This is a genomic window from Streptomyces sp. NPDC005302 (assembly GCF_040607345.1).
In the GTDB taxonomy this organism is placed as follows: domain Bacteria; phylum Actinomycetota; class Actinomycetes; order Streptomycetales; family Streptomycetaceae; genus Streptomyces.
Genome location: NZ_JBEXGN010000001.1, coordinates 341,839 through 520,281 on the forward strand (window position 1 = coordinate 341,839; position 178,443 = coordinate 520,281).

Genomic DNA, 178,443 nt, shown 5'->3' on the forward strand with positions numbered 1-178,443 from the left:
GCCCCATCGGGCGGCGAGCCCTGCTCGGGACGTCCTGGTGGACACCCGTGCGGGTCGTCGCCCTGATCGCGATCGGCATGTTCGCCCTCGGCATGGTCCAGAAGCTGCCCTGTTACGACGGGGGCTGGTTCTTCGGGGCCAGTTCGCAGTACACGCACGCGTGCTACTCGGACATCCCGCACCTCTACCAGGGGCGTGGATTCGCGGATGGGCTCGTGCCCTACTTCGACAAGCTGCCCGGCGACATGGACTACCTCGAGTACCCGGTACTGACCGGCGTGTTCATGGAGGTCGCGGCCTGGCTCACCCCGGGAAGCGGGAGCATCCAGGATCAGGAGCAGATCTACTGGATGGTCAACGCGGGGATGCTCATGGCGTGCGCGGCGGTCATCGCCGTCTGTGCCGCCCGCACCCACCGCCGGCGCCCCTGGGACGGCCTCTTGGTGGCCCTGGCGCCGGCCTTCGCGCTCACGGCCACCATCAACTGGGATCTCCTCGCTGTGGCCCTCCTGGCCGCCGCGATGCTGATGTGGTCGCGGGGGCGCGCCCTGGCCTTCGGCATCCTGGTCGGACTCGCCACGGCAGCCAAGTTCTATCCGTTCCTGGTGCTCGGTCCGCTGTTCCTGCTGTGCTGGCGTGCCGGCAAATGGCGTGAGTTCGGAACGGCGCTTCTCGGGGCCGTCGGTGCCTGGCTCGTGGTGAACCTTCCGGTCATGTACTTCGCGCCCGAAGGGTGGTCGAAGTTCTACACCTTCAGCCAGGAGCGCGGGGTCGACTTCGGCTCCGTCTTCCTGTTCATCTCACAGTGGCTGAAGATCACGATCACCCCCGACACGGCCAACACGTGGGCGCTGGTCATGATGCTGCTCCTCTGTGCGGGGCTGAGCGCCGTCACGCTCACAGCCCCCCGCAGGCCCCGATTCGCCCAGCTCGCGTTCCTGATCGTCGCGGCCTTCATCCTGACGAACAAGGTCTACTCACCGCAGTACGTGCTGTGGCTGGTCCCTCTCGCCGCACTGGCCCGGCCGCGCTGGCGGGACTTCCTGATCTGGCAGGCATGCGAGGTCGCGTACTTCCTGGGCATCTGGATGTACCTCGCGTACACGACCAGCGGGGACGCTCACAAGGGTCTGCCGACCGACGGATACCAAGTCGCTATCGCCGTCCACCTGTTGGGGACGCTCTACCTCTGTGCGGTGGTGCTCCGGGACATCTTCATGCCCGAACGCGACGTGGTGCGGCGAGCAGGCGACGACGATCCGTCGGGCGGGATCCTGGACGGCGCCGATGACGTGTTCGTCCTGGGAGCGGCGGCCCATCCACCGAGGCACGCGGCGCACTTCGACGGACAGCCCCCGGTCGAGTGGGGTGGCAGGAGTGTGCCTCCTGGAGGCAGTTCGCTCTGAGCGAACAGACTCGGGAGAGGTCATGCGAAAGGCCGTCCACGGAGCCCGTGGACGGCCTTTCGCATGCGTTGGAGCGGTACGGAACGGATTCGGTGTCAGCGCTCGACGACCCGGTCGTACTGCGTCGTGGTGTGCCGCAGGTGCGCCACGAGTTCGTCGCCGACCTTCGGCTCCGAGGCGTCGGAAGGCACGAAGAGGATCGACACCTGCATGTGCGGAGGCTCCGCGAACCAGCGCTGCTTGCCCGCCCAGACGAACGGCGCGAGGTTGCGGTTCACCGTGGCCAGGCCGGCGCGAGCGACGCCCTTGGCGCGCGGCATGACGCCGTGCAGCGCCTTGGGAGCCTCCAGACCGACCCCGTGCGACGTACCGCCCGCCACGACCACGAGCCAGCCGTCCGATGCGGCCTTCTGCTGCCGGTAGCCGAAGCGGTCGCCCTTGGAGACCCGTGTGACGTCCAAGACGGCTCCGCGGTACTCGGTGGCCTCGTGGTCCCCCAGCCACAGCCGCGTGCCGATGCGGGCGCGGAAGCGGGTCTGCGGGAACTGCTGCTGAAGTCGAGCGAGTTCGTCCGCCTTGAGGTGGCTGACGAACATCGTGTGCAGTGGCAGGCGGGCCGCACGGAGGCGGTCCATCCAGCCGATGACCTCCTCGACGGCGTCCGAGCCGTCGGTGCGGTCCAGCGGCAGGTGGATGGCGAAACCCTCGAGCCGCACGTTCTCGATGGCGGCGTGCAGATGCGGCAGGTCCTGCTCGCTCACACCGTGCCGCTTCATCGAGGACATGACCTCGATGACCACGCGGGCTCCCACGAGGCCGTAGACGCCGTCGATGGACGACACCGACCGGATGACACGGTCGGGCAGCGGTACGGGCTCCTCGCCGCGCCTGAACGGCGTCAGCACCAGGAGATCGCCGCCGAACCAGTCCTTGATCCGGGCGGCCTCGTACGTGGTGCCCACGGCGAGGATGTCCGACCCCAGACGGGTGGCCTCGTCCGCGAGCCGTTCGTGGCCGAAGCCGTAGCCGTTGCCCTTGCAGACGGGGACCAGCCCCGGAAACTGCTCGGACACCTGCTTGTGGTGTGCCCGCCAGCGCGCGGTGTCGACGTAGAGCGTGAGCGCCATGGCCGGTCCCGGAACCTTTCTCGTGGCTGCCGTGTGTTCAGAGGTACGAAAGGCGATTGTCGCTGATTTGCCGGACCGATGGGGAGGTGCCCGGCCGGATAAGGGGCCGGGCACGTCTTCCGGGTCGGCTCAGCGGCGCGACATGTAGATGTCGAGTGCCTTGTGGAGCAGCTTGTTGAGCGGGAAGTCCCACTCGCCGAGGTACTCGGCCGCCTCGCCGCCGGTGCCCACCTTGAACTGGATGAGGCCGAAGAGGTGGTCCGTCTCGTCCAGCGAGTCGGAGATGCCGCGCAGGTCGTAGACCGTGGCGCCCAGTGCGTACGAGTCGCGCAGCATGCGCCACTGCATCGCGTTCGAGGGCCGGACCTCGCGACCGATGTTGTCCGAGGCGCCGTAGGAGTACCAGACGTGGCCGCCCACGACGAGCATCGTCGCCGCTGAGAGGTTCACGCCGTTGTGGCGCGCGAAGTACAGCCGCATGCGGTTCGGGTCCTCGGTGTTGAGGGCCGTCCACATGCGCTGGAAGTACGACAGCGGGCGCGGCCGGAAGTGGTCGCGGACCGCGGTGATCTCGTAGAGCCGCTGCCACTCCTCCAGGTCGTGGTAGCCACCCTGGACGACCTCGACCCCCGCCTTCTCGGCCTTCTTGATGTTGCGGCGCCAGAGCTGGTTGAAGTTTTTGTGGACCTCTTCCAGCGAGCGGTTGGCGAGCGGCACCTGGAAGACGTAGCGGGGCTGGACGTCACCGAAGCCGGCGCCGCCGTCCTCGCCCTGCTGCCAGCCCATGCGGCGCAGCTTGTCGGCCACCTCGAAGGCCCGCGGTTCGATGAAATCGGCCTCGATGTCGCGCAGGCGCTTCACGTCCGGGTTCTGGATGCCGCCCTTGATGGACGTGGCCTCCCAGCGCCGGATGATCACCGGCGGGCCCATCTTCACGGAGAAGGCGCCCTGCTGCTTGAGATGCGCGAGCATCGGCTGCAGCCAGTCGTCCAGGTTCGGCGCGAACCAGTTGATGACCGGGCCCTCGGGAAGGTAGGCCAGGTAGCGCTTGATCTTGGGCAGCTGGCGGTAGAGGACCAGGCCCGCGCCGACCATCTCGCCGGTCCTGTCGTCGAACCACCCGAGGTTCTCGGAGCGCCATTCGGCCTTTACGTCTGCCCATGCGGGGACCTGCATGTGACTGGCCGCGGGCAGGCTCTGGATGTAGGCCAGATGCTGCTCACGACTGATGGTCCTCAGGGTCAGGCTCATTTAGGGGCGCTCCTCGGGCTGGTGTGTCCCCATGGGTACAAGGGCTCCGGCTCTCGCGCCGAAGCCTACTGCGCCCTGCGAGCGCCCCGTCTGGCCGTATGGAACCTGAGCCCCGGGAAGAGAGCGTGGAGCGTCCCGGGGCTCAGTGGAAAACGGACGTTCGACTCAGAACGTCCCGCCGAAGAGGCCGCCGTGGGCCAGACCGAGGTAGAAACCGACCCCCGACAGGCCGAGCCCCAGGATCAGACCGAAGCGCTCCCGGGTCGTCACGGAGATGAACTGCCCGTAGGCGCCGGTGAGGATCCCGATGAGGCCGGCCCACGAGCTGATCAGGTGGAGGCTGTGGAACATCGATGTGACGAAGGCCAGGACCCCGAGCACCAGGGTCACCGTGAGCAAGGTGTCCTGGAGGGGATGAGGCTTGCCGTCCGTGGCGAAGAGTGAGCCGGTGGTGTTCGGTCGCAATACCTGTGCCATAAGGCACCTCCTGCGGAAGGCGGCGCATCGTAGCGCCATACACACCCGATGTGTACAGACTGGGGGTCAACCCGGTCGGATTTCAACCGGAAGGCAGGGTGCAGGTAGTCTGTACCCTCTGCACCGGTGTCTGCCCAGGCTCATGGCCAGGTCACGACAGGGATTGCCGCTCGGTTTCACCGGCGACGACCCCGATTGTCAGTGGCGGCCGATACCGTTGCGTACGCATCACAACCCTCCTGCCACGGAACGACCGTGGCCGCTGAGTCCAAAGGAGGTGGGTTCCACATGCGTCACTACGAAGTGATGGTCATCCTCGACCCCGATCTGGAGGAGCGCGCTGTCGCCCCCCTGATCGAGAACTTCCTCTCCGTCGTCCGCGAGGGCGCCGGAAAGGTCGAAAAGGTCGACACCTGGGGCCGTCGTCGTCTCTCGTACGAGATCAAGAAGAAGCCCGAGGGCATCTACTCGGTCATCGACCTGCAGGCCGAGCCTGCAGTCGTCAAGGAGCTCGACCGCCAGATGAACCTGAACGAGTCGGTCCTCCGGACCAAGGTCCTCCGTCCCGAGACCCACTGAGCTCTCCAGCTCAGCTGAACTCGGGCATCGAGTAGCAGCACCAGCAGCCAGCAGCAAACCCGCCGAGAGGTACCCCCATGGCAGGCGAGACCGTCATCACGGTTGTCGGCAATCTTGTCGACGACCCCGAGCTGCGCTTCACCCCTTCCGGTGCGGCGGTCGCGAAGTTCCGTGTCGCGTCCACTCCCCGCACCTTCGACCGTCAGACCAATGAGTGGAAGGACGGCGAGAGCCTGTTCCTGACCTGCTCGGTCTGGCGTCAGGCGGCGGAGAACGTCGCAGAGTCGCTCCAGCGAGGCATGCGCGTCATCGTGCAGGGCCGGCTGAAGCAGCGGTCCTACGAGGACCGTGAAGGCGTCAAGCGCACGGTCTACGAGCTGGACGTCGAGGAAGTCGGCGCCAGCCTGAAGAACGCCACGGCCAAGGTCACCAAGACCACGGGTCGAAGTGGCCAGGGCGGCCAGGGTGGTTACGGCGGCGGCGGTGGCGGCGGCCAGCAGGGCGGTGGCTGGGGCGGTGGCTCCGGCGGCGCTCCGCAGGGCGGCGGCGCTCCCGCCGACGACCCCTGGGCTACCGGCACTCCCGCCGGTGGCAACCAGGGCGGCGGCGGTGGCGGTGGCGGCTGGGGCGGAAACTCCGGCGGTGCCGGCGGTTCCGGCGGCGGCTACTCGGACGAGCCCCCCTTCTAGGCCCTCGGGCCGAGGGTGGGTCGTACGCCCACTTCTTGATCACACAGGAGATACACCATGGCGAAGCCGCCTGTGCGCAAGCCGAAGAAGAAGGTCTGCGCTTTCTGCAAGGACAAGGTCACGTACGTGGACTACAAGGACACGAACATGCTGCGGAAGTTCATTTCCGACCGCGGCAAGATCCGTGCCCGCCGCGTGACCGGCAACTGCACGCAGCACCAGCGTGACGTCGCCACGGCTGTGAAGAACAGCCGTGAGATGGCGCTGCTGCCCTACACGTCCACCGCGCGATAAGGGAAGGGTGACCGACAAATGAAGATCATCCTCACCCACGAGGTCTCTGGCCTCGGTGCCGCTGGCGACGTCGTCGACGTCAAGGACGGCTACGCTCGCAACTACCTGATCCCGCGGAACTTCGCGATCCGCTGGACCAAGGGCGGCGAGAAGGACGTCGAGCAGATTCGTCGTGCTCGCAAGATCCACGAGATCGCCACCATCGAGCAGGCCAACGAGATCAAGGCCCGCCTCGAAGGTGTCAAGGTCCGCCTGGCCGTTCGCTCCGGCGACGCCGGTCGTCTCTTCGGTTCCGTCACCCCGGCCGACGTCGCTTCGGCGATCAAGGCTTCTGGTGGCCCCGAGGTCGACAAGCGCCGCATCGAGCTGGGCTCGCCCATCAAGACCCTGGGCGCCCACGAGACGTCCGTGCGTCTGCACCCCGAGGTTGCCGCCAAGGTCAACATCGAGGTCGTCGCTGCCTGAGTGCAGCGCTCGGCATAGCTGAGAGAAGGGCCGCATCCCTCGGGGTGCGGCCCTTCTGCGTTGCTGCGATCGGATCGTGGAGGAGGCTCCACCGTCGGCGCGGGTGTGCCGTTTCACGTGAAACCCGTCGTCGTTTCACGTGAAACGACGACGGCGATCAATGCGCTGTCAGCGCGTCGCGCCCGTGACGATCCAGCGGCCCGAGCGCGAGCGCAGCCACAGCGTCAGCATGCGCATCGCCATCATCAGCGCCATGGCTCCCCAGAGCGCGGTCAGTCCGCCGCCGAGGACCGGAACGAGCAGGGCGACCGGTGTGAAGACCGCCAGCGTCAGCAGCATCGCGCGGGCCAGGTACGGGCCGTCCCCCGCACCCATCAGGACTCCGTCCAGCACGAAGGCGACGCCGCAGATCGGCTGCACGAGCGCTACGACGACCAGGGCCGGCAGGGCCGCACCCTGCACGCCCGCGTCGCCGCTGAACAGCGGAAGGAACACGGAGCGGGTCGCGACGACCAGCAGACCGAGGACGGTACCGGTGGCGATGCCCCACTGGATCATGCGCCGGCAGGCATCGCGGGCACCGAGTGCGTCACCGGCGCCCAAGTAGCGTCCGATGATGGCCTGGCCCGCGATGGCGATGGCGTCGAGAGCGAAAGCGAGCAGACTCCACAGCGACAGGATGATCTGGTGCGCGGCCATCTCGGCGTCCCCCAGCCGTGCGGCGACGGCCGTGGCGATCAGCAGGATCGCCCTGAGCGACAACGTACGGACGAGCAGGGGGACCCCGGCCTGTGCGCAGGCGCGTATCCCTCCGGCATCGGGTCGAAGTGACGCGCCGTGCTTCCGTGCTCCTCGCACGACGACGTAGAGGTAGACGGCGGCCATGGCCCACTGAGCGATGACGGTGCCCCAGGCGGAGCCGGCGATACCGAGGCCGACTCCGTAGACGAGGAGTCCGTTGAGGGCCGCGTTGGCGACGAAGCCGCCGACGGCGACATACAGGGGAGTCCGTGTGTCCTGAAGCCCACGCAGTACCCCTGTGGCGGCGAGCACGACGAGCATGGCCGGAATTCCGAACGCCGAGATCCGCAGATACGTCGTCGCGTACGGAGCTGCGGTGTCGGAGGCACCGAAGAGCGCCATCAGGGACGGCGCCGTGGGGAGGGTCACGGCGATGACGGCCACACCGATGAGGAGGGCGAGCCAGATGCCGTCCATCCCCTGTTTGATCGCGGCTGCGAGATCACCGGCGCCGACTCGTCGGGCGACAGCGGCTGTGGTGGCGTAGGCGAGGAAGACGAAGACGCCGACAGCTGTCATGAGGAGGGCGGAGGCGACGCCGAGGCCGGCCAGTTGGGCGGTGCCCAGATGGCCGACGATGGCGCTGTCGGCCATGACGAAAAGCGGCTCGGCGACGAGCGCGCCGAAGGCCGGGACGGCCAGCGCGACGATCTCTCGATCGTGCCGACGTCGGACGGTCCTGGGCGCCGCGGGAGCCTGTGTCATGGGCACCAATCTAATCTTCCACAGGTAAGAGATGCAATTGCCGAAGGACCCTTACCGTCAGCCTGGCACGGCGTGTCACGCCGGACCGTTTCGAGCGATCTTGATCCGACAGGAAAAGTTTTTCTCCTGCACAGCCGGTGGACGGGAAAGGTGCAGGTCAGGGCGTGTCTCGCCGGAAGGGTGAGGGCTTGTTCACAGGGCTGTCCACCGAGTCGTGCACAGGTTTTGTGGGGTTCTCCACAGCATCAGGGCCGTCGTCCACATGGCCTGTGGATAACCAGATTGGCTGACGGTGCCCGCGGGCCTAACGTGGTGCGTCGCCCGTACTCTCCTCCGTCCTCGGAATCCACGCAAAAACGACGCGTGAGAACCGGAGTTGGGCAGCTCAGTTGTCAGTGCCGTGCCGTAGAAATAAGGGGCACGGCTAGGTCCGCTCCGGCGGACGGGAGGAGGTGGCTCGGTGAGTATTTCCGAGCCCTTGGACGACCCCTGGGCGGACACTGGTCCCAGTGATCGTCTGCCTTCGTCCCGTCGGCGTGGCGGTGGCGGCCGAGGCCGCGACGAGCAGCACGACCGCGACCAGGACAACGGTTCGTGGGAGAGCGGCGGTTCGTCGTTCGAGCGGGTCCCCCCGCAGGATCTGGACGCCGAACAGTCGGTCCTGGGCGGCATGCTCCTGTCCAAGGACGCGATCGCCGACGTGGTCGAGGTCCTCAAGGGCCACGACTTCTACCGGCCGGCGCACGAGACGATCTACGGTTCGATCCTCGACCTGTACGCGAAGGGCGAGCCCGCCGACCCCATCACCGTCGCGGCCGAACTCACCAAGCGCGGCGAGATCACCAAGGTCGGCGGCGCACCGTATCTGCACACGCTGGTGCAGACCGTCCCGACCGCGGCGAACGCCGAGTACTACGCGGAGATCGTGCACGAGCGCGCGGTCCTGCGACGTCTGGTCGAGGCAGGCACCCGCATCACCCAGATGGGATACGCGGCCGACGGCGACGTCGACGAGATCGTCAACAGCGCTCAGGCGGAGATCTACGCCGTCACCGAGCAGCGCACCACCGAGGACTATCTGCCGCTCGGCGACATCATGGAGGGCGCGCTCGACGAGATCGAGGCGATCGGATCCCGCTCGGGGGAGATGACCGGTGTGCCGACCGGCTTCACCGACCTCGACTCCCTCACGAACGGTCTGCACCCGGGCCAGATGATCATCATCGCGGCCCGCCCCGCCATGGGTAAGTCGACGCTGGCGCTGGACTTCGCCCGGGCCTGTTCGATCAAGCACAACATGCCGAGCGTGATCTTCTCGCTCGAAATGGGCCGCAACGAGATCGCGATGCGCCTGCTCTCCGCCGAGGCACGCGTGGCCCTGCACCACATGCGGTCCGGCACGATGACCGACGAGGACTGGACCCGGCTGGCCCGCCGCATGCCGGACGTCTCGGCCGCGCCGCTCTACATCGACGACTCCCCGAACCTGTCGATGATGGAGATCCGCGCCAAATGCCGCCGCCTCAAGCAGCGCAGCGACCTGAAGCTCGTCATCATCGACTACCTCCAGCTGATGCAATCGGGCGGCAAGCGTTCCGAGAGCCGCCAGCAGGAGGTCTCCGACATGTCACGAAACCTGAAGCTCCTGGCCAAGGAGCTGGAGCTTCCGGTGATCGCGCTGTCGCAGCTGAACCGTGGCCCCGAGCAGCGCACCGACAAGAAGCCCATGGTCTCCGACCTGCGTGAATCCGGCTCCATCGAGCAGGACGCGGACATGGTCATCCTGCTCCACCGCGAGGACGCGTACGAGAAGGAGTCACCGCGCGCCGGCGAGGCCGACATCATCGTCGGCAAGCACCGTAACGGCCCCACCGCCACGATCACGGTGGCCTTCCAGGGTCACTACTCCCGTTTCGTGGACATGGCACAGACCTGATCCGGGGTTCTGTTGAGCCACGCCGGGCAAATCCGCTCGACGTCCGGTGACAGGGCAGGTGGACTGGTGCCATGACGACACCTCAGGACGATCTGCTCCCCAGCACGCGCCGAGCCCTGCTGCACCGCATCGCCGTCGCGCAGAGTGAGGGGCGGGCGCCGTCCCTCGTCGCGGCCGTGGTCCGCGGAGGAAAGGCGGTGTGGCACGGGGCGCGGACCTCGGTGGACGGTCACGGGCCGGATGAGAACGTGCAGTACCGGATCGGTTCCATCACCAAGACGTTCACGGCCGTCCTCGTACTGCGGCTGAGGGACGAGGGTCTCCTGGACCTCGGCGACCCGCTGGAGAAGCATCTTCCGGGGACCGGCGTGGGGGACATCACTATCGCTCAACTCCTCGCGCACACCGGGGGGTTGGCTGCCGAGACGCCCGCACCCTGGTGGGAGCGCACCCCCGGCTCGCTCCGTCCCGATCTGGCCGACGTGCTGGGCGAGCAGCCTTTCCGGCACCCGGTCGGCCGACGCCACCACTACTCGAATCCCGGCTACACACTGCTCGGCGCTCTCGTGGAGAGGGTACGAGGTGCCTCCTGGGAGGACGTGCTGCGCCGCGAGGTGCTCGAACCGCTCGGCCTGCACCGCACGAGCGGGTGCCCACAAGCACCTCACGCAGGAGGCTGGGCGGTCCATCCCTGGGCCGACGCGATGATGCCCGAGCCCGCGGAGGACCTCGGGCGGATGGCCCCGGCCGGACAGCTGTGGTCCACCACGGGGGACCTGGCCCGCTTCGCAGCCTTCCTGGTCAAGGGCGACGAGCGGGTGCTGAGCGCGGAGTCGGTGCGGGAAATGCGGACGCCCGCGGCTCCGTCCGAGACGGAGGACCTGGCGGTGGGAACCTCCTACGGTCTCGCGATGCAGATCCTGCATCGCGACGGACGGACCCTCGTCGGGCATTCAGGATCCCTGCCGGGCTTCCTGGCTGGACTGGTGATCAGCGTGGACGACGACGTGGCGGCCGTCGTGCTGTCCAACTGCACCTCGGGTCCTCCCACCTTCACCGTCGCCGCCGATCTGGTGCGGATCGTCGCGGACGCGGAGCCGAGGATCCCCGAACCCTGGCGACCGATGGCCGAGGTCGACCGCGCTGTTCTGGAGCTCGCGGGTCAGTGGTACTGGGGGACACAGCCCTTCGGTCTGCGCGTGCCGGCGGACGGCGGGCTCGTGCTCGGGCCGCTGTCGGGCATCGGCCGAGGTGCCCGCTTCAAGGCGAACGGTGACGGGACGTGGACCGGGCTCGACGGCTACTACGCGGGAGAGCTTCTGCGGCCCGTCCGGCGGGACGACGGCTCGGTGAGCCATCTGGACCTCGGGTCGTTCGTGTTCACGCGTCAGCCGTACGAGGAGGGGGCCTCGGTGCCCGGTGGAGTGGACGCGGACGGCTGGCGGGGGATCCAGTAGGCACTGCGGTTGTCGGGATGGCCTGTTTCACGTGAAACAGGCCACCCCTTCGCGCGGAGGAGGTGGGGAGTCGACACCTTGAGTGGCCCGTCGCGTGTGCTGTGCGGCGCGCACGAGTGACCGTTCGCGTGTCCTGGCTCCCTTGGTTCAGAGCGCGAGCTTGAAGCCGACGTGGGAGGCCTCGAAGCCGAGCCGTTCATAAAAGCGGTGGGCGTCGGTGCGGGAGGCGTCCGAGGTGAGCTGGACCAACTGGCATTCCTGGCGGCGGGATTCGTCGATCGCCCACTCGATGAGCTGCGTACCGAGACCGCTGCCGCGTTCGTCGGCGTGAATGCGCACACCCTCGATGACCGAGCGCGTCGCTCCCTTCCGGGAGAGCCCAGGAATCACCGTGAGCTGCAGAGTGCCTACGACGCGCCCCTCGCGGACGGCGACGACGAGGTGCTGGTTCGGGTCGGCACTCAGCCGCTCCAGCGCGCGCAGGTACGGGGTCAGGTCGTCGGGGGATTCCCGCCGCGCGCCCAACGGGTCGTCGGCCAGCATCGCGACGACAGCGGGCACGTCGCCGGCGACAGCGGCTCGTATTTCAAGATCTGCCATGAGCGCACCCTACGAGGGCGCGCCCACGGACGGCATCGGCAGTAGGGGCGAGCTCGCCGATTCCACGACGCGGACCAGCGGCGCCAGCTCCGGATTCTCGGCCGCGTCGTCAAGTGCCTCACGAAGGGCGGCGTCGTTGGTCGGCCGTGCCGCGGCGAGCAGCTCGAGGCCGGCTTCGCTGACGTTCGTGTAGATGCCGCGGCGGTCGGTCGGGCAGAGATAGCGGGCGAGCAGCCCTCGGTCTTCGAGCCGGGTGACCAGGCGCGTGGTGGCGCTCTGGCTCAGCACGACCGCGTCCGCGACCTGCTTCATCTGCAGATGGCCGCCCTCGCCGTCGTGCTGCCGACTGAGCACGTCGAGCAGGGAGTACTCGCGCACGCTGAGCCCGTGATGGGCCTGCAGAGCCCGCTCGATGTGCGCCTCGATCCTTCCGTGAAGCAAGGAGAGTGCGCACCATCCCTGAGCGAGGGCGGTGAGTGCGGGGTCCGTGGCTGTCATGGCGTTTCCTCCGTCCCGGAGCGGCTGAAACCAGGATAGAGCACGAACGCAATAGCCCGCTGTTGCGCATAGCCCGCGTCTGCAACTATTGTGAACGCACGCAAAGCGCTCCTGCAATCTTCTGGAAGGTGTACCCCACCATGCCTCTCGCGCTTCTGGCCCTCGCGATCGGGGCCTTCGGAATCGGAACGACCGAGTTCGTCATCATGGGCGTCCTGCCCGAGGTGGCCGGAGACTTCGGCGTCTCCATCCCCACCGCCGGACTGCTGGTCACCGGCTACGCGCTCGGAGTGGTGATCGGAGCGCCGATCATGACCGCGCTGGGCACGAAGGTGTCCCGCAAGCGCATGCTGATGGCGCTGATGGGGCTCTTCGTCCTCGGGAACCTGCTCTCCGCCGTGGCTCCGGTCTTCGGCCTGATGCTCGTCGGCAGGGTGGTCGCCTCCCTCGCCCACGGTGCCTTCTTCGGGATCGGATCCGTGGTCGCCGCCGAACTCGTCGCGCCCGAGAAAAAGGCCGGCGCGATCGCGATGATGTTCAGCGGTCTCACGATCGCCAACGTCGTCGGTGTCCCGCTGGGCACGCTGATCGGACAGACCGCGGGCTGGCGGGTCACGTTCGCGGGCGTCGCCGTACTCGGACTCATCGGGCTGCTGGGCATCGCCAAGCTTGTCCCGGAACTGCCGAAGCCCGAGGGTGTGCACCTGCGCCATGAGCTGGCCGCTTTCAAGAACGTCCAGGTGCTGCTCGCCATGGCGATGACCGTGCTCGGCTTCGGCGGAGTCTTCGCCGCCATCACCTACATCGCACCGATGATGACGAACGTGGCGGGCTTCGCCGACGGATCAGTCACCTGGCTGCTCGTCCTCTTCGGTCTCGGCATGGTCGGCGGCAACCTCGTCGGCGGCAAGTTCGCCGACCGCGCCCTGATGCCGATGCTGTACGTGTCCCTCGGCGGCCTCGCCGTTGTGCTGGCGCTGTTCACCGTCACCGCACACAACAAGATCCTCGCGGCCGTCACCATCGCCCTGATCGGAGCTCTCGGCTTCGCGACCGTTCCCCCGCTGCAGAAGCGCGTTCTCGACCAGGCGCACGGCGCCCCCACGCTCGCCTCGGCCGTGAACATCGGCGCCTTCAACCTCGGCAACGCTCTCTCGGCCTGGCTCGGCGGGATCGTGATCGCCGCCGGTCTCGGCTACACCGCCCCCAACTGGGTCGGCGCTGTTCTCGCCGCCGGCGCACTCGTCCTCGCCGTCCTCTCGGCCGCTCTGGAGCGGCGGGCGGACGCCTCCAGCGCCGTCGTCGCGGGCGGGACTCCCGTGGATCAGCGGACCGCCGTCCACTCCTGACCGCATCGGTCCGGCCCGGGCAAGGGCCGTCTCGAATCAGTACCTCCTCAACACCCGGAACAGACCACCCCCACAAGGAGAAACCCCCATGAGCACCACCGTCACCGCCGTCGCCCCCCTGACCATCGAGGATGCCGAGGCCCTCGTCACCGAGGCTCGGCGTGCCGCCGAGACCGCCGGCGTGCGAGTCAGCGTCACCGTCCTCGACGCCGGCGGTCACCTGCTCGCCTTCCGGCGCGACGACCGGGCCGTCCTGATCTCGGGCGAGACCAGCACCCGCAAGGCCTACACCGCACTTCAGCTGGACTCGGCCACCGCCGATCTGGTCGACGCCGTGCAGCCGGGCGGTCTCTTCCACACCCTGCCGACCGCGCTCGACCGTCCTCTGCTGTTCATCGCGGGTGGCGTGCCCGTGCACCGCGAAGGCCGGCTGATCGGCGCGATCGGAGTCGGCGGCGGCATGCCCGACCAGGACCACGGCTTCGCCGTCACCGCGGTCGAGTCTCTCGTCTGACCTCCGGCCGTCGCGGCGTCCTACGGGCGCTCGCCAGCTACGGGTGCTCGAGAGACCAGAAGTGCCGGATCCCACCATGCTTCGGGGGTCCGGCACTTCTGTCGTGACATGGGGCGCGTTCTAACCGGCGGCCACCGTGAGCGGGGCGAAGCGACGGGTCCAGTCGCCCGGCAGATCAGGGATCCCGTACGTCATCACCGAGTTGAACGACACGGTGGCGAGTCCGCGCTCCTTCAGCCAGGTCAGCAGTTCCTCGTGCCGCACGTCGATGTCGGTGCGCAGCGGGCCGTCGATGTGGGCAGCGAGGGAGGCGATGAGCGCCTTCGCCGTCTCGGTGTCCATGGCGACCAGAGGCCCCACGACATGGTTGTCGAGGTTGGGCCAGGCGGACGCGTAGCCGATGATGCGGCCGTGCTCCTCGGCCACCCGCAGCTGGTCGGCGAACGCCGGCAGCCGCGTGATCATGTGGGTCCGGTCGGTTCCGAAGACCTCCTCGTCCAGACGAAGGATGGTCGTGAGGTCCTCGGCCGTGGCCGGGCGCGTGGAGACCGTTGAACCCGGGCCGCCGGCGGTGAACACTCCACGGACCATCTCGGCCCGGCCGCTGACCTTGAACCCCAACTCCTCGTACAGCGGACGGCCGTGCACCGTCGCGTGCAGCGTCAGCGGTGTGGTCGCCATTTCGGCGACGACGTGCCGCATCAAGTGCCGGCCGATGCCCTGTCGTGAGTGCCGCTCGGCGACCAGGACCATACCGATCGCCGCCAGTTCGGGACGTTCGGTCGGCCCGTAGGTGGTCACCACGCAAGCGGCGATGAGGCCACCCGCGGGGTCGTCGATGCCGAACCCCGTTCCTGCCGTGAGCAACAGGCCCCATTTGTGTTCCTCGCGGGGCCAGCCCCGGTCCTCGGACAAGTCGGCGCAGGCGGAGAGGTCGCGGGGCGTCAGGCGGCGAACGGACAGAGCGGTGAGTGAGGTCGACACGCACGCCAGGCTCTCTGACGTGACCCTCTGTCGTCCACCGGATTCCCGGTATCCCAACAACATGTCGTCGGCTGTGGAGCCAAGGAGCGCGCGGGTGACGTTTCACGTGAAACGTCACCCGTAAGGCGTGCTGCCGCTCGACGAGTGTGCTCAACGCGACGGCGAAGGTGCAGATCACGAACCGGCTCTGTGAAGGGTTCGGGGTGAGCCGAACCGAATGCATCGCCTACGCCGCCCCTCTTAAGGAGGAGCCTTTTCGGCGTCGCCCCGGCGTCCGTCAGGGTCAATGCGGATCGGCATCCGCGCCGTCTCGCCCCTCACTCCTCCGTCAGCCGGAATCTGTGGGACGCCTATCAATTGGGCGACCGCGCAGGGTAATTGGGGCAATTGACGGTTCCGGCACTCGTTCATTCGCGGAGAGCGAAGAGGAGACTTGTGCGGGGACCTACTGCCGGTATGGTCGACTCCGGTTCGTGTCCGCCGCGATGTGCACACGGTGTGGTGGAACGAACGCAGGCCAAAGCAGCGTAACGGGATGGAGAGATCGAAGACCCGTATTTTCCGTTATGCGGTCCGGCGTGGACCCGGAGTGGGATGCTGCCGTGAGAGCACTGCGGCCAATGTCACATTCTCGCCTTACTTGTCCGTACAGGGTGGGAATCCAGGTTCAATGTGGCCGCATTGGGTCAACGGGACTGAACCGGGAAAGAGAACGCCGTCTGCGGGGGAAAGCAGGCATCTTCCGATCGTGGAGGTGCGCAGACCGACCGAAAGATGTTCGAGGCGAGGCAGAACATGGACGCTCCGACCACCACGTCGGCCGACAACGGCACTTCAGGCGGCAACGGCGGGGGCGGCTGGTTCACACCACGCAAGGAGCCCGAGGCTCCCAGCGGGAACCAGGCGCCGTCGGACGGCCGCCGGCTGGCCGCGATGCGCCCGATGGGCCGTTCGGCCGCAGGGCCCGAGGAACAGGCGCACGCAGCCCCTCAGCAGACAACTCCCGAGCGGGAAACGTCCGCGCAGGAACGAATATCCACAGGCGAAACAGTGGCGGCTCGGCACGGGGCAGCTCCTGCGATCCACTCGGCAGCTCCGGCAGCGACACGGGCCGACGGGACACCCCACCGCACTCTGGGTCCGCACGAGTCAGCGCTGTCCGGGACGCGTCCTTCGCCGTCGGCACAGCCCGACACCGGCACCCCGTCACCCTCGCGTTCGGAGGCCCGGCAGTTCGAGCCGGAGCCCGCTCACGAAGCCGTAGGCAGCCGCTCCGGCTCCGGACACGCGGAGCGCCACGCTCCGGGACTCTCAGAGGGCTCCGGGCCCGGAAACGGGGCCACACAGCCGTTCCGTGGTGCTTCCGCGGCCGTCGCCCGGCCCGAGCCGCGAGCGGAGTCACCGCAGCCCGCTGCCGCGCGTCGGCCGTCCCCCGATGCGGTGCTGGTCCGCCGGACCATGGCGGAGGCCGGCCCGGTCGCCGACAAGGTCACGTCGTACTTCTACGCGCTGCTCTTCGTGCGCCACCCGGAACTCCGCCCGCTCTTCCCCGCCGCGATGGACACCCAGCGGGACCGGCTGCTCAAAGCGCTGCTGACCGCGGCCGAGCACATCGACAACACCGATGTCCTCGTCGCGTATCTGCAGAACCTCGGCCGCGGACACCGCAAGTACGGAACGCGGCCCGAGCACTACCCGGCCGTCGGTGAGTGCCTCATCGGTTCCCTCAGTCACTACGCCGCGGCCGTCTGGGATCCGGAGACGGAGGCCGCCTGGGTGCGCACCTACACGACGATCTCCCAGGTCATGATCGACGCGGCCGCCGCCGACGAGTTGCGGGCTCCCGCGTGGTGGTACGCCGAAGTGGTGTCCCACGACCTGAGGACACCGGACGTCGCCGTCATCACCGTCCGGCCCGACCAGCCGTACCCGTTCCTCGCGGGCCAGTACACGAGCGTCGAGACGCCGTGGTGGCCGCGGGTGTGGCGGCACTACTCCTTCGCCTCGGCCCCCCGCTCCGACGGACTGCTGACGTTCCACGTGAAGGCCGTTCCGGCCGGCTGGGTCTCCAACGCGCTCGTGCACCGTGCCCGGCCCGGCGACGTCGTACGGCTCGGCCCTCCGTCCGGCTCGATGACCGTCGACCACACCACCGACAGCGGCCTGCTCTGCCTGGGTGGCGGCACCGGCATCGCGCCCATCAAGGCACTGGTCGAGGATGTCGCCGAGCACGGACACCGACGCCCGGTCGAGGTCTTCTACGGGGCACGCACGGATCACGACCTGTACGACATCGACACGATGCTGCGGCTCCAGCAGAGCCACCCCTGGCTCGCGGTGCGCCCGGTCATCGACCAGCAGGCGCACCTGCAGCTGCCCGACGTCGTGCGCGAGTACGGGCCGTGGAACGAGTACGACGCGTATCTGTCGGGTCCGCCTGGCATGATCCGCAGCGGTGTCGACGCGCTCAGGGACATCGGCATCCCGTCGGACCGCATCCGGCACGACTCGGTGGAGGAACTCGTCGCGGTAGTGGGCGACTGACCGACGGCGTCCTACTTCGCCGCCGACTGTGTGGATCAGCCCAGGTCCGGTGCGTGCATGGCGCGCACGCCCTCGATGTTCCCGTCGAGGTAATGCCTCAGCGAGAGCGGCACGAGGTGGACCGAGGCGATGCCGACGCGGGTGAACGGCACCCGGACGATCTCGTACTCGCCACAGGGTTCATCCATTTCCGGACCGTGCCGCAGGGACGGATCCATGGACTCCAGGTGGCAGACGAAGAAGTGCTGGACCTTCACGCCGGTCGCACCATCGTCCTCGCCGATGTGCTCGACGGTGTCCACGAAGCAGGGAACCACGTCGATGATCTTGGCGCCGAGTTCCTCGTACACCTCGCGGTGGAGGGCCTCGACGACAGTCGTGTCCTCCGGTTCGACCCCGCCACCCGGGGTGAGCCAGTAGGGATCGACACCGGGCTTGGTGCGCTTGATCAGGATCAGGTCGTCACCATCGAGCAGGACGGCACGGGCGGTGCGCTTGACCACGGGTCGGACGGTCATGGGAGGAATGTGGCCCGGCTGGTTCCACGTGAAACATCACCGCGGGCGCGACTTCACGTGAATCCTCGGGAAGACCTGGCCGCGGTCCCGAGGGGGCCGAGCCCTCAGCTCCAGTCGGCGGCCGCTCGCAGCAGCCATTCGTGGGCCCGGGCGATGTGCGGCATGGCCAGCGTGCCCGTCCGGACGACGAGGAAGTACGTACGCAGGGGCGGCACCGCGGGATCGAGAAGCGCCACGACGTCCCCGCGTTCGATGGCGTCGGAGCAGAGGTAGGTGGGCAGGACGGCGAGGCCCGCACCCGCGGCGGCGCAGGCGAGGACGGCTCGCAGATCGGGGACGACGACGGTGCCCGAGGAAGCCGGACGGCAGTCGAAGACCGAGGCCCAGTAGCGGGCGACGAGCGGTAGCGACTCGTGGACCTCGACGACCGGGAGGTCCTCCAGTGCGCGGGCGCCCTTGCGGCGGAGTTTGCCCGGGCCGACTTCCGCTGCCCAGCGCGGGGCGGCGACCAGGACGTGTTCTTCGTCGCAGAGCGGAGTCGCGGTGAGGAGCGCACCCCGTGGACGGGCCGTTGTGATGGCCAGATCATGATGTCCGGCGGAGAGGCCTTCCAGTGTCTCCTCGGCGTTGCCGAAGGAGGCGCGCAGCGCGAAGCCCTGGCCGTCCTCCCCGGTCAGCTCCGTGAGCGCGGGCAGCGCGCGTTCAGCGGTGAACTCCGGTGGCCCCGCCAGATGCAGGGTGCGGACGTGGGAGTCCTCGTCGAGGCCGGTCTCGGTGATCTCGACGAGCGCGTCGAGGTGTGGCGCCGCCTTGTGGGCCAGTTCGTCGCCGATGGTCGTGGGGGTGACGCCCCGGGCCTGACGCAGGAACAGGGGCCGCCCCAACTGCCGCTCCAGCGTGCGGATCTGGGAGGTCACGGCCGGCTGCGAGAGCCCGAGCAGCGCGGCGGCGCGGGTGAAGGAACCGGCCCGGTGCACCGTCACAAAAGTGCGCAGCAAGGCCAAGTCCATGGTGCCCCTCCCCTCCCAGCACCCCCGCGTGAGCCTCAACTATAAATAAGTCGATAGGTCTCTGTCGCTACTGTGATTGGACACTGACACAGAGTCAACTAGCCTTGTGCGCGCGGTTCTTCGCGCGCAGAACCGGGGCGGTCCGAGCCACGAGGGGGGAGGCTCGGACCGCCCGTTGCGCGGAGCGGGCGCACTGATCCCGCCGTCGTGCTCCCCTAATCCGCGGATGCGTCCAGAGCCCGCAGCACGTCCGCCACCAGGTCCTCGGGGTCCTCGGCGCCCGCCGAGAAGCGGATGAAGCCTTCCGGGACGGCGTCCCCGCCCCAGCGCCCACGCCGTTCGGCCGTCGACCGCACCCCGCCGAAACTGGTGGCGTCGTCCACCAGGGTCAGCGCGTCGAGGAAACGGTCCGCGTGCTCGCGCGTGGGCAGCGTGAACGACACCACGCAGCCGAACCGGCGCATCTGCTGCGAGGCGATCTTGTACGAGGGGTCGTCGGGCAGCCCGGGGTAGCGCAGCCCGGTCACCTCGGGCCGCTCCCGCAGCGCCTCCGCGATCGTCCGGGCGTTGGCGGTCTGCCGGTCGGCGCGCAGCTGCAGCGTGGCGAGCGAGCGGTGGGCCAGCCAGGCCTCCATGGGGCCCGGGATGGCGCCGACCACCTTGCGCCAGCGTCGGACGGGAGCCATCAGAGCGGCGTCGCGTCCGGTGACGTACCCCAGGAGGATGTCGCCGTGTCCGGTGAGCATCTTGGTGCCGCTGGCCACGGAGAAGTCGGCGCCGAGTTCCAGCGGGCGCTGTCCGAGCGGGGTGGCCAGCGTGTTGTCGACGGCCACGAGGGTGCCCTGCGCGTGGGCTGCCTCCACGAGGCGCCGCAGGTCGCACACGTCGAGCCCCGGGTTGGACGGCGTCTCGATCCAGAGCAGCTTCGCCCCGTCGAGCAGCTCCAGTTGGGCGTCCCCGGCGGTGGGTGCGGTGCGCACCTCGACACCGAATGCCGCCAGCTGCTCGCGCACGAGCGGCAGCACCTGATAGCCGTCGTCGGGCAGGACGGCGACGTCGCCGGCGCGCAGGTGGGAGAAGAGCACGGCGGAGATGGCGGCCATGCCCGAAGGGAAAGCGAGCGTTTCGACCGCGTCCTGCCCAGGCGCCTCGAGCTCGCCGATGGCGCGCTCCAGGAGCGTCCACGTCGGGTTCTCGTCGCGGCCGTACGTGTACGGGCCGGTCGGCTCACCGGGCAGGTGGAAGTGCGCGGCGAAGACCGGGCCGGGCAACGTGGGCTCGTACTTGACGGGCTCGGGCAGTCCGGCACGCACTGCGCGGGTGCCGTCACCCCGCAATGCCGTGCCCTCGCCCTGTCCTGCCGCGTCAGCGCCGCTTCCCGTGACGAAATCTCCAGACGTCATGCCGCTCGTCCCTCCACTTGCTCTCGTACCGCGGCCAGCAGTCCTGGGCTCGCCGCCTCCACCATCTCAAGACATTCGTCGAAGCCGTCCATATGTCCGTAATACGGATCGGGGACGTCCAGGTCGTCGCCCGCCGCGGGATCGTAGGACCGCAGCAGCCGGACCTTCTCGGCGTCCTCGGCGGTCGGTGCGAGCCGGCGCAGCGCCTTGAGGTGGCCGGCGTCGAGCGCTACGACGAGGTCGAGACGGGAGAACCATGAGACCTGGAACTGCCGGGCCGCGTGGTCGCTCTCGTAGCCGTTGGCCTCCAGCACGGCGACCGTGCGCTCGTCGGCGCCATCGCCCTCGTGCCAGCCGCCCGTGCCCGCGCTGTCGACCTCGACCAGTTCGGCGAGCCCGGCATCCGTCACATGGGAGCGGAAGACGGACTCGGCCAGCGGCGACCGGCAGATGTTGCCGGTACAGACGAAACAGACGCGATAGGACATGAGCCTCTCTCAGTCCTCGTCGCCGTCGGGCAGGACGACGTTCAGTGCCCAGGACACGACGGAGATGATCAGGCCGCCCAGGACGGCGGTCCAGAAGCCCTCCACGTGGAAGCTCAGGTCGAGCTTGTCGGCGAGCCACGAGGTGAGCAGCAGCATCAAGGCGTTCACCACAAGGGTGATCAGGCCGAGCGTGAGGATGAAGAGCGGGAAGGTCAGCACCTTCACCACCGGTTTGACCAGGAAGTTCACCAGTCCGAAGACCAGCGCGACGAGCAGCAGGGTGCCTATCTTCTTGCCCGTGCTGTCGCCCGTGAGGGTGATCTTGTCGAGCAGCCATACGGCGACGGCCAGGGCCCCCGCGTTGGCGATCGTCTTGACTACGAAATTCTTCATGTGTCTGATCGTGGCAGACGAGATCGACAAGCACGTAGCGGGCTGTGGACAAGGCCCGCGGTGCACGACAGCGGACGAGGACGATGAAGGCATTCCGGCTGGACGAACTGGAGGCGGAACGCGCCGCCAACGACGGGGCCTACCTGCAGTTCCTGCGTGAGCGGAACATGTCGGTCGGGCTGTACGCCCTCGACGCGGGGGAGCACGACCCCCAGAACCCGCACGCCCAGGACGAGGTGTACTTCGTGGTGAGCGGTCGTGCGTCGATCACGGTCGGGCTGGAGACCACCCCGGTGGCACGCGGCAGCGTCGTCTACGTACCCGCCGGGGTCGCCCACAAGTTCCACCACATCACCGAGGATCTCCGGGTCCTGGTGATGTTCTCTCCCCCCGAGAGCTGACTCGGCGTCTCAGGGTTCCCTAGGGGGACGGTCAGGGGAGGACAAGGGGCGCGAGGGCCCCGTGCGGCCCCCTCCGCGACCTAGCATCGACGCAGGACATCAGAGAACCCGGAATCGGCGTCCCGATGTTGGGACCACGGGCGAGAAGAGGCAAGGAAAAAGGCGATGCGAGAGATCTTCGACGGTATGCCGTGGTGGGTGAAGTGGGTCGCGGTGCCGGTCATCGCCCTGGTGGTGTTCGGTGGCCTGATAGCGAGCGTCGTCGGCTTCGTCATCGGCCTGCTCTTCAAGCTGCTCGTCTTCGTCGCGCTGGTCGGCGGACTGATCTACGTCGTGCGGAAGTTCATGTCGGGTTCGTCCTCGCGCAGCGACTGGTGAGGCGCGAGAGGGTGAGCGATCGGTAACGGTGTGGGGGGAAAGGGAACCCAAGGTTCCCTCGGGCGAGGGAAGTTTCCGGCGAGGACGGCTGTGAGCGGCGGCCGACGGTTAAAGTCCGGAATTCGACGCGGGGGTCGATCCCCGCGGGCAGCGCACACCCCCTCCCGTGTTCCCCCGCACGGGCGGTCCTCCTCGCGCTTCGGGAGTGCCCCTTGTCCACGGTTGACACCGCACCCGCACCATCCGTCGCTCCGCCCCTCCAGCGATCGGGCGAACCCGCGGCGGCCCGTGTCCCACCGGTGCAGCCGCGTACGTCCCCGGGGGAGACCCCACTGCCCCGCACGGCGCCGGCCCCTCCGGCCTCCCCGGGCGAGCGGGCCACTCCGCCCGGTCCGGCGGCCGAGTCTCCCGCACCCCGTACACGGCAGGGGGACATGCCCACGGGAAGCGCGCGCCCGTCGGCCTCCGCTCCCCGCCCCCCTGCGTCCGGAGCGGTACGCACCGCGCGTGTCCCTTCCCCGGAGCCCGAAGCCGCACCCCTGGACCCGCACCCCACCACGCTGATCGGCTCGGTGCAGCGGGCCATGCGCCTGCTCGAGGCGGTCTCCGCGCGCGACCAGGGAGCCCCCGCCAAACAGCTCGCCAGGGAGGCCGGACTCGCGCTGCCGACCGCGTACCACCTGCTGCGCACCCTCGTCCACGAGGGGTATCTGCGCCGCGACAAGGGGCTGTTCTTCCTCGGCGACGCCGCCGAACGCCTGAGCAGCAGCGGAGCCCAGCAGAAACGTCGCAGCACGGTGAGCGAGACGCTCGCCCGCTGGCGGGACGCGATCGGAGCTCCCGTCTACTACGCGATCTACCGCGAGGGTGAGATCGAGGTCATGTGCGTCGCCGACACTCCCGCGAACCCCGCGGTCGAGGAGTGGGCCGACTTCCGCGAGACCGGGCACGCGCACGCGATCGGCCAGTGCCTGCTGTCCCAGTTGGACAAGAAATCACGGCGCGACCACCTCGCTCGCTACCCGGTGCAGTCCCTCACTCCGTACACGGTGCGTGACGAAGACCGGTTGCTGCGGCGCCTGGAACGGACCGCTCGCATGGAACCGGTGATCGAGCGGCAGGAGTACGCGCTGGGCGCCGTCTGCGCCGCCATCCCCATCACTGTGGGCAGTACTGCCGGGTCAATCGCCCTTTCCCTGCCCTCACATCAAGCCGACCGACTGCTCCTCGCGACGCGGAAGTTGCAGAGCGAGATCGGCCTGGTCCTGGGGTCACTCGGCATCTCTATCAGTATCTGAAAACTCACTCCTTGTGATCTGTCGTGCACGTTGAGCAATATTTCAGCTGTGCCAGGGGATGATTCCCGGCCAGGTGACAGCGAACGACGGGGTAGGCGATGCGCGAGTCGGTGCAGGCAGAAGTCATGATGAGCTTCCTCGTTTCCGAGGAGCTGTCCTTCCGCATTCCGGTGGAACTGCGCTACGAGACCCGCGATCCGTACGCCGTACGGTTGACCTTCCACCTGCCCGGCGACGCGCCGGTGACCTGGGCGTTCGGGCGGGAGCTGCTCATCGACGGGGTGGGCAGGGCATGCGGTGACGGTGATGTGCACATCGCGCCGGCCGACCCGGAGGCGTTCGGCGAAGTACTGATCAGGCTTCAGGTCGGTTCCGACCACGCCCTGTTCCGCTCGGGGACGGCGCCGCTCGTCGCATTCCTCGACCGCACGGACAAGCTTGTGCCGCTCGGCCAGGAGCGGTCGCTCGACGGGTTCGACACCTACCTGGACGACGCGCTCGACCGCATTCTGGCGGAGGAGCAGAGCGCAGGCTGAAACCTCGTCACCCCCGGGCGGAGTAACGCTTCCTCAGCAGGGAGCGCCCGCCAGGGGACGGCCAGGCGCACGCGGTCGTCAGGTACGGCTCAGTGCTTGCGGCGGCGGCCCTTCCCGCTCCTGGCCGGCATCCTGGCGCCCGCGGGCTCCACCGAGAGGGCCGGGGCCCCCTCACGGTCCGCCGCGACCACGAGAGCGGCCAGCGCGGTCGTCACCGGCACCGCGGCGACCAGGCCGATCGATCCGACCAGCGTGCGCACGATCTCCTCGGCGACCAGTTCGCTGTTGGCGACGGTGCCCACACTGCTCTGCGCGATCGAGAAGAGCAGCAGCAGCGGCAACGCGGCGCCCGCGTAGGCCAGGACGAGCGTGTTGACCACCGACGCGATGTGGTCGCGGCCGATCCGGATGCCCGCCCGGTACAGGCCGCGCCAGCCCATCGTGGGGTTCGCCTCGTGCAGCTCCCAGACCGCGGATGTCTGCGTCACCGTCACGTCGTCGAGTACACCGAGCGAGCCGATGATGACTCCGGCCAGCAGTAGACCGCTCATGTCGATCGACGGGTAGAGGCCGTGGATCAGGCCGGTGTTGTCGTCCGTGTTGCCGGTCAGGACGGCCCAGTCGATGAACACCGAGCCCAGGATGCCGATCAGCAGCAGGGAGAGCAGGGTGCCGACCACTGCCACGGATGTTCGGGCCGACAGGCCGTGGCACATGTAGAGCGCGATCAGCATGATCGCGCTGGACCCGACGACCGCCACGATCAGAGGGTTCGACCCCTGCAGGATGGCGGGCAGGATGAAGAAGTTCAGGATCATGAAGCTGATGGCCAGAGCGATCAGCGCCATGACGCCGCGCATCCGGCCCACCACCACGACGACCACGGCGAACAGGCCCGCCAGCAGGGTCAGCGGGAGCTTCCGGTTCGCGTCCGCCACCGAGTACTGGAGGTCCTTGGGGGCCGAGGGCTCGTACGCGACGATGACCTTCTCGTCCTGGTGCAACTGCCGTGACTGGTCCGGCTGGACGATCTCCGTGAACGTACGGCCCTTGTCCTTGCCGGTGTCGATCCGGATGGTCGCCCGCTTGCACTCGCCCGTCGCCTGCTGCTGCGCGGAGGAGCCCTCGGCCGTGGAGGTGTCGCCGGTCGGCGTCTCCCCCGAGGCGTTGACGGACTTGCAGTCCACCTGGACGATCTTGGTGACCGTCGCGTTCTGGGTCTGCCGGTCGAAGCCGACACCGGTGTGTTCGTGAGCCGGTGCGCCACCGGGCCACAGCACGACGAGGCCCACGGCGACCGCGGCCGCGAAGGGGATCAACACCGCGGCGATGACCTTGCGCAGATGCTTCGAGACGGGCGCCGCAGGGCCGTGGTTGTGGGAGTGCCCGTGCCCACCGCCGGAGCCGGGTCCGTGCCCGCCGCCCGGTCCGTGCCCGTGACCCTGACCCTGTCCACCACCAGACCCGCGCCCATGGCCGTCACCGGGGCCCTGCCCTTGTCGGTCACCGTCACCGGGGTCGCCGCTTCCGCTGCCCGGTCTCGGACCGGGGCGGTTTCCGGGGCCGGAACCGGGCCCGTATCCCTGGTCATCGGCCGACCCAGGTCCGTGCCCGCGACTGGTGCCGGGACCGCGTCCACGGCCGTCGTCGGAGCCCGGACGGCGCGGTGGCTCGGACGGGGGGAACGATGGCTGCTGGGTCGTTGTCACCGACCGATCATCGCAAGAACGGCAAGGGCCCCCTGTTCACCGCGCCAGATATGACGCTAGCGTGGAGTCACCTTTGCACACGCGGGAGCTCGGAGCACCGGGCTGAGAGGGCGCTGACCTCCGTCTTCGCGATGTTTCACATGAAACATCGGCGAACGGAAGCCGCTGCGTCGACCGCCGAACCTGTTACCGGGTAATGCCGGCGTAGGGAGTAGGTCTCATGACCAACAAGGACGTACGCACGCCTGCCTCCAGCCAGACGGACGGCACTTCGTCGCCGTCTGAGAACGATGAGGGCGGGAAGTCCATCGGCTGGCACAAGGCGTACGTCGGGGGTACGCGCCCCGATCTGCGCGTGCCGGTCCGTCAGGTGCACCTGACCAATGGGCAGTCCGTGACGCTGTACGACACCTCGGGCCCGTACACGGATCCGAGCATCGACACGGATGTGCGCCGGGGACTGGCGCCGCTGCGGGAGAACTGGATCATCGCTCGCGGCGACACCGAGGAGTACGCGGGTCGTCCCGTCCTTCCGGAGGACGACGGGATCAAGCACACATCGCCGCGCGGCGGTCTGCGCAATCTCGACGCGGTCTTCCCGGGGCGGCCGCGTCAGCCTCGACGAGGGCGATCCGGTCAGGCGGTCACGCAACTCGCGTACGCCCGCCGCGGCGAGATCACCCCCGAGATGGAGTTCGTCGCCATTCGGGAAAGCGTCGAACCCGAGGTCGTGCGTGAGGAGATCGCCGCCGGTCGGGCGGTGCTGCCCGTGAACGTCAACCATCCCGAGATCGAGCCGATGATCATCGGGAAGCGGTTCCTGGTGAAGGTGAACGCCAACATCGGCAACTCCGCCGTCACTTCCTCCATCGAGGAAGAGGTCGACAAGATGACCTGGGCGACTCACTGGGGCGCCGATACTGTCATGGACCTGTCTACCGGGCGGAACATCCACACCACCCGTGAGTGGGTGCTGCGCAACTCCCCCGTCCCCATCGGAACGGTGCCGCTCTACCAGGCGTTGGAGAAGGTCGACGGCCGTGCCGAGGAACTCACCTGGGAGATCTACAAGGACACGGTCATCGAACAGGCCGAGCAGGGCGTGGACTACATGACGGTCCACGCGGGCGTCCGCCTCGCGTACGTGCCGCTCACCGCGAACCGCAAGACCGGCATCGTCTCGCGCGGCGGTTCGATCATGGCGGCCTGGTGCCTGGCGCACCACCAGGAGTCCTTCCTGTACGAGAACTTCGAGGAGCTCTGCGAGATCCTCGCCGCGTACGACGTCACCTACTCGCTCGGCGACGGTCTGCGGCCCGGCTCCATCGCGGACGCCAACGACGCAGCGCAGTTCGCGGAGTTGAGGACGCTCGGGGAACTCAACACGATCGCGAAGCGTTTCCATGTACAGACGATGATCGAAGGCCCGGGGCATGTCCCGATGCACAAGATCAAGGAGAACATCGACCTTCAGCAGGAGATCTGTGATGAAGCTCCGTTCTATACGCTCGGCCCGCTGACCACCGACGTCGCGCCCGCGTACGACCACATCACCTCCGGCATCGGTGCCGCCATGATCGCCTGGTGGGGCACGGCCATGCTCTGCTACGTGACGCCCAAGGAGCACCTGGGGCTGCCCAACCGTGACGACGTCAAGACCGGCGTCATCACCTACAAGATCGCCGCTCATGCGGCCGATCTCGCCAAGGGCCACCCCCGTGCGCAGGACTGGGACGACGCGCTGTCCGATGCCCGCTTCGAGTTCCGGTGGGAGGACCAGTTCAATCTGGCTCTCGACCCGGACACTGCACGGGAGTTCCATGACGAGACGCTGCCGGCCGAGCCCGCCAAGACGGCCCACTTCTGCTCGATGTGCGGACCGAAGTTCTGCTCGATGAAGATCAGCCAGAGCATCAACGAACGGTTCGGTGGCGACAAGGCTGCGGGTGCTTCGGAGGCCGAGATCTCCGAAGGCATGCTCCAGAAGTCCCGGGAGTTCGCGGAGGCGGGCAACCGCGTCTATCTGCCGCTGGCCGACTGAGTTGTCCCGCGGGTCGCGGTCCGGGTCACCGAATCCCCGGGCCGCGACCGGCGTGCCGTCGATCGGCCGTTGGTCGGGCGCCGGCCCGTCATGCGCTGGTGTCCTGCGGATACCAGCGCAGCTCCACGGTGTTCCCGTCAGGGTCGCGCACGTAGAGCGAAGTGGCCGTGCCGCGAGCGCCGAAGCGCGGGACGGGTCCGTCGAGGACGGTGAAGGTGCCGGATGCGACCACCTCGTCCCAGTCCAGCGGTTCCACCGTGAGACAGATGTGGTCGACGTTCGACTCCCCTCGGGCGCCGGCGACCAGGTCGATGATGGTCTCCTCGGTGACCCGTACCGACGGGAACGGGGCCTGACCGACGCGCCACTCGGCGACGCGGACGGGTTCCAGGCCGAGCAGGCCGATGTAGAAGTCCAGGGACCGTTCGACGTCCCCGACGGTCAGCACAAGGTGGTCGAAGGCCCTCACACGCACGGAGCTCATGACGTCTCCAGCGCCACGGCGAGGCGGAGCCACTCGGTGAACAGGGCCGGGTCGACCTCGTCGACACTGCTGAGCTTCACGGAGGCCATCCGGCGGGACCCGGCCACCAGCCGGCCCGAGGGGTCGGCCACGTCCTGGCCGCGCCAGAGACCGAAGGTGACGTAGGTCGTATAGGCCTTGAGCAGGCAGACCGGGGTGCGGCCGGGTCTGTCGCCGAGGCTCCAGGTGGGGTGTCCGTGCCACAGGGCGCCGGATGCTTCGGGGAGGGCGCTGTCGATGACGGGGCGGATCTTCGCGGCGATCTCGTGCAGCGGACCGTCGAGGTTGTCCAGGTAGGAGGTGATCTCCGAGGAAGTCATGTGGTTCCCGTTCGGAAGAGGGGCCCCAGGAGGAGGCTCGGATGAAAGATGAGGAGACGAGACGAGGACCTGGCCGGGGTGTCCCGGAAGGCCGTGGTGACGCCTTCTACGATCCGCCGTACGGCCACCTCCATCAAGGCAGGATCGGCGTACGACCGTTGAGCCAGATTTAACGCCGGAGGAATCGTGCTGGAGCGGCTGGAGATCGAGACCTTCCTTGCGCTGGCCGAGGAGCTGCACTTCGGCCGCACCGCCGAACGCTTGCTGATCACGACCGGACGTGTCAGTCAGGTGATCAAGAAGATCGAGCGTCAGGTGGGCGGCGCGCTGTTCGAACGTAACAGCCGCTCGGTCCGGCTCACCCCGATCGGACGCCGCCTGGCCGACGACCTGGTGCCCTTGGTCGCCGCGATGGACGAGGCGCTGCGACGGGCAGGGGACGCCAGCCGTGGGATCACCGGGGAGTTGCGGGTGGCCTTCCTCGGAGAGTGGACGGCGCCCGCACTGCTCAGAGCGGTCGCGGTGTTCGGGGAGCGGCACCCGGACTGCCGTGTCGACGTGCGGGAGGTCCAGTTGGCCAACTCACGCGCAAGCCTCGTGGACGGTTCGATCGACCTCCTGCTCGCGTCGTACCCCTTCGACGGGATGGCTTGCGGGCCCACGCTGCTGCGGGAGGGGCGGGTGCTCGCGGTGGCGGCCGGTCATCCGCTCGCAGGCGAGGAGGGCGTGTCCGTCGAAGTGCTCGCCGACCACCCCGTGGTGCAGTACCCGCACGTGACCTCCGCGGGGTTCAAGCGGGACCGCACGCCGGACCGCACTCCGTCGGGCAGACCCGTTCCGAAGGGGCCGGTCGGCGAGTCGTTCTCGGAGATGCTGACCCTCGTCGCGATGGGCCGGGGCGTTCTGCCGGTCGGGGAGCACTCCCGCCGCTACTACCCCCGCCCCGATGTCGCCTACGTGCCCCTGCATGACGCGCCACCGATCGAGAGGGGACTGATCTGGAAGGAGGCCAACGCCACCGAGCGGCTGCGCGCGTTCGTCCGGGCGGCGACGGACGCCATCGGGTCGCTCTGAGAGCGAGCCGATACCGGGGGTCCGAGACCAGCGCGGGGGCCGCCGCCCCCGGGGCGGGAGACGGGCCGGCGGAGGGAGACGCGTGCGCCTGGTCGTGTATCGGGCGGGCCCGATGCCCGGATCTCTGGGCAGACTGGGCGCATGACAGCGACATCCATGAGCAAGGGCGGCAACCTTCCCGTCGCCGTCGAGGCGGTGCAGGTCGAGCTCGGCTGGTCCGGGGGCTCCGGCGCGCCGGACGCCGATGCCTCGGCCCTGCTGCTCCGTGCCGATGGGCGGGTGAGGGACGACGGTGACTTCGTCTTCTACAACCAGCCTCAGCACGCCTCGGGTGCCGTGCGCCACCTGGGGAAGCGACGGGACGGCGGCGCTACGACGGACACGGTCGGAGTGGACCTGGCGGCCCTGGAACCGGAGATCGAGCGGGTCGTGCTCGGCGCCTCGGCCGACGGCGGCACCTTCGGCGAGTTGTCCGGGCTGCGGCTGCGGCTGCTCGACGCCGGGACGGGCCGGGAGCTGGCGCTGTTCGAGATGGAGGCCACGACGGAGACGGCGTTCATCGGGGGCGAGCTGTACCGGCGGGCCGGTCAGTGGAAGTTCCGCGCGGTGGGACAGGGGTACGCGTCCGGACTCGCGGGCCTGGCCACCGACTTCGGGATCAGTGTGGACGAGGAACCGGATGTCACGGGGGCCCCGGCGCCCTCGGCACCGGCGCCCACCTCCGTGTTCCCACCGGCGCCCGCTGCCCCGGCAGCCCGGCCCGCCGCCGTGACGTGGCCCGCACCGGCAGCATCGGCCGCCCCCTCGCCGCCCGCCGCCGCACCGTATGCGAGCGCTCCGGCGCCGTCCGCGCCTCCCGTTTCGCCAGGGGCGCCGGTGGGTGCTGCCCCGGCCGCCGCCTCCGCTCCGCGGCCGGGCAAGGGCGAGGAGCAGTTGCCGGTGGACATGCGCAAGCGGCTCTCCCTGAGGAAGGAGCAGGTGGCGGTCAGCCTGCGCAAGCACGGGGCGGAGGGAGTGACGGCGCGCGTCATCCTGGTTCTGGACGCCTCCGGATCCATGTCGTTCCTGTATTCGAAGGGTGTCGTGGCCGACGTCGTGGAGCGGATGGCCGCGGTGGCCGCGCAGCTCGACGACGACGGTGAGATGCAGGCATGGACGTTCGCATCGAACCCGGCCCGGCTGCCGGACCTCGCGCTCGGGGAGCTTCCGGTGTGGCTGGAGCGTCATGTCCGGGTCGGTGAACTGACGCTGTTCCGGCGGAAGAAGCCGCGCAAGGGCCTGCTGCCGGGCCAGGTCGACATGCGCGCGGTGGGGATCCAGAACGAGGAGCAGAAGGTGATCGCGGAGGTGCGGACGTACGTCCGTGAGCACCCGGCCGCCGCCCCCACCCTGGTGCTCTTCTTCTCCGACGGCGGCGTCTACCGCAACAAGGAGATCGAGACCGAGCTGCGGGAGGCCGTGGACGAGCCGGTCTTCTGGCAGTTCGTGGGTCTGGGGCGGTCCAACTACGGCGTGCTGGAGCGGTTCGACACGCTGCCGGGCCGGCGCGTCGACAACGTGGGCTTCTTCGCCGTCGACGACATCAGCCACGTACCGGATGCGGAACTCTACGACCGGTTGCTGTCCGAGTTCCCGTCGTGGATGCGCGAGGCACGGCGGCTGGGCATCGTCTGAGACGACGACGACGACGACGGGGCGGGCCGGCCGGAGGACCGGCCGTCACCCGACCCGAGGCAGCCGTGCGGGCCCGCGCGCCTGCGCGGGCCCCCTACTCCCCTGGTCCCCGGCCGTCTGCCGTCCGGGTCACTCGGGCTGGTGTTCCGGCCCCCCGAAGTCCGGGCTCGAGAAGTCCGGGCTGGAGAAACTCGGGCGCGGACCGGCCGCCGGCCCGCCGTCGGGGCTGCTGAACCCCGGCCGGTCGTAGCCCAGATGCGGAATGCGGCTGGGCGCCGGCGTGGCGCGGTCCAGGGCCACCGAGCCCGGATCCGCGAGGGCTTCCCGGAAGAACGGCAGGATGCCGCGCTCCAGCAGGGCATCGTGCCAGGCGTCCCTGGCACGGTTGACCTGTTCGCTCGACTCGCCGCCCGCTCCCGCCAGGAGCGAGGACGAACCGTTGCGCAGGGCGGTCAGCAGCAGTCCGGCCGCGGCGACGAGGATCGCCGCGGCGGTGACCGCGCCGAAGACCCACCCGGTGGTCAGGAGGGTCTGGGCGATGGCCGGCTCGGGGTCGAGCATCTTGAGGATGTAACCCACGAGCAGGAATATCACCGCGGCCGTCCCGGCGAGGACGGGGGCGAGCACCGCGACGACGGCGATGGCACCGGCGCCGGCGGTCTCGGTGACCTCGCCCACGGTGGCGGCGAGTCCCATCGCGTCGACGCCCGGCTCCGGGGAGCCGTTCTCCTCGCTCACGACGGGGGTGGACGGCACCGGGCGGCGCAGTTCCTCGCGGACCTTCACGTAGTGCGCGTACTCGTCCGCCGCGGCCGTCGTGATGAGGGCGGTGGCGTTGAGCGCCATGGTGCGCAGTTGTTCGAGGTTGAGCCGCTGGCCGACAGCGGCGAGTTCCGGGCGGTGTGGTGCGGAGCGCAGCGCCTCGTCGAGGATCCGCTCGTAGTCCTGGCGGTCCTCGCTCAGCAGGTGCTGCGGAACGCTGTTCATCTGCATCCCCCGATGCTCCGTAGGGCTGATGGCTCGCACGCTGACGAGCCGTTGGGCAGAAACGGAGGGGAGCCTGCTACGGATAAGCCGATGGTAGAGCGGTGACGGCACGCCGTGACAGGGGGTTTCCAGAAATTGGCCCCTGGCCGGCGCGCTCCACCGGAGGGAGGCCTGCCCGGTGAACGGTCAGATATCCAACGGAAGTTGCTGGACCAGTAGCTTTCCGGCCATGGTCACTCCGCCGTCCATGGCGATGGCGAGGCCGTCGGCGTAGAGGTGCGGCCCCTCGACCACGGGTCCGGTGTTGTCCTCGCCCTCCTCGGTGCCGACGTCGCCCAGCAGGTACGGAATGGGGCTGTGACCGTGGACGATGCGCGTCCCGCCGTAGGTGCCGAGCAGTTCGCGGACGGCCTCGGCGCCGCCGTCGTCGCGGAAGGCGAAGCGCTTGGTGAGCTTGCGGAACACGTCCCAGCACTCGTCGGCGTCGTTGCGGGTGAGGGTTTCCCGGACGGTGTCGTTCACCGCTTCGATCGAGTCGCCGTAGTCGAGGTAGGCGGTCGTGTCGGAGTGCACCAGCAGGTGCCCGTCGACGAGTTCCATGGCGTCGAGGCGGGCCATCCACTGGAGGTGATGGTCCTGGAGGCGGTCCATGTCCGTCTTCTGGCCGCCGTTGAGCAGCCAGGCGGCCTGGAAGGTGGCGGTGCCCGCGCCGGAGTTGACGGGGGTGTCGGCGAACCGCTTGGCGCCGAGGAGCAGCAGCTCGTGGTTGCCCATCAGCGCCTTGCAGTAACCGCCTGCCGCGGCCGCCTCGGCGGAGAGCCTCATGACGAGGTCGATCACGCCGATGCCGTCCGGCCCGCGGTCGGTGAAGTCGCCGAGGAACCACAGGCGCGCGGTTCCCGCGGACCAGTTGCCCGCGGCGTCGAGCAGCCCCTGCTCCTGCAGCGCGGCGACCAACTGGTCGAGATAGCCGTGCACGTCACCGACGACGTACAGCGGTCCGGGGCCCTCGTCGGGCACCGGGACGGCCGCGGGGTCGACGGAGACCTGAACCGTGTCACCTCGGTTGATGACCGGCAGATCGCGCTGTGTGGGCGTGTATCCCTCGGGGAATTCTCCCGGGAGCTCGCCCGGGAAGTCCTCCGTGGAGTCCATGACCGCGTACGGCGAGGGCTCTCCCGACGGGTACAGCCCCGACTGCCCGACGGGTCCGGCGCCCTCGCCCTGAGGCGTGTTCTGCGCGTACGGACCGGTCTCGTGGACGTAAGCGGGAACCCGGAAGTCGCGCAACGTCGCCGTCCGCATCACCTCGGGTCCCTGACCGGCCCCCTGAGTCATCGACCCCTCCACCACCATCGCGCCGCATCTGCACCTGTTCGGACTGCCTGGTCGCAGCGGCCCGCGGTGTCGTCCGCCCATCATAGGAATGCGGATCGCGCCATGTGATGACCCAGGGGTGGTGAATCGGAACAGGAGCCCGCTCCACCGTGGATTTCGCCCGAATTGGGCGGGGCTTTCCCCGCCCTTGTCGTTTCGGGGTCAGCCCTCTTCGGGTGATCGGGGCGGACTGACCGTCGTCCGCGGCGGCCTGCGCTGCGAGGAGGTCCGCACGATGAGCTCCGTCGGTATCACCTGCTCGACCGGTTGGTCCGATTCGACCCCTTCGATGGCGTCGATGAGGAGCTGGACGACGGCTGTGCCGATTCTGCGCGGTTTGAGGGAGAGTGTCGTGATGGGCGGCTCGGTGCTGGCGTAGACCGTGGACTCGCTGCAGCACACCAGGAGCAGGTCTTCGGGTACGCGCAGACCGTAACGGCGGGCCGCGGCCAGCAGGTCGGTGCCGTTCGGGTCGAAGAGACCGTAGACGGCGTCGGGGCGGTCGGGCCGCGCGAGGAGGCGGTCGGCTGCGATGGCTCCGGCGCACGGATCGTGCGCCGGATAGGCCTCGTACACCGGATCCTGGCCCACACGCTCGCACCAGCGCAGATAGGCGGTCGTCGAGAGGTGGGTGTACGTGTCCGTAGTGGTGCCGGTGAGCAGTCCGATGCGGCGCGCGCCGGCCGCGGCCAGGTGGTCGAGGATGCCGAGGACGGCGGCCTCGTGGTCGTTGTCCACCCAGGCGGTGACCGGGAGCGCTCCGGCCGGGCGGCCGTCGGAGACGACGGGTAAGCCCTGGCGGACCAGCTCGCTGACGACGGGGTCCTGGTCGGACGGGTCGATGACCACGGTTCCGTCCAGGGCCACGTTCGACCACACGTCGTGGCGGGAGGTGGCGGGGAGGATGACCAGGGCGTATCCCCGTGCGAGAGCTGCCGAGGTGGCGGCTCTCGCCATCTCGGCGAAGTACGCGAACTCGGTGAAGGTGAAAGGTTCATCCCCGTACGTGGTCACGGTCAGGCCGATCAGGCCGGACTTGCCCGTACGGAGGGTTCGGGCCGCCGCGGACGGGCGATAACCCAGTCGGTCGGCGACCTCGCGGACATGGCGTCGGGTGGCGTCCGGGAGCCGGCCCTTGCCGTTGAGGGCATCGGACACGGTCGTGATGGAGACCCCCGCGGCCGCGGCCACGTCTCTGATGCCCGCTCGGCCCGGTCGACCGCCTCGGCGGGTGGTCTCCGCCCGGCTCACCTGGTGCTTCCCTGCTGCTGTCATGGCGAGCCGATAGTAGGGCTCATGAGGTGGGGTAGTGCGGACGCATATGCACGCGTTGACAGGCACGTTTCTGCATGGTCAAAAAGTGCTAACTTCCTTGGAAACCAAGGTAGTTGAACGATCCAATGCCAGTACGTGACTTGTCGGCGCGCATGGGCCTGCCAAGTGGGCCATGTTTCGAAGAGGTCTCAACTCACCTGTACGAGGGATGCGCGCCACGGCGCGGGCCACCGGCGCATGTGATGAACGCCGACGCGCCCCCTATTCGTGCAACTTCGTACAAGGATGCCCGGCTGTTCGGACGGCATGCGGGTGCCGTTCCCCTCCCGTGCTGGATCACGGTGTGGGAGGCCGGACAGTGTCCGGTTGTCCACAGGCCATTCGCAGCGGAGCCGAATCCTCATAAGGTGAGAAGCATTGGTAGCCGGTGGCGGTCTGAGCCGCTGGTGGTCACGAGGAGGACTGCGGTGAGCGAGACGAGCCCCAAGCTGCGTGCCGAGCTGGCGGGGATCCCCACCTACAAGCCCGGCAAGCCCGCCGCGGCCGGTGCCGTGGCGTACAAGCTGTCCTCCAACGAGAACCCCTATCCGCCGCTGCCCGGTGTCATCGAGAGCGTCACCGCCGCGGCCGACTCGTTCAACCGCTACCCGGACATGGCGTGCACCGGGCTGGTGAACGAGCTGGCGGACCGTTTCGCCGTTCCCGTGTCGCACGTCGCGACCGGCACCGGCTCGGTCGGCGTCGCTCAGCAGCTGCTGCAGGCCACGAGCGGCCCGGGTGACGAGGTCATCTACGCGTGGCGCTCCTTCGAGGCGTACCCGATCATCACGCAGATCAGCGGCGCGACCTCGGTGAAGGTGCCGCTGAAGCCGGACGAGACGCACGACCTGGACGCGATGGCCGACGCGATCACCGACCGCACCCGGCTGATCTTCCTCTGCAACCCGAACAACCCGACCGGCACCGTGATGCGCCGGGCTGAACTGGAGCGGTTCCTCGACCGGGTGCCGAGCGACGTGCTGGTGGTGCTGGACGAGGCGTACCGCGAGTTCATCCGGGACGTCGAGGTGCCGGACGGCGTGGCGATCTACCGTGACCGGCCGAACGTCTGCGTGCTGCGCACCTTCTCCAAGGCGTACGGTCTGGCCGGCCTCCGGGTCGGTTTCGCGATCGCCCATGAGCCGGTGGCGGCGGCACTGCGCAAGACGGCCGTGCCGTTCGGTGTGAGCCAGCTGGCGCAGGACGCCGCCGTCGCGAGCCTGCGTGCCGAGGACGAACTGATCGGCCGGGTCGGCTCCCTCGTGTCCGAGCGCACCCGGGTGGTCGACACCCTGCGCGGTCAGGGCTGGACGGTTCCCGAGACGCACGCCAACTTCGTGTGGCTGCGTCTGGGGGAGCGGACGGTCGACTTCGCGGCCCACTGCGAGCAGGCGGGTGTCGTCGTGCGTCCGTTCGCGGGCGAGGGCGTCCGCGTGACCATCGGTGAGACCGAGGCGAACGACATCTTCGTCAAGGCGTGCGAGTCGTTCCGCCAGGAGCTGTAGTCATCCGCGACGGGGACGGTGCCGGCGCCCGCCGGTACCGTCCCCGTCGCGTTTCCCCGGCCGTCGGCCCGGCCCCCCCCCGAGCCCGGACCGGCCTCGCCGAGCCCCCGTAGCGGGACTCTCGGGCCGTGCCGGGTTCCGTCGGCTGTCGGCCGTATTCGACGTATGCGCGATCTTCGGTCGTAAGGTCCCGATCCGTCGGGTCGATCACCGCCGCCGTCCCCGCTCCCGCTGAGGGACCCCCCACGTGTCAAGGCTCGAACGGGCATGCGTCATAATTGCTTGTGAATGTGAACGCGTTCACAAACGTGTCCTGGTTGCTCCCGTGATGTCCGTGACAAAGCGGGCAAACTGCCGCTGTGACCACGGTGACGTAAGGAGACTGCGACGTGGAATTGGCTCTGGCGCCGGAAACTTTGGCGCGATGGCAGTTCGGTATCACCACCGTCTACCACTTCCTCTTCGTCCCCCTGACGATCTCGCTCGCCGCGCTCACCGCCGGCCTGCAGACGGCCTGGGTGCGGACGGAGAACGAGAAGTACCTCAGGGCGACCAAGTTCTGGGGCAAGCTCTTTCTGATCAACATCGCGATGGGCGTCGTCACCGGCATCGTGCAGGAGTTCCAGTTCGGTATGAACTGGTCCGACTACTCACGCTTCGTGGGAGACATCTTCGGCGCTCCGCTGGCCTTCGAGGCCCTGATCGCCTTCTTCTTCGAATCGACCTTCATCGGGCTGTGGATCTTCGGCTGGGACAAGCTCCCGAAGAAGATCCACCTGGCCTGCATCTGGATGGTCTCGATCGGCACGATCCTGTCGGCGTACTTCATCCTCGCGGCCAACTCGTGGATGCAGCACCCCGTCGGCTACCGGATCAACAAGACGAAGGGGCGCGCGGAACTCACCGACTTCTGGCACGTACTGACCCAGAACACCGCGCTCACCCAGGCCTTCCACACCCTCTCGGCGTCCTTCCTGACCGGCGGCGCCTTCATGGTCGGCATCGCCGCCATCCATCTGGCCCGCAAGAAGCACATCGGCATCATGAAGACGTCGCTGCGGCTCGGTCTTGTCACCGTCGTCATCGGAGGCCTGCTCACGGCGGTCAGCGGCGACACGCTCGGCAAGGTCATGTTCAAGCAGCAGCCCATGAAGATGGCCGCCGCCGAGGCGCTGTGGGACGGCCAGAACTCGGCGCCGTTCTCGATCTTCGCCTACGGAGACGTGAGCAAGGGCCACAACTCCGTCGAGCTCTCCGTCCCGGGGATACTGTCGTTCCTCGCCGACGACAACTTCAACTCGTACGTCCCGGGCATCAACGACACCAACAAGGCCGAGCAGCAGAAGTACGGGCCCGGCGACTACCGGCCCATCATCCCGGTCACCTTCTGGGCGTTCCGCTGGATGATCGGCTTCGGCATGGCGTCCTTCGCGATCGGCATCGTCGGACTCTGGCTGACCCGCAAGAAGTTCATGCTGCCGCAGCATCTGAGGGTCGGCGACGACGAGGTCCCGCATCTCGTCCTCTTCAAGAACAAGGCCCTCGGTCCGACGTTCACCAAGTGGGGATGGCGCGTCGCCATCTGGACCCTCGGCTTCCCGCTGATCGCCAACTCCTGGGGCTGGATCTTCACGGAGATGGGCCGTCAGCCCTGGGTGGTGTACGGCGTTCTGCAGACCCGGAACGCGGTCTCCCCCACCGTCTCGCAGGGCGAGGTCCTCACGTCGATGATCGTCTTCACCACGCTCTACGCGATCCTCGCCGTCATCGAGGTCAAGCTGCTCGTGAAGTACGTCAAGGCGGGACCCCCCGAGCTCACGGACGCCGACCTCAACCCGCCCACCAGGATCGGCGGCGACTCCCATGACGCCGACAAGCCGATGGCCTTCTCCTACTAGGCCCAGGGAGCTGCTGAGTCATGGAACTTCACGACGTCTGGTTCGTCCTCATCGCGGTCCTGTGGACCGGCTACTTCTTCCTGGAGGGCTTCGACTTCGGAGTCGGTGTCCTCACGAAGCTGCTGGCCCGGGACCGCACCGAGAAGCGGGTGCTGATCAACACGATCGGTCCCGTGTGGGACGGCAACGAGGTGTGGCTGCTCACAGCGGGCGGCGCGACCTTCGCGGCCTTCCCGGAGTGGTACGCCACGCTCTTCTCCGGCTTCTACCTGCCGCTGCTGATCATCCTGGTCTGCCTGATCGTGCGCGGCGTCGCCTTCGAGTACCGGGCGAAGCGCCCCGAGGAGCACTGGCAGCGGAACTGGGAGACCGCGATCTTCTGGACCTCGCTCATCCCGGCGTTCCTGTGGGGTGTGGCCTTCGGCAACATCGTGCGGGGCGTCAAGATCGACCGGAACTTCGAGTACGTGGGCAACTTCTGGGACCTGCTCAACCCGTACGCGATCCTCGGCGGCCTGGTCACCCTGACCCTCTTCACCTTCCACGGGACGGTGTTCGTGGGCCTGAAGACGGTCGGCGACATCCGGGAGCGGGCCCGCAAGCTCGCCCTGCAACTCGGCCTGATCACAGCGGTGTTGGCACTGGCCTTCCTGCTCTGGACCCAGGTCGACAACGGTGACGGCGGATCGCTGGCCGCGCTGGTCGTTGCCGCGGTGGCGCTCGTCGCGGCGCTGGTGGCGGTCAACGCCGGCCGGGAGGGCTGGGCGTTCATGTTCTCGGGAGTCACCATCGTGGCCGCGGTCGCGATGCTCTTCCTGACGCTCTTCCCGAACGTCATGCCGTCCTCGCTCAATGACGACTGGAGCCTCACGGTCACCAACGCGTCGTCGAGCCCGTACACCCTCAAGATCATGACCTGGTGTGCCGGCATCGCCACGCCGATCGTCCTGCTCTACCAGAGCTGGACCTACTGGGTGTTCCGCAAGCGCATCGGTACGCACCACATCGCCGCGGATGTGTCGCACTGAGTCCGACGTAGTGGGCATGTTTCACGTGAAACGTGCCTGATGAGCCAAGGGTGTGTTTCACGTGAAACCAATCGATCCGCGTCTGCTTCGGTACGCCCGAGCCACCCGCCTGTTCCTCCTGGCGGTCGTGGTGCTGGGTGTCGTCGGCGCGACGCTGGTCATCGCCCAGGCGATGCTCATCGCCGAAGTGGTGGTGGGTGCCTTCCAGCACGGCTTCTCCGCGGCCGAACTGCGTTCACCGCTGGCGCTGGTGGTGGCGGTCGCCGTCGGGCGGGGCGTGGTGGCCTGGCTCACCGAGCTGGCCGCCCACCGGGCGAGCGCCGCGGTCAAGTCGGAGCTGAGGGGGCGGTTGCTGGAACGAGCCGCACTCCTCGGCCCCGGGTGGCTCAGCGGCCAGCGCACGGGTTCGCTGGTGGCCCTCGCCACGCGGGGCGTCGACGCTCTCGACGACTACTTCTCGCGCTACCTGCCGCAACTCGGACTCGCGGTGGTCGTCCCCGTGGCGGTGCTGGCGCGCATCGTCACCGAGGACTGGGTGTCGGCGGCGATCATCGTCGGCACGCTTCCCCTGATTCCTCTTTTCATGATCCTGATCGGCTGGGCCACCCGCGCCCAGATGGACCGCCAGTGGCGCATGCTGTCGCGCCTCTCCGGACACTTCCTGGACGTCGTCGCGGGGCTGCCGACGCTGAAGGTGTTCGGCCGGGCCAAGGCGCAGGCCGAGTCGATCCGGAAGATCACCGGCGAGTACCGGCAGGCGACCATGCGGACGCTGCGGATCGCCTTCCTGTCCTCCTTCGCTCTGGAGCTGCTCGCCACCATCTCGGTCGCCCTCGTCGCCGTGACCATCGGGATGCGGCTCGTCCACGGCGAGATGGACCTGTACGTGGGGATCGTCATCCTCGTCCTGGCGCCCGAGGCGTATCTGCCGCTGCGCCAGGTGGGGGCCCAGTACCACGCCGCCGCCGAGGGGCTCGCCGCGGCGGAGGAGATCTTCGCGGTGCTGGAGACCCCCGTGACGGCCACCGGATCGCTGCGCCCGCCGGCGGGGGAGCTCGGCTTCGAGGGCGTGACCGTGCGCTATCCGGGACGCTCCACGAACGCGGTCTCGGATGTCTCCTTCACCGTCGCGCCCGGTGAGACGGTCGCCCTCGTCGGGCCCAGCGGCGTGGGCAAGTCGACGCTGCTGAACGTCCTGCTCGGATTCGTGGAGCCCACAGCGGGCCGGGTGAGGGCCGGGGGAGTCGATCTCTCCGAAGCCGACCTCGCGGAATGGCGCTCCCGGATCGCCTGGGTACCGCAGCGACCGCATCTGTACGCCGGGTCCATCGCCGAGAACGTACGGCTGGCCCGACCCGACGCGGACGACGCGGCGGTACGCGGAGCCCTCGTCGACGCGGGCGCGGCCGGATTCGTCGACGCGCTGCCGGACGGGGCGGACACCCTTCTCGGTGAGGACGGCGCCGGTCTGTCGGCCGGACAGCGTCAGCGCCTCGCGCTGGCCCGCGCGTTCCTCGCGGACCGGCCCCTGCTGCTCCTCGACGAACCGACCGCCTCGCTCGACGGAGCGACGGAGGCGGAGGTCGTCGAGGCCGTCCGGCGTCTCGCCGTCGGGCGGACCGTGCTCCTCGTGGTGCATCGTCCGGCCCTGCTCGCGGTGGCGGACCGGGTGGTCCCTCTGGAGGCCGCCTCGCCCGCGGATGCCCGGCTCACCGAGGTGCTCACCGACTCGGCTGGGGAACCCGCGCTCATCGGGTCCGGGGGTGCGGAGCGGGCCCGGGGCATCGAAGCGGCCGGCTCGGGCGTGATGGAGGGACAGGGACCCACGCCGGTGCCGCGCGGGCGCGGTGGCGTGCTCGGCCGTGTCCGGGCGATGGCCGCTCCCCGGCGGGGGCCGCTCGCGCTCGCTCTGCTCCTGGGCAGCCTCGCGCTGGGAAGCGCCGTCGGGCTGATGGCGACCTCCGGGTGGCTCATCTCGCGGGCCTCCGAGCACCCGCCGGTGCTCTATCTGATGGTGGCCGTCACGGCCACCCGGGCGTTCGGCATCGGGCGGGCGGTGTTCCGCTACGCGGAGCGGCTCGTGTCGCACGACGCCGTGCTGCGGATGCTGGCCGACACCCGGGTCGCCGTCTACCGGCGCCTGGAACGACTCGCGCCCGCGGGACTCCGCACCACCCGGCGCGGCGACCTGCTGTCGCGGCTCGTCGCCGATGTCGACGCGTTGCAGGACTACTGGCTGCGCTGGCTGCTGCCGACCGGAGCGGCGGTCCTGGTGTCCGCCGTCTCCGTCGGCTTCACCGCATGGCTGCTGCCCGAGGCCGGAGCGGCTCTCGCCGTCGGGCTGCTGGCGGCCGGCGTCGGTGTGCCCCTGGTGACCGGCGCCGTGGCGCGCCGCGCCGAGCGACGGCTGGCTCCCGCACGCGGAGCGCTCGCGACCCAGGTGGCCGACCTGCTCACCGGCACCGCCGAGCTGACCGTCGCGGGCGCCCTGCCCGCCCGTACGGCCGCCACCCGGCGGGCCGACAGTGTCCTGACCCGCATCGCATCACGGGCCGCCACCGCAACCGCCCTCGGTGACGGACTCACCGCGCTCGTCTGCGGCCTGACCGTCGCGGCCACCGCTCTCGTCGGCGCCCAGGCCGTCGCCGCCGGACGACTGGACGGGGTCCTGATGGCCGTCGTCGTCCTCACCCCGCTGGCCGCTTTCGAGGCCGTCATGGGGCTGCCGCTCGCCGTGCAGTACCGGCAGCGGGTGCACAAGAGCGCGGAGCGCGTGTACGAGGTGCTGGATGCCCCCGATCCCGTACGGGAACCGGAGCGGCCGCGGCAGGCGCCCGCGTCACCGTTCCCGCTGCGGCTGGAAGGGGTGCGGGCCCGCCACGCCGGACAGAGCCGGGACGCGCTGGCCGGCCTCGACCTGACACTCGACGAAGGCCGCAGGATCGCCGTGGTCGGTATCTCCGGGGCGGGCAAGACGACGCTCGCCCAGGTGCTGCTGCGGTTCCTGGACACCGAAGCGGGGACATACACGCTGGGCGGCGTGGACGCGTACGGGATGGACGGGGACGCCGTACGCCGGCTGGTCGGACTGTGCGCGCAGGACGCGCACCTCTTCGACAGCACCGTGCGCGAGAACCTGCTCCTCGCCCGTAAGGACGCGACCGAGGCAGGACTGCGCGACGCGCTCGGGCGAGCCAGGCTCATCGGCTGGGTGGACGGACTGCCCGACGGGCTGGACACGCTGATCGGCGAGCACGGGGCACGGCTGTCCGGCGGGCAGCGCCAGCGGCTCGCCCTCGCGCGTGCGCTCCTCGCCGACTTCCCCGTCCTCGTCCTCGACGAACCGGCGGAACACCTCGACCTGGCGACGGCCGACGCGCTCACCGCCGATCTGCTCGGCGCGACCGAGGGCCGTACGACGCTGCTGATCACGCACCGGCTCGCCGGGCTCGACGCGGTGGACGAGGTGATCGTGCTCGCGGACGGTCAGGTGGTCCAGCGCGGAGGGTTCACGGAGCTGTCGGCCGTGGAGGGACCGCTGCGGGACATGGTGGAGCGGGAGACCGCCGGAGATCTGCTGGTGGGTGTGGCGGCGGGATGACCGTGGCCCCGGCAGTCCAGGAGCGCCGGGGACACCGCCCCGGCTGCACCCGGGCCGGGCCGAGTCGGGTTCGCCCGGGCAGTCCCGGATCGCCGGCGGGTGAATGCTCCCCAGCGGTCCCGGACGGGCAGGTCTCTCGCGGCCGACTTTCCCTCGCAAATAGGACTAACTAGGCTCGGGGACATGTCAGCAGCTTCCGCTTCTTCCGCTCCGGACGGCGGCACCGGCGTGCCGGACCGGGTGGACAGCCCGGGCCCCGGTGGGCCGGACGCCGAACCGGACGCCCGGGTGCCGCGGTTGCTGGAGGCGATGCGGTCGGTCGGCTCGGGGCTGGAGCTGCACTCCACGCTGGACCGGATCTGCGAGACCGCCGCCGATCTCACGGACGCGCGCTACGCGGCCATCGGCGTCGTGTCGGAGAGCGCGCACGGACTCGCGGACTTCGTCTTCCACGGCGTCGACCAGGGGACCGCGCAGCGCATCGGACGGCTCCCCGACGGACACAAGGGACTGCTCGGCGCGCTCGTCCATGATCCCGGTCCGGTGCGCCTCACGAATCTGGCCGAGGACCCGCGCTCGTGCGGGTTCCCCGCCGACCATCCCCCGATGAACAGCTTCCTCGGGGTGCCGATCACGGTGCAGGGGGAGATCTTCGGCAATCTCTACCTGGCCGAGAAGCGCGGCGGCGGTGCCTTCGGGGACGACGACCTCAACATGGTGCGGGTGCTGGCGACGGAGGCGGGCATCGCCATCGGCAACGCCCGGCTCTACGAGGCGGCCAAGCAGCGCGAGCGCTGGATCGACGGCTCGGTGGCCGTCACCACCGCACTGCTGGCCGGCGGCGATGCGGAGGACGCCCTGCAGGTCGTCGCCGAACAGGCACGCAGGCTCTCCGGATCCGCGGCCGGGATCGTGCTGCTGCCCGCGGAGGACGGCGGGCTGGAGATCGTCGCCGTCGCCTCGGAACACCCCTCTAAGGCCCTCGGCCTGGTCGTCCCGGCGGAGAGCCAGGTGGTCGCCGAACTCCGCGAGGGCGAGCCGGTGTTCGTCGAGGACGCGGCCACCGACCCGCGCATGCTTACGGATCTCGCCGGCGCCTACGGTCCGGTGATGCTGCTTCCCCTGCAGAGCGACGGCCGGGTCGTCGGGGCCCTCGTCACCCCGCGGAGCCGCGGAGAGCGCCCGTTCTCCGTGTCGGAACGGACGCTCGCCGCTCAGTTCGCCTCGCAGGCAGCCCTCGCCCTGATGATGGCCGAGGCGCAGCGGGACCGGGAACGGCTCGCGGTCTACGAGGACCGCGACCGGATCGCCCGTGACCTGCACGACCTCGTCATCCAGAGACTGTTCGCCACCGGGCTGATGCTGGAGAGCGCGCAGCGCCGGTCGAACGTGCCCGAGGTGCAGCGGGGCGTCGGCAAGGCGGTCGACGAACTCGACATCACCATCCAGGAGATCCGCACCGCCATCTTCGCCCTCCAGCAGGGCCCCGCCGAGGTGCCGTCGGGTCTGCGCACCCGCGTCCTGCGCGAGATCAACATGGCCGCCGTCCCCCTGGGCTTCAAGCCCGGTCACCGCTTCGTCGGCGCCGTCGACACGGTGGTCGGCGAACTCACCGGCAAGAACCTCATCGCCGCCCTGCGCGAAGCCCTGTCCAACGCCTTCCGGCATGCCGGGGCGTCCCGCATCGAGGTCGTGGTCGACGCGAACGTCGAACTGCCCGACGGGCGGCCGGCGGTGCGCCTCTCGGTCGCGGACGACGGTGTCGGTATCCCCGAGGGCGGCCGGCGCAGCGGCCTGAGGAATCTCAAGCGGCGTGCCGAGTCGCTGGGCGGCGCCAGTTGGTACGGGCCCGGGCTCGGCCGGAACGGGGGCGGCACGACGGTGGTGTGGCAGGTGCCGCACTGAATCGCCGTACGCACAGGGAACGTTGCGACGGGACTCGTTACGCCCGTTCGCTGCGCCATTTGTGACGGTCCGTCCCCCGGGTGCACCCCTAGAACAGGCCGGGTCCGGCAGGGCGGGACACGATCGCTTGCATGCGCTCTTCTCGTCGCCATCCCCTGCTCGTGCCCGCGCTGTTGTGCACGGTCGCGGTGCTCGTCGCCCGTCCGACGGTGGCCGAGGGCGACGCGACGGAACCCGGCGTCAGCGCTCAGGTGGCGCGGCTCTACGAGGATGCCGCCGTGGCGACGCGGCAGTACGAGGCGGGGCGGCGGGACGCGGATGCGCAGCGTGGCCGTGCGGAGCGGGCCGAGCAGCTGCTGACGCGGGAGCGGCAGGAGATCGCGGTGCTGCACGCGGACCTGGGCCGGATCGCGCGCGCCCAGTACCGGCAGGGCGGTGACCTCCCCTACACCGCGCAGATCCTCCTGGCGAAGGACCCCGACGACCTGATGCGCGGTCAGCGTGCCATCTGGCGGGCCGATCTGGCCGTCGGCAACTCCGTCGCGAAGAGCAGGCGGGCCGAGGACCGGCTCAGCGCCGACGAGGGGAAGGCGCGCTCGGCCTGGCAGGCGCTGGAGAAACGGACCGGCGAGCTCGCCGGGATGAAGGGGACCATCCAGGCGAAGCTGGAGGAGGCGCGGTCGGCGCTGCAGAGCCAGGCGGACGCCTCGGTGGCCGCCGGAGCGTGCCGGGGCGCGGTCCGTCTCGACCAGCCGGCTCCGGACTCGACGCGGGCATGGGTCACGCCGGTCGAGACGTACGAGCTGTCCGCGGGATTCGGGAGCGGGGGTGACCGTTGGGCGAACCGGCACACCGGGCAGGACTTCGCCGTTCCCATCGGCACGCCGGTGCGCGCGGCCGGAGCGGGCCGCGTGGTGAAGGTGACCTGCGGCGGTGCCTTCGGCATCGAGATCGTGATCGAGCACCTGGGCGGCTATTACACGCAGTACGCGCACCTCGCCGCGGTGACCGTCGACCAGGGACAGCAGGTGGCGGCCGGCCAGTGGATCGCGCAGTCGGGCACGACCGGCAACTCGACCGGCCCGCATCTGCACTTCGAGGTGCGGGTGACCCCGGAGATGGGGTCGGCGGTCGACCCGGTGCCGTGGCTGGCCGAGCACGGGGTGGTCGTGTAGGTCCGCCGGGCTCCGGCAGCGGGCGGTCGTGGTGCTCCATGTGACCGACGGGTGCCCCGCCGCACCCGCGAGGCCCGGGGGTCGTGGACCGCGATGCTGCCGAGAGTCCGTCGGTCCAGGCGGCGATCAGCCGACGCCGGGACCGCTGCCACGGGTAGGGGGCTACAGCCGCTCCGCCAGGATCCGCTCGATCACGATGGCCACGCCGTCCTCGTTGTTCGGGGCGGTGCGCCCCGAGGCGGCGGCGATGGCGGCGGGGTGGGCGTTGCCCATCGCGTACGAGCGGCCGGCCCAGGTGAGCATCTCGACGTCGTTCGGCATGTCTCCGAAGGCCACGACCTCCTCGGGGGCGATCCCGCGCTCGGCGCAGCACAGTTCGAGGGTGCTGGCCTTGGAGACGCCGGGGCCGCTGATCTCCAGGAGCGCGCTGGGGCTCGACCGGGTCACGTTGGCCCCGTCGCCGATGGCGGTGCGGGCGACGCTGAGGAAGTCGTCCGGGTCCATGTCCGGGTGGAAGGCGAGCACCTTCAGAACGGGCTGGTCGGCGTCCAGCGCGTCCTTCGCGAGGAGCTTCTCGGCGGGCAGGACGATCTCCGGGGGCTCCATGTGCATGAGGGGATAGCCCGGTTCGAGATGAAGGCCGAACGTCCGCTCGACGGCGCACACCGTGCCGGGCGCGGCGGCGCGCAGCAACTGGATGACGTCCAGGGCGATGTCCGGTTCCAGTTCGCGGACCTTGACGAAGCGGTGGGCGCCGGGCCCGCCGTGCAGGTCCACCACGGCGGCGCCGTTGCCGCAGATCGCCAGGCCGTGCCCGTGGACATGGTCGCTGACGACGTCCATCCAGCGGGCCGGGCGGCCGGTGACGAAGAAAACCTCGATGCCGGCCTGTTCGGCGGCGGCGAGGGCGGCGATCGTGCGGTCCGACACTGTCTTGTCGTCGCGCAACAAGGTGCCGTCGAGGTCCGTGGCGATCAGCCGGGTCGGGACGGTGGAGGCCGGAGTCTCGGGCCGGCGAGTCGCTGAGGTCACGCGCTCATTCTCCCGCATATGCGCGCACGGTCGTGCGGCGGTCCGCACACTTGAGTGGTTACCGTCCTCACCAGCACGGTTACCGTCCGTCGGGGGCCAGGTCCCGGCGCGACGGGGCGGAAGGGACGCGAGGGGTCTCAGGGGAGCTGCGCGACCGCCTCCATGGCGATCCGCTCGAAGATCTTCTGGTCGGCGGCGAAGTCCGAGTCGGGGATCGGCCAGTGGATCACGAGGTCGGTGAAGCCCAGTTCGGCATGCCGGCCCGCGAAGTCGACGAACGCGTCGACGGACTCCAGCGGGCGGGTCCGGTCGGGGGTGAAGCCGGTCAGCAGGATTTTGTCGAGTTCGGCCGCGTCCCGGCCGATCCCGGCGCACGCGTCGGCCAGCTTGTCGATCTGTCCGCGAATGGCTTGAACCGACTGGTCGGGGGTGCCCGTCTCGTACAACTTGGGGTCGCCCGTGGTCACCCACGCCTGTCCGTACCGGGCGGCGAGCTTCAGTCCGCGTGGCCCGGTGGCCGCCACCGCGAAGGGCAGCCGGGGGCGCTGGACGCAGCCGGGGATGTTGTACGCCTCGTGCGCCGAGTAGAAGTTGCCGCTGTAGGAGACGGAGTCCTCGGTGAGGAGTCGGTCGAGCAGCGGGACGAACTCACCGAAGCGGTCGGCGCGCTCCCGCGGGGTCCAGGGGTCCTGGCCGAGCACGGTCGCGTCGAAGCCGGAGCCGCCCGCGCCGATGCCGAGGGTGATCCGGCCGTTCGAGATGTCGTCGAGGGAGATCAGTTCCTTGGCGAGAGGGACCGGGTGCCGGAAGTTCGGTGAGGTCACCAGGGTTCCCAGACGCAGTCGCTCGGTGACACCCGCGGCGGCTGTCAGCGTCGGCAGGGCTCCGAACCACGGGCCTTCGCGGAAGGTCCGCCACGAGAGGTGGTCGTAGGTGAACGCCGTGTGGAAGCCGAGCTGCTCCGCGCGCTGCCAGGTGGAACGGCCGCCTTCGTGCCAGCGGACGTGGGGCAGGATCACAGTGCTCAGACGCAGACTCATGGTTCGAGCCTAAGCGGAACGGGACGTGATCGCGGACACCGGGAGATCGCCCCGGCTCGGCGTTCCATCGCCGATTCCCCTGAATCCCGGCGTCGCCCCATGGCCGGCGTCTCCGCATCCCTGGGCCGCATCCCTGGGCCGATGTCTCCGTATCGCTCCGGCCCGGTCTTCCCGAGGGGCCGGCTTCAGTGCGGGCCGGGAAACCGCAGGTAGCGCGGGGGTACGGCCTCGGTCAGCCAGACGCCGTTGGCGCTGACGCGGAAGACGTGGCCGTCGCGGTGCATGGCGGCGGCGTCCACGGACAGGGCGACGGGCCGGCCGCGGCGGGCGCCGACGCGGGTGGCGGTCTCCCGGTCCGCGGAGAGGTGCACGGCATGCCGGTTCATGGGCCTCAGGCCCTCGGCACGGATGGCGTCCAGAGTGCGGGCGACGGTCCCGTGGTAGAGGTACGCGGGCGGCGTCGCCTCGGGCAGGCCGAGGTCGACCTCCACCGAGTGGCCCTGGCTGGCCCTGATCCGGGCGCCGTCGACGGCGAAGCGGCGCTTGTCGTTGTGGGCCACCACGTGATCGAGTTCCTCGCGCGTGAACCGGAACCCGTGTGCGGCAGCGGCGGTGATCAGGGCGTCGATCTCGACCCAGCCGCCCTCGCCGAGGGTGAGCCCGATCCGCTCGGGCTGGTGCCGCAGATGCTTCGACAGGTACTTCGACACCTTCACGGTGCGTCTGTCGTCCATCGGTTCGTCCACTGGTCCGACTGTCGGATGAGCTGTCCGCTCATCGTTCTGTTCCTTCATGCGTCCAGCGTGCCTGTCGAGAGACGGATCACGCATTTGATTTTGCTTCGTAGGTTTGATCCACAACCAAGTGCTGTTATCCACAGGGGAATTGAGCATTCTGTGGACAACGAGCTTACGCTTTAGGGTGTTTCGTCAACAATGTTGGCTTTGCTGTGACTTGCTGCCAGTCGGTCCAAGGTGCGGGCTCGCACCTCACGTTCGGCGGCCAGCGCGATGAACTCCGCTGCCCGGTCCACCCCAACAAGGCGTTCCACAGCACGCATTGTCGCGGCCGGCACCTCCACCGTACGCACCTCTTTCCGAGGCTCCGGAGGCTCGTCCTTGGCCAGGTGCTGGCGCAGATGACGCGTGGCGAACGTCCGCATGGCCCGCGCCAGTTCGGCGTCGACGGTCTGCTGGGCGAGCGGGCGCAGCCGTCGGACCAGCGAGGCCGCTTCGGCGGCCTCCGTATCGCTCGGCGGACGCTCTCCCAGATAGCGCGCGAAGACGTGCTCGGTGGTGAACTCCAGGAAACGGGAAGCGATGTGCTCGACCTGCCCCCTCAACTCCCGCAGATGGGCGGAGATCGCGGACAGCGGAACGCCCGCCCTGTACAACTCCGCGGCAGCCGCGAGCTCTTGGGGGCTCGGCACGAGGAAGCTGTCCTCGTCCCCGGGAACCGGCTCCAGTACGCCCAGTTCCACCGCGTCCGCCACCGCCGCGTCGTCCTGGCGTCCACCGAACCGCTCGTCCAGTTCCGCCCGGGACATCCGCGCGGCCTGCTCGTCGGTCCACGGCCCGTCGACCTCCGCGACCAGCCCGAGGACACCGCCGAGTCCGCGCCCCGCGTCCCATGCCTCCAGGAGCTCCTTGATCGATGCCAGCGTGTACCCGCGGTCGAGGAGGTCCGCTATCTGCCGCAGCCTGGACAGATGCGCGTTCGCGTACACGTTGGCGCGGCCGCGCCGCTCGGGGCGGGGGAGCAGCCCCCGGTCCTGGTAGGCGCGGATCGTACGGACCGTGGCACCGCTGCGGTGCGCCAGGTCCTCTATGCGGTACGCGGCCCCGCCCGGGTCCTCACTCATCTCTCCCGCCCTCCTGCCGTGCGCGTCTCCCCCGCCGCCTCTCGCCTGTCCACCCCGCCGGGTCCTACGCGGTCGCCGCCCGGACGATCGTGCCCACCGCGGAGCGCGCGGCGGGAGACTGCGCGAGGTACTCCACCGCCCTGCGCAGCGAGCCCTCCCGCGACGGATGGTAGGACCGCCGCAGATAGCGCGGGACGGCCGCGCCGAGCTCCTTCCACGTGGGCAACAAGCCCTTGCGGACGGCTCTGTTGTGCTCGGCGAGCGAGTAGCGCAGGCGTCCTGCCAGCCGTGGGTCACGGCGGATGAGGTAGGCGGCGCCCCAGCCCCACAGGTACAGCATCATCGGCGCGGTGACGGCCATGCCCGCGACCCGGCGGGCGTATCGGGCGGCACCCTCGCCACCGCAGTGCTGGTACATGTCGAAGGCGACCGCGCGGTGTTCGACCTCCTCCGCGCCGTGCCAGCGCAGCAGGTCCAGCATGACCTCGTCGGCGTCGGCGAGGTCGAGTCCCTCCGCCGCCAGCACCCAGTCGCCCAGCACCGCCGTGAACTGCTCGATCGCCGCGATCACCGAAAGCCGGAACCGCAGCCACTCCCCGGCCGGGACCGGAACTCCCCGGGGCGGTTCGTCGCCGAGCAGCTTCTCGAAGAGGAAGTCGACGTACTTGGTGAAGTCGGCGGTGTCGAGCCGCTGGGCGGCGAGGTGGTCGAGGACGTAGGCGTGCTGCACGCTGTGCGTGGCCTCCTGGCCCATGAACCCCTTGACGTCCTTGAGGAGTTCGGGATCACGGACCAGCGGCAGCGCCTCCTTGAAGACCTTCACGAACCACCGCTCCCCCGCGGGCAGCAGCAGATGCAGCACGTTGATGACGTGGGTGGCGGTGGGCTCGTCCGGGATCCAGTGCAGCGGGGTGTCCTCCCAGTCGAAGGACACCCGCCTCGGGGCGATCGCGTGCCGCCCGTCGTTCCCCTGGCCGCCGGCCGACCTGTCCATGAACGCTCCCCCCGAAGGTGCCGTCGACCCGTCCGGCCCGTCTCCCCCAACCCGGCCGGTCACAGCGGCGGCTCCAGCCGGGCGATCGCGCGCAGGGTCCGGGGCGCGAAGCGGTGCAGCAGGTGGGCGCCGCGCGCCTCCGGAGTGACCGGAACCACCGCTTCGTTGCGCACGACCGCGCGCAGGATCGCGTCGGCCACCTTCTCCGGCGGGTAGTTGCGCAGCCCGTACAGCCGCGTCGACCGCTTCTGGCGCCGCTTCTCCTCGGCCGCGTCGACTCCGGCGAAGCGCGCGGTCGCGGTGATGTTGGTGTTGACCAGGCCGGGACAGATCGCCGAGACGCCGATGCCCTGGCCGGCCAGCTCGGCGCGCAGACACTCGCTGAGCATCAGGACGGCCGCCTTGGAGGTGCTGTACGCGGGAAGCGCCTTCGAGGGCTGGAAGGCCGCCGCCGACGCGGTGTTGACGATGTGGCCGCCCTGTCCGCGGTCGGCCATCTGCTTCCCGAAGAGGCGGCAGCCGTGGATCACGCCCCACAGGTTGACGTCGAGGACCCTCTTCCAGTCCTCCGGGGTGGTGTCGAAGAAGGAGCCGGACAGTCCGATGCCGGCGTTGTTCACCAGCACGTCCACCACGCCGTACTCGGTGGCGACCTTCTCGGCGAGCTTCTCCATGGCCTGCTCGTCCGAGACGTCGACGGTCTCGGCCCAGGCCGCGGGGGAGCCGATGAGGCGGGACATCTCCGCCGTACGGGCCGCGCTCTCCGCGTCCCGGTCGACGGCCACCACCCGAGCGCCGGCCTCGGCGAAGGCGAACGCCGTGGCCCGCCCGATCCCGCTGCCCGCCCCGGTGACCAGCACCAGCTGCCCGCCGAACCGCTCGGCATAGCGGCCGGTCGCCACCGTGGATGCGGCGGGCACCCCCGACTCTCGCCCCTCGTTGGCGGTCACGAACTCGGTGATCCAGGCGGCCAGTTGGTCGGGCCGGGTGCGCGGAACCCAGTGCTTGGCCGGGATCGTGCGGCGCACCAGCTGCGGAGCCCACTCCTCCAGCCCGTCGTAGAGGCGCTCGGAGAGGAAGGCGTCCCCAAGGGGCGTGATGAGCTGCACGGGCGCGTGCGCGTACGCGTCGTCGCGGGGGCGCCTCAGCCTCGGCCGTACGTTGTCGCGGTACAGCCAGGCGCCGTGCGCCGCGTCGGTGGGCAGCGACGCGGTCGGGTAGTCGCCCGCCGGCACCTTCTCGACCCGCTCCAGGATCCTCGGCCAGCGCTTGCCCAGGGGGCCGCGCCAGGCCAGCTCGGGAAGGACCGGCGTGTGCAGCATGTACACGTACCAGGACTTGGCGCCCTGGCCGAGGAGCTGGCCCGCCCCGCGGGGCGTGGGCCGCCGCATCCGCTGCTTGATCCAGTGGCCGAAATGGTCGAGGGAGGGCCCGGACATCGAGGTGAAGGACGCGATCCGGCCCTGGGTGCGCGCGACGGTCACGAACTCCCAGGACTGCACCGACCCCCAGTCGTGCCCCACCAGGTGCACCGGCTCGTCGGGGCTGACCGCGTCGACGACCGCCAGGAAGTCGTCCGTCAGCTTCTCCAGCGTGAACCCGCCCCGCAGGGGCTGCGGTGCCGTCGAACGGCCGTGGCCCCGGACGTCGTACAGCACGACGTGGAAGCGGTCGGCGAGCCGGACGGCGACCTCGGACCACACCTCCTTGGAGTCCGGATAGCCGTGCACGAGCACGACCGTCGGCTGCCTGTCGTCGCCCAGTTCGGCGACGCACAGCTCGACCCCGCCCGTCCGCACCCAGCGCTCGCGCGCGCCCACGAGACTCACTTGTCCTCCGCCCAGCGCCGCACGTGCGGCAGATCGTCGTCGAGCCAGAACGCGCTCTGCTCAGGGTCCCGGGAGTCGGTGACGACCAGGATCTCCTCGAACTTCGCGCCCGTACCCCGGAATCCGAGGTGCGGTTCGACCGCCCACAACCCCGGCTGGGGCGGGTGGTCGGAGAAGGTGTACGGCGACCACAGGGGCGACCACCCGTCCCGGTGCCCGCGCAGCGCGTCGCTCGCCAGCCCCTTCAGGGACTGCGTGCCGAACCCGAACAGACGCGGTGACCACGGCCGCTCCCGCACCCGGTCCACCTTGTGCGCGATCACGCCGAACGGATACGCGCGGTGCCGGTTGGCGTACCCCTGGCGGACCATGAGCCGGTCCACGTCCTCGTAGATCTCGCGCAGCGGCCGCCGCTCGCGCACCTCGCGCAGGATCAGCGCCCGGTGTGCCTCCAGATCGGCGAGCAGCCTGTCCTGCACGGGGTTCAGGCCGAGCGAGCCCGAGTAGCCGATGTCCGCCGTGAAGCCCTTGTACACCGGGGCCATGTCGAGGATGAAGGGCATCCCCGGCTCCAGCCGGCGATCGGTGGGGAAGAACTGGAGCGGGATCCGGAAGCCGACGAACGCGGTGCGGTCGCCGAACCAGGCGAAGGGCAGATGGAACCAGTCCCTCACCCCGCGCTCGCGCAGCCACACCCGCTGCATCCGCGCCGCCTCACGCTCGGTGACGCCGGGCTTCAGCTGCGCCGCGACCGCCTCCGCGCACTCGTAGGCGAGACGCTGCACCTCTCTGAACCCCCGCAGTTCCACGGAGAGTTCGCCTGCCACTGCCGTCGTCATGCCACCGCCCCACCCTGTCCACACCGACTGCGGTACGTGCCCGTAACTTGACACTGGTGAATGTGACAGTTGTTAGAGGCCGCGTCAATAGACCGGTGCCCGGCCTGTGGACAACCGGACGGATGTGGATAACCGGCGCGCGGTTGGTGTACCTCAGGGGGACCCCTAAGGACCCGTACGACTGGAGGCTGACATGGATCCACCTCCACGGGTTGACGACCCCTGTGGTCTGCGCCACTACCTTCGAATCGTGACTGTGATCGCGACCGAAAGCCTGAGCAAGCGGTTCCCCCGGGTGACCGCGCTTGACCGGCTCTCCGTTGACGTCGGGCCCGGTGTGACCGGACTCGTCGGAGCCAATGGAGCCGGCAAGTCCACACTGATCAAGATCCTGCTGGGTCTGTCCCCCGCCACGGAGGGCCACGCACGCGTGCTCGGCCTCGACGTCGCCACCGAAGGCGCCGCCATCCGGGAGCGGGTCGGGTACATGCCCGAGCACGACTGCCTGCCGCCCGACGTCTCGGCCACGGAGTTCGTCGTCCACATGGCGCGCATGTCCGGGCTCCCGCCGGCCGCGGCCCGCGAGCGCACCGCGGACACCCTGCGCCACGTCGGGCTCTACGAGGAGAGGTACCGCCCCATCGGCGGCTACTCCACGGGCATGAAGCAGCGCGTGAAACTCGCGCAGGCCCTCGTCCACGACCCCCAGCTGGTCTTCCTGGACGAGCCGACCAACGGCCTCGACCCCGTCGGCCGCGACGACATGCTCGGACTGATCCGCCGCATCCACACGGACTTCGGCATCTCGGTCCTGGTCACCTCGCACCTGCTGGGCGAACTGGAGCGCACCTGCGACCACGTGGTGGTCGTCGACGGCGGCAAGCTGCTGCGCTCCAGCTCCACCACGGACTTCACGCAGACGACCACGACCCTCGCCATCGAGGTCACCGACACCGACGTGCACCCGGACGGCACCCGCGCGGTCCGCGAGGCGCTCCACGCGCGCGGGGTCGAGACGCACGACGGCAGCGGCCTGCCGGGCGCCGGACACATCCTGCTGCTGACCACCGAGAGCGAGGACACCTACGACCTCGTCCGCGACCTGGTCGCCGACCTCGGCCTCGGCCTGGTCCGCATGGAACAGCGCAGGCACCACATCGCCGAGGTCTTCAACGACAGCGACGAACAGCGCACCAAGGAAGAGCGCGCGGCGAGCACGGACCCGCGCACCGGCGACGACCAGCGGAAGGAGGCGGTCGGCCATGGCAGTTGAGCAGCCCCTCACCCAGCCCGGTGAGCAGTCCCGCATCCACAACATCGGCTATCGCAACTACGACGGCCCCCGCCTCGGCCGGGCCTACGCCCGCCGGTCCCTGTACTCGCAGTCCCTGCGCGGCGCCTACGGACTCGGCCGCTCGGTCAAGTCCAAGGTCCTGCCGATGCTGCTCTTCGTGGTGATCTGCGTCCCCGCGCTGATCATGGTCGCCGTCGCGGTCGCCACCAAGGCGAAGGACCTCCCCGTCGACTACACGCGCTACGCGGTGATCATGCAGGCGGTCATCGGCCTGTACGTCGCCTCGCAGGGCCCCCAGGCGGTCTCCCGCGACCTGCGCTTCAAGACCGTGCCGCTGTACTTCTCGCGCCCCATCGAGACCGCCGACTACGTCCGCGCGAAGTACGCGGCGCTCGCCTCGGCGCTGTTCATCCTCACGGCCGCCCCGCTGATCGTGCTCTACGTGGGCGCGCTGCTGGCCAAGCTCGACTTCGCCGACCAGACGAAGGGCTTCGGACAGGGGCTGGTCTCCGTGGCGCTGCTGTCGCTGCTCTTCGCCGGCATCGGCCTGGTCATCTCGGCCGTCACCCCGCGCCGCGGGTTCGGCATCGCGGCCGTCATCGCCGCGCTGACCATCTCCTACGGAGCGGTCTCCACCGTCCAGGCCATCGCCTTCGAGCAGTCCAGCAGCGGGGCCGTCCCGTGGCTCGGGCTCTTCTCGCCCATCACCCTCATCGACGGCGTGCAGACAGCCTTCCTGGGCGCCTCCTCCGCCTTCCCCGGAGAGGTGGGTCCCTCATCCGGCCAGGGCGTCGTCTACCTCGTCGTCGTCCTGGGTCTCATCGCCGGCTGCTACGGCCTCCTGATGCGCCGCTACCGAAAGGTCGGGCTGTGACCACCCTCAACATCGACCACGTCTCACGCTGGTTCGGCAACGTGGTGGCGGTCAACGACATCACGATGACGATCGGCCCCGGCGTCACCGGCCTGCTCGGTCCCAACGGAGCGGGCAAGTCCACCCTCATCAACATGATGGGCGGCTTCCTCGCCCCCTCGACGGGCACCGTCACCCTCGACGGCCGCCCGACCTGGCGCAACGAGGACATCTACCGGCACATCGGCATCGTCCCCGAACGCGAGGCGATGTACGACTTCCTCACCGGCCGCGAGTTCGTCGTCGCCAACGCCGAACTGCACGGTCTCGGCGCCAAGTCCGCCCAGCGGGCGCTGGCCACCGTCGAGATGGAGTACGCGCAGGACCGCAAGATCTCCACGTACTCCAAGGGCATGCGGCAGCGCGTGAAGATGGCGTCCGCGCTGGTGCACGACCCGTCGCTGCTCCTGCTCGACGAACCGTTCAACGGCATGGACCCACGTCAGCGCATGCAACTCATGGAGCTGTTGCGCCGCATGGGCGACGAGGGCCGCACGGTGCTGTTCTCGTCCCACATCCTCGAAGAGGTCGAGCAACTCGCCTCCCACATCGAGGTGATCGTCGCCGGGCGGCACGCGGCGAGCGGCGACTTCCGGCGGATCCGCCGCCTGATGACCGACCGCCCGCACCGCTACCTGGTCCGCTCCAGCGACGACCGGGCGCTGGCCGCCGCGCTGATCGCGGACCCGTCGACGTCCGGCATCGAGGTCGACCTCGCCGAGGGCGCGCTGCGCATCCAGGCCGTCGACTTCGGCCGCTTCACCGCCCTGCTGCCCAAGGTCGCGCGCGAGCACGGCATCCGGCTGCTGACGGTGTCGCCGTCCGACGAGTCCCTGGAATCCGTCTTCTCGTATCTTGTCGCGGCGTAGGAGGCCGAAGATGTACGACCCCACAGTCGCCCGGCTCACCTACCGCGGCCTGCTCGGCCGCCGCAGGGCCCTCATCCTCGGCGTCCTGCCCGTCCTGCTCATCGTCATCTCGGTGGCTGTCCGCAGCTTCTCCGGGGCCGACGACCAGGTGGCCTCGGACCTGCTCGGCGGGTTCGCCCTCGCCACCATGGTGCCGATCATCGGCGTCATCGCCGGCACGGGCGCCATCGGACCCGAGATCGACGACGGCTCGGTGGTGTACCTGCTCGCCAAGCCGCTGAAGCGGCCCACGATCATCTTCACCAAGCTGATCGTCGCGATCGCCGTCACCATGGCGTTCTCCGCTGTGCCGACCTTCATCGCGGGCATGATCCTGAACGGCAACGGCCAGCAGATCGCCGTCGCCTACACGGTCGCCGCGCTCGTCGCCTCGATCGCCTACGCCGCGATGTTCCTGCTCCTCGGGACCATCACCCGGCACGCCGTGGTCTTCGGACTCGTCTACGCGCTCGTCTGGGAGGCGCTGTTCGGCTCCCTGGTGTCCGGCGCGCGCACCCTCAGCGTCCAGCAGTGGGCGCTCGCCGTGGGCCACAAGGTGACCGGCGGCGACCTCGTCACCTCGGACGTCGGCCTGCCGACCGCGACGGTGCTGCTCGTCGTGGTGACCGTCCTCGCCACCTGGTACGCCGGGCAGCGGCTGCGGTCGCTGACGCTGGCCGGCGAGGAGTGAGCCCGCCTGATGTGAGCGCGGGAGAATCGGGCCCCCGGGACCGGGTGAGCGCCGGGGCCTGAGCTCCGATGCCGCGAAAAGAGGCTCCCCGCGCGCGTACCGCCGATCACCGGCCACGCGCGCGGGGAGCCTCCTTTTTCTTGACGGGGGCTTCACCTCGGTCCGGGCAGACTGGATGAACGGGGACGTACGGCCAGGAGGAACGGGGATGGCAGCAGAGGAACCGAGAGGTGACGGCCGTGAGCGGGCCGGGGACAGGTCCGTGGACGCGGCCGGTGAGCCGTGGGACGACCTGGTGCTCGATGAGGACTTCGTCCGGTCCGCGGGGACGGCGGAGCCGTCGGCCCGGGCACGCATGCTCGCCGCCCGCTGGCGCGAGGAAGGACCCGAACCGGAGCCGTGGCGCTCGGACGAGCCGCCCGCGGGATGGTTCTTCAGCAAGGGCCGCCGGCGCAGATGGCGCCGCAGGTGAGACCCGCGGCCGGCACCAGGCAGGACGGCCTTTAATCAGTGGCGCCCACGTCGGCCGCCGGGCACAGTAGTTGTGTCCACACCGCCGGACCCGACCGGCGCCACGATCCGGGAGAGGAGCGCGACGATGTTCATCAGGAGCAGTTCGTCGAGCTCCCGACAGGGCAGCCCGCGGCGGGTTCCGGAGTAGTTACCCCTCCGTCGAATCCGCTCCGCACGGGGGGCTGCCCGGGGCGGCCGCTTCGAGCGCGCGTGTCGCGCGGGCCGCCCACCCGGAGGATTGGCCGAGCGGTAAGGCACCGGCTTGCTAAGCCGTGGTCGGGGGTGAAACCCCGCGCGCGTTCGATCCGCGCATCCTCCGCAACACGTTCCGCCCGCGGCAGCGCCCGCATGGCTGCCGCGAGAGTCACCGCGCGGCAACCTCTGCGGTCGTCACCGCGGGTACTGCCGGTGCCGCCCGGGAACCGTTAAGGCTGCGCCAGCAGGCGCTCGAGGACGACCGCGATGCCGTCCTCCTCGTTCGTGGACGTCACCTCGTCCGCGACCGCCTTGAGGTCGGCGTGGGCGTTGGCCATGGCCACACTGTGCGCGGCCCACGCGAACATCGGGATGTCGTTCGGCATGTCGCCGAAGGCGATGGTGTCCACGGCCTTCGCGCCGAGGCGGCGGGCCGCCAGCGACAGCCCCGTCGCCTTGGAGAGGCCGAGGGGGAGGAGTTCCACTATCCCCGCGCCCGCCATCGTGACGCCGACCAGTCCGCCCGCGACCTCCGTGGCCACGGCCGCGAGCTCGTCGTCCGAGAGCGTCGGGTGCTGGACGTACACCTTGTTCAGCGGCGCCGACCAGAGGTCCGCCGCGTCCCTGATGGGTACGACCGGCAGCGGCCCGTCGTGCACCCGGTAGCCGGGGCCGACCAGGACCTCGCCGTCGAGTCCGTCACGGCTCGCCGCGAGCAGCAGCGGGCCGACCTCCGCCTCGATCTTGGCGAGCGCGAGACCGGCGAGCTGCCGGTCCAGCGTCACCGAGGTGAGCAGGCGGTGCTCCCCCGCGTCGTACACCTGGGCGCCCTGACCGCACACCGCGAGGCCCTGGTAGCCGAGGTCGTCGAGGATGTGACGCGTCCAGGGCACCGCGCGCCCGGTGACGACGATGTGCGCCGCGCCCGCCGCGGTGACCGCGGCGAGCGCCTCACGCGTACGCGCCGAGACCGTGTCGTCGGAACGCAGCAGCGTCCCGTCGAGGTCGGTCGCGACGAGCTTGTACGGGAACGTCCGCGTGCCCTGGGCCTCGGACGGGCCCGCGGACCCAGTGGTACCGGTCACTTGGAGATCGGCTCCAGAAGCTCACGGCCACCCAGGTAGGGGCGCAGTACCTCGGGCACCCGTACCGAACCGTCGGCGAGCTGGTGGTTCTCCAGGATCGCCACGATGGTGCGCGGCACGGCACACAGCGTGCCGTTCAGCGTCGACAGCGGCTGGACCTTCTTGCCGTCACGCATGCGGACGGACAGACGCCGGGCCTGGAAGCCGTCGCAGTTCGAGGCCGAGGTCAGCTCGCGGTACTTGCCCTGGGTCGGGATCCACGCCTCGCAGTCGAACTTGCGGGAGGCGGAGGAGCCGAGGTCGCCCGAGGCCACATCGATCACCTGGAAGGGCAGTTCGAGGCCGGTCAGCCACTGCTTCTCCCACTCCAGGAGCCGCTGGTGCTCGTTCTCCGCGTCCTCGGGGTCGACGTACGAGAACATCTCGACCTTGTCGAACTGGTGCACGCGGAAGATGCCGCGGGTGTCCTTGCCGTAGGTGCCGGCCTCGCGGCGGAAGCACGGCGAGAAACCGGCGTAGCGCATCGGCAGCTTGTCGGCGTCGAGGATCTCGTCCATGTGGTACGCCGCGAGGGGGACCTCGGAGGTGCCGACCAGGTAGTAGTCGTCCTTCTCCAGGTGGTACACGTTCTCCGCGGCCTGGCCGAGGAACCCGGTGCCCTCCATGGCGCGCGGGCGGACCAGCGCGGGGGTCAGCATCGGCGTGAAGCCGGCCTCGGTGGCCTGCGCGATCGCCGCGTTGACGAGGGCGAGCTCCAGGAGCGCGCCGACACCCGTCAGGTAGTAGAAACGCGAGCCGGACACCTTGGCGCCGCGCTCGACGTCGATGGCGCCCAGCGACTCGCCGAGCTCCAGGTGGTCCTTGGGCTCGAAGCCCTCGGCGGCGAAGTCGCGGATGGTGCCGTGCGTCTCGAGGACGACGAAGTCCTCCTCGCCGCCGACCGGGACGTCGGGGTGCACGACGTTGCCGAGTTGGAGGAGGAGACGCTTGGCCTCGTCGTCGGCCTCGTGCTGCTCGACGTCGGCCGCCTTGACGTCGGCCTTGAGCTGCTCGGCCTTCTTCAGCAGCTCGGCGCGCTCTTCGGGGGAGGCCTTGGGGATCAGCTTGCCGAGCGCCTTCTGCTCGGAACGCAGCTCATCGAAGCGGACGCCGGACGACCTGCGCCGCTCGTCGGCGGAGAGAAGGGAGTCGACGAGCGCGACATCCTCTCCACGGGCGCGCTGGGAGGCGCGAACACGGTCGGGGTCCTCACGGAGCAGGCGAAGGTCAATCACCCCTCAAGGCTACCGGTGCGTGCTTCCCGCGAACGACTCGATATTCCGGTGCGTGAGGTCTGTCACGTTATGAGTGAAATGCCGGATCGAATCTCTTGATCACCGATCATCGTCAATGAAAGGGACCTTACTCCCTGAAACGGGGCAGGCGGCCGGTCGCCGGTTGACCGGATTTCCTTGCGGGAGGCGGGACTTGACTTCGGGTTGTCCACAGGAATCTGCGACTCGGGATAGTTATCCACAGGCTGTGTGGAAGATCTGTGGATGTCGGAATTGATCATTCCGTTGGCACTTCTGCGGATGAGGAATTCCCGGTTCAAACCCTCCGTACACCCACTTTCGGGTGTAAATGATTCGCTCCATAGAGTTGATCAATGGAAAAGGGTGGACGAAGGGTGACGTGCGGGTCTGTGGAGGAACTTGGGCCTTGTAGGCCGATTTGTCGACGATGTAATGCTTCGTTGTCGACTTGTCCCCAGGTCGAGAAGCGTGCCTGTGGATAACTTCTGTGGATGGCGAAAATAGGCAGGTAGGACCGGGGAAGGAAACCCGGACGGGTGTGGATCCGCCGGTCAGGACGGGTGAGGGCTCCGGACATGCGGATCCGCCGGTCGAACCGGTGGGTACCGGTCGGTCGGACGTGGGGGCCCTGTCGGTCAGGAACGGCCGTCCTGGCAGCGCGCCAGCCAGTCGGACGCGGCGGAGAACTCGCTGTCCGAGGTTCCGGGCCGCAGCGGCCGGACGTCCTCCAGTGCGACACCGGCACGCGGGTACGAACCGAGGAAACGCACCTGGGGGCAGATCCGCTTGAGGCCCATCAAGGCCTCACCCACCCGGCGGTCGGTGATGTGGCCCTCGGCGTCCACCGAGAAGCAGTAGTTGCCGATGCCCTGGCCGGTGGGGCGGGACTCGATCCGCATCAGGTTGACGCCGCGCACGGCGAATTCCTGCAGCAGTTCGAGCAGGGCGCCGGGGTGGTCGTCGCCGAGCCAGATGACCACGGACGTCTTGTCGGCGCCGGTGGGCGCGGCAGGCCTGGCCGAACGGCCGACCAGCACGAAACGGGTCTCGGCGTTCGCCGCGTCGTGGATCTCGGTGACCAGCGGTTCGAGGCCGTACGTCGCCGCCGCGAACTCGCCGGCGAAGGCCGCGTCGTACCGGCCTTCCTGGACCAGCCGCGCGCCGTCCGCGTTCGACGCGGCCGACTCCCACAGGGCGTCCGGAAGGTGTGCGCCCAGCCAGTTGCGCACCTGCGGCTGGGCGACCGGGTGCCCGGTGACCGTCTTGACGTCCTTCAGCGTGGTGCCGGGCCTGACCAGCAGGGCGAAGGCGATCGGCAGCACGACCTCGCGGTAGATCATCAGCGGGTCGCCCTTGGCCAGCTCGTCGAGCGTGGCGGTGACACCGCCCTCGACCGAGTTCTCGATCGGGACGAGCGCGCCGGCCGCCTGGCCACCGCGCACCGCGTCGAGCGCGGCCGGCACCGACACCATGGGCACCAGCTCCCGCGTCGCGGCCTCGGGAAGCGTGCGGAGGGCGGCCTCGGTGAACGTTCCCTCGGGGCCGAGATAGGTGTAGCGCGTCGCCGACATACCGTCACCCTAATGGGCCTTGCCCGACGAGGCTCACGCCCGTGGAAACAGGGCCCCCAGGGGTGAATCCACCCGACCGGGCGGACCGGAGGACGGGAACTGTGCCGGGCGGGCCGGAGGACGGAAACCGTGCCGGGCGAACGAGGACGGGAACTGCCGGGGCGCCGGCCGCCGTCGGATCGCTCAGCCCTCCAGGAGCCGCTGCCCCACGTACTCCCCCCGCTCGGCCCCGCCCGGCACCGCGAACAGTCCGCTCGACTCGTGCCGGATGAAGTCGGAGAGAGCGTCGCCTCGGTCGAGTTTGCGCTGGACGGGGACGAAGCCGCGCAGCGGGTCGGCCTGCCAGCACACGAAGAGCAGGCCCGCGTCGGGCACCCCGTCCGCGTCGATGCCGTCGTGGAAGGAGAACGGACGGCGCAGCATCGCGGCACCGCCGTTCTGGTCGGGCCGGGTGATCCGGGCGTGCGCGTCGATGGGCACGGCCAGGTTGCCGGCGGCGTCGGTCCTGTCGAGGTCCATCGCGGTCTTCTCGGTGCCGCCGCTGAGCGGCGCCCCGGTGGACTTCCGCCGTCCGATGACGTCCTCCTGGGCCTTGCCCGAGAGCTTCTCCCAGTCGTCGAGCAGCATGCGGATCCGGCGTACGACCGCGTACGAGCCATTCGTCATCCAGGCCGGACCGGCGGAGGCCGGCACGAAGATCCGCCCGTCGAAGTCGGGCTCGGACGGCTTCGGATTGCGCGTGCCGTCGATCTGCCCCATCAGGTTGCGTGCGGTCATGGGGGACGCGGTGGCACCGGGCGAGCGGTTGAAGCCGTTCATCTGCCAGCGCACCCGTGCGGCGCTGCCCGCGTCCTTCTGGAGCGCGCGCAGGGCGTGGAACGCGACCAGGGCGTCGTTCGCCCCGATCTGGACCCACAGGTCGCCGTTGCTGCGCCCCTTGTCGAGGTGGTCGGAGGAGAAGTCGGGCAGCGGGTCCAGTGCGACCGGACGCTGCTTCTCCAGACCCGTACGCGCGAAGAAACTGTGGCCGAAGCCGAAGGTGACGGTCAGGGACGAGGGGCCGGCGTCGAGGGCGACGTCGGTGTCGTCGTGGGCCGCGGCCTCACCCGCCATCAGCCGCTCGGCCGTCGCCGACCAGCGGCGCAGCAGGGCGGCGGCCTCCCGGCGGCCCGCGCCCGCGGTCAGGTCGAAGGCGACGAGATGGCCGCGCGCCTGGAGCGCGGTGGTGATGCCGGGCTGATGTTTCCCGTGAAACATCACCGCGTCCGCGCCGACCGAGGCCAGCGGAACGGCCGTGTCGGCGGAGGGGGCCGCGGCGTAGCCCACGGCGGCCCCGCCCGCGCCGAGGGCGAGCCCCGTCGCACCCGCGGTTCCGAGCAGCCGGCGCCGTGACATGACCCCCGTCGGAGCGCCCTCCGGCGAGGCCTCCTGGGAGGGGTTCTTCGCGGAAGGGATCTTCGGGGAGGCGGCCTCGCGGGCGGAGGAGGACGCCCCGGGAGTGGACTGGTCAGCCATGGTCAGGTTCAGCCGATCTGCGCGTTCTTGTTCACGGTGACCTGGTCGATGTCCGACGTGCGCACGGTCACCGCGATCTTCCAGTCGCCCGCCATGGGGATCTGTACATCGCTCGCCGCCCAGTGTCCCGTGGCGATCCTGTCGGGCGTCACGGGCAGCGGGCCGACGTCCTTCGCCCGCAGGGTGAGGGCGAGCTTCACCTCGGGCACGTCGAAGGCCTTGCCGTTCGGCCGGACCACGAAGACGTGCATCTCGTTGCCGCCGACCCGGGCCGGGTCGAAGGTGACCTCGGCCGTGCCCTTGCCGTCCTGGCCGCCCGTGTCGAAGGGGATCTTCAGCGACAGAGCTCCGGACCGCTGTGCGGTGGCTCCCTTGGCCTGCTGGACCGCCTCTTCGGTGCGTCCCGGCTCGGTGGTGGTCAGCGCGGTCGTGACCGCCAGCAGGACGACCGCGACGGCCGCCTCGGCGAGCACCGAGCGGCGCAGGCCCGTGCGGTTCGGGTCGGCGTCGCGGACGCGCTGGGCGCGCGCGGTGTCCACGGCGGCCTGCTGCCGGGCCAGTTGGGCGGCCCGCCGGGAGTCGGCGGGGACGGTGGCGGGTGTCCTGCGGGCCGACCGCTGCTCCACCAGCGCGGCCTTGGCGGCCCGGGGGGCTCCGTCCGCGAGCCCCCCCGTCCAGCGCCGGGAGATCGAGGCGACGCCCACGAGCACGGCCACCAGACCGATCTTGACGAGCAGCAGCTGCCCGTACGTCGTGTCGGTGAACGCCGACCAGGAGCCGACCTGCCGCCACGACTGGTAGATGCCGGTCGCCACCAGGACGAGGACGCTCCCGAACGCGAGGCGGGAGAAGCGGTGTACGGCCGCGGCCTCGATCTGCTCCTCCGCCGGTGCCCGGAACAGTGCCACCAGCAGCGTGGTCAGGCCGCCGAGCCAGACGGCGACGGCCAGCAGGTGCAGCACGTCCACGGGCATGGCGACGCCCGCCTGGATACCGGTGGACGCGTGCTCGGCCATGGCCCAGCTCGCGGCGAGTCCCGCCGCCACGACCACGCCGCCGATGGCGAGTCCGAAGGTGAGGTCCTTCTTCTCGGCGGCCAGGTCGGCCGCCTCCGTGGCGGGGTCGGGGGTGTGGTCCGCCTCGTCCGCCCCCTCGGCGGCTTCCAGGGCGGCCGCCTTCGTGACCGCCGCCTTCCCGCCGCTCGCCTTGGCGCCGACGGCCTTCGCCCCGGTCGCCTTCGCGGCGGCCCCCTTGGCACGGCTGCTCTTGGCGGCGTTCGCCTTCCTGGTGGCGACGGCCAGCGCCTCGGAGGCCGCGCGCGCGTCCTCGTCCCGCTTGGCGTACGCACCGAACAGCACGGCGATGAACAGCGCCGCCGCGGCGAGCAGCAGCAGCCGTGACACCAGTGCCGCGCCCGACTTCGTCTGCAGCACCTGGGCGAGCAGGTTCAGGTCGAAGATGTCGCCGACCTTGCCCGACCCGATGTACGAACCGCGCAGGAGCAGCAGGGCGAGCGTGGAGACCGTCAGGGTGAGCCAGCCGGCGACCACGAGGCGCTGTACCGGCCGGACTCCGGAGCCACGCTGCCAGCAGCCCAGCACGAACGCGGCGCCGCCGACGAGCAGGATGAACCCGGCGTACGAGAAGTAGCGGCCGGCGCCGTAGAGGAAGCCCACCACTCCGCCGCCGACCTCCTGGCCGGACGCGGCGACGGAGGTCTGCGAGGGCGCGCCGATGGAGAAGGTGAAGGCGCCCGAGACGGGGTGGCTGTCCGCCGACACCACCTGGTACGTCACGGTGAACGTCCCGTCGGGCAGGCCCGCGTGCAGCTTCATGCCGTACGTGCTGCCGCCCAGGTCGCTCGGAGCGCCGGTGTCGACCCTCTTGCCCTTCGGGTCGAGGACCCGCAGCGAGCTGTCGTTCATCGAGACCTGCTCGGAGAAGGTGAGCGAGATCTGCGTGGGTGCCTCGGCGACCACCGTCCCCTGCTGTGGGTCGCTCCCGGTCAGCGCGGCGTGCGCGGAGGCGGGCGCGGCGCCCGCCAGGAGTGCGGCGGCGACGGCGAGGAACAGCAGCAGGAGGGTCCGGAAGCGGGGGGCGATGGTCGGTGTCACGGTGGTGCCTCCCTCAGTGCCCGGAGTCGGGGTTGTAGGTCGCGGACTTCACCGGCATGGAGATCTTCACCGTGCCGGACGTGGCGAAGTGCAGTTCCAGAGCCACCTTCTCGCCCTGCCGGGGCTTGTGGGTGAGCTTTGCGAACATGAGGTGGTTGCCGCCGCTCGCGAAGTCCAGGGTGCCGTGGGCGGGCACGGCGAAGGACTTCTCCTCCTCCATCGCGCCGTCCTTGGTGGAGTGGAGCGTCACGTCGTCCGAGAGGTCGCTGGTGACGGAGGTCAGCCGGTCGGCGCCGCCGGAGTTGGTGACGGTGAAGAAGCCCGCGGCCATGGTGGCCATGCTCGGTGCGGGCATGTAGGCACCGCTGATCCTGAGGTCGGGCCGGCCCGAGGAGGACAGCGATCCCGAGGAGTCACCGTCGCCCGAGCCGCAGCCCGCGAGCGTCAGCGCCGCGGTTATGACCAGTGCGCCGAGGGCTAGGGGCCGCGCCGGACGGCCGGGACGGCGCCTCACGGGGTCTTCCCTTCGACGATCTTGGGAAGGTCCTTGGTGTAGTCGTCGACCGTGGCGTCCTCGCCGTACAGCACATAGCCCCCGTCGGTCTTCGGTGAGAAGGCGATGACCTGGGTGCCGTGCACGGAGACGAGCTTGCCGTTCTTGTCCTTCGAGGTCGGCTCGATGGAGATGCCCAGGGTGCGGGCGCCGGCCTGGATGGTGGAGAAGTCGCCGGTCAGACCGATGAAGTCGGAGTCGATTCCCTTGAGCCACGTGCGGAGCGCGGCGGGGGTGTCGCGGTCGGGGTCGGTGGTGACGAACACGACGCGCAGCTTGTCCTGCTCGGCCTTGGGCAGCTGCTTCTTGGCGACGGCCAGGTTGTTCATCGTCAGCGGGCAGACGTCGGGGCAGTGCGTGTAGCCGAAGTAGACCAGCGTGGGCCGGCCCTTGGTCTGCGCGCGCAGGTCGAACTTCTTGCCGTTCGTGTCGGTGAGCACGAGGTCCGGCTTCGCGAACGGCTGGTCGAGGACCGTCGCGGCCTTGCCGGAGTCTGCGGCGACGGACACGTCGGCGACGGGCTTGTTGCTGTCGTCGCCGCTGCCACAGGCGGAGAGGGTCAGAGCGGCGGCGGCGAACAGGGCGGCCACCGCGTACGTCTTCTTGCGCATAGAAAAATGTCCCAGATGTGAGTGCCCGGGTGCGCACCGGGGGTGGTCCGCGGCCGAAGGGCCTGGTCCGGCAGGGCGGGAGGGCCATGCCGGACCCGGCCGGAAGCCGGACCGGTCCGGAGAGCCGCGTTCCCGCGGCCCCCCGGTGCGCACCAGGCGGGTGTGTCTCAGAGCCTCAGACGCCGTGCGGCATCTCAGGCGTTCGTACGCCGACGGCCGGCGAACACGCCGTACGCCGCGCCCAGCGCGCCGACGACGATGCCCACGACGCCGAGAACGCGCGCGGTCGTGTCGCTGCTGTCCGAGGATGCGGCCGCCTGGTCGGTGTCCTTCGCGGTGCCCTCGGACTTCTCCGTGTCGGACGCGTCCTCGGCGCCGGCGGAACCGTGGTGGTCCTCGGTCGCGGCCGACAGGGCGAGCACCGGCGCCGGGTTCTCGGGCTCCTCGGCGCCCTCCTTCTGCGGCTCGATCCAGCGCACGACTTCCTTGTTGTCGTACGTCTGGATCGCCTTGAAGACGAGTTGGTCGGTGTCCTCGGGCAGCGCGCCGACGGAGAGCGGGAACTTCTGGAAGAAGCCCGGCTGGATGCCCTTGCCGTCGGCGGTCCAGGTGACCTTGGTGACGGCTTCGTCGATCTTCTCGCCGTGCAGGGTCACCGGCTTGGCCAGCTTGGACTTGGTGACCTCGACGTTCCAGCCCTGCACCGGCTGCGGCATGACCGAGGCGAGCGGGTGGTCCGCCGGGAGGTTCACCTCGAGCTTGGTGGTCGAGGCGTCGTCGCGCTCGTTCGGAACCTTGAAGTTCACGACGGCGTAGCCGCCCTTGGCCGCCGCTCCGTCGGGCGAGACGCTGACGTGCGCGAACGCGGGCGCGGCGGACAGGACGAGAACGGCCGAAGCGGCGACGGTGCCGACGGCGGCGATACGGGAAGCCTTCATGGAAGGGAACACTCCACTCTCAGTTCGATGACGAGGGGGCGCGCGGACGCCTCGGTGTTCCGGCGCGGGGTGAGCCCGCGCCCGGGAGGACCCGGCGGTACGCGCGCGTGCGGCACGACCGCGTCCCCTCCGGCAGAGCCGGGAGGCCCGTGATGTCCCTGGGATGCTGGGACTTCGGGGCCATCGGCTCGGTGAGGTGGCGCGTCGCGTCAGGCGGCGAGGGAGAGAGCGGAGAGAGGCGGTCCGCGTCGGACCACCGTGTGCTGGAGCGCGGTCGTCCGCGGAGCGGGAAGCGTACGGGGCGCGGTACGGCGCGGACGCGCGATCTCGGGCGCCCCCTGAAGTCCCGTGCGCAGAGCGCGTACGAGAGTCAGGGCGGCGCGCAATGACCGTACGAGCGCCCCTTCGGCGACGCCCTGTGCCGACAGCCGCATGAGGCGGAGCAGCGCCAGATCACCGCGGCGCAGCACCCATCCGGCGGCGACGGCCGCGAGGACGTGGCCGAGCAGCATCGGCAGGGAGGGCAGCATCGGCATCGCCGCGCCCCCGGCGACCGGTACCGCGTCCGTGGCATGCCCCATGGACGACGTCATGCCGCCCGTGCCCGTGTCGAGCCGCGCGTCGGCGAGCAGCTTCTGTGCGTGTGCGGGACTGATCGCCGCGGCGGTCGTACCGCACACCAGTCGCGCGGCGCGGGCCACGAGAGCGGCGTCGGACAGCGGCTTGCCCGAGGACATCGAACCCATGGAGCCGGCTGCCGTGGCGCCCGCCTGTTGGCTGAGCCCGAAGAGGGTGTGCAACGCGGTCTGGCCGACCGCGAGGACGGCCACGATGCCGGGCAGCGCCCGCTCCCGTCCCGCCAGCGTGGCGGCGACCGTGAACACCGCGAGGAAGCCGACGCCCAGGGTCCAGAACGGCACCACGGCACAGGAGGCGATTCCATGACCGGCCGCGGCCAGCGCGACACAGACCGCGGCGAACACCGCGGCCCTGAGCATCCGGAGGTCGGCTCCGGAGGGCGCCGAACGCTGGTGGGGGGCAGTCATGGCGGGCTCATCATCGCACTGGGCCCACCCGTCACCCACGGCAGGTCCACAAGGTGAGGTTCGATCGGTCTGTCCGCAACGCCTCCTACGTACCGGAACGTCGACTTCCGTACGTCAACTCGCAACCGCATACACCGACCTCCGGCGCCCGCGCATCCGCCGTATGGGCGCCGTCCTCGGACGTATGCGATTGCGCACGGGTCCTTGCGGCAATACGTATCGGTATGTCGAGCCGCGGCCGGGAGGCTGGAGCATGAGCATCTGGTGGTCACTCCATCTGCGGCGCGAGGCTGCGAGCGTCCCGCTCGCCCGACGTCTGCTGCTCGGCACGATGGAGAGCGCGGGTGTGGACCCCGATGTCTCCTACGACCTCTCCGTCGCCCTCACCGAGGCCTGCGCCAACGCCGTCGAACACGGCGGGGACACCGCGTGGGGCGACGCCGACGAGGAGTACCGGGTGACGGCCTACCTCGACGGCGACCAGTGCCGCATCGAAGTCACCGACTCCGGCCCCGGCTTCCCCGGCGGGCACGCCCGCTCCGCACTCCGCCCCGCCGACCAGGACGCCGAACACGGGCGCGGCCTCTGCCTGATCCAGGAACTGGCCGACCACGTCCACATTGGCAACAACCCGGGCCCGGGCGGCGCGGTGGTCAGCTTCGACAAGATCCTCAAGTGGAGGACGGCCCCCTCCCTGCTGCCCGCCTAGCACCGCGAGCCGCCGGCTCAGCACTCCGCGCCCTGCGCCGCGGCGACACCGGCCGGCGCGAGCCGTACCCGGGTTGCGCCCGTCGCGAGGCCCGCCCCACCCTGTCGGCGGGCCTCCCCACCCTCCCGGCCGTCCTGCGCACCCTCTCGGCGAGTGCCCTCGAACCTCTCCCGGCCCACTCCCTCCTGATGACCGGCCCCGCCCGGCTGTTCCGGCTGTTCCGGCCGCTCCGAGCCGCGTGTGGCCGCCCATCGCGTCGCCGGGCCCATCGCGTACGAGGCGCCGAGCATCAGGCCGCCGAGCAGCAGCCAGCCCGGCGTCCCCCAACCGACCAGCAGGGCCGTCAGGACGAGCGGGCCCATGGTCCGCGCCACCGTGACGCCCGTACCGAAGAAGCCCTGGTACTCGCCCATACGGTCGGCGGGGGCGAGATCGAACGCGAGCTGCCAGGAGCCCGCCGAGTGCAGCATCTCGGCGACGACCTGAAGCACCGCACCCGCTACGAGGACGGCCGCCGCGATCCAGGGGGAGACTCCGGACGACAGGGCGAACACCATGCAGGACGCCAGCATCACGAGCCCGGAGCGGCGTATCGAGCGGGTCGCCGTGACGAGGCCCGTGACACCGCGGGCCATACGCACCTGGAACACCATCACCGCACCGGTGTTGAGCACGAACAGCGCGGAGACCAGCCAGGCGGGCGCCTCGGTGCGCTCGGTGATCCACAGCGGAATGCCGAGGCTGAGGAGCGGCATCCGCAGCAACAGCACGGTGTTGAGGAACGTGATCAGCACGTACGGACGGTCGCGCAGCACACCGGCCGCCGCACTCCGCTCACTCCCCCGACCGCTGCGACTGCCCCGACCGTCCCGAGGAGCCTTGCCGACGCGACCGACGCGACCGACCCCGCCGGCCGTCCGGTCCACCCGGGCGGGCTCGACCGACGGCAGCCGCCACAGCAGGCCGGCGCACACCAGGAAGCTCACCGCGTCCAGCGCGAACACCCCGAGGTACGCGGACCGGGTGCCGGCGTGCAGGGCGAGACCGCCGAGACCCGCGCCCACCGCCAAGCCGGCGTTGAGCGTCGACTGGAGGTGTGCGAGAAGTCCGGTGCGCGCCCCGGCCGGTATCAGCGAGGCGAGCAGCGCCTGCCGCGCCGCTCCGAGCCCCGACTGCGCCGAGGCGTAGGCGCAGGCCGCGAGGACGAAGGGGAGGAACCCGCGGACGAGCAGGAAGGACACGACCGCCGTGGCGGTGGCCAGCGCCAGCAGGACCGCTATGCCGCGCGGCCCGCGCCGGTCGGCGAGCCGGCCCAGCGGCACCCCCACCAGCGAGCCGATCGCCCATGCCACGGTCAGCCCGAGTCCCACCCGCTCGGCGGACAGCCCGACGACGTGCGTGAAGTACAGCGCGGACGTCACGTAATAGGCGCCGTCACCCACGGAGTTGCTCAGCTGGGCGAAGGCGAGCAGCCGCTGCGGTCCGGCGGGCGGCAACACCCGGCCCGCCCCGGTCCCCTTCACGGTCGAGCGCTCTGCGGATCGTGCGTCGCGAGTCGTCATGTCTTCGACGCTATGGGCCGGATGGACCGCTCGGCAGGCCCATTCCTCATGCCTTTTCATGACCCAATTCACGGACCGGCCGTGACATTTGTCAGACCCTGCGGACAGCTCATGCCGTCAGCCGTCAGCCGTCAGCCTCTGCGGTCAGCCGTCGAGCGCCCGGATCAGGCGCTCCGGGCCGGCCAGGTCAGCAAAGCCGCACATGCCCGGCCCAGGTGTCGTGTCCCGGGGCGAGGATCCTCGACCGGGCTGACCATGCTGACCGAGCTGACCGGGCTGACCCCGCTGACCTGGCCGGCCAAGGCGTCTCGGCCCAAGTGCCCCGCTTGAACACGACCTTGATCAGAACGCTCCGGCTCTCGCCACTCCGTTCGACCCGCTCGGGCGGCCCGCGGGCCCCGCTTCCTCCAGCACCCGTCCGAGTGCCTCCAGCGCCTCGGGATACGTCCGCTCCCTCGGTGTCCCGTACCCGACGACCAGGCCCTGCGGGCGCCCGTCCCCCGGTACGTGCCAGTGGTCGCCGAGCCGTCCCACCGCCAGCCCCTCCGCCTCCGCACGCGCCACCACCTCCGCCTCGTCCGTCACTTCGACCAACGCGTGGAGTCCCGCGGCGATCCCCCGTACGCTCCTGCGCGCCCCCACCCGGTCGAGGAGTTGGTCCCGGCGGCGCCGGTAGCGGAGCCGGCACGCGCGCACGTGACGGTCGTACGCGTGGCCCACGATCATCTCGGCGAGCGCCAACTGGCCGATGGACTCGGTGTGATGGTCGCTGTGCAGCTTGATGTCGGCGACCGGGTCGACCAGGTGGGGCGGCAGCACCATCCAGCCGAGGCGCAGTGCGGGGCCGAGCGTCTTGGAGGCGGTTCCGAGGTAGACGACGTGGCCCGGTGCCATGCCCTGGAGCGCGCCGACCGGCTGCCGGTCGTAGCGGAACTCGCCGTCGTAGTCGTCCTCGATGATCAGCGCGTCCCGCGCGCGTGCCCAGTCGGTGAGCGCGCGCCGCCGCTCCGGGCGGAGCGTGACGCCGGTCGGGTACTGGTGGGCGGGGGTGAGGACGACCGCGTCCGCGCCGAGGGTCTCCAACAGGTCGGCGCGGGCGCCGTGTTCGTCGACGGGCAGCGGCACCACGGTGCCGCCCGCCTTGCGCACCACATCCCGGTGGAACGGCAGCCCCGGGTCCTCCATCGCCACCGTCCCGCCGTCCAGTACGCGCGTGAGGAGGGCGAGGCCCTGGACGTAGCCGGAGGTGATGACGATCCGCTCGGGCGGCGCGATCACCCCGCGGGCCCGCCCCAGGTAGCCCGACAGGGCGGTCCGCAGTTCGATGCGGCCCCGGGGATCCCCGTAGTCGTATGCCAGGGAGGGTGCCGTGGCGATCGCGCGGCGCAGCGCCCGCAGCCAGGCCGCCGCCGGGAACGTGCCGACGTCCGGACTGCCGGGTCGCAGATCGAAACGGGGCGCACGCGCGTGTGGCGCCCGTACGTCCGCCGGGGTGCCATCGGCCGGAAGGGAAGCCACCTCGGTGCCCGAACCCTGCCGGGCCGTCAGATAGCCCTCGGCGATGAGCTGGTCGTACGCCGCCTTCGCCGTGCCCCGGGAGAGGCCGAGTTCGACGGCGAGGCGGCGCGTCGCGGGCAGCCGGGTGCCTGGGGCGAGTCGTCCGGCACGGACGGCGTCCCGCAGCGCCCGTTCCAGCCCGGCCCTGCGCCCGGCCGCCGCGTCCGGCTCCAGATGCAGATCCACCCCGACGCCGGACCAGAAGTCGTCGTCCACGAAAAGCCGCCCCCCTAGGCACACCGAAAACCCGCGGGCGCACCGGTCCGCCCACGGGCCACCGCAGTCCGCAGGCCGCTGTCGCCCGGACACACCGATGGCCGGGCACCCTGGAGGGCACCCGGCCAGCAGTCTCGTATCAGCCCTCGTGGGGCACTATGTCAGCCCTTGAGGGACGCCATCCAGGCCTCGACCTCGTCCGACCGGCGCGGCAGGCCGTCGGACAGGTTCCGGTTGCCGTCCTCGGTGACGAGGATGTCGTCCTCGATGCGGACGCCGATGCCGCGGTACTCCTCGGGCACGGTCAGGTCGTCCGCCTGGAAGTACAGACCCGGCTCGACGGTCAGGCACATGCCCGGCTCCAGCGTGCCCTCGACGTACGTCTCGGTACGGGCGGCGGCACAGTCGTGGACGTCCATGCCGAGCATGTGGCCGGTGCCGTGCAGGGTCCAGCGGCGCTGGAGACCGAGCTCCAGGACGCGCTCGACCGGGCCCTCCACGAGGCCCCACTCGACGAGCTTCTCGGTCAGCACACGCTGCGCGGCGTCGTGGAAGTCGCGGTACTTGGCACCCGGCTGGACGGCCGCGATACCGGCCTCCTGAGCCTCGTACACGGCGTCGTAGATCTTCTTCTGGATCTCCGTGTACGTGCCGTTGACCGGCAGCGTGCGCGTGACGTCGGCGGTGTAGAGCGTGTGGGTCTCCACGCCCGCGTCGAGCAGCAGCAGGTCGCCGGAGCGGACCGGGCCGTCGTTGCGCACCCAGTGCAGGGTGCAGGCGTGCGGACCGGAGGCGCAGATCGAGCCGTAGCCGATGTCGTTGCCCTCGACCCGGGCGCGCAGGAAGAAGGTGCCCTCGATGTAGCGCTCGCTGGTGGCCTCGGCCTTGTCGAGGACCTTCACCACGTCCTCGAAGCCGCGGACGGTGGAGTCGACGGCCTTCTGCAGCTCGCCGGCCTCGAAGACGTCCTTGACGAGGCGGGCCTCGGAGAGGAACACCCGCAGTTCCTGGTCGCGCTCGCCGGTGACCTTGTCGGCCAGGGCGGCCTCGATGGCGGCGTCGTAGCCGCGCACGACGCGGACGGGGCCGGTGGCCTCCGACAGCGCGGCGGGCAGCTCCCGGACGTCCGAGGCGGGGATGCCGTACAGCTGCTCGGCCTCGGCGAGGGAGTGGCGGCGGCCGACCCACAGCTCGCCCTGGCCGGAGAGCCAGAACTCGCCGTTCTCCCGGTCGGAGCGCGGCAGCAGGTAGATCGTCGCCCTGTGGCCCTCGGTGGCCGGCTCCAGCACGAGGACGCCGTCCTCGGTGAGGTTGCCGGTGAGGTACGCGTACTCGACGGAGGCACGGAAGGGGTACTCCGTGTCGTTCGAGCGCGTCTTCAGGTTGCCCGCCGGGATCACCAGGCGCTCGCCCGGGAAGCGCGCGGAGAGCGCGGCGCGGCGGGCGGCGGTGTACTCGGCCTGCGCGATCGGCGTGAGGCCGCGCAGCTCGGTGTCGGCCCAGCCGGACTTCATGCTGTCGGCGAGCTCGTCGGACACGCCCGGGTACAGGCCGTTCTTCCGCTGCTTGATGGGCTCTTCCTCGCCCGCTTCGTCAGCGGTTTCGTCAAGCACGGCTTCCGGGGTCTCCGGTGTGAGCGCCTCCGACACGGTCTGCCTCCTAGATACGACTCTGGACCTCCTCCATCGTACGGTCGTGCTGAAGGGGGCCCAGGGCCGGAAGGCCTGTTACACGAGGTGTCCGGGCGCTCACTCGAAACGGGCCGCCAGGATGACGACGTCCTCGTCGCTGTCCGCCTCGTCGAGACCGTCCGGCAGGACCGTGCGCAGGACGTGGTCGGCGATCGCCCCGGGGTCGTCCCGCACGGCCTTCGGGACGCCGGCCGCCGCCGCGTGCAGCCGCGCGAAGGCGCGGTCCATCGGGTCGCCCGTGCGGTGCAGCAGCCCGTCGGTGTAGATGAGCACGGTCTCGCCGCGCTCGGCGGTCATCTCGACGCTCGGGGCCTCCCAGCAGGCGAGCATCCCGAGCGGCGCCGACAGGGAGGTCTCGACGAACTCGGTGCGGCGGGGGCCGATGACCAGGGGCGGGCTGTGGCCGGCCCCGGCGAGCGTGAGTTTGCGCAGGGCGGGCTCGCAGTAGGCGAACAGGGCGGTCGCCGAGCGGGCCGGTTCGGTGAGCCGGAGCAGCAGTTCGAGGTCGGAGAGCACCGCGACGGGATCCTCGCCCTCCATCACCGCGTACGCCCGCAGGGAGGCGCGCAGCCGGCCCATGGCGGCGACCGCGCTGGGTCCCGAGCCGGTGACCGAGCCGACGGCGAGACCGAGCGCGGCGTCGGGCAGCGGCAGCGCGTCGTACCAGTCGCCGCCGCCCCGCGGTCCGGTGCGGTGCCGGGCGGCGAGCTGGACGCCGGAGACCCGCGGCAGCCGTGGGGGAAGCAGCTCCGCGGAGATCGTCGTGATGCACGCGCGCGTGCGCTCCAGCTCCAGGAGCCGCGCCAGGTGCTCGGTGGCGTACCGGGTGTACAGACCGATGAGGTGGCGCTGCCGCTCGACCGGTTCGGCGGGCTCGTCGTAGAGCCAGACGGCGGCGCCCAGGCGGCCCGCGGCCTCGGTGGACAGGGGCAGCGTGTAGCTCGCGGCGTAGCCGAGGCGGGCGGCCACCTCGCGGTGGCGGGGGTCGAGCCCGTCCTCCGACAGGAGGTCCGGCTGGGCGATCTCGCCCTCGCCGCCCGGCAGGCCGTCCAGGATCTTCCCGTACGACATGGAGCTGCGCGGGACGGTCTCGATGTGGCCGAGGTCCGCGCGGGCGAGGCCGAGGCCGATCGTGGTGTCGGGGCCGAGTCCGTCGCCCGGCTCCATGACGACGAGACCCCGCCGGGCGCCCACGAGGGCGGCTCCGGCGCGCAGCAGTTCCTGGAGCGCCTCGTCCAGGGTCGATGTGCGCGCCAGCCGCTCGGTGAGTTCGTGGAGGGTGGTGAGATCCGAGACCCAGCCCGCGAGTCGATCTTGGAGAACCGCTCCGGGGCCGGTGGGCGGCGCGACCGAGGCGGCGCCCGGGGGAGCGGGCGCGGGCGCGACAGTGTGTGCGGGCGAGGGAACCGTTGAATCGATTCCAGCCACTTTCGGAAGGTGAGGGGCGTTCATGACGTCCGGCTTTCCGACCGGTGCGTATTGCTCGTTAGCATCGCAAACCCCCATGTAGTTCTGCGCCGCTAGCAGTGCCTCCACATGTACACGCACTCGTGAGGGGATGTCCAGCATTGTCCTGCTGGGATTCCTGGTGTCCATGAGACCGGCGGTAACCCTTGCGGGAAAACTAAGTTGGCCTAAAACTGACTCGGGTAACGGCTTATTGAGGTCGACTGGCCTCGTTCGACGGAGCGTCACAGCGGTCGTGATGGGTACGTACTCGGTGAAGGCCAGGGGCGGTTGAGATCCGCCCGGAACCTGGCGACGGACCCGGGCGTCTTAACCACTGACGACCGTGCCCCATCCTCCCGTGGCGGAGGCGGCAAGAAATACCGCGGGACGTAAAACGCCAGGCGCCGCCACCCCACGCCATGCCCATGCTTTGGATGTACGCAGTGTGGGCGCGGACGCAGCCACATGCTCGGCCCAGAGGGGTTCCCCTTGTCTCCAGCAGGGGTGTGATGCGCCAGCAGGTACGCACAGTGAAGAGATCGACACATGGTGTGATGTGATCCTCGGTGTTGCCAGGCGTGCAACGGAAAGGAACGAGCGCTCATGCGCGAGATCCTCGGAAGGCGACGCAGGCTCCTGTCCAGGCGAAACCGCGGGAGGCCTGAGATGCTCAGCGCGGCCCTGACCTTCGCGACCACTTGGCAGTGGCCCGTCCTCCCGGGTGTGGCGGCCGACCCCCAGGGTCGTGCCCGCTGCGGATGCCCCGACCCGGAGTGCACGGTGCCCGGTGCCCATCCCTTCGACCCCGGCCTCTTGGCGGCCACCACGGACGAGCGCATGGTGCGCTGGTGGTGGGGCAACCGGCCCTCGGCCCCCATCGTGATGGCCACGGGGGGAAGCGCCCCGTGCGCGGTGAGCCTGCCGGCTCCCGCCGCGGCCCGCGCTCTCGACGGCCTCGACCGCGCGGGCATGCGCCTCGGCCCGGTCGTCGCGGCCCCCACCCGCTGGGCGATCCTCGTCGCCCCGTACTCGATGGAACAGCTCGGCGAGCTGCTCTACGCCAAGGACTTCGTCCCCGGTTCCCTGCGCTTCCACGGCGAAGGCGGCTACATCGCGCTGCCGCCGTCCGAGACGGGCCAGGGGCAGATCCGCTGGGAGCGCGCTCCGCTGCCCGGCTCGGCCGCACCCTGGGTACCAGGTGTGGAGGCCGTGGTGGACGCCGTCGTCGACGCACTCACTCGTACGGGTGTGAGCGCACCCGAGTTGTAAGGGCGTCCGGCGCGCGGTGAGCCGCGCGCCCGCCCGCGCTCGTTATCGTCCGACCTATGCAGCGCAATTCAGGGGGGCACGGGGCCTCGACGCCGCCGCGCGGCGGGGCCGACCCCCGAAGGGTTCGTCTCATGGCGCTGGTCGGCGTCGTGGCGTTCGTCCTCGCTCTTCCACTGGCCGTGGCGTCCGCCGGCTCCGTCGGCGACAACGATCCGGCCGCCGTGCGCGGGACGGCTCGCACCGACGACCGGCCGCGCTCTCCCGAACCCTCCCGGTCCCCCCTGCTGCTCGGCCTCGGGCTGGCCACCGCCGCCCGGTGCGGTCCCGAACTCTCCTCGCCCGACGGCGTCGAGGCGCAGACCTGTGTGCTGACACAGGGCGAGGAGACCTGGGCGCGCACCTACTACCGCAACGCGACCGGCGAAGAACTGAGTTCACTGCTGAGTCTGATGGGCCCCGGAGGGCGCACGGTCCAGATCAACTGCACCGTGGACGCCGAGGACGATCCGGGGGCGTGCGAGACGCCCAGGGAGCGCACCGCGGGGGGCGCGACGGCTTACACGGCGATCGCCGAGTTCGCGAAGGGATCCGGGCCCGAAGGACCGCTGTTGCTGCGCTCGGGGAGCAACTCGGCCTCGTAGCAAGGCTGTTGAGTGTGCCTCTGAACGCGGGCATGAAAAGACCCGGTTGCTGGCGACGGGGGATGCACCAGCAACCGGGCTACTCGAACGGTAACAAGAGATCGGCGGTTCGCAAATTCGATCTCGGCTATTCGGACACGGATTTACCTGTCACAACGGGGAGTTGTGACAGGAGTCACCCGCTTCCGAGGTCGCGACCAGCTGACCGGTCGGTCAGTCTCCGAGTCTGTGTGTCAGCTGAGCGTCACCTGTCGGTTGGTGAGGCCGCCCCGGGCGCGACGCTCGTCCGCCGTCAGCGGTTCGTCCGTGGCCAGGGCGGTGGCGAGGCGCTCGGCGAACTCCGCCGCCGGCTTCTCGACGTCGTCCGCCGTGACCCCCGTCGGCAGGTCCCAGACCGGCACGGTGAGCCCGTGCGCGCGGAAGGAACCGACCAGCCGGGTGCCCTCGCCGAGGCCCGAACGTCCTGCCGCGTGGAGCCGCGCGAGGGCGTCCAGAAGCTGCTCCTCCTCGTGGGGCATGACCCAGCGCAGGTGGTTCTTGTCGGGCGTCTCGCACCAGTAGGCGGCGTCGACCCCGGAGAGCTTCACGGTCGGAATGGCCGCGGCGTTGGCCCGCTCCAGAGACGCGGTCACCTCCGCCGTCGAGTTCTCCGCGTCCGGGACCCAGAACTCGAAGCCGCTGTGCACAACTGGCTCGAAGGCGCCTTCCGGGTCGAGCAGGTCCTGCAGGCGCGGACCGTCGGCCGGGGCGCGGCGGCCCTCGACCGGGGTGCCGGGCTCTGCGGCGAGCGCCCGCCGGAGGGTGTCGGCCAGGTCGCGGCTGATGTCGCCGGAGGCCGTGTCGTTCTGCAGGCCGAGCAGCACCGAGCCGTCGTCGCGGCGCAGCGCGGGCCAGGCCATCGGCAGGACGGTGGCGAGCGTGACGGAGGGGACTCCCTCCGGCAGGCTCTCCTTGAGATTCAGTTCGACCGTCGCGGCGGGCACCAGCTCGCGCAGCGCGACCCAGTCCCCCTCGCCCGGCAGGCCCTCGAAGGGGCGGTGCACCAGCTCGGTCACGGCGTGCGCTGCGGCTCGGCCGTGGCAGGCCTTGTAGCGGCGGCCGCTGCCGCAGGGGCAGGGCTCGCGAGCGCCGACAACCGGGATCTCTCCGTCCTGGAGCTGCGGCTGCTTGGCCCTCGTCTGAGGTCGCTTCTTGGCCATCGTGGGTGTCTCCCGATCACGGCTCGTCTCGTACGGGCGCGAGCCTAGCCGTTCGCACGGAGGCCGACGGGACCCTGTGGACAACGCACCGCGTCGCACCGGAACCCGCGGTTCGGGTGGCGGGTGTCTCAGCCGTGGTCGTCGAAGGCGTCCGCGAAGTCCAGACCGGATATCCCGGACACGGTCGGTGACGCGACGCGCGTAGCGAAATCGTCGTGTCTGCGGGCCGTTTCCACGTCGTCCTGGATGACCACCCACACCGTGATCTCGCCGTGGATGTCGTCCCGGACACCCCAGTCCTTGGCCAGCGCGGTGATGATGTTCAGCCCGCGGCCGCCACGAGCGGTGACCGAGGGCGTCGATGGGACAGGGCGGGTCGGACCACCGCCGTCCGTCACTTCGACCGTCAGCCGTCCCGCCGGTTCGACGCGCCACGTCGCCCGCACGTCGCCGTCGCCGGAGAGCGCGTCGCCCAGGGGCCTGCCATGTCGGCAGGAATTGCTGAGCAGTTCGGAAAGGATCAGTACCGCGTCGTCGATGACCGTCTCCGCCACGCCACCGGAGCGCAGGTGATCCCGCATCCGATGCCTTGCTTCCCCCACGCCCGCAGGGCCATGGGGTACGGCCATGCTCGACGACGTGGGCACCTCCTGTGCCACCACAAACGTCACCCCCGAGACCTCCTTTGCCCCACGCCACGGAGTGGATGCCCCTTTGGACTGGACCGGAAACCGGCCAATCGACGTCTGCTGACGCACTTGTAACGATCGAATACGGAACGAACGCGCCGGTGCACTCCCTGTGACGAGCGTCCGGATTTCGATGGTTTTTGAGGGGCGATCGTGGTGCTTTACGTGGGGTGCGCGAGGTCGGGGAGGGCCCGCGTCAGCGGCCCAGTTGACGCAGTACAGCGCGCGGGCGGTTGGTGATGATGGCGTCGATGCCCAGCTCGACGCAGAGGTCGACGTCCTCGGGCTCGTTCACGGTCCAGACGTGCACCTGGTGTCCGGCCCGCTTGAGGCGTTCGATGTACCCGGGGTGGCTGCGTACGATCCGCATCGAGGGGCCCGCGATCCGGACACCCGCGGGCAGTCGTCCGTCCCGCAGCCTGGGGGAGACGAACTGGAGCAAATACACCGCGGGCAGGGTCGGGGACGCGGCCCGGACGCGGTGCAGGGAGCGCGCCGAGAAGCTCATCACACGGACCGGGGAGTCGGTGGCGGACCGCGGAGCGTCCAGGCCGAAGCGCTTCAGAAGGACCAGCAGCCGTTCCTCGACCTGGCCCGCCCAGCGGGTCGGGTGCTTCGTCTCGATGGCCAGCTCGACGCGGCGGCCGGCATCGGCGACGAGTTCGAGGAGTCTCTCCAGGGTGAGGACGGAGGTGTCCTCGGGGTCTCCGGGGGCGTGCTCCCAGTCGGGGGACTCGTCGCGGTTCTTCCAGGAGCCGAAGTCCAGAGTGGCGAGATCGGCGAGCTCCAGGGCGGAGACGGCGCCGCGGCCGTTGGACGTACGGTTGACGCGGCGGTCGTGCACACAGACGAGGTGGCCGTCGGCGGTCAGGCGCACATCGCACTCGAGGGCGTCCGCACCGTCCTCGATCGCCTTCCTGTACGCGGCCAGTGTGTGTTCCGGTGCCTCTTCGGAGGCTCCGCGGTGGGCGACCACCTGGATCGGGTGCTGTCGTGCGAGGGTCACCGCGTCATGGTGCCACCGTCGCGGGGTAGGCGTGAGGTGGGAGACATAGCACTTCTTCCTTTTAGTGACAAAGGTCCGTTATAAAGAGTCGCCTCGGACGCACAGGCACCGCTTATGGTGCTCTGACGCCCGGTGGGAAAAGCTGACGGCGTACAAAAGCACATGCACAGCTGAATCGCGCCGGGCCATCAGCAAGCGTGAGTGGGTGTGACCGAGTGCGACCGAGAATAACAGCCGTGGATCGAGGAGAAGAGCTGTGAGCACCGAGAACGAGGGCACCGAGGTACCCCCGGCCCCGTCCGCACCTCCTGTGCCGGTGGACACTCCCGCTGTTTCCGCGCAGGCCCCGCACGACGGGAGCGCACCGACCGCTCCGATCCCCGCCGTCCCGCAGGGCGCCCCCGGCGCATCGGAGCATGCGTCGGCGCCCGCGGGCGCTCCGGCGTACGCCTCGGCCGGCGCCGGGCACGGAGCCGGCCCGTACGGACAGGGCGCCGACCCCTACGCACAGAGCACCGGAGCCCAGGGCTCCGCCCCCGAAGGAGGCTGGCCGCCTCCGCCGCCCGCCACCCCGTCGTACGCCGACGGCGGCGGTTCGGGAACCGGCGGATGGGGCTCCTCGTACCAACAGCCCGCTCCGAAGCCGAAGAACGGCCGTGGCGGACTGGTCGCCGCGATCCTCGTGGCCGCGCTGGTCGCCGGCGGAGTCGGCGGTGGCATCGGCTACGGCCTCGCCAAGAACAACGACGACTCCACCGGCTCGACGACGGTCTCCGCCCCGAGCACCAGCGGCCAGGTCAAGCGCGCTTCCGGCACGGTCGCGAACGTGGCCGCCACGGCGCTGCCGAGCACCGTCACCATCGAGGCGCAGAGCACCAGCGGCGAGGGTGGCACCGGCACGGGCTTCGTCTTCGACACCCAGGGCCACATCCTCACCAACAACCACGTGGTGGCGGAGGCGGTCGACGGCGGCAAGCTGAGCGCGACCTTCCCGAACGGCAAGAAGTACGACGCCGAGGTGGTCGGTCACGCGCAGGGCTACGACGTCGCGGTCATCAAGCTGAAGAACGCGCCCTCGGGAGACCTGAAGCCGCTCACCCTCGGCAACTCCGACCAGGTGGCCGTCGGCGACTCCACGATCGCGATCGGCGCGCCGTTCGGCCTGTCCAACACGGTGACCACCGGCATCATCAGCGCCAAGAACCGTCCCGTCGCCTCCAGCGACGGCAGCGCCAGCAGCAAGGCCTCCTACATGAGCGCCCTGCAGACCGACGCCTCGATCAACCCCGGCAACTCCGGTGGTCCGCTGCTCGACGCCTCGGGCGCGGTCATCGGCATCAACTCGGCGATCCAGTCGTCGAGCAGCGGCGGTCTCGGCGGTTCCGGTCAGTCCGGTTCCATCGGTCTGGGCTTCGCGATCCCGATCAACCAGGCGAAGAACGTCGCCCAGCAGCTGATCAAGAACGGCAAGCCGGTGTACGCGAAGATCGGCGCCTCGGTCTCCCTGGAGGAGGGCACGAGCGGCGCGAAGATCACCGAGCAGGGCGCGAGCGGCGCGGCGGCCGTCGAGTCCGGCGGTCCCGCGGCCAAGGCGGGTCTCAAGCCCGGCGACGTCATCACCAAGCTGGACGACATGGTGATCGACAGCGGTCCGACCCTCATCGGCGAGATCTGGACGCACAAGCCGGGCGACACGGTGAAGCTCACCTACACGCGCGACGGCAAGACCCGCACCACGGACGTCACCCTCGCCTCGCGAGAGGGCGACAGCTGACCCGCGGGTCGGCCACCGGACCCGTTACTCTTGTCCCCGCGCCGCCGATCAACGGCGGTGCGGGGTGGGTTGCCCGAGCGGCCTAAGGGAACGGTCTTGAAAACCGTCGTGGCAGCGATGTCACCGTGGGTTCAAATCCCACACCCACCGCAGCAGGTCAGAAGGTTGCAGGCCAGAAGGGGTGCCACTCTCCGGAGCGGCACCCCTTCCGCGTTCCTCTGTCTCACCCTGGGTCGGGATGTACGGCCTCTGACCGGTGCGTGTGGGCCATACGTGGGTCGGATCTCGGCAGGCCATACGTGGGCAGGGGGGTCGGCATGCTCCAGCACTCAGCGTTGGCTGTTGCCATGGGTCGCTGCCCCCGGCGAGTGTCGTTCGGCGAGGCGACGTCGAGCGGAGCAGGGACGAACAGGCCATCGGCCCACAAGGCCGATTTCGCATCCCAACCTTCAGCGCGGGCGCGCTAATTGAATCAGCCGGCATCATGCCATGACGCTGTCTGCGAGCTACCCCGGACGCGATTGTGCGCTCTGCGGTCGTCGTATCGACGAGCGGACCGTGCTCGAAGTGAAATGTCGGCTTAGTAGAGCCTGACATGTCGGCCAGATCAACTCATTGTGATAGCCGCAGCGAGGGCCTTTCGGGCTGGTGTGGATGTTGCAATCCACACCTAATCCAAAGGCCCTCACTCGTTCAAGATCCCCAGACGGTGATCACTCTCATCGCACCCAACCCCTTTGGACAGAACAGGTATCGGGATCCGCAGGGTTCGAGTTCGCCGAAAGGTCAGGGGCGGGCGACGTGCCTGCCTCGATTCAGGATCCACCGGTGTACGGGCGGTGTGATGCCCGCACCCACGATGAATCCGACCGCGACGCTCCGGCTCGCGTACGCGACTACTCCGAGAACTGCGCACAGAGCCAAGCCGGTCACCACCAGGCCCACGACCTTGGTGCGCGGGTCGAGCCGGTTCAGCCATCTCACAGCAGAGAAAGTCGTGAGATACACGGTGGAGCCGAAAGCGGCCGACGCCAGAACGGTCAGAGCATCCATTCCGCAACCTTTCAAAATTGGAGGCCGAGATATGTCTATCCGGCCACCACGGTCAGCCGTGCGCCCTTTTCGGGGTCAATCGGCTGGCGGTCTGTTTATGTGCTGTATCCGTTTACTTGCAGTATCCGTCGCCGCTCTTGCCGCTGTAATAGCCGCTTCCGGCGACGGCTGCCGCCGGCGAAAGGACTGACAGCCCGGGGTTGACCTTGATCTTGACGCACTTATCGGCCGCAACAGCTGCCCCCGCGATTACCGCGAGGCTCCGGCCCCCGACGACCGCGGCCGGGTGCGGTATCCAGGACACGACAGTTCCGCCGAGGGCGAGAAGCTTGGTCTCCTTCTTGTTGAAGTACACGGTGCCGGTGATGATGCCCCAGGTGTAGTGGGGGTCGGCGACCACGGGGTAGGCGGTGTCGGGGCCGGTCTCGATGGTCTGGACGAGGGTGTTGCCGTCAAGGCTGTAGCTCGTGGGGACGGAGTTGCCGTTCGCGTCCTTTGCCCAGGGGACGTCTATGCGACCGCGGATGGCAGTGCCTGCGCCGTTCGCCGAAGTGACGATGTCGTAGCCGCCGGCTCCATCGGCGACCAGGGTGGCGCCGTCGGGCAGGCCGAGGTCGAAGCGCTGAGTGGTGGGAGCGCCGGGGTTCTTGAGGGTGACCAGGGCGCGGGCGCCGCCGTCGACGGTGGCCTGCGTGGCGAGGTCGGTGTGCGCGGCCGCGTTGGGATAGACGGTCGTGCCAGCCTCCGAGGTAGCTCCTGCGGCGTCGACCTCTGCGGGCAGGGACATCGTCACCCTGGAGCCGTCAGAAGCTGCCACGGTCATCCGCCCCTCGGCGCTGGCGGGGGTGGTCACGGTAACGAGCCCGCGATCCGTTGACATGACCTTGCCCGTGGTGCTGCCGGAGGCAACATCCGTGGTGCCGGTGGCGTTCTGCACTGTGGCCACGGCCTGGGCCACAGTATTGGCGGCGGGCCCGCCGTCGGCGGCGAAGGCCGGTGCTGCGGTTCCGGCTATCAGCGCTGTGGTCAGCAGCGCGGCATGAGCCGCATTCTTGAGTTGCATGTGATTTCCCCCATGTGCATTGCCTGCAATGCACGGCGTCATTTTCGGTGAAGCGAAATGAACACTATCGATCTTGGCGGAAGGATCAACATATTTGAGCAATCGCAGAGGTTCCCTTGCTCAATCCACGTGTCCGCGCCAGGGGTTCAGCGTTGTCCGGGCAAGGGGCTGCTTCGCCGTGGATCGTGGCGGATGGCCTGCGGGAGCGGATCGAGCCGCTGCTGCCCCGCAAGGAACGTCGGGGAATTCCGCACCGAGCCCGAGACCGGGGCGGACGGAGTCAGCCGGATCCTCGTTGGCGCACCGCTGGGGATGGACACGACGCGGCCAGACACGCTGAGGATGCACGGCGGCGCGTACGGGTGGCGCTGGCGCTGCACGGCCCTCCGTCGCAGCGATGTCACCGTGGGTTCAAATCCCACACCCACCGCAGGTGAACGGCCCCTGACCGGGTTTCGGTCAGGGGCCGTTCGTGTGCTCCCTGGTTCCGGCGCCGCCGGGTGCGTGGTCGTCACGCGTGGCCCCCGGCGATGGCGCGCCCTCAGCGCTGCCGGGGTGAAGGAGCCGTCATGCGGGCCGCGGAGGCGATCGTCGAGCGGGCCTCGTGTTCGGTGAGGCCGGTGCGGACGGCCGCCCGGACGAGGGGGGTGATCAGCTCCGGGCCGATGCCGTTCTCGTAGGCACGGCAGGCGGCCCAGAAGAGGCGCGTGTTGCGCTGGCCCTCGTGCGCGGCGAGGACGAACTGGACGAGCCCCTGCCCCTGTTGCCCTGCGGAGGACGGGGTCGGATGGTGCCTGCGTGGCGCCGGCAGCAGCAGGTCCAGGAGCTCGCGCGGGCAGTGTGCGGGCGCGAGCCGTCCGGTGCCGGGAGCCGTGCCGTACACGCCGTGTTCGGTACGTGAGCCGGGGCCGACGAGATAGCCGCCGGCGCCGCGGATGTCGATGCCGGGGGCCAGCCTGCTCGCGGAGTTGGGGACGACCACGTCGGGCGGTCCGCTCAGCCACAGGTGCCGGCCGCCGCTCGGGGTCAGGACCACGACCGTCTCCGGGATCGTGAACAGGTGGCGCAGGGCCAGTTCGCGCAGGGCGGTGGACGAGTCCGTACCGGATTTGGTGTCGAGGTCGATGCCGATGAGGTGGTGCGGGTCGAGGCCGCAGGCGATGCCGTAGCCGGTGGCCCAGGGAGCGGCGGCGAAGAGTTCGCGGATGCGCCGGGGCTCGGTCGAGGCGTCGTACACGCCGTGTCCGAAGCGCCCGCACTCGCCGTGGCAGGGGGTGGGTTCGGGGTCGTCGCGGTGGGGGGAACGCAGGGCCGGGAGCTTTGTTCGGGACAGCGGGATCACCGCGAGTCCGCGCTCGGCGGCGGACAGGGCGTGGGCCAGGGCCAGGGTGGTGGCCTGCCGGTCGATGGTGGCCATGACTCTATGTTCGTACGAGTGTTCGAAAAAGGGAAGGGCTCGCCAAGCGTTGAGGTGCCCGAAGTTAGCGATGGGTGAGATTGGCCGAAAATGTGGCGGAACGCTTCAGCAGTTGCGGCGCCTGGGGAGGGCCGAGGATTGAACGGCTGAATAGCCGCTGAACAGGGGTTTTATGGGATGGAAGGGGGTTTATCGACTTGTCATCACGCTTGAGGGGGAATCATTGCTTCCGGGGTGGTTCGCCGGAGCCCCGTGGGCAACTCTGGAATCGCGACGTCGTGCACTTCACCGAGGCGGTCGGCCAACTGCCTTGGGAACAGCCGTACTTCCCGTACAGCCCGGTTCATCGCCGGTGCGTACACCCCGGTTCTGGAGGAATTCACATGGCAGGCATCCGTACCGCTCGCGTCCTCGCCGCCGTCGCGGCCCTTCCCCTGGCCGCCGCTCTCTGCACGGGCGTCGCGTCGGCGGACAACGGTGGCTTCGCGAGCAACGGATCGAACGCGGGAGTGGCGACCGTCAGCGGCGGCGTCGGACGCGACAACAACGGCAACTCCTCCACCACTCAACAGCAGGCGGTCGGGGCCGGAGCCTCGAACCAGAACAACACCGCCCAGGTGAACGGATCCGCCTTCACGGCCATCAACCAGGGCAATTCGAACGTGCTGGTGAACTTCGTCAACCTCTGGTGAGCCGCCGGCCGATGTGCTCTCATCGGCCCTGAGGTCTCCGCGTGGGGTAGTGCTCTGTGGGGTTTCACAGCGGCTGCGCGACGGTGCTTCGGCGCCGTCGCGCAGCCGTGTTTCCCGGGGCCTTCACCCCCGTGTGCGCGTCCGTCCAGGGCCGCCCGGCCGACCGTCCTCCTCGGCTCGGGCCCGGCGTCCATGACCTTGACAGTGCTCGGTATCTGACGGACAGTCAGAAATCCCTGTCCGTACGAGGTCCGGGAGGCCGCCGCCGTGCACCTCGCCCCCACCGAACGCCAGCAGCGGCTGCGTGCCGAACTCCGCGCCTACTTCCGGGACCTGATGCCGGACGGACCACCGCCCACCGACGACCCGGTACGGCAGCGGGAACTCCTCCGCCGCATCGGCGCCGACGGGCTGCTCGGCCTCGGCTGGCCGGTCGCCTACGGCGGACAGGGGCGCGGCGCGGACGAACAGTTCGTCTTCTTCGACGAGGCATACCGGGCGGGCGCGCCCGTCTCGATGGTCACGCTGAACACCGTCGGCCCGACCCTCATGAAATACGGCAGCGAGGAGCAGAAGGAGACCTTCCTTCCCCGCATCCTGAGCGGCGACCTCGTCTTCGCCATCGGCTATTCGGAGCCTTCGGCCGGCACCGACCTCGCCTCCCTGCGGACGCGCGCCGTCCGGGAACCGAGGGCGCCCTCGGACCGGGAGGGCGCCGAGGACGGCTACTGGCGGATCGACGGACAGAAGATCTTCACCTCCAACGCCCAGAACGCCGACTGGATCTGGCTCGCCTGCCGGACCGACCCGGACGCGCCCAAGCATCAGGGCATCTCGATCGTCCTCGTCCCCACGGACGCGCCCGGCTTCTCATGGACGCCGATCGAGACGGTCGGCGGCCAGACGACCACCGCGACCTACTACGACGGAATCCGCGTCCCGGCCGCGAACCTGGTCGGCGAGGAGAACGGTGGCTGGGGACTCATCACCAACCAGCTGAACCATGAGCGGGTCGCCCTCGCCGCGATCGGCATGCAGGCCGAGGACTTCTACGCGGCCGCGCTTGAGGCGGCCGGGACGCCCGATCCGGTGACGGGGCGGCGGCGGGTTGACGAGCCGTGGGTCCGTTTCCAGCTGGCCGAAGTACATGCCCGACTGGCGGCATCACGCCTGCTCAACTGGCGTTTGGTGGGGGACGTGGGAGCAGGCCGGCTGGCGCCGGGAGACGCCAGCGGCGTGAAGGTCATGGGAACCGAATCCGCGGTCGCGGTGTACCGAATGTGTCAGCACATTGTGGGAGAGGACGCACTGGTCCGCTCCGGTTCACCGGGGGTTTTCGGGGCCGGCGAGCTGGAGCGGATGAACAGGGCGGCGCAGATCAACACGTTCGGGGGCGGGGTGAGCGAGGTGCAGCGGGAGATCGTCGCGACGATGCGGCTCGGGATGAAGAGGGGGCGGCGATGAGCGGGAGCAGGACGGGAGGCGGTGACGCGAGGGCGGAAGGCCGCGACGGGGGCGGACTCGGGGCGGCCCGCCGTGGGGTGGATGACCGTCGTGCCGGTGCCGGTGCCGGTGCCGGCGCGGATGCCGAGGTTGTGGATGCCGGGGGTGCGGCGGGTGGTGAAGGCTTCGCTCTGGACGGCGGGGCAGCAGGCCATGGGGGCGGCGGCGACGAACTGCTGACGAAACTCCGTGAGTTCGAAGGGCGCGCGGCCACCGTCGGAGGTGTCGGCAGGGACCCGGTCAACGCGCCGATGATCCGGCACTGGTGCGAGGCGATGGGGGACACGCATCCGGCATACCGGGGGCCGGACGCGGTGGCTCCGCCCACCATGCTCCAGGCGTGGACGATGGGCGGCCTCGCGGGTCACACCGGTCGCCCCGGCCGCTCCGACACGAACGACGAGCTGTTCGCGCTCCTCGACGGAGCGGGCTGCACCTCGGTGGTCGCCACCGACTGCGAGCAGGAGTACGTGCGTCCGCTGCGGCTCGGAGACGAGATCACCTTCGACTCGATGATCGAGTCCGTCTCCGAACGCAAGACGACCAAGCTGGGCACGGGCTACTTCATCACGACGCGTATGGACGTCCGGGCAGGAGGGGAACTCGCCGGGACGCACCGGTTCCGCATCCTCAAGTACGCCCCTGCGCGCCGGAATCCGAGGGGGGAAGAGGTCCCTGCCGGGGCGCGGGGCTCGGCGGGATCGGGGCAGTGCGCCGGCATGGGCGGCGCCGCGGCAACGGACAGCACCGTTGACCCCGCTGTACCGGTTGACCTTGCTGTACGGGGTAACTCCGCTGTGCCGGTCGGGCCCCCTGTGCCGGTCGGGCCCCCTGCGCCGGCCGGGCCCCCTGTGCCGGCCGGTACCACCGGCTCGGCCATTCCGGTCGGCACCGCCGGCGCGGCCCCGTCCAGGAGCAGTCGTCCGCGCCCCGTGGTCAACCGGGACAACGCCGGTTTCTGGGAGGGGGTCGGCCGGCACCGGTTGCTGATCCAGCGCTGCACGGGATGCGGGACGCTGAGGTTCCCCTGGCTGCCGGGGTGCAACGCGTGCGGCGGCCCGGAGTGGGACACCGTCGAGGCGAGCGGTGAGGGGACCGTCTACTCGTACGTCGTGATGCACCACCCGCCGTTCCCCGCCTTCGACCCTCCCTACGCGGTCGGTCTGATCGAACTCGCCGAGGGCGTGCGGATGGTGAGCAACGTCGTGGGTGTGCCGCACGACCGCGTGCGGGTCGGGATGCCGGTGCTCCTCGAATTCCGGCAGTACGACGAGGAGTTGCTTCTGCCGGTGTTCCGGGCCGGGGCAGGGCGTGCGGGCGACGCCCCTGCCGGCGAGCCGGTCACGCCGGCTGGGGCACCCGGCGGTGTCGGCGGCCCGTCGGGCGGGGGGAGCTGACATGGACTTCACGCCCACAGAGGAACAGGCGGCCGCCCGGGACCTGGCGGCGCGGATCTTCGGCGACCTTTCCACTCCCGAGCGGCTCACCACGGCCGGGACGGACAGCGACACGGCACTGTGGAAGGAGCTGTGCGCCGCCGGGCTCGTGGCGGCCGTCGAGGACATCGGGCTCCTCGGCCTGGTGCTGCTGCTGGAGGAACAGGGCCGCACCACGGCGCAGGTGCCGTTCGCGGCGGGCTGTGTGTACGGGCAGCTCGCGATCGCGGCGCACGGCTCCCCCGAGCAGCGCGAGCGGCTGCTGCCGGGAATCGCGGACGGAACGGTGGTGGTGGCCGGAGCGCTGCACGGACCGGGGTCGGTCGTCGCCACCGGAGCCGGCCGTTCATCGAGTGCCGCGGCAGCGGAACGGCCGCTGCTGACCGGGATCGTCCCGGTGGTGCCCTGGCTGCGGGACGCCACGCACGTCCTCGTGGCCGACGACCGGCACGGGCTCTGGCTGGTGCGCACCGCCGAGGCGCCGGCGGGCGAACCCGTCGAGCTGACCGCGCCCTGGTCGGCGGGGCGCCTGATCCTCCAGGGGACTCCGGGCGAGCCGCTCGGCACGCAGGGGGCGTACGAGGACGTGCTGGCCACGGCGCGCACCGCCTTCGCGGGACTGCAGGCCGGGGTGTGCGCGGGATCGCTGGCGCGCGCCGTCGCCTACACCAACGTGCGGGAGCAGTTCGGGCGCCCGCTCGCCGCCAAGCAGGGAGTCCAACTGCGGGCTGCCGACGCCTACATGGACATCGAGGCGATACGGGTGACGGCGTACGAAGCGGCATGGCGCCGGGACGAGGGACTGCCGTACGGGACGCACGCCCTGACCGCTGCCTGGTGGGCGTCCGAGGCCGGGCAGCGGGTGGTGCACGCGGGCCAGCATCTGCACGGCGGAGCGGGGGCCGACCTCGACCACCCGGTGCACCGGCACTTCCTGTGGGGGCGGCAGCTGGACGCGTATCTGGGATGCGGGGGCGAAGTGCTGCAGGAACTGGGTGAGTTGATCGTGGAGGGCGTGCCGATGACGGAGGGGGAGGTGGCGACATGAGGGCGGAGCGGACCGTCCCGGGTTCGGCGACCCGGGCCGGCGATTCCGGGCCGGGGTTCGGACACGGAGATCCCGGCGCGGCACCCGTCTCCGGCGACACGGGCCCGACGTACGGGGCCGGTGACGTACTGCCGCCGCTGGAGATCGACATCACCCGTACGTTGATCGTGGCCGGGGCGATCGCGTCGCGGGACTACCAGGACGTGCACCACGACGCGGAGCTGGCGCGGGAGAAGGGCTCCCCGGACATCTTCATGAACATCCTGACGACCAATGGACTGGTCGGACGGTATGTGACCGATCACTTCGGGCCGGCCGCCGTGCTGCGTGCGGTCGCCATCCGGCTCGGCGCCCCCAACCACCCGGGAGACACCATGGTGATGACGGGCTCGATCGAGAAGGTCGACGGCGACACCGTCACGGTGCGGATCCTCGGCACCAACAAGATCGGCCGGCACGTGATGGGCACGGTGACGGTGACCGTGCCGGGTCCGAGGACGACCGCTCCGGCCTCCGCCCCGGTCAGTGCCTCCTCCGCCCCGACCTCCACCACCGTCCCTACCTCCGTATCCACTCCCGAGTCCGCATCCATCCCCGCGCCCGTCTCCGCCCCCGCGCCCGTCTCCGCCCCCGCCTCCGGTTCTGTTCCCGTGTCTTCTCTCGCCTCCGGTAAGGGGTCGGCCGAGGGCGGTGTCTCGTGAGTGTGCGGCGGAGGGACGACCTCGGTGGGAGGGCGGCGATCGTCGGGATAGGGGCCACCGAGTTCTCGAAGGACTCGGGGCGCAGCGAGCTGCGGCTGGCGGTGGAGGCGGTGCGGTCCGCGCTGGACGACGCGGGGCTGACACCGGACGACGTGGACGGGATGGTGACGTTCACGATGGACACCAGCCCGGAGATCACCGTCGCCCAGGCGGCCGGGATCGGGGAGCTGTCCTTCTTCTCCCGTATCCACTACGGCGGCGGTGCTGCCTGCGCGACCGTCCAGCAGGCGGCGCTCGCGGTCGCGACCGGTGTGGCCGACGTCGTCGTCTGCTACCGGGCGTTCAACGAGCGGTCGGGCCGCAGGTTCGGCTCGGGCGTCCAGCGGCGGGAGCCCTCGGCGGAGGGCGCGGCCCTGGGCTGGGCGCTGCCGTTCGGGCTGCTCACCCCGGCCTCGTGGGTGGCGATGGCGGCCCAGCGGTATCTGCACACCTACGGCCTGACGCCCGAGGCGTTCGGTCATGTCGCGGTGACGGACCGGAAGTACGCGGCGACCAACCCGGCGGCGTACTTCCACGGCAGACCGATCACGCTCGCCGAACACGCCGCGTCCCGGTGGATCGTGGAGCCGCTGGGGCTGCTGGACTGCTGCCAGGAGACCGACGGCGGCCAGGCGCTGGTCGTCACCTCCGTGGAGCGGGCCCGGGATCTGGCCCGCCCCCCGGTGATCGTCGCGGCCGCCGCGCAGGGAGCGGGCCGGGCACAGGAGCAGATGACGAGTTTCTACCGGGACGATCTGACCGGGCTGCCCGAGATGGGCGTGGTGGCCCGGCAGTTGTGGCGGACCGCGGGTCTCGGGCCGGCGGAGATCGACGTGGGGATCCTGTACGACCACTTCACCCCGTTCGTGCTGACGCAGTTGGAGGAGTTCGGGTTCTGCAAGCCGGGTGAGGCCGCCGACTTCGTCGCGGAGGAGCGGCTGCCGCTGAACACGCACGGAGGACAGCTCGGGGAGGCGTATCTGCACGGGATGAACGGCATAGCGGAGGGCGTCCGGCAGCTGCGGGGCACGTCCGTGAACCAGATAACCGGAGCCGAACGGGTCCTGGTCACGGCGGGTACAGGAGTCCCCACCTCGGGGCTGATCCTCGGCTCCGACGGCTGAGGGAGCGAGGGTCAACCCCGGCCGTGGGGGACGCCGAAGGGGAGAGGGGGATGGGCAGGTCTTCGAGAGGGCTTGAGGGCGCACCGGCCGGGACGGTCGACCCCGGGTGGCCCGAGCCGGGGACACCTGCCCCAACTGTTCTCCACCGTTCCCGGCCGTATTGGCGCGGACCCGTCCGTCCCCGTCTGTCGCCGCCCGTCCCCTCCGGCCCCCGCGGAGAGCCCCGCCGGTACCCGGCTCTCCGCGGCCCGATACAGCCGCCGCCCACCGTCTCTCCTCTCGGCGTTCTCAGGGGTGAACCTCAGGGTCCGGTGGGCGCTCGTCCACCTTCAGGAGGTGGGGCCACCCCCCTTCCTACAACCTGAGGCGGACATGGCTTCGGGACCTGCGGCCGATCCGCGGGAGGAGGGGGCGAACCTAGCGTGGAGCCATGACCACACTCGTCTGCACCAGCGCCTCGGACGCCGCCACTCCGGCGACGCAGACCCGTTCGTACCCGTCGTTCGCCTCGTACATGAGCGCACGCCAGCCGGTGTTGCTGCGGACCGCCCGGTCGTTGACCGCGAACCCGAGCGACGCCGAGGACCTGCTGCAGACGGCCCTGACGAAGACGTACGTCGCCTGGGACCGGATCGAGGACCATCGGGCGCTCGACGGCTATGTGCGACGGGCGTTGCTGAACACGCGTACGTCGCAGTGGCGCAAGCGCAAGGTCGACGAGTTCGCCTGCGACGAACTGCCCGAGACGGAGGGGCTGCCCGCGGCCGACCCCGCCGAGCAGCAGGCGTTGCGCGACGCGATGTGGCGGGCGGTGATGAAGCTGCCGGCGCGGCAGCGGGCGATGGTGGTGCTGCGCTACTACGAGGACCTCAGTGAGGTCCAGACGGCGGAGGTGCTCGGCGTCTCCGTCGGCACGGTCAAGTCGGCGGTGTCGCGAGCGCTCGGCAAGTTGCGCGACGACCCGGAGCTGGCGCCCGCCGCCTAGGGCGTGCCCGCGGGTCTCCTCCGGCGGAGCCCGGCGCGGACGTGGGGCCCGTTCCCCTGCTTCGTACCGCGGCCGAGCAGGGGTGGCGCTGATCGATCATTCCTGCGCCTAGTGACATACCACGCGGTATGTGAGCAGAATCAGCGGAACCCATTACTACCGCGTAGGCAATGTCGCCCCCGGGAGGACGCCGTGCTGAGCACGATGCAGGACGTACCGCTGACTGTGACCCGCATTCTCGTGCACGGGGCGCGGATCCACGGAGAGTCGCAGATCACGACCTGGACCGGAGAGGGCGAGCCGCACCGGCGCAGCTTCCGTGAGGCCGGCGAGCGCGCCAACCAGCTCGCCCACGCCCTGCGCGACGACCTCGGGGTGACGGGCGACGAGCGGGTCGCGACCCTGATGTGGAACAACGCGGAGCACGTCGAGGCGTACTACGCGATCCCCTCCATGGGCGCCGTGCTGCACACGCTGAACCTCCGTCTCCCGGCCGAACAGCTCGTGTTCATCGTGAAGCACGCCGCCGACCGCGTGGTCATCGTCAACGGCTCGCTGCTTCCGCTGCTCGCTCCGCTCCTCCCCCATCTGTCGACGGTGGAGCACGTGGTGGTGTCGGGCCCCGGTGACCGTTCGCTGCTCGAAGGGGCGAGCGTGCGGGTGCACGAGTACGAGGAGCTGCTCGCCGGGAAGCCGACGGCGTACGACTGGCCGGAGCTGGACGAGCGGCAGGCCGCGGCCATGTGTTACACCTCCGGCACCACCGGGGACCCCAAGGGCGTCGTGTACTCGCACCGTTCGATCTACCTGCACTCCATGCAGGTCAACATGGCGCAGTCGATGGGGCTCACCGACCAGGACACCACCCTCGTCGTGGTCCCGCAGTTCCACGTCAACGCCTGGGGTCTGCCGCACGCGACCTTCATGTCCGGCGTCAACATGCTGATGCCCGACCGTTTCCTCCAGCCGGCGCCGCTCGCCGAGATGATCGAGAGCGAGCGGCCGACGCACGCCGCGGCCGTCCCGACGATCTGGCAGGGACTGCTCGCCGAGCTGACCGCCAAGCCGCGGGACGTCTCCTCCCTCACGCAGGTGACGATCGGCGGCTCCGCCTGCCCGCCCTCCCTGATGACCGCCTTCGACGAGCTGTGCATGAGCGTCTGCCACGCCTGGGGCATGACCGAGACCTCCCCGCTCGGCACCGTCGCCCGCCCGCCGGCCCACGCCGTCGGCACGGACGAGGAGTTCGCGTACCGGCTCACGCAGGGCCGTTTCCCGGCCGGCGTCGAGGCCCGCCTCACCGGCCCCGGCGGCGAGCGCCTCCCGTGGGACGGCGAGTCGGCCGGCGAGCTGGAGGTGCGCGGCCCCTGGATCGCGGGCGCCTACTACGGCGGCGCCGGAGCGGAACCGCTGCGCCCCGCCGACAAGTTCAGCCCGGACGGCTGGCTGAAGACCGGTGACGTCGGCACGATCAGCCCCGACGGCTTCCTGACCCTCACCGACCGCGCCAAGGACGTCATCAAGTCGGGCGGCGAGTGGATCTCCTCGGTCGACCTGGAGAACGCCCTCATGTCCCACCCGGACGTGGCCGAGGCCGCGGTCGTCGCCGTCCCCGACGAGAAGTGGGGCGAGCGCCCGCTGGCCACGGTCGTCCTCCGGGAGGGTTCCACCGCCGACTTCGCGTCGCTGCGCGCCTTCCTCGCCGCCGAGGGCAAGATCGCCAAGTGGCAGCTGCCGGAGCGCTGGACGATCGTCGAGGCGGTGCCGAAGACGAGCGTCGGCAAGTTCGACAAGAAGGTGCTCCGCCGGCAGTACGCCGAGGGCGGCCTGGACGTCACCCAGCTCTGACGCACCGGCTTCGGCACAACCCCGCCGGTCCCCTGGACCGGCCCCGGCATACGACACCTGCGCCGGGCGGGCGTTTCACGACCCCCGCCCGGCGTACGGCTGTCCCGGACCCGGAGCCCCCCACGTCCGCGCCGCGGAGTGGGATGTGCACGGGCCGCCAGGACAGGTCCTAGTTGGTGCCGATGCGGGCCAGCAGGTCGACGATCCGGTCCTGGACCTCGTCGCTCGTGGAGCGTTCGGCGAGGAAGAGCACGGACTCCCCCGCGGCCAGCCGCGGAAGTTCCGCGGGGTCGACGGCGGCGGTGTAGACGACCAGCGGCGTGCGGTTCAACTGCCCGTTCGCCCGCAGCCAGTCGACGATTCCGGCGCGCCGACGGCGGACCTGCATCAGGTCCATCACCACGAGGTTCGGCCGCATCTGCGCGGCCAGCGTGACGGCGTCCTCGTCCGTCGACGCCCGCGCCACCTGCATCCCGCGCCGCTCCAGCGTCGCGGTGAGGGCGAGCGCGATCTCCGCGTGCTCCTCGATGAGCAGGACGCGCGGCGGATGCTGTTCGGAGTCACGCGGCGCGAGGGCCTTCAGGAGGACGGCGGGGTCGGCACCGTACGCCGCCTCGCGTGTCGCCTGTCCAAGTCCCGCCGTGACGAGAACGGGCACCTCGGCCGCCACGGCGGCCTGCCGCAGCGACTGGAGGGCCGTGCGCGTGATCGGGCCGGTCAGCGGGTCGACGAACAACGCGGCGGGGAACGCGGCGATCTGCGCGTCGACCTCCTCGCGCGAGTGCACGATGACGGGACGGTAGCCGCGGTCGCTCAGCGCCTGCTGGGTGGTGACGTCCGGCGCCGGCCACACGAGCAGCCGCCGCGGGTTGTCCAGGGGCTCCGGGGGCAACTCGTCGTCCACCGGCCGGGGCTGCGGCTGATCGGCGACCTCGACGGCACCGCCGGGACCGTCGAGCGGCTCGGGGCCCTCGGCGGCGTTCTCGTCCGGTGCTCCTATGGCGTACGACCGCCCGGCGCCCTCGGTGGCTCCGGGCCGCCGGGGTCCGTTTCCGGGCTGGCCGCCCTGCTGGGGCGACCGCGTGCCGTTCTCGGGGCGTTCGACGACGGGCTCGGGCGGCGTGCCGAGCTTGCGGCGGCGGCCGGAACCGTTGGTCTGGTGCGGGGGAGGCGTCGGTGCCTGGACACCGCCGCCCGGCTGGGCCGCGGCGATCTGGCGGGCGAACGGAACGCCCTGGCCGAGCGTGCGCACGCTTATGGCACGGCCCTGCGTCGAGTTGGAGTCCGCCGCGGCGGACGCCGCCGACGCCTCGGCGGGCAGCGGCTGCGCGACCCGCGGGGCGGGCCGCTCCGGCGGCAGCGGCGCGGTGGCCGGCTGCGCCGCCGGTACGGGCCGGGCGGGCTGAGCGGCGCGCGCGGCGGCCGGCGCGGCACCGGGAACACCGGGTTGTACGGGACGACGGGCGCCGGGCGCCGGGGTGTTCGCGCCCGAGGTGTCGTCGGCACCGGGAGCGGCGTTCGCGTCGGGCCACTGCTGCTGGGCCGCAGGAGCGGGCGCACCCGGCATCGCGGCGGCACCGGCCGGGGTGCCCTGTGCACCGACGGCGGCACCTCGGGCTCCCTGTGCGGGACGGCCCTGAGCCGGAACGCTGTGAGCGGGAACTCCCGCGGCGGGAACGCCTTGCCCGGGACCGGCCTGGCCGGGAACACCCTGCGCGGGAACCCCCTGCCCGGGGATGCCCTGCGCAGGAGCCCCAGGAGCCCCAGGCGTTCCGGTCGTCCCGGTTGTCGTTCCCGTCGGAGCGACCGGCTGACCGGGCTGGCCCGGTGTCGCGATCTGGCGGGCGCGACGGCGGCCCGGGCCGGAGACGGGGTGCGGCTGGGGCGGGGTGTGGTCGTCGTCGGTGGCGTGCGACACCGCGTCGTGGCGGCCGTCGTCGGCCTGACCGTGACCGGCCGTGACCGCGGCCTGCTGGGCGCGGGCGACCTGGGCCTGCGCCTCCTGGGCGGCCTGCGCCTGGAGGGCCTGGGCCTGTGCTGCCTGTGCCTGAGCCGCCTGGACCTGGGCGGCCTGCGCCTGCGCCTCGGCCTGGACGTACTCCGGCGAACGGTCCGCCTCCGCGGGCGGGAGCGCGAACACCGTACGGGCGCCCGTCTCCTGCGCGGCGGCACGTTCGGCCGCCGCGGCGAGCGCGCGGCGGCGCCGTCCGGTCGGGTGCTCCGCGTCCGAGGCGTCGTCCTCCGGACCGTCCGGACCCGTGTTCCCGGCTGCTGCCTGCGCACCGGCCACGGCCGGCAAGGCGGCGGGGAGTGCCTGCTGTTCACCGTCACGGCGGGCGCGTCGTCCGGAGGGCACCGGCACCCCCTGCGGAGGCACCGTCCCGCCCAGTCCCGTTCCGATGGCCGCCGTACCCGCGCCGTACTCGCCCGCCATGACGACCGCGCCCTCGGAGACCGCGTCGTCCGCGCCCGGGACCGCGGCGTCGCCCGCGCCCTCGGCCGGACTCGGCCTGCCACGACGTCGCCCGGTACCGCCGGAACCCTCACCGGCCGACTCGGCCGCGGTCCCCTGTGCGGGAACCGGCCCCTCGCCGACCGCGGGCTCCCCCGCCGCGCGCCGACGGCGCCGACCGGTGGGAACCGCCCCGCCCGCCCCGGTGCTGTCCCCGGACTGCGGGTCGGACTGCGCGTCGGACTGCGCGTCGGACCCGGCCGTGACGTCGGCGTCCAGGAAGGCGTCGACGGACGAGCGCCGGGCTCGTCGTCGGCCGCCGCTCTGCTGCGCGGCCTGGTCGGGCAGCGCGACCTCGGTGGAGACCGGCGGTCCGATCACGGGCGCGACCGCTCCGGCCCCGCCTCCGATCGGCACTTCGAGGACGAAGGCGCTGCCGCTCATGCCCGGCACCTCGTGGGTCTGGAGCACACCGCCGTGGGCGCGCACGATCCCGCGCACGATCGGCTCGTGCACCGGGTCACCCCCGGCATACGGGCCGCGCACCTCGATCCGGACGACCTCGCCGCGCTGCGCCGCGGCCACGACCACGGTGTTGTCCATGTAACCGCCCGCCGAGACGGGCGCGTTGCCGGTGGCGTCGACTCCGGCGACGTCCGCGATGAGGTGGGCCAGGGCGCGCGCGAGCCGGTGCGGGTCGACCTCGGCCTCGATGGGCGGCGCGTGCACGGCGAACTGGACGCGTCCGGGCCCGATCAGGTCGACGGCCCCGTCGACACCGGCCGCGACGACGGCGTCGAGCATGACGTTCGTACGGGCGATGGTCTCGTCGCCCGCGTCGAGGCGCTGGTAGCCGAGCACGTTGTCGACGAGCGTGGTGATCCGCGAGTAGCCGGCCGCGAGGTGGTGGAGCACCTGGTTGGCCTCCGGCCACAGCTGCCCCGCGTCGTCGGCCGCGAGCTTGGAGAGTTCGCCGCGCAACTGGTCGAGGGGGCCGCGCAGGGACTGGTCCAGGACGGCGAGCAGCTGCTCGTGCCGGGCGGTCAGCGCCTCGTAGCGGTCCTTCTCCCGCTCACCGAGGGACGCGTACCGCTCGTCGCCCGCCGCGAGTTCCTCCTCGTGCCGCTCGGTCAGCTCGGCGATCTCGGCGGTGTGCCGCTCGCGCAGGGCCTCCAGTTCGGCGGTGTGTTCCTCGCCGATCCGCTCCAGCTCCTCGGTGTGCCGGGTGTCGGCGGCGTCCTTCTCCTGGGCGAGGGTGTCGTACGGCCGCCGGTCCGTGAAGGTCATGACGGCACCGACGAGCTGGTCCCCGTCGCGCACCGGAGAGGTCGTCAGGTCGACCGGCACCTGGTCCCCCGACTTCGACCACAGCACCTGCCCGCGCACCCGGTGCTTGCGCCCGGAGCGCAGGGTGTCGGCGAGCGGTGACTCGGGATAGGGGAAGGGCTCGCCGTCGGCCCGCGAGTGCAGGATCAGGGCGTGCAGGTCCTTGCCGCCGAGGTCGCTGGCGCGGTAGCCGAGGATCTGGGCGGCGGCGGGGTTGACGAGGACGACCCGGCCCTCGGTGTCGGTCCCGACGACACCCTCGGCCGCGGCGCGCAGGATCATCTCCGTCTGACGCTGCGAACGGGCGAGTTCGGCCTCGGTGTCGACGGTGCCCGAGAGGTCGCGGACGACGAGCATGAGTAGTTCGTCGGGGGTCGGGCCGTAGCTGTCGTAGGCCTGCTGGCCGTCTTCCAGGTTCGCGCTGGTGACCTCGACCGGGAACTCGGAGGCGTCGGTGCGCCGCGCGATCATCCGGGTCGGCTTGGTCCGCCCGCGCTGGTCGATGGTGTCGGGCCGCCGCATGGAGCCGGGGATCAACCGGGAGTCGAACTCGGGGAGCAGGTCGAGGAGCCCGCGGCCCACCAGTGCCGTGCCCGGGGTCTCGAAGGCCTCCAGGGCGATGGTGTTGGCGTTGACGACGGTTCCGTTGGCGTTGACCAGCAGCAACGCGTCGGGAAGGGCATCCAGTATGGCTGCGAGGCGAGCAGCGCCTCGGGATGGCCTGCTGCTCACGAGACGCTTCCTCCCTGTTACCGCACCTTGCCGACCGCGGATGCCATCTTGCCAACCTGCCCGCGGCGTGTCACGCGAGGGAGTCTACGGGCAGAGGTCCCGCCGACGGTGCCGGATGAGAGGGAGGTCGCACGCAGAACGGACGCAGAAGCTGTGACCATGTGTTTTCGCCCGGCCGCCGGGACGCCCCTCGCGCGGCCGCCCCGGTCCGGCCCGCTCGCGCGTCAGGACATCAGGTCGGGCAGGAACGGGACCATGGTGTTCCAGCGGGAGATCTCGCACCCGTTCGTCCGGTCGTAGCGGGCGTCGACGGGCCGTCCCGCCCAGGTGCCCGTGACGTGCGCGGTGGCCGGGCCGCCGTACTGCATGGTGCAGAGGGCGTCCGGCGGTACGGGGGCGAAGAGGTCCTTGCCCCAGGTGGTGTTCCCGTCGAGCAGGTCGCAGGCCTCGGCGGGCCGCGGATGGCTCCCGCCCGCGGGGTGACAGTCCAGTTCGTACGTGCCGTCCGCGCCGTTCCCCGCGTCGTGGACCGTCACCGTCAGCCGGTCCCCGGAGTCCTCGGGGCGGGCCGGCGGGGGCATGGCCGCGGGCTCCGTGCCACTGCGCGCGGCGGTGTAGAGAGAGGACAGGCCGGCGGGAGCGGCCAGGGGTGCGGGGGATGCCGTGAGGACAGGGGATGCGGCGGGTGGGGGTGCGGGGGTACCGGCCGACGCGCTGGGCACGGCGGTGAGCGCGGCGATGGCGGACGCGGCGGCGGTGAGGAGCAGTCGGCGCAACATGAACTGCCTAACGCGACGCGTCCTCCCTGGTTGCGCGCGGTCGCGCGCCGGTGGCGGGCTTTGCCCTCCGGCCTGCCTGCCTAGTACCGTAGGGGGCGATTGGTGACGCGGCGCTCGTCTGTGTCATCATCTGCACGCACCACTCGCGCTCGCGTGAGCGGTTGTGCGGGAGGCGTCGCCTAGTCCGGTCTATGGCGCCGCACTGCTAATGCGGTTTGGGCCTTCAAGCCCATCGAGGGTTCAAATCCCTCCGCCTCCGCGCGAAGATCCGAAGCCCCGGTCCACTGGACCGGGGCTTCGTCGTTCCCAGGCCGCCCCGAACCGCCCAGAACGACGTTTTCGCAGCTCACAAGGGGTGAGGCAAACGGATTTCACATGGCGGCGGCAGTCATGTAATGTTCTTCCTGTCGCCGCGAGCGGGGGAAAACCCCGGGAAGCGAAGACGGAAGAACAACAAAACAAGCACTCGTAGCTTAACGGATAGAGCATCTGACTACGGATCAGAAGGTTGCAGGTTCGAATCCTGCCGAGTGCACACAGATCAAAAGGCCCCGGAGAGATCCGGGGCCTTTTGCGTTCTCTCGTTGGACTCGGTGCAGACGTCCGTCTCAGTTCAGTTGCTCGGCCAGGCCGACGATGATGCCCTCCGGGCCGCGGAGGTAGCAGAGCAGGTAGCTGTCCTCGAAGCGGGCGATCTCGCCGACGAGTTCGGCGCCGTGCGGGCGCAGGCGGGCGACGGTGTCGTTGATGTCGTCGACGGCGAACATGACGCGGTGCGTGCCCAGAATGTTGTGCGGCTGGTCGCGCGGGGCGCTGATGGCCGCGGGGCTGATGTACTTCGCCAGTTCGAGCCGGCTGTGACCGTCCGGGGTCCGGACCATCGCGATCTCGCAGCGGACCCCGTCGAGACCGGTGCACTGATCGGCGACGAGGCCCTCGACCTCCGCCCTGCCCTCCAGTTCCATACCGAGTTCCAGGAAGAACGCGACGGCGGCATCGATGTCCTCGACGACGATGCCGACGTTGTCCATCCGCTGAATCGCCATGCTGGTCTCTCCCTCTTCCTGGTGCGGCCGGTGGTGACCGCTGATGTCCCTGGGACGGAGCCGTGGGCACGTTCTCGACATCCGTGGACGGGGAACTCCTAGCTTCCTATATGCCGTCGAAGGCCGTCGCGGCCCGCAGTGCCTCCTCCACCGTGGTGAGGATCTCGAAGTGCGGGCCCAGTCCGGCCGCCCTGAGAATCCGCAGATGCCAGGGCCGGACGCAGACCAGGGCCAGCCGGCCCTCGCGTTCGATCACCCGGCGCCGGGTCCGGCAGAGCACACCGAGCCCGGCGCAGTCGAGGAACTCCACCGGCCGCAGGTCCACGACCACCCGGGAGCCCCGGTAGGCGCTCGCGGCGTCGGTGTGCACCCGGATCTCGTGGACGACGTTCAGGTCGACGGTGCCGCGCAGCTCCACCACCGTCGCTCCCTGGTCGAGACGGCTCCGCGCGTTCGGGCCCGGCGGCGGGAGGGGCCCCAGGGGCGCCGCGCCTCCGAGCGGAACGGCGTGCGTGTGCCTGTCCTCGATGCCCATGGTGTTCCTCTACGAGATCCCTGGCGGGAGCTTTGGTCGGGGGAACGTCACCGGGGGCAGGGGCGACGCCCGACCACCGTAGAAACACGGAGGGAGGGCGAAACGCCCAGACGCTCGATGTGTCACCCATGTGGGTGAACGGCGCTTGCGTTCGCGTGGCCACCTTCGCATGGCCACCGCCTACCCCCTCCCGGTCCGGGCAGGGCGATGTCAGTGCCGGGCTCTACTGTCGGTGGGGTGCGGCAGGTGTGGGCGTGTTCGGGGTTGCGGTGGTCGGGGGACGGGCCGGTGCTCGTGTGGAGCGGTGGGCGCGAGAGCCCGCTGGTCCGCGGGCGGCGCGTGGCGTTCGGGGTCGTGGACGGGGGTGTGCGCACATGCGTCGGGGCCAGGGGGAACGCGTGTGCCGTGCGAGCCGTCGTCTCCGCGCGCGGTACGGGCGCGCGCTGCGAGGACTGCGCCCGGCTGGACCGGGCGCACTCGGTGGCCGCCGACACGATGGCCGACGACCCGCGGCCGTACCGCGTGTACCTGGCGTGGTTCGGGCCCGGCATGGTGAAGGTGGGGATCACGCGGGTCGAGCGGGGCTCCGTGCGGCTCCTGGAGCAGGGGGCCGTCACCTTCAGCTGGCTGGGGCAGGGGCCGTTGATGGCGGCGCGCCGGGCGGAGGAACTGCTGAGGGCCGCGCTCGGGGTGCCGGACCGGATCCCGTACGCGGCCAAGCGGGCGGTGCGGGCCACGCTGCCGGGGCCCGAGGAGCGGATCGCCGGGATCAGAGAGCTGCACGCGCGGGCGGGGCGGCTCGACGGCTGGCCCGAGTCGCTCCGGCGCGAGCCCTTCGAACCCGTCGACCACACCGACGTGTTCGGGCTCGGCGGAACGCCTCCCGCACAGGGGGCCGTCAGCGAGCTGATGCCGGGAGGGGCGATCAGCGGCGAGCTGTGCGGTGCCGCCGGACCCGATCTGCACCTGGACACCGGGCGCCGAGTCCTCGTCCTCGACACACGGCTGCTGACCGGATGGGAGCTGACCGGCGTCACGGAGGAGAGCGTCGTACGGGCCTTTCCCGTACGGGAGTTGCCCGTCGAGTCGGCGGTCCAGGACGGGCTCTTCTGAGAGGCCGGTCCAGCCGTCCGGGCGTCCGTCCCGGGAGCCCGCCCGGGGCCCGGCGCGGGTTCCGGCCGTCCCGTTCCGTGGGGAACGCGCTGGACGCCGCGGGACCGGCGGACGGAGAGTGGCGGGTATGAGCGATCACTCCGACGTATCAGCCGAGACGCGGCCGGGAGAGCGGGCGGCCGTCTCGGCGGCGGTGCCCGGTGAGGCCGCGGAGGTCCGCGCGTTCTGGCGGGGCCTCGGGCTGCCCGGACTCGTCGACGTCCACACGCACTTCATGCCCGAGCGGGTGCTGCGCAAGGTCTGGGACTACTTCGACCGCGTCGGGGAGCTGACCGGCGGCGTCGAGTGGCCCATCACCTACCGCGCCGACGAGGACGAACGGCTGGCGCTGATCCGGGAGTTCGGGGTCCGCGCCTTCACCGCGATGCTCTACCCGCACAAGGCCGGCATGGCCGAGTGGCTCAACTCCTGGGCCGTCGACTTCGCGCGCCGCACCCCGGACTGCCTGCACACGTCCACGCTGTTCCCCGAGCCGGGCGTCGACCGGTACGTGCGCGAGGCGGTCGAGGCGGGCGCGCGCGTCTTCAAGGCGCACGTGCAGGTGGGGGCGTACGACCCGGGGGACGAACTCCTCGATCCGGTCTGGGGGATGCTCGCCGAGGCGGGCATCCCCGTGGTGATCCACTGCGGATCGGGCCCCTCGCCCGGGAAGTACACCGGGCCGGGCCCGGTCGCGGGCGTCCTCGCCCGCCATCCCCGGCTGCGGCTGGTCGTCGCGCACCTCGGCATGCCCGAGTACGAGGACTTCCTCGCCCTCGCCGAGCGGTACGACGAGGTGCGGCTCGACACGACGATGGCGTTCACGGACTTCAGCGAGCGGCTCGCGCCGTTCCCCGCCGGACTGCTGCCCCGCCTCGCCGACCTCGGCGACCGGGTCCTCCTGGGCACCGACTTCCCGAACATCCCCTACCCCTACGTCCACCAGCTGCGCGCCCTGGAACGGCTCGGGCTGGGGGACGACTGGCTGCGCGCGGTCTGCCACGGGAACGGGGCGCGGCTCTTCGGTCTCGGCTGAGGCGCGTTCCCGGACCGCCTGCACCGCCCGCACGCCCGCACGCCCGCACGCCCGGACCGTCGCCCGGCCGCCCGAGCAGCCGGATCCACCGCGGGGTAAGAGGGACGCATGACGTTCCCAGGGGTTTCCTGAGAGGCGCCTGTGCGTTTCTCAGATAAATCACAGCTTGTGGAAAGGATGCTCTCAGCGGCACCGGCCAAGGTGTCCGCTATGACCACGACCTCGCCCCAGGGGCGCACCGAACTGCTGAGGCCGGACGGGAGCCCCGTCCGCGTGCTGGTGGTGGACGACGAGCTGTCGATCACCGAGCTGCTGTCCATGGCCCTCCGCTACGAGGGCTGGCAGATCCGCAGCGCGGGCGACGGGACGGGTGCGGTGCAGACCGCGCGCGAGTTCCGGCCCGACGCCGTCGTTCTCGACATGATGCTGCCGGACATGGACGGGCTGGCCGTGCTCGGGCGGCTGCGCCGGGACATGCCCGACGTTCCGGTGCTGTTCCTGACGGCGAAGGACGCGGTCGAGGACCGGATCGCGGGGCTCACCGCCGGCGGCGACGACTACGTCACCAAGCCGTTCAGCCTCGAAGAGGTCGTCGCCCGGCTGCGGGGACTCATACGGCGTGCGGGTGCCTCGGACCGGCGCTCCGAGTCCGTGCTCGTCGTCGGCGACCTCACCCTCGACGAGGACAGCCACGAGGTGTCGCGGGGCGGCGCCAACATCCACCTCACCGCGACCGAGTTCGAGCTGCTGCGGTTCCTGATGCGCAATCCGCGCCGGGTGCTGAGCAAGGCGCAGATCCTCGACCGCGTGTGGTCCTACGACTTCGGCGGCCAGGCCAACGTGGTCGAGCTGTACATCTCGTATCTGCGCCGCAAGATCGACGCCGGGCGCGAGCCGATGATCCACACCCGGCGTGGGGCCGGCTATCTGATCAAGCCCGCGGCGTCATGAGCGGACGACGACGGCCGCGGACGCAGAAGAGGCGAGGACAGCCGCGTACTCTGCGGACGCGGCTCGTCGTCGCGTCCGTCGCGCTGATCGCGGTCGTGTGCGCCGTGATGGGCACGGTGACCACGATCGCGTTGCGCTCGCACCTGTACCACCAGGTGAACGACAACGTGGCCCAAATGGCCATGCGCGCTGCGGGCGGGCCGCTGGGTGACCCGCCGGGCAGTGGGCGGACCATGCGGCCGCCGAGCGACGACGGCATCGTCAAGGATCCCCTGGACTTCGTCACCCGGGGCCAGGGCATGGGCGCCATCGGCGCGATCGTGAAGAACGGCGAGGTCACCAAGGGCGCCGTCAGTGTGGGGAAGAAGGACTCCAGCGGCGCCGAGCAGCCCACGCCGGTAAAGCTCGGGAACAGCCAACTGTCCGCCCTGGCCTCCGTCGCGAAGGACGGGAATCCGCACACGGTGGAGATCCCGGGCCGCGGCGAGTACCAGGTGCAGTACAAGAGCGGCGGGAACGGCGCCTTCTACGTGGCCCTGCCGACCGAAGAGGTCACCAACACCCTCACCACCCTGATCTACGTCGAGATCAGCGTGACCGCGGCGGGCCTCGTGGCGGCCTCCCTCGCCGGAGCCGCCATCGTCACGCTCGCCCTCCGCCCCCTCCGCAAGGTCGCCGCCACCGCCACCCGGGTCTCCGAACTGCCCCTGCACACCGGGGAGGTCACGCTCTACGAGCGGGTGCCGGAGTCGGAGGCCGATCCGCACACCGAGGTCGGACAGGTCGGGGCGGCGCTCAACCGGATGCTCGACCACGTCCACGGAGCGCTGCACGCGCGGCAGCAGAGCGAGATGCGCGTACGGCAGTTCGTCGCCGACGCCAGTCACGAGCTGCGCACCCCGCTCGCCTCCATCCGCGGCTACGCCGAACTGACCCGGCGCGGCCGGGAGGAGACCGGACCCGACACCCGGCACGCGCTGGGGCGGATCGAGTCCGAGGCCGGGCGGATGACCGGGCTGGTGGAGGACCTGCTGCTGCTCGCGCGGCTCGACGCCGGGCGGCCGTTGCAGTACGAGCAGACCGACCTCGTACCACTGGTGATCGACGCCGTGAGCGACGCGCGGGCGGCCGGGCGCGATCACTACTGGCGGCTCGACCTGCCCGAGGAGCCCGCGCTGGTCGCGGCGGACGCGGCACGGCTGCAACAGGTCATGGTCAACCTCTTCGCGAACGCCCGGACGCACACCCCGCCGGGGACGACCGTCACCGCGCGGGTGCACCGGCACGGGCCGTGGCTGTGCGTGGACGTCCAGGACGACGGGCCGGGCATCCCCGCCGACCTGCTGCCCCGCGTCTTCGAACGGTTCGCGCGGGGCGACTCCTCGCGCTCCCGGGCCTCCGGTTCCACCGGTCTCGGACTCGCGATCGTGCAGGCCGTGGCGGCCGCGCACGGGGGTGCGGTGACCGTGGACAGCGCGCCCGGCAGGACCGTGTTCACCCTGCACCTGCCCGCGCTCGCACCCGAAACGTCGTGGCAACAGCACTCACAGGCACAGCACAGCGCCACCACATGGGCACAACAGGGCGCGTGACGAGAGTCGTTCCATGCGAACCGACTCTTCTCCCGGCAACCTGCCGGCGCGGGAGCATCTCCCGGCCACAGACGCCGGTACGCCTGTCCTGGACGTAGTGATCCCCGTCTACAACGAGGAGAAGGACCTCCAGCCCTGTGTGCTCAGACTCCACGAGCACCTCAAGCGCACGTTCCCGTACGCGTTCCGCATCACGGTGGCGGACAACGCGTCGACGGACACCACCCCTCAGGTGGCGGCGCGGCTGGCGGCCCGGCTCCCGGAGGTCGTCTCCTGCCGGCTGGAGCAGAAGGGCCGCGGCCGGGCGCTGCGGACCGTGTGGTCGGCGTCCGACGCGCCGGTCCTCGCGTACATGGACGTCGACCTGTCCACCGATCTGAACGCCCTGCTGCCGCTGGTGGCGCCGCTGATCTCCGGTCACTCGGACCTCGCGATCGGCTCGCGGCTCGCCCGCTCCTCGCGGGTGGTGCGCGGCGCCAAGCGGGAGTTCATCAGCCGCTCGTACAACCTGATCCTGCGCGGCTCGCTCCAGGCCCGCTTCTCGGACGCGCAGTGCGGGTTCAAGGCGATCCGCCGCGACGTCGCCCAGGTGCTGCTGCCGCTGGTGGAGGACTCCGGCTGGTTCTTCGACACCGAGATGCTGGTGCTGGCCGAGCGGGCCGGGCTGCGCATCCACGAGGTGCCGGTCGACTGGGTCGACGACCCGGACTCGACCGTCCACATCGTCAGGACCGCGACGGACGACCTGAAGGGGGTGTGGCGGGTGGGACGCGCCCTCGCCGGCGGATCGCTCTCGCTGGACCGGCTCGCCCGGCCCTTCGGGGACGATCCGCGCGACCGCGAACTGACCGACGTGCCCAAGGGGCTGGCCCGCCAGCTCGTCGGCTTCTGCGTCGTGGGCGGCCTGTCCACGCTCTTCTACCTGCTGCTCTACAGCGGCTTCCGCTCCTTCTCCGGTTCCCAGGTCGCCAACGCGCTCGCGCTGCTCGTCTCCGCCGTCGCCAACACCGCGGCCAACCGGCGGCTGACCTTCGGGGTCCGCGGCCGGGGCGGCGCCGTCCGCCACCAGGCGCAGGGCCTGGTCGTCTTCGGCATCGGGCTCGTCCTGACCAGCGGGTCCCTCGCCGCCCTGAACGCGGCGACGAACGATCCCGCGCACTCGACCGAACTGGCGGTCCTGATCGCCGCCAACCTCGCGGCGACCGTCCTGCGGTTCCTGCTCTTCCGCGCCTGGGTCTTCCCGGACCGGCGTGACGAGCCGTCGGCGCCGGCACCGTCGCCTGTGGTGGCCTCGCACCGGCCGGGCGGCCACGCCGTACATCCGGCGGCGCCGCACCCGATGCCCGTACGGCACGGTGGGGCAGCGCATCAACCCCTGCCGCAGCGGCCGACGGCGCCCGCGGCCCCGGCCTCCTCCAACCCGGCCCCGGCCTCGTACGACTCGCCCCCCTACGACACGAACGCGTACGACACGGCCCCGTTCCGCGCCGGTGACGCCGCGGACCGTACCTGGGGGGACTCGACCATGCAGATGCAGGCGGTGCGCCCGCACGACCACGATCCGAGGAACGCGCGATGACGACGCAGCCCGACACGAGTACCGGGACCGGCAGGACGACGAGCCGTGCCGGGGACGCGGGCCCCGCCGCGGACGCCCGGTTCACCGGAGGCCCCGCCCCCGTCTGGGGGCCGCCGGCCCCGACCCTCCCGCCCGGAGCGGACCACCCCGCCGTCGCGCCCGGAGCCGGTGAGCCCGCCCGCCCGCTCCCGCGCCGGGTCTGGCGGGGCAGGCCCGAGGACCCGCGCTGGGCGCGACCCGCGTTCCTCGCCCTGCTGCTCGCCACCACCGTGCTGTACCTGTACGGCCTGAGCGCCTCCGGGTACGCCAACTCCTTCTACTCCGCGGCCGTCCAGGCGGGCAGCCAGAGCTGGAAGGCGTTCTTCTTCGGCTCGCTCGACTCGGCCAACGCCATCACCGTCGACAAGCCCCCGGCCTCGCTGTGGCCGATGGCCCTGTCGGTACGGATCTTCGGCCTCAGCTCCTGGGCGATCCTCGTCCCCGAGGTGCTGATGGGCGTGGCGACGGTCGGCGTCCTGTACGCCGCCCTGCGCCGCCGGTTCAGCCCGGCGGCGGGCCTGATCGCGGGCGCGGTGCTCGCGCTCACTCCGGTCGCCGCCCTGATGTTCCGGTTCAACAACCCGGACGCGATGCTCGCGCTGCTGATGACCGTCACGGTCTACTGCGTGATCCGCGGTCTTGAGGACGGCCGGACGAAGTGGCTGGTCTGGGCGGGCGTGGCGGTCGGCTTCGCGTTCCTCGCCAAGACGCTCCAGGCGTTCCTGATCCTGCCGCCGCTGGCCGTGCTGTACGCGGTGTGCGCGCCGGTGAGCCTGCGGAAGCGGTTCGCGCAGATCGGTCTCTCGGCGGGGGCGATGATCGTCGCCGGCGGCTGGTGGGTCGCGATCGTCGAGCTGTGGCCCGCGTCCTCGCGCCCCTACATCGGCGGCTCGCAGAACAACTCCTTCCTGGAGCTGACCTTCGGCTACAACGGGCTGGGCCGGATCAACGGCGACGAGACCGGCAGTGTCGGCGGCGGTGGCGGCGGTGGCGGCACCGGACAGTGGGGCGAGACCGGCTGGAACCGGATGTTCAACTCCGAGATCGGCAGCCAGATCTCCTGGCTGCTCCCGGCGGCCCTGATCCTGCTGGTGGCCGGCATCGTCCTCACCCGGAAGGCGAAGCGGACCGACCTGACCCGCGGCTCGTTCCTCGCGTGGGGCGGCGCGCTGCTGATGACCACGCTCGTCTTCAGCTACATGGCCGGCATCTTCCACCAGTACTACACCGTGGCGCTGGCCCCCTACATCGCGGCCGTGGTCGGCATGGGCGCGACGGTGCTGTGGGAGGAGCGCGGCAAGGTGTGGGCGTCGCTCACCCTGGCCGGAGCGGTCACCGCGTCCGCGGCCTGGGGGTACGTCCTCCTCAACCGCACCTCCGACTACCTGCCCTGGCTCAAGTGGCTCGTCCTCGTCGGCGGTCTGACCGGCGCGCTCGGCCTGATCTTCGTGACGCGGCTCGGCCGCAGTCTGGCGCTCGCCGCGGCAGGGCTGAGCTTCGTGGCAGCGATCGCGGGTCCGACGGCGTACACGCTCTCGACGGTGGACACCGGTCACTCGGGCTCCATCGTGACGGCCGGTCCGTCCGGGGCGAGCACGATGGGCGGACCCGGCGGGGGTGGCGGCGGCATGCGGGGCGGCTTCCCCGGCGGCGGCCAGAACCAGCAGGGCAACGGCACCCAGCAGGGCGGCGGCACGGGCGGGCCCCCGACGGGCGGCACCGGCGGATTCCCCGGCCAGAACCAGCAGGGCAACGGGAACACGCAGGGCGGGAACCAGCAGGGCGGCATGCCCGGCGGCGCCGCGGGTGAGGGCGGCATGGGCGGAGGCGGTGGCGCGGGCGGTCTGCTCAACGGGGCGGACGTCAGCTCCGCGGCGAAGACGCTGCTGTCGAAGAACGCCGGTGACTACACCTGGGCGGCCGCGGCCATCGGCTCCCAGAACTCGGCGAGTTACCAGCTCGCCACCGGCAAGCCCGTGATGGCGATCGGCGGCTTCAACGGCACCGACCCGTCGCCGACCCTGGCCCAGTTCAAGAAGTACGTGACCGACGGGAAGATCCACTACTTCATCTCGGGCGGCGGAATGGGCGGCGGCACGGGCGGGAGCGCGAGCGCCTCGGCCTCCTCCCGGATCAGCTCCTGGGTCACGGCCAACTTCAAGAAGGTGACGGTGGGTTCGGCCACCTTCTACGACCTGACGCAGCCGACGACCAGCGGCTGACCGTCGGGGAACGGCAGCCCGCGAGGCGGCAGGCGGTGGCCCGGAGCGAACACGCTCCGGGCCACCGCCTGTTCGGGACGCCGGGAACGGGCCGCCGACCGGGCCGGGGAGGCGGTGAGCAGGGCTCATCGGCGGCACCCCGGTCTCCGGAAAACCACGTTGTACGCCGTATGGGAACTGTTCTACGGTGTACAGCATGTCAACCTCGTCCCCTCCTCAAGGGCACCCCCAGCGATGGCTGATCCTCGGGGTCATCTGTCTGGCCCAGCTCACCGTGCTGCTCGACAACACCGTCCTGAACGTCGCCATCCCCTCCCTCACCCGCGAGCTGGGCGCGGCCACCTCCGACATCCAGTGGATGATCAACGCCTACTCGCTGGTGCAGTCGGGGCTGCTGCTCACCGCGGGCAGCGCGGCCGACCGCTACGGCCGCAAGAAGATGCTCGTCAGCGGACTCGTCCTGTTCGGCGCCGGATCACTGGTGGCCGGACTCGCCGACTCCACCGGGCAGTTGATCGCCGCACGGGCCGGCATGGGCGTGGGCGGCGCGCTGCTGCTCACCACCACCCTCGCCGTCGCCATGCAGATCTTCGCCCCGGACGAGCACCCGAAGGCGATCGGCATATGGAGCGCGGTCAACGCGGTGGGCTTCGCCGCGGGGCCGCTGATCGGCGGCTTCGTGCTGAACCACTTCTGGTGGGGCGCGATCTTCCTCATCAACCTGCCCGTCGCGGCACTCGGCCTCGTCGCGGTGATCGCGCTCGTCCCCGAGTCGAAGGCCGCGCCGCGTATCGCGGCCGTCCCCGGCTCCCCGGGAGAGCCGCGGCGGGCCGACCGGCCGGACGTGGTCGGCGCCCTGCTGTCGACGGTCGGCATGACCGCGCTGGTGTTCGCGATCATCTCGGGCCCCGGGCACGGCTGGACGTCGGCGCGGGTGCTCGGCACGGCCGTCCTCGCCGTGCTCGTCCTCGCCGCGTTCGCCGCCTGGGAGAGCCGGATCCCGTACCCCATGCTCGACCTGCAGTTCTTCAGGAACCGGCGGTTCACCGGAGCCGTCGCGGGCGCCGTCCTCATCACCTTCGGGATGGGCGGCGCGCTGTTCCTGCTGACGCAGCACCTCCAGTTCGTGCTCGGCTACGGGCCGTTGGAGGCGGGTGTGCGGACCGCGCCGCTCGCGCTCGCCGTCGTCGCGCTGAACTTCTCCGGACTGTCGGCCCGCTGGACCGCGCGGCTCGGCACGCCCCTCTCCATCGTGCTCGGCATGACGCTGATGTCCGCGGGACTGGTGTCGATCGCCACGCTCACCAGCCACGGCTACGCCGGCACGCTCGCCGGGCTGCTGCTCATCGGCGCGGGCTGCGCGGTGGCCAACCCCGCCATGGCGCACGCCATCATGAGCGCCATCCCGCGCGAGAAGGCGGGTGTCGGCGCCGGGATCAACGGCACGCTCGCCGAGTTCGGCAACGGGCTGGGCGTGGCCGTGCTCGGCGCGGTGCTCAACGCGCGGTTCGCGGCGTTGATTCCGGTCGCCGCCGCCTCACTGCCCGCCGCGCTCGCCTCCGCCGGATCGGCCGAGGAGCGCGGGCGGATCACCGACGCGTTCTCCTCGGGCCTGGAGACCAGCCAGCTGGTGGGTGCCGTCGCCGTCCTGCTCGGAGGACTGCTGGCGGCCGCGTTGCTGCGGCGGGCGGAGAGGGCAGACTCCGCGGTGGTGGTCTCCGTGTGAGGTCGCACGGGATCCGCCCGACGGGCGTTTCGGCTGCGGTCCGGAGGACACTTCGGACAGGGCCGGCGCGGTGGCGTCCGTCGAGCGCCCGCTTAGCATCGTGAGGGTGGCGGACCGGGGAGTCCCGGTCCGTGCCGTGGTTCGAGTTCCGAGGAAGGTGCGCCATGGTGAGGGCAGCCGACAGGGCCAAGCGTCCGGCGCGGACCAGTGTCTGGCTGGAGGGCAAGGCGCCCCGGGGCGGGGCCGCGCGGGGCGGCGGGCAGCCGTCGGGGCTCGACCGGGAACGGATCACCGAGGCCACCGTGCTGTTGCTCGACGCGGAGGGGCTCGCGAAGTTCTCGATGCGGCGTCTCGCCGCGGAGCTGAACGTCACGGCCATGTCCGTGTACTGGTACGTCGACACCAAGGACGATCTGCTGGAGCTCGCGCTCGACGCGGTCTTCGGCGAACTCGACCTGCCGGACGTCGAGTCGGCGGAACACTGGCGGGATCAGCTGCGGGCGCTGGCCGTCGGGAACCGGGCGCTGCTGGTGCGCCACCCGTGGGTGTCGCCGCTCGTCGGGAGCTTCCTGAACATCGGGCCGCACTCCATGGCGTTCTCGATGTGCGTGCAGCGGGTGATCCGGAACACCGGGCTGCCGCCGCGCGGCCAGACCGGGGCGATGTCGGCCGTCTTCCAGTTCGTGTACGGGTTCGGGACGATCGAGGGCCACTTCGTCCAGCGCTGCGCCACGGCGGGGGTGTCGCAGGACGAGTACTTCCGCGAGGCCATGAGCACGATCAGCGAACAGCCGCAGCTGGCCGCGGACTTCGCCAGTGCGGCCGACCTGATGGAGGCACGGGGCGGCGACACCGTGTCGGAGATGCGGGACCGGGACTTCGGGTTCGCGCTGGATCTCCTGGTCGCCGGGATCGAGGCGATGGTGGCACGGGGCTGAGCCCCGTGCCGACCCGCACGCACCTGACGCCGCCCGGCCGCCCTCCGGGCGACGACGGGAATTGTCGGACAGGCCCTAGTCCTGCGGGGCCAGGTGCGCCGGGAAGCCACCGGTGGCGACGGGGCCCCAGCGGGTCGGGGTGACCCGGATGATCGACTTGCCCTGCTTGAGCATCGCGGCGCGGTACTCGTCCCAGTCCGGATGCTCCCCGGCGATGTTCCGGTAGTACTCCACGAGCGGCTCGACCGAGTCGGGGGAGTCGATCACCTCGGCGGTGCCGTCGATCTGGACCCAGGGCCCGTTCCACTCGTCGCTGAGGACGATCAGGCTGACCCGCTCGTCACGCTGGGCGTTGCGCGTCTTGGCCCGCCCGGGGTACGTCGACACGACGATGCGGCCGGAGTCGTCGACACCGCAGGTCAGCGGGGAGCCCTGAGGGCCGCCGTCGGCACGGCGGGTCAGCAGGACGGCCCGGTGCCGGGGGCGTACGAAGTCCAGCAACTCGTCCAGGGAGACGGAGGTGTTCGTCGCGATGTTGGGTGCCATGCGATCAGCGTAGGCCGCGTGCGCCCCTGTCGCCCGCGGGCTGTGCCGGTGGGCGCCACGACACCCCATCCGAACAGCTAAAGTGCTGTTCGTCCTGTGCTCGCAGTCGGGAATGTGCTGCGGAGCTCTCCTGCGCATGGCCGTTTGGCCGTGCATGCCGAAGAGGTTCGTGGTGGCTGCGTTCGAGTTTCCTGAATTGCCCCGTTTTGCTGCGGGTTTCGAGCTGGCGGATGCCCTGACGGTCGCCGCGCAGCAGTTGCACGACACCGTGAGCACGCACAGCACCCTGCGGACCGCCGTCCGGCTCGCCGTGCACGTCCTGCCGGGCGCCGAGCACGCCGGGATCTCCGTGATCGAGCGCAAGGCCCACCGGGAGACGCTGGCCTGGACGGACGAGGTCGTCCGCTCCGCCGACACGCTGAACGCGGGCCGTGAGCACCAGCCGTACTGGAACCGGCTGTGGACGGCTCCGGTGGCCCGGATCGAGGACAGTGCCTCCATGGGGGAGGACGGGGACCTCGCACTGTCGAGCCTCGGGCTGAGATCGGTGCTGTCGCTCAGACTCCGGGCCGACCGGCGCCGGCTGACGGTCCTGACGGCGTACGCGGGCAAGCCACGGGCCTTCGACGACCAGGCCACCCGGGTCGGCCGGCTGTTCACCGCGCACGTCAGCATCGCGCTGGAGACGGCGACCATGCGCGAGCAGCTCACCGAGGCGATGCGCACCCGGGACCTGATCGGGCAGGCCACGGGCATCCTGATGGAGCGGCTCGACATCGACGCGTCCGAGGCGTTCGACAGCCTCGTGCGCACTTCCCAGCGGGAGAACGTCAAGCTCCGTGACCTGGCCCGACGGATCGTCGACGCCAGTGAGGGCGACTGAGCCGCGCTCAGACGGCGGGCAGCGACTCCCCCTGCACCGCCTGGATGTCCAGCTCCACCTTCAGCGTGGTGCCGATGGCGGAGATGCCCGCCTGGACGACCTGGTTGTAGTTCATGGCGAAGTCCTCGCGGCGCAGTTCCACGGTCGCGCGGAACGCGGCGCGGGTGCCGCCCCACGGGTCGGCGCCGGTGCCGAGGTAGGCGAGGGAGAGGTCGACGGGGCGTACGACGCCGTGCATGGTGAGTTCGCCGTGCACGGTCCAGCGGTCGGAGCCCGCGGGCGTCACGCCCGTCGACCGGTAGGTGATGTGCGGGTACTTCTCCACGTCCAGGAAGTCCGGCGACTTCAGGTGGCCGTCGCGCATGCCGTTGCCGGTGTCGATGGAGGCGGCGGAGATCGTCGCCTCCACGCGGGACCCGGTCACGTCGTCGGGGGCGATCTCGATACGGCCGGTGAAGTCCGTGAACCGGCCGTGCACGCTGGAGATGCCCAGGTGCTGGGCCACCGCGCCGATGGAGGAGTGGGCCGGGTCGATGGTCCACGGGCCGGGCGGGGGCAGCTCGGTGCCGCCCTGGCGGGCCAGGGTCACCTGGCCGACCTCGGCCCGGCCGGCGGCCGTGACGATGGCGCTGGACGCGGCGGGCGCGTACCCGACCGCGGTCACGATCACGGTGTACGCGCCGGGCGCGAGGCTCGTGGTGTCATGGATGGCCCCGTCGGTGTCCGCCTCGGCCCGCAGCACCTGCGTGCCGGTCATGTCGGTCACCGTGACGACCGCGTGCGACACGGCCCATCCGTCCCGCGTACGGATCTTCGCGGTCAGTCCCATGTGCAGTAACTCCTTGCGATGCAGCAATGAAAACCGGCCCGTGGGGGGCGCACCTCCGCTCAGAGTGCGCGCTCCCCACGGGCCGGGGCTTCGGACTACTCGCCGGGGTGGGCGAGTTCGATGTCGTGGTCGTCCACGCCACGGCCGCCGACGGTCAGGGCCGTCGCCACCGGCGGGTAGCCGGTCGCGATGACGGTGTACTCGCCGCCGTCCAGGTCGGTGAAGGCGTAGGCGCCGTCGCCACCGGTCCTGGCGGTGCCGACCACGTTGCCTGCCGCGTCGACCAGCGTCACGCGGGCGTCCGACAGGGGGCCGTTGGGCGCCCGGACGACACCCTGGACCTGGGAGCCCGAGTCGAGGTCGACCTCGATCCGGGTGACCCCGGTGCCGCCCACCTCGACGGGCAGGGCGCGCGGCCGGTGGCCCGCCGCGTTCACGGCGACCGTGACGACTCCGGGCACCAGCTCGGCGAAGGCGAACTCGCCCTGCTCACCGGTGGTTCCGGTGGCCAGCACGTCACCGCGGACGTCGGTCACGATGACCATCGCGTCCTTGACGGGGGTACCGCCGTCGGCCGCCCGGACGACACCGCTGAGCCCGCTCGTGCCGCTCAGCAGGATGTCGTACGTGAGCGGCTCGTCGTTCACGACGATCGTCGAGGCCTGCGGCTGGAAGCCGTCGGCGGAGGCGATCAGGACGTAGGAGCCGACGCCGGGCGCGTCCACCGCGTAGGAGCCGTCGGCCTGGGCGACCGAGCGGCCGAGCTGACGTCCCGCGAGGGAGATCAGCGTGACGGCGGCCTGCGGCACGGGCGCGCTCTCGGCGCCGCGGACCTGGCCGCGCACCGGGATGCCGCCGGACGCGGGCTGCGGGACGCTCTCACGCGTCGCGGTGGCGACAGCGGCGAGGCGCTGCGTGCCCTCGGGGCCCGCCTCGGTGGCCGCGACGGCCTGGGCGGGGATCCGCTCGGCGGCGGCCGGGACCTCGACGGACTCGGCGACGGCCGTCTCGGTGGCCGGGGCACCGGGCTGGTCGGCGGCGGCCTGGGCCAGCGCGCCGGACGTCCGCAGCGGGACCTCCTTGATGAACAGCACGATGAGGAAGGCCAGCAGAGCCAGGCCGGCGGCGATCAGGAAGACGTCCGCGATGCCGTGGCCGTACGCGCTCTCCATCACCGTGCGCAGCGGCGCGGGCAGCTTGTCCATGTCCGGGATGCTGGAGTCCGAACCGGAGCCGAGAGAGGCGTACTTGGGGCCGAGGTCGGCGAGCCCGTCCTTCGCGTAGTCGGTGATCCGGTGGGCCATGACCGCGCCGAGCGCGGAGACACCGATCGCACCACCGAGGGAACGGAAGAAGGTGACCGTGGAGCTGGCGGAGCCCAGGTCGGACGGCGCCACCTGGTTCTGCGTGGACAGCACCAGGTTCTGCATCATCATGCCGATGCCGAGACCCAGCAGCGCCATGAAGATCGCGATGTGCCAGTACGTCGTGTCGTAGCGGATCGTGCCGAGGAGGCCGAGACCCGCGGTGACCAGGAAGCCGCCGCTGACGAGCCAGTACTTCCACCGGCCGGTCTTGGTGATGACCTGTCCGGAGACCGTGGACGAGACGAACAGGCCGGCGATCATCGGGATCGTCATGACGCCCGACATCGTCGGGGACTTGTCCCGGGCGAGCTGGAAGTACTGGCTGAAGAAGACGGTGCCGGTGAACATCGCGACGCCGACGAACAGCGAGGCGAGGGAGGACAGGGTGATCGTCCGGTTGCGGAACAGCCGCAGCGGGATGATCGGCTCGCTGACCTTCGACTCGACAAGGACGAAGAGCAGTCCGAGGACGATCGCGCCGGCGACCATCGTGTACGTCTGCCAGGAGACCCAGTCGTACTTGTCACCGGCGAAGGTGACCCACAGCAGGAGCAGGGAGACCGCGGCGGAGATGAAGAACGCGCCGCCCCAGTCGACCTTCACGTCCCGCTTCACGACGGGCAGGTGCAGGGTCTTCTGCAGCACGATGAGCGCGATGATCGCGAACGGCACCCCGACGTAGAAGCACCAGCGCCAGCCGAGCCAGCTGGTGTCGGTGATGACACCGCCGAGCAGCGGGCCGCCGACCGTCGCGACTGCGAACGTCGCGCCGAGGTAGCCGGAGTAGCGCCCGCGCTCACGCGGGGAGATCATCGCGGCCATCACGATCTGCGCGAGGGCGGACAGACCGCCGACGCCGACGCCCTGCACGACGCGGCAGGCGATCAGCATGCCGGCGTTCTGCGAGAGACCCGCGGCGGCCGATCCCAGTACGTAGATGACGAGCGCTATCTGGACGAGCGCCTTCTTGCTGTACAGGTCGGACAGCTTGCCCCACAGGGGCGTGGTCGCGGTCATGGAGAGCAGCGCGGCCGTGACGACCCAGGTGTAGGCGGACTGGCCGCCGCCCAGGTCACCGATGATGCGGGGGAGGGCGTTGGAGACGATCGTCGACGACAGGATCGCGACGAACATGCCGAGCAGGAGCCCGGAGAGCGCCTCCATGATCTGCCGGTGCGTCATCGGAGCGCCGTCGGCGGCGCCTCCGTGCTTGGCGTGAGAGCCCCGCACACCGGCTGGTGTGGTCGTTGCCATGGGCTTCCTTTTCTTACGTACTAAGCGGGTGTACGGGTGGTCAGTTCTGATACGTCGGTCGCGTACGAGGGAGGGTGCGCCGGTGTCCGCTGCGTGGAGCGGCAGTCGCCGAAGCTCTCGCGCAGCCGGCCCATCAGGTCGATGAGCAGTCCGACCTCGTCGTCGGACCAGTGGCTGAGCCGGTCGGCCAGCAGCCGCGACGTGCGCAGGGAGAGCTCGTCGAGCTGCTCCTGGCCGGTCCCGGTGAGGCGCAGGATGCGTGAGCGCTTGTCGGCCGGGTCGGGGAACCGTTCGATCCAGCCCCGGTCGGCGACATGCGCGACATGGCGGCTGGTCACCGACATGTCCACGGAGAGAAGCTCCGCGAGCCTGCTCATCCGCATCTCGCCGTACCGGCCGAGCAGCGTGAGCACGGCGGCGGAGCCCCCGGGACAGTCGGGCGGCAGGATCCGGCCCATGTCCCTCTTCACGGCACCGATGGCGCTGAGCTGACGAGCCAATTCCTCGTACTGCGCCTGCTCGGCCATCACACCCCTATTCGTTGCTTAGGGCAACCATAAAAGCAGTTGGTTGCCGCAGGCAAACGAGTTCGAGGCTTCAGGGCTAAAAACTTGGCAAAGGCAAGCATTGGCGAATGTAAACCCGCAGGTGAGGGCGGCCGTCAGGCTATGGGCTCGCTGTGACGGGGCCCGGAGCGCCCGTCGGACGCGCGTTCGGCGGCGTGCGGGGCCGCCGCGGATCGGGTGTTCCGGTCGAACCGCCCCTCGGCGTGGGGGAAAGCGGAACCCTGCACTTGGGCAGACCCCGCGGATTCGCTAGTGTCCTGGCCTATGGCAAACACCCAGGGCCCCGAGGGCAACTACGACCCCGCGGGCAGCACCCAGATGTTCCGTGCGTTCGTCGACGAGTCCCCCCAGGGCCAGCAGCAGCAGGCGGCGGCTCCCGCCGGTCCCCGCGTGGGTCTGATCGTCGGCGTCATCGTCGCCGTCGTGGTCGTCGCCGCGGTGGCCTGGCTCGCGTTCAAGTAGCCGGGAGGGCCGGGCTCACCGGCCGCCGGGCGCGCCTTCACGCGCCGCTCTCACGTCCTACTTCCACTGGACGGACACGTCCCGCGTCTCGATGTGCATGCCCAACGGCACCCGCCACGCGTCGACGCACACCGTCCAGGTGCCGTCCTTCCTCGCGCCGGCGCCGATCGGCGCGGGAAGGGCCTCGGTCGAGGTGATCGTCGCCCAGTCGATCCCGAGCGACCCGATGATGTGCGTCCCGAACGTCACCGTGCCCGAACGCACCGCCGTGCCACCGGTGTTGCGCAGCGAGACGGTGACCTTCTCGCACCACCGCCGATCGGTGCCCGCCCGCGTGGTCCCCGTCACGCCCAGCTCGGCGGGCCGGGCGCTCGCCGACGGTGCAGGTGTGGCCGGCGCCGAGGTGTGCCCGGCGTCGCTGCCGGGACGTCCGCCCGAACTCCCGCCCGTACGGCCGGAACCGGACCCGGAGGACGAACCGGAACCCGCGCCGCCGGTGCCGGCCGCCGTGCCGCCGGAGCCGTCACCGCCCCCGGCCGTGGTGCCGCCCGCGCTCTTCTCGTCTCCCGGACCGTCGAGGCCGTCGTCCGAGGCCGAACCCGGAGCGTCGCCGGACGCCGTCGATCCGTCCTTGCCCGAACCGGTCTGCCCGGTACCGGACTTGGCGCCGCCCGATCCGGACCCCGGGCTGCCCGAACCGTCCAGCGGGACCAGGGACACGTCGTCCGACGGGGCCACCGCGGCTCCCGAGGCCCCCGGTGAACCGCCCCCGGGTCCGACCGCGACGTAGCCGCCTCCGGCTCCGCCGCTCCCGCACGCGGCCAGGACTCCGCCCAGACACAGCACGGCCGCCGAGGCGCCCAGCAGGGCACCCCGGCGGCCGGACATCGACTCGTGACGCATCGCGCCAGTGTGACTGACGGACCGTCAATTATGAACCCCGTGTGGGGTGTTCAGTCGGAGATCAGGCCCTCGCGCAGCTGGGACAGCGTGCGGGTGAGGAGGCGGGAGACGTGCATCTGCGAGATGCCGACCTCCTCGCCGATCTGCGACTGGGTCATGTTGGCGAAGAAGCGCAGCATGATGATCCGGCGCTCACGGGGCGGCAGTTTGGCGAGCAGCGGCTTGAGCGACTCGCGGTACTCCACGCCCTCCAGCGCGGTGTCCTCGTAGCCGAGGCGGTCCGCGAGGGAGCCCTCGCCGCCGTCGTCCTCGGGCGCGGGCGAGTCGAGCGAGGAGGCGGTGTACGCGTTGCCGACGGCGAGACCGTCGACCACGTCCTCCTCGGACACCCCGAGCACGGTGGCGAGTTCGGCGACCGTCGGCGAGCGGTCGAGCTTCTGGGAGAGCTCGTCACTGGCCTTGGTGAGGGCGAGCCGCAGCTCCTGCAGGCGACGCGGGACGCGCACCGACCAGGAGGTGTCCCGGAAGAAGCGCTTGATCTCGCCGACGACGGTCGGCATCGCGAACGTCGGGAACTCCACGCCGCGTTCGCAGTCGAAGCGGTCGATCGCCTTGATCAGGCCGATCGTGCCGACCTGGACGATGTCCTCCATCGGCTCGTTGCGGGAGCGGAAGCGGGCCGCCGCGTACCGGACGAGCGGGAGGTTGAGCTCGATGAGGGTGTCCCGGACGTAGCCACGCTCCGGGCTGTTCTCGCCGAGTGCGGCGAGCCGCAGGAAGAGGGAGCGGGACAAGGTCCGGGTGTCGATGGCGCCCGAGGACTCGGGGACCAGAACGGCTTCCGGGGCCTCGGCGGCAGGGACATCGGGAAGCGCGGCGTGCGCCTCGGGCACTGCGTCGCTCTTCGTGAGCGTGAGCACCTTGGAGCTGCCCTGATCTGCGGACATGCCACCCCCTTTGGGTCGCGGACGGTCGCGGCAATCGCTCCCGTCGGAGGAACGCAGCCTCCACCTGAATACCGGAGGCGGGGCCGCGGCAAACGCGCTTCCGGAAGAATGTCACATGTCGGCAACACGCTGTAGTGACATGTCGACATGGAGAGGGTGAATAGGCCCTGGAAAAAGGGGGTCTGACGGTGTTTCAGCGTTCAACCGCCGAAAAAAGTGACCTTGAGCGATTCGCTCTTGTCGGTTACGCCTCGAACCTGTTTGCGGATCGAAGACGCGCGAAACTACGGGCGAGCAGCCTTGACACATGCATCTGGGACACTCCCAGTTCCGCGCTGATCTGTGACTGCGTGAGGTTGCTGTAGTAGCGCAACAGCAGGATCCGCTGCTCGCGTTCGGGCAACTGTACGAGCAGATGCCGTACGAGGTCGCGGTGCTCGACCCCGTCGAGCGCGGGGTCCTCGTAGCCGAGCCGGTCGAGCAGTCCCGGCAGCCCGTCACCCTCCTGGGCGGCCTCGAGGGAGGTGGCGTGGTACGAGCGGCCGGCCTCGATGCAGGAGAGCACCTCCTCCTCGGTGATGCGCAGCCGCTCGGCGATCTCCGAGGTGGTGGGCGAGCGTCCGAAGGCGGTCGTCAGGTCCTCCGTCGCGGAGTTCACCTGCACCCACAGCTCGTGCAGCCGGCGCGGTACGTGGACGGTGCGGACGTTGTCGCGGAAGTACCGCTTGATCTCCCCCACGACCGTCGGCATCGCGAAGGTCGGGAACTGCACGCCCCGGTCGGGGTCGAAGCGGTCGATGGCGTTGATCAGGCCGATCGTGCCGACCTGGACGACGTCCTCCATCGGCTCGTTGCGGGAGCGGAAGCGGGCCGCCGCGTACCGGACGAGCGGGAGGTTGGCCTCGATGAGCGCCCCGCGGACCCGGTTGTGCTCGGCGGTGCCCGGCTCCAGCACCTTGAGCTGGCCGAAGAGCACCTGCGTCAGGGCCCGGGTGTCGGCGCCGCGGCGGCGCTCGGGAGCGACCTCCGGGGCCGTCTCGATGACGGGTGCCTCGGGTGCGGCGGCGGTCGCGGTGCCTGCTGCGGCGTCCGCAGCGGAGCCTGCTGTGGCGTTCGGTGCGGTGCTCTGCGCCGGGGGCGAGGGCGGGGCCTGGGCCGGGGCATGTGCGGGGGCCGGTGCCTGGGCCTTGGCCGGGGCTTCCTCCTGGGGCGGCGCAGTACTGGCCGACACGGTCAACGCCACCTCGTCATTCGTCAACGTCCGTCAACGTATCCGTCAACTCATCCGTCAAAAGCGGTCATAGCATCACAAGACATGTGCACTGTGTGCAAGCACCGCATATTGCCGTGTTGGGGGAGAGTTGGGGCTCAAGACACCAAAAACCCCTGGCCGGATGCGGTCAGGGGTGGGAAATGAGGTCGGCCGAGGCCGGTCGCGGCGGTCGGGTCAAGGGCCAGGAGGACCAGTCGGAACGATCCGGTCCGTCCGATCCGTTCGACCCGTCGGATCGCTCCGGTCGAACGACCGGAGGGCCGGCCGAGCGGGCGTACCGATCAGAACGGATAGTCCGCGATCACCCAGGTGGCGAACTCGCGCCAGAGGGCGACGCCCGCCTGGTGGGCCGGGTGCTCCAGGTAGCGCGTGAGCGCGTCGGTGTCGTCGACGGCGGAGTTGATCGCGAAGTCGTAGGCGATCGGCCGGTCGGTGATGTTCCAGTCGCACTCCCAGAACCGCAGTTCGGGGATCTGGTCACCGAGCGCGCGGAAGGCGGCGACGCCCTCGACGACACGGGGCTCGTCCCGCTCGACGCCGTCGTTGAGCTTGAAGAGGACCAGATGGCGGATCACGGGAACTCCTTGGTGGTGTCGGCGCCGGGCGTCAGTTCTGGGCTCCGTCGGCGACCCAGGTCATGAAGTCGCCCACCGCCTGGGCGGCGCTCGATATGCCCTCGAAGCCTATCTGGACGTAGTCCGCGGCCTTGGCCGGATCCGTGATGATCACGTAGAGCGCGAAGACCACGACGACGTAGATCGCGATCTTCTTCGAATTCACCGCCATGGCGGCCTCCCCTGTGCCTGCTGCGCCCGGTGGGCCCCCTGTTGCCGGCGGTGAGTTTAACCTTCACACGCTCTTTAGGGACCAACGGCCCACTGGTCGAGGTCTTTTGCCGGGCCCCGGACGCGCTGTCGCAGGTCAGGATGGAAGAGAGCCCCGGCGGAACCGGCAGGAAGTCCGCGGGGCCCGGAGGGGCCTCACTGCGGGGTCCGCGCCGCAGCTTCCCCCGAGACGGCGGCGTGGACCTGAGGGTCCTTGAAACGGGGGAGGCGGCTGTCCCCCCGATGCCGCCTCCCCCGCCCCTTGTGGGTGCGGAAGGTAAGCCCCGGCGACTGAGCGGACGCCGGGGCTTTTCCGTGTCCGGAGCCCCGAGCGGACCCGCACGTCCCGGAACGCGTGAAGGGCCCCGTCTTTCGACGGGGCCCTTCAGAAGCGGTAGCGGAGGGATTTGAACCCTCGGTGACGGGTTACGCCACACTCGCTTTCGAGGCGAGCTCCTTCGGCCGCTCGGACACGCTACCGAGGAAGACCCTACCCCAAGGGGGGCCATGGTCTGAAATCCGTTTCGGGACCCCGGAACTTCCGCGTGGGACACGGGCCGACGAGCCCCCGGCCGCGGTCAGCGGTCGCGGAAGAAGTCGGTGAGCAGCGCGGCGCACTCCCCGGCGAGGACGCCCTCGACGACCTCGGGCCGGTGGTTCAGCCGCCGGTCCCGGACCACGTCCCAGACGGAGCCGGTGGCGCCCGCCTTCTCGTCGCGGGCGCCGTAGACCACCCGCTCGACCCGGGACTGCACGAGCGCGCCCGCGCACATCGTGCAGGGCTCCAGGGTGACGACGAGCGTGCAGCCGGTCAGCCGCCACTCGCCGAGCCGTGCGGCGGCCCTGCGCAGCGCGAGGACCTCGGCGTGCGCCGTCGGGTCGCCGGTGGCCTCGCGTTCGTTGTGCCCGGCCGCCAGCACGGTCGTCCCGTCCGGGGCCAGCACGACGGCACCGACGGGAACGTCCCCGTCCCGGACGGCCAGCCGCGCCTCGTCCAGAGCGAGCCGCATCGGGTCCCGCCAGGGGTCGCGTACGGGATCGGGCCGGGGTGCCTGATGGGGGGTGCTCACCCCGGGAACCTAGCGGAACCCCGCCGGGCCGAGGTGCGCGGACGGGCCCGAGGGCACCGTCGGGGCCGCGAGGGCAGGTGCGGCTCCGGAGCGCGCGGCACCGAGTGAGCGGGCAGGCCCAGGTGGCCGGCCCCGCCCGGAGCCGGGCCGCGGATTCCGCGTGAGGCGGGGGCCGGTCCACCGGCGGTGGCGTCGTCCCGCCGCGGTGCGGACAGGACTGCGGAGCCGGCCGCGTGGTGCGGGCCGGCCCGGCGACGTCCGTCGTTGCTGATGTCGTGCCGCGTCGTTCGGTCCGGGGAGCGGGGGCCTGGCTCGCCGGTACAGAGGGGCTGCCCGCCGTCCCGGGGCCTAGCGGACGGTCTCCAGGATCTCGGCCGCCCCCAGCGACTCGGCGATCGTGCTGAGCGCCTCGCCTTCGTCCAGGGCGAGCAGTTCCCTCTCGCTCACGCCGAGGTCCGCGAGGATGTAGCGGTCCCCTACGGGGCTGTGTGACACGGCGTCGCCGGACACACTCCCCTCTTCTTCCTCCTCGTCGTCCTCGGAGTCCGCGGGCTCACCGTCCTCCGTGCCGTCCAGGTCGAGGGCGTCCAGGTCGGCGTCGTCGCCGCCCGGTTCCCGGCCCAGCACTTCGTCCGTGAGCAGGATCTCGCCGTACGAACTGCGGGCGGCGGCGGCGGCGTCCGACACGTAGATGCGAGGGTCCTCCTCGCCGTCCACGCGGACGACGCCGAACCACGCGTCCTCCTGCTCGATGAGCAGCAGGACCGTGTCCTCGTCCGAGACTTCACGGGCCAGGTCGGTCAGATCCGACAGGGTTTCCACATCGTCGAGCTCTGTGTCGCTCGCTTTCCACCCGTCTTCGGTGCGCGCGAGCAGTGCGGCGAAGTACACCGTGACTCTCCCACTGGTCATAGGTGTGCCGGTTGGGATTCCCCCCGGCGGAGGCTGTGGGCGGGGAGTGTTGCGCTGAGCCCCGCCCACTCGGAATCGTGGCAGAAACAGAGCGATCAGGGGACGTCTTCGGCCTGCTGTGTCTGCCTCTTTTGATCGCTAACAGCGGATCGTACGCGGATGCCCCCGCCGCGCAGGCACCTCCCGGCCCGACACGTCGGCGTGCCGCGGACGTGGCGCGGGGTGTGATGCGGCCCGCGCGGCGGGCGCGTCGCGGGCGCTGACGTGCGCCGTGATCCGGGCTTCGCCCTGGGCGAGTTGGCGACGGCCGCGCGGTCGCGGCGCCGGCCCGGTGCGGGCGCGTCGCCCCGGCGCCGCGCGGTGTCGTTCCCGTCGGCGGGGCGGGCACGCGGGTCCGCCCCGCCGTGCGGGCGGTCTACCAGCGGAACGTGCGCATACGCATGGCGTGGCGCAGGCGGGCAGTCTTGGCCCGGCGGGGCTGGACGCGGTCGCGCAGCTCGCGCGCCTCGGCCAGGTCGCGCAGGAACTGGGCCCGTCGCCTCCGGCGCTCGGCGTCGCTCTCCTGCCGCTCGGAGGTCTCCTCTTCCGGGTTCCGCATTGGCACACCACCCCAGGTCCGTCCCTCCCACCTTCCCTCCGATGGTCGGTTTGATGCCAGCGGACGGGTGACCCGGCGGGCCGGGGCGTGCCGGACGGGGCAGTGGCGGGCGCACGGGGCCCGGCTACTGTTGTGGACATGCGTCTCCACGTCGTCGACCACCCTCTGGTCGCCCATAAGCTCACCACCCTGCGCGACCGGCGCACCGACTCCGCGACCTTCCGGCGGCTCGCCGACGAGCTGGTCACCCTGCTCGCCTACGAGGCCACCCGTGACGTGCGGACGGAGCAGGTCGACATCGTGACCCCGGTCTCCCCGACCACGGGCGTCAAGCTCTCCTACCCCCGCCCCCTCGTCGTGCCGATCCTGCGCGCCGGCCTCGGCATGCTCGACGGCATGGTCCGGCTGCTGCCGACCGCGGAGGTGGGCTTCCTGGGCATGGTGCGCGACGAGGAGACGCTTCAGGCCTCCACGTACGCCACCCGTATGCCGGACGACCTCTCGGGCCGGCAGGTGTACGTCCTCGACCCGATGCTGGCCACCGGCGGCACCCTGGTCGCGGCGATCCAGGAGCTGATCAAGCGCGGCGCCGACGATGTCACCGCCGTCGTCCTGCTGGCCGCGCCGGAGGGCGTCGAGGTGATGGAGCGGGACCTGGCGGGCACGCCGGTCACCGTCGTGACGGCCTCGATCGACGAGCGCCTGAACGAGCACGGCTACATCGTGCCGGGCCTCGGCGACGCGGGCGACCGGATGTACGGCGCGGCTGAGTAACCACGGAACGGACGGCTCTTCGGAAGCGGGCTCCGCGGAACGGGTGTTCGGCGGAGCCCGGGGTTTCGTTCCGAGGAGTCAGCAGCTCTTCTTGGTGGAGGGCGTCGGCACGGGCTGGGCCAGCACGGTCAGCGCCTTGTCGGCGTCCTCCTTCTTCGTGAGCGTCTTGAAGCCGTTGCCGATGATGAGGTCGACGGTGGTCGGCTGCGAACGGCCGTCGGTCTTCAGCTGGGCGCCGGAGAGCTGGGTGTTGAGGACGGGGAGTGCGGCCCGGTCGGCGTCCTTGCCGCCGAGCAGCAGACCGGCGCCCTCGACCTTCTTGTCGTAGGCGGCCGTCGCGTTGCCCACGTCGCCGATCTTGAAGCCGCGTTTCTTCAGCTCGTCCGCGGTCTGCTTGGCGAGCCCGCTGCGGGGCGTCGCGTTGAAAACGTTCACGGTGATCTGCCCCGGCTTCGGAAGAGTGCCCGCGACCGCGGCCGCCGCGGAGGCTTTCGCCGCGGGGGAGGCCTTGGACCCGCAGTCCGCCTTCGTACCCGCGGCGCTGGCCTTGCCGCCACCGGTGAAGACGTCGATGAGCTGCAGGGTTCCCCACCCGATCAGCCCGAGTGCGGCGACGGAGGCGACGACCAGGAACGCGAGCCTGCGGCGCCCCCGGGGTCGGCGCATCCGCGGGTACTTGTCCCCCGTGATCCGGTACTGGCCACCCATGCCAGGGGGAGTGAGCATGCTCATGGGCGCAGCGTAGTGCGCCCGGACGGCGATGCCTACTAAATGATCATTGCTCGGCGCTCAGTTCAACCCATTGGGGTCAAGCCGTGGCCATTAGTCCAGTTCAAGGACGCGCGCGTGCAGCACCTGGCGCTGTTGGAGCGCGGCGCGGACGGCGCGGTGCAGGCCGTCCTCCAGGTACAGATCGCCCTGCCACTTGACGACGTGGGCGAAGAGGTCGCCGTAGAAGGTGGAGTCCTCGGCGAGGAGGGTCTCCAGGTCCAGCTGGCCCTTGGTCGTCACGAGCTGATCGAGGCGGACCGGGCGCGGCGCGACGTCCGCCCACTGCCGGGTGCTTTCCCGGCCGTGGTCGGGGTACGGCCGGCCGTTTCCGATGCGCTTGAAGATCACACGGAAAGCCTACCGGTCAAGACGTTCCGGGCGCAGCCACGGCGACGGAGTGCGACGCTGGAAATGCCGCCGCAAAGCAGTGCAAATCGGGAACAGAGGTCTGATATGAGTGACAGCGAGACCGTGCCGTCGGCTGCCGCTGGGGCCGGTCCCGAGGGGCCCGGCGGCGCCCCCGCTCTCCCGCGGGAGGCCCTGGAGATCGCCGCCGGCTACGCCTTCGCCGGACCGGCCCTCGACCTCGGCGCGCTGCTCTGGGACGGCGCCTGTCTGCCCGACGCGCAGATCCGCGTGCCGCTGCCGATGCTCAACCGGCACGGTCTTGTCGCGGGCGCCACCGGCACCGGCAAGACCAAGACGCTCCAGCTCATCGCCGAACAGCTGTCGGCGCAGGGCGTCCCCGTGTTCCTCGCCGACGTCAAGGGCGACGTCTCCGGGATCTCGGCGCCGGGCGAGCCCGGGGACAAGGTCCGGGAACGGGCCGGGGAGGTCCACCAGGAGTGGACGCCGGGCGGCTGCCCCGCGGAGTTCTACGCGCTCGGCGGCCTCGGCCACGGCATCCCCGTCCGCGCCACGGTCACCAGCTTCGGTCCCGTCCTGCTCTCCAAGGTGCTCGGGCTCAACCAGACCCAGGAGCAGTCGCTCGGCCTGATCTTCCACTACGCCGACCAGAAGGGCCTGGAGCTCGTCGACCTCAAGGACCTGCGCGCGGTCGTCACCTTCCTGACCTCGGACGAGGGCAAGCAGGAGCTGAAGGGGATCGGGGGTCTCTCCACCGCCACGGCGGGCGTCATCCTGCGCTCCCTCACCGCCTTCGAGGCGCAGGGCATGAGCCCTTTCTTCGGGGAGCCGGAGTTCGACACGAGCGAACTGACGCGGACCGCGCAGGACGGCCGGGGCGTGGTGTCGGTCCTCGAACTGCCCGCCGTGCAGGACAAGCCGCAGCTCTTCTCGACCTTCCTCATGTGGCTGCTCGCCGACCTCTTCCACGACCTTCCGGAGGTCGGAGACTCGGACAGGCCGAAGCTCGTCTTCTTCTTCGACGAGGCCCATCTGCTCTTCAACGACGCCTCCAAGGCGTTCCTCGACTCCATCACGCAGACCGTCCGGCTGATTCGCTCGAAAGGGGTCGGCGTCTTCTTCGTGACGCAGACGCCCAAGGACGTACCCGGTGACGTCCTCGCCCAGCTCGGCAACCGCGTCCAGCACGCGCTGCGCGCCTACACGCCGGACGACCAGAAGGCGCTGAAGGCGACGGTGAAGACGTTCCCCAACTCTCCGTACGACCTCGAAGAGGTGCTCACCGGCCTCGGTACCGGCGAGGCCGTCGTCACCGTGCTGAGCGAGAAGGGCGCCCCGACCCCGGTCGCCGTGACCCGCCTGAGGGCGCCGCAGTCCCTGATGGGGCCGGTGGCGCCGGACGCGCTCGACCGGGCGGTGCTCGCTTCGCCGCTGCACGGGCGGTACGCGCAGGCGGTGGACCGCGAGTCGGCCTACGAGAAGCTCACGGCGCGGGCCGAGGGTGGCGGGGCGGCCGGTTCCGCCGGGCGGGACGGGCAGGACGCTCCGCGGGCCGAGCGGTCCGGCGGCGGCCGGAGCCGAGCCCCGAAGGAGGAGGCCTCCGTCGTCGAGCAGGTCGTCGGCAGCGGGATGTTCAAGTCCCTGGCGCGGTCGGTGGGCACCCAGATCGGACGGGAGATCACCCGGTCGCTCTTCGGGACGGCGCGCAGGCGGCGCTAGCGCGCGGCGGGTGATGCGGGGCGGGTGATGTGCGGCGCCACGGCGCCGGAGGCGGCCGTCCCGGACGGGGCGGCCGCCTCCTCTCGTCAGGCGCGCGGGGTGTCCGGGGACGAGCCCGGGCGCTGTTCGTCCGGGTCGGGGCGCGGCAGGGGGCGCGGATTCGGCTCGGGGGCGTTGTCGCGGGCGGCTTCCGCGCGCAGAAGAGCGCGCAGGACCGCGTACGGGTCCGTGGGCATGGGGGGTCCTGTCCTGTTCCTCGGTTCAGGGACGGCGGTGTGCCGGGACGGCGGTACGCCGTGATGCCGGGAGGCGGGAGTGCCTGGGTTCGCAGGTGACAGACCCGGCCGGGTCTGTCAGCAGCGCAGGACCACGCAGCGGAGCGTGTGCGGGGCGGGCGAGGGGACGGTCGAGGGCCCGGTGGGCACGGCTGCCCGCGCGGTGCGGGGGTCTCGTCCCGAGTGGTTCGCGGCGGCCGGGCGCGGGGGTGAGAGGGGCCGGTGCGCCTGACGGTGCGGCGGACGGAGCGCCGTGTCGAGCGGGTCGTGCTCCGGGATGCCCTCGGCGCCGCCGGAGACGGCGGCGACGGACGCCATCGGGGCGGTGAACGCCTCCGGGTGCGGGCCCGTCGCGAGCAGCGCGACGACGAGCAGGACGAGGATCCGGAGAACCCTGTTCCGGGATCCTCCGCGCGCCTTCGCGCGAGCCCCTCCCCGCACTCGCCCGCGGCGGCGCAGCGGGTGCGGGCGGCGCGGGGTGGGGCTCATGAGCGTCATGTCCCCACGGGAGGCGGGGAGCTCACCGGGTCGGCGCCGAGATGCACCCGGTCGGCGTACTCCTCAGGCGGAACGGGGGACCACCCGGGCACCGGAGCGGCTGCGGAACGCGGCGATGATCTCGGCGATGCCGACCACCGTCAGGACGGCGACGGACTCGAACGGCGACACGATCAGCACGAAGCCCGTGCTGTGAACGGGCGGGGCGGGGAGGCAGCCGGGTGATCCGAACGGGTTCCGTCCGGCACGGCCCGTCCCCCCGGACGCCGGGTGCGGCAGTTCAAGCCCCTCCGGCGTTCGAGGAGCGGGGTCCGGGGCGGAGCCCCGGGTACGGGCCCGCACCCCCGCCGGGTGAGAGGGAGCCCCGGTTCACCGGAGCCCGGGCTACTTGCCGGAGGCCTTCTCGGCCTTCGCCGCGGCCTTCATCTCCTGCTTGTGCGCCCGCACCTTCGTCAGGGACTCCGGCCCGGTGATGTCGGCGACGGAGCGGAACGCGTCGGGTTCGCCGTAGGGGCCCGCCGCCTCCCGCCACCCCGTGGGCCGCACCCCGAGCTGCTTGCCGAGCAGGGCCAGGAAGATCTGCGCCTTCTGGGGACCGAAGCCGGGGAGGTCCTTGAGGCGGCGGAGCAGCTCCGCGCCGGTGCCGGCGTCCTTCCAGACGGCGGAGGCGTCCCCGTCGTAGTGCTCGACGAGGTACTGGCACAGCTGGTGGATCCGCTTGCCCATGGAACCGGGATACCGGTGCACGGCCGGCTTGGCGGAGAGCAGCGCGGCGAACTTCTCCGGGTCGTACGACGCGATCTCCTGCGCGTCGAGATCGTCCGACCCCATGCGCTGGGCGATCGTGTACGGCCCCGCGAAGGCCCACTCCATCGGCACCTGCTGGTCCAGCAGCATGCCGATCAGGGCGGCGAGGGGGCTGCGGCCGAGGAGCTCGTCGGCTTCGGGCTGCTGGGCGAGGTGAAGAGTGACGTCCATGGACCGATGATCCCGCGTGCGGGGACGGGACGCTTGGCCGTGGCCGCCCGGGTCCACAGGGTCGGCACCGGGCACGTACGATCTCGGAGCATGCGAGTTAGGTGAGCCTAACCTGAGAAGAGCGGGGACGGATCGTGACAGCCGAGATCTACCGTGACGCCTGGGGCATCCCGCACCTGCGTGCCGAGAGCGCGCAGGAACTGGCGCACGCCCAGGGACGCGTCACGGCCGTGGACCGGGCCTGGCAGCTGGAGGTCGAACGGCACCGCTCGCAGGGCACCTCGGCCTCGTTCCTCGGCGCGGAGGCAGTGGGCTGGGACCGGTTCGCCCGGCAGGCCCGGCTCGACGACACGGCCCGGCGCTGCTTCGCGGCCCTGGAGGACCGGGACCCCGAGACCGCCGCGTGGATCGTCGCGTACGTCGACGGGGTCAACGCCGGACTGGCGGAAGGCGCCCGGCGCGCACCCGAGTTCGCCGCGACCGGGCTCGCCCCGGGCCGCTGGGAACCGTGGAGCCCGCTCGGGGTCTGGCTCGGCACGCACATCCTCTTCGCCGGGTTCCCCGCGAAGCTGTGGCGCGAGGAGGTCGTACGGCGGCTCGGCGCGGACGCGGTGGGCCTGTTCGCCATGGACGGCCCCGGCACGGCCGGCAGCAACGGATGGCTCGTGAGCGGCGAGCGCACCGTCACCGGGCAGCCGGTCGTCGCCGGAGACCCGCACCGCTACATCGAGGACCCCGGCGTCTACCAGCAGATACGGCTGGCCTGCCCGGAGTTCGACGTCGTCGGCATCGCGGTCCCCGGCGTCCCGGGCATCGCCCACTTCGCCCACACCGGCACCGTCGCCTGGGCCATCACGAACGCGATGGCCGACTACCAGGACCTCTACCGTGAGCGCCTGCGGAGCGCGGCCGGCGGGATGGTCGAGGCACTCGACCCCGACGGCGTGTGGCGGACCGCCGCCCGGCACGTGGAGCGCGTGGAGGTGGCCGGGGGCGCGCCGGTCGACGTCGAGGTCGTCGAGACCGCGCGCGGACCGGTGGTGATCGGGGACGCCGGTGCCGGGGAGGGCGTCAGCCTCCGCTGTCCGCCGCGCGTCACCCACGACCTCGGCTTCGGCACGCTGCTGCCGCTGCTGCGGGCCCGCCGGGTCGCCGACGTGGACCGGGCCTTCGACACCTGGGCCGAGCCGGTGAACGTCGTGCAGGCCGCCGACACCGAGGGCGGGCTGCTGCACCGCGTCGCGGGCCGCGTCCCGCTCCGCGCCACGGACAACCGGGTGCGGATCGTGCCCGCCTGGGAGCCCGGGCACGAGTGGACCGGCTGGCACACGATGCCGTACGGCTCCGTCGAGGACGGCGTCGCCGTGATGGCGAACCAGCGCGGTCCCGCGGCCCCGCTCGGCATCGAGTTCGCCCCGCCGCACCGTGCCACGCGCATCCGGCAACTCCTCGACAACGGCCGCAAGTTGGCTGCCACGGACATGCCGGCCCTGCATATGGACACCCATCTCGCCTCCGCCGGGCCCCTGTTGGACCGACTCGCCGGCCTCGACCTGTCCGGGCCCGCCGCCGTGCTGCGGGACCGACTCCTGCGCTGGGACCGGCATATGGACGCCGGCAGCGCCGCGGCGGCGGCGTACGCGGAGCTGCGGAGCGCGGTCGTACGACGGCTCGTCGCCCACCCGGCGCTCGCCGTTCTGGCCGACCCGCCCGGCTACCCGGACGTCTTCCTGCCCTGGCTCGCCCTCACCCCCCGCATCGGCCTCGCCCTCGAGAACCTGCTGACCGCAAGGGAGTTGTACGGCATCGACCGCGACACCGTCGTCCGCGAGGCCGTCGAGGAGGTGGCCGCCCGGCCCACCGCCCGCACCTGGGGCGACACCCACCGCCTCGCCCCCTGGCGCGCGCTCACCGACACCTCGTACGACGAACCCGCGCTCTCCGGCGACAACGACTGCGTGCTGTGCACGTCGTCGGTGCCCGGGATCACCGACCTCAGCGCGCGCGGACCCGCCGCCCGCTACGTCTGGGACCTCGCCGACCGGAACGCCAGCCTCTGGGTGGTGCCCTTCGGCGCCGACGGCGTTCCCGGCACCGACCACCACCGAGATCAACTCGCGCTGTGGCTCGCCGGGGAACTCGCTCCGGTGACCACCGACTGGAAGACGCTGACGAAGGAGAACGATGACGGCCACTGACACGACGGACACCGGAGCCACGACCACCGAGCCGTACGCCGCCGGCCGCGCCGCCGTGCACGAGCAGCCGGTCGACGGCTTCGGCACGGTCCGGGTGCTGCCCGTGGACCCGCGTGCCGACCTCGACGTCGTCCACACCTGGGTGAGCGCCGAGCGCGCCGCCTACTGGGGCATGACCGGGTTCACGAGGCGGCAGGTCCTGGAGACCTTCCTGCACCTCGACTCGCTCGACACCCACCACGCCTTCCTCGCCCTCAAGGACGGCGTGCCCGCCGCGCTCTTCCAGACCTACGAGCCCGAGGCCGACCGCGTCAGCGAGTGCTACCGGGTCGAGCCCGGCGACATCGGCATCCACCTGCTGATCGGCCCGCCGGCCCCCGGGAGCGGTGCTCTGCCGGGCTGGTCGGCCGCGCTGCTGGGCGCGTTCACGGCGTACGCCCTCACCGGCCTCGACCGGCGGCGCGTGGTCGTCGAACCCGACGCCCGCAACACCCGGGCCGTCGAACGGCTGACCCGGCAGGGCTTCGTCCACGCCGGGGACATCGTGCTCCCCGAGATCGACCTGCCCGAGGTCCACCTGCCCGAGAAGCACGCCCGCCTCCTCTTCCTGACCCGCGAGTCCTTCGAGGAGGGTTCACCCACGGCCGGGTGAGCAGGACGCCGTCCGGGTCCGTACGTAACCGAGACTCTGCCCATGCGAATACGGAGACGGCGTGTGAACGGAAGCGGGCGGCGAAACCGGCGGCGCGGAGCCCGGGCCCTGGCCCTGCTGGGCGGCGTCCTGATGCTGGTCCTCTTCACGGGTGTGAGCGGCGCGTCCGCGCACGCCGCGCTGACCGGCACGGACCCGCAGGACGGCAGCGTGCTGAAGTCGGCGCCCCGCCGGGTGACCCTGACGTTCAGTGAGTCCATCGGGCTGCTCGACGACTCCTTCCGCGTCCTCACCCCCGAGAACCGGCGCGTCCACAGCGGTGCGCCGAGCCATGCGGACGGGCGCTCCGACACCGCGAGCGTCACGCTGCCCCGCGGCCTCGGGACCGGCACGTTCACCGTGGCCTGGCGGGTCGTCTCGGCGGACAGCCACCCCGTCTCGGGCGCCTTCACCTTCTCCATCGGCAAACCCTCCGCGACCGCCGCGCCGCTGCCCTCCGCCGCCGCGGGCGACCCCGCCTCCGCCGCCCTGTACGACATCGCCCGCTACGCCGCCTACAGCGGCCTCGCCCTGCTCATCGGTACGGCGACCTTCGTCCTCGCGTGCGGCTACCGCGGTTCCGTCCGCCGTCTGCTGCTCACCGGCTGGTGGACCCTCCTCGGCTCGACCCTCGCACTGCTCCTGCTGCGCGGCCCCTACGAGCGCGGCACGGGACTCGGCGACGCCTTCGACCCGGTGATCCTGAGCGACACCCTGACGAGCCGGCCCGGCATCGTGCTGGTGGCGCGCCTCGCGCTGCTCGCCGCCGCCGCCTTCGTCCCGCTGCGAGCGCCGCTGCGGGACCGGACGCCGGGCCGCGCCGTCCTCGTGCTCGGCGGACTCCTCGCCCTCGGCCTCGCGGTCACCTGGGCCGCCGCCGAGCACGCCTCCGCCGGCATCCAGGTCCCGGTGGCGATGGTCTCCTCCATGCTGCACCTGCTCGCCATGGCGGTCTGGCTCGGCGGTCTGACCGCCCTGCTGACCGCGCTCCACCGCCCGGCGGAGCCGGTCTCCCCGGCCGTCGTCACCCGCTTCTCCCGGCTCGCCCTCGCCTCGGTCGCCGTCCTCGCCGTCACGGGCGTCTACCAGTCCTGGCGCGGCCTCGGCTCCTGGGACGCGCTGACCTCGACGACGTACGGCCGTCTCCTGCTCGTGAAGCTCGGCGGCGTGGCACTGCTGCTCGCCGGCGCGGCGTTCTCGCGGCGCTGGACGGCACGGCTCGCGGCACCGCGCGCCGCGGTCACCGTTCCGGCCGGACGCGTACCGGTGGCGGTCCCGGCCGGCGGCCCCGGCGGAGCGCTGGAGGGGACGGACGGCCACGCGCAGGAAGAAGGGTCCGAGGCGGAAGGGGCGGAAGGAGCGGAAGGAGCGGAAGCGGCGGAGGACCGGCGCGACGGAGCGACGGAGGACGCCCACGACGGCGGGGCGGGCGGAGCGATCGACGCGGGACACCGCCAGGGTCTGTGGCGTTCGGTGCTCGCCGAGGTCACCGTCGGCATCCTGGTCCTGGTGATCACGACGATGCTGACCGGGACCCAGCCGGGACGCGCGGCCGAGGAGACCGCGGCCGCCACCGCGGCGGCCGACCGCCCGGCCTCGTCGACGACGACGGTCCCCTTCGACGTCGGCACTCCGGGCGGCCACGGCAAGGTCCAGGTCGAGCTGTCACCGGGCCGGGTGGGCGAGAACTCGGTGCAGGCCGTGATCTTCGGACCCGACGGCGGCATCGCGACCGTCCCCGAAGTGCGCATCACGTTCACCCTGGAATCCCAGAAGGTCGGCCCGATCGACGCGGAGATCACCGACAAGGGCGGCTACTGGACCTCCGACACCCTCACCCTGCCGCTCGCAGGCACCTGGACCATGAAGACCACGGTCCGCACCACCGACATCGACCAGGTCACGGTGGAGCGGAAGGTGCGCGTGAGCTGAATCACGGAGCGCGCCGTCCGGTCGCACGGCGGGAATCCGGGCACGGACCCCGGATTCCCCGGTTCCCGCAGCCCGTAAGCCCGTTGGAGGCTGTGCCGGGCGCCGACAACGAAGAAGGGCCCCACCTCGCGGTGGGGCCCTTCGACATCGTGCCCGGTGAGGCACTGGCGGAGGATACGAGATTCGAACTCGTGAGGGGTTGCCCCCAACACGCTTTCCAAGCGTGCGCCCTAGGCCACTAGGCGAATCCTCCGGGGCAAACAATACAAGACGTTGAGGAGTGCTCGCGAACTCGTTCCCCCCTCCAGGATCCTGTACTCTTTGCGGAGCCCCTCACGTGGCGCTATCTGACTGAACTCCCCCAGGGCCGGAAGGCAGCAAGGGTAGGTTGGCTCTGGCGGGTGCGTGGGGGGCGCTTACGTTTCCGGAACCGGCGTCCGGGCGGGCGCGCGGCGGGTGTTGATCCCCCGGGTGTGCCGCGCCGGCCGGGACCGAGTCCGGGGTCACGTCCGCGAAGAGCTCCGGACGGTCCTGCTTGTCAGTGGGCGCCTATAACCTCGTAGACGTGTCGTCTCTCGCGCTGTACCGCCGCTATCGCCCGGAGTCGTTCGCCGAGGTCATCGGGCAGGAGCATGTCACCGACCCGTTGCAGCAGGCGCTGCGGAACAACCGGGTCAATCACGCGTACCTGTTCAGCGGTCCGCGCGGATGCGGCAAGACGACCAGCGCGCGCATCCTGGCCCGCTGTCTGAACTGCGAGCAGGGTCCGACCCCGACGCCGTGCGGGGAGTGCCAGTCCTGCCGCGACCTCGCGCGCAACGGACCGGGCTCGATCGACGTCATCGAGATCGACGCCGCGTCGCACGGTGGTGTGGACGACGCCCGCGATCTGCGCGAGAAGGCCTTCTTCGGCCCCGCGAGCAGCCGGTACAAGATCTACATCATCGACGAGGCCCACATGGTCACGTCGGCCGGCTTCAACGCGCTCCTGAAGGTCGTCGAAGAGCCCCCGGAGCACCTCAAGTTCATCTTCGCCACGACCGAGCCCGAGAAGGTCATCGGGACGATCCGGTCGCGGACCCACCACTACCCGTTCCGGCTGGTGCCCCCGGGCACCCTGCGCGAGTACCTGGGCCAGGTCTGCGGCCAGGAGGGCATCCCCGTCGCGGACGGCGTGCTGCCCCTGGTCGTCCGGTCAGGCGCCGGTTCGGTGCGTGACTCCATGTCCGTGATGGACCAACTGCTCGCGGGCGCCGCCGACGACGGTGTGACGTACGCCATGGCGACCTCGCTCCTCGGGTACACGGACGGCTCGCTTCTCGACTCGGTCGTCGAGGCGTTCGCGGCGGGGGACGGCGCCGCCGCCTTCGAAGTCGTGGACCGCATCATCGAGGGCGGCAACGACCCGCGGCGGTTCGTCGCCGACCTGCTGGAGCGGCTGCGCGACCTGGTGATCCTCGCGGCGGTCCCGGACGCGGCGGAGAAGGGGCTCATCGACGCCCCGGTCGACGTCGTGGAGCGCATGCAGGCCCAGGCCGGGGTCTTCGGCGCCGCCGAGCTGAGCCGCGCCGCCGACCTCGTGAACGACGGGCTGACGGAGATGCGCGGAGCCACCTCGCCGCGCCTCCAGCTCGAACTGATCTGCGCGCGCGTGCTGCTGCCCGCCGCCTACGGGGACGAGCGGTCCGTCATGGCCCGCCTCGACCGCATCGAGCGCGGGGTGAACTTCTCCGGCGGCGGTGCGGCCCCGGCCATGGGGTACGTGCCCGGACCCGAGACGCACGGTGTGCCGCCGATGCACCAGGCCGCTCCGGCGGCGCCGCCGGCCGCGCCGGTGGTCCAGCCGGGCGGTGGCCCCGCGGCGGCCCGTGCCGCGGCGCGCGGAGCCGGACCCGGCGCGGACGCCGGATCCGTTCCCGCGGCCGCCCCCGAGGCCGCGGCGCCCGTCGCGCCGACGGCACCCCCCGCGTCCGTTCCGCAGCCGGCCCCGGCGGCGGCCCCCGCGCCGCCCGTCGCGCCGCCCGTCGCACCGGAGCAGCCCCCGGCCGGTCCCCCCGCGGGCGCCGCACCCGGTGCCTGGCCCACCGCGACGGCCGCCGGCAGTGGCAGGCGCCCCGGCGGCTGGCCCACGCCGGCAGCCGCGGGCGGCGGTCAGCCGCCGGCGCAGCCCGCCCAGGCCCCCGCCGCGAGCCCCGCTCCGCAGCAGACCGCGCCCCCGTCGCCCGCGCAGCACCCCGCACCCGCTCCCGCACCCGCGACGGGCGGCCCCGACCCCCGCACCCTCTGGCCGAACATCCTGGAGGCGGTGAAGAACCGCCGCCGCTTCACCTGGATCCTCCTCAGCCAGAACGCGCAGGTCACGGGCTTCGACGGCACGACCCTGCAGATCGGCTTCGTGAACGCCGGGGCCCGCGACAACTTCGCGAGCAGCGGCAGCGAGGACGTGCTGCGGCAGGCGCTGTCGGAGCAGTTCAACGTGCAGTGGAAGGTCGAGGCGATCGTCGACGCCTCGGGCGGCTCGGCCCCGCCCACCGCTCCGCCCGGAGGCGGCTACGGAGGCGGAGGCGGCGGCTACGGAGGCGGTGGCGGAAGCTACGGCGGTGGCGACGGCGGAGGAGGCGCGGGGTACGGCGGTGCTCCGTCCGGCCCACGCCCCGCGTCCCCGGCCGCGCAGCCGCCCTCCTCGCAGAGCGGCCCGTCGGGCGGGCACGGCCAGGGCGGGGGCTCGGCCGCGTCCACCCGGCCACCGGCTTCCGAACCGCCACCGGTCTCCCCCGAGGACGACACCCCGGAGGACGACGACCCCGACCTCGACGAGTCGGCACTCTCGGGCCACGACCTGATCGTCCGCGAGCTCGGCGCGACGGTCATGGAAGAGTTCTCGAACGACTGAGCGGCCGGACCGGGTGACGACACCCCGGGATCGCCCCCTCCTCGGAGGATCACACCAACCCCGTAGACCTCCGTCTTCGGAAGCCCCCACAAGGACAGACTCGGCCGGCGGCTAGGCTGACCCCCGTGAAGGTCCTTGTCATCGGTGGCGGCGCCCGCGAACACGCCCTGTGCCGCTCCCTGTCCCTCGACCCCGGCGTCACCGCCCTCACCTGCGCCCCCGGTAACGCGGGGATCGCGGAAGTGGCGGAGCTGCGCGCGGTCGACGCCCTCGACGGCGCCGCCGTGGCCGCGCTGGCCACGGAGCTCGGCGCCGAACTGGTGATCGTGGGCCCGGAGGCCCCGCTGGTCGCCGGTGTCGCCGACGCCGTGCGCACGGCGGGCATCCCCTGCTTCGGCCCCTCGCTGGAGGCCGCGCGGCTGGAGGGCTCCAAGGCCTTCGCGAAGGACGTGATGGCGGGTGCCGGCGTCCCCACGGCACGCTCGTACGTCTGCACGACGCCCGAGGAGGTCGAGGAGGCACTCGACGCCTTCGGCGCGCCGTACGTCGTGAAGGACGACGGACTCGCGGCCGGCAAGGGCGTCGTCGTGACCGACGACCTCGACGCCGCGCGGGCGCACGCCAACGCCTGCGACCGCGTCGTCATCGAGGAGTTCCTCGACGGCCCCGAGGTCTCGCTCTTCGCGATCACCGACGGCACCACGGTCGTGCCGCTCCAGCCCGCCCAGGACTTCAAGCGCGCGCTGGACGGCGACGAGGGCCCGAACACCGGCGGCATGGGCGCGTACTCGCCGCTGCCGTGGGCGGACCCGAAGCTCGTGGACGAGGTCATGGACACCGTCCTCCAGCCGACCGTCGACGAGCTGCGCCGCCGCGGCACCCCCTTCTCCGGTCTGCTGTACGCGGGTCTGGCGATCACCAGCCGTGGCGTGCGGGTCATCGAGTTCAACGCCCGTTTCGGCGACCCGGAGACCCAGGTGGTCCTCGCCCGGCTGAAGACCCCGCTCTCCGGCGTTCTGCTGGCCTCCGCGACCGGCACCCTCGCCGATCTGGAGCCGCTGCGCTGGAGCGAGGACGCGGCCGTCACCGTGGTCGTGGCCTCGCACAACTATCCGGACACCCCGCGCACGGGCGACCCGATCACCGGTCTGGACGAGGTGGCCGCGCAGGACGCCCCGCACGCGTACGTCCTGCACGCGGGCACCCGGCACGACGGCGGAGCGGTGGTCAGCGCGGGCGGCCGTGTGCTCTCGGTCACAGCGATCGGATCCGGCCTCACCGAGGCCCGCGAGCGCGCCTACGCGGCGGTCGCCCGCATCGGTCTCGACGGCTCGCAGCACCGTACGGACATCGCGGCGAAGGCGGCGGCGGAGGCATAGCCGCAGGTCCCCACGGCGTCACCGAACCCCGGCCTCCAGACGGAGTCCGGGGTTCCGTCGCGTCCGGACCCGGCCCCGCCCGCCTGGCCGTTTCTGTACGGAACCGGGGGCCTGATCGTCGCCCACTGTCATCCACCTCTCCCCAGAGCCATTCCATCGAGTGACCGATGCCCCATCCGCCTGACTGGGGCCGGGGCCCCAACTAGGGTGCGGCGAAAGCATTCCGGCACTTGGCCCACCGGCATTGCGATGTCGGTGGCGGGTGCCACAGTGGGGGAGTGACCAACGCCAGGACATCCGTCGCCACCGGCCGTGTGAAGGCCGGAGCCCGGCGGACAATAGGGGGTGACGTCCGGTCGTGACCGGTATGGGTGTGGAGGTGGGCGCGCAGGCCGCGCGCTCCCGGGCTCTCGCCGTGCTGCGGATCCGCAGCAGGGCCTTGGCCGTCGCCCTGTTCCCCGCGGCCGTCGCCGTCGTACTGCTGGCCGGTGACGCCACCGGCCACATCGTGGGCGGGCACTGGGGGACCGTGCGCTGGATCGTGACGGTCCTCGCCGTCGTCGTCCTGCTCGCGGCGGCGGGCGTCGCGCTCGTGATCGCCCGCGCCCGGCCCGCGATGAGCCCCACGGTCCCGGTCTCCGAGGCGTCGGCCCCCGATCTGTACCGCATGGTCCGCGACCTGGCCGACCGTCTCGACGTCCCGGCGCCCTCCGCGATAGCCCTGACCCCGGACTGCGACAGCTGGCTGGAGGACCGCACCCACCGGGCGCACGGCCGCTCCGCCCCTGCCGGCCGCGAGGCGGACGGCACGGACACCGACCGGGCGGGCCTGGCCGCGGGCCGCGGCGCGGGGCGGTCGGCGAACCGCGCGCGCCGGGCGTCGGCCGCCCCCGTCCTCGTCATCGGGTCCCCTTTCCTGTGGTGGATGCGCGTCGGTGAACTGCGTGCCGTCCTCGCCCCGGTCGTCGCCGGTACGGGCCCCTCGGCCCACCCGGACATAGCCGCCGCCCGCCGTTTCGTCCGAGGGCTGGACGCGGCCGTCGCCGTGACCTCGGAGCCCGGACGCGACCCGCTGTCCCGCACGGTCCTGGCCGGAGCCGGCTGGGTGACCCGGCTTCTGCTGCGCAGCTGCCGGATCCATGCCGCCGAGATGGAGCGCGGTGTCGCCGCGGCGGCGGCGGAGCGCGCACAGGCCGTGGACTACGGACTGCGGATCGTCGCCCAGGAGCAGGTGGGTCTGGCGTACGCGGGCTGGGACCGGCTGCTGACCCGGGTCGCCCTGCCCGCCTGGCGGATGGGCCGCTGGCCCTCCCGGCTGGACGTGGGGGTCGTCGCCGCACTGACCGAGTTGTCCCGCCGCGACCGGCTGGCCGAGGGGTTCACCTCCCGGCTCGGCGAGCGGCCCGCCTGCGACCTGCTCGAAGAGCCCGGTTCGGTGGACGAGGCGACCTCGCTGCTGGCGGCCCGGCTCTTCCACGGCGGCCCCGCCGAGGCCGGCGCCGACTGGGCGCCGGTCGACTGGCAGGACTATCCGGACGAGGTCGTCGACCGCACCTGGCGCACCGACGCCGCCCGTCTCCACCGCGTTCTGGACGCGCTCGGCGTCCGGCACCCGGCAGACCCCGGCCGGCCCGAGGCAGGCGGTCCGACGCTGGCCCGGGTGCTGGACCACCTGGCCGTCCCGGCGGAGGACCGGCCGGCGCCTGACGCCGACGCGGACCTCGACCCGGAGGCGGCTCCCGACCCGGAGGCGGACCTCGGCGCGCACGCGGCGGAGGCGTACGAAGGGATCGGCGTCCCCGACGAGGAGGACGACCCGGACCTCGCCGTGGGGAGCGAACGAACAGCGGCTCTCGCCGCCGGCCTCACGGCAGAGGTGGCCCGGGAGGAGGCGGCCGCCCCGGCGCCGCCCGCGGCGGGCGCGGAGCAGCAGGGCCCCGATCACGCTCTCTGGGACGACGGGACCCTTCCGCTGTTCCCGCTCCAGCCGCCCCGTACCGGCCGTGACCTGCTGGCCGACCACGTCACGGCGATGGTCTGCTGCGCCGCGATGGACACCGCGGGTGCCACCCCCGGACTCGACTGGCTGGACGGGCCGTCCCTCCTCGTCGCGGGAGAGCGCGCGGCCGACCTCGGCCCTCGCGTCCTCACCCTCATAGAGACCGGTGACCCCGCGCCCCTGCGGGAGTGGCTCCTGCGTCTCGGCGTCCGCCCGGAGAAGCCGGTCCGGCTGGTCTGACCGGCCGAACCGATGGGCCCACGCCGTCGTGAGACCGGTTTCGTCCGAATCCGGTTTGTCCGGCCCGGCGCTCTTCCGGCCGGTCGGCCGCACACTGTTCGCAGCCCGTCTCGGCCCCCAGGCGGAGCGCCCCGTTCCACTCACGTCAATTCGCGACGAACGGTGACGGACTGCGTGCGTAATGTGATGTGCTGGGACCGATCGCGCGCAAGGGAACGGGCTTGCCGAACGACGGGGGCACGAGGGAGGGGACCGGGATGGGGTCGGAGCAGATCCGCCGCTGGGAGTCGGGCGCACTCGCACACGCCGTCACGGATCCCTTCGGCCAGGGACCCGTCCCCTGGCTCCGCGGCAGCGAGACGTACTTCGACGACACCGGCCACGTCGTCCCCTGGTACCTGGACGCCGACACGTCCCCGGCCCCGCATCCCGGGGCCGGCGGTTCCCGCATCCCGGCGCCGCGCGCCACCTCGGGCACCCGCGCGCGCTCCGGCTCCGGCGGCCCCCGCTCCGCGGACGACGTCCGCCGCCAGATCAAGGGGTTCACCACCACCGGCGCCGCGGCTCCGGGCGAGTCCATCGACTTCCACGTCACCGTCGACCCGCCGCAGGAATTCAGCGTCGACATCTACCGCATCGGCCACTACGGCGGTGACGGCGCCAGCAAGATCACCACGAGCCCCCGGCTCTCCGGCATCGTGCAGCCGGCGCCGCTCACCGCCGACCGCACGGTCTCGTGCCACCACTGGTGGCTGTCCTGGCGCCTGCAGATCCCGTCGTACTGGAGCATCGGCGCCTACGTAGCCGTCCTCACCACCGTCGACGGCTACCGCTCCCACGTCCCCTTCACCGTCCGCAACGACCAGACGGCCGACCTGCTCCTGCTGCTCCCGGACGTCACGTGGCAGGCGTACAACCTGTACCCGGAGGACGGCCACACCGGCGCCAGCCTGTACCACGCGTGGGACGAGAACGGCCGGCTGCTCGGCGAGGCCGACGCCGCGACGACCGTCTCCTTCGACCGTCCGTACGCGGGCGCGGGCCTCCCCCTCCACGTGGGCCACGCCTACGACTTCATCCGCTGGGCCGAGCGCTACGGCTACGACCTCGCCTACGCCGACGCCCGTGACCTGCACGCCGGCCGCGTCGACCCCACCCGCTACCGAGGCCTGGTCTTCCCGGGCCACGACGAGTACTGGTCGCCGCAGATGCGCCGCACCACGGAGCGCGCCCGCGAGCACGGCACCTCGCTCGTCTTCCTCTCCGCCAACACCATGTACTGGCAGGTGGAGTTGGGCCCGTCGCCGTCCGGCGTCCCCGACCGCCTGCTGACCTGCCGCAAGCGCCGGGGCCCGGGCAAGCCCGCCCTGTGGCGCGAGGTCGACCGTCCGGAGCAGCAGCTCATCGGCATCCAGTACGCGGGCAGGGTGCCCGAGCCGCACCCCCTGGTGGTCCGCAACGCCGACCACTGGCTGTGGGAGGCGACCGGCGCGCACGAGGGTGACGAGGTGGAGGGCATGGTCGCCGGGGAGGCGGACCGTTACTTCCCGCGCACCCCACTGCCCGATCACCAGGCCCGGATCCTGCTCGCGCACTCCCCGTACCCGGACAGTGAGGGTGTCCCCCGCCATCAGGAGACCTCGCTGTACCGCGCCCCGTCCGGCGCCCTGGTCTTCGCGTCCGGAACGTTCGCGTGGTCTCCCGCGCTCGACCGCCCGGGCCACGTGGACCCCCGTATCCAGCGCGCCACCGCGAATCTTCTCGACCGGATCTGCAAACACGACTGAGGAAGTCCGGCCGGGCACCCCGCACGCGCCCGCGTTCCGGCGGCGGAACCGCCCCGTTTCCGCCGCCACCGCGCGCCCCCTGTCCGCGGCCGCTCGCCCCATACGGGAGAATCGAGCCACTTGGACAGAACCACGGGGAGGCACCGTGTCCGGATTCGTCGAAAAGCCCGAGCCCCTTCAGGTGCCGGGTCTGGTACATCTGCACACCGGCAAGGTGCGCGATCTGTACCAGAACGAGGCGGGCGACCTCGTGATGGTCGCCAGCGACCGCATCTCCGCGTACGACTGGGTTCTCCCCACCGAGATCCCCGACAAGGGCCGTACGCTCACCCAGCTCTCGCTGTGGTGGTTCGACCAGCTCGCCGAGCTGGCGCCCAACCACGTGCTGAGCACCGAACTCCCGCCGGGCGCCCCCGCCGACTGGGCCGGCCGCACCCTGATCTGCAAATCCCTTCGGATGGCTCCGGTCGAATGCGTCGCCCGCGGCTATCTGACCGGTTCGGGTCTCGTCGAGTACAACGAGTCCCGCACCGTCTGCGGTCTCGCCCTCCCCGAGGGTCTCGTCGACGGCTCGGAACTCCCCTCGCCGATCTTCACCCCGGCCACCAAGGCCGCCGTCGGCGAGCACGACGAGAACGTCTCGTACGAGGAGGTCGCCCGCCAGGTCGGCGCCGACACCGCCGCCGAACTGCGCCAGGCGACCCTCGCCGTCTACAGCCGGGCCCGGGACATCGCCCGTGAGCGGGGCATCATCCTCGCGGACACGAAGTTCGAGTTCGGCTACGAGGGCGAGACGCTCGTCCTTGCCGACGAGGTGCTGACCCCGGACTCCTCGCGCTTCTGGCCCGCCGACTCGTGGGAGCCGGGCCACGCGCAGCCGTCCTTCGACAAGCAGTACGTCCGCGACTGGCTGACGTCCGCCGAGTCAGGCTGGGACCGCAAGAGCGAGCAGCCGCCGCCGGCTCTCCCCGACCACGTCGTGGAAGCCACCCGCGCCAAGTACATCGAGGCCTACGAGCGCCTCACGGGCATGAGCTGGACCTGATCCCGCCCCGGGCCCGGCTCCGAGCCGGGCCCGGACACCGGGGTCCGTACCCGTACACGAAGAAGCCCCCGACCTGAGGTCGGGGGCTTCTTTTCCGGAGCGGACGACCAGGTTCGAACTGGCGACCTCAACCTTGGCAAGGTTGCGCTCTACCAACTGAGCTACGTCCGCATGCGCCGTGGCGCGACAGCCACTATACCCAACCTCGAAGACGCGCGAGACGCACTGCCGAGTGACGGTTCTCCGCACCCAGCTTGGACGCGGCGGACGACAGGTAGTTCCGTACGGTCCCCTGGGAGAGCGCGGCCCGCTCCGCGATCTCCGCCACGGGCGCACCGTCGGCGGCGAATTCGAGCACCTCGGCCTCCCGGACGGTCAGCGGCGAGTCCCCGGCGGAGATCGCGTCGGCGGCCAACTCGGGATCCACATAACGGTTTCCCGCGTGCACCGTGCGAATGATCTCCGCGAGCCGCTGCGCACTGACCGTCTTCGGCACGAACCCCCGCACACCCGCCGCAAGCGCCCGCTTCAGATGTCCCGGCCTCCCGTGGCTCGTCACGATCAGCACCTGACAGCCCGGCAGTTCGGCCCGCAGGGATGTGGCCACCCTCACACCGTCCGCTCCCGGCATCTGAAGATCCAGGACGGCGACGTCGGGTTCATGGGCCCGCGCCATCGCCAGCGCCTCGGGTCCGGTCGCCGCCTCGGCCACCACGACCAGGTCGTCCTCCAGTCCGAGCAGCGCGGCCAGCGCACCCCGGATCAGGTGTTCGTCGTCGGCGAGTAGCAGCCGCACGGGAGAGGCCGCCGCAGACGTGTCCTCCGGCATGGACGTCATCGCGTGACCTCCCCGGCCCGGCGCGGCACGGACGAGTCCGACCGTCCTCCACTCCCGGGGACCCCGACCTCCACGCCTCCGACCTCTCGCCGATCGTCCGGGCCGCCCTGATCGTCCGGACCACCGTGATCGTCCCGGCCCATGCCCGTTCTCACGCTCCTGCCCGCGCTCCTGCCCTGGTCCCAGCCCGTGTCTCTGTCTGTCTCTCTGTCCGCGTCCGTATCCAGGCCCACGCGGGCGTCAGTCGACGGTCGGCCCGCCCCGTGTCCTGGCTCCGAGGCCCTCCCGCGATCCGGGGACGGCTCCGGGGCATGCGGCAGGGGCAGGGGAACCTCCGCGGTCAGCCGGAAGAGCCCTCCGCTCGCGCCGGCCCGCAGCACCCCGTCCACCTCCCCCAGCCGCTCCCGCAGCCCCACGAGCCCGGACCCCCCGATCCGTTCGGAGTCCCCCTCCGGCCGGGGACACGAGCCCTCCGTGTCCGGAGCCCCGTCGTTCTCGACCGTCAGCGTCACCAGGCCCGCGGCCACCCGCAGCGACACGGCGCAGTTCTTGGCGTCCCCGTGCCGCAGCACGTTCGTCGTCGCCTCCCGGACGACCCAGCCGAGCGCCGACTGGACCGCCACGGGCAGCTCCGTGCCCGCGCCGGTGACGGAGCAGCCGATGCCGGCGGCCGTCAAAACCCCCTGCGCACCCGCCAGTTCGACCCTCAGATCGGCTTCGCGGTACCCCCGCACCACGGCCCGCACCTCCCGCTGGGACTCCCGGGCTATCCGCTGCACCTCGGTCATCTGGTCCACGGCCTCGGGCCTCCCGCGCCGGGCCAGCTGGACGGCCAGCTCGCTCTTGAGGGCTATCACCGCGAGGTTGCGGCCCATCACGTCGTGCAGGTCGCGGCCGAAACGCAGCCGCTCCTCGGCGACGGCGAGCCGGGCCCGGGTCTCGCGGGCCGCGTCGAGTTCGTAGACGGCGTTCAGCAGCCAGACCGAGAAGGCCGCGGTGAAGGTCAGGAACCCGGCGGTCAGCAGGACCGCGACGGCGGTGATCAGCGCGGCGGGACCAGGGAAACCGAGCGGGAAGGAGACCGCCCCGGCCCCCGCCGCCGCGCCGACCACGGCGGAGGTCATCCGCCGTCGGTCGCGGATCCCGAGGGCGATCGTGCCGGTGCCGAACGCTATGACGCCCACGAAGAGCGAGGACGCCACCCGAAGCTCGTCCTCGGTGGCCGGACGCCAGTCGGTGCCCGACAGGGCGAGCGCCACGAGGGCCACCACGGCGGTGCCCACGGCCAGCGCGAGCATCATCCGCCCGGGCTGCCGCCGGGTACCGCGCGTCCAGTCCAGCGACCGCGACGCCGTCACCCCGCAGAGCACGGCGTGCGCGGACACCAGCAGGAACAGCGGCCAGGCCAGGGCGGACGAGACGTTGCCGAAGATCGGCAGGCCGAACGTGACGACCTCGATCACGGCGAAGAAGTGGAACGACCACCGCGTGTACGCCTCGACCTTGGCCGGCGTGCTCTTGCCGTCCCACCAGCCGTTCGGCTCGTCCATGCCCGCCCCCGCGTCCGTGGTCATCGTCGCGGCTCCCAGCGGAACCACCGCTGTACAGCAAACACCGCGATCGCGGCCCAGACCACCGCCGTACCGAGAGCGCCCAGGGTGTCGTGGGCGGAGAGGTGCCCGCTCCAGCCGCCGCGTATCAGGGTGATCACCGGGGTGAGGGGCAGCAGTTCGCAGAACGAGGCGACGCGGTCGGGCAGCATCTCCAGCGGGATGAAGGTCCCGGAACCGACCAGGGACACCAGGGTCAGCGGCATCGCCGCGACCTGGGCTCCCTCGATGCTCCTGCTGAAGGCGGCGGTGACGGCTGCCAGCGCGGGCCAGGTGACGAAGCCCAACAGGATCCCCAGCAGGACGAGATGGGGTGCCCGGGGCGCCCCGATGTCGAGTGTCACGGCGTAGGCGGCGGTCAGGATCAGGCACTGGGCGAGGCCGATGGTCACCGAGGGCAGGGCGGCGCCCAGGAGGATCTCCACGTCGCGCGGCTCCCCGGTGCGCAGCCGCTTCAGGACGAGCTCCTCCCGGCGGGCCGCGTACACACTCACCAGCGAGCTGTAGACCGCGAAGAGCAGGGAGAACCCGATCGAGGAAGGGAGCAGGATCGACCCGACGGTGAGCCCGGTGCCCTTCAGGTCCATCTGGTCGACGGTCGAGCGGAGCATGAAGGGCATGGTCAGCGGCACGAACAGTGCCGCCGCGAGTGTCGCCTTCGTACGGCCGAGCAGGGTCAGCTCGGCGCGGGCCAGCGCTCCCATCCGTCCTGCCGCCGTGGTCCGGGCCGGGCCCGCCCCCGTCGTGACTGCCGTTCCGCTCATGCCGCCGTCCTCCCCTTCGTCCGCCTCGGCTGCCTCGTCCGCGCGCCGGTGCCCGCCGCCGGCTCGGGCCGGTGCCCGTCGTGTACCGCCGCGTCCCGCGCTATGCGCAGGAACGCCTCCTCCAGGGAGCCCGAGCGCACATCGAGCCCCCGCAGCTCGACCCGCGCCCGCTCCGCCCACACCAGCAGGGCCGTCGCGGTCCGCTGCAGCTCGTTCGTGCGGAGTCTGATCACCCGGCCCGCGGTCTCGTGGCTGCTCACCCCGAGCTCGGCCAGCGGGGGCAGGTCGCCCGGGAAGTACCCCTCGGGCAGCTCGAAGGAGACGCGCGACGGCTGGGCCGCCGTGACCTCGGCCGGAGTGCCGAGGGCCGCGATCCGTCCTTCGTGGAGGATCGCCAGCCGGTCGGCGAGACCCTCCGCCTCCTCCAGATAGTGGGTCGTCAGCAGGACCGTGGTCCCGCCGTCACGCAGCTCACGCACCAACTCCCAGGTGCCCCGGCGGCCTTCCACATCGAGTCCGGTCGTCGGTTCGTCGAGGAAGAGGACATCGGGGCGGCCGAGGAGCGCGAGCGCGAGGTCCAGGCGCCGCTTCTCGCCCCCGGACAGCTGCTTGACCCGCACCGCGCTCCGGCGGGTGAGGCCGACCAGCTCCAGCGCCTCCCCGATGGGCCGTGCCCCGCTGGTGCACCCCGCCCACATGCGAAGGGTCTCCGCGACCGTCAGTTCGGAGGGGAAGCCGCCCTCCTGGAGCATCACGCCGATCCGGGGCCGCACGGCGCTCCGTTCCCTGTACGGATCGTGCCCGAGGACCCGGACGTGGCCGGCGGCCGGAGGCGCGAGGCCCTCGATCAGCTCGACGGTGGACGTCTTGCCCGCGCCGTTCGTCCCGAGCAGGGCGAACAGCTCGCCGCGGCCCACCGAGAACGTGACGCCGCGCACCGCCTCGAAGTCTCCGCCCGCACCCCCGTACACCCGCCGCAGGTCAGTGACCTCGATCACGTGATCGTGCCCGTTCGTGTTCATGCGTTCAGCCTCGCCCCGGAAAGAGCCCGGCAGCAGTGCGCGGTGTCATCACTCCCCATGACAAATGTCAGAAGGCGGAGGGGGATCCGGTGGGAAGAGAGCTTTGGTGGGGAGGGCGCTTCGGTGAGAGCGGCGAGGGCGGCGACGACGCGGGCGAGAGTGCAGACGGCCCGCCCGTCGATGTCCTGGTGCCGGCGCGGCCCGCACCGTGGTCGCGGACACGGGAACACACGCGCCCGCGGACGGCGCACGACAAAGGCCCCGGTCGATTGACCGGGGCCTTTGCTTTGTGGAGCGGACGACCAGGTTCGAACTGGCGACCTCAACCTTGGCAAGGTTGCGCTCTACCAACTGAGCTACGTCCGCATTGCCTCCGACCGGCTTCCACCGATCGGCGCGAGCACCACCCTACCTGATCCTTCCCAAGCTCTCGACAAGCTCGAGCCAGGAAGGAGACCCCCATGAGTGGGTCGGTAAGAGATGCAGAGCGGGTGACAGGAATTGCACACTGCGCCTTCCCCCTGGAAGGGGGATGTTCTACTACTGAACTACACCCGCGCGACTCCGTGGGTTTCGGCTTTCGGCCTTGCCCCTCGGCGTGTTCCAGACTCTAGCTGATCAGCGGGGGGTCAGCGCAAGTCGGCTGTCTCCGGGGTCCGGTGGCGGTCCCTCGCGGGTGCTCCCGGTGCGGACGCGGCGGCTCAGTGGGACTCGGCGAACGCCTCGTAGACCTTCTTGGGGATCCGGCCGCGCGGCGGGACGTCCATCTTGTTGGAGCGGGCCCAGGCGCGGACGGCGGCGGGGTCGGGCGTCAGCGCGGTGTGCGTGTACGCCTTCCCGGACTTCGACTGCTTGCGGCCGGCCTCGAGGTAGGGCGCGAGTACCTTGCGCAGTTTCTTGGCATTGGCTGGATTGAGGTCGATCTCGTACGACTTGCCGTCCAGTCCGAAGGCGATCGTCTCCGCCGCTTCCGAGCCGTCGATGTCGTCAAAGAGAGTGACCACGACACGCTGCGCCACGAATATCGGTCCCTTCGCGCGACAGCTCCGCGATCAACGGTCATGACGTGCGCGGACGTCACGGAGTTGTCGGAGAGATGTCGACTGTCCGGCTGTTATTGGGCAAAGTATCGGCTAATGCCAATTCCTTTGTACAGTGCCCGGCATTGCATTGTGAAGCCCGACTAAATCCTTCAGCGTGTCCGGAGGCAATGGGCCCCCGTCGCTCTTCTGCTGTTTTTCCCAGGATTTTCCGCGGGAGACCCCTTGTCGATGCGGGATCGTGATCGGGGTCACGTAGGATTCTACGAATCTACGCGAGTAGAAATTTTGTACGGGTAGTCTGAAGGGACCTGCTCAGCACCACACACCGGGAGTGCCAGTGGCACGCGTCGTAGTCGACGTCATGCTCAAGCCGGAGATCCTCGACCCCCAGGGCCAGGCGGTGCAGCGTGCACTGCCGCGCCTCGGTTTCGACGGTGTCTCCGACGTACGTCAGGGAAAGCGATTCGAACTGGAAGTGGACGGACCGGTGGACGACGCCGCCCTCGCCCGCATCCACGAACTTGCGGAATCCTTCCTCGCCAACACCGTGATCGAGGACTTCACCGTCAAGGTCGAGGAAGTCGCGGAGGCCGGAAAGTGACCGCTCGTATTGGAGTCGTCACCTTTCCGGGCAGCCTCGACGACCGTGACACGCAGCGCGCGATCCGGCTCGCGGGTGCCGAACCCGTCGCTCTCTGGCACAAGGACAAGGACCTCAAGCAGGTCGACGCCGTGGTGCTGCCCGGCGGTTTCTCGTACGGCGACTATCTGCGGGCCGGCGCCATCTCGCGCTTCTCGCCGGTGATGGAGACCGTCATCGAGCAGGCGAAGTCCGGAATGCCGGTTCTCGGCATCTGCAACGGCTTCCAGGTCCTCACCGAGGCGCACCTTCTTCCCGGCGCGATGCTCGGCAACAACCACCTCCACTTCATCTGCCGTGACCAGAAGCTGCGGGTGGAGAACGCGGAGACCGCCTGGACCGCCGACTACGTGTCCGGCCAGGAGATCCACATCCCGCTGAAGAACATGGACGGGCGGTACGTCGCCGACGGGCGCACGCTCGACATGCTGGAGGCCGAGGGCCGGGTCGTGTTCCGCTACGTGGACGTCAACCCGAACGGCTCGCTGCGCGACATCGCCGGCATCACGAACGAGGCGGGCAACGTCGTCGGTCTGATGCCGCACCCGGAGCACGCCGTCGAGCCCCTCGTCGGCTCCGGCCGCACCGACGGCCTCCCCTTCTTCACCTCGATCCTCAAGAAGCTGGTCAACGCATGAGCCGCACGCCTCTGGACACGGTCGAGAACGCGGCCGCGACCCCCGACGTCGAGCTGCCCTGGGCCGAACTGGGCCTGAAGAAGGACGAGTACGAGCGCGTCGTCGAGATCCTCGGACGCCGGCCCACCGGTGCCGAGCTCGCCATGTACTCCGTCATGTGGTCCGAGCACTGCTCCTACAAGTCCTCGAAGGTCCACCTCCGCCAGTTCGGCGAGAAGGCCCCGCAGTCCGACGCCCTGCTCGTCGGCATCGGCGAGAACGCCGGCGTCGTCGACGTCGGCCAGGGCTACGCGGTCACCTTCAAGGTCGAGTCGCACAACCACCCGTCGTACGTCGAGCCCTACCAGGGCGCGGCCACCGGCGTCGGCGGCATCGTGCGCGACATCATCGCGATGGGCGCCCGCCCGGTCGCCGTCGTCGACCCGCTGCGTTTCGGCGCGGCCGACCACCCCGACACCAAGCGCGTCCTGCCGGGCGTCGTCGCGGGCATCGGCGGCTACGGCAACTGCCTGGGCCTGCCCAACATCGGCGGCGAGGTCGTCTTCGACGCCTGCTACCAGGGCAACCCGCTGGTCAACGCCGGTGCCATCGGCGTCATGCGGCACGAGGACATCCACCTCGCGAAGGCGTCCGGCACGGGCAACAAGGTCATCCTGTACGGGGCCCGCACCGGCGGTGACGGCATCGGCGGCGCGTCGATCCTCGCCTCGGAGACCTTCGACGACGCCAAGCCGTCGAAGCGTCCCGCCGTCCAGGTCGGCGACCCCTTCCAGGAGAAGCTCCTCATCGAGTGCACCCTGGAGGCCTTCGCCGAGAAGCTGGTCGTCGGCATCCAGGACCTCGGCGCGGCCGGACTGTCCTGCGCCACCAGCGAGTTGGCGTCCAACGGCTCCGGCGGCATGCGCGTCACCCTGGACGACGTACCGCTGCGCGACTCCACGCTCTCGCCCGAGGAGATCCTCATGAGCGAGTCGCAGGAACGCATGTGCGCGGTCGTCGAGCCGGAGAAGGTCGACCGCTTCCTGGAGATCTGCGACAAGTGGGACGTCATCGCCACCGTCATCGGTGAGGTCACCGACGGCGACCGGCTGGAGATCTACTGGCACGGCGGCAAGATCGTCGACGTCGACCCGCGCACGGTCGCGCACGACGGCCCGGTCTACGAGCGCCCCTACGCCCGCCCCTCCTGGCAGGACGCGCTCCAGGCCGACGACGCGGGCAAGCTGCCCCGCCCGGCGACGAGCGCCGAGCTGAAGGACCAGGTCCTGCGGCTCGTCTCCTCCCCGAACCAGGCCTCCAAGTCATGGATCACCTCCCAGTACGACCACTTCGTGCAGGGCAACACGGTGCTGGCCCAGCCCGAGGACTCGGGCATGATCCGCATCGACGAGGAGACCGGGCTCGGTGTCGCCATCGCGACCGACGGCAACGGCCGCTACGCCAAGCTCGACCCGTACACCGGCGCGCAGTTGGCCCTCGCCGAGGCGTACCGGAACGTCGCGACCACCGGCGCCAAGCCGCTCGCCGTCTCCGACTGCCTGAACTTCGGCTCGCCCGAGGACCCGGCGGTCATGTGGCAGTTCGCCGAGGCGATCCGCGGACTGGCGGACGGCTGCCTGCAGTTGGGCACCCCGGTGACCGGCGGCAACGTCTCGCTGTACAACCAGACCGGCGAGGTGGCCATCCACCCGACCCCCGTCGTGGCCGTGCTGGGCGTCATCGACGACGTCGCCCGTCGCACGCCGGTCGCCTTCCAGGAAGAGGGCCAGCTCCTCTACCTGCTCGGTGACACTCGGGAGGAGTTCGGCGGTTCGGCCTGGTCGCAGGTCGTCCACGACCACCTGGGCGGTCTGCCCCCGCAGGTCGACCTGGAGCGCGAGCGGCTGCTCGCCGAGATCCTCATCTCGGCCTCGCGCGACGGAATGATCGACTCCGCGCACGACCTGTCCGACGGCGGCCTCATCCAGGCCGTGGTCGAGTCGGCGCTGCAGGGCGGCAAGGGCGCGCGGCTGATCGTCCCCGACGGCCTCGACGCGTTCACGTTCCTGTTCTCCGAGTCGGCGGGCCGCGCGGTCGTCGCCGTCCCGCGCTCGGAGGAGCTGCGCTTCAACGACATGTGCGGTGCCCGGGGTCTGCCCGTCGCCCGCATCGGTGTCGTCGACGGTGACGCGGTCGACGTCCAGGGCGAGTTCGCGCTCTCCCTGGCCGAGCTGCGCACCGCTCACGAGGAGACGATCCCGGCGCTGCTGGCGTGACCCGGTGACCTGCGCGTAGGCCCCGTCCGGTCTCCGGTCGGGGCCTGCGCGCGTCCTGGTCTTCGCCCGGACCCGGGCCGGGACGTGCCGTTCCTCCCCCGGAAAAAACCGCCGCCGTCCTCCGTCCGGGCGTCCCCCGGTCCTAGGGTGAGGATCATGCCCCCCGCCAAGAAGCGCGCCCGTGCCTACGACTCCGCCAAGATCCGCGCGGCGGTCCTCGCCCAGTTCGGGAACGTACGCGACGGCGTGCGCACCCTGAGCGAAGAGCAGTCGGCGCGGTCCACGCACCTCGGCGGCTGGACCGTACGGGACCTCGCCGCGCACGTCACGACGGCCCTGGAGAGCGTGAGCCGCAATCTCGACCGGCCCGAGCCCACCGCCCGGGAACTGTCCCTGCTCGACTGGCCGTTCGCCACCGCCGCCCGGGCCGCCGACATCGCCGAGGACACCCGTGAACTCGCCGGGCGGAACGCGGACCTCGACGCGCTGTTCGCCCGCACCGAGCAGCGGATCACCGAGCGCCTGGCCACGGCGACGGACGGCCGGCTGCTCGCCGCGCGGACCGGCGCGATGACCCTCGCCGACTACCTCGTCACCCGGACCGTCGAACTCGTCGTCCACACCGACGACCTGAACCGCGGGGTCCCCGGCCTCGACATCCCGTACGACCGCCAGGCCCTCGCCGCCTGCACCCGGCTGCTCGCCGACGCGCTCGCTGTGAAGGCGCCCGGCGCGTCGACGGAGGTGCGGGTCCCGCCGTACGCCGTCGTGCAGTGCGTCGAGGGCCCCCGGCACACCCGCGGCACCCCGCCGAACGTCGTGGAGACGGACCCGCTGACCTGGATCCGGCTCGCGACGGGACGTACGGAGTGGAAGGCGGCGCTCGACGAGGCGAAGGTCAGCGCCAGCGGTGAACGCGCCGACCTCGCCGGTCTGCTGCCCCTCATGGGCTGAGCCTCCCGGCAGGTCTCCGCCGACCGCTGCTCCCGCGACGACGGCCGAACCGCCCGACGCCTGCGGGCCACTTGTTCCCGCGCGTCCCGAACCGGCCCACGTGCGCGGGCCGCCGTCTCCGCACGGCCCGAACCACCCGACATCCACCGTCCCTTGACGTGCCGAACCGTCCGCAGCCCGGTCCTCGCCCCCGCCCGCGCCCGTCCCCCGATCGGGCGCCCTCGCCCCGGGAGGGGAACCGAATCCCCCACCCCTCCCGTCCCATCGGCATGGACAAGCAGCGAATGACCCTCAGTGTCCTGACCCTGCTTCCCCTCGCCGTGGCGTGCGGTACCCATACGGCGGGAAGCGGTTCCGTCGGGACGGGATCGCCGGTGACCGGAGTCCACTGGACGGTCGACAGCCTCACCGTGGACGGAAGGACCGCGAAGGCACCAGCCGGCGCGTATCTGAAGATCGGCGAGGACGGCCGCGTCAGCGGCAACCTCGGCTGCAACGGATTCGGTTCGCAGGCCACCGTCAAGGGCGACCGGGTCGCGTTCGGCGCGCTCCGGACGACCGAGATGGGCTGCGCGAAGGGCCCGGCGAACTTCGAGCGGAACCTGAGCCGCTCGATCGCCGGCCAGGACGCGTTCACCGCGAAGACCGCCGGCGACCGGCTGACCCTCACCGCCGGCGGCGGCGACCGGATCAGCCTCACCAAGGAGAAGGACGCACCCCTGCGCGGGACGAAGTGGACGGTCACGGCACTCGGTGACAGGAACACCTCGCGGTCGCTCCCGAAGGGGACCGACGCGTACTTCGTGCTCGGCGAGGACGGCACCCTCGACGGCCGTCTCGGCTGCAACCACGCGTCCGCCCGGGCCACCGTGAGCGACGGACATATCACCCTCGGGCCGGCCAGGACCACCCGCATGATGTGCGACCGCTCACTCATGAGGACGGAGAAGGCCCTGCTGGAGCTCTTCGACGGCCGCACCTCGTACGTGGTGGATCATCGTGGCATCACGCTGACCAGCGAGAACGGCACAATCGTCCAAGCAGCTGCCGCTGAGTGACCGCTCGGGGACCCGAATCCCCAATTCGGACCAGTGGTCGATCTCGCCTACACTCGGTGCCGTGCCACGTGGTGACGGTCGACTCAATCATGATCTGCTCCCCGGTGAGAAAGGCCCCCAGGACGCTTGCGGCGTCTTCGGTGTCTGGGCTCCGGGCGAAGAGGTCGCCAAGCTCACTTACTTCGGGCTCTACGCCCTCCAGCATCGGGGTCAGGAATCCGCGGGAATCGCGGTCAGCAACGGCTCCCAGATTCTCGTCTTCAAGGACATGGGCCTCGTGTCCCAGGTCTTCGACGAGACCTCGCTCGGTTCGCTCCAGGGTCACATCGCGGTCGGTCACGCCCGCTACTCGACCACCGGTGCCTCTGTGTGGGAGAACGCCCAGCCGACGTTCCGTGCCACCGCGCACGGTTCCATCGCGCTCGGCCACAACGGCAACCTGGTCAACACGGCGCAGCTCGCCGAGATGGTCGCCGACCTGCCCAAGCAGGAAGGCCGCACCACCCGTGTGGCGGCCACCAACGACACCGACCTGCTCACCGCGCTCCTCGCGGCCCAGGTCGACGACGACGGCAAGCCGCTGACCGTCGAGGAGGCCTCCGTGAAGGTCCTCCCGCAGGTCAAGGGAGCCTTCAGCCTCGTCTTCATGAACGAGCACACGCTCTACGCCGCCCGTGACCCGCAGGGCATCCGCCCGCTGGTCCTCGGCCGCCTGGAGCGCGGCTGGGTGGTGGCCTCCGAGTCCGCCGCCCTGGACATCTGCGGCGCCAGCTATGTGCGCGAGATCGAGCCGGGCGAGTTCGTCGCCATCGACGAGAACGGCCTGCGGACCTCCCGATTCGCGGAAGCGAAGCCCAAGGGCTGCGTCTTCGAGTACGTCTACCTGGCGCGCCCCGACACGGACATCGCCGGTCGGAACGTGTACCTCTCGCGTGTCGAGATGGGCCGCAAACTCGCCAAGGAAGCGCCGGTCGAAGCCGACCTGGTGATAGCGACCCCGGAGTCCGGGACGCCCGCCGCGATCGGTTACGCGGAGGCCTCCGGCATTCCGTTCGGCGCCGGCCTGGTGAAGAACGCGTACGTCGGCCGGACCTTCATCCAGCCCTCGCAGACCATCCGCCAGCTGGGCATCCGGCTGAAGCTGAACCCGCTCAAGGAAGTCATCAAGGGCAAGCGTCTGGTCGTCGTCGACGACTCGATCGTGCGCGGCAACACCCAGCGCGCCCTCGTCCGGATGCTCCGCGAGGCGGGTGCCGCCGAGATCCACATCCGGATCTCCTCGCCGCCCGTGAAGTGGCCCTGCTTCTTCGGCATCGACTTCGCGACCCGCGCCGAGCTGATCGCGAACGGCATGACCATCGAGGAGATCGGCACCTCGCTGGGCGCCGACTCCCTGTCGTACATCTCCATCGACGGCATGATCGAGGCCACGACCATCGACAAGCCGAACCTCTGCCGCGCGTGCTTCGACGGCGAGTACCCGATGGACCTTCCCGACCCCGAGCTGCTCGGTAAGCAGCTCCTGGAGACCGAGCTGGCCGCGGGTCCCGCAGCCACGGCCGCGGCTGACGCCATCCGTCGCCCGTAAGTGCCGCAGAGCCCCGTTTCACCAACCCGAAAGATCCCAGGCAATGTCTTCTGTGTCTGATCAGTCACCTACGGCGACGGGCAGTGCCTCCGGTGCTTCCTACGCGGCTGCCGGCGTCGACATCGAGGCCGGCGACCGCGCCGTGGAGCTCATGAAGGAGTGGGTGAAGAAGACGCAGCGCCCCGAGGTTCTCGGCGGCCTCGGCGGATTCGCCGGCCTCTTCGACGCCTCCGCCCTCAAGCGGTTCGAGCGCCCGCTGCTCGCCTCGGCCACCGACGGCGTGGGCACCAAGGTCGACGTGGCCCGTCGGCTCGGCGTGTACGACACCATCGGCCGCGACCTGGTCGCCATGGTCATGGACGACATCGTCGTGTGCGGAGCCGAGCCGCTCTTCATGACCGACTACATCTGCGTCGGCAAGGTCCACCCCGAGCGGGTGGCGGCCATCGTGAAGGGCATCGCCGAGGGCTGTGTCCTCGCGGGCTGCGCCCTGGTGGGCGGCGAGACGGCCGAGCACCCCGGCCTGCTGGGTCCGGACGACTTCGACGTCGCCGGCGCCGGTACGGGCGTGGTGGAGGCCGACCAGCTGCTCGGCCCCGACCGCATCCGAACGGGTGACGCGGTGATCGCCATGGCGGCCTCCGGTCTTCACTCGAACGGGTACTCGCTCGTCCGGCACGTCCTCCTCGACCGGGCGAAGCTCGGCCTGGAGCAGCACATCGAGGAGTTCGGCCGCACGCTCGGCGAGGAGCTCCTGGAGCCCACCAAGATCTACTCGCTGGACTGCCTGGCCCTGACGCGGACCACCGAGGTGCACGCGTTCAGCCACATCACGGGCGGCGGCCTCGCGGCCAACCTGGCCCGGGTGATCCCGGACGGCCTGCACGCCGTCGTCGACCGCGAGACCTGGACCCCGGCCCCCGTCTTCGACCTGGTCGGCCGGACGGGCGACGTCGAGCGCCTGGAGCTGGAGAAGACGCTGAACATGGGCGTCGGCATGATGGCGATCGTCCCCGAGGAGTCGGCCGAGGTGGCCCTGGCCACCCTCGCGGACCGCGGAGTGGACGCCTGGATCGCCGGTGAGATCACCGAGCGCGGCGACCACGCGACGGGCGCGGAGCTGATCGGCGACTACGCGAACTGAGCCCCCTGGGCAGCACGAAACCCGGTCCGGCGCTGAGGCCCCGGACCGGGTGAAGTGCAGTCACTACGAGAAATCCGCCAGGCGGGATCTTCCGGAAAACCACTTCAGGGAGACCCGCTGAGAAGATCGCGGAAACTGCGAGGGACGCTGTTGCGTCAAGCGCCGCGACGTTGCGACTGAGGACCGGACTGGTCGTCGTCGTCCTCGTCGTCGTCGTTGTAGAGATCCGCGTACTGTGCGTACGGGTCGTCTTCCTCGTCGTCGTCCTCGAACGGCTCGCCATTCGGCGGCTGGCTCGAAGTCGAAGCGCCCAGCTCATTGGCCAGACGCGAGAGGTCAGTCCCGCCGCTGCTGTACTTCAGCTGGCGGGCGACCTTCGTCTGCTTGGCCTTTGCCCGGCCGCGCCCCATGGCTCGACCCCCTCGGATACGAGGCTCGACGGCCCCAGAGTCTTGACACGCGTTCATGATCGGGAACGGACTCTCCATGGAGAGACCGGTCCGTAGGGCTTCCACGGTACCTGAGCCCACGCCCATACGGTACGTCGCCCGCAGCACGCGCCCTGGCCCAGAACCAACAAGGTGCCCTGTCCTCGCTGGTCAACCGCGATTTTAACCTCTTCTTGGCGTCCGACCCGCCGACAGACGTGAGAGTTGTCTCCCCGACAGCCGTCGGCGGGTCCCTGACAAGCACATATGGCCCCGGAAAGGGTCAGTGAGAGCGTGCCTCCGCCATCCGCTGTTCGGCGATCCGGTCGGCCGCGGCGGCCGGCGGAATCCCGTCCTCCTTCGCACGTGCGAATATGGCCAGCGTGGTGTCGAAGATCTTCGCCGCCTTGGCCTTGCACCGGTCGAAGTCGAAGCCGTGCAGTTCGTCGGCGACCTGGATGACACCGCCCGCGTTCACCACGTAGTCGGGGGCGTACAGGATCCCGCGGTCCGCGAGGTCCTTCTCCACGCCCGGGTGCGCCAGCTGGTTGTTGGCCGCCCCGCACACCACGCGCGCGGTGAGCGCCGGCACGGTCGTGTCGTCGAGCGCGCCGCCCAGCGCGCACGGCGCGTAGATGTCGAGGCCCTCGGTACGGATCAGCGCCTCGGTGTCGGCGACGGCCGTGACACCGGTCGGGTGCTGGTCCAGGATCCGCCGCACGGAGTCCGCGCGCACGTCCGTGATCACGACCTCGGCGCCGTCCGCCCGCAGGTGGTCGACCAGGTGGTGGCCCACCTTGCCGACGCCGGCGACGCCGACCTTGCGGCCGCGCAGAGTCGGGTCGCCCCACAGGTGCTGGGCGGAGGCCCGCATGCCCTGGAAGACACCGAAGGCGGTCAGCACCGACGAGTCGCCCGCGCCGCCGTTCTCCGGGGAGCGGCCGGTCGTCCAGCGGCACTCGCGCGCCACGACGTCCATGTCGGCCACGTAGGTGCCGACGTCGCAGGCCGTGACGTACCGGCCGCCGAGCGAGGCGACGAACCGGCCGTAGGCGAGGAGCAGCTCCTCGGTCTTGATCAGCTCGGGGTCCCCGATGATCACGGCCTTGCCGCCGCCGTGGTCGAGACCGGCCATGGCGTTCTTGTACGACATCCCGCGGGCGAGGTTGAGCGCGTCGGCGACGGCCTCCGCCTCGCTCGCGTACGGGTAGAAGCGCGTGCCGCCGAGGGCCGGGCCCAGAGCGGTGGAGTGGAGGGCGATGACGGCCTTCAGGCCGCTGGCGCGGTCCTGGCAGAGGACGACTTGCTCATGACCGCCCTGGTCCGAGTGGAACAGGGTGTGCAGTACATCAGCAGGCGCGCCGGTTACGTCGGTCACTGTGGTGACTCCCAGGTAATGAGCGGCGGTTGGGTGCGGGGCCCGTGCGGATGGCGGGCTCCGTGGGCATGAGAGTAGGGCCTGCGCCGACCCGCCTTCGGCGCAGTGTTCAGGATCACCTACCGACGGGGTACGGCCATGGTTCGATTTGCATAGATTTCTCTTCAGGTTGTGAGTGGTTCTCGCTGGTTTTCCCGGTGGTCGTCGGGGGAGGGAGCAGGCGTGCCCAAGGTGTCCGCGGTGATCGTGCCGTACACGTCGTACCTGCGCGTGTACGAGCCACTCGTGGCGTTCCCGGAGGCGGAGCGCGATCACTGGACGCGCTACGCCCGGCGCGCCGAGCGCCCCTCGTACCAGGACGAACTGCGCCGTTCGCTGGCCGACTTGCTGCCCACTCCGCCGGTCCCCGTGCCGGTGCACGAGAGCGCCGACGCGTTCGTGGCCGAGGTGGACGGCGTGGTCTGCGTCTGCCCCTGGCGCACCCGGCTGCGTGGCTGGCAGGCCCTGGACGAGATCGGCGAGGAGCTCCCGGCACCGGTCCTCGACGCGGTGCTGCCGCCGTTGGTTCGCCGTCAGGCCGCCCTCGACTACGAGCGCTGGCTGGTCCGCAACCCCGACGCCCGTCCGTGGATCCGCACCTCGACCTGGCAGGTGCCGCTGAACTGGTTCGTGCTCGTCTCCGAGGAGGAGCGGGAGTACGACAAGGGGGCGGGCCCGGGAGGTGCCGCGCCGAGGCTGCGCTACCGGACGCCGATGGTGCAGGCCCGGCGGCGCACGGCGCGGGGCCTGCGCACGCTCCGGGACGCCCTGGACGAGGGACCGCTGATCGACGGTCTGGTGGACGTGGGGCGCTGGCTGGAGGAGTTCCATCCGCGCTCCCTGGTCGAGCTGGACTACGGAGGGCTCGTGCACGCGCTGCCGGCCGGGCACCTGGAGGACGACCACTCGGCCGCGGACGTCGCGGAGGGCATCGAGGCGCTGCGCACCGGGGACGGGGCGACGGCGGGCGAGGCGTACGGGCGGCTGGTGGAGCGCTGGCGGACGGTCAGGGACCGGCGCTCGGCGAACTGACGGCAGGAGCATCCACGATCGGGTCATGCGGGACACTTCCGGATGATTCAGCCCAAAGGGCTGTTCCGGTGGGTTCGTGTGGGACGGGAGGGGTTCCTGGGCCTGCCGATCGATGTGATCTGCTTCTCACAGGAACGGTGTCGAACTCGCGTATGGTCCTCACACGCTGAAGAACCCTCACTCCAGGACGTAGGTCCCGATCCGGGCTTATGCGTCAACGGGTGTCAAGCGTGATGGATGGCACTTACCTGGCTCTTGCATCGCTTGCCCCTCCTCGTGCCAAAATAGGACAAGGAGTCCGGGGGAGGGCTCTCTCCGCCCACGTATGGGTGGAATCTCAGCATTGCACGCTATGGGGGGTCTGATGACTCCTGATCGTCCTGTGACTGATCGTCACAGTGGCGTGACTGTCCGCTATGGCATGGTCCATCGGCTTCCGTCGCTGATGAACACCTGGGAGGGCAATTCCATCGGTTTGGCCGACGCGGCTGGACGGATGGTGTAGTTGTAGTGCCGAGGACAAGCCGTTCGTCCTATAACCGACTCGACTCGCGTCCGCCATTTCGGGCAACGCGGGTCAAGGTGCAGAATTTAGAGGAAAGAACCGAGAAGGTTCGGTTCTCCCGAGGAGGCCGCTCATGACCGCTCGCACCCCTGATGCCGAGCCGCTGCTGACCCCGGCTGAGGTCGCCACGATGTTCCGCGTCGACCCCAAGACGGTCACGCGGTGGGCGAAGGCCGGCAAGCTTACGTCCATCCGCACGCTCGGCGGACACCGCCGCTACCGCGAGGCTGAGGTCCGCGCACTGCTCGCGGGTATCCCGCAGCAGCGCAGTGAGGCCTGAGACCCCGCATAACCGGACAAGTCGACGGACCCCCCAATCCGTCGAGGCGTCCGAACCACAGCTCCAAGCGACGCGGGTTCTGCCCCAACAGAGCCCACGCCCCAGCTTTTCCGCCATATGAACAGGGTGCGTCGTAGATCGCGTTGGACTCCGCCGGGTCCAGCGCGATCTTTTTTGTGCGGTCCACGCGCCTCGGCGACCGGCCTGTGAGCGGCCTTGTCGGAGTCTGGGGGCAGGTGTCGGATCGGCTGTGAACAGCCTCGACGTGAAGTGCAATTGCACATATTAAATTGACTCGTTGTAGGAGGGGGGTAAGTTCCGCACTTCTGAAAACCTATGCGGTGACTCCCGTCACATGCCAGAGTCCTTGTCGCATGCGAGCCTTCTGCGCTAGGGGAGTTGGGCCCTGACGCACGCACTCCTCACGCACTCCCCTCCCAAGGGTCGCACCGCGCGGTCCTCCCGGCCGGGGTCTTCGGTCACGCGGTGGAGGGGCCTTCGTCCTCCGGGGCGCTCTCGGGGTCCTGTTCGTCGTACGGAGCGGGTTCCATGGCCAGCCGCAGGAGCCGATGGCAGACCGGGCAGTGCCGCGTCAGATGGCGATAGCCCGAGGCGGCCGCCAGATGGGCTCGGAGCAGAGCTCGGGTCTCGTGCCGGGCGGACACCGCCATACGCACCTCCAGGGGGCCGGCAGGGCGCGAGCCCTGACTTCCGGGGTACCCGCTGGAATGTGACGCCGTCAAGAAGCGGGGAGACGCCGTGGGGGCGGCCGTTGGGGCGCCGGCGGGCGCACGCGAAGCGATAAGCGGTGCAAAGCAGAAGGCCCGGAGCCGAAGCTCCGGGCCTTCTCTACTGCGGTCCTGACGGGATTTGAACCCGCGGCCTCCACCTTGACAGGGTGGCGAGCACTCCAAGCTGCTCCACAGGACCTTGATTCGCAGCGACTTGTTCGTGCGCTGTGCTGCGAAAAGAGACTGTACAGGAGGGTGGGCCCAGGGTCGAACTCACCGCGTGTACAGGCTCCGTCACGGTGCCGCCGCGTCGATCGCCTTCACGATCCGCTTGTCGGAGACGGGATACGCCGTGCCGAGCGCGTGGGCGAAATAGCTCACCCGCAGCTCCTCGATCATCCAGCGGATGTCCCGGACCGACGCGGGCACCGGCCGGCCCTGCGGCAACTGCTCCAGGAGCCAGGCGTACTCGTCCTGCATCTCATGGACCTTCTCCATGCGGGAGGTGTCCCGCTGGACGCCGGTCGGCATCTGCTGAAGCCGGCGGTCCGCGGCCACCAGATAACGCATCAGGTCCGGCAGCCGCCGCAGCCCGGTCGCCGTGACGAAGCCGGGCTTCACGAGGGCGTCCAGCTGCTTGCGCACGTCCGTGAGGTTCGCGAGCAGGGTCGGGCTCCTGACGCCCTTCAGGCGGCGCTCACAGGCCTGCCAGGCGGCCAGTACCTGCTCCACCTGCCCGACGGTGCGCACGGTCGTGTCGACGATCTCGGCGCGCACCTTGTCGTACAGCTTGCGGTACGACTCCTCGTCCCACGCCGGGCCGCCGAAGTCGCCGATCAGCTTGTCCGCCGCGGCCATGGCGCAGTCGTCGAAGAGCGCCTGGACCGAGCCGTGCGGGTTCGCGGACAGGGCGAGCTTCTGGGCGTTGGTGAGCTTGTCCGAGGCGAACTTGCCCGGGTTCACCGGGATGTTGCGCAGGATCAGCCGGCGGATGCCCTTCCACATGGCCTCGGCCTGCTCGGCCTCCGTGTCGAAGAGCCGGACCGAGACGGTGTTCGCCGCGGGGCCGTCGTCGACCAGCGCGGGGTACGCCTTCACCGGCTGGCCCGCCCGGCGCGTCTCGAAGAGACGGCTGAGCGAGCCGATCGTCCAGTCCGTCAGCCCCGTCCGCTCCAGGGACTCGCCGCCCGAGCGCTCGGCGGTCGCCGCGGCGGCCTGCGAGATGGCCTTGCGCGCCTTCGGCTTCAGCCGGACCTTCAGGGCCTCCAGGTCCTTGTCCTCGGCGAGCTTGCGGCGCCGCTCGTCCACGATCCTGAAGGTGATCCGCAGGTGGTCGGGAAGCCGGGACCAGTCGAAGTCGTCCGCCGTCAGCGGCACCCCGACCATCCGCTTGAGTTCGCGCGCCATGGTCTGCGTCAGCGGCTCCTGGAGGGGAACCGCCCGCTCCAGGAACTTCTGCGCGAAGTTGGGGGCCGGGACGTAGTTCCGCCGGATCGGCTTCGGCAGGGAGCGGATCAGCTCCGTGACCACTTCCTCGCGCAGCCCCGGGATCTGCCAGTCGAAGCCCTCGTCCGTGACCTGGTTGAGGACCTGGAGCGGCACGTGGACGGTCACGCCGTCCGCGTCCGCCCCCGGCTCGAACTGGTAGGTCACGCGGAACTTCAGCGGCCCCTGCCGCCAGGAGTCCGGGTAGTCGTCCTTCGTGACCTGCCCGGCGCGGTCGTTGATGAGCATCGAGCGCTCGAAGTCGAGGAGTTCGGGCTCCTCATGGCGCTTGTGCTTCCACCACGAGTCGAAGTGCGCCCCCGACACCACGTGTTCGGGCACCCGCTGCTCGTAGAAGTCGTAGAGGGTCTCGTCGTCGACCAGGATGTCCCGGCGGCGCGCGCGGTGCTCCAGCTCCTCGACCTCGGTGAGGAGCTTGCGGTTGTCGGCGAAGAACTTGTGGTGCGTGCGCCAGTCGCCCTCGACCAGCGCGTTGCGGATGAACAGCTCGCGGCTGACCTCCGGGTCGATGCGCCCGTAGTTCACCTTCCGCTGCGCGACGATCGGCACGCCGTACAGCGTGACCTTCTCGTACGCCATCACGGCGGCCTGGTCCTTCTCCCAGTGCGGCTCGCTGTACGTCCGCTTGAGGAGATGGCCGGCCAGCGGTTCGATCCACTCCGGCTCGACGCGGGCGTTGACGCGCGCCCAGAGCCGGGAGGTCTCGACGAGCTCAGCGGACATCACGAAGCGCGGGGGCTTCTTGAAGAGCGCCGAGCCCGGGAAGATCGCGAACTTGGCGTTGCGCGCGCCGAGGTACTCGTTCTTGCCCGCGCCGCGTCCGCTCTCCCCGCCGGTCTCCTTCACGTCCTTCATGCCGACGTGCGAGAGCAGACCGGCGAGCAGCGACACGTGGACGCTCTGCTCGGGAGCGTCCTCCTCGTTCAGGTGGATGCCCATCTGCTTGGCGACGGTCCGCAGCTGGCTGTAGATGTCCTGCCACTCGCGGATGCGCAGGAAGTTCAGGTACTCCTGCTTGCACATCCGGCGGAAGGCGGACGAGCCGCGCTCCTTCTGCTGCTCGCGCAGGTAGCGCCACAGGTTGAGGAAGGCGAGGAAGTCGGACGTCTCGTCCTTGAAGCGGGCGTGCTGCTGGTCGGCCTGGGCCTGCTTCTCCGAGGGCCGCTCGCGCGGGTCCTGGATGGAGAGCGCGGCGGCGATCACCATGACCTCGCGGGCGCAGCCGTTCTTGTCGGCCTCCAGGACCATCCGGGCGAGGCGGGGGTCGACGGGCAGCTGGGCGAGCTTGCGGCCGGTCGGGGTGAGCCGCTTGCGGGCGTCCTTCTCGGCCGGGTCCAGCGCGTTCAGTTCCTGGAGGAGCTGGACTCCGTCGCGGATGTTGCGGTGGTCCGGCGGGTCGAGGAAGGGGAACTTCTCGATGTCGCCGAGGCCGGCCGCGGTCATCTGGAGGATGACGGAGGCGAGGTTCGTGCGGAGGATCTCGGCGTCGGTGAACTCGGGCCGGGACAGGAAGTCGTCCTCGGAGTACAGCCGGACGCAGATGCCGTCGGACGTACGGCCGCAGCGGCCCTTGCGCTGGTTGGCGCTCGCCTGCGACACCGGCTCGATGGGCAGCCGCTGCACCTTCGTGCGGTGGCTGTAGCGGGAGATGCGCGCGGTGCCCGGGTCGATGACGTACTTGATGCCCGGGACGGTGAGCGAGGTCTCGGCGACGTTGGTCGCCAGAACGATCCTGCGGCCGGTGTGCTGCTGGAAGACGCGGTGCTGCTCGGCGTGCGAGAGCCGCGCGTACAAGGGGAGCACCTCGGTGAAGCGGTAGTTCCTCTTGTCCAGCGCGTCCGCGGTGTCGCGGATCTCTCGCTCGCCGGACAGGAAGACGAGGATGTCGCCCTTGCCCTCGGCCTGGAGCTCCTCGACGGCATCGCAGATCGCGGTGATCTGGTCGCGGTCGGTGTCCTCGGAGTCCTCTTCCAGAAGCGGGCGGTAGCGCACCTCGACGGGGTAGGTCCGGCCGCTCACCTCGACGATCGGGGCGTCACCGAAGTGCCGGGAGAAGCGCTCCGGGTCGATGGTCGCGGAGGTGATGACGACCTTGAGGTCGGGGCGTCTGGGCAGCAGCTGGGCGAGGTAGCCGAGCAGGAAGTCGATGTTGAGGGACCGCTCATGGGCCTCGTCGATGATGATCGTGTCGTAGGCGCGCAGCTCGCGGTCCGTCTGGATCTCGGCGAGCAGGATGCCGTCCGTCATCAGCTTGACGAAGGTGGCGTCCGGGTTCACCTGGTCGGTGAAGCGGACCTTCCAGCCGACGGCCTCGCCGAGCGGTGTGTCCAGCTCGTCGGCGACGCGCTCGGCCACCGTCCGCGCGGCGATACGGCGGGGCTGGGTGTGCCCGATCATGCCGCGCACGCCCCGGCCCAGCTCCATGCAGATCTTCGGGATCTGCGTGGTCTTCCCGGATCCGGTCTCGCCGGCCACGATCACGACCTGGTGGTCACGGATGGCGTCCGCGATCACGTCCTTCTTCTGGCTGACCGGGAGCTGCTCGGGATAGGTGATGGCGGGTACGCGGGCGCGGCGTTCGGCCATCCGGGCCTCGCCCCGGGTGACCTCCGCCTCGATCTCGGCGAACACGGCGGAGCGGGCCTCGGGCTTGCGGATCTTGCGCGCGCCGTCGAGCCTGCGGCCGAGCCGCTGCGCGTCGCGCAGGGACAGTTCGGCCAGGCGGGGGGCGAGATCGCCGAGGGCGGGGGCAGGGTGCGTAGACATACGCGGTCCAGGATCTCACCTCGGCGAAATGACTGGCGAACGCTTTTGCGTGCCGGTCCTCCGCCGGGGCACGAAAAAGGCCCCGATCCGAAGATCGGGGCCTCTGCTGTGGCTGGGGCCGGGGTCGAACCGGCGACCTATCGCTTTTCAGGCGATCGCTCGTACCAACTGAGCTACCCAGCCACGAGGTTTCCGGGGAAACCTCAGCGGTCCTGACGGGATTTGAACCCGCGGCCTCCACCTTGACAGGGTGGCGAGCACTCCAAGCTGCTCCACAGGACCAAGCTTTGTGTGCGAACGAGCGAAGCAAGTGTCGCACACGGTGTTGCGTACCCCCAACGGGATTCGAACCCGTGCTACCGCCTTGAAAGGGCGGCGTCCTAGGCCGCTAGACGATGAGGGCTATCGGCCCGCCTGCGCGCTCTTCAGCGCGTCGGGGACGTGAGAAGCATATGGGATGGCGGGAGGTATCGCCAAAACGGTTTACCGAGCCGTTCCGGTGGGGCTCGGCGAGGCGGTCGGCGACGGGGTCGCGCCGGGCTGGTTCTCCTTCGGGAGGTGGCGGCTGACCTCGGCGCTCGTGAGGCCGAGACCGCCCAGCCTGATCTCGTCCCAGGCCTGGAGGTGCCGGGTGTCCCGGTCGAAGTACAGGACCGAGGCCTCGATCGGGTCCGGGTACTTGCCCTCGACCGCCCGCAGGCCGCTGCCGCCCGTCGAGCCCTCGACGCGCAGCCGGGTGCCGTACTTCATGACCTCCATCTCCTCGTGGTGCAGATGGCCGGAGAGCACCAGGGGCACCTCGCCGTCCGTCCCGCGCGCCGCGGCGGGTTCGTGCACGATCGCGATGTCCGCCGGGGTGCCCGCGGCGCTCTGGTCGCGCAGGGCCGAGGCGAGGCGGGCGCCGGCGAGATCCTCCGCGGCGTCGCCGCCGGGCGCGACCGCGCGGTCCGGGGTGAACTGGGGGTCGCCGATGCCCGCGAAGCGCAGCCCGGCGACGGAGACGGCCCGCCCGTCGTCGAGGACGTGGACGTTCCTCATGCGTTGCAGGTAGCGCTGGGTGAGGCGCGAGTCGTGGTTGCCGCGCACCCAGACGTACGGGGCGCCCAGGTCCGGCACCGGGTCCAGGAAGCCGTTCTCGGCGGCCGTGCCGTGGTCCATGGTGTCGCCGGAGTCGACGATCACGTTGATGGAGTACTGCTTCACGAGCGAGGCGATGATCTTCCAGCTCGCCGGGTTGAGGTGGATGTCCGAGACGTGCAGGACCCGGATCGTGGTCGGGTCGGGCTCGTAGGCGGGGAGGGTGGACGTGACGTCGTACAGCTTCGTCACGTTCGTCACCAGGCGCGCCAACTCCTTCTGGTAGACGTCGAACTCGCTGACGATGTTGCGGGCGTTGCCGACCAGGGAGGGCGCGGAGGACAGCAGCCCGGAGTACTTCGGCTCCAGTACCGAGTTGGGGTTCCAGGTGGCGAAGGCGGTCGCTCCGGAGGCGGCCAGCAGGGCGAGGGCGAGGCCGCCGGCGGCGAGTGCCCGGCGCGGCCGGCGGTAGACGCCGAGGCCGAGGGCGGTGGCGCCGACGACCACGGCTATGCAGGAGCGCACGGCCAGGTCGATCGTGCCGTCCTCGACGTCCCGGGCCACCTCGTCCTGGAGGCCGGACAGCCGTTCGGGGTGGTCGACGAGGGCCTGCGCGCGGTCCGGGTCGAGCTGGTCCACGTCCACGTCGAGGCGCAGCGGGGCCTGGTGACTCCGCAGTTCCAGGGCGCCGAGCGGGGAGACGTTGATCTTCGTGCCGCCGGTGAGGGAGGGGCGCAGGGTCATGGTGGTGTTCATGGGGCCGACGGGGACGCGCACGTTGCCCACCACCAGCAGTCCGAGCCAGGCGCCGAGCAGCACCACACAGAGGAGTCCGAGGGCGCGGACGTACGGGTTGGGCCGGGCGGTGAGCTCCGGCACGGCGGGCCGGCGGCGGGCGCGACGGCGGCCGAGCGCGGGGAGCGCCCGGCGGGCACGGTCGGCGGTGCGGCGGACGAGGGCGGTTGCGGCGGCGCGGGCGCGGACCATTGGTCCCGTATGCCCAAGTGCCGGGGCGGGTATGCGGGCGGAGCCGGGCCCGGCGGGCGGTCGCCGCGGGCGGTGGCGGCGAGGGTGGTCGCCCGCGCGGGCGTCGTCCGGTCAGCCCCAGCCCAGCTCGTGCAGCCGTTCGTCGTCGATGCCGAAGTGGTGGGCGATCTCGTGGATGACGGTCACGGCGACCTCGTGGACCACCTCGTCCGGGGTCTCGCACATCCGCAGGATCGGGCCCATGTAGATCGAGATGCGGTCGGGGAGTACGCCGGCGTACCACTCGCCGCGGTCGGTGAGCGGGGTTCCTTCGTAGAGGCCGAGGAGTTCGGGGTCGTCGGCCGGGGGCTCGTCCTCGACGAACACGGCGACGTTGTCCATGACCCGGGTCAGCTCGGGCGGGATCTTGTCGAGGGCCTGGCTCACGAGCTCTTCGAAGGTTTCGCGCGTCATCTCCAGCACATGGCCATTGTCGGGGACGAGGCGCTCGCGGGGGGTATCGGCGGAGGGCCCGAAGGGGCCGGATGCGACGCGCGGCCGGCGCGACCGGGTACGAGCGCTCCCCATGCCGTCCCCGCCCTCCCGTCCTCGCCCTCACGCCCGGACCGCCGCCGCTCCCGCCTTCGCCGGGTCGTTCCCGGGGTGCCGGGCGCGCCGGGGGTACGTGCCCTCCGCCCGTCCCGCCCGCGCGATCAGTGCCACCGGGGCCGCGGGCCCGTCCGACGAGCCCGCCGTGTGACGTTTCGTCAGGGCCTGGAGAGCGCTCCGACATGCCCCGGGGCCCTGTCGGGTCCGGGGGCGCGTGTCCTCTTGCGGGCGACGGGAGTTGGACAGGGGGAACTCCCGTTCCTTCCCCGCGCTCCCGGCTCCGCCCGAGCCGGGGGACGCCCCCTACGGAGGTGGCCGCCCGTGCGCGCCTTGTACGTACCCGTCCGTCTGGCCGCCACGGTCATGGCCGTCGCAGCCGCCGCCGGCTGCATGAGCGTGGGCAACGACGGGGACGACCGGCCCGGCCCCTCGCACTCGGCGGGGCAGCGGGCGGGCGAGGAGCCGGACGGCGGGACCGCGGGGGGCGGCGGCGGCATCGGATCGCACGGCGGGAAGGGTGGCAAGGGTCACAAGAGGTCGCCGAAGCCGGGTGAGTCGGAGTCGGGTGACGCGTCTCCCTCGGCGTCCGCGTCGAAGGGCGGGAAGCCGTCCGCGAAGGCGACCGACAAGGGCGGCGGCGACCCGTCCACGGACCCGGTGCCGCCGGGTGAGCCGACGCCCACGCGCACGACGGCGGAGCCGACCCCCGAGCCGCCGCCCGTGTCGACTCCGCCGTCGTCCGATCCGGGATCCGCCGAGCCGTCGTCGTCGGCGCACGAACAGCCCGCGACCCAGCTCGTCCAGCGCGAGCCGGCGCCCGAGGCCGGCTCGCCCGTCTAGGCTCCTGACCCCGCTGAAAACGTCCTGACCTGGGCGTATGGGGTCGGGTTTGCCTTCAGGGGTGGAGGGTGCGTATGGTGGTAGATCGTTTGATCCCATTTGCCCGGCGCCGCCAAAGAGAGCGCCGCGTGGCGCGTACTCTCCCTTGCCGTGGCCGGACCGCATAGAGGCGGTCGATTGCGACTTCACGGAGTTTGGGCGCGTGCCGAAGAACTCCGGAAGGTTCGCATTTCGCATGTCTGTTTCCAGTACTGATCACGTCGTCGTGCCCGAGAACGACCAGAACGACACCGTGAACGAGATCATCGAGGTCGTCGAGGCCGTCGAGGCCGTCGAGACCGTCGAGTCCGCTCCCGAGATGACCTTCTCCGACCTCGGCCTGCCCGAGGGTGTCGTCCGCAAGCTCGCGCAGAACGGCGTGACCAGCCCCTTCCCGATCCAGGCCGCGACCATCCCGGACGCCCTGGCCGGCAAGGACATCCTCGGCCGTGGCCGCACCGGCTCCGGCAAGACCCTCTCCTTCGGTCTGCCGCTGCTCACGCAGCTCTCCGCCGGCCACACCGAGAAGAAGAAGCCCCGCGGCATCATTCTCACGCCGACGCGTGAGCTCGCGATGCAGGTCGCGGACGCCCTCCAGCCGTACGGCGACGTGCTCGGCCTGAAGATGAAGGTCGTCTGCGGCGGTACGTCGATGGGCAACCAGATCTACGCCCTGGAGCGCGGTGTCGACGTCCTCGTCGCCACCCCGGGCCGACTGCGCGACATCATCAACCGCGGCGCCTGCTCCCTGGAGAACGTCCAGGTCGCGGTCCTCGACGAGGCCGACCAGATGTCCGACCTGGGCTTCCTGCCCGAGGTCACCGAGCTGCTCGACCAGATCCCGGGCGGCGGCCAGCGCATGCTGTTCTCGGCCACGATGGAGAACGAGATCTCCACGCTGGTCAAGCGCTACCTGACCAACCCGGTCACGCACGAGGTCGACAGCGCCCAGGGCAACGTCACGACGATGTCCCACCACATCCTCATCGTGAAGCCCAAGGACAAGGCGCCGGTCACCGCCGCGATCGCCTCCCGCAAGGGCCGCACGATCATCTTCGTCCGCACCCAGCTGGGCGCCGACCGTATCGCCGAGCAGCTGCGTGACGCCGGTGTGAAGGCCGACGCGCTGCACGGCGGCATGACGCAGGGCGCCCGTACGCGGACGCTGGCCGACTTCAAGGACGGTTACGTCAACGCGCTCGTCGCGACCGACGTCGCCGCCCGCGGTATCCACGTCGACGGCATCGACCTGGTCCTGAACGTGGACCCGGCCGGTGACCACAAGGACTACCTGCACCGTTCCGGCCGCACCGCCCGCGCCGGCCGCTCCGGCACCGTCGTGTCGCTGTCGCTGCCGCACCAGCGCCGCCAGATCTTCCGGCTGATGGAGGACGCGGGCGTCGACGCCGCGCGTCACATCATCAACTCCGGTACGGCCTTCGAGCCCGAGGTCGCCGAGATCACCGGCGCCCGCTCGATGACCGAGGTCCAGGCCCAGTCCGCGGGCGACGCCGCCCAGCAGGCCGAGCGTGAGGTCACGCAGCTCACCAAGGAGCTGGAGCGCGCGCAGCGTCGCGCCGCCGAGCTGCGCGGTGAGTCCGACCGCCTGATCGCCCGTGCCGCGCGCGAGCGGGGCGAGGACCCGGAGGTGGCCGTGGCCGCCGCCGCCGAGGCAGCCGAGCAGGCCCTCGTCGCCGAGGCCCCGGTCGCCGAGGCCCCCGTCGTCGAGCAGAACGAGCAGCCGCGTCAGCGCCGTGACGAGCGGGGCAACTTCGAGCGCCGCGACAACGACCGTGGCGGCTTCCGCCGTGACGACAACCGTGGTGGCGGCTTCAACCGCGACGACCGCGGTGGCCGTCGTGACGACAACCGCGGTGGCGGCTTCCGCCGCGACAACGACCGTGGCGGCCGCTCCTTCGAGCGTCGTGACGACAACCGCGGTGGCGGCTTCAACCGCGACGACCGTGGCGGCCGTTCTTTCGAGCGTCGTGACGACAACCGTGGTGGCGGCTTCAACCGCGACGACCGCGGTGGCCGTCGTGACGACAACCGTGGTGGCGGCTTCAACCGCGATGACCGTGGCGGCCGTTCTTTCGAGCGTCGTGACGACAACCGTGGTGGCGGCTTCAACCGCGACGACCGCGGTGGCCGTCGTGACGACAACCGCGGTGGCGGCTTCAACCGTGACGACCGTGGCGGCCGTTCTTTCGAGCGTCGTGACGAGCGTGGCGGCCACCGGGGCAGCGACCGCCCCTTCAACCGTGACCGTCAGGGCGACCGCCCCTCGGGCGGCGGCTTCCGCTCCGGCGGCCACGACCGCCCGGCCGGCCCCCGCGGCGACCACCGCACGACCGGCACCGGAACCAGCACGGGTTCCTTCCGCCGCGACGACAAGCCGCGCTGGAAGCGCAACGGCTGACCGCCGCTGACGTAGCCAAGTGATGTGGCCCCCACCTGATTTCAGGGTGGGGGCCACTTCGCTGTCCGGGCGCGGGGGCGCCGAGAACAACCCGCGACCTGACCGGTGACCGGCGGTCCGACCTGCTCGCTCGGAAGACCTCGACCGGGGACATCTACCTGTTCGCCGCGAAGAGCGACGGAACACTCGCCGCGGGCAAGAAGATCCGCTCCGCCTGGACCGGCTACACGAAGATCGTCGGTGCCGGGGACCTGAACGGCGACGGGATCGGTGACCTCCTCGCGCGCGACAAGGCCGGAACGCTCTACCGCTACAACGGCACGGGGACGGGCCTGTTGAAGGACCGGGTGAAGGTCTTCTCCGCCTGGGGGGCGTCGTACAACGCGATCGTCGGGGTCGGCGACATCACCGGCGACGGGAAGAACGACCTGGTCGTGCGCGACACCTCGGGGAACGTCTACCGCAACGCCGGCAAGGGGAACGGCTCGTTCGGCTCGCGGGTGAAGATCACGAGCGGCTGGCAGAGTTACAAAGGTCTTTTCTAGCCAATTCGCTGCCCCCTTCGGTGCATGTCGTGCCCCCCGCGAGGGAATCGCTGGGGGCATGACAAATGACGCCACGGGCAGTGGGCTGTCGGACGAAGAACGGCTTGCCCAGCTCGGCTACACGCAGGTGCTCGCCCGCCGCATGTCGGCGTTCTCCAACTACGCGGTCTCCTTCACGATCATCTCGGTCCTGTCGGGCTGCCTGACGCTGTATCTGTTCGGCATGAACACCGGCGGTCCCGCCGTGATCACCTGGGGCTGGGTCGCGGTCGGTCTGATGACGCTGTTCGTCGGACTCGCGATGGCCGAGATCTGTTCGGCCTACCCGACCTCCGCCGGCCTGTACTTCTGGGCCCACCGGCTCGCCCCGGAACGCAGCGCGGCGGCCTGGGCCTGGTTCACGGGCTGGTTCAACGTCCTCGGCCAGGTCGCCGTGACCGCGGGCATCGACTTCGGCGCCGCGTCCTTCCTCGGCGCCTATCTGAACCTCCAGTTCGACTTCGAGGTGACGCCGGGCCGGACGGTCCTGCTGTTCGCCGGGATCCTGATCCTGCACGGGCTGCTCAACACGTTCGGCGTGGGGATCGTCGCCCTGCTCAACAGCATCAGCGTGTGGTGGCACGTCATCGGCGTCGCCGTCATCGTCGGCGCGCTGACCTTCGTGCCGGACCACCACCAGTCGGCGGACTTCGTGTTCACGAAGTTCGTCAACAACACAGGCTGGGGCAGCGGGGTCTACGTCGTCCTCATCGGTCTGCTCATGGCCCAGTACACGTTCACCGGGTACGACGCCTCCGCCCACATGACGGAGGAGACCCACGACGCCTCGACGGCCGGCCCCAAGGGCATCGTGCGCTCCATCTGGACGTCGTGGATCGCCGGGTTCGTCCTGCTCCTCGGCTTCACCTTCGCCATCCAGTCGTACAACGGGGAGCTGGGCTCGACGACCGGCGCGCCCCCGGCGCAGATCCTGCTCGACGCGCTGGGTGCCACGTCCGGAAAGCTCCTGCTGCTGGTCGTGATCGGCGCGCAGCTCTTCTGCGGCATGGCGTCCGTGACCGCCAACAGCCGCATGATCTACGCCTTTTCACGGGACGGGGCGCTGCCCTTCTCGAACGTCTGGCACACGGTGAACCCGCGCACGCGCACGCCCGTCGCGGCGGTCTGGCTGGCCGCGCTGGGCGCTCTCGTGCTCGGACTGCCGTACCTGATCAACTACGCGGCCTACGCGGCCGTGACGTCGATCGCGGTCATCGGCCTCTATGTCGCCTACGTCATCCCGACGTTCCTGCGGGTGCGCAAGGGCGACGACTTCCAGCGCGGGCCCTGGCACCTGGGCCGCTGGTCCCGTCCGATCGGGGTGATCGCGGTCGGCTGGGTCGTCGTCATCACGATCCTGTTCATGCTGCCGCAGGTCTCCCCGGTGACCTGGGAGACGTTCAACTACGCGCCGATCGCGGTGCTCGTCGTGCTGGGCTTCGCCGCGGCCTGGTGGCTGGCCTCGGCCCGGCACTGGTTCCTCAACCCCGGACACGAACGCAACATCGCCCGTGAGGCGCTGCGCAAGGGAGCGCCCGAACCGGTGGATCCCTGACCTTGTGCGCGTCCGGCGTGGCCGGGTCGCCGATACCCGATCGGAGTCCCGGCCGCGTCCGGCTATGCTCGGGGATGCATCGGCGCGTCCGGTGCGCCGCATCGGCGTCAGCCGGTGCGGGGACCCTTAGCTCAATTGGCAGAGCAGTGGACTTTTAATCCATTGGTTGTGGGTTCGAGTCCCACAGGGTCTACGTGGACGAGGGAGCGGTACATCCCCTCTGACCTGCTGGGAAGTGCCCGGGACGGCTTCGGCCGGCCCGGGCGCTTCTTCGTTTGCGGGGGCTTGAGCCGGCGATGCGTCAGCCGTCGGTGCGGCGCGCGATCCGAAGCCGGCCCCACTCGCCACTCGGAGTCCACCTCGATGACGCCGTCCGTCGCGATGCCCGGGCGGCGCACGCGTGCTCCCGCCCGGAGCTCGGAGGGAACCCGTCCGGAGCTCGAAGGGAACCCGTTCGGGGCGAGCGGCGAAGGAGAGGTGAAAGCCCAAGCTTTCGACGCGTGTTCCCTTGGACGAGAGGAGTCCCGATGACCGTGGAGCCAGGCGTCCGCGCGGGGCCGGAGAGCGACGCCTCGGTCATTGCGCGGTCCCGGGACGAGCCGGAGGCGTTCGCCGTGCTCTTCGACCGGTACGCGGACGAGGTGCACCGCTATCTGGCCCGCAGACTCGGTGGCGAGCCGGCTGACGACCTGATGGCGGACACCTTTACCACCGCGTTCCAGCAGCGGCACCGCTACGACCCCGCGCGTGCCACGGGTGACGGCGCCCGTCCGTGGCTGTTCGGGATCGCGACCAATCTGGCCGGACGGTACCGGCGGGCCGAGGCCCGGCGTTTCAAGGCGCTGGCCCGCGTCGCGGCCCCGGCCGATCACGAGGACCCGGTTGCCGATCGTGCCGCGGCCCGCGCGGGGGCGCAGGCCGTGGGCCGTGAGCTGGCGGCGGCGCTGGCCGCCCTGCCCGCGCGGCACCGGGACGTACTGCTGCTGGTGGCCTGGGGCGGTCTCGGCTACGAGGAAGTGGCCCAGGCCCTCGATGTGCCCATAGGCACGGTCAGATCACGGCTGCACCGGGCGCGCGGCAGGCTGCGTCAGGCGCTGGGCGGATCCGATCCGACAACTCTGCGAGAGGAACCCCGCCATGACCGATGAACTCGAACTCCTGCGGGACTGGGGCGCGGACGCGGCCCCCCTCACCGAACCGGCCCGCGCCGGAGCGCGCCACCGGTTGCTCAACACGATCGCGCACGCTCAGCGGCACCCGGACGCCGCCCCCAGCCGCCGCCACGCGCTCCGTCTGGCGACGGCCGCGGTGGCCGCCGTGGCCGTGACGGGAACGGCCGTGCTGATCGCGGACGGGGGCGACGGCGCCGGCGGTCGTCCGCACCGGGCCGGCGGGGTATCGGGCACGGCGACACCGCGGATGAGCAACGTCAGCGCCGCGTCGGTGCTGAACACGGCCGCGGCGCGGACGGGCCGGCAGGAGACGCCGGTGGCACCGCGCGACGACCAGTTCATCTATTCCAAGCGGATCATCAAGGAGACGGAGCGCGGGACCGGCGCGGTGAAGACGTACGAGGACGTGAACTGGGACTCGGTGGACGGCTCCCAGCGCTCCCTGACCATGGAACTCGGCCGGGTGATCTGGGAAGAACCCCTGCAGAAGGGCGAGGGCGTGTGGCCGCCTCGGGAGTGGAGTGAGCTGCGGAAGCTGCCCACCGACCCGCAGAAGCTCATCCCGGTGATCACCGACGTCGGATCGTCCAGGAGGTCGACCGGCGACTTCACGGCGCAGGACTGGTATCAGGCCTACTTCATGCTCGGCGAGCTCCTGAAGTGGCCGGTGCTGCCCGAGGGGCTGCGTTCCGCGGCGTACGAGGCACTGGCCCTGGTGCCCGGGGTCGAGGCGATTCCGGGGGTGAAGGACTCCGCCGGGCGCACCGGGGTGGGGATCGCCTACCCCAAGAGCCCGATGGCGCAGGGCAAGTACCTGATCTTCTCGCCGAAGTCCTATGAGTTCCTGGGCTTCCGGGACGAACGGACTTCGGTGTCCGGGGACAAGACATACGTCCAGCTGTCCCACACGGTCGACTGGGCGGTCGTCGACCGGTTGAGGCAACTGCCCTAGCTCGCCGTGCTGTTCGGCGGTGGCCCAGGGGGCATTGTCTCCGCCGACGGATCGGGGCGGCGGGTCGAAGACCAGGAAGAAGAAGCCGCCGGCCTTCGCCATGTAGACCGGCATGAACGGCATGCCG

General features: G+C 70.8%; 148 protein-coding genes, 14 tRNA genes, 1 other RNA gene, 3 pseudogenes and 1 riboswitch (1 of these 167 only partly in view). Of the genes and pseudogenes, 81 read left to right on the plus strand and 85 right to left on the minus strand.

Features of this window, described 5'->3' with window-relative positions:
• Positions 1 to 1,406, plus strand: the 3' portion of a protein-coding gene (locus ABZT74_RS01480) for a glycosyltransferase 87 family protein (protein ID WP_356169178.1). Its footprint begins 103 nt before the window's first position; the window shows 1,406 of its 1,509 coding nt (coding positions 104-1,509); its start codon lies beyond the left edge, outside the window; the stop codon is at positions 1,404 to 1,406.
• A 95-nt stretch (positions 1,407 to 1,501) separates the two neighbouring features.
• Here ABZT74_RS01480 and ABZT74_RS01485 read toward each other — a convergent pair whose 3' ends face one another.
• The 3 genes from ABZT74_RS01485 to ABZT74_RS01495 all read right to left on the minus strand — a co-directional run bounded on the left by ABZT74_RS01485 (position 1,502) and on the right by ABZT74_RS01495 (position 4,261).
• On the minus strand, positions 1,502 to 2,533 hold the full coding sequence (locus ABZT74_RS01485; RefSeq protein ID WP_081218316.1) for an alanine racemase: 1,032 nt from the start codon (positions 2,531 to 2,533) through the stop codon (positions 1,502 to 1,504).
• A gap of 129 nt (positions 2,534 to 2,662) precedes the next feature.
• Positions 2,663 to 3,784, minus strand: a complete 1,122-nt coding sequence (gene femX / locus ABZT74_RS01490; RefSeq protein WP_081218315.1) for a peptidoglycan bridge formation glycyltransferase FemX — start codon at positions 3,782 to 3,784, stop codon at positions 2,663 to 2,665.
• A gap of 165 nt (positions 3,785 to 3,949) precedes the next feature.
• Positions 3,950 to 4,261 (minus strand): hypothetical protein, encoded by a 312-nt coding sequence (locus ABZT74_RS01495; RefSeq protein ID WP_356432847.1) that lies wholly within the window; start codon positions 4,259 to 4,261, stop codon positions 3,950 to 3,952.
• 288 nt (positions 4,262 to 4,549) lie between these two features.
• Between ABZT74_RS01495 and rpsF the strand changes: the two genes are divergently transcribed.
• The 4 genes from rpsF (at position 4,550) to rplI (ending at position 6,288) form a co-directional block, all read left to right on the plus strand.
• Positions 4,550 to 4,840 (plus strand): 30S ribosomal protein S6, encoded by a 291-nt coding sequence (rpsF, locus tag ABZT74_RS01500; protein WP_037615007.1) that lies wholly within the window; start codon positions 4,550 to 4,552, stop codon positions 4,838 to 4,840.
• A gap of 77 nt (positions 4,841 to 4,917) precedes the next feature.
• Positions 4,918 to 5,529: a single-stranded DNA-binding protein gene (locus ABZT74_RS01505; RefSeq protein ID WP_355872078.1), complete on the plus strand. Its 612-nt coding sequence runs from the start codon at positions 4,918 to 4,920 to the stop codon at positions 5,527 to 5,529.
• 57 nt (positions 5,530 to 5,586) lie between these two features.
• Entirely contained in the window at positions 5,587 to 5,823 is a 237-nt protein-coding gene (gene rpsR / locus ABZT74_RS01510; protein WP_003949403.1) for a 30S ribosomal protein S18, read from the plus strand.
• Positions 5,824 to 5,841: 18 nt separating this feature from the next.
• Positions 5,842 to 6,288 (plus strand): 50S ribosomal protein L9, encoded by a 447-nt coding sequence (rplI, locus tag ABZT74_RS01515; protein WP_217457141.1) that lies wholly within the window; start codon positions 5,842 to 5,844, stop codon positions 6,286 to 6,288.
• 168 nt (positions 6,289 to 6,456) lie between these two features.
• Here the strand turns inward: rplI and ABZT74_RS01520 are convergent, their stop codons facing one another.
• Positions 6,457 to 7,794: an MATE family efflux transporter gene (locus ABZT74_RS01520; protein WP_355872074.1), complete on the minus strand. Its 1,338-nt coding sequence runs from the start codon at positions 7,792 to 7,794 to the stop codon at positions 6,457 to 6,459.
• 460 nt (positions 7,795 to 8,254) lie between these two features.
• Here ABZT74_RS01520 and dnaB point away from each other — a divergent pair, with 460 nt between their 5' ends.
• Positions 8,255 to 9,730, plus strand: a complete 1,476-nt coding sequence (gene dnaB, locus ABZT74_RS01525; RefSeq protein WP_356432850.1) for a replicative DNA helicase — start codon at positions 8,255 to 8,257, stop codon at positions 9,728 to 9,730.
• Positions 9,731 to 9,801: 71 nt separating this feature from the next.
• On the plus strand, positions 9,802 to 11,187 hold the full coding sequence (locus tag ABZT74_RS01530; protein ID WP_356432852.1) for a serine hydrolase domain-containing protein: 1,386 nt from the start codon (positions 9,802 to 9,804) through the stop codon (positions 11,185 to 11,187).
• Positions 11,188 to 11,334: 147 nt separating this feature from the next.
• Here ABZT74_RS01530 and ABZT74_RS01535 read toward each other — a convergent pair whose 3' ends face one another.
• Positions 11,335 to 11,787 carry a GNAT family N-acetyltransferase gene (locus ABZT74_RS01535; protein WP_356432854.1) on the minus strand — a complete coding sequence of 151 codons (453 nt, stop codon included), beginning with the start codon at positions 11,785 to 11,787 and terminating at the stop codon, positions 11,335 to 11,337.
• Positions 11,788 to 11,796: 9 nt separating this feature from the next.
• A complete protein-coding gene (locus ABZT74_RS01540; RefSeq protein WP_356432856.1) occupies positions 11,797 to 12,285 on the minus strand; it encodes a MarR family transcriptional regulator in 489 nt (162 codons plus the stop codon).
• Between the two features lie 140 nt (positions 12,286 to 12,425).
• On the opposite strand from ABZT74_RS01540, the gene ABZT74_RS01545 reads away from it, so the two are divergent.
• Both ABZT74_RS01545 and ABZT74_RS01550 read left to right on the plus strand, forming a co-directional pair.
• Complete coding sequence (locus ABZT74_RS01545; protein WP_355872063.1) at positions 12,426 to 13,634, plus strand: MFS transporter; 1,209 nt, start codon at positions 12,426 to 12,428, stop codon at positions 13,632 to 13,634.
• Positions 13,635 to 13,722: 88 nt separating this feature from the next.
• Positions 13,723 to 14,148 carry a heme-binding protein gene (locus ABZT74_RS01550; protein ID WP_356432858.1) on the plus strand — a complete coding sequence of 142 codons (426 nt, stop codon included), beginning with the start codon at positions 13,723 to 13,725 and terminating at the stop codon, positions 14,146 to 14,148.
• 120 nt (positions 14,149 to 14,268) lie between these two features.
• Here ABZT74_RS01550 and ABZT74_RS01555 read toward each other — a convergent pair whose 3' ends face one another.
• On the minus strand, positions 14,269 to 15,132 hold the full coding sequence (locus tag ABZT74_RS01555) for a GNAT family N-acetyltransferase (protein ID WP_356432860.1): 864 nt from the start codon (positions 15,130 to 15,132) through the stop codon (positions 14,269 to 14,271).
• Positions 15,133 to 15,927: 795 nt separating this feature from the next.
• Between ABZT74_RS01555 and ABZT74_RS01560 the strand changes: the two genes are divergently transcribed.
• Positions 15,928 to 17,676: a globin domain-containing protein gene (locus ABZT74_RS01560; protein ID WP_356432863.1), complete on the plus strand. Its 1,749-nt coding sequence runs from the start codon at positions 15,928 to 15,930 to the stop codon at positions 17,674 to 17,676.
• Positions 17,677 to 17,711: 35 nt separating this feature from the next.
• Here ABZT74_RS01560 and ABZT74_RS01565 read toward each other — a convergent pair whose 3' ends face one another.
• The 5 genes from ABZT74_RS01565 to ABZT74_RS01585 all read right to left on the minus strand — a co-directional run bounded on the left by ABZT74_RS01565 (position 17,712) and on the right by ABZT74_RS01585 (position 21,488).
• Positions 17,712 to 18,194, minus strand: coding sequence for an NUDIX hydrolase (locus ABZT74_RS01565; RefSeq protein WP_356432865.1), 483 nt, complete (start codon positions 18,192 to 18,194; stop codon positions 17,712 to 17,714).
• Between the two features lie 104 nt (positions 18,195 to 18,298).
• The gene (locus ABZT74_RS01570) at positions 18,299 to 19,204 is read right to left on the minus strand and encodes a LysR family transcriptional regulator (RefSeq protein ID WP_356432867.1); all 906 of its coding nucleotides are present in this window, start codon (positions 19,202 to 19,204) and stop codon (positions 18,299 to 18,301) included.
• Positions 19,205 to 19,419: 215 nt separating this feature from the next.
• Positions 19,420 to 20,607 carry a cystathionine gamma-lyase gene (locus ABZT74_RS01575; RefSeq protein ID WP_356169207.1) on the minus strand — a complete coding sequence of 396 codons (1,188 nt, stop codon included), beginning with the start codon at positions 20,605 to 20,607 and terminating at the stop codon, positions 19,420 to 19,422.
• Complete coding sequence (locus tag ABZT74_RS01580; RefSeq protein ID WP_356432869.1) at positions 20,604 to 21,095, minus strand: low molecular weight protein-tyrosine-phosphatase; 492 nt, start codon at positions 21,093 to 21,095, stop codon at positions 20,604 to 20,606. The genes ABZT74_RS01575 and ABZT74_RS01580 overlap by 4 nt, the downstream gene beginning before the upstream one ends.
• A 9-nt stretch (positions 21,096 to 21,104) precedes the next feature.
• Positions 21,105 to 21,488 carry a phage holin family protein gene (locus tag ABZT74_RS01585; RefSeq protein WP_355872043.1) on the minus strand — a complete coding sequence of 128 codons (384 nt, stop codon included), beginning with the start codon at positions 21,486 to 21,488 and terminating at the stop codon, positions 21,105 to 21,107.
• Between the two features lie 83 nt (positions 21,489 to 21,571).
• Here ABZT74_RS01585 and ABZT74_RS01590 point away from each other — a divergent pair, with 83 nt between their 5' ends.
• The 4 genes from ABZT74_RS01590 to ABZT74_RS01605 all read left to right on the plus strand — a co-directional run bounded on the left by ABZT74_RS01590 (position 21,572) and on the right by ABZT74_RS01605 (position 24,101).
• Positions 21,572 to 21,889, plus strand: a complete 318-nt coding sequence (locus ABZT74_RS01590; protein WP_081221685.1) for a cupin domain-containing protein — start codon at positions 21,572 to 21,574, stop codon at positions 21,887 to 21,889.
• Between the two features lie 165 nt (positions 21,890 to 22,054).
• Positions 22,055 to 22,267 (plus strand): DUF5326 family protein, encoded by a 213-nt coding sequence (locus tag ABZT74_RS01595; RefSeq protein ID WP_355872040.1) that lies wholly within the window; start codon positions 22,055 to 22,057, stop codon positions 22,265 to 22,267.
• 434 nt (positions 22,268 to 22,701) lie between these two features.
• Complete coding sequence (locus tag ABZT74_RS01600) at positions 22,702 to 23,565, plus strand: helix-turn-helix domain-containing protein (RefSeq protein ID WP_356432871.1); 864 nt, start codon at positions 22,702 to 22,704, stop codon at positions 23,563 to 23,565.
• 98 nt (positions 23,566 to 23,663) lie between these two features.
• Positions 23,664 to 24,101 (plus strand): SsgA family sporulation/cell division regulator, encoded by a 438-nt coding sequence (locus ABZT74_RS01605; RefSeq protein WP_081218297.1) that lies wholly within the window; start codon positions 23,664 to 23,666, stop codon positions 24,099 to 24,101.
• Positions 24,102 to 24,190: 89 nt separating this feature from the next.
• Here the strand turns inward: ABZT74_RS01605 and ABZT74_RS01610 are convergent, their stop codons facing one another.
• Positions 24,191 to 25,810, minus strand: coding sequence for a YibE/F family protein (locus ABZT74_RS01610; RefSeq protein WP_356432873.1), 1,620 nt, complete (start codon positions 25,808 to 25,810; stop codon positions 24,191 to 24,193).
• 71 nt (positions 25,811 to 25,881) lie between these two features.
• Positions 25,882 to 26,038: riboswitch (TPP riboswitch) on the plus strand.
• On the opposite strand from ABZT74_RS01610, the gene thiC reads away from it, so the two are divergent.
• The gene (gene thiC, locus ABZT74_RS01615) at positions 26,031 to 27,851 is read left to right on the plus strand and encodes a phosphomethylpyrimidine synthase ThiC (RefSeq protein ID WP_356432875.1); all 1,821 of its coding nucleotides are present in this window, start codon (positions 26,031 to 26,033) and stop codon (positions 27,849 to 27,851) included. Its footprint overlaps the riboswitch before it by 8 nt.
• Positions 27,852 to 27,939: 88 nt before the next feature.
• On the opposite strand, the gene ABZT74_RS01620 is transcribed toward thiC, so the two are convergent.
• Both ABZT74_RS01620 and ABZT74_RS01625 read right to left on the minus strand, forming a co-directional pair.
• Positions 27,940 to 28,335: a VOC family protein gene (locus tag ABZT74_RS01620; protein ID WP_356169218.1), complete on the minus strand. Its 396-nt coding sequence runs from the start codon at positions 28,333 to 28,335 to the stop codon at positions 27,940 to 27,942.
• Complete coding sequence (locus tag ABZT74_RS01625) at positions 28,332 to 28,694, minus strand: DUF1801 domain-containing protein (protein ID WP_356169221.1); 363 nt, start codon at positions 28,692 to 28,694, stop codon at positions 28,332 to 28,334. Before ABZT74_RS01625 ends, ABZT74_RS01620 begins: the two co-directional genes overlap by 4 nt.
• A gap of 186 nt (positions 28,695 to 28,880) precedes the next feature.
• Between ABZT74_RS01625 and ABZT74_RS01630 the strand changes: the two genes are divergently transcribed.
• Positions 28,881 to 29,768, plus strand: a complete 888-nt coding sequence (locus tag ABZT74_RS01630; protein ID WP_356169223.1) for a LysR family transcriptional regulator — start codon at positions 28,881 to 28,883, stop codon at positions 29,766 to 29,768.
• Positions 29,769 to 29,909: 141 nt separating this feature from the next.
• On the plus strand, positions 29,910 to 31,442 hold the full coding sequence (locus ABZT74_RS01635; protein WP_356432877.1) for a VWA domain-containing protein: 1,533 nt from the start codon (positions 29,910 to 29,912) through the stop codon (positions 31,440 to 31,442).
• Positions 31,443 to 31,571: 129 nt separating this feature from the next.
• Here the strand turns inward: ABZT74_RS01635 and ABZT74_RS01640 are convergent, their stop codons facing one another.
• From ABZT74_RS01640 to ABZT74_RS01650, 3 genes are all read right to left on the minus strand, one after another.
• Entirely contained in the window at positions 31,572 to 32,435 is an 864-nt protein-coding gene (locus ABZT74_RS01640; RefSeq protein WP_355872019.1) for a hypothetical protein, read from the minus strand.
• Between the two features lie 180 nt (positions 32,436 to 32,615).
• Positions 32,616 to 33,767, minus strand: a complete 1,152-nt coding sequence (locus ABZT74_RS01645; protein ID WP_356432879.1) for a metallophosphoesterase — start codon at positions 33,765 to 33,767, stop codon at positions 32,616 to 32,618.
• A gap of 201 nt (positions 33,768 to 33,968) precedes the next feature.
• A complete protein-coding gene (locus ABZT74_RS01650) occupies positions 33,969 to 35,081 on the minus strand; it encodes a LacI family DNA-binding transcriptional regulator (RefSeq protein ID WP_355872013.1) in 1,113 nt (370 codons plus the stop codon).
• Positions 35,082 to 35,548: 467 nt separating this feature from the next.
• Here ABZT74_RS01650 and hisC point away from each other — a divergent pair, with 467 nt between their 5' ends.
• The 6 genes from hisC to ABZT74_RS01680 all read left to right on the plus strand — a co-directional run bounded on the left by hisC (position 35,549) and on the right by ABZT74_RS01680 (position 46,232).
• Positions 35,549 to 36,625: a histidinol-phosphate transaminase gene (gene hisC, locus ABZT74_RS01655; protein WP_355872010.1), complete on the plus strand. Its 1,077-nt coding sequence runs from the start codon at positions 35,549 to 35,551 to the stop codon at positions 36,623 to 36,625.
• A gap of 389 nt (positions 36,626 to 37,014) precedes the next feature.
• A complete protein-coding gene (locus ABZT74_RS01660; RefSeq protein WP_356432881.1) occupies positions 37,015 to 38,523 on the plus strand; it encodes a cytochrome ubiquinol oxidase subunit I in 1,509 nt (502 codons plus the stop codon).
• A 20-nt stretch (positions 38,524 to 38,543) separates the two neighbouring features.
• Positions 38,544 to 39,551 (plus strand): cytochrome d ubiquinol oxidase subunit II, encoded by a 1,008-nt coding sequence (cydB, locus tag ABZT74_RS01665; protein WP_356432883.1) that lies wholly within the window; start codon positions 38,544 to 38,546, stop codon positions 39,549 to 39,551.
• A 52-nt stretch (positions 39,552 to 39,603) separates the two neighbouring features.
• Entirely contained in the window at positions 39,604 to 43,152 is a 3,549-nt protein-coding gene (gene cydD / locus ABZT74_RS01670; protein ID WP_356432885.1) for a thiol reductant ABC exporter subunit CydD, read from the plus strand.
• A gap of 309 nt (positions 43,153 to 43,461) precedes the next feature.
• Complete coding sequence (locus ABZT74_RS01675; protein WP_355872140.1) at positions 43,462 to 45,057, plus strand: GAF domain-containing protein; 1,596 nt, start codon at positions 43,462 to 43,464, stop codon at positions 45,055 to 45,057.
• 131 nt (positions 45,058 to 45,188) lie between these two features.
• Positions 45,189 to 46,232 (plus strand): M23 family metallopeptidase, encoded by a 1,044-nt coding sequence (locus ABZT74_RS01680; RefSeq protein WP_356432888.1) that lies wholly within the window; start codon positions 45,189 to 45,191, stop codon positions 46,230 to 46,232.
• A 162-nt stretch (positions 46,233 to 46,394) separates the two neighbouring features.
• On the opposite strand, the gene ABZT74_RS01685 is transcribed toward ABZT74_RS01680, so the two are convergent.
• From ABZT74_RS01685 to ABZT74_RS01715, 7 genes are all read right to left on the minus strand, one after another.
• Positions 46,395 to 47,282 (minus strand): Cof-type HAD-IIB family hydrolase, encoded by an 888-nt coding sequence (locus tag ABZT74_RS01685; RefSeq protein ID WP_355871996.1) that lies wholly within the window; start codon positions 47,280 to 47,282, stop codon positions 46,395 to 46,397.
• A gap of 119 nt (positions 47,283 to 47,401) precedes the next feature.
• On the minus strand, positions 47,402 to 48,304 hold the full coding sequence (locus ABZT74_RS01690; RefSeq protein WP_355871994.1) for an LLM class flavin-dependent oxidoreductase: 903 nt from the start codon (positions 48,302 to 48,304) through the stop codon (positions 47,402 to 47,404).
• A 185-nt stretch (positions 48,305 to 48,489) separates the two neighbouring features.
• Entirely contained in the window at positions 48,490 to 49,038 is a 549-nt protein-coding gene (locus ABZT74_RS01695) for an RNA 2'-phosphotransferase (RefSeq protein WP_356432890.1), read from the minus strand.
• A 182-nt stretch (positions 49,039 to 49,220) separates the two neighbouring features.
• The gene (locus ABZT74_RS01700; protein WP_356432892.1) at positions 49,221 to 50,165 is read right to left on the minus strand and encodes a MerR family transcriptional regulator; all 945 of its coding nucleotides are present in this window, start codon (positions 50,163 to 50,165) and stop codon (positions 49,221 to 49,223) included.
• 64 nt (positions 50,166 to 50,229) lie between these two features.
• The gene (locus tag ABZT74_RS01705; RefSeq protein ID WP_356432894.1) at positions 50,230 to 51,159 is read right to left on the minus strand and encodes a metal-dependent hydrolase; all 930 of its coding nucleotides are present in this window, start codon (positions 51,157 to 51,159) and stop codon (positions 50,230 to 50,232) included.
• 59 nt (positions 51,160 to 51,218) lie between these two features.
• Complete coding sequence (locus ABZT74_RS01710) at positions 51,219 to 52,988, minus strand: SDR family oxidoreductase (RefSeq protein ID WP_356432896.1); 1,770 nt, start codon at positions 52,986 to 52,988, stop codon at positions 51,219 to 51,221.
• Positions 52,985 to 53,827 (minus strand): M24 family metallopeptidase, encoded by an 843-nt coding sequence (locus ABZT74_RS01715; protein ID WP_356432898.1) that lies wholly within the window; start codon positions 53,825 to 53,827, stop codon positions 52,985 to 52,987. Before ABZT74_RS01715 ends, ABZT74_RS01710 begins: the two co-directional genes overlap by 4 nt.
• Positions 53,828 to 54,083: 256 nt before the next feature.
• Between ABZT74_RS01715 and ABZT74_RS01720 the strand changes: the two genes are divergently transcribed.
• The 6 genes from ABZT74_RS01720 to ABZT74_RS01745 all read left to right on the plus strand — a co-directional run bounded on the left by ABZT74_RS01720 (position 54,084) and on the right by ABZT74_RS01745 (position 58,465).
• Positions 54,084 to 55,100, plus strand: a complete 1,017-nt coding sequence (locus tag ABZT74_RS01720; protein ID WP_355872137.1) for an ABC transporter ATP-binding protein — start codon at positions 54,084 to 54,086, stop codon at positions 55,098 to 55,100.
• Positions 55,090 to 55,995 (plus strand): ABC transporter permease subunit, encoded by a 906-nt coding sequence (locus ABZT74_RS01725; RefSeq protein WP_164372660.1) that lies wholly within the window; start codon positions 55,090 to 55,092, stop codon positions 55,993 to 55,995. The genes ABZT74_RS01720 and ABZT74_RS01725 overlap by 11 nt, the downstream gene beginning before the upstream one ends.
• Positions 55,992 to 56,903, plus strand: a complete 912-nt coding sequence (locus ABZT74_RS01730) for an ABC transporter ATP-binding protein (protein ID WP_356432900.1) — start codon at positions 55,992 to 55,994, stop codon at positions 56,901 to 56,903. The genes ABZT74_RS01725 and ABZT74_RS01730 overlap by 4 nt, the downstream gene beginning before the upstream one ends.
• A 10-nt stretch (positions 56,904 to 56,913) precedes the next feature.
• Positions 56,914 to 57,633: an ABC transporter permease gene (locus ABZT74_RS01735; RefSeq protein ID WP_355871973.1), complete on the plus strand. Its 720-nt coding sequence runs from the start codon at positions 56,914 to 56,916 to the stop codon at positions 57,631 to 57,633.
• Between the two features lie 208 nt (positions 57,634 to 57,841).
• Positions 57,842 to 58,105: a hypothetical protein gene (locus ABZT74_RS01740; RefSeq protein ID WP_356432902.1), complete on the plus strand. Its 264-nt coding sequence runs from the start codon at positions 57,842 to 57,844 to the stop codon at positions 58,103 to 58,105.
• Positions 58,106 to 58,378: 273 nt separating this feature from the next.
• Positions 58,379 to 58,465, plus strand: a tRNA-Ser gene (locus ABZT74_RS01745).
• Positions 58,466 to 58,571: 106 nt separating this feature from the next.
• Here ABZT74_RS01745 and ABZT74_RS01750 read toward each other — a convergent pair.
• From ABZT74_RS01750 to ABZT74_RS01790, 9 genes are all read right to left on the minus strand, one after another.
• On the minus strand, positions 58,572 to 59,426 hold the full coding sequence (locus tag ABZT74_RS01750) for an HAD family hydrolase (RefSeq protein WP_356169261.1): 855 nt from the start codon (positions 59,424 to 59,426) through the stop codon (positions 58,572 to 58,574).
• On the minus strand, positions 59,423 to 60,700 hold the full coding sequence (gene serS, locus ABZT74_RS01755; RefSeq protein WP_356169263.1) for a serine--tRNA ligase: 1,278 nt from the start codon (positions 60,698 to 60,700) through the stop codon (positions 59,423 to 59,425). Before serS ends, ABZT74_RS01750 begins: the two co-directional genes overlap by 4 nt.
• A 656-nt stretch (positions 60,701 to 61,356) precedes the next feature.
• On the minus strand, positions 61,357 to 62,292 hold the full coding sequence (pheA, locus tag ABZT74_RS01760; RefSeq protein ID WP_355871961.1) for a prephenate dehydratase: 936 nt from the start codon (positions 62,290 to 62,292) through the stop codon (positions 61,357 to 61,359).
• A 183-nt stretch (positions 62,293 to 62,475) separates the two neighbouring features.
• Positions 62,476 to 63,807, minus strand: a complete 1,332-nt coding sequence (gene efeB, locus ABZT74_RS01765; RefSeq protein WP_356432904.1) for an iron uptake transporter deferrochelatase/peroxidase subunit — start codon at positions 63,805 to 63,807, stop codon at positions 62,476 to 62,478.
• Between the two features lie 8 nt (positions 63,808 to 63,815).
• On the minus strand, positions 63,816 to 65,921 hold the full coding sequence (locus tag ABZT74_RS01770; protein ID WP_356432906.1) for a copper resistance protein CopC: 2,106 nt from the start codon (positions 65,919 to 65,921) through the stop codon (positions 63,816 to 63,818).
• A 13-nt stretch (positions 65,922 to 65,934) separates the two neighbouring features.
• Complete coding sequence (locus tag ABZT74_RS01775; protein ID WP_356169272.1) at positions 65,935 to 66,435, minus strand: copper chaperone PCu(A)C; 501 nt, start codon at positions 66,433 to 66,435, stop codon at positions 65,935 to 65,937.
• Complete coding sequence (locus tag ABZT74_RS01780; protein WP_356169275.1) at positions 66,432 to 67,085, minus strand: SCO family protein; 654 nt, start codon at positions 67,083 to 67,085, stop codon at positions 66,432 to 66,434. The genes ABZT74_RS01775 and ABZT74_RS01780 overlap by 4 nt, the downstream gene beginning before the upstream one ends.
• Before the next feature lie 194 nt (positions 67,086 to 67,279).
• Positions 67,280 to 68,023: a YcnI family protein gene (locus tag ABZT74_RS01785; RefSeq protein ID WP_356432909.1), complete on the minus strand. Its 744-nt coding sequence runs from the start codon at positions 68,021 to 68,023 to the stop codon at positions 67,280 to 67,282.
• 209 nt (positions 68,024 to 68,232) lie between these two features.
• A complete protein-coding gene (locus ABZT74_RS01790; RefSeq protein ID WP_356432911.1) occupies positions 68,233 to 69,069 on the minus strand; it encodes a hypothetical protein in 837 nt (278 codons plus the stop codon).
• A gap of 253 nt (positions 69,070 to 69,322) precedes the next feature.
• Here ABZT74_RS01790 and ABZT74_RS01795 point away from each other — a divergent pair, with 253 nt between their 5' ends.
• Positions 69,323 to 69,778 carry an ATP-binding protein gene (locus tag ABZT74_RS01795; protein ID WP_355871940.1) on the plus strand — a complete coding sequence of 152 codons (456 nt, stop codon included), beginning with the start codon at positions 69,323 to 69,325 and terminating at the stop codon, positions 69,776 to 69,778.
• 17 nt (positions 69,779 to 69,795) lie between these two features.
• Here ABZT74_RS01795 and ABZT74_RS01800 read toward each other — a convergent pair whose 3' ends face one another.
• From ABZT74_RS01800 to ABZT74_RS01815, 4 genes are all read right to left on the minus strand, one after another.
• A complete protein-coding gene (locus ABZT74_RS01800; RefSeq protein ID WP_356432913.1) occupies positions 69,796 to 71,340 on the minus strand; it encodes an MFS transporter in 1,545 nt (514 codons plus the stop codon).
• A gap of 342 nt (positions 71,341 to 71,682) precedes the next feature.
• The gene (locus ABZT74_RS01805) at positions 71,683 to 73,113 is read right to left on the minus strand and encodes a PLP-dependent aminotransferase family protein (protein ID WP_356432915.1); all 1,431 of its coding nucleotides are present in this window, start codon (positions 73,111 to 73,113) and stop codon (positions 71,683 to 71,685) included.
• Positions 73,114 to 73,274: 161 nt separating this feature from the next.
• Positions 73,275 to 74,762 carry an aminopeptidase P family protein gene (locus ABZT74_RS01810; RefSeq protein ID WP_356432917.1) on the minus strand — a complete coding sequence of 496 codons (1,488 nt, stop codon included), beginning with the start codon at positions 74,760 to 74,762 and terminating at the stop codon, positions 73,275 to 73,277.
• A gap of 99 nt (positions 74,763 to 74,861) precedes the next feature.
• Positions 74,862 to 76,373, minus strand: coding sequence for a PP2C family protein-serine/threonine phosphatase (locus ABZT74_RS01815; protein ID WP_356169479.1), 1,512 nt, complete (start codon positions 76,371 to 76,373; stop codon positions 74,862 to 74,864).
• Between the two features lie 483 nt (positions 76,374 to 76,856).
• Between ABZT74_RS01815 and ABZT74_RS01820 the strand changes: the two genes are divergently transcribed.
• Positions 76,857 to 77,522 (plus strand): bifunctional DNA primase/polymerase, encoded by a 666-nt coding sequence (locus ABZT74_RS01820; RefSeq protein WP_355871931.1) that lies wholly within the window; start codon positions 76,857 to 76,859, stop codon positions 77,520 to 77,522.
• Between the two features lie 131 nt (positions 77,523 to 77,653).
• Entirely contained in the window at positions 77,654 to 78,163 is a 510-nt protein-coding gene (locus ABZT74_RS01825) for a hypothetical protein (protein ID WP_356432919.1), read from the plus strand.
• 233 nt (positions 78,164 to 78,396) lie between these two features.
• Here ABZT74_RS01825 and ABZT74_RS01830 read toward each other — a convergent pair whose 3' ends face one another.
• From ABZT74_RS01830 to ABZT74_RS01840, 3 genes are all read right to left on the minus strand, one after another.
• Positions 78,397 to 79,362, minus strand: coding sequence for a DUF5926 family protein (locus tag ABZT74_RS01830; RefSeq protein WP_356432921.1), 966 nt, complete (start codon positions 79,360 to 79,362; stop codon positions 78,397 to 78,399).
• A 128-nt stretch (positions 79,363 to 79,490) separates the two neighbouring features.
• Positions 79,491 to 80,120, minus strand: a complete 630-nt coding sequence (locus ABZT74_RS01835) for an ATP-binding protein (protein WP_356432923.1) — start codon at positions 80,118 to 80,120, stop codon at positions 79,491 to 79,493.
• A gap of 127 nt (positions 80,121 to 80,247) precedes the next feature.
• Positions 80,248 to 81,057 carry a glycerophosphodiester phosphodiesterase gene (locus ABZT74_RS01840; RefSeq protein WP_356432925.1) on the minus strand — a complete coding sequence of 270 codons (810 nt, stop codon included), beginning with the start codon at positions 81,055 to 81,057 and terminating at the stop codon, positions 80,248 to 80,250.
• 256 nt (positions 81,058 to 81,313) lie between these two features.
• On the opposite strand from ABZT74_RS01840, the gene ABZT74_RS01845 reads away from it, so the two are divergent.
• Positions 81,314 to 82,831, plus strand: a complete 1,518-nt coding sequence (locus tag ABZT74_RS01845) for a trypsin-like peptidase domain-containing protein (RefSeq protein WP_356169299.1) — start codon at positions 81,314 to 81,316, stop codon at positions 82,829 to 82,831.
• 63 nt (positions 82,832 to 82,894) lie between these two features.
• A tRNA-Ser gene (locus ABZT74_RS01850) sits at positions 82,895 to 82,981 on the plus strand.
• A 636-nt stretch (positions 82,982 to 83,617) separates the two neighbouring features.
• Here ABZT74_RS01850 and ABZT74_RS01855 read toward each other — a convergent pair.
• The 3 genes from ABZT74_RS01855 to ABZT74_RS01865 all read right to left on the minus strand — a co-directional run bounded on the left by ABZT74_RS01855 (position 83,618) and on the right by ABZT74_RS01865 (position 86,364).
• Entirely contained in the window at positions 83,618 to 83,815 is a 198-nt protein-coding gene (locus tag ABZT74_RS01855) for a hypothetical protein (protein ID WP_356432928.1), read from the minus strand.
• A gap of 181 nt (positions 83,816 to 83,996) precedes the next feature.
• A complete protein-coding gene (locus ABZT74_RS01860) occupies positions 83,997 to 84,947 on the minus strand; it encodes a hypothetical protein (RefSeq protein ID WP_356432929.1) in 951 nt (316 codons plus the stop codon).
• Positions 84,948 to 85,488: 541 nt separating this feature from the next.
• Positions 85,489 to 86,364 carry a bifunctional DNA primase/polymerase gene (locus ABZT74_RS01865; protein ID WP_356169345.1) on the minus strand — a complete coding sequence of 292 codons (876 nt, stop codon included), beginning with the start codon at positions 86,362 to 86,364 and terminating at the stop codon, positions 85,489 to 85,491.
• Between the two features lie 383 nt (positions 86,365 to 86,747).
• Between ABZT74_RS01865 and ABZT74_RS01870 the strand changes: the two genes are divergently transcribed.
• The 8 genes and pseudogenes from ABZT74_RS01870 (at position 86,748) to ABZT74_RS01905 (ending at position 95,740) form a co-directional block, all read left to right on the plus strand.
• Positions 86,748 to 87,056: a hypothetical protein gene (locus tag ABZT74_RS01870; RefSeq protein ID WP_356432931.1), complete on the plus strand. Its 309-nt coding sequence runs from the start codon at positions 86,748 to 86,750 to the stop codon at positions 87,054 to 87,056.
• A gap of 267 nt (positions 87,057 to 87,323) precedes the next feature.
• Positions 87,324 to 88,520 (plus strand): acyl-CoA dehydrogenase family protein, encoded by a 1,197-nt coding sequence (locus tag ABZT74_RS01875; RefSeq protein ID WP_356432934.1) that lies wholly within the window; start codon positions 87,324 to 87,326, stop codon positions 88,518 to 88,520.
• Positions 88,521 to 88,732: 212 nt separating this feature from the next.
• The gene (locus tag ABZT74_RS01880) at positions 88,733 to 89,956 is read left to right on the plus strand and encodes a bifunctional MaoC family dehydratase N-terminal/OB-fold nucleic acid binding domain-containing protein (RefSeq protein ID WP_356433032.1); all 1,224 of its coding nucleotides are present in this window, start codon (positions 88,733 to 88,735) and stop codon (positions 89,954 to 89,956) included.
• 1 nt (position 89,957) lies between these two features.
• Entirely contained in the window at positions 89,958 to 91,043 is a 1,086-nt protein-coding gene (locus ABZT74_RS01885) for an acyl-CoA dehydrogenase family protein (RefSeq protein WP_356432936.1), read from the plus strand.
• 128 nt (positions 91,044 to 91,171) lie between these two features.
• Positions 91,172 to 91,531, plus strand: a pseudogene (locus tag ABZT74_RS01890) (MaoC/PaaZ C-terminal domain-containing protein); the annotation flags it as partial.
• Between the two features lie 209 nt (positions 91,532 to 91,740).
• Positions 91,741 to 92,907: a lipid-transfer protein gene (locus ABZT74_RS01895; protein WP_356432938.1), complete on the plus strand. Its 1,167-nt coding sequence runs from the start codon at positions 91,741 to 91,743 to the stop codon at positions 92,905 to 92,907.
• A 430-nt stretch (positions 92,908 to 93,337) separates the two neighbouring features.
• The gene (locus ABZT74_RS01900; protein WP_356432940.1) at positions 93,338 to 93,892 is read left to right on the plus strand and encodes a SigE family RNA polymerase sigma factor; all 555 of its coding nucleotides are present in this window, start codon (positions 93,338 to 93,340) and stop codon (positions 93,890 to 93,892) included.
• Positions 93,893 to 94,096: 204 nt separating this feature from the next.
• A complete protein-coding gene (locus ABZT74_RS01905; protein WP_356433035.1) occupies positions 94,097 to 95,740 on the plus strand; it encodes a long-chain fatty acid--CoA ligase in 1,644 nt (547 codons plus the stop codon).
• A 169-nt stretch (positions 95,741 to 95,909) separates the two neighbouring features.
• Here the strand turns inward: ABZT74_RS01905 and ABZT74_RS01910 are convergent, their stop codons facing one another.
• Both ABZT74_RS01910 and ABZT74_RS01915 read right to left on the minus strand, forming a co-directional pair.
• Entirely contained in the window at positions 95,910 to 100,250 is a 4,341-nt protein-coding gene (locus ABZT74_RS01910) for a PAS domain-containing protein (protein ID WP_356432942.1), read from the minus strand.
• Between the two features lie 224 nt (positions 100,251 to 100,474).
• Positions 100,475 to 101,029 carry an SSI family serine proteinase inhibitor gene (locus ABZT74_RS01915; RefSeq protein ID WP_356432945.1) on the minus strand — a complete coding sequence of 185 codons (555 nt, stop codon included), beginning with the start codon at positions 101,027 to 101,029 and terminating at the stop codon, positions 100,475 to 100,477.
• Between the two features lie 168 nt (positions 101,030 to 101,197).
• Between ABZT74_RS01915 and ABZT74_RS01920 the strand changes: the two genes are divergently transcribed.
• Positions 101,198 to 101,288, plus strand: a tRNA-Ser gene (locus ABZT74_RS01920).
• Between the two features lie 203 nt (positions 101,289 to 101,491).
• Positions 101,492 to 101,564: transfer RNA gene (locus tag ABZT74_RS01925), tRNA-Arg, on the plus strand.
• Positions 101,565 to 101,637: 73 nt separating this feature from the next.
• Here ABZT74_RS01925 and ABZT74_RS01930 read toward each other — a convergent pair.
• Positions 101,638 to 102,075, minus strand: a complete 438-nt coding sequence (locus ABZT74_RS01930; protein WP_356432948.1) for a VOC family protein — start codon at positions 102,073 to 102,075, stop codon at positions 101,638 to 101,640.
• A 106-nt stretch (positions 102,076 to 102,181) separates the two neighbouring features.
• On the minus strand, positions 102,182 to 102,610 hold the full coding sequence (locus tag ABZT74_RS01935; protein ID WP_356432950.1) for an anti-sigma factor antagonist: 429 nt from the start codon (positions 102,608 to 102,610) through the stop codon (positions 102,182 to 102,184).
• Positions 102,611 to 102,847: 237 nt separating this feature from the next.
• Between ABZT74_RS01935 and ABZT74_RS01940 the strand changes: the two genes are divergently transcribed.
• The 8 genes from ABZT74_RS01940 (at position 102,848) to ABZT74_RS01975 (ending at position 113,845) form a co-directional block, all read left to right on the plus strand.
• Positions 102,848 to 103,723, plus strand: coding sequence for a DUF2797 domain-containing protein (locus ABZT74_RS01940; protein ID WP_356432952.1), 876 nt, complete (start codon positions 102,848 to 102,850; stop codon positions 103,721 to 103,723).
• 127 nt (positions 103,724 to 103,850) lie between these two features.
• A complete protein-coding gene (locus tag ABZT74_RS01945) occupies positions 103,851 to 104,798 on the plus strand; it encodes an amidohydrolase family protein (protein WP_356432954.1) in 948 nt (315 codons plus the stop codon).
• A 210-nt stretch (positions 104,799 to 105,008) separates the two neighbouring features.
• Entirely contained in the window at positions 105,009 to 105,749 is a 741-nt protein-coding gene (locus ABZT74_RS01950; RefSeq protein ID WP_179165267.1) for a response regulator transcription factor, read from the plus strand.
• Complete coding sequence (locus tag ABZT74_RS01955) at positions 105,746 to 107,341, plus strand: HAMP domain-containing sensor histidine kinase (RefSeq protein ID WP_356432956.1); 1,596 nt, start codon at positions 105,746 to 105,748, stop codon at positions 107,339 to 107,341. The genes ABZT74_RS01950 and ABZT74_RS01955 overlap by 4 nt, the downstream gene beginning before the upstream one ends.
• Before the next feature lie 13 nt (positions 107,342 to 107,354).
• Complete coding sequence (locus ABZT74_RS01960; protein ID WP_356432958.1) at positions 107,355 to 108,920, plus strand: glycosyltransferase; 1,566 nt, start codon at positions 107,355 to 107,357, stop codon at positions 108,918 to 108,920.
• Positions 108,917 to 111,181 carry a glycosyltransferase family 39 protein gene (locus tag ABZT74_RS01965; protein WP_356432961.1) on the plus strand — a complete coding sequence of 755 codons (2,265 nt, stop codon included), beginning with the start codon at positions 108,917 to 108,919 and terminating at the stop codon, positions 111,179 to 111,181. The genes ABZT74_RS01960 and ABZT74_RS01965 overlap by 4 nt, the downstream gene beginning before the upstream one ends.
• A 196-nt stretch (positions 111,182 to 111,377) precedes the next feature.
• Positions 111,378 to 112,907 carry an MFS transporter gene (locus ABZT74_RS01970; RefSeq protein ID WP_356432963.1) on the plus strand — a complete coding sequence of 510 codons (1,530 nt, stop codon included), beginning with the start codon at positions 111,378 to 111,380 and terminating at the stop codon, positions 112,905 to 112,907.
• A gap of 164 nt (positions 112,908 to 113,071) precedes the next feature.
• A complete protein-coding gene (locus ABZT74_RS01975; RefSeq protein WP_356432965.1) occupies positions 113,072 to 113,845 on the plus strand; it encodes a TetR/AcrR family transcriptional regulator in 774 nt (257 codons plus the stop codon).
• Between the two features lie 75 nt (positions 113,846 to 113,920).
• Here ABZT74_RS01975 and ABZT74_RS01980 read toward each other — a convergent pair whose 3' ends face one another.
• On the minus strand, positions 113,921 to 114,391 hold the full coding sequence (locus ABZT74_RS01980; protein WP_356169393.1) for a PPOX class F420-dependent oxidoreductase: 471 nt from the start codon (positions 114,389 to 114,391) through the stop codon (positions 113,921 to 113,923).
• A 154-nt stretch (positions 114,392 to 114,545) separates the two neighbouring features.
• On the opposite strand from ABZT74_RS01980, the gene ABZT74_RS01985 reads away from it, so the two are divergent.
• Positions 114,546 to 115,274 carry an ANTAR domain-containing protein gene (locus ABZT74_RS01985; RefSeq protein ID WP_356433037.1) on the plus strand — a complete coding sequence of 243 codons (729 nt, stop codon included), beginning with the start codon at positions 114,546 to 114,548 and terminating at the stop codon, positions 115,272 to 115,274.
• Between the two features lie 7 nt (positions 115,275 to 115,281).
• Here the strand turns inward: ABZT74_RS01985 and ABZT74_RS01990 are convergent, their stop codons facing one another.
• From ABZT74_RS01990 to ABZT74_RS02000, 3 genes are all read right to left on the minus strand, one after another.
• Positions 115,282 to 116,103 (minus strand): YceI family protein, encoded by an 822-nt coding sequence (locus tag ABZT74_RS01990; RefSeq protein WP_355871864.1) that lies wholly within the window; start codon positions 116,101 to 116,103, stop codon positions 115,282 to 115,284.
• A 95-nt stretch (positions 116,104 to 116,198) separates the two neighbouring features.
• A complete protein-coding gene (locus ABZT74_RS01995; RefSeq protein ID WP_356432968.1) occupies positions 116,199 to 118,724 on the minus strand; it encodes an MFS transporter in 2,526 nt (841 codons plus the stop codon).
• Positions 118,725 to 118,744: 20 nt separating this feature from the next.
• Positions 118,745 to 119,251: a MarR family transcriptional regulator gene (locus ABZT74_RS02000; RefSeq protein ID WP_355872118.1), complete on the minus strand. Its 507-nt coding sequence runs from the start codon at positions 119,249 to 119,251 to the stop codon at positions 118,745 to 118,747.
• 303 nt (positions 119,252 to 119,554) lie between these two features.
• On the opposite strand from ABZT74_RS02000, the gene ABZT74_RS02005 reads away from it, so the two are divergent.
• Positions 119,555 to 119,752 carry a hypothetical protein gene (locus ABZT74_RS02005; protein WP_355871858.1) on the plus strand — a complete coding sequence of 66 codons (198 nt, stop codon included), beginning with the start codon at positions 119,555 to 119,557 and terminating at the stop codon, positions 119,750 to 119,752.
• 57 nt (positions 119,753 to 119,809) lie between these two features.
• On the opposite strand, the gene ABZT74_RS02010 is transcribed toward ABZT74_RS02005, so the two are convergent.
• The 9 genes from ABZT74_RS02010 to ABZT74_RS02050 all read right to left on the minus strand — a co-directional run bounded on the left by ABZT74_RS02010 (position 119,810) and on the right by ABZT74_RS02050 (position 126,279).
• Entirely contained in the window at positions 119,810 to 120,655 is an 846-nt protein-coding gene (locus tag ABZT74_RS02010) for a hypothetical protein (protein WP_356169399.1), read from the minus strand.
• Between the two features lie 50 nt (positions 120,656 to 120,705).
• On the minus strand, positions 120,706 to 121,602 hold the full coding sequence (locus ABZT74_RS02015) for an RNA polymerase sigma factor SigF (protein WP_164372621.1): 897 nt from the start codon (positions 121,600 to 121,602) through the stop codon (positions 120,706 to 120,708).
• Positions 121,603 to 121,846: 244 nt separating this feature from the next.
• On the minus strand, positions 121,847 to 122,833 hold the full coding sequence (locus ABZT74_RS02020) for an RNA polymerase sigma factor SigF (RefSeq protein ID WP_356432970.1): 987 nt from the start codon (positions 122,831 to 122,833) through the stop codon (positions 121,847 to 121,849).
• A gap of 323 nt (positions 122,834 to 123,156) precedes the next feature.
• Positions 123,157 to 123,450: a Dabb family protein gene (locus tag ABZT74_RS02025; RefSeq protein WP_355871848.1), complete on the minus strand. Its 294-nt coding sequence runs from the start codon at positions 123,448 to 123,450 to the stop codon at positions 123,157 to 123,159.
• Positions 123,451 to 123,481: 31 nt separating this feature from the next.
• On the minus strand, positions 123,482 to 123,661 hold the full coding sequence (locus ABZT74_RS02030; protein WP_355871845.1) for a hypothetical protein: 180 nt from the start codon (positions 123,659 to 123,661) through the stop codon (positions 123,482 to 123,484).
• Between the two features lie 430 nt (positions 123,662 to 124,091).
• A tRNA-Ser gene (locus tag ABZT74_RS02035) sits at positions 124,092 to 124,179 on the minus strand.
• A 98-nt stretch (positions 124,180 to 124,277) separates the two neighbouring features.
• Positions 124,278 to 124,709 (minus strand): tRNA adenosine(34) deaminase TadA, encoded by a 432-nt coding sequence (gene tadA, locus ABZT74_RS02040; protein ID WP_355872116.1) that lies wholly within the window; start codon positions 124,707 to 124,709, stop codon positions 124,278 to 124,280.
• A gap of 408 nt (positions 124,710 to 125,117) precedes the next feature.
• Positions 125,118 to 125,660 carry a hypothetical protein gene (locus tag ABZT74_RS02045; protein ID WP_355872113.1) on the minus strand — a complete coding sequence of 181 codons (543 nt, stop codon included), beginning with the start codon at positions 125,658 to 125,660 and terminating at the stop codon, positions 125,118 to 125,120.
• 436 nt (positions 125,661 to 126,096) lie between these two features.
• Positions 126,097 to 126,279: a hypothetical protein gene (locus ABZT74_RS02050; RefSeq protein WP_351426420.1), complete on the minus strand. Its 183-nt coding sequence runs from the start codon at positions 126,277 to 126,279 to the stop codon at positions 126,097 to 126,099.
• A 138-nt stretch (positions 126,280 to 126,417) separates the two neighbouring features.
• Here ABZT74_RS02050 and upp point away from each other — a divergent pair, with 138 nt between their 5' ends.
• Positions 126,418 to 127,053: a uracil phosphoribosyltransferase gene (upp, locus tag ABZT74_RS02055; protein ID WP_355871842.1), complete on the plus strand. Its 636-nt coding sequence runs from the start codon at positions 126,418 to 126,420 to the stop codon at positions 127,051 to 127,053.
• Between the two features lie 78 nt (positions 127,054 to 127,131).
• Here upp and ABZT74_RS02060 read toward each other — a convergent pair whose 3' ends face one another.
• Both ABZT74_RS02060 and ABZT74_RS02065 read right to left on the minus strand, forming a co-directional pair.
• On the minus strand, positions 127,132 to 127,785 hold the full coding sequence (locus tag ABZT74_RS02060) for a LytR C-terminal domain-containing protein (protein WP_355871839.1): 654 nt from the start codon (positions 127,783 to 127,785) through the stop codon (positions 127,132 to 127,134).
• A gap of 90 nt (positions 127,786 to 127,875) precedes the next feature.
• Positions 127,876 to 128,172 (minus strand): type II toxin-antitoxin system VapB family antitoxin, encoded by a 297-nt coding sequence (locus ABZT74_RS02065; protein ID WP_003999914.1) that lies wholly within the window; start codon positions 128,170 to 128,172, stop codon positions 127,876 to 127,878.
• 105 nt (positions 128,173 to 128,277) lie between these two features.
• Here ABZT74_RS02065 and ABZT74_RS02070 point away from each other — a divergent pair, with 105 nt between their 5' ends.
• Positions 128,278 to 129,909: a helicase HerA-like domain-containing protein gene (locus tag ABZT74_RS02070; RefSeq protein ID WP_356432973.1), complete on the plus strand. Its 1,632-nt coding sequence runs from the start codon at positions 128,278 to 128,280 to the stop codon at positions 129,907 to 129,909.
• Positions 129,910 to 129,995: 86 nt separating this feature from the next.
• Here the strand turns inward: ABZT74_RS02070 and ABZT74_RS02075 are convergent, their stop codons facing one another.
• From ABZT74_RS02075 to ABZT74_RS02085, 3 genes are all read right to left on the minus strand, one after another.
• A complete protein-coding gene (locus ABZT74_RS02075; protein ID WP_356169409.1) occupies positions 129,996 to 130,145 on the minus strand; it encodes a hypothetical protein in 150 nt (49 codons plus the stop codon).
• Between the two features lie 117 nt (positions 130,146 to 130,262).
• Positions 130,263 to 130,682 carry a hypothetical protein gene (locus ABZT74_RS02080; protein ID WP_356169411.1) on the minus strand — a complete coding sequence of 140 codons (420 nt, stop codon included), beginning with the start codon at positions 130,680 to 130,682 and terminating at the stop codon, positions 130,263 to 130,265.
• A 384-nt stretch (positions 130,683 to 131,066) separates the two neighbouring features.
• The gene (locus ABZT74_RS02085) at positions 131,067 to 131,660 is read right to left on the minus strand and encodes an HhH-GPD-type base excision DNA repair protein (protein WP_355871827.1); all 594 of its coding nucleotides are present in this window, start codon (positions 131,658 to 131,660) and stop codon (positions 131,067 to 131,069) included.
• 134 nt (positions 131,661 to 131,794) lie between these two features.
• On the opposite strand from ABZT74_RS02085, the gene ABZT74_RS02090 reads away from it, so the two are divergent.
• The 3 genes from ABZT74_RS02090 (at position 131,795) to ABZT74_RS02100 (ending at position 136,481) form a co-directional block, all read left to right on the plus strand.
• Positions 131,795 to 133,858, plus strand: coding sequence for a penicillin acylase family protein (locus tag ABZT74_RS02090; protein ID WP_356432975.1), 2,064 nt, complete (start codon positions 131,795 to 131,797; stop codon positions 133,856 to 133,858).
• Positions 133,845 to 134,510, plus strand: a complete 666-nt coding sequence (locus ABZT74_RS02095) for a GNAT family N-acetyltransferase (RefSeq protein WP_356432978.1) — start codon at positions 133,845 to 133,847, stop codon at positions 134,508 to 134,510. The genes ABZT74_RS02090 and ABZT74_RS02095 overlap by 14 nt, the downstream gene beginning before the upstream one ends.
• 132 nt (positions 134,511 to 134,642) lie before the next feature.
• Positions 134,643 to 136,481, plus strand: coding sequence for a copper resistance protein CopC (locus ABZT74_RS02100; RefSeq protein ID WP_356433039.1), 1,839 nt, complete (start codon positions 134,643 to 134,645; stop codon positions 136,479 to 136,481).
• Positions 136,482 to 136,646: 165 nt separating this feature from the next.
• Here ABZT74_RS02100 and ABZT74_RS02105 read toward each other — a convergent pair.
• Positions 136,647 to 136,734 (minus strand) — tRNA-Ser (locus ABZT74_RS02105).
• Positions 136,735 to 136,805: 71 nt separating this feature from the next.
• On the opposite strand from ABZT74_RS02105, the gene ffs reads away from it, so the two are divergent.
• The 6 genes from ffs (at position 136,806) to ABZT74_RS02135 (ending at position 145,824) form a co-directional block, all read left to right on the plus strand.
• An RNA gene (gene ffs / locus ABZT74_RS02110) (signal recognition particle sRNA small type) lies at positions 136,806 to 136,904 on the plus strand.
• A gap of 142 nt (positions 136,905 to 137,046) precedes the next feature.
• Entirely contained in the window at positions 137,047 to 139,374 is a 2,328-nt protein-coding gene (locus ABZT74_RS02115; RefSeq protein ID WP_356432980.1) for a DNA polymerase III subunit gamma and tau, read from the plus strand.
• Between the two features lie 125 nt (positions 139,375 to 139,499).
• Positions 139,500 to 140,753: a phosphoribosylamine--glycine ligase gene (purD, locus tag ABZT74_RS02120; protein ID WP_356432983.1), complete on the plus strand. Its 1,254-nt coding sequence runs from the start codon at positions 139,500 to 139,502 to the stop codon at positions 140,751 to 140,753.
• 367 nt (positions 140,754 to 141,120) lie between these two features.
• On the plus strand, positions 141,121 to 142,992 hold the full coding sequence (locus ABZT74_RS02125) for a hypothetical protein (protein WP_356433041.1): 1,872 nt from the start codon (positions 141,121 to 141,123) through the stop codon (positions 142,990 to 142,992).
• 257 nt (positions 142,993 to 143,249) lie between these two features.
• The gene (locus tag ABZT74_RS02130; RefSeq protein ID WP_356169424.1) at positions 143,250 to 144,779 is read left to right on the plus strand and encodes a N,N-dimethylformamidase beta subunit family domain-containing protein; all 1,530 of its coding nucleotides are present in this window, start codon (positions 143,250 to 143,252) and stop codon (positions 144,777 to 144,779) included.
• A 145-nt stretch (positions 144,780 to 144,924) separates the two neighbouring features.
• A complete protein-coding gene (locus ABZT74_RS02135; protein ID WP_355871762.1) occupies positions 144,925 to 145,824 on the plus strand; it encodes a phosphoribosylaminoimidazolesuccinocarboxamide synthase in 900 nt (299 codons plus the stop codon).
• Between the two features lie 98 nt (positions 145,825 to 145,922).
• Here the strand turns inward: ABZT74_RS02135 and ABZT74_RS02140 are convergent.
• From ABZT74_RS02140 to ABZT74_RS02175, 8 genes and pseudogenes are all read right to left on the minus strand, one after another.
• Positions 145,923 to 145,995, minus strand: a tRNA-Gly gene (locus tag ABZT74_RS02140).
• Positions 145,996 to 146,017: 22 nt separating this feature from the next.
• Positions 146,018 to 146,653, minus strand: a complete 636-nt coding sequence (locus ABZT74_RS02145; RefSeq protein ID WP_356169497.1) for a response regulator transcription factor — start codon at positions 146,651 to 146,653, stop codon at positions 146,018 to 146,020.
• A 329-nt stretch (positions 146,654 to 146,982) separates the two neighbouring features.
• Positions 146,983 to 148,212 (minus strand): annotated as a pseudogene (locus tag ABZT74_RS02150) (histidine kinase); the annotation flags it as partial.
• A 20-nt stretch (positions 148,213 to 148,232) separates the two neighbouring features.
• A complete protein-coding gene (locus ABZT74_RS02155; protein ID WP_356169427.1) occupies positions 148,233 to 149,036 on the minus strand; it encodes an ABC transporter permease in 804 nt (267 codons plus the stop codon).
• Complete coding sequence (locus ABZT74_RS02160; protein WP_356432985.1) at positions 149,033 to 150,058, minus strand: ABC transporter ATP-binding protein; 1,026 nt, start codon at positions 150,056 to 150,058, stop codon at positions 149,033 to 149,035. The genes ABZT74_RS02155 and ABZT74_RS02160 overlap by 4 nt, the downstream gene beginning before the upstream one ends.
• Positions 150,059 to 150,348: 290 nt before the next feature.
• Positions 150,349 to 150,424: transfer RNA gene (locus ABZT74_RS02165), tRNA-Gly, on the minus strand.
• A gap of 120 nt (positions 150,425 to 150,544) precedes the next feature.
• Positions 150,545 to 150,616: transfer RNA gene (locus ABZT74_RS02170), tRNA-Gly, on the minus strand.
• A gap of 143 nt (positions 150,617 to 150,759) precedes the next feature.
• Positions 150,760 to 151,077, minus strand: a complete 318-nt coding sequence (locus ABZT74_RS02175; protein ID WP_081218206.1) for an Lsr2 family protein — start codon at positions 151,075 to 151,077, stop codon at positions 150,760 to 150,762.
• Between the two features lie 361 nt (positions 151,078 to 151,438).
• Here ABZT74_RS02175 and purS point away from each other — a divergent pair, with 361 nt between their 5' ends.
• From purS to purM, 7 genes are all read left to right on the plus strand, one after another.
• Complete coding sequence (gene purS, locus ABZT74_RS02180; protein ID WP_060898438.1) at positions 151,439 to 151,702, plus strand: phosphoribosylformylglycinamidine synthase subunit PurS; 264 nt, start codon at positions 151,439 to 151,441, stop codon at positions 151,700 to 151,702.
• Positions 151,699 to 152,379, plus strand: coding sequence for a phosphoribosylformylglycinamidine synthase subunit PurQ (gene purQ, locus ABZT74_RS02185; protein WP_356169433.1), 681 nt, complete (start codon positions 151,699 to 151,701; stop codon positions 152,377 to 152,379). The genes purS and purQ overlap by 4 nt, the downstream gene beginning before the upstream one ends.
• Positions 152,376 to 154,634, plus strand: a complete 2,259-nt coding sequence (gene purL, locus ABZT74_RS02190; protein ID WP_356432987.1) for a phosphoribosylformylglycinamidine synthase subunit PurL — start codon at positions 152,376 to 152,378, stop codon at positions 154,632 to 154,634. The genes purQ and purL overlap by 4 nt, the downstream gene beginning before the upstream one ends.
• A 156-nt stretch (positions 154,635 to 154,790) precedes the next feature.
• A complete protein-coding gene (locus tag ABZT74_RS02195; protein ID WP_356432989.1) occupies positions 154,791 to 155,588 on the plus strand; it encodes a sterol carrier family protein in 798 nt (265 codons plus the stop codon).
• Between the two features lie 269 nt (positions 155,589 to 155,857).
• Positions 155,858 to 156,646: an META domain-containing protein gene (locus tag ABZT74_RS02200; protein WP_355871740.1), complete on the plus strand. Its 789-nt coding sequence runs from the start codon at positions 155,858 to 155,860 to the stop codon at positions 156,644 to 156,646.
• 61 nt (positions 156,647 to 156,707) lie between these two features.
• Positions 156,708 to 158,234 (plus strand): amidophosphoribosyltransferase, encoded by a 1,527-nt coding sequence (purF, locus tag ABZT74_RS02205; RefSeq protein WP_356169439.1) that lies wholly within the window; start codon positions 156,708 to 156,710, stop codon positions 158,232 to 158,234.
• Positions 158,235 to 158,277: 43 nt separating this feature from the next.
• Positions 158,278 to 159,378 (plus strand): phosphoribosylformylglycinamidine cyclo-ligase, encoded by a 1,101-nt coding sequence (purM, locus tag ABZT74_RS02210; RefSeq protein ID WP_356432991.1) that lies wholly within the window; start codon positions 158,278 to 158,280, stop codon positions 159,376 to 159,378.
• 155 nt (positions 159,379 to 159,533) lie between these two features.
• Here purM and ABZT74_RS02215 read toward each other — a convergent pair whose 3' ends face one another.
• Together ABZT74_RS02215 and ABZT74_RS02220 are read right to left on the minus strand one after the other, a co-directional pair.
• Positions 159,534 to 159,788 carry a DUF3073 domain-containing protein gene (locus ABZT74_RS02215; RefSeq protein ID WP_164369483.1) on the minus strand — a complete coding sequence of 85 codons (255 nt, stop codon included), beginning with the start codon at positions 159,786 to 159,788 and terminating at the stop codon, positions 159,534 to 159,536.
• A 301-nt stretch (positions 159,789 to 160,089) separates the two neighbouring features.
• A complete protein-coding gene (locus ABZT74_RS02220; RefSeq protein ID WP_355871731.1) occupies positions 160,090 to 161,184 on the minus strand; it encodes a Glu/Leu/Phe/Val dehydrogenase dimerization domain-containing protein in 1,095 nt (364 codons plus the stop codon).
• A 222-nt stretch (positions 161,185 to 161,406) separates the two neighbouring features.
• On the opposite strand from ABZT74_RS02220, the gene ABZT74_RS02225 reads away from it, so the two are divergent.
• Positions 161,407 to 162,255, plus strand: coding sequence for a hypothetical protein (locus tag ABZT74_RS02225; RefSeq protein ID WP_355871728.1), 849 nt, complete (start codon positions 161,407 to 161,409; stop codon positions 162,253 to 162,255).
• Positions 162,256 to 162,893: 638 nt separating this feature from the next.
• Positions 162,894 to 163,100 carry a developmental transcriptional regulator BldC gene (gene bldC, locus ABZT74_RS02230; protein WP_003949541.1) on the plus strand — a complete coding sequence of 69 codons (207 nt, stop codon included), beginning with the start codon at positions 162,894 to 162,896 and terminating at the stop codon, positions 163,098 to 163,100.
• 479 nt (positions 163,101 to 163,579) lie between these two features.
• Here bldC and ABZT74_RS02235 read toward each other — a convergent pair whose 3' ends face one another.
• The 8 genes from ABZT74_RS02235 to ABZT74_RS02270 all read right to left on the minus strand — a co-directional run bounded on the left by ABZT74_RS02235 (position 163,580) and on the right by ABZT74_RS02270 (position 170,629).
• Complete coding sequence (locus ABZT74_RS02235) at positions 163,580 to 163,771, minus strand: DUF6274 family protein (protein WP_356169446.1); 192 nt, start codon at positions 163,769 to 163,771, stop codon at positions 163,580 to 163,582.
• Between the two features lie 184 nt (positions 163,772 to 163,955).
• Positions 163,956 to 164,030, minus strand: a tRNA-Asp gene (locus ABZT74_RS02240).
• 95 nt (positions 164,031 to 164,125) lie between these two features.
• Positions 164,126 to 168,103, minus strand: a complete 3,978-nt coding sequence (gene hrpA, locus ABZT74_RS02245) for an ATP-dependent RNA helicase HrpA (RefSeq protein ID WP_356432993.1) — start codon at positions 168,101 to 168,103, stop codon at positions 164,126 to 164,128.
• A gap of 109 nt (positions 168,104 to 168,212) precedes the next feature.
• Positions 168,213 to 168,286: transfer RNA gene (locus tag ABZT74_RS02250), tRNA-Phe, on the minus strand.
• 24 nt (positions 168,287 to 168,310) lie between these two features.
• Positions 168,311 to 168,385, minus strand: a tRNA-Asp gene (locus tag ABZT74_RS02255).
• 48 nt (positions 168,386 to 168,433) lie between these two features.
• Positions 168,434 to 168,506: transfer RNA gene (locus tag ABZT74_RS02260), tRNA-Glu, on the minus strand.
• 80 nt (positions 168,507 to 168,586) lie between these two features.
• Complete coding sequence (locus tag ABZT74_RS02265) at positions 168,587 to 170,167, minus strand: metallophosphoesterase (protein ID WP_356169451.1); 1,581 nt, start codon at positions 170,165 to 170,167, stop codon at positions 168,587 to 168,589.
• A gap of 111 nt (positions 170,168 to 170,278) precedes the next feature.
• Entirely contained in the window at positions 170,279 to 170,629 is a 351-nt protein-coding gene (locus tag ABZT74_RS02270) for a metallopeptidase family protein (RefSeq protein WP_081218193.1), read from the minus strand.
• Positions 170,630 to 171,076: 447 nt separating this feature from the next.
• Here ABZT74_RS02270 and ABZT74_RS02275 point away from each other — a divergent pair, with 447 nt between their 5' ends.
• From ABZT74_RS02275 to ABZT74_RS02305, 7 genes and pseudogenes are all read left to right on the plus strand, one after another.
• Positions 171,077 to 171,595 (plus strand): hypothetical protein, encoded by a 519-nt coding sequence (locus ABZT74_RS02275; protein WP_356169454.1) that lies wholly within the window; start codon positions 171,077 to 171,079, stop codon positions 171,593 to 171,595.
• A 235-nt stretch (positions 171,596 to 171,830) separates the two neighbouring features.
• Positions 171,831 to 174,053, plus strand: coding sequence for a DEAD/DEAH box helicase (locus tag ABZT74_RS02280; RefSeq protein ID WP_356432995.1), 2,223 nt, complete (start codon positions 171,831 to 171,833; stop codon positions 174,051 to 174,053).
• A 95-nt stretch (positions 174,054 to 174,148) separates the two neighbouring features.
• Positions 174,149 to 174,598: pseudogene (locus ABZT74_RS02285) on the plus strand (VCBS repeat-containing protein); the annotation flags it as partial.
• Between the two features lie 58 nt (positions 174,599 to 174,656).
• The gene (locus ABZT74_RS02290; protein WP_356169463.1) at positions 174,657 to 176,192 is read left to right on the plus strand and encodes an amino acid permease; all 1,536 of its coding nucleotides are present in this window, start codon (positions 174,657 to 174,659) and stop codon (positions 176,190 to 176,192) included.
• Positions 176,193 to 176,312: 120 nt separating this feature from the next.
• Positions 176,313 to 176,385 (plus strand) — tRNA-Lys (locus ABZT74_RS02295).
• Positions 176,386 to 176,719: 334 nt separating this feature from the next.
• Positions 176,720 to 177,340: an RNA polymerase sigma factor gene (locus ABZT74_RS02300; protein ID WP_355871703.1), complete on the plus strand. Its 621-nt coding sequence runs from the start codon at positions 176,720 to 176,722 to the stop codon at positions 177,338 to 177,340.
• The gene (locus ABZT74_RS02305; RefSeq protein ID WP_356169465.1) at positions 177,330 to 178,316 is read left to right on the plus strand and encodes a CU044_5270 family protein; all 987 of its coding nucleotides are present in this window, start codon (positions 177,330 to 177,332) and stop codon (positions 178,314 to 178,316) included. Before ABZT74_RS02300 ends, ABZT74_RS02305 begins: the two co-directional genes overlap by 11 nt.
• The last annotated feature ends 127 nt before the right edge of the window (positions 178,317 to 178,443 follow it).

Bases quoted from the DNA above. Each gene is read 5' to 3' on its own strand.
- ABZT74_RS01945 (WP_356432954.1), top strand. From the start codon at position 103,851: ATGAGCGATCACTCCGACGTATCAGCCGAGACGCGGCCGGGAGAGCGG.
- ABZT74_RS01680 (WP_356432888.1), top strand. From the start codon at position 45,189: ATGCGCTCTTCTCGTCGCCATCCCCTGCTCGTGCCCGCGCTGTTGTGC.
- ABZT74_RS01690 (WP_355871994.1), bottom strand. From the start codon at position 48,304: ATGAGTCTGCGTCTGAGCACTGTGATCCTGCCCCACGTCCGCTGGCAC.
- ABZT74_RS02235 (WP_356169446.1), bottom strand. From the start codon at position 163,771: ATGGCGGTGTCCGCCCGGCACGAGACCCGAGCTCTGCTCCGAGCCCAT.
- ABZT74_RS01640 (WP_355872019.1), bottom strand. From the start codon at position 32,435: ATGCAGATGAACAGCGTTCCGCAGCACCTGCTGAGCGAGGACCGCCAG.
- rpsF (WP_037615007.1), top strand. From the start codon at position 4,550: ATGCGTCACTACGAAGTGATGGTCATCCTCGACCCCGATCTGGAGGAG.
- ABZT74_RS02085 (WP_355871827.1), bottom strand. From the start codon at position 131,660: ATGGACGTCACTCTTCACCTCGCCCAGCAGCCCGAAGCCGACGAGCTC.
- ABZT74_RS02195 (WP_356432989.1), top strand. From the start codon at position 154,791: ATGCCCCCCGCCAAGAAGCGCGCCCGTGCCTACGACTCCGCCAAGATC.
- hrpA (WP_356432993.1), bottom strand. From the start codon at position 168,103: ATGTCTACGCACCCTGCCCCCGCCCTCGGCGATCTCGCCCCCCGCCTG.
- cydB (WP_356432883.1), top strand. From the start codon at position 38,544: ATGGAACTTCACGACGTCTGGTTCGTCCTCATCGCGGTCCTGTGGACC.
- ABZT74_RS02075 (WP_356169409.1), bottom strand. From the start codon at position 130,145: ATGCCCACGGACCCGTACGCGGTCCTGCGCGCTCTTCTGCGCGCGGAA.
- ABZT74_RS02050 (WP_351426420.1), bottom strand. From the start codon at position 126,279: ATGCGGAACCCGGAAGAGGAGACCTCCGAGCGGCAGGAGAGCGACGCC.
- ABZT74_RS01595 (WP_355872040.1), top strand. From the start codon at position 22,055: ATGCGAGAGATCTTCGACGGTATGCCGTGGTGGGTGAAGTGGGTCGCG.
- ABZT74_RS01975 (WP_356432965.1), top strand. From the start codon at position 113,072: ATGGTGAGGGCAGCCGACAGGGCCAAGCGTCCGGCGCGGACCAGTGTC.
- ABZT74_RS02000 (WP_355872118.1), bottom strand. From the start codon at position 119,251: ATGGCCGAGCAGGCGCAGTACGAGGAATTGGCTCGTCAGCTCAGCGCC.
- ABZT74_RS01980 (WP_356169393.1), bottom strand. From the start codon at position 114,391: ATGGCACCCAACATCGCGACGAACACCTCCGTCTCCCTGGACGAGTTG.
- ABZT74_RS01900 (WP_356432940.1), top strand. From the start codon at position 93,338: ATGACCACACTCGTCTGCACCAGCGCCTCGGACGCCGCCACTCCGGCG.
- ABZT74_RS01700 (WP_356432892.1), bottom strand. From the start codon at position 50,165: ATGAGTGAGGACCCGGGCGGGGCCGCGTACCGCATAGAGGACCTGGCG.
- ABZT74_RS01545 (WP_355872063.1), top strand. From the start codon at position 12,426: ATGCCTCTCGCGCTTCTGGCCCTCGCGATCGGGGCCTTCGGAATCGGA.
- ABZT74_RS01590 (WP_081221685.1), top strand. From the start codon at position 21,572: ATGAAGGCATTCCGGCTGGACGAACTGGAGGCGGAACGCGCCGCCAAC.
- ABZT74_RS02030 (WP_355871845.1), bottom strand. From the start codon at position 123,661: ATGGCGGTGAATTCGAAGAAGATCGCGATCTACGTCGTCGTGGTCTTC.
- ABZT74_RS01795 (WP_355871940.1), top strand. From the start codon at position 69,323: ATGAGCATCTGGTGGTCACTCCATCTGCGGCGCGAGGCTGCGAGCGTC.
- ABZT74_RS01495 (WP_356432847.1), bottom strand. From the start codon at position 4,261: ATGGCACAGGTATTGCGACCGAACACCACCGGCTCACTCTTCGCCACG.
- ABZT74_RS01585 (WP_355872043.1), bottom strand. From the start codon at position 21,488: ATGAAGAATTTCGTAGTCAAGACGATCGCCAACGCGGGGGCCCTGGCC.
- ABZT74_RS02100 (WP_356433039.1), top strand. From the start codon at position 134,643: ATGCTGGTCCTCTTCACGGGTGTGAGCGGCGCGTCCGCGCACGCCGCG.
- ABZT74_RS01990 (WP_355871864.1), bottom strand. From the start codon at position 116,103: ATGGGACTGACCGCGAAGATCCGTACGCGGGACGGATGGGCCGTGTCG.
- ABZT74_RS01740 (WP_356432902.1), top strand. From the start codon at position 57,842: ATGGCAGCAGAGGAACCGAGAGGTGACGGCCGTGAGCGGGCCGGGGAC.
- ABZT74_RS02145 (WP_356169497.1), bottom strand. From the start codon at position 146,653: ATGCCGGAGGACACGTCTGCGGCGGCCTCTCCCGTGCGGCTGCTACTC.
- ABZT74_RS02095 (WP_356432978.1), top strand. From the start codon at position 133,845: ATGACGGCCACTGACACGACGGACACCGGAGCCACGACCACCGAGCCG.
- ABZT74_RS01815 (WP_356169479.1), bottom strand. From the start codon at position 76,373: ATGCTGGACATCCCCTCACGAGTGCGTGTACATGTGGAGGCACTGCTA.
- ABZT74_RS01675 (WP_355872140.1), top strand. From the start codon at position 43,462: ATGCGGTCGGTCGGCTCGGGGCTGGAGCTGCACTCCACGCTGGACCGG.
- ABZT74_RS01860 (WP_356432929.1), bottom strand. From the start codon at position 84,947: ATGCAACTCAAGAATGCGGCTCATGCCGCGCTGCTGACCACAGCGCTG.
- ABZT74_RS01780 (WP_356169275.1), bottom strand. From the start codon at position 67,085: ATGCGCAAGAAGACGTACGCGGTGGCCGCCCTGTTCGCCGCCGCCGCT.
- ABZT74_RS01550 (WP_356432858.1), top strand. From the start codon at position 13,723: ATGAGCACCACCGTCACCGCCGTCGCCCCCCTGACCATCGAGGATGCC.
- ABZT74_RS01560 (WP_356432863.1), top strand. From the start codon at position 15,928: ATGGACGCTCCGACCACCACGTCGGCCGACAACGGCACTTCAGGCGGC.
- ABZT74_RS01600 (WP_356432871.1), top strand. From the start codon at position 22,702: ATGCCCACGGGAAGCGCGCGCCCGTCGGCCTCCGCTCCCCGCCCCCCT.
- ABZT74_RS01580 (WP_356432869.1), bottom strand. From the start codon at position 21,095: ATGTCCTATCGCGTCTGTTTCGTCTGTACCGGCAACATCTGCCGGTCG.
- ABZT74_RS02290 (WP_356169463.1), top strand. From the start codon at position 174,657: ATGACAAATGACGCCACGGGCAGTGGGCTGTCGGACGAAGAACGGCTT.
- ABZT74_RS01540 (WP_356432856.1), bottom strand. From the start codon at position 12,285: ATGACAGCCACGGACCCCGCACTCACCGCCCTCGCTCAGGGATGGTGC.
- ABZT74_RS02015 (WP_164372621.1), bottom strand. From the start codon at position 121,602: ATGTCCGCAGATCAGGGCAGCTCCAAGGTGCTCACGCTCACGAAGAGC.
- ABZT74_RS02070 (WP_356432973.1), top strand. From the start codon at position 128,278: ATGAGTGACAGCGAGACCGTGCCGTCGGCTGCCGCTGGGGCCGGTCCC.
- ABZT74_RS01685 (WP_355871996.1), bottom strand. From the start codon at position 47,282: ATGCGGGAGAATGAGCGCGTGACCTCAGCGACTCGCCGGCCCGAGACT.
- ABZT74_RS01950 (WP_179165267.1), top strand. From the start codon at position 105,009: ATGACCACGACCTCGCCCCAGGGGCGCACCGAACTGCTGAGGCCGGAC.
- ABZT74_RS01725 (WP_164372660.1), top strand. From the start codon at position 55,090: ATGGCAGTTGAGCAGCCCCTCACCCAGCCCGGTGAGCAGTCCCGCATC.
- ABZT74_RS02125 (WP_356433041.1), top strand. From the start codon at position 141,121: ATGGGTGTGGAGGTGGGCGCGCAGGCCGCGCGCTCCCGGGCTCTCGCC.
- ABZT74_RS01715 (WP_356432898.1), bottom strand. From the start codon at position 53,827: ATGACGACGGCAGTGGCAGGCGAACTCTCCGTGGAACTGCGGGGGTTC.
- ABZT74_RS01650 (WP_355872013.1), bottom strand. From the start codon at position 35,081: ATGACAGCAGCAGGGAAGCACCAGGTGAGCCGGGCGGAGACCACCCGC.
- ABZT74_RS01705 (WP_356432894.1), bottom strand. From the start codon at position 51,159: ATGGACAGGTCGGCCGGCGGCCAGGGGAACGACGGGCGGCACGCGATC.
- ABZT74_RS01505 (WP_355872078.1), top strand. From the start codon at position 4,918: ATGGCAGGCGAGACCGTCATCACGGTTGTCGGCAATCTTGTCGACGAC.
- ABZT74_RS01790 (WP_356432911.1), bottom strand. From the start codon at position 69,069: ATGACTGCCCCCCACCAGCGTTCGGCGCCCTCCGGAGCCGACCTCCGG.
- ABZT74_RS01570 (WP_356432867.1), bottom strand. From the start codon at position 19,204: ATGGACTTGGCCTTGCTGCGCACTTTTGTGACGGTGCACCGGGCCGGT.
- ABZT74_RS01825 (WP_356432919.1), top strand. From the start codon at position 77,654: ATGGCGCTGGTCGGCGTCGTGGCGTTCGTCCTCGCTCTTCCACTGGCC.
- ABZT74_RS02130 (WP_356169424.1), top strand. From the start codon at position 143,250: ATGGGGTCGGAGCAGATCCGCCGCTGGGAGTCGGGCGCACTCGCACAC.
- femX (WP_081218315.1), bottom strand. From the start codon at position 3,784: ATGAGCCTGACCCTGAGGACCATCAGTCGTGAGCAGCATCTGGCCTAC.
- ABZT74_RS01870 (WP_356432931.1), top strand. From the start codon at position 86,748: ATGGCAGGCATCCGTACCGCTCGCGTCCTCGCCGCCGTCGCGGCCCTT.
- ABZT74_RS01620 (WP_356169218.1), bottom strand. From the start codon at position 28,335: ATGAGCTCCGTGCGTGTGAGGGCCTTCGACCACCTTGTGCTGACCGTC.
- ABZT74_RS02200 (WP_355871740.1), top strand. From the start codon at position 155,858: ATGGACAAGCAGCGAATGACCCTCAGTGTCCTGACCCTGCTTCCCCTC.
- ABZT74_RS01635 (WP_356432877.1), top strand. From the start codon at position 29,910: ATGACAGCGACATCCATGAGCAAGGGCGGCAACCTTCCCGTCGCCGTC.
- tadA (WP_355872116.1), bottom strand. From the start codon at position 124,709: ATGCGGCTCGCTCTGGACGAGGCGCGGCTGGCCGTCCGGGACGGGGAC.
- purL (WP_356432987.1), top strand. From the start codon at position 152,376: ATGAGCCGCACGCCTCTGGACACGGTCGAGAACGCGGCCGCGACCCCC.
- ABZT74_RS01830 (WP_356432921.1), bottom strand. From the start codon at position 79,362: ATGGCCAAGAAGCGACCTCAGACGAGGGCCAAGCAGCCGCAGCTCCAG.
- ABZT74_RS01905 (WP_356433035.1), top strand. From the start codon at position 94,097: ATGCAGGACGTACCGCTGACTGTGACCCGCATTCTCGTGCACGGGGCG.
- ABZT74_RS02215 (WP_164369483.1), bottom strand. From the start codon at position 159,788: ATGGGGCGCGGCCGGGCAAAGGCCAAGCAGACGAAGGTCGCCCGCCAG.
- ABZT74_RS02300 (WP_355871703.1), top strand. From the start codon at position 176,720: ATGACCGTGGAGCCAGGCGTCCGCGCGGGGCCGGAGAGCGACGCCTCG.
- ABZT74_RS02060 (WP_355871839.1), bottom strand. From the start codon at position 127,785: ATGAGCATGCTCACTCCCCCTGGCATGGGTGGCCAGTACCGGATCACG.
- ABZT74_RS01605 (WP_081218297.1), top strand. From the start codon at position 23,664: ATGCGCGAGTCGGTGCAGGCAGAAGTCATGATGAGCTTCCTCGTTTCC.
- thiC (WP_356432875.1), top strand. From the start codon at position 26,031: ATGACCAACAAGGACGTACGCACGCCTGCCTCCAGCCAGACGGACGGC.
- rplI (WP_217457141.1), top strand. From the start codon at position 5,842: ATGAAGATCATCCTCACCCACGAGGTCTCTGGCCTCGGTGCCGCTGGC.
- ABZT74_RS01935 (WP_356432950.1), bottom strand. From the start codon at position 102,610: ATGGGCATCGAGGACAGGCACACGCACGCCGTTCCGCTCGGAGGCGCG.
- ABZT74_RS01865 (WP_356169345.1), bottom strand. From the start codon at position 86,364: ATGGCCACCATCGACCGGCAGGCCACCACCCTGGCCCTGGCCCACGCC.
- ABZT74_RS01930 (WP_356432948.1), bottom strand. From the start codon at position 102,075: ATGGCGATTCAGCGGATGGACAACGTCGGCATCGTCGTCGAGGACATC.
- ABZT74_RS02160 (WP_356432985.1), bottom strand. From the start codon at position 150,058: ATGAACACGAACGGGCACGATCACGTGATCGAGGTCACTGACCTGCGG.
- ABZT74_RS01820 (WP_355871931.1), top strand. From the start codon at position 76,857: ATGCGCGAGATCCTCGGAAGGCGACGCAGGCTCCTGTCCAGGCGAAAC.
- ABZT74_RS01695 (WP_356432890.1), bottom strand. From the start codon at position 49,038: ATGGACGACAGACGCACCGTGAAGGTGTCGAAGTACCTGTCGAAGCAT.
- rpsR (WP_003949403.1), top strand. From the start codon at position 5,587: ATGGCGAAGCCGCCTGTGCGCAAGCCGAAGAAGAAGGTCTGCGCTTTC.
- ABZT74_RS02265 (WP_356169451.1), bottom strand. From the start codon at position 170,167: ATGGTCCGCGCCCGCGCCGCCGCAACCGCCCTCGTCCGCCGCACCGCC.
- ABZT74_RS01985 (WP_356433037.1), top strand. From the start codon at position 114,546: ATGCCGAAGAGGTTCGTGGTGGCTGCGTTCGAGTTTCCTGAATTGCCC.
- ABZT74_RS01965 (WP_356432961.1), top strand. From the start codon at position 108,917: ATGACGACGCAGCCCGACACGAGTACCGGGACCGGCAGGACGACGAGC.
- purM (WP_356432991.1), top strand. From the start codon at position 158,278: ATGTCTTCTGTGTCTGATCAGTCACCTACGGCGACGGGCAGTGCCTCC.
- ABZT74_RS02280 (WP_356432995.1), top strand. From the start codon at position 171,831: ATGTCTGTTTCCAGTACTGATCACGTCGTCGTGCCCGAGAACGACCAG.
- ABZT74_RS01955 (WP_356432956.1), top strand. From the start codon at position 105,746: ATGAGCGGACGACGACGGCCGCGGACGCAGAAGAGGCGAGGACAGCCG.
- ABZT74_RS01625 (WP_356169221.1), bottom strand. From the start codon at position 28,694: ATGACTTCCTCGGAGATCACCTCCTACCTGGACAACCTCGACGGTCCG.
- ABZT74_RS01735 (WP_355871973.1), top strand. From the start codon at position 56,914: ATGTACGACCCCACAGTCGCCCGGCTCACCTACCGCGGCCTGCTCGGC.
- ABZT74_RS01800 (WP_356432913.1), bottom strand. From the start codon at position 71,340: ATGACGACTCGCGACGCACGATCCGCAGAGCGCTCGACCGTGAAGGGG.
- ABZT74_RS02010 (WP_356169399.1), bottom strand. From the start codon at position 120,655: ATGCGTCACGAGTCGATGTCCGGCCGCCGGGGTGCCCTGCTGGGCGCC.
- ABZT74_RS01785 (WP_356432909.1), bottom strand. From the start codon at position 68,023: ATGAAGGCTTCCCGTATCGCCGCCGTCGGCACCGTCGCCGCTTCGGCC.
- ABZT74_RS01970 (WP_356432963.1), top strand. From the start codon at position 111,378: ATGTCAACCTCGTCCCCTCCTCAAGGGCACCCCCAGCGATGGCTGATC.
- ABZT74_RS01535 (WP_356432854.1), bottom strand. From the start codon at position 11,787: ATGGCAGATCTTGAAATACGAGCCGCTGTCGCCGGCGACGTGCCCGCT.
- ABZT74_RS01575 (WP_356169207.1), bottom strand. From the start codon at position 20,607: ATGACGTCTGGAGATTTCGTCACGGGAAGCGGCGCTGACGCGGCAGGA.
- ABZT74_RS01485 (WP_081218316.1), bottom strand. From the start codon at position 2,533: ATGGCGCTCACGCTCTACGTCGACACCGCGCGCTGGCGGGCACACCAC.
- ABZT74_RS01960 (WP_356432958.1), top strand. From the start codon at position 107,355: ATGCGAACCGACTCTTCTCCCGGCAACCTGCCGGCGCGGGAGCATCTC.
- ABZT74_RS02080 (WP_356169411.1), bottom strand. From the start codon at position 130,682: ATGACGCTCATGAGCCCCACCCCGCGCCGCCCGCACCCGCTGCGCCGC.
- ABZT74_RS02305 (WP_356169465.1), top strand. From the start codon at position 177,330: ATGACCGATGAACTCGAACTCCTGCGGGACTGGGGCGCGGACGCGGCC.
- efeB (WP_356432904.1), bottom strand. From the start codon at position 63,807: ATGGCTGACCAGTCCACTCCCGGGGCGTCCTCCTCCGCCCGCGAGGCC.
- ABZT74_RS01995 (WP_356432968.1), bottom strand. From the start codon at position 118,724: ATGGCAACGACCACACCAGCCGGTGTGCGGGGCTCTCACGCCAAGCAC.
- ABZT74_RS01565 (WP_356432865.1), bottom strand. From the start codon at position 18,194: ATGACCGTCCGACCCGTGGTCAAGCGCACCGCCCGTGCCGTCCTGCTC.
- bldC (WP_003949541.1), top strand. From the start codon at position 162,894: ATGACCGCTCGCACCCCTGATGCCGAGCCGCTGCTGACCCCGGCTGAG.
- ABZT74_RS01885 (WP_356432936.1), top strand. From the start codon at position 89,958: ATGGACTTCACGCCCACAGAGGAACAGGCGGCCGCCCGGGACCTGGCG.
- ABZT74_RS02005 (WP_355871858.1), top strand. From the start codon at position 119,555: ATGGCAAACACCCAGGGCCCCGAGGGCAACTACGACCCCGCGGGCAGC.
- upp (WP_355871842.1), top strand. From the start codon at position 126,418: ATGCGTCTCCACGTCGTCGACCACCCTCTGGTCGCCCATAAGCTCACC.
- ABZT74_RS01530 (WP_356432852.1), top strand. From the start codon at position 9,802: ATGACGACACCTCAGGACGATCTGCTCCCCAGCACGCGCCGAGCCCTG.
- ABZT74_RS02155 (WP_356169427.1), bottom strand. From the start codon at position 149,036: ATGAGCGGAACGGCAGTCACGACGGGGGCGGGCCCGGCCCGGACCACG.
- ABZT74_RS01520 (WP_355872074.1), bottom strand. From the start codon at position 7,794: ATGACACAGGCTCCCGCGGCGCCCAGGACCGTCCGACGTCGGCACGAT.
- pheA (WP_355871961.1), bottom strand. From the start codon at position 62,292: ATGTCGGCGACGCGCTACACCTATCTCGGCCCCGAGGGAACGTTCACC.
- ABZT74_RS01915 (WP_356432945.1), bottom strand. From the start codon at position 101,029: ATGTTGCGCCGACTGCTCCTCACCGCCGCCGCGTCCGCCATCGCCGCG.
- ABZT74_RS01645 (WP_356432879.1), bottom strand. From the start codon at position 33,767: ATGACTCAGGGGGCCGGTCAGGGACCCGAGGTGATGCGGACGGCGACG.